We start from the raw sequence: 214,296 nt of genomic DNA, 5'->3' as shown, positions 1-214,296 counted from the left end.
CGTCCGACCGCCGACGGCGTCCGCGAGCCGCTGAACCGTCGCGCCACCATCGACATCAACTTCTAAGCGCAAGCACAGAAGCCAAGTCGAAAGACCGAATGCAGGGGCCCGCCGGATCACTCCGGCGGGCCCTTCGCTTTGCGGGGTGACGGAATGGGCGGCGGCGGACTAAATGCGGCCGGCGTTTCCGCCCCGCGTACCCGAGGCCTCCGTGCGCCGTCGCTTTCTTCTGGTGAACCTGCCCTACGGCCCCTTCGGTCGGGAACTGGCCGACGCCCTGCGCGCCCGCGGGGCCGAGGTCGGCCACATGGTGTTCAATGCGGGCGACCTGATCGACCGGCGCGGACCGGGCGGAATCGAGTATCGCGGGCGGCCGGAGGAGTGGCCCGCGACGTGGCGAGCGCTGGCGCCCGCCTGGACCGACGTGGTCGTCTACGGCGAGGGCCGATGGCAGGCCCGCGCGGTGCTGGACACCGCCGGCTCACGACCGCGCGTCTGGGTGCTGGAGAACGGTTACTTCCGGCCCGACTGGGTGACGCTGGAACGAGACGCGGTGGCGGCCGACAGTCCGGTCCTGCCGCGCAGCGCGGCCGCCTATGCCGGTCATTCTTCAGAGGCCCCGGAGCCGGAGCCCGTCGGCCCGGTGACACGCCCGCTGGTGACGGCCGTCGCCCGCTACTGGCTGGCCGAGCATTTCCTGCCGATCTTCCCCCGCCATGATCCCGGCTTCGAGGCGCCGCCCTGGCGGCAGGCGGCCGGACACCTGGCGCGCTGGATTCGCCTGCGTGTCTCGCCGCCGGTCGATCCGGCGGGGATCGCGGCGAAAGGCCCTTTCTTCCTCGCCTGCCTGCAGCGCGAGGGGGACACGCAGCTGACGCGGCATTCGGACCTGAAGACGAACGCCGCCTTCATCGACCGCGTCGTCGGCGACTTCGCCGCATCTTCCCCGACGGACGTCCGCCTTGTGATCAAGAACCACCCGCTGGACCCGGCCGTGATCGATCAGGGCCGTTCCGTGCGCAGGGCGGCGGCCCGGCATGCGGTGGCGGACCGCGTGGAGTTCATCGACGGCGGCGCGCTGGCCCCGCTTTGCCGGGCGTCGCGGGGGCTGGTGGTGAACAACTCCAGCTCGGCGCTCGCGGCGCTGGGCTTCGGCACGCCCGTGAAGGTCCTGGGCCGCGCCTTCTTCGACTTCGAAGGCCTGTCCGACCAGAAGGCCCTGTCGGATTTCTGGTCCGCCCCGACCCCCCCCGACCCCGACCTGTTCCTGAGGTTCCGCGCGGCGGTGATCGAACGCACCCAGATCAACGGCAGTTTCGAGGGCCCGCGCCTGCGGGCGTCCACGGCGCGGCGGGTGGCGGAACGCATGATGGCCTGAGGACGGCCTCGCGGGGGTGTGTGGCCTTCACGCCACCCGAAGGGGCTGTCACACGTCCGTCATATCACTGTCGTCAGACCTTCCAAGGGCGATCCTAGAGGAGGCGGGATTTCGGCCCGCGATCCGCGCTGTGCGGACGTCCGCCTCCATCGGGGATACTCCACCATGATGAACCGCAAGCGCGTGTTCTGGGCGACGACCGCCCTCTTCACCGGCCTGTTGGCCGCCGGGGCCGCGTCGGCCCAGTCGTCGGGCACCGAGGCCATCGAGGCCACGGAAGTCGAGGAAGTCGTCGTCACCGGCCGTCGTGGCCCGGTGAACATCGAGGGCGTCATCGTCGCCGAAACGGTCGCCAAGACCCGCTCGACGATCACGCAGGAGTTCATCGCCCGGCAGAACCCCGGCCAGACCGTGGTGCAGTCGCTGAACCTGGTTCCCGGCCTGAACTTCACCAACACGGACCCCTACGGCGCGTCTGGCGGCAACCTGCGTCTGCGCGGCTTCGACGGAAACCGCGTGTCGCTGACCTTCGACGGCCTGCCGCTGAACGACACCGGCAACTATGCCGTCTACACCAACCAGCAGCTGGATCCGGAACTGATCGACAACGCCTCGGTCAACCAGGGCACCACCGACGTCGACAGCCCGACCGCCTCGGCCGTCGGCGGCACGATCAACTACCGCACCGCGCGCCCCTACCAGGAGCCGGGCGTCGAAACGACGGTTTCGGCCGGCGAGTACGACTTCCAGCGCGTGTTCGTGCGCGCCGACACCGGCGCCTTCGGCCCGTGGGGCACGACGGCCTACGTCTCGGCCTCGCACCAGGAATACAGCAAGTTCAAGGGCTACGGCGACCTGCAGCGTCAGCAGTTCAACGGCCGCATCTACCAGGACATGGGCAACGGCAACTTCGCCAGCCTCGGCGCCCACTACAACGAGAACCGCAACGCCTCGTACAACAGCCTGACGACGCTGGCCCAGTTCGACGCGGGCACGTTCGTCGAAAACGACATCGCCTGCGTTCGTCCCTCGGGCGTCAACGGCACGGTCCAGGACGAGAACACCCAGTCGACGCAGCTGCGCTATGACGGCACCGTGGCCTCGGGCAGCTGCACCAACGCCACCGATCTGCGCATCAACCCGTCGAACACCGGCAACGTCCGCGGCCAGTTCAGCTACGGCCTGACCGACAGCCTGCGCTTCACCTTCGACCCGTCGTACCAGTACACCCTGGCCACGGGCGGCACGACCTTCAGCGTGCTGAACGAGCGCGACGACCGGCTGGACCAGAACTCGGCCAACAACAACAGCGCCACGGGCCTGTCGGCCATCACCAACGCCCAGTGCGCGACGGCCGCCTTCCGCACGACCGGCGTCGACCTGAACGGCGACGGCGACAGCTGCGACAACGTCCACGTCTATGCGCCGTCGATCACCAACACGAACCGCTATGGCCTGACCAGCTCGCTGATCTGGGACCTGAACGAGGATCACCGCTTCCGCGTCGCCTACACGCTGGACTACGGCCGTCACCGTCAGACCGGCGAAGGCAGCTTCATGAAGCAGTTCGCCGAGCCCCTGCACATCTGGAGCTCCAGCCCGCGCGGTGGTGACCCGTCGATCGCAGTCCTGGGCCGCGACGGCTCGCTGTACCGCTTCCGCGACCGCCGCTCGATCGCCGAGCTGAACCAGTACGCCGCCGAGTACCGCGGCCAGTTCTTCGACGACGCGCTGACCATCAACATCGGCGTCCGCGCGCCCTTCTTCGAGCGTCAGCTGAACCAGTTCTGCTACTCGCAGAACGGAAGCTCGACGGTGCGCTGCACGACCGAAACGCCCGCCGGCACGTTCGCCAACGGCAACGTCCGCTTCCAGTCGACCGGCACCACCCAGTGGATCGCCCCCTATTCGCAGACGATCGAGTTCGAGGACGTCCTGCCGAACGTGGGCGCCACCTGGCGCTTCGCCGACCAGCACACGGTCTACGCCAGCTACGCCGAAGGCATCTCGGTGCCGCGGACGGACAACCTGTATCAGCCGGTGCGCGCGGCCGACGGCTCGCTGGACTTCTCCAACGTCCAGCCGGAACTGACCAAGTCCTACGACCTGGGCTACCGCTTCCGCAGCGCGAGCATCATCGGCTCGATCGCCCTGTGGTACACCGACTACGACAACCGCATCGTGCAGTCGTTCGACAACAACCTGTTCCTGGAAGACGGCGTCACCCCGAACCCGTTCTTCGGCATCTCGGTCGATCGCAACGTCGGCGCCGTGAAGCAGCAGGGCATGGACGCGCAGGTCGGCTGGGAAGTGTCCGACAGCCTGACCCTGTACGCCTCGGCCTCCTACAACGACAGTGAGATCCAGGAAGATCTGGCGCTGTCGGCCACCACCGCGCTGCCGCTGGCCGGCAAGCGGTTGGTCGAAACCCCGGAATGGACCTACGCCGCCCGCGTCGAGTGGACCCCGATCCAGAACCTGGATCTGGGCCTGCAGGCCAAGTACGTGTCCGAGCGCTTCTCGACCGACGTCAACGACGAAGTGTTCCCGGAATACACGGTCGTCGACATGGACGCCCGCTACGACCTGACGGAAGCGTTCGGCATCAAGAACGCCTTCGTCCAGTTCAACGTCACCAACCTGTTCGACGAGAAGTACCTGGGCAACATCTCGACCGGCAACAACGCCACCACCATCGACGTGGACCCGGGTCCGGGCGTCGTGAACCGCACGGGTCAGGCCCGCACGGGATCGCTGGGCGCCCCGCGCACGGCGGTGTTCAGCATCGGCACGCGCTTCTAAGCGAAGACGCCGGTCAGGAATGAGAAGGGGCGGTCCGGAGACGGGCCGCCCTTGTCTTTTCTGGCCCTACCGCTCGCGACGCGGTCGCTCGCTGCTTGAGGGCGGGTTCCTGGCCCTGCCGCTCGCGACGCGGTCGCTCGCTGCTTGAGGGCGGGTTCCTGACCCTGCCGCTCACGACGCGGTCGCTCGCCGCTTGCGTCCGACGCAGCCGTCCGGGCGTTGAACCCGCGGCGCGTCATGGCCATATGGCGCGGCCGCCCGAAAGGACTCCGCGCCGCCATGACTTTGAACGCCCCGATCCCAGCCGAATGGTCGCCGCACCGGGCCATGTGGGTCGGCTGGCCCAGCCACGCCGAGCTGTGGGAGGACAATCTCGAGCCCGCCCGGACGGAAGTCGAGGCGCTGGTCCGCGCCCTGGCCGGGCCGGGTCGTGAGCAGGTCAGGCTGATGGTCGGCAAGCCCGAAGCCCTCGCAGACGCACGCGCCCGCTTCGCCGGCGTCGACGGCGTGGAGATCGTCGACGGCCGCTTCGGCGACATCTGGCTGCGGGACACCGGGCCCATCTTCGGCGCCGGCTCGACCCGCGCGGCCGCCTTCCGTTTCAACGGCTGGGGCGGCAAGTACGATCTGGAGCACGACGACGCGGTGGCCGGACAGATCGGCGCGGCGTCCGGCACGCCGCTGGACCGGCATCACTTCGTCCTGGAGGGCGGCGCGCTGGACCACGACGGCGACGGCACGATCCTGACCACGCGCCAATGCCTGCTGAATCCCAACCGGAACGCGGGCTGGACCGAGGCGGCGGCCGAGGCGGCGCTGGCCGACGCCCTGGGCGCGCGCAAGGTGCTGTGGCTGGACGACGGGCTGCTGAACGACCACACCGACGGACACGTCGACAATCTGGCCCGCTTCGTCGCGCCGGGCGTCGTGGCCCACCCCGTCGCGTGGGGCAGGGGCGACCCCAACGACGCCGTCTATGCCGAGGTCGCGCGCGCCCTGTCCGCGATGACCGACGCACAGGGGCGTGCGCTGAAGCTGCTGCCGCTGCCGTCGCCCGGCTTCGTGGGCGACGAGGACGGGCGGCCGGTTCCGGCCAGCCACATGAATTTCCTGATCGCCGACGGCGCCGTGATCGTGCCTACCTACGGCGATGAAACCGCCGCGCGGCTGGTCTGCGAAGGCCTGAAGACGATCTACGCCGACCGTGAAGTCATTCCCCTGCCGTCGACCGCCATCCTGTCGGGCGGCGGATCCTTCCACTGCATTTCCCAGCAGGAGCCCGCCTGATGGCCCGGACGATCAGCGTCGCCGCGATCCAGACCGCCTATGGGGACGACCTGCAGGCGAACATCGACAGGACGATCGGCTTCATTCGTGAGGCGGCGGGACGGGGCGCGCAGGTGATCCTGCCGTCCGAGCTGTTCCAGGGGCCGTACTTCTGCGTGTCGCAGGAGGAGAAGTGGTTCGGCACGGCCCATCCGTGGGCGGAGCATCCCTGCGTCACGGCGCTTCAGCCGGTCGCCGCCGAGCTGGGCGTGGCCATTCCCGTATCGATCTTCGAGCGCGAGGGTCCGCACTACTTCAACAGCCTGGTGATGCTGGACGCCGACGGCCGCGCGCTGGGCGTCTATCGCAAGAGTCACATTCCGGACGGCCCCGGCTATCAGGAGAAATACTACTTCCGGCCGGGCGACACGGGCTTCAAGGTCTGGAACACGCGGTTCGGCCGGGTCGGCGTCGGAATCTGCTGGGACCAGTGGTACCCCGAGACGGCGCGGGCGATGATGCTGCAGGGCGCCGAGGTGCTGATGTATCCGACGGCCATCGGGTCGGAGCCGCACGACAAGGAGCTGGACACCGCCGAGCCGTGGCGTCGCGCCATGCAGGGCCATGCGGTGTCGAACGTCGTGCCCGTCGTCGGCGCCAACCGGACGGGACAGGAGCACGCCACAGAGGTCGGGCAGCGCTTCTACGGCTCCAGCTTCATCGCCGACCACCGGGGCGATCTGGTGGAGAGTCTCGGCCGGGACGAAGAGGGCGTGCTGGTGCACGAATTCGACCTCGACTTCCTGGATCGCCACCGCGCGGCCTGGGGCTTCTTCCGCGACCGGCGGACCGACCTTTACGGCGCCCTGGTCAGCCCGCGGCCGGCAGCCGGCTGAGCGTCCGGCGCTCGGCGGCGCAGGCGGGGCTTTCGATCGGGTCCCGGCGCGCTTCCGCCACTTCAGGCATGGCGCGGGTCAGCAGATCCGCGAAGATCGGGTCGGCCGACAGGTCCGCGAAGACCTGGGCGCCCACGGCGCGTCCGCGGGCCGAGGCGTCGGCGTCCGCAAGGCCGCACAGGATCTCCGAGGCGATGAGATCGTCCGTGCGCGCCGCGACGGCGGCCGATCTGTCCGGCGCCAGCCGCGCCATGGCCAGACCGTAGGCGGCGGCCAGCGCCGCGCGCCGCGACGTTCCGCGCTGGCCGCCCTCTTCGGGGCGCAGGCGCGCGCAGACGCCGACGGCCGGCGTCACGTCGAGGGGAACGCGCGCCTCGACCTCACGTGCCACCCGCCCGAACACGGCGGCCAGGGCCGGGCGCGGCGCGGCGGTGAAGCGGGCCCCGACGGCGCAGTCGAAATGCTGGGCGGCGACGCGGGGATGAAGTTCCAGGTGAGCCTGGGCGAACAGCAGCCGGTCGTCGGCGGGAGGGGTCGTCAGCGGACGCTGCGGGGGAGAGGCGCAGGCGGACGCGAAGCCCGCGACGCCCAGGATCAGCCGCCGGCGGTCCACGTCAGCTGAACCGAAGTTTCAGGCCCGGCCTCGCCGGCCACGGGCGAGGCGATCACCTGCACGCCGGCGCCGGACGCGTCCTGCGCCGCGGCGGCATAACCGCGGGCCTCGCCCAGGGTCATCGTCGAAACCGTCGCCAGACCGGCGGCCTCGGCGTGGCCGCGATGGAACTCGACGACGGCGTCGGGAGAGAGCGCGGTCTCGTAGGTGACCATGCCGCCCGGCCCGTCCGGGCCGTCGGCCACCGTCGCCGGAGCTTCGGCGCGCCCGTCCTGCGGCAGCACGGCGTAAGCGGGAGCCTTCGCCGCGGCCGGCACGCCGGCGGCCGGGCGCGCGGCCTTGGAGGCTGGCGCTTCCGATGCTGCGGGGGCCGCGGCGGTCTCGGCGGCGGCGTCGTCGGCCGACTCGGAACAGGCCGTCAGCGCAAGGCCGGCGGCCAGGGCAAGGCACACACCCTTCATACTCAAGGTCACTTCCTCGTTCGCCGTGAAGCGTCACGTTGGCCCAGACTCGCGGCGCCAGCAAGGCGCCGCCGCGTCGGGCGTCGGGCGTCGGGCGTCAGCCGGTGGCGGCGTCGGCGCCGCGTGGGCCCTCCGCCGGGTCGCCCGCGGGACCGGTGAACTCCGTCCCCGTGTTCTTGACGGGGTCGGGATCCGCGCGCTTCGGCTGGGCGTCCGGCGTGCCCTTGCCCTGCTCGGTCAGGCTGCGGTTGACCGCGTCCTGGTCCGGATCGACGTCGGAGCCCGACGCAGAGCCGCCCCGCAGCGAGCCGGCGCGGGTGTCGGACCCGACGTCGGTGCCGGTGAGGGCGTTCTGCAGGTGGTCCGGCTCACGACCCAGATCGGGCTTCTCGCCCATCTGGTCGGCTTCCTGGCCTTCGAGGTTCTGATCGTCGGACATGGCGGGTCTCCTTCGGTCGCTTAAGCGAAGCGCGCGAAGGAGGGTTCCCCCAAGCAAAAGGGCCGGGATTTCTCCCGGCCCTCCTGCAGCGTCACGCCTTTTCGAACAGCTTCTGCCACCGCCGCGGCTGGCGCTTCTTCCAGCCGCCGCGGTGCCAGGCGTCGGAGCCGATCAAGGGCACCACGGTGGTCGCCTCGGCGAACACCATCTGCTCATAGGTGGTCGACACCTTGCCCCACGACGCGGCTTCCTTGAGCGTGGAGGACGAGCAGGCGCCGTCCCGCACGTCCGCCACCGTGATCTGGACGGCATACTTGTGCATGTCGGCCTCGACGCCGAGGATTTCGGCGCAGACGACGGTGTCCTGGGCGAAGTTCTTGGGCACGCCGCCGCCCACCATGAACAGGCCGGTGGTGCCCGCCGCGATCTTGATGTCGGTCAGTTCGCGGAAGTCGGCGATGGCGTCCAGCATCATGTAGGGCTGGCCGGCGGCCGCCCGCTCCTTCTGATGCTTGACCAGGCCGAAGCCGGCCGAGGAGTCGACGAAGGCCGGGCAGAAGATCGGCACGCCCATCTCATAGGCGGTCTGGATCAGGCTGCCTTCCTTCTTCGCGTTGCCTTCCGACAGCCACTTGCCCATCTCCCAGATGAACTCGCGGCTGGAATAGCCGCGCGGCTCCAGCCGGTTGGCGATCTCCAGGATGGTGTGGTCGCAGGCTTGGAGTTCTTCCTCGTCGATGTAGGTGTCGTAGATCCGGTCGATGTAGTTGTCGCGCAGGACGTTGTCGTCGACCGGGCCGGCGGCCTGGTAGTGCTTGAAGCCCAGGGCCTCGAAGAAATCCATGTCGACGATCGAGGCGCCGGTGGCCACCACGGCGTCGATCATGCCGAACTTCACCATGTCGCGGTACACGTGCATGCAGCCGCCGGCCGAGGTGGAGCCCGCCAGGATCAGCCACGGCGAGCAGCCCTCATCCTCAAGCGCCATGTTGAAGATGTCGGCGGCGCGGGCGGTGTCGCGCGACGAGAACGACATCTTGCGCATGCTGTCGATGATCGGGCGGGCGTCGAAGGACGTCATGTCGACGTGCTCGACCATGTTCTGCAGCAGCTCGGCCTTCTGATTGGTCTGAACGGGAGCGTTCATCGGTTTGGTTTCCCTTACTGGTGAGCGCCCGTCGTCAAGGAAAACAGCGGCCCGGACGGAGCGACGGGCCGCTGCTGGTTACAACGCGGATGCGACGATTCAGCGCCGCGATTTCTTCCGCTGGCCCGCCTTGCCCTTGGGACGCGACAGGCGGACGACCTTGCGGGCCTGCTCTTCCGCCGTGGTGCGCACGGTCGGGATGGAGCGGGGCGCCAGTCCGTAGAGCGAGGCCATCGGGGCGTCCTCGACCGCGGCGATCTCATGCTCGCCATAGCCGTTGAAACCGGTCGTCATGGCGACGCCGTAGGCGCCGAGCATGCCGATCTCGATGAAGTCGCCTTCCTGCACGTCGGCCGGCAGCCAGAACGGGCCCGGCATGTGGTCGATCGAGTCGCAGGTCGGGCCGTAGAAGCGGAACGGCTTCAGGTCCGACGCGGAGTCCCCGTCCCGGACCAGCTTGGTCGGGAAGGGCCAGCGCGAGTGCGTGGCGTCGAACAGCGAGCCGTAGCTGCCGTCGTTCAGATACAGGGCGTCGCCCTTTCGCAGGTCGACGCGGCACAGCACCGACGACGACTCCGCCACCAGGGCGCGGCCCGGCTCGCACCACAGCTCGGTGGTCTCCGACACGGGCATCTCGTCGAAGCCGCGATGGATGGCGTCGGCGTACTCGCCCATGTCCGGCGGGACCATGCCCGGATAGACGGAGGGGAAGCCGCCGCCGACGTCGACGATGTCCACGAACACGCCCGCGCGGGTGATGGCGCGGCCGACCTGGGCCATGGCGGCCTCATAGGCTGACGGACGCATGCACTGCGAGCCGACGTGGAAGCTGACGCCCATCAGGCCGTCCCTCACCGCCTGGCGCGTGGCCAGCAGCAAGTGCGGGGCCTGGTCCGGCGAGACGCCGAACTTGCCCGACAGCGAGTACTGGGCGCCGTCGGCCGAGACCGCCATGCGGACGATCAGGTTCAGGTCGGAGGCCTGTCCCGTGGCGTCGAGAATCTTGGCCAGCTCCTCATGGCAGTCCAGCGAGAAGGTGCGGACGCCGTGGTCGAAGTAGGCGCGGGAGATGGCGCCACGGCTCTTCACCGGGTGCATGAAGGCGATGCGCGCGGAGGGCAGCACCGAGCGCACCAGCTCGATCTCGGCGATCGAGGCGGCGTCGAAGCCGGTCACGCCCGCCTCGACGAGGGTTTCGATGACCCAGCGCGAGGGGTTCGCCTTCACCGCGTAGAAGACGTCGGCCTTCAGATTGTCCTGGAACCAGCGCGCCGCTACGGAGACGGAGCGCGGTCGCACAAGGGCGACGGGACGCTCCGGAGACCGCTCGCGGACCAGGTCCAGGGGAAGCTGGTACGTGCGCAATTCACGTAACCCCCTGCTAGTTGTTGAACCCAGACCCGGCGTTAGCGGCGCAGATTGGACCTACGGGGTCCGCCGGAAGCGGGCGATATGGGGTCATCGCCCTGTCATGTAAAGCGGTTTTTTCGCGGCGAAGGCGAGGTGACGGGACCGTAACTTGTGCCCGTTCCGTCGCGACGTAAGGTGACCGCAGGGACCGCCGGAGGGTGGGGGGAAACATGCGTCTGATCACACTGGCGTCCACCGCGACCGCGATGGCCCTCGCCATGGCCGCCGCGACGCCCGCCGCGGCCCAGTCGCAGGAGCCGGCGTCGGCCGCGGAACTGGCCCGCGGCGTGGCGCTGGACTACGACACCTTCACGCTCGACAACGGTCTGCGGGTCGTCGTGCACACCGACCGCAAGGCGCCGGTCGTGGCCCTGCATGCCTGGTACAACGTCGGCTCGAAGGACGAGCCCGAAGGCCAGACCGGCTTCGCCCACCTGTTCGAACACATCGGCCTGTTCAATCCGACCGAGAACGTGCCGGGCGGCCTGATGGAGCCCCTGCGCGCCATGGGGGCCACGGACTGGAACGGCACGACGTGGTTCGACCGCACGAACTTCTTCCAGACCGTGCCGACCGCGGCGCTGGAGCAGGCGCTCTACATGGAGAGCGACCGGATGGGGCACCTGCTGGGCGCCTTGACGCAGGAGCGGCTGGATAACCAGCGCGGCGTCGTCCAGAACGAGAAGCGTCAGGGCGACAACCAGCCGTACGGCCTGGTGTTCTACGCCATGCTGGACGCCCTGTTTCCCGAGGGACATCCCTATCGCCATTCGACCATCGGCTCGATGGCCGATCTGGACGCCGCCTCCCTGCAGGACCTGCGCGACTGGCACCGCGACAACTACGGCCCGAACAACGCCGTGCTGGTGCTGGCCGGCGACATCGACGTGGCGACCGCGCGCCCGCTGGTCGAGCGCTACTTCGGTCACATTCCGCGCGGACCGCAGAACGAACCCGCCCAAGCGGCGGTGCCGACCATCGCCGCACGGGTCGACCTGACGCTGAAGGACCGCGTCTCGAACACACGGCTCTATCGCGCCTGGGTGGTGCCGGGCATGATGGACGCGTCGGCCGCCGATCTGGACGTCGCCGGCACGGTGCTGGGCGGTCTGGCGAGTTCGCGGCTGGACAACGAACTGGTGCGTGGCGACCAGAGCGCGGTGTCGGTCAGCGCCGGCGTCCAGTCGTTCCAGCGCATCGGCCTGTTCCAGGTCACCGTCGACGTGAAGCCCGGGCAGGACGTCGACGCGGTGTCGCGGCGTCTGGACGCCATCATCGCCGACTTCATCGCCGAGGGGCCGACCGCGGACGAGGTGGCGCGGGTGGTCACCGGCGAGCTGTCGCAGCGGATGCAGGCGCTGGAGCCGACCGGCGGCTTCGGCGGCAAGGCGGTGGTTCTGGCCGAGGGCATGCTCTACGCCGACGACCCCGGCTTCTACCGCACCCAGATGGCCCAGTACGCCGAGGTGACCCCGGCCTCCGTCCGCGCGTCCATGGCGCGTTGGCTGACCCGGCCCGTGGTCGCCGTGCGCGTCGATCCGGGCGAGCGCGAACCCTATGTCGAGGCGGCGTCCACGCGTCCGGCCCCCGCCGCCGTCGAACCCCTGGCGATCACGCCGCGCGGCCCGATGCCGGCGGTCGGGGAAACGAAGGGACTGGACTTCCCCGACGTCGAGCGGACCCGACTGTCGAACGGCGTCGAGGTCGTCTACGCCCGCTCGACCGCGGCGCCGATCACGCGCGTCGCGCTGGAGTTCGACGCCGGTCACGCCGCCGATCCCGCGGACGGTCTGGGCGTGCAGGCGCTGATGCTGCAGCTGCTGACGGAAGGCACGACCACGCGCGATTCCGTGCAGCTGGCCGAGGCTCAGGAGCGCCTGGGCGCTCAGATCGGCGCATTCGCCAGCATGGACCGGACCGCCGTCACGCTGACGACGCCCAGCGCCAACCTGTCGCCGGCGCTCGGCCTGATGGCCGACGTCACGATGAATCCCGCCTTCGCTCCGGCCGAGATCGAGCGTCTGCGGGCCCAGCAGCTCGCCGGCATCGCCGCCGAGATGACGCAGCCGAACGGCATCGGGATGCGTGCCCTTCCGGTCGCCCTCTACGGAGAAGGCCACCCCTACGGCCGCGCCTTCAGCGGTACGGGCGATCCGGATGCCGTCGCCGCCGTCGACCGCGACGATCTGGTGGCGTTCCATCAGACATGGATCCGGCCGGACAACGCCCGGCTGTTCGTGGTGTCGGACCGGCCGCTGGCGGAACTGACGCCGGCGCTCGAAGCCAGCTTCGGCGGGTGGGCGGCGCCGGCCATGTCCCGCGGCGTGAAGACGTTCGACGTCGCCCTGCCGGCCGTGGAGCCGCGCATCATCCTGATCGACCGGCCGCAGTCCCCGCAGTCGGTGATCCTGGGCGGCGCGGTCCTGCCGGTCACGGGACGCGACGATCTGGTCGCCCTGAACGCCGCCAACGAAGTGCTGGGCAACGGCTTCCTGTCGCGGATCAACCAGGACATCCGCGAGACGCGCGGCTGGTCCTATGGCCTGAACGGCCGGGTCAACCCTCTGGAGCACCAGACGCCCTACATCATCACGGCGCCGGTGCAGGCGGACCGAACGGGCGAATCCGTGGCCGTGCTGATCCAGCACTACGCCGACTTCGTCACGACGAAGGGCGTCACGCCGGCGGAGCTGAGCCGCACCGTCAACGGCAACATGCGCCAGCTTCCGGGCGGATTCGAAACGTCGTCCGCGGTGCTTGGCGCGCTGCGCAGCAACGCCCTGTACGGACGTCCGGACGACTGGTGGGAACGGCTGGGGCCGCGCTATGCGGGCATGACGGTCGAGAGCCTGGACCAGGCCGCGCGCGGCACGATCGACGGTTCGCGGTTCGTGTGGGTGATCGTCGGCGACGCCGACGTCGTCCTGCCGCAGCTGCAGTCGCTGGGGCTGCCGGTCGAGGTGCGGCGGGCGCCGACGCAATAACGTCGCGGCGCGGCGGGCCAAGCTTGCCGCGCCGTCGCCGGACATGTCATTAAGACTTGCCTCAAGGGCCCGTTCGGGCCATGCGGCGCGCCCCTGAGCAACGTCCCAGCGTGTCCATGACCACATCCGCCGCCGTCGCGTCCGTCCGGAACGTGTCCAAGACCTTCGGCGCCCGAAAGGCGCTGGACGGCGTGTCCCTCGAGGTCGCGTCGGGAGAAATGGTCGCCCTGATCGGCCCGTCTGGCTCCGGCAAGTCGACATTGCTTCGCTCCATCACAGGGCTGCAGCCGATCGACGCCGGCGGCACGATCGCCGTGTTCGGCGAGACGGTTCAGAAAGACGGCCGCGTCACCGGCGCCGTGCGCAAGGCGCGCGCCCGGCTGGGCATGATTTTCCAGCAGTTCAATCTGGTCGGCCGACTGAGCCTGTTCTCCAACGTCATGCTCGGCGCGCTGGGCCGGATTCCGGGCTGGAAAGGCGCGCTGGGTCTGTGGCCCGGGGCCGACAAGAAGAAGGCCATGGCGGCCCTGCACCGCGTGGGAGTGGCCGACTACGCCGCCCAGCGGGCCAACACCCTGTCGGGCGGCCAGCAGCAGCGCGGCGCGATCGCCCGCGCCATCGTGCAGGGCGCCCAGGCCATCCTGGCCGACGAGCCCGTCGCCTCGCTGGACCCCGTGTCCGCGCGCAAGGTGATGGAGCTGCTGGTCGAGCTGAACAAACGTGACGGCCTGGGCGTGATCGTGACCCTGCACCAGGTCGACTACGCCATCCGCTATTGCGAGCGCGTCGTGGCCCTGAAGGCCGGCAAGGTCGTCTACGACGGCCCGGCCACCGGTCTGGACACCAGGACGCTCGTCGACATCTACGGCCCCGAGTTCGAAGACGCCTTCTGGGAGACCAAGCAATGAGCCGTTTCAGCCTTTCGCGCCGCGCGATCCTGGCCGCCGGCGTCGCCCTGCCCATGACAGGCGCCCTGGCCGCCTGCGGGGGCGGCGACGACGCCGCGTCCGGCGGTGCCCTGTCGAAGCTGGTCTTCTCCATCCTGTCGGCCGAGGGGCAGGCCTCTTCCGGCCCGCTGTGGCAGCCGCTGCTGGACGACCTCGAGAAGGCCGTCGGCATCCCGGTCGAGCCCTTCTTCGGCTCGAACTACACGGTTCTGGTGAAGGCGATGGAAGGCAACCAGACCCAGGTCGCCTGGTTCGCCGCCAAGTCGGCGATCGAGGCCATCGACCGCGCCCGCGCCGAGGTCATCGCACGCACCGTGGACGTCGAGGGTCGCGATTCCTACCAGTCGACCCTGATCGTGAAGGCCGGTTCGGGCATCACGCTGGACGACGTGATGGCGTGCGGCAAGCGCTACGACTTCGGCATCGGCGACGCCCAGTCCACCTCGGGCACGCTGGCCCCCATGACCTTCCTGTTCAACCAGCGGAACGTCGATCCGCAGCAGTGCTTCAAGACCGTGCGCGCGGCGAACCATCAGGCCAACGCTTTCGGCGTGGCCTCGGGCGTGCTGCAGGTGGCGACGTCGAACACGGTCAACACCGTGTTTCTGCAGCGGCAGAACCCGCAGATCGCCGCCCAGATTCAGGAGATCTGGAAGTCTCCGCCGATCCCCGAGTCGGGCATCCTCGTGCGCGAGGATCTGGATCCCGCCATCAAGGAGAAGGTGCGCGGCTTCTTCCTGACCTATGGTCAGGGCGAGGGCGCCGAGGCCGAGCGCCAGAAGGCGGTGCTCAAGGGCCTGAACTATTCGCAGTTCCGCGCCGCCGACGACTCCTATCTGGATCCGGTGCGCGAACTGGTCGCCGACCAGAAGCTGCAGGAGGCCCGCGCCAACGGCGACGCCGCCGGCGTGACCGCCGCGGAGACGGAGCTGAACGCCCTGCGCGCCAAGCGTGAGGTTCAGCCTTGACGACCGCCTCCGCCCCGGCCGCCGCCGTTCCGGCGCCGCCGACCAAGTCGCTGACGGCGTGGCTGCTGGATCTGGTGATCTGGGGCGGCGTGGCCGCCCTTCTGCTCTACAGCTTCGACGCGGTGAATCTCGAGAACCTGCCGCAGCTGTTCGCCGGCTCGGACACGGTGAACAACTTCGTCGGCGAGCTGCTGCGGCCCGACTTCGCCAACTGGCGGCTGTTCGTCGCCAAGATGTGGGAAACGATTCAGATCGCGCTCTGGGGCACCTTCCTGGCGGTGTTCCTCGGCGTGCCGATGGGCTTGGCAGCCGCGCGCAACATCGCGCCGGTGTGGGTCGTCCAGCCGGTGCGCTGGATCATGAACCTGCTGCGCTCCATCCCGGATCTGGTCATCGGCCTGCTGTTCGTCGTCGCCGTCGGTCTGGGGCCGCTGGCGGGCGTGCTGGCCATCGCCCTGAACACCGCCGGGGTTCTGGCCAAGCTGTTCTCCGAGGCGGTCGAAAGCATCGACAAGGGGCCGGTCGAAGGCGTGCGCGCCACCGGCGCGAGCAAGCTGCACGAGATCATGTGGGGCGTCATCCCGCAGGTGGCGCCGCTGTGGACCAGCTTCGCCCTGTACCGCTTCGAATCGAACAGCCGCTCGGCCACCGTGCTGGGCCTTATCGGCGCCGGCGGCATCGGCCAGGTCCTGTTCGACAGCATGAACGCCTTCGATTTCCGGGATGTGTCCGCCATCGTCATCATCGTCGTCATCGCCGTGACGCTGATCGACCTGCTGTCACAAGCCATGCGCAAACGTCTGCTCTAAGCGGTCGGATTCGCCGCCGCCTGGAGACCGCCGTGAAGTCCGTTCGTCGCCTGACCCTTCCGGTCCTCGCCCTGGGCGCGCTCGTGCTGTCCGCCTGCGACGGCGGAGGCGGCTCGCGCGAGGGCATCTGGGCGGCGGGATCCTCGACCGTCTTCCCGTTCACGACCCGGGTGGCCGAGAACTTCTCGCGGGCCAACGACTTCGCCCTGCCGCGCGTCGAAAGTCTGGGCACGGGGGGCGGGATCAAGGCCTTCTGCGCGGGCGTCGGCCCCGCCACGCCCGACATCGCCAACGCCTCTCGCCGGATGAAGGCGTCGGAGTTCGACGAGTGCGCGAAGAACGGCGTCACCGGCATCATCGAGATCAAGATCGGCTACGACGGGCTGGTGATCGCCACCGCCAGGTCGGGCGCCGACTTCCATTTCGAGGGCCCGGACTTCTTCCTTGGTCTGGCCAAGGAAATCCCGGGCGGATCGGGCTTCGTCGCCAATCCCAACACGACCTGGGCCCAGGTGCGGCCGGGCCTGCCCGACGTGCGGATCCTGACCTATGGGCCGCCGCCCACCTCGGGCACGCGCGACAGCTGGCTGGAGCTGGGCATGACTCCCTCGGCCGAAGCCGTGCCCTCGATGGCGGCGCTGTCGGAAAGCGACGAGGACGCCTTCGAAGGCCGCGCCCACACCCTGCGCGAGGACGGCCTGTGGGTCGACTCCGGAGAGAACGACAACGCCATCGTCCAGACCCTGACCCGCACGCCGGGCTCTCTGGGCGTGTTCGGCTATTCCTTCCTTGAGCAGAACTCGGACTCGGTGAAGGCGGCCTCGGTCAACGGCGTCTACCCGAACTTCGAGACCATCGCGTCCGGCGACTATCCGATCTCCCGCTCGATGTACGTCTATGTGAAGTCGGCCCACATCGGCGTGACGCCCGGGCTGGACCTGTTCATGACGGAGTTCCTGTCGGATGCGGCGTCGGGGCGCGGCGGCTATCTGCAGGACCGCGGTCTGGTCCCTCTGCCGGCCGCGGAGCTGGAGGCGCAGCGTCAGGCGGTGCGGGCCCGCACGCCGATGACGCGCCCGGAGAAGTGAGGCTCAGGCGGCCTGCGCCTTTTTCCTCAGACGCGTGATACGGCGCAGGCGACGCCAGAAGCGGCCGCGCTCGGGCTCGGGGTAGGGCTCGAGGTTGGCGATGAACTCCTCGGCCGAGGCCCGCCAGCTGAACTTCTCGGCATAGGCGCGGACGGCCTTGCGGTCGACGTCCAGGCATTTCAGACAGGCGGTCTTCAGGTCGTCGTCGATGAAGCCCGCGCCCGAGCCGGGGATGATGTCGATCGGTCCGTGGGCCGGATAGGCGGCGACGGGCGTGCCGGTGGCCATGGCCTCCAGGATCACGAGGCCGAAGGTGTCGGTCCACGAGGGGAAGACGAAAACGTCGGCGTCCCTGAAGCACCGCGCCAGATCCTCCCCGAACTTCGAGCCGAGGAACTTGGCCTTTGGATACTTGGCCTCCAGCTCGGCGCGGGCCGGGCCGTCGCCGACGACGATCTTCGTGCCGGGCAGGTCCAGTTCGAGGAAGGCCTCGATGTTCTTCTCCACCGCCACGCGGCCGACGTTGAGGAAGAAGGGCCGGGGCCAGTCCTCGCCGCCCAGCTCGTCGTAGATCGGCTTCAGCGACGGGTTGAACAGCTCGGTGTCCACGCCCCGCGTCCACGGCGAGACGTTCTTGAACCCGTGCGCGGTCAGTTCGTCGCGCAGCGTCGGCGTGGCCACCATCAGCCGGCCCGACGGGCGGTGGAACCACTTCATGTAGGCGTAGCCGAGCTGCACCGGCACCGGGAACCGGGCCGAGACGTATTCCGGGAATTTGGTGTGATAGCTGGTGGTGAAGGGCAGCTTCCACTCCACGCAGATGCGCCGCGTGGCGATGCCGATCGGCCCCTCGGTGGCGATGTGCACGGCTTCCGGCTCGAAGGCGCGCAGCCGCTCGCGGATCTCCTCCTCGGCGCCCAGAGCCAGCCGGATCTCCGGATAGGTCGGCATGGGCATCGTCTTGAACTGGCCCGGCTGGATCACCTCCACCTCATGCCCCATCGCCCGGCACTCGGCCGTGATGCGGGACAGGGTGCGGACGACGCCGTTGACCTGGGGCTCCCAGGCGTCGGTGGCCAGGACGATGCGCATTGGGCCGTGAGGCTCCGCCGTTGATTGGTCTGAACGAATAGCCCCTCCCCCATCCGTGGGGAAGGGAGTAGAGAGCCGCCCATGATCGCGACCGCCGCTTCGACCGCCTCCCTGACCCAGGACTGGGACGCCCTCGACGAGGGCAAGTTCGCCGACGAGACGGCGACGGTGCGGGGCCTGCTGGCGAAGACGCCGCTGGATGCGGGCGAGCGCGCGGCCGTTCTGGACCAGGCCGTTGATCTGGTCGAACGCGCGAGGGCCAGCAACAAGCGGCAGGGCGTGGTCGAGAGCTTCCTGCAGGAGTTCTCGCTGGGCACGCGCGAGGGTCTGGCGCTGATGTGTCTGGCCGAGGCCCTGCTGCGCACGCCGGACGAGGACACGCGCGACCGCCTGATCGCTGAAAAGATCGGCTCGGCCGACTGGGCCGGACATCTGGGGCAGTCGGACAGCCTGTTCGTCAACGCCTCGACCTGGGGCCTGATGCTGACCGGCAAGCTGGTCGACGTCGACGACCAGGCGAAGACCGACCTGCCGGGCTTTCTGAAGCGCATCGTCGGCCGCCTGGGCGAGCCGGTGATCCGCGAGGCGGTGGCCGCCGCCGTGCGCATCATGGGCGAGCAGTTCGTGGTCGGCCGCACCATCGAGGCGGCCCTGAAGCGGGCGAACCGCGAGGGCTGGCTGTGCAGCTTCGACATGCTGGGCGAGGGCGCGCGCACCGCCGCCGACGCCGAACGCTATGAGCGCATCTATGCCGACGCCATCGCGGCGGTGGGCAAGGTCGCCAGGGAGGGCCCCGAGGCCGGGCACGGCGTGTCGGTCAAGCTGTCGGCCCTGTCGCCGCGCTATGAGGCGACGCACGAGGCGCGCGTGTGGGAAGAGCTGTATCCCCGCGTGCTCCGGCTGGCGAAGATCGCCGCCGACGCCGACGTCAACTTCACCATGGACGCCGAGGAGGCGGACCGCCTGGCCCTGTCGCTGAAGCTGCTGGACCGGCTGGCGCACGAGCCGTCGCTGGGTCAGTGGAAAGGGCTGGGCCTGGCGGTGCAGGCCTATCAGAAGCGCTGCCCCGAGGTGATCGCGCGGGTGGCCGAATTGGCGCGGACGTCGGGCCGCCGGCTGATGGTGCGTCTGGTCAAGGGCGCCTACTGGGACACCGAGATCAAGCGGGCGCAGGTGGCGGGGCGCGAGGACTATCCGGTCTTCACCACCAAGGCCGCGACCGACCTGAACTACCTCGTCTGCGCGCGCGCCATGATCGCGGCGTCGCCGCACATCTACAGCCAGTTCGCGACGCACAACGCCCACTCTCTGGCCGCCGTGCACAGGATGGCGGCCGAACGCGGCGTGAAGATCGAGTTCCAGCGCCTGCACGGCATGGGCGAGGCGCTGTACGACGCCGCCCGCGCCGCCTTCGGCCCCGTGACCGTGCGCGCCTATGCCCCCGTCGGCGGGCACGAGGACCTGCTGCCCTATCTGGTGCGCCGCCTGCTGGAGAACGGCGCCAACTCCAGCTTCGTCCACGCCCTTCTGGACGAGCGGGTGCCCGCCTCGGCCGTCGCCGCCGATCCCATTTCGCAGGTCGAGGCGCACCCCGATCGCCACGCCAAAATTCCCGTGCCCAAGGACATGTACATGGACCGCCAGAACTCGCTGGGTCGCGACTACAGCCAGGCCGCCGACCGCGAGCGTCACCTGCAGGCGCTGAAGAAGGTGGACGCCGAACGCTTCACCTCCGGCCCCATCGTCGGCGGCAAGCTGCTGGCCGGCACGGCGTCGCAGGAGGTCACCAACCCGTTCGACCGCAGCCAGGTGTTGGGTCACGTCTCTGAAGCCACCGAGGCCGACGTCGACCGCGCCGCCGAACTGGCGGCCAACGCGCAAGTGGCGTGGGACAGGCGTCAGGGCGCCGGCCGTGCGCCGGTTCTGCGCGCCATGGCCGACGCGCTGGAAGCCGACATGGACCGGCTGGTGGCCCTGCTGTCGCGCGAGGCGGGCAAGACGCTGAACGACGGCGTGGCCGAGGTGCGCGAGGCCGCCGACTTCTGCCGCTACTACGCCATGCTGGCCGAACGCGACTTCTGCGGGCGGCAGGACCTGAAGGGGCCGGTCGGCGAGATCAACCAGCTGGTCCTTCACGGCCGCGGGGTCTTCGCCTGCATCAGCCCGTGGAACTTCCCCCTGGCCATCTTCACCGGCCAGATCGCCGCGGCGCTGGCGGCCGGCAACGGCGTGCTGGCCAAGCCGGCGGAGCAGACCCCGCTGATCGCGGCCGAGGCCGTGCGCCTGTTCCACAAGGCGGGCCTGCCCGCCGACCTGCTGGCCCTGCTGCCCGGGCGCGGCGAGACGGTGGGCGCGAAGCTGACCGCCCATCCGCTGGTCGACGGCGTGGCCTTCACCGGCGGCACCGACACCGCCGCGGCCATCAATCGCGGACTGGCGAACCGGCCCGGCCCGATCATCCCCTTCATCGCCGAAACCGGCGGGCTGAACGGAATGTTCGTGGACACCACGGCGCTGAAGGAACAGGTCATCGACGACGTCGTCCTGTCGGCCTTCGGCTCTGCCGGTCAGCGCTGCTCGGCGCTCCGCGTGCTCTATGTGCCCAAGGACTCCGCCGATGCGATGATCGAGGGGCTGAAGGGCGCCCTGGCGGCGCAGGTCGTGGCCGATCCGACCGACCCGGCGACCGACATCGGCCCGGTGATCGACGCCGAGAGCCGCAAGGCGCTGGAGGCGCACGTCGAGCGGCTGCAGAAGGAGGCGAAGATCATCGCGCGCGCCGAGCTGCCGGCCGGCACGGACAAGGGCGACCTGTTCGCGCCGACGATCGCCGAGATCCCCACGCCCGACTTCCTCGAGCGCGAGGTGTTCGGCCCGATCCTGCATGTCCACCGCTACGACCCCGCCGACCTGAAGGGCGTGGCGGGCAAGCTGGCGGCGCGGGGCTATGGTCTGACGCTGGGCGTGCACAGCCGCATCGAGGCCTTCGCCGAGGAGGTCATCCGTCTGGTTCCGGCGGGCAACGTCTACATCAACCGCGGCGTCACCGGCGCGGTGGTGGGCGTCCAGCCGTTCGGCGGCGAGGGCCTGTCCGGCACCGGCCCCAAGGCCGGCGGCCCCAACAGCCTGATCCGCTACGCGTCGGAAAAGGCCATCAGCAACAACATCTCCGCCCAGGGCGGCGACCCGGCGCTGCTGAACCTGTAGCCCTCAATGGAAGATGCCGACCGCAGCCTCGGCCCAGACCCCGGCGACGAGGAAGACGACCAGAAGCGCGAAGCCGATCCGGACGGCGGGATTCTTCACCCGCCAGGCCACCAGTTCGATGATCGCGCCGCCGCCGATCAGCAGGACCCCGGCGAAGACGAAGTCGGTCGCGGTCCAGTTCACGCCGGGCGCGTCCAGCGCCATCGCGACGGCGGGCGCGGCCATGACCAGCGCGACCGCGCCCCAGCCCATGACCCGTAGCGTCCCCCACAGGCGGTCAAGGTTTTCGGTCGTGACCATCGTCGTCTCCTCGTGCAATCGACGAACGGAGACTGGCCGACGCGGCGTCGCGCGGCATGAGCGACATGTGAGCGGGCGCTGAAAAAACGCCCGGTCCGCCTCAGTGGCGTTGGGGCAGGGGGGCGATGAAGACGCGATCGGGCATGTCGTCCGGCGTTTCCAGCCGGATGACCTCCATGTCCCGGGCCTCGGCCTGCACCTGCTTCATCACCGCGCGGAACTCCGCCTCGTGGCCTTCGCGGCCGAACAGGAGCCAGCCGTCCTTTGCGTCGATCACGCCGTAAGCGGGACCGCCTTCGAGAATGTCGTGCAGGGGTTGGGTCATCGTCAGGGAATCCCCCGACGGGCGATTGGTTTCAGCTTTGCCGTAACGCCGGTCGTCTCAGCGCTTCGGCCAGCCGCCGGCGCGGCTGAGGGCGCTGGGCGCGGGGCGGCCGATCTTCTCGCCGATCCAGCGGGCGGTTTCGATCAGGCGGTCGAGGTCGTACCCGGTGTCGAATCCGGCGCGCTCCAGCATGTAGACCAGGTCTTCGGTCGCCACGTTGCCGGTCGCGCCGGGCGCGAACGGGCAGCCCCCTATGCCGCCGACGGAGGCGTCCAGAACGTCGATCCCCGCCTCGATCCCGGCGAAGGCGTTGGCGACGCCGGTGTTGCGCGTGTCGTGGAAATGCAGGCGCAGGGTCGCCTCGGGCGCGGCCCGGCGCGCGGCCTCGACCTTGCGTCGCACGCTCCACGGATCGCCGACGCCGATGGTGTCCGCCAGAGCGATCTCGCCGACGCCCAGCGCGGCCAGCCGCCCGACGAGATTGCCCACCTGATCGACCCCCACCTCGCCGTCGAAGGGGCAGCCCCACACGCAGGAGATGGTGACCGACAGGGACGGCGCCTCGCCGCCCGGCGCGGCGTTGCTGCGCCGGTTCACGATCTCCTCGACCATGGCCATCTGGCCGGCCCGGTCGAGCCCCTGATTCTTCAGGCCGAAGCCGTCGGTGGCGGCGATCGACACGTTGACCTCGTCGACCGCGGTGGTCAGGGCGCGATCATAGCCCTTGGCATTGAGCACCAGGCCGATGCGGCTGCGCCCCGGCTCAGGCGGCAGAGCGGCCATGACCTCCTCGGCGCCGGCCATCTGCGGCACGTATTTGGGATGGACGAAGCTGACGGCCTCGATGCGGCGCGCGCCCGCCGCCTCCAGCCGCCGCGTCAGCTCGGCCCGCGTCGCGGGGTCGAGGACCGCCGCCTCGTTCTGCAGGCCGTCGCGCGGACCGACCTCGACGATCGTGATCGGGCGGCTCACGGCCGGGGGACCGGCGCATAGACGGTCAGTTCCACGTCGTCACCGGTGGAGTAGTTGTGGCCAGCGATCACCGCCACGGCGCGGCCGGGCATGCCCGACGCCGCAGCGGCGAAGGCGTCGGCGTCCCGCGCCTCGACGATCGCGGCGCGGCCTTCCGCCAGGGCGCGCGCGGCTCCGGCGGCGTCGGTCAGTTCGGTGTCGCGGCCGGTCAGGAAGACGAAGCTCGGCTCGTGGAAGGTGGTGATCGCCACCGGCCCGGGCGCGCCCTGTCGCGGATGCAGGGCCGCGGCTTCCAGCGCGCGGGTCAGCTGGGGGGCGATGGACAGGGGCCGCAGCTGGCGGATCTCGCCCACCAGCGCCGCGTGGGCCAGCAACCCGAAGGCGCCGGCGGCCAGGACGGCGGTCATGGAGGCGCGGTTCAGCATCAGGAAGCCGCCCACCGCGCCGGCGGCGAGCGCCGCGACGACCGTCACCGCCGCCCATGTCTGGGCCGTCGACGTGCCGAACTGGTTCAGGCCGTAGACGGCGATCACCGCGATCAGCGCGGCCGACAGCACGCCCAGCGCCGCGCCCGTGCGGCGCGAGACCGTCCCGATCGGTCGCGTCATCGCCGCCGCCGCCAGCAGGGCGACCGCGCCGTAGGTCGGCAGGGTGTAGTGGACCAGTTTGGTCGGCGTCAGTTCGAAGATGATCCACGCCGGGACCAGCCAGCAGACCAGGAAGCGGACGGCCGGCTCGGCCCGCCGGCTCCAGGCCGTCGACAGGGCGGCGGGCAGCATCAGGGCCGCCGGGAAGAGCAGGAGCGGCAGCAGCAGCAGGTGCAGGCCCGGAGGCGCGCCGTGGCTCTCATGACCGCCGGCCACCTTGGGCGCCAGATCGCCGACGATGGCCTCGCGCCAGAAGGCGCCGTCGGTGGCGATGGTCACCGCCAGCGCCCACGGCCCGACGATCAGGGCGACCATGGGCAGGCCCCAACCCCAGCCAAGGCGACGGACCCAGCGCGCGTCGCGATCCCACAGGCACAGGGCCACCACGGCCGGAGCGATCACAAGCAGGCCGATCGGCCCCTTGATCAGGATCGACAGGCCCAGCGCCAGCCAGAAGGTGAACTTGTGCCGCCGGTCCGGCGTCTCGCCCGCCCGCGAGGCCATGTAGATGCGCGCCAGCGCGGCCATGGCCACGGTGACGGCCGCGCACAGCGCCGCGTCGGTTTTGGCGATGCCGGCCTCGGTGGACAGGATGAAGCTGGCGCCCAGCATGACGCCCGCCAGCACGCCGGCGCGCTGGCCGAACAGGCGCGCCCCGACCCAGGCGCAGGCGAAGGCGGCGATCATCGCCGACAGCAGGGACGGCAGGCGATACGGCTGGATGAGGCGCGCCTCGGGCCCGGTCGTCAGGCCGACGGCCGCGGCCTGGGCCCAGTAGATGCCGACGGGCTTCTTCCAGCGCGGCTCCTCCTGAAAGCGGATGTCGACGTAGTCGCCGCTCTCCAGCATCTGGGAAGTGGCCTGGGCGTAGCGGCTTTCGTCGCGGTCCAGCGGCGGCAGCATCAGCAGTCCCGGCAGGCCGGCGAGCAGGGCCACCAGCGCGGCCAGCGCGGGTCCGCGCCAGCCGGCGATCAGTCGGTCGATGTCCAGCCGTCCCATGACGGACGGAATACACGCTTCGTCCCGCGCCGTCAGCGGCCCGCTTTCGTCCGTGACCACGCCGCGCTATCGACGGAACATGAGCCAGCCCAGCGCGCCCGAAGTCTCCGTGGTGGTCCCCGTTCACGACGAGGCCGGGGCCGTCGGGCCGCTGGTCGCCGAGATCGCGGCCGCCTTCGCCGGTCGCGACTTCGAAATGATCTTCGTCGACGACCGCAGCCGCGACTCCACCCTGCTGGAACTGAAGGCGCTGAAGGCGCTGCATCCGCAGCTCCGCGTGCTGACGCATCCGTCAAACGCCGGGCAGAGCCGCGCGGTGCGCTCCGGCGTGCTGGCGGCGCGGGCGCCGGTCGTGGTCACGCTGGACGGCGACGGCCAGAACCCGCCGGCCGACGCCCCGCGGCTGGTTCAGGCCCTGATCGACGCGCCGGCGGAGGTCGCCCTGGTCGGCGGCGTTCGGGCCAGCCGTCAGGACACGGAGGCCAAGCGGCAGGCCTCGGTCTGGGCCAACCGCATCCGCAAGCGCCTGCTCGGCGACGACGCCGACGACACGGGCTGCGGTCTCAAGGCCTTCCGCCGCGACGCCTTCCTGCGCCTTCCCTACTTCGACCACATGCACCGCTATCTGCCGGCGCTCATGATCCGGGAGGGGTTCCGGAACCAGTACCTAGACGTCGGTCACCGTCACCGTGAGTCGGGCCGGTCCAAATACACCAACGTCGGTCGGCTGATGGCCTCGCTGTCGGACCTGCTGGGCGTGATGTGGCTGAAGACGCGCGCGCGCCGGCCCGGGGCGGTCGAGGAAGTCTGACGGGGCGGGGCCTTCGCCCGCGCGGCGATTAGCTTTGCCGCACGGCACGAACGCGGGTATCCAGCGTTAACCATCGCTGGATCGTCAAAAGGACCGGCCCATGCTGATCGCCCTTCCGCTGCTGGTGATCCCCGTCATCCTCTACAACATCGTCGCGTTCACCGGCGGCGCCGCGCTGGCCGACGAGCGGCTGAGGGAGCCGATGTTCTCGATCGGGATGGCGTCGGGGGCGCAGTGGAACGTGGGCGCGGGCGACCTGATCCTGTTCCTCGCCCTGATCCTGCTGTTCTTCGAACTGCTGAAGTCGACGTCCAGCCAGAAGGTCGCGATCGTCAATCACGCCCTGTCGATGATCCTGTTCGTCATCTGCCTGGTGGAGTTCCTGCTGCTGCGCGGCTTCGCCACCTCGACCTTCTTCCTGATCGTGGCGATGGTCATGCTGGACGTGCTGGCGGGCTTCATCGTGACCATCATCGCGGCCCGCAAGGACCTCGATTTCGGGTCTGTCTAGGGCGCTGCCGCTCGCGACGCGGTCCCTCGCCGCTTGAGCGCGGGTGAGGGACGCGATTCGGTCAGCCGAAGGCGACGAAGATCAGCGCGATCACGGTCACGTCGACGGCGCGGGCGAGGAAGGCGAGCATGGGGCGGTCCCGGGATGGAGGCGTTCGCCTCCGTCACAGCAAGGACCATGCCGCCCTCAGACGTCGGACCTGGTGACCCGTCCCGGCTGCGGCCTGCGCTCGGCGGGCCCGGAATGCTGGGCTTTCATGTAGCCGCTGCGCGCCGCGTCCAGCACCGGAGGGCCGCCTTTCAGGCCGCGCCGCTGGCCGTCCTGACCCAGCAACTGGGCGGAAAACGCCGGGTCGGCATCCACCTGCGACGGGGTTGGGGGTTGAGCGCTGGTCGGCGGGGCGTCGACCGGAACCAGGGCGCGGCCGGACGCGCGACGATCGCGCGCGCGGCGATCCGCATCGCGCCGGTCGTCGGTCATTTGCGCTTCGCGTCGCCGGCCAGCCGATCGAGCTGGGCGCGCATCTCGTCCATCTGACGCCGCATGGCCTCCAGCCCGTCGGCGGGCGCGGACGGCTTCTCCTCGGCGGCGGGGGGCGCTGCGGGCATGCCGGCGGCGAAGCCGGGCCACATGCGCATGGCCTGCTCGAACATCTGCATGTTGCGGCGCACGGCCTCGTCCAGCAGGCCGGCGCCGGGCGCGCCCCCGAAGGCCTGCTTGAACTGGCCGCGCAGCTGCTCCTGCTGTTTGGCGAAGGCGTCGAGCGACATCTCCAGATAGCTGGGCAGCACCGGCTGCATCTGCCCGCCGTAGAAGCCGATCAGGCGGCGCAGGAACTGGACCGGCAGGAGCGCCTCGCCGCGGTTCTCCTCCTCAAATATGATCTGGGTCAGGATCTGGCGGGTCAGGTCCTCGCCCGACTTGGCGTCGTGGACGGTGAAGTCCTGACCGGCCCGGACCATGCGCGCCAGATCCTCCAGCGTGACGTAGGCGGACGTGGCGGTGTTGTAGAGCCGCCGGTTGGCGTACTTCTTGATGACGATGGTCCGGTCTTCCCCGGTCTTTGCCTCGGCCACGCGGCGTCCCCTCATGTCGTTGCCGCCACTATTCCGCAGTGCGGCGCCGGACGCCAGTGCGAAACCTGACCCGGCGTCAGGCCATGGCCGGGGCCAGCACCACGCCGACAAGGACGGCGGCCCAGTGCACGGTCGCGCCGGTCACGACGAAGCCGTGCCAGATGGCGCGCCGGAACCTGACCTTGGGGCTGATGAAGACGAAGACGCCGGCAGTGTAGATCAGGCCGCCGATCACCAGCAGGATCAGGGCCGCCGGGTGCACCGTGTCCAGCATGGGCTTCAGCGCGAAGACGGCCAGCCATCCGAAGGCCACGTAGACGGCGCTCCAGATCGCGTCGGACAGGCGCGGCGCCCACAGCTTGGCCAGGGCGCCGCCGATGCCGAGAGCCCAGACAAGCAACGTGAAGCCGACCGCCCACGAGCCCTCGAACCGCTGGGTGGTGAAGGGGGTGTAGCTGCCGGCTATCATCAGGAAGATGGCGGCCTCGTCGAGTCTCCGCAGAACCGGCCGCGCCGCGCAGGGCCGGGTCTGGTTGTAGACGGTCGAGGCGACCAGCATGGCGATCAGGCACAGGGCGTAGACGGCGGTGGCGACCACGGCGCCGACGCCCGAATAGATGGCCGCGAGGACCGCCAGAACGACGCCCCCGACGGCGGCCAGCGTCAGTCCGACGACATGCACGACGAGGTCCGCGGTCTTTTCCGCGTCCGTCCGGTAGTGCTCCTCCATGTCCAGGGCGTCCGGCTGGCAGGCCCGTCCCAGGAAGGATTTCAGTCGCATGAGCATGGCCCTTTCAAAGCCCGGAGCTCCGACATCGTTCCGGCAACGTGACACGACATGGGTGACGATCGCCTGAACGCCCCGGCCTCAGGGCGAAAACGCGGGACGCTGCGGCGCCCGCGCCACACCGGCGGACGTGGCGGCGCGCGCGGATCGGGCCTAGAAGACGGGCATGGACCTGTTCGACATCCTCACCCTCGTGGTCATCGCCGCCGTGGCCGTCACGCTCGGCTTCGGCATCCGCTCGCTGTACCAGACGGATGCGGGCGCCCGGTCGCGGTCCAACAAGCTGATGCGGCTGCGGGTGGCGCTGCAGGCCGTGGCCATCCTGCTGCTGGTCGCCGGCATGTGGTGGAAGTCCACGCAGGGCGGCTGACGTGGTCACGCTGAACCGCATCTACACCCGCACCGGCGACGACGGCTCGACCCGTCTGGCGACCGGAGAGCCCATCTCAAAGACCCATCCGCGCGTGGCCGCCTACGGCACGGTGGACGAGCTGAACTCGCTCATCGGCGTGGCGCGGCTGCATTCCGGCCAGAACGACCGCATCGACGCCGCCCTGGGCCGGATTCAGAACGAGCTATTCGATCTCGGCGCCGACCTGTCGACGCCGTCCGAGCCCGCCCCGAAGTGGGAGGCGCTGCGCATCGTCGACGCCCAGGTCGAGCGGCTGGAAGGCGAGATCGACGTGATGAACGAGAGCCTCAGGCCGCTGGACAGCTTCATCCTGCCGGGCGGTTCGCCGCTGTCGGCGCATCTGCATCTGGCCCGCACAGTCGCCCGCCGGGCGGAGCGCGAGGCTGTGGCCATGGTCGAGGCCGGTCACGCCGCGACGCCGGCGGCCCTCCGCTATCTCAATCGTCTGTCCGACTGGCTGTTCGTCGCCGCCCGCCGGGCCAATGCGAACGGCGCCGACGACGTGAAGTGGGTCCCCGGCGCGACGCGCTGAAGTCAGCGCGCCTGTTCCGCTTTCAGCGCCGCGCGCTGCCGGTCGGCGTCGGCGGCCACGGCCTTCTCGTTGGCCGCCAGCTGGTCCTCGATGGCGACAAGCTCCCGGTTGCGCTGGGCCGACGCCTGTTCGCGGTTCAGGCCCAGCGCCTCGAGTTCGGCGATCTTCTCGGCGACCGAAATGGGCTGGGCGCAGACCCGCCCTTCCGGGTCCCACCACTTGCCCTGCTCCTCGCAGCGCTCGCCCGGCGCGCGCACGAAATGCTCATAGGCGAGGATCAGCGCGAAGCAGGCGGCGAAGGCCGTGAGGAAGATCACGCTCAGGCGCTTGAAGGTCAGAAGGCGGTGCATGGGCTCTCCGGCACGTTACCTCGGGTCACGTTGACAGGCCGGGGCGCGCGGTCCAATCCCTCGGCCCACATTCCGGCATTTCCATGGATGACCCCATGAAGGTTCTCGTCCCCGTCAAGCGGGTGATCGACTCCAACGTCAAGGCCCGCGTCAAGGCGGACCAGACCGGCGTCGACCTGGCCAACGTCAAGATGAGCATGAACCCGTTCTGCGAGATCGCGGTCGAGGAGGCCGTGCGCATGCAGGAGGGCAAGGGCGGTCACGCGGCGGGCACGGCGACCGAGATCGTCGTCGTCTCCATCGGGCCGATGCAGGCGCAGGAGACCATTCGCACCGCGCTGGCCATCGGCGCGGACCGCGGCATCCTGATCCAGTCCGACGCCGACCTCGAGCCCCTGGCCGTCGCCAAGGTGCTGAAGGCGGTGGTCGACGAGGAGAAGCCGGATCTGGTCCTGCTGGGCAAGCAGTCGATCGATGGCGACAACAACGCCGTGGGTCAGATGCTGGCCGCCCTGCTGGACTGGCCGCAGGCCACCTTCGCCGGGAAGATGGAGATCAGGGACGGCAAGGCCGTGGTCCAGCGCGAGGTCGACGGCGGCCTGCAGACCGTGGCGGCCCAGCTGCCGGCGGTGGTGACCGTGGACCTGCGCCTGAACACGCCGCGCTACGCCTCCCTGCCGAACATCATGAAGGCCAAGAAGAAGGAGATCGCCACGAAGGCGGTCGCCGACTACGGCGTCGACGTCGCGCCGCGCCTGAAGGTGCTGAAGGTGACGGAGCCGCCGAAGCGGGCAGCGGGCGTCAAGGTCGCCTCCGCCGAAGATCTGGTCGCCACGCTGAAGTCCGCGGGAGTGCTGTAAATGACCGTTCTCGTCATCGCCGATCACGACGGCTCCGCCCTGCGCGACACCACCCACAAGACCGTCACGGCCGCGAAGGCGCTGGGCGGCGACGTCCACGTTCTGGTCGTGGGCCAGGCCGCGAAGGCCGTGGCCGATCAGGCCGCGAAGATCGACGGCGTCGCCAAGGTGCTGCTGGCCGAGAGCGCCGAACTGGGCAAGACGCTGGCCGAGGCGGTCGAGGCCACCGTGCTGCCGCTGGCCGGCGGCTATGACGCCATTCTCGCCCCCGCAGGCACGGACGGAAAGAACTTCTCCCCACGCATCGCCGCGAAGCTGGACGTGGCCCAGATCTCGGACATCGTGGAGGTCGTGAGCCCCGACACCTTCGTGCGCCCGATCTACGCCGGCAACGCGCTGGAGACGATCCAGAGCTCGGACGCCAAGAAGGTGATCACCGTCCGCCCGACCGCCTTCACCGCGGCCGGCGAGGGCGGCTCGGCGCCGGTCGAGACCGTCTCGGGCGCCGACGCGCCGAAGACGGACTTCGTGTCCGAGGAGATGGTCAAGTCCGACCGACCCGAGCTGGGCGCGGCGAAGATCGTCGTCTCCGGCGGCCGCGCCTTGGGCTCCGCGGAAGAGTTCCACGCCGTGATGGACCCGCTGGCCGACAGGCTGGGCGCCGCCGTGGGCGCGTCCCGTGCCGCCGTGGACGCCGGCTATGCCCCGAACGACTATCAGGTCGGGCAGACCGGCAAGGTCGTGGCGCCCCAGCTGTACATCGCCATCGGCATCTCCGGCGCCATCCAGCATCTGGCCGGGATGAAGGACTCCAAGGTCATCGTCGCCATCAACAAGGACGCCGACGCCCCGATCTTCCAGGTCGCCGACTATGGCCTGGTCGCCGACTACAAGACCGCCGTGCCGGAGCTGATGAAGGCGCTGGGCTGAGGCTTCACCGAAGCGGCAGGAACAGGTCCGCCGCGGCGCCCCTCTCGGGTTCGTCCAGGAACAGACGCTGGCAGTAGATGGGGAAGTCCCTCATTTCCTCCCCGCTGCCCGGCAGCCATTCGCGGTAGAGGAACTGAGCGGCCGGCTCGAGATTGTGGGTGTCGCCGGTGACGCGCAGCACGGCGCATCGGCCGCCGGGGATTTGGCCCTCGCGCACTCCGTCTCCTTCGACCTGACGGTCGGGGCCGACGCCCACGCAAAGGTCCATCCGATAGTCCGCCGGGTCGGCCGGCCGTCGCTCCGAATGCCATATGTTGAAGGTCGGACTCGTCCTCGGGCTCAGCCCCATCGTCTTCCGCCACGCGATGAAGCGTTGGATCGTCGCGTCGATCGAGGAGGGATCGCCGCGGTGCTCGAACAGAGCGACCCGGACGGGGTCGACCTCGCGGATCGTCACGGCGGCGGCGTCGTAAGTCATCGGCATCAGCTTGCTCCTGGCTGCGTTCATCGGCCCTAGGGCCTGAAGCCACGACGCCCAGTCGGGCGACTTCCGGAACCGGGACGGCGACTGGTTGAACCGCTGACGGAAGGCCCGCGCGAAGGCGTCGGGCGTCTCGTAACCGGCCTCCATAGCGATGTCGGTGACGCTGCCGTCGCCGGCCTCAAGCCGTCGGGAGGCGCGTCGCAGGCGCGCCAGCTGCACATAGCGATGCAGAGACAGGCCGAACGTCGCGGCGAACTGTCGGTGGAAGTGAAATTTCGAGAAGGCGGCGACGCCGCTCACGGTTTCCAGATCCAGGTCGTCGTCAAGGCGCCGGTCGATGTGATCCAGCACCCTGATCATCCTGGCCCTGTAGTGGTCGAGCGCCGCAGTCATCATGTTCCGTTCGTCGTGGCGTCCCCATGATGCCGCCCGCCGCGGCGCGCGCTCGTCCGATCTTGCGGTATCGACTTGCGAGACGTCCATCGCGCTTTCGGTTTGACGGACGGCCCCGAATTCCCCGTAATCCCCGCCTCGGCCGAGGGGGTCGACCGTTCGGGGGTTCCGCATGAAGTCCGTTTCCCTGCTGGGCGTCAGCCTGGCCGCGCTGGTGCTGTCCGCCTGCGCCACCACCGGGTCGTCCGATTCCGGCGAGGCGCCCGAGACGCCGCGCGAACGCAAGGCGATGGCGCAGGGGCTGGATCCGGCCACCGTGGCCGATCCCTATCCCTCGACCTATCGCGGCCTGCCGCGGGAGAACATGGCCATCGTCGGCGGCACCGTGTTCGACGGCGCCGGCCGCAGGATCGAGAACGGCGTGGTGATCGTCACCGACGGCCGCATCGCCGCCGTCGGCGGCGCGTCCACGCCCGTGCCCGGCGGCCACCGCGTCATCGACGCCCGCGGCCGCTACGTGACGCCCGGGATCATCGACGTGCACAGCCATCTCGGCGTCTATCCCTCGCCCGGCGTGCAGGGCATGAGCGACGGCAACGAGGCGACCAGCCCCAACACCGCGCAGGTGTGGGCCGAGCATTCGGTCTGGCCGCAGGATCCGGGCTTCAACACCGCCCGGGCCGGGGGCGTGACGACGCTCCACATCCTGCCCGGCTCGGCCAACCTGTTCGGCGGCCGCGGCGTGACCCTGCGCAACATCCCGTCGGTGACGATGCAGGGCATGAAGTTCCCGGGCGCGCCCTACACCGTGAAGATGGCCTGCGGCGAGAACCCCAGCCGCGTCTATGGCGGCCGCAACACCTCGCCCGCGACGGGCATGGGCAACATGGCCGGCTATCGCGCCGCCTTCATTTCCGCGCGGGATTACAAGGAGAAGTGGGACCGGTGGCGCGAGACGGGCGAAGGCACGCCGCCGACGCGCAACCTGCAGATGGACACGCTTGTCGGCGTGCTGGACGGGTCGATCCTGATCCAGAACCACTGCTATCGCGGCGACGAGATGGCGCTGATGATCGATATGTCGAAGGAGTTCGGCTACCGCATCACGACCTTCCACCACGCCACCGAGGCCTACAAGGTCGCCCCGCTGCTGGCGCGCGAGAACATCTGCGCGGCCATGTGGACCGGCTGGTGGGGGTTCAAGATGGAGGCGCTGGACGGGATCGAGGAGAACGTGGCCCTGGTCGACGCCCAGCAGGGCAGCTGCGCCGTGGTGCATTCCGACGACGCGGAGCTGACCCAGCGCCTGAACCAGGAAGCCGCCGCCGCCGTCGCCGCGGGCCGTCGCGCCGGGCTGACGATCACGGAGGAGCACGCCATGAGCTGGATCACCTCCAACGCCGCGCGGGCCATCGGCATCGAGGACGAGACCGGCTCTCTGGAAGCCGGAAAGCGCGCCGACGTGGTGATCTGGAGCGCCAATCCGTTCAGCGTCTACGCACGGGCCGACCAGGTCTACGTCGACGGCGGTCTGGCCTTCGACCGCGCCGATCCGGCCTTCCAGCCGCTGTCCGACTTCGAACTGGGCCAGCCCGGCCACGGCCAGACGGCCGCCGGCGTCCGCCAGGGAGCCCGCTGATGATCCGCCGCACGCTTCTGACGGCCGCCGCAATCATGGCCGTGGCCGGCCCCGCCCTCGCGCAGGAAGTGACCGCCATCGTCGGCGGCCGCGTCCATACCGGCACGTCCGTGATCGAGAACGGCACCGTCGTCATGCGCGACGGCCGCATCGTCTCGGTCGGGACGGGGGCCGCGCCCTCCGGCGCTCGCGTGGTCAGCGCGGCCGGCAAGGTGGTGACGCCCGGCATCGTCGCGGTGGATTCCGGTCTCGGCGGTTCGGAGGTCTCGTCGGTCGGCGACGACCTGAGGAACGCCTCGAACACGCTCAGCGCGGCGTTCGACGTGTCGTACGGCCTCGACCCCTGGTCGATCACCCTGCCGACGGCGCGTCTGGGCGGCGTGACCCGCGCCGTGGTGGTCCCGAACCATCCCGGCTCGTCCGGCGGCCACTATCACGAGGAGGACACCGCCGGCGCGGGCGAGGGCGGCTTCCACACGCCCGGCCTGTTCGCCGGCCAGGCGGCGGTGATCCATCTGGGGCAGGGCGCGGACATTCTGGTCCGGCCGCGCGTGGCCATGGTCGCGCCCTTCGGGGACGCAGGCGCGGGCGTGGCGGGCGGCGCCCGCGGGGCGGAGTTCACCCTGTTCCGCGAGACGATGGCGGAGGTCCGCCTCTATGCCCGCAACCGTGCGGCCTATGAGCGGGGAAACCTTCGCGACCTGTCGCTGTCGCGCGCGGATCTGGAGGCCCTGATCCCCGTCGCCGAGGGGCGCATGCCGCTGATCGTCACGGTCAGCCGGGCGTCCGACATCCTGATGGTGCTGCGCCTGGCCGACGAGGAGAACATCCGCGTCATCCTGGACGGCGCCGAGGAGGGCTGGATGGTGGCCGACCGGATCGCTGCGGCGAACGTGCCGGTGCTGCTCAATCCGATCACCAACCTGCCGGGCAATCTGGAACGCCGCGGGGCGCGGATGCAGAACGCGGCCGCCCTGAACGCCGCCGGCGTGGTCATCGCCATCAAGGGCAACGAGGGCTCGATCCACCGCGCGCGCGAGACCCGCTACAACGCCGGCAACGCCGTGTCGCACGGCCTGCCGCACGACGCCGCCATCGCGGCCATCACCGCGAACCCGGCCCGAATCTTCGGCTTCGACGGCCAGTTCGGCACGATCGCGCCGGGCGCGGAGGCGGACGTGGTGATCTGGTCGGGCGACCCGCTGGAGCCGCTGACGCAGGCCGAGGCGGTGTTCGTCAGGGGCGTCGAGCAGCCGATGACGGCGCGCAACCTCCAGCTCCGCGACCGCTACCGGCAGGGCGGGGAGGGGGCGTATCCGCCCGCCTACGGCCGCTAGGACACGTTTGGACAATCCGGCCGCGAAAGGCTGGAGAACGACTGCACATCGTCCTGTCCTGATGAAGAAGGCCCCCTCCGTCGCCGGAGGGGGCCTTTTCCATGCCCGGAAGATACCTCAGTGGGCGCCGTCGCCCGAGGCCGCCTTGCGCGCCTGAGCCCTCCGGCTCCACATGTTCAGCATCTCGACCAGGGCCGAGAAGGCCATGGCGGCGTAGATGTAGCCCTTGGGCACATGGGCGCCGAAGCCTTCGGCGATCAGCACCATGCCGATCATCAGCAGGAAGCCCAGCGCCAGCATCACCACGGTCGGGTTCTTGTCGATGAAGTCGCCCAGCGGGTCGGCGGCCAGCAGCATGACGGCGATGGCGACCAGCACGGCCACGACCATGATCGGCAGGTGCTCGGTCATGCCCACGGCGGTCAGGATCGAGTCGATCGAGAAGACCAGGTCGATCAGGATGATCTGGACGATGGCGCCGCCCATGTTGGTGACGACGACGTCCTTCGTCTTGTTTTTCTCCAGCAGGTCCTTGCTGGGCGCGGGATCGACGGAGTGGTGAATCTCCTTGGTGGCCTTCCAGACGAGGAACAGGCCGCCGGCGATCAGGATCATGTCCTTCCACGAGAAGGCGTTGCCCATCACCTCGAAGACCGGCGCGGTCAGGGTGACGATCCAGGCGATGGTCGACAGCAGGATCAGGCGCATGACCAGCGCCAGCGAGATGCCGATGCGGCGGACGCCGGAGCGCTTCTCGGGCGGCAGCTTGTTCGAGAGAATCGAGATGAAGATCAGGTTGTCGATGCCGAGCACGACCTCCATCACCACGAGGGTGATCAGGGCGGCCCAGGCGGCGGGGTCGGTCAGGAGAACGGCGATGTCTTGCATCAGGGCTGACTAGCACGCGCGCGACGCCCGACAAGGCGACCGAACGGCACAGGTCGTCGCACCCCCGACTTATGGCCACTGGACCCGGGCGTCGCCCTCGCCTAGCCAAGGCGGACCGCCGCTCCAGCCCCCAGGTGACGCTTGCCCTCAGGACTCGCCGCCCTTCTCGACGACGTCGCCGCCATCGCCAGGATGGCCGCCGCCTCGGTCGACGACGTCTCGGCCGCCGCCGGCCGCGCCAGCATGAAGGCCGCCGGCGTGGTCGTGGACGACGCCGCGGTGACTCCCGGATACGCCATGGGCTTCTCGCCCGACCGCGAGCTGCCGATCGTGCGGAAGATCGCGGTCGGCTCGCTGAAGAACAAGTTCATCTTCCTGTTGCCGGGCGCGCTGCTGATCAGCGCCTTCGCGCCGTGGGCCCTGACGCCGCTGTTGATGGCGGGCGGCGCCTATCTGTGTTTCGAGGCCGCGGAGAAGATCTGGGAGCATCTGGCCGGGCATGACGACGGAGAGACGCCGGTCGACGAACTGGCCCTGTCGTCCGAGGAGCGCGAGAAGGAGATGGTGGGATCGGCCGTGCGCACCGACCTGATCCTGTCGGCCGAGATCACCGCCATCGCTCTGGCGGATCTCGCCGGGCGTCCGTTGGCGACGCAGGCCGCGGCGCTGGCCATCGTGGCCCTGCTGGTCACGGCAGGGGTGTACGGCGTGGTCGCGCTGATCGTGAAGATGGACGACGTCGGCCTGCATCTGACGCAGCGGCGATCGGCGTCGGCCCAAGCCGTGGGCCGCGGTCTGGTGAAGGCCATGCCGGTGGTGCTGAGCGCGCTGGCGACCATCGGCACGGCGGCCATGCTGTGGGTCGGGGGCGGGATCATCGTCCACGGCCTGCATGAGTACCACCTGGACCTGATCCCCGGCGTCGTCGAAGGTCTCGGGCACTGGGCGGGCAGCGTGCCCGGGCTGGGGCCCATCACGGGATGGACAGCGCGGGCGGCCGCGTCAGCCGTCGTCGGTCTGGCCGTCGGCGCCGTGATCGTCGCGGTCCTGCACCTGCTCCCGAAAAAGAAGTCCGCGCACGGCGCCGCGCACTGACGCTGCGACCCGCCGCCTCGGTTGCGGTTTGGGGGTTAAGGTGCTATCCGGCGCCCGGCTGAACCGGGAACGGCCGTCATGGACGCGTTTCCGGCGTGCTTTCTTCAAGCATTCCAAGCCCTTGGTCGGAGCGAGCCCTCGCCGCCGGTCACGCCCCGAACGCATCATCCGGACGGATTCAATTGGCTGACGAATTCAGGACCACCGAGGTCGGCGACCGCTACGCCCAGGCGCTGTTCGACCTGGCCGACGAGACGGGCTCGCTGGACGCCGTGCGCGCGGACCTGAAGTCGCTGCGGGCCGCCCATGGCGAAAGCGCCGACCTGCGTCGCCTGCTGAACTCTCCCGTGCTGAAGACCGAGGACCAGTCGAGGGGCCTGCTGGCCATCGCCGACAAGGCTCGCTTCAACCCGACCACCCGCAACTTCCTGGGCCTGCTGGCGCAGAACGGCCGCGCCCGCGACCTGATGGGCGTGGTCGTCGGCTTCGAGCGCCTGTATGCGAAGAAGACCGGCGTGGTGGCCGCGGAGGTCGTCTCGGCCCAGCCGCTGTCGACCACCCAGCTGACCCACGTGCGCTCGGCGCTGCTGAAGGCGCTGGGCAAGGCGCCCGAACTGACCGCCCGCGTCGATCCGTCGATCCTGGGCGGGCTGAAGGTGAAGGTCGGCTCGAAGCTGTTCGACGCCTCGCTGAAGACCAAGCTCGACCAAATGAAATTCGCCCTCAAGCGGGCGTAAGCCCGCGCCGAACCAAGAATGCAGCGCGCCTGACGGCACGCCCCAGAGACGAAGACGAAAGAGACCGCAATGGACATCCGCGCCGCTGAAATCTCGGCCATCCTGAAGTCGCAGATCGCCAACTTCGGCGTCGAGGCGGACGTCTCCGACGTCGGCCAGGTGCTGTCGGTCGGCGACGGCATCGCCCGCATCCACGGTCTGGACAACGTCCAGGCCGGCGAGATGGTGGAGTTCCCCAAGGCCGGCGTGAAGGGCATGGCCCTGAACCTCGAGCGCGACAACGTCGGGGCCGTGATCTTCGGCGCCGACGCCGCGATCGCCGAGGGCGACGAGGTCCGCCGCCTGGGCGAGATCGTGGACGTGCCGGTCGGCAAGGGGCTGCTGGGCCGCGTCGTCAACCCGCTGGGCGAGCCGATCGACGGCAAGGGCCCGATCCAGTTCACCGAGCGCCGCCGCGTGGACGTGAAGGCGCCGGGCATCATCCCCCGCAAGTCGGTGCACGAGCCGATGCAGACCGGGCTGAAGGCGATCGACACCCTGATCCCGATCGGCCGCGGCCAGCGCGAGCTGATCATCGGCGACCGTCAGGTCGGCAAGACCGCCGTCGCCATCGACGCCATCCTGAACCAGAAATCGGTCAACGCGACGGACGACGAGTCCGCCAAGCTGTACTGCATCTACGTGGCCGTCGGTCAGAAGCGTTCGACCGTCGCGCAGATCGTGAAGACGCTCGAGGAGTCGGGCGCGCTGGAATACACGATCGTGGTCGCCGCCACCGCGTCGGAGCCGGCCCCGCTGCAGTTCCTGGCGCCGTTCGCCGGCACCGCCATGGGCGAGTTCTTCCGCGACAACGGCATGCACGGCCTGATCGTCTATGACGACCTGTCGAAGCAGGCCGTGGCCTATCGCCAGATGTCGCTGCTGCTGCGCCGCCCGCCGGGTCGCGAAGCCTATCCCGGCGACGTCTTCTACCTGCACAGCCGCCTGCTGGAGCGTTCGGCCAAGCTGAACGCCGACTACGGCTCGGGCTCGCTGACCGCCCTGCCGCTGATCGAGACCCAGGCCAACGACGTGTCGGCCTACATCCCGACCAACGTGATCTCGATCACCGACGGCCAGATCTTCCTGGAATCCGACCTATTCTACCAGGGCATCCGCCCGGCCGTGAACGTCGGCATCTCGGTGTCGCGCGTGGGCTCCTCGGCCCAGACCAAGGCGATGAAGAAGGTCGCCGGCACCATCAAGGGCGAGCTGGCCCAGTACCGGGAAATGGCCGCCTTCGCGAAGTTCGGCTCGGACCTGGACGCCTCGACCCAGAAGCTGCTGGCCCGCGGCGCCCGCCTGACCGAGCTGCTGAAGCAGCCGCAGTACAGCCCGCTGACCATGGAAGAGCAGGTCGTGTCGATCTATGCCGGCACGCGCGGCTATCTGGACGGCGTCGCCGTGGCCGACATCGGCCGCTTCGAGCGCGAACTGCTGGCCCGCATCAAGTCCTCGAACCCCGGCCTGCTGGAAGGCATCCGGACGAAGAAGGACCTGACCGCCGAGCTGGAGACCGAGCTGAAGTCGGTTCTGGACGGCTTCACCAAGACGTTCGCCTGAGACCGACCTGAAGACTAACTAAGGAAGAGCAGCGCCGGATGGCCAGCCTCAAGGAAATGCGCAATCGGATCGGAAGCGTGAAGTCCACGCAGAAGATCACGAAGGCCCTGAACATGGTCGCCGCGGCCAAGCTGAAGCGCGCCCAGGACCAGGCCGAGAGCGCGCGTCCCTATGCCCGCAAGATGGCCGCCGTCATCGCCAACCTGGCGGCGGGCGTGTCGGGCGACGGCGCGCCGAAGCTGCTGGCCGGCACGGGCCGCGACCAGAAGCACCTGATCGTCGTCGCCACCGGCGACAAGGGTCTGGCGGGCGGCTTCAACACCAACGTCATCCGCGCGGCGCGCGAGCGCATCAACGCGCTGATCGCGCAGGGCAAGGACGTCCGCATCGTCGCCGTGGGCCGCAAGGTCCGCGACGGGCTGACGCGCCTGTACGGCGACCGGCTGATCCGCACCTTCGAGATGAGCGAGCACAAGACCGTCGGCCTGCCCGCCGCCGAGCCGGTGGCCGCGTTGATCGCCGAGGAGTTCGAGGTCGGAAACGCCGACGTGGTGACCCTGTTCTACAGCCGCTTCCAGTCGGTCATCGCCCAGGTGCCGACCGCGAAGCAGCTGATCCCGGCGGTCGTGGACGGCGACGCCGCTCCGATCGACCTGAACGGCGCCGTCTATGAATACGAGCCGTCCGAGGAGGAAATCCTCGACACCCTGCTGCCGCGCAACGTCACGACGCAGGTGCTGGCGGCCATGTACGAGAACCAGGCCAGCTTCTTCGGGGCCCAGATGGGCGCCATGGACAACGCCACGCGCAACGCCGGCGACCTGATCAACAGCCTGACCCTGCAATACAACCGCAAGCGCCAGGCCCAGATCACGACCGAACTGATCGAGATCATCGCGGGCGCCGAAGCGCTCTGATCCCCATATACGCTGACACGACTTTCCGAACGGACCGCACGCCATGACCGACACCGTCGCCCCCAAGAAGACCCCGACCCGCAAGCCCGCGGCCCCCAAGGCCCCGAAGGCCGCCGCCGCGCCGACGGCCGCGACGCCGACCTCGGCGGTCGCCGCCGGCCGCATCGCCCAGGTGATCGGCGCCGTCGTGGACGTGGAGTTCGAGGGCCATCTGCCGGCCATCCTGTCGGCGCTGGAAACCCAGAACGTCGACCAGAAGACGGGCGAGCCCTTCACCCTGGTTCTGGAAGTCGCCCAGCACCTGGGTGAGAACATGGTCCGCGCCATCGCCATGGACACGACCGAGGGTCTGACCCGCGGCCAGCCGGTGACGGACACGGGCAGCTCGATCCTGGCGCCGGTCGGTCCGGGCACGCTGGGCCGCATCATGAACGTCGTCGGCGCGCCGATCGACGAGCAGGGCCCGATCAAGACGACGATGTACCGTCCGATCCACCGCGAGGCCCCGAGCTTCGAGGAGCAGTCGACCAGCTCTGAAATCCTGGTCACCGGCATCAAGGTCATCGACCTGATGTGCCCCTACACCAAGGGCGGCAAGATCGGCCTGTTCGGCGGCGCCGGCGTGGGCAAGACCGTGACCATGCAGGAGCTGATCAACAACATCGCCAAGGCGTACGGCGGCTATTCGGTTCTGGCCGGCGTGGGCGAGCGCACGCGCGAAGGCAACGACCTGTACCACGAGATGATCGAGTCCAACGTGAACGTGGACCCGACCAAGAACGGCGGCTCGACCGAAGGCTCCAAGTGCGCCCTGGTCTACGGCCAGATGAACGAGCCTCCGGGCGCCCGCGCCCGCGTCGCCCTGACCGGCCTGGCCCAGGCCGAGTACTTCCGCGACGAGGAAGGCAAGGACGTGCTGCTGTTCGTCGACAACATCTTCCGCTTCACGCAGGCCGGTTCGGAAGTGTCGGCGCTGCTGGGCCGCATCCCTTCGGCCGTGGGCTATCAGCCGACGCTGGCCACCGAGATGGGCAACCTGCAGGAGCGCATCACCTCGACCAAGAAGGGCTCGATCACCTCGGTGCAGGCCATCTACGTGCCCGCCGACGACCTGACCGACCCGGCGCCGGCCGCCTCGTTCGCCCACCTGGACGCGACGACCGTGCTGAGCCGCGACATCGCCGCCCAGGCCATCTTCCCGGCCGTGGACCCGCTGGACTCGACCTCGCGGATCATGGACCCGCTGGTCATCGGCGAGGAGCACTACAACGTCGCCCGCTCGGTCCAGGAAGTGCTGCAGCAGTACAAGGCGCTGAAGGACATCATCGCCATCCTGGGCATGGACGAGCTGTCGGAAGAGGACAAGCTGGTCGTGGCCCGCGCCCGCAAGATCCAGCGCTTCCTGTCCCAGCCCTTCTTCGTGGCCGAGCAGTTCACCAACTCGCCGGGCAAGTTCGTGTCGCTGGAAGACACGATCCGGTCGTTCAAGGGCATCGTCGCCGGCGAATACGACCACCTGCCGGAGGCCGCCTTCTACATGGTCGGCGCCATCGAGGAAGCCGTCGAGAAGGCTCAGAAGCTGGCCGAGAGCGCCTGATCCATGGCGGGCAAGCTGAACTTCTCGCTGGTGTCGCCTGAGCGCGAGGTCTTCTCGGGCCTGGTGGATCAGGTCGACGCCCCGGGCGTCGAGGGCGACTTCGGCGTCCTGGCCGACCACGCGCCGTTCATGACCGCGCTGAAGGAAGGCACGGTCACCGTGATCGACGGCGCGACGCGCCGCCGCTTCGAGGTGCACGGCGGCTTCGCCGACGTGACGCCGGCCGGCCTGACCATCTTGGCCGAGCGCGCCGAGGAGCTGGCCGAGGCCTGATCGGGTCCGGAGGATGATTTGCGACGGCCGTCTTCCGCGAGGGAGGCGGCCGTTTCGCTATGCGGCGAAGCGGGCGAAGGCGGTCAGGACCTGCTCATAGACGCCGCGCTTGAACGGCACGATCAGGCCCGGCGCCTCGTCGAGCCGCGCCCAGCGCCAGGCGTCGAACTCGGCCTCGCCGTGGGCATCCAGGTCGACCTCCGCGTCGTCGCCCGTGAAGCGGTAGGCGAACCAGACCTGCTTCTGACCCTTGTGCCCCCATTTCGCGCGGGGGCCGCCGAGGTCGGGCGGGAAGTCGTAGGCGATCCAGTCCGCCGTGCGGTCGAGGTATTCGACCGACGAGACGCCGGTCTCCTCCAGCAACTCGCGACGGGCGGCGGTCTCCAGATCCTCGCCGTCGTCGACGCCGCCCTGCGGGAACTGCCAGCGCCACGGCCCGGGCGTGTTGACGCGATGACCCAGCCAGACGTGGCCGTCCCTGTTGAACAGGACGACGCCGACGTTGGGTCGATACAGGCTGAGGTCGCGGGTCATTGGGGCGGTGCGGCGGGGAGCATGGTGAGGCTCTCCCCACATAGGCGCCCGGGCCCGAAAATCCTAACCCGCGGGTCAGCCGGCGCGGGTCATGGCGCTGGCGGGGGCCAGCTGCAGGCCACGGGCGTCCAGACCGGCGGCCCAGCGGGCCACGGCCTCGACCGTGACCGGGTAGCCGAAGCCGGTTCCCAGCGCGCCGCCGCGCTGCTTGGCGAGGGCCTCGACGGCGTTGAGGCGGCCCATGATGGCGGCGGGGGTCTGGACCTCGTCGACCACGTGATCGGCCGAGGCGCGGGCCCAGGCGCCGGGGCGGCGACGGGCCAGTCCGTCGTCGACGAAGGCCACGCCGCGGCGGCGCAGCTCGCCCATGAAGCTGGCGAAGCCGGCGTCGGAGGCCATGAACCGGTCGCCCAGATAGTTCATCACGGCGAAGTAGCCGGTGGCGCGACCCAGCAGCCAGGGCAGCTTGGCCTCGACGTCGGCGGCGCCGCCGGAGGCCAGCAGGGTGTAGGGGCCGGGGTCGTTGTCGGGATAGCCCGTCGGCTCCATCGGGATCTCGATCATCACCTCGTGGCCGTGCGCCCGGGCAAGGTCGATCCAGCCCTGGAGGCCCTCGGCATACGGGACGAAGCTGAGCGTGATCTCGGCCGGCAGGCGCTCGATGGCGGCGCGGGTCGTGACGGCGTTCAGCCCGAGGCCGCCGACGATCATCGCCACGCGCGGCTTGCCGTTCGGACGGAAGGGGCGGGCATAGGCCTGGGCCGGCACGCGGCCGTCGTCGGCGATGACCGGCTGGGGCCCGTTGGGATCGGGCGCGAACAGGCCGGCGATGGGAGCCTGGCTCAGGGGCGAGGCGGCCGTCAGGCGCGGCGCGGTGAAGACCGGGCCGGCCCCGGCCACCGTGGCGCCGTCGGGCAGGGTCAGCGTGGCCTCTCCGCCCGCGGCGGCCGGGTCGGCGGCCAGATCTTGATAGGCGCCGCCCAGCCCGGCGGTGAAGGCTTCGAGGCCGGTCGGCGGCGCCGCGGCGGGACGCGCCTCGCGGTTCAGCCCGGCGCGGGCCGAGGGGTTGGCGGCGGAGGGATCGCCCAGCACCGCGACGAAGAGGGCGACGGCGGAAAACAGCAGGACCGCGGACCCCGCGACGGCGACCGGAGGCTTGCGGAAGGCGCGCAGAAGCGGGGCGAGGCCGGCCGCCAGGCTGCGGCGCTCGGGCGGGCGCCCGGCTGAGGCGGCGAGCGCGGACTGGCGTTTGGCGAACATGGTCACGGCGGATTCACACCCTTGCGGGCGCGATGATGCCGCCGTGCCGGTTAAGAAACCCTAACGCGCCGTTAGGGGCGTTCGTTAGGACCTGGGCTCACTCTTCGGGCGTGGCGAGGGCCGCGTTCTGCTGGCCGGGCGGGGTGACCACGATGCCGGCCGGAGCGGGGGACAGGGCGGCCAGATTCCCGCCCGCGCGCAGGACGTCGAAGGCGCGTTCCAGCTGATAGTCCTTGTCTTCCGGCCACTCCTCGCCCGGGGCCTCCTGCGGCGTATGGGGCCCGCGACGCTCCGCGCCGATGGAGGCGTCCAGCGAGTTGGCGTAGGCGGCCTCGGAGTAGACGAAGGAGGAGCGCGACACGATCCGCGCCTCGGCCGCCGACCGCGACACCTCCAGATCCGGCTCGATGCCGATCTTCTGGATGGAGCGGCCCGACGGCGTGTAGTAGCGCGCCGTCGTGATCGACAGGGCGCCGTCCTGACCGCCGCGCAGCGGGATCACCGTCTGCACCGAGCCCTTGCCGAAGCTGGTCAGGCCGACGATCGTGGCCCGCTCGTGGTCCTTCAGCGCGCCCGCGACGATCTCCGACGCCGAGGCCGAGCCGTAGTTGACCAGCACGACGATCGGCTTGCCGTCCGTGAGGTCGCCCGGCTTGGCCGACCAGCGGTCGATCTGCTCCGGGCGGCGGCCGCGCTGGCTGACGATCTCGCCGCGCTCCAGGAAGGCGTCGGAGACGCCGACCGCGGCGGACAGCAGACCGCCGCCGTTGTTGCGCAGGTCGACGACGTAGCCCTTCACGCCCGGATTGGCGGTCTTCAGCTCGCCCAGCACGCGGTTCAGGTCGCGTACGGTGTTGTCGTCGAAGGTCGAGATGCGGATGACGGCGAAGTCGCCCTCCATCCGGCCGGTGACGGACTCGATCTTGATCACCTCGCGGGTCAGGGTGACCTCCAGCGGGTCGGAGCCGTCGCGCAGGAAGGTGACGGCGACCTGGGTGCCCGGCGCGCCGCGCAGCTTGTCCGAGACTTCAGAAACGCTGAGGCCGGCGGCGCTGGCGCCGTCGATGACCGAGATGACGTCGCCCGCCTGCACCCCGGCGCGGGCGGCGGGGCTGCCGTCCATGGGCGAGATGACCTTCACCAGTCCGGCCTCGGAGCTGATGGTCAGGCCGACGCCCGAATACTGACCCTCGGTCCGCTCGCGCAAATCGTCGAAACCGGCGGGCGCGAGATAGGCCGAGTGGGGGTCGAGCGCCGTCATCATGCCGCCCAGCGCGGCCTCGATCAGCTTCTTGTTGTCGACCGGCACGACGTAGGCCTGTTCGACCACGGCCAGCACGTCGCCGAAGAGCTCCAGCATGCGGAAGGTTTCGTTGCGCGGGGTCTGGGCCACGGCCGTGACGGCGACGGCACCGAGCGCCACGGCGGCGCATCCGGCGATGAGGGCTTTGCGCATTCGGTCTCGCATCTTCGTCTGTTCGCGCGGGCGCGCGGGGAGGAAACTCAAATCAGCGGGCCGGCCGCGGCGGAAACAAGGCGGGCCGGTCCGGGACCGATAAAATCAGCGTCAGGACGGTCGCGCCAGAGGCTTCGGCGTCCGGGCGATCAGCGAGCCTCGAGGAAGCGGGCGGGATCGACGGGCGTCTCCTCGCGGCGCAGCTCGAACTGAAGGTCGCCGCCGACGCGGTCGCGGCCCACGGACTGCCCCGCCTCCACCCGCTGGTCCACCTCCACCGAGGCGGCGCCGAGCCCCAGCAGCACGACGTGCCAGCCCTGCCCCAGATCCAGAAGAACGATCGTGCCCCACGTCTCATGCGGGCCGACATGGGCGACCCGGCCGGGCGCGGGCGCCCGGACGTCGCCCCCGGTCCCGGTCCAGCGCCAGCCGGCGGCGCCGCGGCCGAAGCGGACCAGCGGCGGCCCGTCGACGGGCCGAACCAGCCGGTCGCGTCCGGCGGGAAGGGCGGAAACCCGCGCGACGGCGCCGGCCGGCACCTCAGGCACCTCGGCGCCCATGCGTCGAAGACGGGCGGCGAGGGCGGCGACTTCCGAACGGGCGGCGCGCGCCTCGGCGGCGAGGACGACGGCGCGGGACCGCCGGGCGGCGCCGCGATCGGCCGCGGCCGCCGCGCGCTCGCCGGCCGCGCTGTCCGCGGCCAGCGCTCCGGCCTGTGAAAGGAGGACGACACGCCGGGCGTGGGCGACCTCGGCGCGTCGCGCTTCGAGGCCGGCGGCGCGGAGCTCGAGCGCCAGCGCGGCCTCGCGCATCAGAAGGCCCGCTCGCCGGGCCTCGACCGCGCGGCGGACCGGCACGACCAGCGCAGGCGGCGGTCGTCGCGTCAGCCGCTGGAGGCCGCCCAGGAGCCGTCCCTGCGTCGCCCTCAGCCGGGTCAGGCCGGCCAGCAACGGCGCCTCCTGCGCGGCGAGGGCGTCGAGGCGTGTCCGGTCGGCGGCGGGGGCGGCGTCGACCGCGGCGGGAGCGGCGGCGGCGCGGGTTGCGGTGGCGGCTTCGTCCTCAAGGCGCCTGAGACGCACCACGGCGTCGCGGTAGCGGGCCTGAAGCTGGGCGACCTCCTCGCCGTCACGCGGCTGGACGCCCGACGCGGGCGCGGCGGCCAGGGCGAAGGCGGCGAGGGAGATGAGCAGCAGGCGACGCATCAGTCGCGATGATAGGGCGAACCGGCCAGGATGGTCACCGCGCGATAGATCTGCTCGGCGAGCATGGCCCGGGCCAAAGCGTGCGGCCATGTCTGGGGGCCGAAGGCGAGGGTGGAGGCGGCGGCCCCGCGCACGCTCTCGTCCAGTCCGTCCGCCCCGCCGACGGCGAAGACGAGGCGCCTCTCGCCCCGGTCGCGAAGGGCGGCCAGATGCCCGGCGAAGTCGCGGCTGGAGAAAGTGCGGCCCCGCTCGTCGCAGGCGATCAGGTGCGCGTCCTCCGCGGCCTTCAGGATCAGCTCGGCCTCGGGCGCCTTGCCGGGCTTTCGGGGCTCAAGGTCGACCAGTTCGAGCGGACCGAGGCCCAGCGCGCGGCCGGTGAGGGTCGCGCGGTCGGCGTAGTCGGCGGCCAGCGTCGCCTCGGGGCCGCGCCCGGGCCTGCCGATGGCGACGATCGCCAGCTTCATGAAATCAGGCGCGGGAGTCGGCGCGGTGGCCGCTGTCGACGGCCCAGATCTTCTCGATGTTGTAGAAGGCGCGCACTTCCGGCCGGAACAGGTGGACGATCACGTCGCCCGCGTCGATCAGCACCCAGTCGCAGTGCGGCAGGCCCTCGACCCGGGCCTTGCCCATGCCGTGCTCCTTGAGCACGCGCAGCAGGTGGTCCGCCAACGCGCCGACATGGCGGTGCGAGCGGCCGGACGCCACGATCATGGCGTCGGACATGGAGGATTTGCCCTTGAGGTCGATCAGGACCAGGTCCTGGGCCTTGTCCTCGTCCAGTTTCGTGATCAGGGCCTGTTCCAGAGGCGTCGATCCGACCGGCGGCGGCGCGTCGGACCCGTCCTCGGGGCGCAGCGGCGGAATGGGGTCGGACTCATGCGCCGTGTTGGAGACGGCGGGCGCGCGGGGCGCGGAAGACGGGGACAGCTGAGGGCTCCGGAGACGTGGACTTGAGGACGGACCCTATCACGGACGGGCCGTGGGGTCACGACCCGGGAGCGAAGTCGGCCGGAAGGCCGTCGCGGGCCAGCCTGCCGCCGGTGAAGCGCACGTCCTGCGTGACCTCGGGCCCGAAGAAGAGCGGGGGCGACCAGGCGCGCATCGCCGCGGGGTCCGTGAACTCCGCCTCGGCCATGACGAGACCGGTCAGGGGGCCGGCGAAGACGTCGATGAAGACGTCGGCGCCGTCGATCGGGCCCAGCGAGTGACGGGTCTTCTCAAGCACGCGGCCGGGCAGGGCGGACAGCAACCGGAACTCATCCGGCGACAGGTAGATGGAGGTGAGCAGACGGACGGAGGCGTCGACGTCGGCCTTGCGCCCGAGCCTGAGCATCGGCGGCCCACCGTCGTGGGACACGGCCTCGCGCAACCGGAGCTGAGTCCCTTCGACGTACAGGTCGCGGAAGTCCTCGGAGCCGCGCACGAGGTCGAGTGGCACGTCCCGGCACAGCCAGCGCCGCTCATGTTCCACCCAGGCGTACTTGGCCTTGGGCCAGCCCAGCGAGGCCGCGATCGCCCGATCGACCTGCGTCATGCCGGCGGACTCGCCTGCGCGGCCGCGCGCAGGGCCGTCGAGGACCGGGGGTTGAGCGGCGCCGACAGATAGGCCCAGGCGGGCGCCTCCATCAGAGGCAGCAGCTGGGCCCGGGCCGCGGGGACGCGGGCGAAGGCGAAGCGGCGCGCGGCCGGGGCGGCCCGGCTTTCCAGAAGGCTGCCCGGACGGGCGATCACGGCCACTGGCATCAGCCGCATGATGTCGGTCCAGCCGCGCCACAGGTCGAAGGACGCCAGATTGTCCGACCCCATCAGCCAGACGAAATTCACGTCGGGATGGCGCGATTTCAGCGCCCGCAAGGTGTCGATGGTCCAGCTGGTGCCCACGCGCGTCTCGAAGTCGGACACGATCATCGACGGCCCGCGCGCCCAGCGTCGGGCGGAGGCCATGCGCTCGACCAGCGAGGCCGACTGGCTGGGATCCTTCAAGGGGTTCTGCGGCGAGACCAGCCAGACGACGCGGTCGAGGCCGAGCCGCGTCAACGCCGTCTCCGCGACGTGGGCATGGCCGTCGTGGGCGGGATTGAAGCTGCCGCCGAACAGGCCGACGCGCATGCCCGGTTCCAGATGCAGGCCGTCGCGCAGCGCCCCGGAACGGGGGCCGAAGGCGCGCGGCGCGGGTCCGGCATGGAAGAAGCTCAAGGGATGGGCGCGTCCGGCGGCTTATGCTCAGGCTCGCCCTAACACGCGCCGCGCCGCGTGTAACCTCAGTCGGGCCGACGCTTGAATGTGTCGCCGACCTCGGTCGCGTCCGGGCCGTCGGGTCCGGCGGAGCGACGCTCGCGGTCGGCGTTGCGCTTCACGGCGGCGTCCGAGGTCGAGGCGTCGGGCCGGCCCAGCGGGATCGCCCCGTTGTCCTCGCGGCCCTTCGTCTGGATCGGTTTCGACATGGCGGTCTCCTTTGCAGGGCAACCGCCGGGGCCGGGCGCGGTTCCCTAGGGGCGCCAGCCGCCGGGCGTCTCCTCGACGGGGCCATGGTCGTCCGCGTCGTCGGGCAGGGCGATCTCGCCGCGGGTGCGGCGGACCACGGTCCACGCGGCGCGCAGCAGCTCCTCCACCCCTTCCCCGGAGACGCCGGAGACCAGCAGGGGACGGACCCCTGCCGCCGTCTCGAGCTCCGCCGCCTTGTCGGCCCGCGCCTCGTCGGTCAGGGCGTCGACCTTGTTGAGGGCGAGGATCTCGATCTTGTCGCCGAGGCCCTGACCATAGGCCTCGAGTTCGTGGCGGATCGTGCGCCAGGCGCCGGCGACGTCGTCCTGCGTCGCGTCGACGAGATGGATCAGACAGCCGGAGCGCTCGACGTGACCGAGGAAGCGGGTGCCGAGGCCGGCGCCTTCAGACGCGCCCTCGATCAGGCCGGGAATGTCGGCGATGACGAAGCGCTCGTTGGGGCTGAGGTCCACCGTGCCGAGATTGGGGGCCAGGGTCGTGAACGGATAGTCGGCGATCTTGGGTCGCGCGGCCGAGACCGCAGCCAGGAAGGTCGACTTGCCGGCGTTGGGCAGGCCGGCCAGACCGACGTCGGCGATCAGCTTCAGACGCAGCCAGATGGCGCGCTCCTGCCCTTCCTGACCGGGATTGGCGTGGGTGGGGGCCTGGTTGACGGGGCCCTTGAAGCGGGCGTTGCCCCAGCCGCCGTTCCCGCCGCGCAGCAGCATCTCGGTCTTGCCGGCATGGTCCATGTCCAGCAGGACCGTCTCCTTGTCCTCATCCAGCACCTGGGTGCCGACGGGGACGCGCAGGATCACGTCCTCGCCCTTGGCGCCGTGCATGTTGCGGCCTTGGCCGTGATTGCCGGTCTCGGCCTTGAAATGCTGCTGGTAGCGGAAGTCGATCAGGGTGTTCAGGCCGTCGACGGCGGTGATCCAGACGTCGCCGCCCTTGCCGCCGTCGCCGCCGTCGGGCCCGCCGTGCGGAATGAATTTCTCGCGCCGGAACGACACGGAGCCGCCGCCGCCGTTGCCGGAGCGGATGTAGATCTTGGCCTGGTCGAGGAACTTCATCGGACTTCTTGTGCGCTACCGCTCGCGACGCGGTCGCTCGCTGCCTGAGCGCGGCTTATGCCGCAGAAGTCCGGCCAGCGCGAGCAGCCTCCCCCTCCGGAAGGAGAGGGAGGCGCGTTGATCACCCCCACACGCCGTAGGGGTCGCTCCACTTCAGGCCCAGCGCCTCGCCGACGGCGGGGTAGGTCAGCTCGCCGTTCAGGACGTTCAGGCCCCGCGCGAGGTGCGGATTGGTCTTGAGTGCGTCCAGACCGCCGTCGGCCAGCGCCAGGCCGAAGGGCAGGGTGGCGTTGTTGAGCGCCTCGGACGAGGTGCGCGGGGCGGCGCCGGGCATGTTGGCGACGCAGTAGTGGACCACGCCGTCGACGACGTACGTGGGATCCTCGTGCGTGGTCGGCTTCGAGGTCTCGAAGCAGCCGCCCTGGTCGATGGCGACGTCGACCAGCACGCTGCCGGGCTTCATCTGCTTGAGGTGCTCGCGCTTGATCAGCTTGGGCGCCTCGGCGCCGGGGACCAGCACGGCGCCGATGATGACGTCGGCCTTGACCAGCTCCTCCTCGATCGCGCCGATCGAGGAATAGCGCGTGATGACGCGGCCCTGGGTGACTTCGTCGATGTACGCCATGCGCGGGATGGAGCGTTCCAGCACCACGACCTCGGCGCCGAGGCCCAGCGCCATGCGCGCCGCGTTCAGGCCGACGACGCCGCCGCCGAGAACCAGCACGCGGGCGGGCGCCACGCCCGGCACGCCGCAGAACAGCAGGCCCATGCCGCCGTTGTGCTTCAGCAGGGTTTCGGCGGCCGAGAAGACGGCGATGCGGCCGGCGACTTCGGACATCGGCGCCAGCAGCGGCAGGCCGCCCTTGGCGTCGGTCACGGTCTCATAGGCCACGGCGGCGCAGCCGGAGGCCATCAGGCCCCTGGTCTGCTCCGGATCGGGCGCGAGGTGCAGGTAGGTGAAGAGGATCTGGTCCTTCTTCAGCATCTCCCACTCGACCTTCTGCGGCTCCTTGACCTTCACGATCATGTCGGAGCCGGCGAAGATCTCGGCGGCGGAGCCGGCCAGCTTCGCGCCGGCCTTCCTGTAGTCGGCGTCGGTGAAGCCCGCGCCGAGGCCGGCGCCGGCCTCGACCGTCACGTCGTGGCCGTGGGCCACGTACTCGCGCACGGCGGTCGGCGTCAGGCCGATGCGGTGCTCGTTCTTCTTGATCTCCTTGGGGACGCCGACGCGCATCTGGGATTTCCTCGTCTGAAGGGGGCGGCCGCCTTCGACGGACGGCTCGCGTCGGCGCGCAATCTAGCGGCGGTCCCGCGGCAGGTTCCTGTTCTTTTCACTCACTGAACGGCGTAAAGTCGCAGAAGCTGCGAACAGGACCGCACATGAAGACCGTTTCTGCCGTCGCCCTGGATGAGACCGACCGGCGCATGATCCGGGCGCTGCAGTCCGACGGGCGCATGACCAACGCCGATCTGGCGCGGGCCGTGAACCTGTCGGAGAGCGCCTGCCTGCGCCGTCTGCGCGCGCTGGAAAGCGAGGGCGTCATCAGCCGCTACGCCGCCATCATCAACGAGCGGGCGGTCGGCCTGCCGATCTCGGTGTTCGTCACCGTGACCCTGTCCAGCCAGGCCGAGAGCGCGCTGACCGCCTTCGAAACCGCGATCGCCGACGTGCCGGAGGTGGTGGAATGTCACCTGATGACGGGCAGCTCCGACTATCTGCTGCGCATGGTGTGCCGCGACGTCGACGATCTGGAACGCATCCACGCGCGCGAGCTCACGCGCATCCCGGGCGTGACGCGGGTGAGCTCCAGCGTGGCGATGCGCACGGTGGTCAAGCGCGGGGCGCTGCCGGTCTAGCGCAGCGCCAGCGTCACGGCCTTCACGTCCACGTACTCGTCGATGCCGTGCACCGAGCCCTCGCGGCCGTAACCGGACTGTTTCACGCCGCCGAACGGCGCGACGGGGGTGGAGATCAGCCCGGTGTTGACGCCGCACATGCCCGCCTCGATGCGCCGGCCCACGCGCATCGCCCGGTCGAGGTCGCGCGTGAACAGATAGGAGGCCAAGCCGAAGTCGCTGTCGTTGGCCTTCTCCACCACCTCGTCCTCGCTTTCGAAGGCGAAGACGGGGACCAGCGGGCCGAAGGTCTCTTCGCGGCGGAACAGTTCGTCGTCGCCGCCGAGCGTCACGGTCGGCTGGAAGAAGCGGCCGCCGCGTTCGTGACGCCCCCCGCCGGTCAGCACCTGCGCGCCGTCCGCCTTCAGCGCGGCCAGATGGGCGTCGACCTTGTCCAGGGCCTTGTCCTCGATCAGGGGACCGACCTTCACGCCGTCGTCGAAGGCGGGCCCGACCTTCAGCGCGGCCACCTTGCCGGCGAGGACGCGGGCGTACGCCTCCGCCACGGAGGCCTCGACGTAGACGCGGTTGGGGCAGACGCAGGTCTGGCCGGAGTTGCGGAACTTGCCCTTCACGGTCTCCGTCGCGGCGTGCTCGAGGTCGGCGTCGGCGAAGACGATCAGGGGCGCCGCGCCGCCCAGCTCCATCGACACGCGCTTCAGCGTCGGGGCGCACTGTTCGGCCAGCTTGCGGCCCACGGGCGTGGAGCCGGTGAAGCTGAGCTTGCGGATCAGGGGCGAGGACGTCAGCTCGCCGCCGATGGTCGCGGCGTCGCCCGTGACGACGTTCAGCACGCCTTTGGGCAGGCCCGCCCTGTCGGCGAGCTCGGCCAGGGCGATGGCGGTGAAGGGCGTCTGGCTGGCCGGTTTGACCACGGCGGTGCAGCCGGCGGCGAAGGCCGGGCCCAGTTTCCGCGTCAGCATGGCGGCCGGGAAGTTCCACGGCGTGATCAGGGCGCAGGGGCCGACCGCCTGCCGGAAGGTGACGATCAGGTGGCCGAGCGGGCTGTCCTGCGTGTCGCCCAGCAGGCGCTCGGCCTCAGCGGCGAACCATTTCAGGAAACCGTTGGCGTAGGCGACTTCTCCCTTCGCCTCCTCGAACGGCTTGCCGTTCTCAAGCGCCATGAGGGCCGCGAGGCCGTCGGTGTTTTCGTCGACGAGGGCCGCCCAGTCGCGCAGGATCGTCGCGCGGTCGTGGGGCGAGGAGGTCGACCAGTCCGAAAAGGCGTCGTGCGCGGCCTGGATGGCCCGCCGGGTTTCCGCGACGCCGAGGTCGGGAACGTGACCGATGATCTCTCCGGTCGCGGGGTCGTCGACCGCGATCCGGGCCGTACCCGTCACCGCCTCGCCGCCGATCAGGGCGTGCTCGCGCAGCAGCTTCAGTCCGGCGTCACGGGGCGAGGTCATGGGCGTCTCCTGAATGGAGACGCCATAACGCCTCAGTCGCCGATGGTGTCCAGATCGCGACCCCGGGTCTCAGGCATCAGGAACAGGGTCACCAGCACGGCGACGGCCGTGAAGGCCACCGAGTACCAGAGGCCGAAGTAGATGTTCCCCGACCAGGCGACGAGGGCGAAGCTGGCCGCCGGCAGCAGGCCGCCCACCCAGCCGGTGCCGATGTTGTAGGGCACGCTCATGGCCGTGTAGCGCACCCGCGTGGGGAAGAGCTCGACCAGGGCCGCCGCCTGCGGGCCGTACAGCGCCGTCGCGGCGACGATGAAGATCAGCAGGATGCCGAAGGTCAGCGGCAGGTCGGTGCGCGCCGGATCGGCCGCCGCCGGATAGCCCGCGGCGGTCAGGGCGGACTTCAGCCGGCCGTCGACGTCCGCGCGCAGCGCCTTCAGTCCGGCGGCGGGCAGGCCGGCGCCGTCGGCCGAGGCGACCTCGACGTCGCCCACGCGGACGACGGCGACCGAGCCCGCCGGTCCGGCCTGATTTTCGTAGGAGACGCCGGCGTTCGAGAGCGCGCTCTTGGCGACGTCGCAGCTGGAGGCGAAAGCCGTCTTGCCGACGGGATCGAACTGCAGGGCGCACGTGGCGGGATCGGCCACCACCACGACCGGGGCGGTGGCCTGGGCCTCGGCCAGCGCGGGATTGGCCGCGCGCGTCAGGGCCTGGAAGCCGGGGAAGAAGGCGACCAGCGCCAGGATCATGCCGAACAGCATGACCGGCTTGCGCCCGACCCGGTCCGACAGCCAGCCGAAGAACACGTACAGCCCGGCCGAGGCGACCGTCAGCCACAGCATGATCATGTCGACCGTGGCGACCTCGATCTTCAGCATCCGCTCCATGAAGAAGCGGGTGTAGAAATATCCGCAGTACCAGACGGCGCCCTGGGCGAACATGACCCCGGTCAGCGCGATGAGGACGAACTTCAGGTTCTTCCAGCGGCCGAAGGCCTCGCGGATCGGGGCGCGCCGCTCGCCCCCCTCGGCCTCCATGCGGCGATAGGCCGGGCTCTCGTCCAGCTTCATGCGGATCCAAAGCGAGATGGCCAGCAGGAAGGCCGACAGCAGGAAGGGCAGGCGCCAGCCCCATTCCTCGAAGGCGTCGTCGCCGACGATCATCCGGCAGATCAGGATGACGGCCAGCGCGCCGATCAGGCCCAGCGCCGCCGTGGTCTGGATCCATCCGGTCAGGAAGCCGCGTTTGCGCGCGGGAGCGTGTTCGGCGACGTAGATGGCGGCCCCGCCGTATTCGCCGCCCAGGGCGAAGCCCTGCGCCACGCGCATCAGCAGCAGCAGGATCGGGGCGGCGATGCCGATCTGGTCGTAGTCGGGCAGCAGGCCGATCGCCACGGTGGCCAGACCCATCAGGGTGATGGTGACGAGGAAGGTCTTCTTGCGTCCGGTCCGGTCGCCGAACCAGCCGAACACGAGGGCGCCCAGCGGCCGGACCACGAAGCCCACGCCGAAGGTCAGCAGCGCCAGGATGTAGGAGGTCGCCTCGCCGACGTCGGCGTAGAAGTGCCGGGCGATGACCGCCGTCAGCGATCCGAAGATGAAGAAGTCGTACCACTCGAACGCAGTGCCGGCGGCGGAGGCCGCGACCACGGTACGCAGCGTCTTCGGGTCGTTCGTGGCGGACATTTCGGCGGTGTCGGACATGGCCCCTCGTCTTCCCTCCGGCGGACCTCTTGGCGGGCCCGGCCGGCGCCGACGTTAGAAGGGCGCGGGGAAGGGGGGAAGCCGGAATTGCGGAGGCCCCGCCGTTGGGGGCCGGCGGGGCCTCGCCTTCGCGATCAGAGCCGTGTGGGGGACCGGCTCACGCGGCCGAAGGGCGATCCGTCGGGGGGAGAGGATCGCCCCCGGGTTTTCAGTCCTTGGCGTCTTCGGCGGCGCCGGTGACGGCGTCCCCGGCGGCCGAGGCGTCGCGGCCGACGCCGGCGACGGTGTTGCACGCGGCCGTGGTCAGGGCGGCGGCGGCGCTCAGAATGACGAACAGCTTGCGCATTTTCAGCTCCGGGAAGGATGTCTCGCCGGGGAGAACGTCGTCAGTGGGCGGGGGTTCCTTCGGGCGCGCCGGGTGTGACGAAGGTCATCCGGATCAGGGCGCCGCCCATCGGCCCGGTCAGGATTTCGGTCTCGCCGCGCAGTTGTTTGGCGAAGGCCGCCATGAGGGTGCGCCCCACGCCGGTCGCGGTGGTGGGCGTCAGGCCGGGGCCGTCGTCCTCGACCTCCAGCACGCTGGTCTCGCCGTCGACGCGGAAGCGCACCGCCAAGGCCTTTCCGCCGGTCGTGAAGGCGTGCTTCTGGGCGTTCGACACGGCCTCGACCAGCCACAGGGCCATCGGGGCCAGCTTGTCGGGATCGACGATCAGGGAATCGGACTGGACCGAACTGTCGATCACCTGGCCCCGACCGGCCTGGTCGGCGACCATCTGGCCGACGAGGGCGTCGAGGAAGTCCTTCATGTCGGCCCGGCCGAGGTCCTCGGCCTGGTAGAGGGTGCGATAGATCAGGGCCAGCGCCGAGATGCGCTGCCGGGTGTCGCCCAGAGCCGCCTTGGCCGAGGCGTCCGTCACGCTGCGCTGCTGCATGCTGAGCAGGGACGAGATGATCTGGAGGTTGTTCTTCACCCGGTGATGGATCTCGCGCATCAGCGCGTCCTTCTCCTCCAGCGCCTGCATCAGGGACTGGTCCCGGGTGGTGACGCCCTCGGCGAGGTCGTCGAGCGTGCGCGCGAGGTTGCGGATTTCCGTCGGGGCGGCGTCCGCCTGGATCGGGCGGACCGAAAGCCGGCCGCGGGCGTGGATGGCGGCGACGCGCTGGAGATAGTCCAGCCATCGGATGACGAAGCGCTCCGACAGCGCCATCACCGCGACGAAGGCGGCCAGCCAGACGCCCAGCGGCAACAGGAAGGCGCTGACCGGGTTGATGCGCGCCCAGCTCCAGATGGTCGGGCGCGGGGCGACGTAGAGGACGTGCATCTCGCCGTCGATCAGGGAGGCGCGGACGAAGACCTCGTCGCCCTTCTCGACCACGACCGCTTCGCCCGTGTCGGCGGGGGGCACGGCGACGGCGGGCGCCTCGGCGAAGGGCGCGGCGCCGGTGGCCGCGAGGATGCGGCCGTCCGGCGTGATCAGCGCGGCCTCGGCCCCCTCGGGCAGGTTCTCCAGATCGCCGCGCGGCAGCAGGGCGTCGAGCGGGACGACGGCTGCGGTGGCGCCGTCGAATTCGCCGAGCGGGCGTTCCAGCCGCAGGCCGATCAGCACGCCGCCGTCGGCGCCTCCGACGGGATAGGCCACGACCTGTCGACCTGCCCGCAGATCGTCCAGCCACGGCCCCACGGGAAGCGCGCCTTCCGAACGGCACAGCAGGGCGCCGTCGGCGGCATATCGCGCCAGGCCGTCGTAGGTACGCAGACGGGCGTCCACCGCGTCCAGCCGCGCCGGGCAGGCCGGGCCGGTCACCTCCAGCGCCAGAACCTCCAGCAGGGCGGCGGTCGAGGCCACGCGTCCCTTCTGCTCCGCGACGGTGCGCTCGGCGGCGAGGCGCAGCATCTCGCGGCTTTCCAGCGTCTCGCGGTGAAAGTCGTTGCGGAACTGGAAGGCGCTGAAGACGAGGAACGGCAGCAGCGCCAGCGCCATCGCCACGCCCAGCCGGAAGCGGATGCCGCGGAGGCGGGGCCGCAGGCCCCGCCGGAAGGCTCGTGCCCGCGCCGTCACGCGGTCAGGTCCGCAGCGGGCCGCTCAGGCGGTCTGCGTCGGCGAGGATTGAGCGCATGGCGTCGCCGGCGGCGCGACCGTCGCGGGCGTAGCCGCCGCTCTCGAGAATGCCCAGCAACGAGCGGCGTGCGCGAGAGACGCGGCTCTTCACTGTGCCGACGGCGCACTGACAGATGTCGGCCGCCTCCTCGTAGGCGAAGCCGCCGGCGCCGACGAGGATCAGCGCCTCGCGCTGTTCCGCGGGCAGGGCGTCCAGCGCCTGACGCAGCTCGTCCAGCGCGACGGGCGCCTCAGGATCGTCGACGGCCACCAGCGTGCGCTCCGCCGCTTCCTGATCCAGCTGGGACTGTCGCCACGAGCGGCGCTTCTCGGAGTAGAACTGATTGCGCAGGATCATGAAGGTCCAGGCCTTCATGTTGGTGCCCATCTGATAGCTGGCGCGGGCGTCCCATGCCTTCATCAGGGCGTCCTGCGCGAGGTCGTCGGCCGCCGTGGCGTCGCCCGTCAGCGTGCGCGCGAAGGCGCGCAGGTGCGGGATCAGCGTCACGAGCTGCTTCTTGAAACCTTCGTCGTCGCTGGACGGGGGCTTCGGCGCCGTCGAACCCCTCACGAGCGCTCGCCCTCGGGCCCGCCCTTCTTGTCCGCGCGGCGCAGAATTTCCAGGAAGTCGTCGGGAACCGGTTCGTTCACCACTTCCTCGAACATATGCCGCAGCCGCACGCCGATCGCCTGCTGGCGCAGTCGGGCCTCTTCCAACCTGGGTTCCTTCCGCGCAGCTTCGCCGCGTTTCCGCGATGCGCCTTTGTCTTCGCTCATGTCTTTCGGCATCACGCCGCCCCGTTCCGAACCCGCTCAACGTGGGGAGACCGGGCGGGTTCCGCCAAATGTCGAGAAATGTCGAGTTCAGCCCGCGGCCTGGCGGAACCGTGGCCGTGATCCCACGTTCAAGGTGGTCGCAACCCGCTTCGTTCCGCGAAGCGCCTACGTCGGGGAACACCTGTAATGAGCCTTCTGGCCAGACTCGCGCCGCACCTGCCCTATGTCCGCCGCTATGCCCGCGCCCTCACCGGCGATCAGGCGACCGGCGACAACTACGTCCGCGTGGCGCTGGAGGCGCTGGCGGCCGGCGAGCGCCAGCTGTCGCCCGAGATGACGCCGCGCGTGGCCCTGTATCACGTGTTCCACGCCATCTGGTCGACCACGGGCGCCCAGCTGGAGCCGGTGCAGACCGACGAGACCGACGCCGGCCAGCGGCTGATGCGCATTTCCCCTCGCTCGCGGCAGGCCTTCCTGCTGACGGCGCTGGAAGGGTTCACGCCGTCGGAGGCCGCCCAGATCCTGGGCGCGGATCCGCATTCGGTCGAAGGCCTGATCGCCGAGGCCCAGGCCGACATCGACGCCGAACTGGCCACCGACGTGCTGATCATCGAGGACGAGGCGATCATCTCGGCCGACATCGAGAGCTTGGTGCGCGAGCTCGGTCACCGCGTGACGGGCACCGCCACGACCCATGACGAGGCGGTCGACGCGGTGTCGCGCAACCGGCCCGGTCTGGTGCTGGCCGACATCCAGCTGGCCGACGGCTCGTCGGGCATTGACGCGGTCAAGGACATCCTGAAGCGCTTCGACGTGCCGGTGATCTTCATCACCGCCTTCCCCGAGCGCCTGCTGACCGGCGAGCGGCCCGAGCCGACCTTCCTGATCACCAAGCCGTTCCAGCCTGAGACGGTGAAGGCGGCCATCAGCCAGGCGCTGTTCTTCCACCCCGCGCGCCAGAAAGAGGCGGCGTGAAAAAAAATCGCCCGGTCGGGGAACGCTCTTCCGGACCGGGCATTTCCTGATTGCGGAGGCGGCGACGCCCCCCCGACACGAGACCGGAGAGATCCGGTCTGTCGCCTCCGCACCTCATTCTCGATGATGCGACCTCGGCGGGATCGGAAACGATCCCGCCTTTTTCTTTGCCTCGTCGTCCAGGGTCGCTAAGGTCCGTGGCGAAAAGCAACGCAGGAGATCGCCATGCCGACCGCCAGCCGCCAGTGGGTTCTCCGCCGCCGCCCGCAGGGCCTGATCGAGCAGGGCGACCTGGAGCTGGTCGACGCCACGCTGCCGGATCCCGCCGACGGTCAGATCCGGGTGCGCACGGTGTACCTGTCGCTGGACCCGACCAACCGCACGTGGATGAACGACACGGCCGGATACCTGCCGCCCGTCGGCCTCGGCGACGTGATGCGGGGGCTGACGCTCGGCGTGGTCGAGGACAGCCGGTCCGACCGGTTCGCCGTCGGGGATCTGGTCACGACCGCGGCGGGCGGATGGGCCGATCAGGCCATCGTCGACGCGGCGGCCGCCTCGCGTGTGCATCGCGTGCCCGGCCTGCCGCTGACGGCCAACATGTCCGTCATGGGCATGACCGGCATGACGGCCTGGTTCGGCGTCACCGACGTGCTGAAACCGCAGCCGGGCGAGACCGTCGTCATCTCCGCCGCCGCCGGCGCGGTCGGCTCCATCGCGGGACAGGTCGCCAAGGCGCACGGCGCGCGGGTCATCGGCATCGCCGGCGGCCCGGAGAAGTGCCGCTGGCTGACGGAAGAGCTGGGGTTCGACGCCGCCGTGGACTACAAGAACGAGGACGTGGGCGAGGCGCTGGACCGTCTGGCGCCGGACGGCGTCGAGATGAATTTCGAGAACGTCGGCGGCGACATCATGATCGCGGTCTTCAACCGGCTGAAGATCCACGGCCGCATGGCCGTGTGCGGCCTGATCTCCGCCTACAACGCGACGCGCCGGCCGCCGACGCCGGATTTCGGGCGCATGATCACCCACCGGCTGAGCGTTCGGGGCTTCCTCGTCATGGACTACTCCCCGCGTGCGAAGGAGATGGTCGCCGGTCTGGGACCGATGCTGGCCGACGGCCGCGTCAAGTGGAAGGTGCACGTCGACGACGGCCTGGAAGGGGCGGTCGACAGCCTGAACCGCTTGTTCACGGGCGCGCACGACGGCAAGCTGCTGGTCCGGGTGTCCGAAGAACCCTGACCGAGGACGAATGACCGAGCCGCTGCACGTCCACTATGAGGATCTGTCCACCGGCGAGGTGATCCCTCTGGGCGCCTGCGCGGCGGACGCGGACATGGTCTCGGCCTTCGCCGAGCGCTTCGTGCCCGGCTGGGACGTCGAAGCGGGCGCGCCGGACGCGCTGGTCTACGTGCTGTGGAGCCGGCTCTTCGGCGACAAGGCGCGCGGCTGGGCCCAGTCCAAGATCCTGGCCGTCGACGGCCTGAGGTTCATGCGCAACCCCCCGACGGGCGAGCTGCTGCGCGGCCGGATGACGGTCATGGGCAAGGACCCGGTCGGCGACGACAAGGGCATCGTCATCGCCCAGCACGACCTTCTGGACGAGGGCGGGCGGCTGGTCTTCTCGTGTCTGACGCGGACGGTGTTCGCCCGGCGCTGAGCCGGAAAGCGAAACGGCGGCCTTTCGGCCGCCGTCCGCGTCGGTCCGCAATGAAGCCGGGATCAGGCGTTGGCCGCGGCGGGCTCGGCGGCGGCCTGGGCGAAGGTCAGGGCGACCAGGCGATCCCAACCCAGCAGCGAGGTCAGGTGGGCGTAGATCTGGCCCAGCGCGCCGTTGTCGCGCAGTTCGGCCAGCTTCTCGGCCGGCAGGGCGCGCATCTTGTCTTCCGAGACGGCGAAGTATTCGGCGATCTTCTGGGCCTCGCCCGCCGGCTGGCCGGTGGCGTCGCGCGGGGTGAAGGTGGCGGTGCGGGTCTCGAACAGGTCGTGCTCCTTCAGCAGGTTCACGAAGGACTCGGTGCGCAGGCGCTCCTGTTCGAAGCTGTTGCAGAAATCCATGGCCTGCTGGGTGAAGGCGCTGGGCTGGCCGTTCTCGAACAGCGGCTGGACGCCGCCTTCCTTCACGAACGGGGCGTCGCGGTCGATGCACAGGATCAGGCGCTGCTGCGCCTCGTCGTTGGCGAAGACGAAGGGGTAGCGGCGGACGTAGGCCGGGATGTAGGCCTCGGCCTTGAACAGGCCGTCCGCGACGAACAGGTTCTGGTCGGGACGCAGACCCATCACCGCCACCGGCTGGCGCTGCTCGCCGACGAAGATGACCGGGTAGGTCAGGGCGGCGGGCGCGAACTCCGTGACGGTCAGCGGCACGATGTGCGACTTGGCCACGAAGTCGAAGGGGCGCTGCGTCGGCTCCACGCCCAGGGCGCCGTGGTTCTCGACCGACAGGGGTTCGGGCTTGCCGTAGAACAGGACGGTGCCGGCGAGTTGGCCGGACATCTGGCCGGTCTGCGTGGTGGTGTCGGTCATGGAGGCGGAAACGCTCTGGAAGGTGGCGGAAGGCGGGCCTTCTATCCCATGCCCGCGCGGGCGGCAAACGGGACCGCCCGGCAGGAGAGTCGTCAGAACCGGTAGGCGGCGCCGAGGCGCAGGTTCCGCCCGGGAGACGGGGCGAGGTCCTTGAGGAAGCTGGTGTGCTCGCGCACTTCCGCGTCCGTCAGGTTTCGCGCCTCCGCGAACAGGATCAGCCCGTCCTCGCGCGGCGACCACCCGAGGTAGAGGTCGGCCGTCGCGTAGGCGTCGGTCGGCAGCTCGAAGGCGGCGACGCGGGTCTGCTCGCCGACGTGACGGACCTGACCGCGGACGGTCCACGGACCCCATTCCAGCTCGGCGCGGCCGCTCAGCGACCACGGCGGGATGCGTGCCGGCGCGCCGAGGTCGGTGTCGCCCCGCACGGTGTCGTAGCCCAGCTCCAGCGTCAGGGTGTCCGTGCCGCGCTCCCAGGCCCGGTACGCGACCTCGGCCTCCAGCCCGCGGAAGGTGGCGTCGGTCTGCGCATAGGTGAAGATCTCAAGCTCGCTGTCGACGTCCTCGACGCCGGTCGGGACCAGATCGATGAAGCCGTCGTAGTCGGCGTTGAAGACGTGCAGGTCGACGGTCAGCGGGCCCCTGTCCCAGTGCAGGGCGCCCTCGAGAGACGTGACCTCCTCTTCGCGCAATCCGGCGTTCCCGACCTCGTAGGCGCGGGTCGCGACGTGCGGGCCGTCGGCGAACAGTTCGGACTCCGTGGGCGCGCGACCGTTGCGCGACAGCGACAGACCGAGGAACAGGGCGTCAGTCGGCTTGAAGTAGGCGCCGAGCGAGCCGGACACCGTCGAAAAGTCGCGGGCGCCGGCCACGCTGTCCAGCTCGCGCGAGTCGAGGCGCAGGCCGCCCTCGAGGCCCCATGCGCCGTAGTCGAGACGCTGAAGCGCATAGACGCCGAGCTCGGAGATGTCGGTGGCGGGGACGTAGGCCTCGTCGCCCCGGGCGTCGAAGTCGCGCTTCAGTCCCTGCACGCCGACGGCGCCGTCCCAGCCGCCGCGGCGGACCTGGACCAGCTCCAGCCGGCCCTCGACGCCCTGGGAGGTGAAGACGGTGCCGACGTCGTCGCCCTCGAACTCCGTGTGGGTGTAGTCGGCCCAGGCGCCCCCGCCCCGCAGACGGGCGAAGGGGCCGGACGGCAGGCGGACTTCGCCGCGGAGATCGTAGCGCGTCTGCTCCAGGCCGATGGTCACCGCCTCCTCGTCGTGCGGGGGCACCAGGGGGTCGTGCTCATGCTCGTGGCCCGGCACGCCATAGTCCGTCTCGGTGCGCTTCACCGAGCCGCCGAGGAAACCCCAGTCGCCGATCCAGGAGACGCCGGCCCCGTAGGCCGACAGGTCGACGAAACTGTTCTCAAGCGTCGTGCCGCCCGTGTCTTCATACTCCTCACCCTCCGCCTCCAGCTGGCGGCGGGATTCGCCGGGCACGGGGATGTCGTAATCGCCGGCCTCGCGGCGCAGGCCGTCCAGGGTGAACACCAAAGGCCCGGCCGCGAAGGCCCCGCGGGCGCCTAGCGTAAGGCCGTCATCGACGGTGGAGGTCTGGGCCCAGACGCGGCCGTCGGCGCCGTCTGCCGGCCGCTGTTCCGCAATTCGCCCGTCGATGACGTTGACCACGCCGCCGATCGCGGAGCCGCCGAAGGCCAGCGTCTGCGGCCCGCGCAGCACCTCGATGCGGTTCGCCTCCCCCGGATCGGCGGCCACCTGATGGTCGGGCGACAGGCTGCTGGCGTCGATCAGGCCCAGACCGTTCGTCAGCACCTGCACCCGCGGCCCGGCCAGACCGCGGATGACCGGCCGTCCGGCGCCGGCCGCGAAGGCCGTGGTTCGCACGCCCGGCAGGCCGTTCAGGACGTCGCCCAGCGACGCGGACGGCGCCGTGGTCAGGGCTTCCTCGTCCAGCACGTCGACGGCGATGTTGGTCGCCTGCCGCGCCACGCCGTAGGGCGCGGCCGTGACGACGATGTCGTCGACGCGGGTGGCGGGCCCGTCCGGGTCCTGGGCGAGGGCGACGCCGGGCAGGAGGGCGACGGCCGAAACTGTGAGGGCGAGCGAAAGACGGAACTGGGGCATGCGTGCCTGTTATGAGATAACATCACGGCGCGTCAAGCGGTTGCTCCGCGGCCGATCACGCCTTAGCTCATTGGCATGGACGGCTGCGGACATGAGCACGCGCATCTCGGGATGACGCCGGCGGCGGTGCGCGCCGCCCTGGCGGCCGCCGAGGCCGCCTGCGCGGCGGACGGCGAGCGGATGACCGCGCCGCGCCTGCGTGTGCTTGAGCTGCTTCTGGCCGCCGGCGAGCCGGTGAAGGCTTACGACCTGATCGCCGCCTATGGCCGGGACGGCGAGGCGGCCAAGCCGCCGACCGTCTATCGCGCCCTGGAATTCCTGGAGCGCCGCGGGCTGGCGCACCGCATCGCCTCGTTGAGCGCCTACGTCGCCTGCGCGCACGACCAGGCCGAACACGCCGCGGCCTTTCTGATCTGCGACTGCTGCGGGGCCACGGCCGAAGTGCCGGCCGGCGCGGGGGCGCAGCTGTCGGGCCCTGCGGGGGATCTGGGCTTCGTCATCCAGAGAGCGACGGTCGAGGCGCACGGCCTGTGCGCCCGCTGCCGGCCGGGTGCGGCCTAGGCGACCTCGGCCGGAGCGGCGGGCTCGGGGTCCGGCAGCGGCGACAGATCCTCGACCGGCGAGACGTAGGCGGCCATGGCGTCGAACTCGTTCAGGAAGACGGCGCGCAGGTCGTCGGTCTCCATGATGACCTCGTGCTTCGAACCGGCGACCTCGACGTAGCGGCCGCGGCCCATCCGCTTGGTCGCCCACTTGTTGGTCAGCTTCCAGACCCGGTCGTCCTCGCCCGGCTGGACCACGCAGACCGGAATCTTGACTGCCTTCAGCGCCTTCGGCTTCAGCGTGCGCTCGCCCAGATCGATGGCGAACGCCAGCCAGCCCCAGGTCGGGCCGCCGACCGCCAGATGCGGGCAGGCGTACAGCTGCTGGCGCCACAGCTCGTATCGCGCCTCGTCCGAGGTCAGGGCGTCCTTCTCGAACGTGTGCTCGAACGGATCGTCCGGATCGTCCAGCACGTAGTCCGCCGCCTTGCCGTGCCGCAGGTTCCAGCGGACAGCCAGCTTGACCGACCACATCGACCGCTTGCCCGTCTTGATCTTGAGCATGGGCGCGCTGAGCAGGGCGCCAGAGAAACGGGTCTCGCCCTGTTCCAGCGTCGCCAGGTTCAGGGCTGCGCCCATGGAATGGCCGACCATCACCCACGGCCGGGGCGCGACGCCCTCGTAGGCCTCCAGCAGGCGGGCGAAATCGTCCAGATGCTCTTCCACCGCCCGGGCGTGCCCTTTCAGGCGGTCGGGCAGGAGACGCGCCGACAGGCCCTGACCCCGCCAGTCGTGCGCCAGCACGCACCAGCCGCGCGCCGTCAGATTGCCGATCAGTTCGAAGTATTTCTCGATCGGCTCGGTGCGTCCGGGGCTGAGGACCACGGTCCCACGAGGCTTCGCGCCCATCAGGGCGGTCGGGCGCCAGAAGGCGGCGCGCAGGCGCAGGCCGCCGGCCCCGCGATACCACGCCCCCTCGCCGCCGGGCGGAGCGGCCGCGCCGGGCACGCCCATCAGCGGGGCATTGGCGGCATAGGCGGCGGCTCGGCTCACTCGGGCTTCCTGAATTTCAGAGTCATGCGGTCGCTCTCGCCGACGGCGGCGAACGGAGCGGAATCGAAATCCGGGTCGGGCGGTTCCCCCGCAGGCGCCGTCAGCAGGCGCGGCGGCAGTGTTTCGACGCCGAACGGATGGTCCTTGTCGTCCTCGGGATTGGCGTTGACCTCGGACGCGGACACGAAGACGAAGCCGGCCTCGGCCGCCAGCTGACGGACGAACGCCTCCTGCACGTAGCCACTGGCGGCCACGGGATCCTGATCTTCCTCGGGCCCCAGACGGTGCTGCTCTACGCCGAGGATTCCGCCCGGCCGCAGGGCGGCGAAGGCGTCGGCGAACGCCTTCTCCGCGATGCCGGCGGCCATCCAGGAGTGCAGGGTCCGCATGAACAGCGCCATATCCACCGTGCCGGCCTCGGCCACCGGGCCGCTGGTCGGACCGAACTCGGAGAAGACGATCTCGCCGTACAGGCGTCGGTCCGCGCCGAAGCGCTGTTGGTAGGCGTTGTTGACGGCGACCTGGGCGGGATCGGCGCCCGCGCCGGACTGGAAGCCCACCGCCACGTATTTCCCGCCGCCCTCCTTCAGATAGGGGGCGACGATTTCGGTGTACCAGCCGGTGCCGGGCCAGAAGTCGGCCACGGTCATGCGCGGTTGCAGGCCGAAGAATCGCAGCGTCTCCATCGGGTGGCGATGCTCGTCGCGGATGCGGTCCTGCGCGCGCCAGGCGCCGGAGACCGCCCATTCCAGCGTGCCGCGGGGCGGGCCGTCGACGGCCTCGGGCTCCACCGCCGTGTCTTCGCGTCGGCCGCAGCCGGCCAGACCTGCGAGGGCGAGGGCGGCGGCGCCGGTCAGCAGGGCGCGTCGCGCCGGGCCGGAGCGCGCCCCGCCCGGGACCGTGCGTCCCACTTTCGCCCCGTCACCCATGGCCGGTTCCCTGCTGGCCGCGCCGGGAGCCTGCGCCGCCCGTCGAAGCGTCCGGCCTACAGGGCTTCGCCGCGTGGGTCAAAGAGGGACGACGGCGTTCACGAGGGCTTGCGGAAACGCAGGGTCATGCGGTCGCTTTCCCCGACGGCGTCGTATTCCGCCCGCTGTTGCGGAGTGATCTGGCAGCCCTGCTCCGGCCCGCGCCGGGTGGGGGGCAGGGTCCAGACGCCGCACGCGTGATCGCGGTCGTCGCGCGGGTTGGCGTTCAGCTCGGTGCGGTCCTCGAGGACGAAGCCCGCCTTCTGTGCGGCGGCGATGACGTAGGCCTCGGACACATAGCCGGTCGAGGCGGTGGCGTCGGGGTCGGCGCCGTCCGCGGCGCGGTGCTGCTCCACGGCGAGCACGCCGCCGGGCTTCAGGGCCGCGAAGAAGCCCGACATCATCGCGTCCGTCCGGCCGGCGCCATGCCAGTTGTGGAAGGCGCGCGCGACCAGGACCATGTCGGCCGAGCCGGCGGGGACCGCCTCGAGGTCGGCGGCGCGGTTGACCGCGACGTAGCTGCCCCCGGTGGCGGCGGCGTAGGGCTCGAGGATGTTGCGCCACCACCCGCCCGCGCCGGGCTGGATCTCGACCACGGTCAGGCCGGGCTTCAGACCCCAGAACGTCAGGCTGTCGTAGGGATGGCGCGCGCCGTCGCGGGCGCGGTCGGCGGCGGGGCGGCTCTCCGAGGCGACGGCGGCGCGCAGGGCGGCGTCTTCCTGGGCCTGTGCGCCGGCGGCGACCGGCAGGCTGAGGGCGACGGCGAGGGCGGCGAGGGCGGTCAGGCGCATGGGTCGTCTCCGGTCCGTGATGTCCGACTGTCTAGAGCGGGATCGCACCGCGCGACAGGCGCCTCTTGACGCACCCGATCGGCTTCCCAAATCGGGGATCGAGGGCGCCGATCGTCGGGCCCTCCGGACCGGACGGTGCCCATGAAGGGGTCGACCGGACCGCATCCCCGCCGCCCGGGCAAATCGCCGGGCGGTTCACCCTTGCTGACCTTTCAGGAGGCTGATCATGCGTACCTTCGACTTCACCCCCCTCTATCGCTCCGCCGTCGGCTTCGACCGGCTGGCCGCCATGCTGGAAAGCGCCGCGCGCACGTCCGAGCAGGGCTGGCCGCCCTACAACATCCAGTCGACCGGCGAGAACCAGTACCGCATCGAGGTCGCCGTGGCCGGCTTCAGCCCCGAAGAGCTGAACGTGGAGGTCAAGGAGAACCTGCTGACCGTCACCGGCCGCAAGACCGCCAATGACGACGGCGCGGAGCGCACCTTCCTGCACCGCGGGCTGGCCGAGCGTGACTTCGAGCGCCGCTTCCAGCTGGCCGACTACGTCGTGGTCAGGAACGCCGACCTGGCCCACGGCCTGCTGACCATCGACCTGGCGCGTGAACTGCCGGAAGCCCTGAAGCCCCGGACCATCGCCATCGGCACGGGCGGCGCCGCCCTGATCGAGGGCAAGGCCGAGAAGAGCGGCAAGAAGGTCGCCTGACCGGTCCGACCGGCGTGAACGTCCGAGGGGGCGGCGAAGACGCCGTCCCCTTTTTCGTGCTCAGGCCACCGCCTCGAGGTCCGGCCGGTCGGCGCCGCTGAAGTCGGCGCCGTCGGTCTGTGCGCCCGTCAGCACCGCCCCGTCGAGACGCGCATACCGCAGGCTGGCCTTGCGCAGATCGGCCGGCAGGCTGCGGCCGGCGCCCAAAGGAAGCGGCGACAGGTCGGCGCCGCGCAGATCGGCCTGGTTCAGCAGCGCGCCGCCCAGCCGCGCGCCCCGCAGGTCCGCCCCGCGCAGATTGGCGCCGCGCAGGTCGGCACCTTCCAGATTGGCGCCCTGCAGCGCGACGCCGGCCAGATCGACCCCGACCATGCAGGCGCCGCGGGCGCTCATGGCGGGCAGTTTCAGCCCCTTCAGACGTCCGGCCAGCGGGCGCAGATCCTCGCCGTCGAAAATGGCCGGCGCGCCCAGCACGCCGCCGCTCTCGGCCCAGGCGTTTCCGTCCAGCGCCCGTTCATGAAGGTCCTTCACACGAGAGACCGCCTCGGCCGTCGGCTCCCGAAGCGAACCCGTCAGGTCGGTCTTCTCCATCCGCGCGCGCTCGATCGCCACGCCGGTCAGGACGGCGCCGATCAGCTTGGCGCCGGCCAGGTTGGCGCCGCCGACGTCGGCGCCGTTCATGATGGCGCCCGACAGATCGGCCTCCTTCAGGTTGGCGCCCGTCAGCAGCGTGCCGTTCATGGCGCAGTCGGTGAAGTCGGTCTTGAAGGCGGAGAAGCCTTCCAGATCGGCCCCGTCCAGACGGGCGCCCGAGAAACTGGCGCCGTCGGCCACGCCCTTGCGCGCCTCATGCTTGACCTGGGCCAACCCCTTCGTCGCGTGCGGAATGGCGATGACGCCCTCGCGGAAGTCGGCCTTCGACAGGTCGGCGCGATGCAGCGTCGCGCCCCGCAGGCAGGCCCCGCGCAGATCGGCGCGCGTCAGATTGGCGTCGGAGAAGTCGGCGCCTTTCAGATCGCAGCAGAAGAAGACCGCGCGGCTGAGATCGGCGCCTGAGAACTTGGCCCCCTCCAGCGTGCATCCGCTGAAATCGGCGTCGGCGAGGTTGCGCCCGCGCAGGTCGCGCCCGCGCAGGTCCATGAACTTCAGCGCCAGCCGGCGGCCGCCGGCGCGCCCCTCGATCAGCCGCTCGTGCGCGGCCATCAGCATGTCCAGGTCGCCCTGACCCAGTTCGCGACGGGCGAAGGTCATGCGGCGGCTCCGGCCGGAGGGGTCGACAGTCCCTGGGCGCCGTCCAGCCGGGCCCGCTTCAGGTCGGCGCCCTCCATCAGGGCGCGTCGCAGATCCGCGCGCGAAAGGTCAGCGCCGCGCAGGCAGGCGCGGCTGAGGTCGGCGGGCAGCAGGCGGTCGGGGGCGATCATCAGGGGGCCGAGCTGAGCCTCGCGCAGGTCGGCGCCGTTCAGGCGCGCCCCGGTCAGCCGGGCGCCGCGCAGATCCGCGCCGCGCAGATTGGTCGCGCGCAGATCGGCGTTCTCCAGATGGGCGCCCTGAAGCTGCACGCCTTCCATGTCCAGTCCATAGAAGACCGCGCCCCGTGCGGACAGGGCGGTCAGGTTGAGCCCGCCGATGGTGCGCAGGGCGCGCAGGTCGACGCCGTCGAAGACGGAGGGCCGGCCCTCGGCCCCGCCGGTCTCGCACCAGGCCGCGTGCTCGCGCAGCATTTCGGCGGCGGGCATGCGGCTGACCGGCGCGGCGGACGAACGGTCGTCCGTCAGGGCGCCGTCCATGTTGGCCCCGTCCGTGCGCCACATGGCGGCGGTGACGCCCACCAGCACGGCGTCGCGGAGGTCCGCGCCGGAAAGGTCGGCTCCGGACAGGTCCGCCCCCGCCAGATCGGCGCCGCGGAAGCTGGCCTGTTTCAGGTTGGCCCGTACCAGCTTGCAGTCCTTCATCACCGCGTCGGTGAAGTCGGCCTGGATGGCGATGACGCCGGCCATCCTGGAGCGTTGCAGATTGGCCCCGACCAGACAGGCGCCGTGTGCCTGGGTGACGTCGTCTAGGTCCCGGCCCCGCGCCTCGACGATGCGATAGCCCCGCTCGGCGTCGGCCGAGGCGATGGCCCCCTCGCGCAGGTCGGCCTCGAACAGGTCGGCGCCGGACAGGTCGGCGCCGCGCAGGCAGGCCCCGCGCAGATCCGCGCGTCTCAGGCTGGCGTCCACCAGAACCGCATCCTGCAGGTCCGTGCCGAAGAAGGTGGCGTTGTCCAGCCGCGCGCCGGACAGGTCGCAGCCGATCATGGCGGCGGCCGAGAAGTCGGCGTCGGCGAGATTGCGGCCGGCCAGGCTGAGGCCCGACAGGTCCATCCAGGCGAAGACGGCGCGCGCGCCGCCGGGGCGCGCCTGCCAGAGGCGGTCGTGCCGGGCGCAGATCGCGTCCAGCTCCGCCTGCGTCAGGCGACGTCTCTCGATCAGGCGGGCGGCTTCCCCCATCCCGCCAGACTGACGAAACAGGCTTAAAAAAGCGTTGGGCGCCCGGAGCTTCAGTCCGTCAGCAGACCCTGTGCCGACAGGGCGTCGGCCAGTTCGCCCGGGCCGACCCAGACCCGGGTGTAGCCGGCTTCGCCCAGCCGCTTCAGCTCGGTCGTCAGGTCGGCCTTGGGAGAGGCGGCGAAGCGGGCGTCGAAGCCCTCGCCGTCGTCGGACAGGCGAACGAGGGGCCGGCCCGTCTCGACCCGGTGGAGATAGCCCTCGTAGAGGACGGCCGCGCGGTCGGCGAGCACGCCGGTCTCGACCTCCAGCCCGGCGGCCTTCAGCTTCTCGATGCCGCGTCCGGCGGCGAACGGGGAGGGATCGACCGCCGCCACGACCACGCGGGACACGCCGGACTCGAGCAGGAATTTCGCGCAGGACGTCCGTCCCGACGAGCGGGCGCCGCAGGGCTCCATGGTGACGTAGGCGGTCGCGCCGCGGGCGGCCTCGCCGGCGGCGGGCACGGCCTGCTCCTCGGCGTGCGGGCGTCCTCCGTCGGCGGTGGCGGCCTCGGCGATCACCTGATCGTCCCTGACGATGACGCAGCCGACGGCCGGGTTGGGCCATGTGCGTCCCATGCGGGCGGTGGCCAGCTCCACGGCCCGTGCCATCCAGACCTCGTCCTGGGCGGCCGTCACGCGGCGATCTCCGGCAGGGGCGTGGCCCGCTCCGCATCCAGATAGCGGGCTGCGACCGGCTTCAGCTCCGTGTCCAGATCGATTTCCAGCGGATTGCCCGTGGGGATCTCCACCTCGACGATCCGGTCGTTCGGAACGTCGAACAGGTGCTTCACGATGGCGCGCAGGCTGTTGCCGTGGGCGGCGATCAGAACGTCCTCGCCGGCCCTGAGACGCGGCGCGATCTCCGCGTCCCAGTAGGGCACCACGCGCTCCAGCGTGGTCTTCAGACTCTCCGTGGCCGGAATGTCCTGTCCGGCGTAGCGGTCGTCGGTCGCGAAGTCGAACTCGCCGCCGGGGGCCAGCGGGGGCGGCGGGACGTCGTAGCTGCGGCGCCAGACCTTGACCTGGTCCTCGCCGTGCTTCTCGGCCGTCTCTGCCTTGTTCAGCCCCGTCAGCCCGCCGTAGTGGCGCTCGTTCAGCCGCCAGTCGGCGACCACGGGCACGTCGTTCAGTCCCGCGCTCTGAAGGGCGAGGGCCCCCGTACGCTTCGCCCGCGTCAGCACGGAGGTGAACATCACGGCCGGCCGGAAGTCCGCCTGCGCCAGAAGCTCACCCGCGCGCCGGCCCTCGGCCTCGCCCTTGTCGGTGAGGTCGACGTCGACCCAGCCGGTGAAGCGGTTTTCGAGATTCCACCGGCTCTGGCCGTGGCGCAGCAGGACGAGGCGGGGCATGGGCGTCTCCGTTCAGTCGCGTCCGGGTAGGACCCGGCTCCCGGCGGGTCAAGCCGGGGCGGCCGAGCCCTGGCCGTCCGCGCAGGCCACGGCGGCCAGCAGGTCGACGCCGAATCCCTGACCGGTCCACGTCTCGCCGGGATCGAACGCGCCGTCGTCGGTCCAGATCACCAGCGCCGCATTCAGGTCCGGCATCAGATAGTTGCGCACCTGCACGCCGCCGATCGCCCCCTGGCGTTCGACCACGCGGGTGCGGATTCCGCAGCCGGGCAGGGCGAGATCGTAGACCCAGACGGACAGGCCGCCGTAGCCGGTCTCCGGCCCCGCCTTCCACATTTCGGCGCGGGCGGCGTCCGAAATCAGGCGGCCGTCCATCAGGGCCTGGTCGAACCCGAGCATGGCCTCCACGCCCCCGTAAAGGTCGCCGGCGGGCCCATAGGTCGAGACGTCCACGGCCGGCTCCGGCGCAGCGCCGTCGAAGGCTTCGGAACGGACGCCGGGCGACGCGGGTTCGAGAGAGACCAGGCCCAGCGGCTCGCGGATGCGCGTGCGCACGAGGTCCGGCCAGCCCTGCCCCGTGACGGCCTCCAGCACGGCGCCCAGCAGCAGGTAGTCGCAGTTGTTGTAGGCGAAACCCGCCCCCGCCGCCGCGCGGGGCGAGAGCGCGCAGGTCGTGCGCCAGTCCCCGATGCCCTGATAGACGTCGGGCATGCCGTCGCCGTCGGCGTCCGGCGAGGCGCTGAGATCGGCGAGGCCCGAGGTGTGCATCAGCAGCTGCCGAAGGGTGGCGTCGCCATTGACCGGCCAGTCGGGCAGGTAGCGGGACAGCGGCGCATCGAGCGAGAGGCGGCCGGCGTCGACCTCCTGAAGCACCAGGACCGCGGTCACCGACTTGGTCACCGAAGCCCAGCGGACGGGCCGCCACGGCCGCGTCCCGCCCCGCCCGTGCCACGAATAATGCGCGGCTGAGCCCCCGCGTCGGGCGCCCACGATGCCGGAGAACCCGGGCGCCGCCTCGATCCGTGCGATCACGGCGGGGATGACGGGCGGCACCGCGTGCGCGGGCGCCGCGATGAAGAACAGCGCGGCCGCGGCCGCCAGCGTCAGGAACCTCACGTCGCCCTCCCTCGTGCTCGCCGGACGCTAGAGCACCGCGTGGCCCTTGTCGCGGTCGCCGGGCCTGATTAGGCCTGACGCATGCTGCACCCCACCGGTTTCCGCGAGTACGACGCCCGCTGGCTGTGGGGCGACCAGGTCGACGCCGACGGCTTGCGGGTCCTGGGTCGGGCGTTCGCCACGCTGGCGCGCAGGCGCGGCGTGTCGCGGACGGTCGTGGGTCACGACTGGCGGGCCTATTCCGAAGCCGTGAAGGCGGCCCTGATCGAGGGACTGGTCGAGGGCGGGCTGACGGTGCTGGACGTCGGCCTGTGCCTGACGCCGATGGCCTATTTCGCGCAGACCTGGCTGGACGCGCCGGGCGTGGCCATGGTCACGGCCAGCCACAATCCGAACGGCTGGACCGGGGTGAAGATGGGTCTCGAGCCGCCCCTCACCTTCGGGCCGGACGACATGGCGGCGCTGAAGTCGCTGGCGCTGGGCGGAGGCGGTGAGCGGGCTTCGGGCGGTTCGGTCGAGCGCGTCGAAGGGTTGGCGCAGGCGTGGATCGCCGATCTGGCTTCGCGGGTCCGGTTGGATCGTCCGCTGAAGGTCGTGTGCGCCGCGGGCAACGGCACCGCCGGCGCCTTCGCCCCCGACGCGCTGCGGGCCATGGGCGCGGAGGTGATCGAAATGGACTGCCATCTGGACTGGAGCTTTCCGCGCTACGATCCGAACCCGGAAGATCGTGCCATGCTGACGGAACTCAGCCGACGGGTGGTGGAGACGGGCGCCGATCTGGGGCTGGGGTTCGACGGCGACGGCGACCGCTGCGGCGTAGTGGACGAGCGGGGCGAGCCGATCTTCGCGGACAAGATGGGCCTGCTGCTGGCCCGGGGTCTGGCGCCCGATCATCCCGGCGCGCGGTTCGTGGTGGACGTGAAGTCGACGGGCCTGTTCGACGCCGACCCCGTGCTGGCGGCGCACGGCTGCACCGTCGACTGGTGGATGACGGGCCACAGCCACATGAAGCGGCGGGTCGCGGCCACCGGGGCCCTGATGGGGTTCGAGAAGTCCGGGCATTTCTTCCCCGCCCCGCCTCTCGGCCGCGGTTATGACGACGGCGTCGCGACGGCCGGTCTGGTCATGGACCTGGTGGCGCGTTCCGGAAGAGCGCTGTCCGAGTTGCGCGCCGATCTGGCGCCGGCATGGACAAGTCTGACCATGAGCCCGCATTGCCCCGACGAGGCCAAGTACGAGGTGGTGGCCCGCCTGACGGCCGGATTCGAGGCCGATCGCGCCGCGGGGCGCGAAATTCTCGGTCGCCGCATCGTCGACGTCGTCACGATCAACGGCACCCGGGTGAAGCTGGAGGACGGCTCCTGGCTGCTGGTCCGGGCCTCGTCGAACAAGCCGGAACTGGTCGTGGTGGTCGAAAGCCTGCGGTCGGAAGAGGACATGCGCGCCCTGTTCCACGACGGCGTGAAGCCGCGGCTGGCCGATCACCCGGAAGTCGGCGCCTTCAATCAGGAAGTCTGATCCTTTGACCGCCGCGTCCCGGCCGTCCATGGAGTCCGCGTGACCCCGGCTCCCATCCTGATCGTCGGCGGAGGCTTCTCCGGCGCCATGCTGGCCGCGCGGCTGGCCGAGTTCGGGCAGGCGTCGGTCGTGATCGACCGGACGGGCCGGTTCGGTCGCGGGGTCGCCTATTCGACCGGGTTCGACGGGCACGTGCTGAACGTGCGCTCGGCCCGGATGAGCGCGGTCGAAGGGCGTCCCGACGACTTCGTGGAGTGGCTGCGGGCGCAGGCGCCGGAGCACGCCGACCCGCAGGGGTTCGCGCCACGTCGGCTGTACGGACTTTATCTGTCGGACCGTCTGGCCTCCGTGGAGGCGACGCGTCCCGGCCTTGTGGCGAAAGTCGAGGGCCGCGTCGTTGCGATCGACGGCGCCACCGCGGTGCTGGAGGACGGCCGCCGCATCGATGGGCGGGCGGTGGTGCTGGCCACGGGCAATCCGCCGCCGCAGACGGCAGGCGCCGCGTCCGAACGCGTCGTCCGCGATCCGTGGGCGCCGGGGGCTCTGGACGCCGTCGGACCCGGCGAAACGATCGTGGCCATCGGAGCCGGCCTGACCATGGTGGACGTCGCGCTGGCGCTGGAGGCACGGGGGTGGGTCGGCCACATGCGGGCCTTCTCGCTGCGGGGCCTTCTCCCGCGCAGCCACGAGGAGACCCCGGGGCCTGCGGCGCCCGCGACGGCGGGGATGTTGACGGGCCCCCTGTCGGCCCGGCTGAGGGCGGGCCGGCAGCGCGCGCGGGACCACGACTGGCGCGCCGTCATGGAGGGGCTGAGGCCGATCACGTCCGAGCTGTGGCGGGCGGCAGAGGTCGGAATGCGGTCGCGGTTCTTCCGCCATCTCCGGCCGTGGTGGGACGTCCACCGCCACCGCATCGCGCCGCACGTGGCCGCGCGGGTCGACGCCATGCTCGCAGAGGGGCGCCTGACCGTGACCGCGGCGCGCGTGACCGGGGTTGCGGCGGGCCGCGAGGGGGTCGACGTCGCGTATCTGCCGCCGCGTGCGGAAGCGCCGCAGACTCTGGTCGTCGACCGGGTGATCGACTGCTCGGGACCCGGACATGCGCCCGGGCGCGACCCGCTTATGGCGCCGCTGCTCGCCTCCGGGCGGGCGCGGCTGGATCAGCTGGGACTGGGACTGGATCTGGACGACGGCGGGCGGGTGATGACCGTGGACGGTACTTCCGATCCGGCGCTGTTCGTCCTGGGTCCGCCGGCGCGCGCCGCATTCTGGGAAACCGTCGCCGTGCCGGACATCCGCAAGCAGATCGAGGACGTGGCGGCGGCGCTGACGGCCTAGCCCGCCGCCTTCACCGCGGCGGCGACCTGATCGACCATCTTCTTCACCAGCGCCTCGTCGTCGCCCTCGGCCATGACGCGGATCAGCTTTTCCGTGCCGGAGGGCCGGACCAGCAGGCGGCCGCCGGCGGCGGTCAGGGTGGCCTCCGCGTCGGCCATGGCGGCCTTGACCTTCGCGTCCTCAAGCGGCTTGCCCGCGGCGTAGCGGACGTTGACCAGCTTCTGCGGCACGGGCTCGAACTGGCGCGCGAGGTCGCTCATCCTGCGGCCTGAGGCGACCAGCACGGCCAGCACCTGCAGGGCGCTCATCAGGCCGTCGCCGGTGGTGGCGTGGTCATGCAGGATGATGTGGCCGGACTGCTCGCCGCCGACGTTGAAGCCGCCCTCGCGCATCCGCTCCATGACGTAGCGGTCGCCGACCTTGGTGCGCTCCAGAGACAGGCCGGCCGCCGCCAACGCCCGCTCCAGACCGAGGTTGGACATGACGGTGGCGACCACGCCGCCGCCGACTAGGAGACCGCGCTGGGCCCAGTCCAGCGCGACGAGGGCCATGATCTGGTCGCCGTCGACGACCTGGCCCTTCTCGTCGCAGATGATGACCCGGTCCGCGTCGCCGTCCAGCGCGATGCCGACGTCGGCGCGGTGCAGGCGAACGCTCTCGGCCAGTTGGTCGGGATGGGTGGAGCCGCACTCGGCGTTGATGTTCACGCCGTTCGGTTCGACCCCGATCTCGAAGACCTCGGCGCCCAGTTCGTACAGGGCGGTGGGGGCGACCTTGTAGGCGGCGCCGTTGGCGCAATCGACCACGATCCTCAGTCCACTGAGGTTCAGGCTCTTGGGGAAGCTGGCCTTGGCGATCTCGACGTAACGGGCCTGCGCGTCATCGATGCGCTTGACGCGCCCAAGCTTGTCCGGCGGGGCCAGGCCCTCGCCCAGCGCCTGATCCATCATCGATTCGATCTTCAGCTCGACCTGGTCGGACAGCTTGTAGCCGTCGGGGCCGAACAGCTTGATGCCGTTGTCGGCATAGTTGTTGTGACTGGCCGAGATCATCACGCCGATGTCGGCGCGCATCGACCGGGTCATCATGGCCACGCCCGGCGTCGGCAGCGGGCCGAACAGGCGCACGTCCATGCCCGCCGAGGCGAAGCCGGCCACCAGCGCCGGCTCGATCATGTAGCCGGACAGGCGCGTGTCCTTGCCGATGACCACCAGATGGCGGCGATCGTCCGAAGACATGAACAGACGCCCGGCGGCCAGCCCGACGCGCAGCGCCACCTCGGGCGTCATCGGATGGCTGTTCGCCCGGCCGCGGATGCCGTCCGTGCCGAAATATCGTCTGTCGCCCACTGCAGTCCTCCCGTTCGCCGTCATGCGCCCGAAGCCCTGCGCCCGGCGCACGGCCCCTCCCGCGCGAGGGATTCAACGCTGTTCCACGCCTTGTGCGCCCGATGAAGTCAAGGCCCGTCCGCCGCGTCGCCAACCTGCGCGCCTTCCGGATGACGGCCGCCGCGGACGACGCCGACCATTGCGATCGATCGGCAACCTTGTCATCTGACATGCTGGGGAAGACGTCGCGCGGCGCGAGCCGCATGCGGACTGAGGGGGCGATCGATGAAGACCTTATGGGCGAAGACGCAAACGGACACGGTGTCCCGTTTCGTGAACCTGAAGATGGCCGATCGCGTCACGCGGCGGTCCGACCGCCTGCTGGCCTTGCGCAAGAACCGCCAGATGGCGGTCTTCGCCAACTCCTACATCGGAGTCCTGGTCAACCAGTTCGGCTATTTCGAACATGAGGATCTGGAAACCCTGTTCGACTGGCTCTCGCCGCTGCACACGACGTTTCGGCAGGGCGTCGCGCTCGACATCGGGGCCAACATCGGCAACCACGCCATGTGGTTCTCCGACCATTTCAGCCACGTGCACGCGTTCGAACCGAACCCGCGGACCTATGGCTTGCTGGCGTTCAACGCGGCGCCGCTGCCGGGGGTGACCACGCACCAGATGGGGCTGGGCGATCAGAAGGGGGAACTGACGCTCAGCGCCGACGTGCTGCATCCCGAGGTCTCCTCCCTGAGGCTCGGAACGCCCGGATTGGCCGACCAGATCATGGTCCGGGTCGAGACGCTGGACGATCTGACGCTGGAGCGCAAAGAGGACGTCTGTTTCATCAAGATCGACGTCGAGGGCTTTGAGGAGCAGGTCCTTCGGGGCGGCAGGGCGACGATCGCTTCGACCCAGCCGCTGATCGTCATGGAGCAGCACGGATCGGAGTTTTCCGACGGCGCCTCGCCTTCCACCCGACTGCTCGAAGAGATGGGGTACAAGTTCGCGTGGGAGCACCGCAAACCGCTGTCGTCGAACTGGCTGGGGCGACGTCTGGCGGAGATTCAGGAAATGGTCGCCGGACGGCGATGCGCCTACGTGACGAGCGCGCGCATTCCCGCGGTCAACTACACCATGCTGGTGGCCGTGCCTCCGCGGTTCCAGGAACTTCTGGGCATCTGAGTTCCCGCATTGGCGGCGCGTGACCGGCACGACGGCGTGGAAATCTTGCGTAATGACTTTTCAGTCGTCACGCGCTCAGGCTTCCCCTATCGGCGGACGCGTCGGCGATCCGGCGGGCCGGCGGCTCGCTCGTCGCCGGGACACCAAGGCTGGAACGCTCGAGGCGAGGCGAAGACATGTGCGGCATCATCGGCGTGACGGGCATCGGCCCGGCGACCCCCCGGCTGATCGACAGCCTCAAGCGGCTGGAATACCGCGGCTATGACTCCGCCGGGGTCGCCGCGGTCGTGGACGGGCGCGTCGAGCGTCGTCGCGCCAAGGGCAAGATCCGCGAACTGGAAGCCGTGCTGGCGGCCGATCCGCTGGACGCCACCGTGGGCATCGGCCACACGCGCTGGGCCACGCACGGCGCGCCGACCACCGCCAACGCCCACCCGCACAAGGCCGGACGCGTCACGCTGGTGCACAACGGCATCATCGAGAATTTCGCCGAGCTGAAGGCCGATCTGGCCGCCCACGGACGAACCTTCGAGAGCCAGACCGACACCGAGGTGGTGGCCCACCTGCTGGATGCCGAACTGGCCACGACCAACGATCCGCTGCTCGCGTTCAAATCCGTTCTGGACCGGCTGACCGGCGCCTATGCGCTGGCCGTGCTGATCGACGGCGAGGATGGGCTGATCCTGGGTGCGCGTCGCGGCAGCCCGCTGGTGGTCGGCTGGGGCGAAGGCGAGATGTATCTGGGCTCCGACGCCCTGGCGGTCGGCCCGTTCACGACCTCGATCAGTTATCTGGAAGAGGGCGACTACGTCGCGCTGGACCGCTCCGGCGCGCGGATGTTCGACGTCTCGGGCGCGCCGGTCGAGCGTGCTGTGGTGCAGGTGTCCGGGTCGTCCGCCATGGTCGAGAAGGGCGAGTACCGCCACTTCATGCTCAAGGAGATCCACGAGCAGCCCGACAGCGTGCAGCGGACCCTGTCGGAATACCTCGACTTCGTGAACGGGCGGGCCAAGCCGTCGGCGATCGACTTCGCCGCCGTGGACCGGATCCAGGTCGTGGCCTGCGGAACGGCCTTCTACGCGGCGCAGATCGGCCGCTACGCCTTCGAGCGTCTGGCCGGCCTGCCCTGCGACGTCGAGATCGCGTCGGAATTCCGCTACCGCCGCCCGGCGGTCACCAAGGGCACGCTGGCGGTCGCCGTCAGCCAGTCCGGCGAGACGGCCGACACCCTGGCGTCGCTGACGTGGTGCAAGGCGCAGGGTCTGCGGACCGCGGCCCTGGTCAACGTTCACACCTCGTCGATGGCCCGGGAAGCCGCCGTGCTGTGGCCCACGCATGCGGGACCGGAGATCGGCGTCGCCTCGACCAAGGCCTTCACCGCTCAGGTCGCAGCCCTGCTGGCGCTGGCCGTGACGGCCGGGGTGCAGCGCGGCAAGATCGCCGCGGCGGAGGAGGCCGAACTGATCCAGGCCCTGTTCGAAAGCCCCCGCCTGATCGCCGAGGCCATGGGCATGGACGCCGCCCTGCGTGAGGTCGCGCTGGACCTGTCCAAGGCCACGGACGTGCTGTTCCTCGGCCGCGGGGCCATGTTCCCGCTGGCCATGGAAGGCGCTCTGAAGCTGAAGGAGATCAGCTACATCCACGCCGAGGGCTATGCCGCCGGCGAGCTGAAGCACGGTCCGATCGCCCTGATCGACGAGGCGACTCCGACCGTGGCCCTGGCGCCGCTGGACGACGTGTTCGAAAAGACGGCGTCGAACCTGCAGGAGGTCGCCGCGCGGGGTGGGCCGGTCATCATGATCGCACCGGCCGACGCGCCCGAGCCGCACGGCGCCGGCATCCGGCGGGTCGACGCGCCGGCCTGTCATTCGCTGGTCGCGCCGCTGGTCCACGCCGTGGCGATCCAGCTGCTGGCCTATTACACGGCGGTCCAGAAGGGCACCGACGTCGACCAGCCGCGCAATCTGGCCAAGTCCGTCACGGTGGAGTGATCGCCTGGCGCGCCTGATGCGTTAGGGTGGCCGACCTTCACCGTTCAGGAACCGCCATGACGACCGCTCCCCGCCGCCTGCGCAAGGCCGTGCTTCCCGTCGCCGGGTTGGGCACGCGCGTGCTGCCCGGCACCAAGACCACGCCCAAGGAGCTGCTGAACGTCGTCGACCGGCCGATCCTGTCCTACATCGTCGAAGAGGCGCGGGAGGCGGGGATCGAGCACATCGTCTTCGTCACCGGTCGGGCCAAGCAGGCGATCGAGGATTATTTCGACCATCAGATCGAGCTCGAAGCCCAGCTGGAGGCCAAGGGCAAGATGGACGTCCTGCAGATGATGAACGCCGAACTGGCCGAGGCCGGCGAGATGAGCTTCACCCGGCAGATGCAGCCCAAGGGGCTGGGCCACGCCGTGTGGTGCGCCCGCGACATCGTCGGCGACGAGCCGTTCGCCGTCATCCTGCCGGACGTGATCGTGGACTCGCGACCGGGCGCCCTGAAGCAGCTGGCCGACGTCTACGCGGAGGTCGGCGGCAACGTCATCGGCGTGGAGCAGGTGCCGGAAACCGAGACCCACAAGTACGGCATCATCGATCCGGACGGCGAGGCCTCGGGCGCGCGCATCCGCATGAAAGGGATGGTGGAGAAGCCGCCGCGCGGCGAGGCGCCGTCCACCCTGTCGATTTCCGGCCGCTACATCCTGCAGCCGGAAATCTTCGACATCCTGGCCACGCAGGAGCGCGGCGCGGGCGGGGAAATCCAGTTGACGGACGGCATGGCCCGGCTGATGCGCGACCAGACCTTCACCGCGGTGAAGTATGAGGGCGTCACGCACGACTGCGGCGACAAGATCGGCCTGCTGCGCGCCAACGTGGCGCTGGCGCTGAAGCGGCCGGACCTCGGCGAGGCCGCGCGCGCGGCGATCCAGGGCCTGCTCTGACCTTAAAGGAAGGGCTGGGCCGGGGCGCGTCGCCCTGTCATGGTCGAGCCATGACACCGGTGACCACGCGGCGGGACTTGGTGATGGCGGCGGCGGCGCTGCCCCTGACCGGCCGCGCGGGGACGCGGTCCGATCCGGTGATCGTCACCGACTACGGGATCGTGCGCGGGGTTCTGCGCGACGGCGTGTCGACGTTTCTCGGCATCCCCTACGGCCAGGCGGCGCGCTTCGAGGGGCCGACGCCGCCGGCGCGGTGGCGCGAGCCCTTCGTCGCCGACCGCTTCGGCCCGGCCAGTCCGCAGCGTGGGAGCGAGCCGGACCAGTCGGAGGACTGTCTGCGCTTGAACGTCTGGACGCCCGGAACCGGCGACGGGCGACGACCGGTGCTGGTCTATGTCCACGGCGGCGCCTATTCGACGGGCTCGGGATCCAGTCCGCTGACGGACGGGACGCGGCTGGCGGCGCGCGGCGACGTCGTGGTCGTGACGCTGAACCATCGGTTGGGGCCGCTCGGCTACGCCTATCTGGACCGTCTGGCGCCCGGCTTCCGCCACACCGGCAATCTGGGCCAGCTGGACCTGATCCGGGCGCTGGAGTGGGTGCGGGCGCATGCGGCGCGGTTCGGCGGCGATCCGGACCGGGTCACGGTCTTCGGCCAGTCGGGCGGCGGGGCCAAGATCGCCACGCTCATGGCCACCCCAGCCGCGACGGGGCTGTTCCACCGCGTCCTGACCATGAGTGGACAGCAGGTGACGGCGTCCGGACCGCTGAACGCCACGCGGCGGGCGGACGTCTGGCTGGAAGCGCTCGGCCTGACGCGCGACCGGGCAGGCGAAGCGCGGATCCTGCCGGTCGAGCGCCTGATCGAGGCCGCCGGCGCGACCGACCCCATCCTCGGCGGTTCGCTCTACTTCGGGCCGGTGATGGACGGGCTGAGCCTGTCGCGGCACCCCTTCTGGCCCGACGCCCCGGCCCTGTCGGCGCACATTCCGATGATCATCGGCAACACGCGCGAGGAGACCCTGGCATTCCTCGGGAATGACCCGGCCAATCAGGGGCTGACGTGGGACGTTCTGCCCTCGCGCCTGACGCCGGCGCAGATGCGCATCGACGTCGCGCCCGAGGCGGTGGTGGCGTGGTACCGCGAGCACCATCCGCGGCTGTCGCCGGACGAGGTCCTGATCCGGGCCACCACGGCGGGCCGCAGCTGGCGCGCCGCCGTGATCGAGGCCGAGGCGCGGGCGGCGCAGGGCTCTCCCGCCCGGGTCTATCAGCTGGACTGGCCCGCGCGGATGCCGTCGGGCCGGACCGGCGCGTACCACACCTCCGACATCCCGCTGATGTTCGACACCCTGTCCGCGCCCGGTTCCGGCGCGATCGGACCCGAGGCCCAGGGCATGGCGGACCTGATGAGCGACATGCTGATCCGCTACGCCCGCACCGGATCGCCGGACGGACCGGGGATGCCGACGTGGATCCCCTATTCGCTCGAGCGGCGCGAGACGATGATCCTCGAGGTGCCGCCGCGAATGGAGAGCGACCCCCGCGGCGACGAACGCGCCTTCTTCGCCCGCATCCCCTACGTCCAGCCGGGAACGTGAGCCGTCAGACCTCCTCGGTCTCCGTCGCGCGTTTCTTCATCAGGGCGTCGAAGCTGTCCCAGACGCCGTCGGCGCCGTGCCAGGCGCCCTTGGTGGCGGCCTTGGAGTATTCGGTCGCGCGGGCCTCGAAGAAATTGGCGTGCTCGACGCCCGAAAGCAGGGCCTGCAGCCACGGCAGGGGATTGTCGCGGACGCCGCCGTACAGTTCCGGCAGCTGCAGCTGCCGCAGGCGCCAGTCGGCGATGAAGCGGATGTAGGCCTTGATGTCGTCCGGGGTCATGCCGTTCACCGGGCCCTGTTCGAAGGCGAGGTCGATGAACTTGTCCTCCATCGTCACCACGGTCTCGCAGCACTGGACGATGTCGTCGGCGACCGCCCTGGTGACCGCGCCGGTCTCCTTGTTGAAGGCGTGGTACAGCTTGATGATGCCCTCGCAGTGCAGGCTTTCGTCGCGCACCGACCAGCTGACGATCTGGCCCATGCCCTTCATCTTGTTCTGACGCGGGAAGTTCATCAGCATGGCGAACGAAGCGAACAGCTGAAGCCCCTCGGCGAAGCCGCCGAACATGGCCAGCGTCCGGCAGATGTCGGCGTCGGTCTCGACCCCGAACTGGCCCATGTAGTCGTGCTTGTCCCGCATGGCCTCGTATTCCATGAAGGCGCCGAACTCGGCCTCGGGCATGCCGATGGTCTCGAGCAGCAGGGCGTAGGCCGCGATGTGGATGGTCTCCATGTTGGCGAACGACGCCAGCATCATCTTGACCTCGGTCGGTTTGAACACCCGACCGTAGCGCTCCATGTAGTTGTCCTGGACCTCAATGTCGGCCTGGGTGAAGAAGCGGAAGATCTGGGTCAGCAGGTTGCGTTCGCCGTCGTTCAGATTGACGGCCCAGTCCTTCATGTCCTCGCCCAGCGGCACCTCCTCGGGCATCCAGTGGACCTGCTGCTGCTTCTTCCACATGTCGAAGGCCCACGGGTAGCGGAACGGCTTGTAGGCGGCCGAGGGCGTCAGCAGGCCGGGGACCTTGAGCGACGAGGACGGGACGTGCGCGTTCATGCGGGGGACTCGGCGATTCTGGAGCGACGGATCGAGTGTTCACCATGCGGGCGAACCGGTCCGGCGCCAAGCCGAAATACGGCTATTTTGCGATCACTTTTTCCAGGACCCCTAGATGTGGTGTGCCGAGCGGAGGTTCCTGTGGGCCGCGTGGGGACGGATCAGGGCGGTTTGTTCGAACCTGCAAAGAACTCGGGAACGCCGACGCGCACGCCGCGCTAGCGTGGCTTCAGGAGAGTTCGCATGACCTATGTCGTCTACGGCGCCGTCGGCTCCGGCTCCGTCCCGGTCGAGGCGGCGCTGACCCTGATCGGGGCGCCTTTTCGCGTCGAGGAGATCGTCACCTACGCCTCGGAAGAGGAGCGGGCGCGCATGGCCCCGCACAATCCCATGCGGCAGGTGCCCGTGCTGGTGACGCCGGACGGCGAGACGATAACGGAAAGCGCGGCGATCCTGCTGTGGCTGAGCGAACAGCATCCCGAGGCCGGGCTGGCGCCGCCGCCGGGAGATCCGCGCCGGGGGCAGTTCCTGCGCTGGATGGCCTTCATCCCTGCAGAAATCTATTCGATGTACTGGGTCCGCGACGTGCCCTCGCGGCTGGTGGGCGACGACGCGGCGGCGCAGGTCGAGATCGACCGGCGCACGCTGGAGCGCATCGCGTGGTGCTGGGGCGTGATGGAGGCGCAGACCGATCCGGGCCGCTTCATCCTGGGCGACGATCTGACGGTGCTGGACCTCTACATGGCGGTGGTCAGCCGCTGGCGGCCGCTGCGCCGACGGTTTCATGAGGTCGCGCCGCGGCTGGGGGAGGTGGCGCGACGCGTCGACGCCCTGCCGGCGCTGCGGGCTTTCTGGGCCAGGCGGTTCCCGTTCGAGGGCGACTACGCCGACCCGGCCTAGGCCGCGGCGCGGGCGTCCGCGCCGTATCCGCCCGACAGGGCGCGGGTCACCGTCGTCAACAGGGCGGCCTGGTTGATCGGCTTGGCCATGTGGGCGTCCATGCCCGCGGCCAGACAGCGGGCCACGTCCTCGGGCATGGCGTCGGCCGTCATGGCGACGATGGGCAGATCGGCCAGATGCGGCACGGCACGCAGGCGGCGGGTGGCCTCCAGTCCGTCCATGCCCGGCATGCGCACGTCCATCAGGACGAGGTCGTACGGCTCTGCGGAGGCCGCCGACACCGCCTCGTGCCCGTCCGTCGCCTCGGCCACGTCGCAGCCGAAGGCGGCCAGCATGACCCGCGCGACCTCGCGGTTGGTCGGGTGGTCGTCGACCACCAGCACGCGGGGCGCACGGCCGGCGTCTTCAGGCGCGGTTTCGGGGGCGGCGGCCGGCAAGGCGTCCGCCAGCCGTTCCATGGGCAGCGCCAGCCTGAAGGTCGATCCCGCGGCCGAGCTGTCCAGATCGACGCGGCCGTCCATGCGCGCGACGTGGCGACCGACGAGGGCGAGGCCGAGCCCGGCGCCCTGCTGGGCGCGGGTGGTCGAATCGTCGACCTGCACGAAGGCGTCGAACAGGGCGGGCCGCGCCGCGTCGGGCACGCCCGGCCCGGTGTCGGACACCGTGACCACCAGCGCCCGGCCGACGAGGTCGAGCCCCACCCGCACCTCGCCCGCCGGCGTGAACTTGACCGCATTGGAGACCAGGTGGTGCACGACCTGCCGGAGCCGCCGCCGGTCCAGGCGGCCGCGCATGAGGTCGGCGGTTCGGTCGTCGAGCCGCAAAGCAAGGCCCTTGGCCTCGGCGGCGTCGTGGCTGGCGGCCATGGCCTCGGCGATCACCTCCGCAGGTGAGACGGCCTCCAGGTGCAGGGCGTCGTCGCCGTGGGCGAAGTCCAGCACGTCCTCGACCAGCATGCGCAGGCCCTCGGCCGAGGTGCGGATGCGGGCGACCTGCGCCCGCGCGTCGGCGGGCAGGTCCGACCGGGTCCCGAGCAGGTCGGCGAAGCCCGCCACGCCGTTCAGGGGCGTGCGCATCTCGTGGCTCATCATGGCGAGAAAGCGCGAGCGGCACTCGGCGGCGTGCTCGGCCCGGCGGCGCGCTTCCTGCGCGGCAAGCGTGCGGGCGCGCAGGTCGGCCTCCAGCCGGCGGCGCTCGGTGACCACGGTGCTGATGGGAAGCACGAAGACCACGGCGCTGAGCAGGAAGGCGTTCAGCACCGACAGGCGGCGCAGGATGACCGGGGCCCCGGCCAGCACGGGATCGGCGGACAGCTGCGTCAACTGGATCGGGCCGTGGCCCATCAGGGTCAGCGCGGCGCTGATGGCGGCGGTCAGAAGCAGGGCCGCCGCGGCCATGGGCGGCGACAGGCGAAGGGCCACCAGGGCCAGCGGCAGGAAGACCAGAAACAGGATCGGGCTGCCGGACTGGGCGAAGACGGCGAGGGCGACGGCCGCGGTCAGGCCGACGAGGGCCGCGGCCTCGCGCCGCGAGGCCCGACTGGCCCCGCGGAACCGGTGCGCGCGGGCGAACATGAGCAGCGCCGGCGTCACCAGCAGGACGCCGAGGATTTCGACGCCGAGGTAGGTCTGGATGAAGAACAGCAGCATGGACGGCTGCATCGGATTCTGGATTTGCATCAGGCCGATGGCCACGACGGCCGACAGGACGGCCGCCGGCAGGGTGGCCAGCAGGGCGAACCGCGCCAGCCGGGCCGGGCGGCGCATGTCCAGCGCCGCGCCGCAGAACCGGCGCGCCAGAACCGCGACCACCATGGCCATGCCGAGGTTCAGCACCGCGTTCAGCCAGACGAACACCCCGGGGTCGCCACGGAAGACGTTGCTGACCAGATTGGCCGCGAAGCAGACCAGCACGACCGGGATCGCCTGCCGTCGATGCAGCTGCAGGAGAGCGGCGGCCATGATGCCGTTCGAGACCCAGATCGCCACGGAGCCGAACTCGGCCCGCGACCAGGCTCCGACGGCCAGAGACGCCGCGAACATCGCCAGATAGGCCCAGGCCGGCGGGCCCGCCACGCGACCGGCCTCATGCCTGAACAGACGCCACCGACCCTTCATGGACCGGACCTCCCCAACGCCACTGCCGAAGAGGTCTAGCGCGGACGCGTAAACAATCGGTCCACAGGCCGCCGGGCCGGAACCGGGGTTCAGGCGGAGCCGTTCCCCCTGCCTCGCATCCTGAGGGTTCAATGTCCGACACCGTGGTCGATCCCAGCTTTCATCCGCCGGAAGACGCGGTGGAATTCTATGAGGAGAGCCTGCGTCTGCTGAAGGAGTCGGGCATTCCCTTCCTGCTGTCCGGGACCTATGCCGTGACGGCCTACACCGGCATCCGCCGCCCGACGAAGGATCTCGACGTCTTCTGCAAGCCCGGCGACTACCCGCGCATCCTCGCGTTCTTCCAGGCGCGCGGTTATCGCACCGACGTCGAGGACGAGCGCTGGATCGCCAAGGTCTGGAAGGACGACAAGCACTTCTTCGACGTCATCTTCGCCATGTCGAACGGCACCATCGCCGTCAACGACAGCTGGTTCGGCGACGACACGATCGAGGTCTACGGTCACCGCGTGACCATCACGCCGCCGACGGCGCTGATCCTGTCGAAGGTCTTCATCCAGGACCGCTATCGCTACGACGGCGCCGACGTGAACCATGTCATCCTGAAACAGGCGGACGCCATCGACTGGAAGAGCCTGCTCGATCAGATGGACCTGTACTGGGAGGTGCTGATGGCGCACCTGCTGAACTTCCGCTTCGCCTATCCGACCGAGCGCGGCCGGGTGCCCAGCTGGGTGATGACCGAGCTGACCGAGCGGCTGCGGGCCCAGGTCGATCTGCCGGCGCCGCGGGTGAAGGTGTGCCGCGGCCGCCTGTTCAGCCCGCGCGACTACATCTCCGACGTGGCCGAGTGGGGCTTCGGCGACGTGGTCGGCAAGGGTCTGGAAGAGCGTCACGACCCGGTGCACTGAGCATGACCGATCCCGTCGTCCCCATTCCGCCCGCCAATCAGGACGCGGCCCCGCAGACGCCGCAGCCGGGGCTGGAGCCCGGTCCGCGCAAGGCGCTGCGCGTCGCGGCGGTCGGCGACCTTCACGTGGGCGAGAACCACGACAGGCCCCATCGCGAACTGTTCGAGCGAGTGCATGAAGACGCCGACGTCCTGTGCCTCGCCGGCGACCTGACCAATTTCGGCAAGACCCGCGAGGTCGAGATCCTGCTGGAGGATCTGAGGGCCTGCCGCATCCCCATGGTCGGGGTGCTGGGCAATCACGAGCACGAATGCGGTCAGCCCGACCACGTCCGCGCGCTGCTGTGCGACGCGGGGGTGAAGGTGCTGGACGGCGGCCGCGCCTATGAGATCGAGGGCGTGGGCTTCGCCGGGGGAAAGGGCTTCGTCGGCGGCTTCGGCCGCTACATGCTGAGCCCGTTCGGCGAAACGGAGATCAAGCGGTTCGTGCAGGAGGCGGTGGACGACGCCAACCTGATCGAGAACTCGATCCGCACCCTGCGGACGGAGCGGTCGGTGGTGGTGCTGCACTATTCGCCGGTGGTCGACACCGTGTTGGGCGAGCCGCCCGAAATCCACGCCTTCCTCGGCTCGTCGCGTCTGGGCGAGACCATCGACCGGTACGACAACGTCTCGCTGGTGGTTCACGGACATGCCCATCGCGGCGCGCCCGAGGGCAGGACCAACAAGGGCGTGCCCGTCTACAACGTCGCCCTGCCGGTGCTGCGGACGCTTGGGGACACGCCCTACCGCGTGTTCGAGGTCTAGCCCGCGATCAGCATCCAGAGGCCGGTGGCGATGAAGCCCAGGGCGGCCGCCAGCCGGATCCATTTCAGCGGCAGGCGCTTGGCCAGCGCCTCGCCCAGCAGAACCGCGGGCACGTTGGCGATCATCATGCCGAGGGTGGAACCCAGCAGGACGGGGACCAGCGCCTCGAACCGCGCGGCCAGAAGCGCGGTGGCGATCTGGGTCTTGTCGCCGATCTCTAGCACGAAGAAGGCGGCGGCGGTGGTCAGGAAGACCCCGACGAACGTCTTCTCGTCGGCGTCGGTGCGCTCGTCGAGCTTGTCCGGGATCAGCGCCCAGGCGCCGAAGCCGAGGAAGGCGAGCCCGACCGCCCACCTCAGGTGATCTCCGTCCATGAAGCGCGCCAGCACCGCCCCCGCCACGGCGGCGAAGGCGTGATTCAGCACGGTGGCGGCGAAGATGCCCAGGATGATCGGCGCGGGCCGGCGCCAGGCCGCGGCGAGGACGATCGCCAGCAGCATGGTCTTGTCGCCGATCTCGGCGACAATCACCAGACCGGTGGAAACGAGGAAGGCGTCCAAGGGACGTCACCGAATGCGCGGGGGGCCGACGGAGGACCAGCGACTTCGCAGCCAGGCCCCCGCGTGGAAGCGCCCTGCGAAGTCAGCGGTCTTGCCTTTTCTTGTGGTCCTAACGCTAGCCACGCGGTGGCTCGCTGCTTGAGGACGGGCGATCCGCCCTCAAGTAGGTCCGCGCCGCGCGCGGACCGATAGGGCCACTAGAAAGTCGCGCCATTCCCTCCGGGCGAGGGAAAGCATGTTGACGCGGACCCCGCATGAGACGCTGCGGGCGGCTACTCCCCGATGACGGCGGGCGCTTTAGCGCGGGGAGGGATCGTCGTGCAAGCCCGACAGACGCGCGGCCTGGCGCCGCTCCACGGCATAGCTGATCAGCCACAGCGCCATCGCCCACGCCGCGCCGGCGCACCAGCCGGCGATCACGTCCGAGGCCCAGTGCGCCCCCAGATAGACGCGCGTCAGGCCGATGAGCAGGGCGATGGTCAGGGCCCAGCCGAGGGCGAAGGCCTTGAAGCGGCGCTGTCGAAACGCGCGGGTCAGCATGACGCCCAGCGTCAGGTAGAAGACCGTCGAAAGCAGGGCGTGCCCGGACGGAAAGCTGGCGTTGATCGTCTCGACCGCCTGATAATCCGCCGGGGGACGGGCGCGGCCGAAGACCGACTTCAACCCCTCGCTCAGCGCCACGCCGCCCGCCAGGCCGACGACCAGAATCAGCGCCGACAGCCGCTTGCGCTGCATGATCAGGAAGATGATCGCGATCAGGGCGAACAGCGTCAGGACCGAGATGCCTCCCAGCGAGGTCAGGTCCGCCGCCGCCTCCTCCAGCCACCACGGCCCGCGGGCGTTTCCGGGCGCCGGCTGCAGCCAGGTCAGGACGGCCATGTCGAAGGCCTGGCCGTCGGCCTCCGTGGCGTCGTCTGCGACTTCCACGAAGGTCATGACGCCGAGCGTCACGATCAGCAGCGCCGCGAGGGCGGCGATCTCCGAACGGGCCACGCGCAGGGCGCGACGCAGGAAGGTGGCGATCTGGACTTCGGTCATGGCCGCCTTCAACGGCCACGCTTGGCGGCCGTTCCCGATCACGCGCTCGTGATGTCCGGCGTCACGCCTCCGTCGCGCCCCGTCCACAGGCTCATCCCCCGCCGCGACGACGATTCGCCCAGAAAGTGATCGTCAAGCCCGTTGACGGCCCGTTCACCATCTGCGCCCCATATGTGGGTTCGGGAAGCGCTTCGCCCACTAGATGATGTGGTCGAGACGCGGGTGGCTTGGCATCAAATCTGTTCGGGGCGGTGATGAAATGGCTGGCGGCGAAGCTGTGAAGACGGTGGAATTCCAGACGGTTGCGGAGGCCGGTTCGGCCCCTCGCCCGCAGCTGTCGGTCGTGCCCTCGATCCAGCTGGATCGCAGCCGTGACGCCCTGCTGACCGACTTCGGCAAGAAGACGCTGGAGGACCGCTATCTGCTGAAGGGCGAGTCCTATCAGGACATGTTCGCCCGGGTCGCCACCGCCTTCGCCGACGACGCCGACCACGCCCAGCGCGTCTACGACTACATGTCGAAGCTGTGGTTCATGCCCGCCACGCCGGTGCTTTCGAACGGCGGTGCGGATCGCGGCCTGCCCATCAGCTGCTTCCTGAACGCCGTGGGCGACAGCCTGGACGGCATCCAGAACGTCTGGAACGAGAACGTGGCGCTGGCGTCGAACGGCGGCGGCATCGGCACCTACTGGGGCGGCGTCCGCTCGATCGGCGAGAAGGTGAAGGGCGCGGGCCAGACCAGCGGCATCATCCCCTTCATCCGCGTGATGGACTCGCTGACGCTGGCGATCTCGCAGGGGTCGCTCCGCCGCGGTTCGGCCGCCGTCTACCTCGACGTGCACCACCCGGAGATCGAGGAGTTCCTGGAGATCCGCAAGCCGTCGGGCGACTTCAACCGCAAGTCCTTGAACCTGCACCACGGCATCAACATCACCGACGCCTTCATGGAGGCCGTGCGCGACGGCAAGACCTTCGACCTGGTCTCGCCCAAGAACCAGGAGGTGATGAAGACCGTCGACGCCCGCGCCCTGTGGCAGAAGATTCTCGAGATCCGGCTGCAGACGGGCGAGCCCTATCTGATCTTCTCCGACACGGTGAACCGGCAGATGCCGCAGCACCAGAAGGACCTCGGTCTCAAGGTCAAGCAGTCCAACCTGTGCGCCGAGATCATGCTGCACACGGGCCGCGACCATCTCGGCATCGACCGCACCGCCGTGTGCTGCCTGTCGTCCGTGAATGCCGAGAAATTCCTCGAGTGGCGCGAGGAGCCGATGTTCGTCGAGGACCTGATGCGGTTCCTCGACAACGTGCTGGAGGACTTCATCCGCCGCGCCCCGCCGGCCATGAAGGCGGCGGTCTATTCGGCCATGCGCGAGCGCTCGGTGGGTCTGGGCCTCATGGGCTTCCACTCCTTCCTGCAGTCGCAGGGCGTGGCCTTCGAAAGCGCCATGGCCAAGTCGTGGAATATGCGTCTGTTCAAGCACCTGCGCCGCGAGGCCGACAAGGCCAGCCGCGTGCTGGCCGAGGAGAAGGGCCCCTGCGAGGACGCGCGCGAGCGCGGGGTCATGGAGCGGTTCAGCCACAAGCTGGCCATCGCCCCGACCGCCTCGATCTCGATCATCTGCGGCGGCACCTCGGCCGGCATCGAGCCGATCCCGGCCAACATCTACACCCACAAGACGCTGTCGGGCTCGTTCGCGGTCAAGAACCCGTATCTGGAGGAGCTGCTCGAGGGCAAAGGCCTGAACACCGAGACGGTGTGGTCGTCCATCCTCGAAAACGAGGGCTCGGTGCAGCATCTCGACGGCCTGACCGACGACGAGAAATCGGTGTTCAAGACCGCCTTCGAACTGGACCAGCGCTGGCTGGTGGACCTGGCGTCGGACCGCGCGCCCGAAATCTGTCAGGCCCAGTCGCTGAACCTCTTCATCCCCGGCGACGTCGACAAGTGGGACCTGCACATGCTGCACTGGTCGGCGTGGGAGCGGGGCGTGAAGTCGCTGTATTACCTGCGGTCAAAATCAGTTCAGCGCGCGGCTTTCGCCGGCGCCGAGGACAAGCAGGAGGCGGAGGTCGATCCGAACCAGCCCGACCTCTTCTCGGCCGCGCGCACCGATTACGACGAGTGTCTCGCCTGTCAGTAGGCGGACGACCGGAACCTTCGCGGCACGGCGCCCGTTCGATGGCCGGATGACGTCGCGAATTCGGCGTTGGCCTTGCGGGGCTGCCTGGGGCAGAGTGCGTGGCTGACGACGGTTTGAGGGGACCGGGATGCGTTGGACCATGGCAGGATGCCGGATCGCGGGGAGCGCCGTCACGGCGGCGCTGTGCCTCGTCGCCGGCGCGGCCGCGGCCCAGACCTCCATCCGCCAGACCTGGGGCGACGGCGGTGACGCCACGTCGCGCCTGAACCGGGCGCCCGCCGCGGCGCTGGCGTCCAGCGCCGGCTTCGCCGAACCCGGCCCATCCTCGACGCGCGTGCTTAGCCAGCCGGACTCGCCCTGGGTCGCCGTGCAGCGCGACGTGTGGGTGGAAGGCGAGGGCGCCACGGACCGGTTCCGTCTGACCCGCTCCGGTCACCTGCAGCGGGTCGACGGCTCGCCGCTGCCGCCCGGGCCGATGGATGCGGCCATGCTGGATGCCGAAGCCTATGACCTGACCTACACCCGAGGCTGGCCGACCGCGATCGCACGCACGGAGTCCGGGCTGGAGGTGTCGCTGACGCCCCACGCCGGCATCGGCGTCGGGTCGCGCGGCGGCTCGGCCGAGGCGGGCGCGACGCTGAAGATCGGCAACGACCTCGAACGCATGGTTCCGGACGGGTCCGAGGCGTTCGGCGACCGTCCGCGCTGGTACGTCTACGCCGCGGGCTCGGGCCGCGCGGTCGGCTACAACTTCGCCCGCACCCGCGACGGCAACTTCTCGCGCTCCGGCGTCAGCCACGATTCCGGGGCCTTCATCGGCGACGCCTCCCTGGGCGTGGCCATGCGGCAGGGGCCGGTCCACGGCTCCGTGGGCCTGGTCTATCGCGAGGTCGAGGTCGAGGGCGTGCGCTTCGGCGACGGCGTCGACACGGACGTCAGCGAGGGCCTGCTGGCCTTCCAGCTGTCGATCAAGCCGGAGTGGTGAGGGGCTAGTAGGCCACCACGCCCTCGCGCCGGTCGTCGGCGCCGCCGTCCCAGCCCCAGCCGCCGCCCGGCCCGCGCCGCCAGATCGCGCCGTGCAGGCCCGAGTTCTCGCTGGTGTTCGGCCTGATCTCGATTCCGCGTTCGCCCAGCGCCGCGCGCAGTCCGGGCGAAAACCGGTCGGCGTCGGCGCCGAAGCCGTCGCCCCTCGCCACCAGATTGGGCAGGTCGAAGGCCTCCTGCATCGGCAGGCCCCAGTCCAGCACGGCCACCAGGGCCTTGACGTTATAGGCCAGGATCGACGTCCCGCCGGGCGATCCCAATGCCGCGACGAAGCGGCCGTTCATGTCCAGCACGATGACCGGCGACATGGAGCTGCGCGGACGCTTGCCGGGCGCGACGGCGTTGGCGGCGGGCAATCCGTCCTCACGCAGCGGCTCGAAGGAAAAGTCGGTCAGCTGGTTGTTCAGGAAGAACCCCGCCGCCATCCGGCCCGAGCCGAACACGCTTTCGACCGTGGTCGTCATGCTGACGACGTCGCCCTGCGCGTCGACCACGACGAAGTGGCTGGTGCCCGACGGCTCCTGCGTGGAATCGAAGCCGCGGATGACGCCGCCGGGCGGCCGGCCGGCCTCGGCCGCGCCGGTCAGGGTCAGGGCCAGCGCCGCGCGGTCCGCGACATAGCCTTCGTCCAGCATCCCCTGCACCGGCACGCCGGTGAAGGCCGGATCGCCGACGTACCGGTCGCGGTCCGCGTACATCACGCGCTGCAGCTGGGCGAAGGTGACCCACGCCTCGACGCTGTCGGGGCCTTCCAGAATGGCGGGCACGGTCTCGGCCATGCCGAGGAACTGCAGCACGGCCACGCCCGACGAGGGCGGCGGCGGCACGCAGACCAGATACAGGCGATACGGCCGGCACAGCGCGCCGCGCTCCCTGGGCTCATAGCTCGCCAGATCCGCCGCGCTCAGCGATCCTGGACGCGGCTGGGCGCCCACGGCGGTCAGGATTTCCGCCGCGATCCAGCCTTCGTACAGGGCGTCCGGCCCGCCGGCGGCCAGCTCCGCCACCGTCTGCGCATAGGCGGGGTTCTTCAACACGTCCCCCGCGACGACGCGGCTTCCGTCCGGCCTGGTGAAATAGGCTTCGGCCCACGGCGTTCCGCCCTGCCCGCTGCGCGAGGCGGCGAAGCCGGCCAGGCGCGGCGAGACGACGAAGCCGTCGCGCGCCAGACGTCCGGCGTCGTCGAACAGGGCGCTCCAGGCCAACCGGCCGTGCTTCGCATGCGCCATGCCCAGCATCGCCACGGCCCCCGGCACGCCGGTGGACCGCCCGGACAGCACGGCGTCGCGGAAGTTCAGCGGCCGACCGTTCTCGTAGAACAGCTCCGGCGTCGCCGCCGCGGGCGCCGTCTCGCGCCCGTCGAAGCTGGTGATGTCGCCCGTCTCCGCGTCATAGTGCATCATGAATGCGCCGCCGCCGAGGCCGGAGGACTGGGGCTCCACAAGTCCCAGCACGGCCTGGACCGCCACGGCGGCGTCGACGGCCGAGCCGCCTTCCCGCAGAACCTTCATCCCGGCCTCGACCGCAAGCGGATTGGCGGCGGAGACGAACGGTCCCCGCGCCGGCGGCGGGGCCGGAACCGCGGAGGTCGAGGGCGCGGTCCCCGGCGCCGCGCCGCAGCCGCCCGCCGTCAGCAGGAGCGCCGAGGCGAGGGTGAGCAGGGCGCGGCGGGCAGGGCTGGAGATCATGCGGTCAGACCTAGGTCACGGGGCCGCTTGCGCCAACCCCGCATGCCGTGCCTCATGGCGGCGAACTTCTGGGGAGACACATCATGATCCACCCGATTGCCGCCGCCCTCGCCCTGACGTCCGCCCTCGCCCTGGCCCTGCCGGCCGCCGCCCAGACCGCGCCGGCCGCGACCCAGCCCGCCGCCGCCCTGCCGGCCCCGAACCCGGCCGACGTCGAGTCCCTCGACGGCATCATGGCCGCCCTCTACGACGTCATCTCCGGCCCGGCGGGTCCGCGCGACTGGGACCGCTTCAACGGCCTGTTCCTGCCGGGCGCGGTGATGGGCGGGGCCGGCCCGGCCCGGGACGGCGTCTCGCGCCTGCGCGTCGGCGGCACGGCCGACTATGCCCGCAACTCTGGCGCCTATTTCATGGACCACGCCTTCTTCGAGAAGGAGGTCGGCCGCAAGGTTCAGGAGTGGGGACCCCTGACCCAGGTGCTCAGCGCGTATGAGACCCGCGAGACCGCCGACGGCCCCGTGGTGCAGAGCGGCGTCAACTCCGTCACCCTGTTCCATGACGGCAGGCGCTGGTGGATCAGCTCCATCACCTGGGCCACCTCGTCCGACGAAAGGCCCATGCCGACGGGATGGTGAGCCGGCCGAAAACCGTTCGGGCACGGCTTGCCATGTCGCGCCCGAACCGTTAGACGACCGCCCTCGCCGTTCGCGGCCGCGCGCACCCGTAGCTCAGCTGGATAGAGCACCAGACTACGAATCTGGGGGTCAGGAGTTCGAATCTCTTCGGGTGCGCCATTTCTCCCGACACCGCCGCGGCGTGACGCGCCCTAGACGCGCGTCAGCTTCAGGTCGTGGTAGTCATAGCTGAAGTCGGCGTCGGGACTGACGGCCTTCATCGTGGCGCGCACCGGGCGACCGTTCTCCAGTTCGAAGGTGACGAAGACGTCCTCCTCCCGTTTGTCGGGGAAGCGGGTGCGGAAGGTCTCGCCGTCGTACGGCTCCAGCGGCCCCTTCAGCGCCGGCGAGCGGGTGAACTCCAGCCACAGCTGCACGTCGCGCGCCGTGATCTTCACGTCGCCGTACCAGGGGTCGCGCCACGTCCCGGCATAGGCGGGCTGCGGCAGCGAAGGCGGCGCGCCGGCGGCCTGTTTCGCGTCGATTTCCGCCGCGGCCGTGAGAGAGCGGGCGTTCCCCTCGGCTTCCAGCCGCTTCGAGTCCGCGATCCAGTCGAAGGCCGGCCCCAAGCGCGTCGGCCCCATGATCACGTCGGCGATGCCCGAGCGCAGGGCGCGCAGCAGGAAGCTTTCCTCGGCGTTGGAAAAGTAGCTGAAGCCGACCCTGCGCCCCGGCAGCAGCACGGTGCCGGAGATGCCGCCGGGAGAGCCGCCGCCGTGGGTGATCATGCGTTCGCCGCGATAGTCCATGATCTGCCAGCCGCTGGCGTAGGTGGCCGTCACGGCGCGGCCCGGCAGGTCGGGCGTCGGGCCGTTGGAGTTGGAGACGATGACGTTGGGTCGCCACATCTCGCGGCTCTGCGCCTCCGAGAACAGGCGCGTGCCGTCGGGCAGGGCGCCGGCCGCCAGCTGCACCGCCATCCACTTGGACCAGTCGACGGCGTTGGTCAGGAAGCCGCCCGCGGCCCCCGCTTCGGACCAGTCCCAGACCTCCTGAACGCTGTCGGCGATGCGGGTCATGGGTCCCTGATAGCGCAGCGGCGGACCGACGCGGCCATGGGGCAGGGCGCATTTCGCCGGGTCCGCGCCCCGCATCACGGGCAGGGTGTCGGCCATGCCCAGACGGTCGAGGATCCGGGTCTGGACGAACCGCTCCCACGGCATGCCCGAGGCGGCCGCGACCACCTCTCCGGCCGCGACGAACATCAGGTTGCAGTAGTGGTAGCGCGTGCGGAACTGGTCCTCGATCGGCACGTGCGGAACGGCGGCCATGATCTCGGCGCGCGTGCGGTCGCTGTTGGGCCAGAACAGCAGGTCGCCCGCGCCCAGGCCGAAGCCGATGCGGTGGCTGACCAGATCGCGCACCGTCACCAGATCGTTCAGCTCCGGCTTCGACAGGCTGAAGCCCGGCAGCCAGTCGCGCACCGGAGCGTCCCACTTCACCTTGCCCTCGTCGACCAGGATGGCCAGCGCCGCGCAGGTGACGGCCTTGGTGTTCGACGCGACCGCGAACAGGGTCCGCTCGTCCGCCGCGCCCGGCCGGTCCATCGCCTTCACGCCATAGCCGCGGGTGAGGATCGGCCGGCCGTCCTTGACCACCGCCACCGAAAGGGCGGGCTGATCGGGCCAGGCGGCCAGACACTGGCGCAAATAGGCGTCCACGGCCTCGGCCAACGCCGCGTCGTCGTTGGCGGCGTCCTGCGCCCACGAGACGGCGGGGAGGGCGGCGCCGGCCGTGGCGAACAGGGCCGACCGGCGGCTGAGACGAACGGACATGCGGCGACGCTCCCGAAGATTTCGCCGGGACGCTAGACCGGGCTCCGGCGACCGTCCACGCCGCGCCGCCTTAAGTTTGCGTCATGCACGTACGGCCTTGCGTGGCGAAACGGCCACACCCACCTGAACCGCGACCGGACGGTGCGCCGCTTGCACGTGAGGGCACGCCGTCGGCATCCGCTTCTCGAAGGGATACGCCTTGAATCTCGACCTCTATTCCGACCGCGCCAGACAGGCCGTCCAGTCGGCCCAGTCGCTGGCCCTGGCCCGCCGTCACCAGCAGTTCGCGCCCGAGCACCTGCTGAAGGTGCTGCTGGAGGAGCGTGACGGCCTGGCCCGCAACCTGATCACCGCCGCCGGCGGCGACGCGAAACGCGCCGAGGCCGACGTCGAAACCGCGCTGAAGAAGCGCGCCCAGGTCGAGGGCGGCTCGGGCCAGCTCTATCTCGACGGCGACACCGCCCGCGTCTTCAGCGCGGCCGAACAGTCCGCGAAAAAGGCCGGCGACCAGTTCGTCACCACCGAGCGCATCCTTCAGGGTCTGGCCAAGGAAGGCGGCGTGGCGAAAACCGTCCTCGCCGCCGCCGGGGTCACGCCCGACGCGCTGGACGCGGCCGTCAACGACCTCCGCAAGGGCAAGACCGCCGACAGCGCGGGGGCGGAGGACGCGTACGACGCGCTGAAGCGCTATGCCCGCGACCTGACGCTGGCCGCCGCCGACGGCAAGATCGATCCGGTCATCGGCCGGGACGAGGAGATCCGCCGCACCATCCAGGTTCTGGCCCGACGCACCAAGAACAACCCTGTCCTGATCGGCGAACCCGGCGTCGGCAAGACCGCCATCGTCGAGGGCCTGGCCCTGCGCATCGTCAACGGCGACGTTCCCGAAAGCCTGCGCGACAAGAAGGTCATGGCGCTGGACATGGGCGCCCTGATCGCCGGCGCGAAATACCGCGGCGAGTTCGAGGAACGTCTGAAGGCGGTGCTGAACGAGACGGCCGCGGCCGAGGGCCAGATCGTCCTGTTCATCGACGAGATGCACACCCTGGTCGGCGCCGGAAAGGGCGACGGCGCCATGGACGCGTCCAACCTGCTGAAGCCGGCGCTGGCCCGCGGCGAGCTGCATTGCGTCGGCGCCACCACGCTGGACGAGTACCGCAAGCACGTGGAGAAGGACGCCGCCCTGGCCCGACGCTTCCAGCCCGTCATGGTCGAGGAGCCTACGGTCGAGGACACGGTGTCGATCCTGCGCGGGCTGAAGGAGAAGTACGAGGTCCACCACGGGGTGCGCATCTCGGACTCGGCCATCGTCGCGGCCGCCACCCTGTCCAACCGCTACATCACCGACCGCTTCCTGCCGGACAAGGCCATCGACCTGGTCGACGAGGCGGCGTCGCGCGTGCGTATGGCGGTGGACTCCAAGCCCGAGGCGCTGGACGAGATCGACCGCCGGCTGGTCCAGCTGAAGATCGAGCGCGAGGCGCTGAAGAAGGAGACGGACTCCGCCAGCCGCCAGCGTCTGGACAAGCTGGAGGACGAGATCGCCGATCTGGAGGGTCAGTCCGACGACCTGACGTCCCGCTGGAAGTCGGAGAAGGAGAAGGTCGCCGGCGGCGCCCAGTTGCGCGAGACGCTGGACCGCCTGCGCGCCGAACTGGCCGCCGCCCAGCGTGCGGGCGATCTGGGCCGCGCGTCCGAGATCGCCTACGGCCAGATCCCGCAGATCGAGAAGTCGCTTGCCGAGGCGGAGGCGAACGAGGCCGACGCGTCCGGCCCCCTGACGCCCGAGGTCGTCGACGCCGAACAGATCGCGGCGGTGGTCAGCCGCTGGACCGGCGTGCCCGTCGACAAGATGCTGGAGGGCGAGCGCGAGAAGCTGCTGAAGATGGAAGACGCCCTGCGCGGCCGCGTGGTGGGTCAGGACGACGCCCTCGTCGCCGTGTCCGACGCTGTGCGCCGCGCCCGCGCCGGCCTGAACGACCCCAATCGCCCGCTGGGCAGCTTCCTGTTCCTGGGCCCGACGGGCGTGGGCAAGACCGAGCTGACCAAGGCGCTGGCCGCCTTCCTGTTCGACGACGAGGCGGCCATCACCCGCATCGACATGTCGGAGTACATGGAGAAGCACTCGGTCAGCCGCCTGATCGGCGCCCCGCCGGGCTACGTCGGCTACGACGAGGGCGGCGCCCTGACCGAGGCCGTGCGTCGCCGCCCCTATCAGGTCGTGCTGTTCGACGAGGTGGAGAAGGCGCACCCCGACGTCTTCAACGTGCTGCTTCAGGTGCTGGACGACGGCCGCCTGACCGACGGTCAGGGCCGGGTGATCGACTTCAAGAACACCCTGATCATTCTGACCTCGAACCTGGGTTCAGGCGTGCTGGCCGACCAGGCCGAGGGAGAAGACGTCGAGGCCGTGCGCCCCGTCGTCATGGAGGCCGTCCGCGCCCACTTCCGCCCTGAGTTTCTGAACCGCATCGACGAGATCATCCTGTTCCGCCGCCTGGGCCGCGAACAGATGGGCGGCATCGTCCGCATCCAGCTGGCCCGGTTCGAGAAGCTGCTGGCCGATCGCCGCCTGACGCTTTCGCTGGATGACGCCGCCGCCGCCTGGCTCGCCGACAAGGGCTACGACCCGGTGTACGGCGCGCGGCCCCTGAAGCGCGTCATCCAGAAGGAACTGGTCGACCCGATCGCGCGGAAGCTGCTGGCGGGCGAGATCGCGGACGGGAGCGTCATCGCGGTGTCGGCGGGGGATGAGGGGTTGGAGATCGGGAAGGCGCGGGTCCACTGATCCCCCGCCGTTCCGCGTCTCAATACATCCAGCCGAACACCCCGGCGAAGCTCGCCACCGCGCGCGCCAGCGGTGCCTCCAGCGGCGTCCCCACGGCCAGCAGGGCGCCGCCCTCGACCGCGATCGACACCCCGAGCGTGACCCACCAGGCCGGGTGCACGGTACGCAGGACGACGAAGTCCCTGACCGCGCCGATCACCATGAACAGCTTGATGGAGGCCAGGGCCGCGGCGAAGGCCCAGTCGTTGAAGCCGAAGCCCGCGACCCACAGCCGCCAGGCGCCCGCCGCGATCACCGTGGCCGAGGCGCTGATCATCAGCCGTTTGTGCCACTCCGGTCGGCGCCGCCGGTTCATCAGTGCCGCGACGTAGAAGCCCAGGAACAGCACCAAGCCCGCGGTGATCGGCAGGCTGAAGGATTGCCAGAACGGCGCGCCCTGGCCCGCCAGCGCCTCCTGCACCTTGACGCTGATCACCAGAAAGCCGGTGAAGGCCATGGCTCCGACCAGGGCGACGCTGGCGATCCCCAGCGTCCGGTGGACGGAGAACGCGCGCCGCGCCAGCGTCGCCTGCACCGGCAGAAGCGCGCACCACGCCAGATAGACGATCCCGTGGGCGTGCACGGCCCAGGACACCGGCTGGTAGGTCCCGCTGGCCAACGGCCCCAGATAGGTGATGGCGAAGCCCGCGAACGCCGTCAGCGAGATCGCCAGCGCCAATGCCGGAAAGAACCAGCCGCCACGTGCCTCGATCGTCATGCCCGTCCCCCGCCCACGCAGTCAGCATGACGCAGCTTTCGTCGCCTGTCATTCGCCGAACGTCGGCTTTCGGATTGAGGGGCCGCCCCCCTTGGCCCCAGCGGCCGGGCGGCGCAGCATGTGGCCCATGTGCGCCTCCTACGAAGCGAAGTTCAGCATCCGGCAGCTGGTCGATCTGTTCACGGCGGCCCGGGCGCCGTTGAGCCTGTCGGGCGGGCTGCCCAATCTGGAGCCGGTGGAAGAGGTGCGGCCGACCGACGCCGCTTCGGCGGTGCGGGTCGTGGACGGGGCGGCGGATCTGGTCGGGATGCGCTTCGGCTTTCCGCCGCCGCCGGGCCGCAAGGGCGGGCCCGTGATCAATTTCCGCTCGGAGGGCCGCGAGATCACGAACGGCGCGCGGCAGGGCAGGGCGCTGGTCCCGGCGTCGGGATTTTATGAATTCACGGGCGACAAGTATCCCAAGACCCGCTGGAAGCTGACGGCGCCGGATGGATCACCGCTGCTGCTGGCGGCCGTCTGGCGCGCGGGTGAGGCGGGCGAGGCCTTCAGCCTGCTGACCGCCGAGCCGGGGCCGGACGTGGCGCCGTATCACACGCGGGGGGTGCTGCCCTTGCCGCCCGTAGCCTGGGCCGACTGGCTGTTCGCGCGGCGGTCAACGCAGGAGATTCTGGCCCCGCCCCCGGCCGGGACCCTGATCGCGACGGCGGCTCCGCGCGGCTGATCCGCCGAACGCCGCTTTCCGCGCAACGTCCGGCAAGCTAAAGCGTATTTCGACGGCAGGCGGCCCGTTCCAGAGGCCCCGCCACAGGGACAGGAACACGCACATGGCTCGAGTGGCACTGGTCACCGGCGGGACCCGCGGCATCGGCAAGGCGATCGTCGAGCGGCTGAAGGCCGACGGCATGGAGGTCGCCGCCGGCTATTCCGGCAACGTCGAGGCGGCCGAAGCGACCGCCCGCGAGCTGGGCGTCATGGTGGTGAAGGGCAACGTCGGCTCGTTCGAGGACTGTGAGCGCGCGGTGAAGGAGGTCGAGGACCGGCTGGGGCCGATCGACGTCCTTGTGAACAACGCCGGGATCACGCGCGACGGCTTCTTTCACAAGATGACCCACGACCAGTGGTCAGACGTCATCCGGGTCAACATGGACAGCGTGTTCAACATGACGCGCCAGGTCATCGGCGGCATGCGCGACCGCGGCTTCGGCCGTATCGTCAACATCAGCTCCATCAACGGCCAGAAGGGCCAGATCGGCCAGACCAACTACTCCGCCGCCAAGGCCGGCATGATCGGCTTCACCAAGGCGCTGGCGCTGGAGAACGCGCGCAAGGGCGTGACCGTGAACTGCATCGCGCCGGGCTACATCGACACCGAGATGGTCGGCGCCATGGACGAGAAGGTGCTCGCCGGCATCGTAGCCCAGATCCCCGTCGGGCGGCTGGGCAAGGGCGAGGAGATCGCCGACATGGTGTCGTGGCTGGCCGGCGAACGTGCCGGATATGTCACAGGCTGCACCCTGTCGCTGAACGGCGGCCAGTATCTGGTCGGCTGACGGAATCCGGCCCAAAATCCGCCGCGGCGCCCCATTCAAGTGCGGTTCATGAAGACTTCGGTGCGGCTCAGGACGGCGTGCGCGCCGCTGCTGGCCGCGACGGCGCTCGCCGTCGCGGGGCTGGCCCTGTGCGCCGACGCCGCCCAGGCCCAGAGCGGGGTGATCCTGCGCGGCGACCAGCCTGGCCGCAGCCGGGGGGCCATGCCGGCGACCGGCCGCTACGTCGCCGAAACCGGCCAGAGCTTCGTGCTGGACCGCTCCGGCCCCCGCACCCTGATGCGGTTCGAGCGCTCGAACGAGGTCTGGGTCCTGCGGCCCCAGCCGGCGCCGCGCGGCGACGTGATCCTGCGCAACGACGCCGGGGACCAGGTGCTGCGGATCACGCCCGACGGGGCCATGACGCTGTATACGGCCTCGGCGCCGCAGGGCGTGCCCGTGTCGTCCGAGGGCGCCGCCGCCCGCCTGCTGCCGCCGACGCTGACGGCCGTGCAGATGGCCAACTTCATCATCCACCAGAGCGGCCGCGCGACCAGCGCCGTCGGCCGGCTGGTGATCGTGGACATGGAGATCGGCCGGGGATCGGAGGCCGTGGCCGCCGACGCCCTGTCGACGGCCGTCGAGGCGGTGGTGCGCATGTCCCGCTCGGCCGGCCTGCGGCAGGACGCGGCGCGCGTACGGCGGATCGTCGTGACCGACACGGGCCGCCCGCGCGTGACCTTCGCCCGCGGCGTGCTGACCATCGTCATCGACCCGACCGCCGGCTATGCCGGACGCCCCTCCTCCGCGCGGATCGCGCGGGTCATCTCCGGCGTCGAATAGGCCGGCTCAGCCCGCGAAGACGTCCTTGGCCGCCCGCCGCGCCGCAAAGGTTTCGCCGTCGCCCGCGGTCAGGAAGGGATTGAAGCGCCGTTCCGTCTCCACCGTCGTGGGCACGGTCGCCGCGCCGCGTTCACGCAAGGCGGTCAGCTCCGCGACGTGAGCCGCCAGTTCGGGCCGGTCGTCGACGGAGAGGGCGAAGCGGGCGTTCGACAGGGCGTATTCGTGCGCGCCCCACAGCCGCGTCGCCCCGTCCCAGTCGGCCACCGTCGACAAACTGGTCCACATCTGCGCCGGCGTGCCTTCGAACAGGCGGCCGCAGCCCAGCGGGAAGATGACGTCGCCGACGAAGGCCTCGCCCGCGTCGCGCGCCAGAAAGACGACGTGGCCCAGGGTGTGGCCGGGCATGTCCAGCACCTCGAAGGACGTCTGGCCCAGCCGCACGCGGTCTCCGCCCGCGACGGCGCGGTCCAGCGGCGCGACACGGCGCACCTCCTCCGGGCCCACGATCTCGCAGCCGGTCGCGGCCTTGACTGCGGCGTTCCCCTGGGTGTGGTCCGGGTGCCAGTGGGTGTTCAGCAGCAGGTCCAGCCGACCCCAGCCGCTGGTTTCGAGGTCCGACAGGATCGCCGCGGCGTCGGGCGCGTCCACGGCCGCCACTTCGCCCGTGGCGCGGTCGCGCACCAGAAAGCCGTAGTTGTCGGAGAGGCAGGGAAACAGGCGCACGTCCAGGGTCATGCCGACATCCTAGCGGCGCGGGCGCGCGCGGCCTATCCTGCCGTCATGAGGCGTGGCGTCGAGGAACTTCGGGCCTTCTACGGCGAGACGGCGGGACAGGTGGTTCGCCGGCTGGTGGCCCGCCGGCTGGAGGACGCCTGGGGCGAGGCCACCGGCTGCGACGTGCTGGGTCTGGGCTATGCCGTGCCGTGGCTCGACGCCTTCGTGGGCGCGCGGCGTCAGATCGCGGCCATGCCCGGCGGGCAGGGGGCCGAGACCTGGCCGGCCGCCGGCCGCAATCGCGCGGCGCTGGTGGACGAACGCGCCCTTCCGTTCGCCGCCGGGACGTTCGACCGCGTCCTGCTTGTTCACGCGCTGGAAGAGGCCGACGCCCCGGCGCAGGTGCTGGCCGAGGCGGTGCGCGTGCTCAGCCCGACCGGCCGCATCATCCTGGCCGCCGCCGCCCGGGGCGGGCTGTGGGCGCGCGCGGACTCGACGCCATTCGGCCACGGCCGCCCTTTCACACGGCGCCAGCTGGAAGGTCTGGTGCGGCAGGTGGGGCTGGAGCCCTCGGCCTGGTCCCAGACCCTGTACGTGCCGCCGTGGCGCCCGTTGCTCAGCGCGGCCGACGGGTTTGAGGAGATCGGCCGGCGGGTGGCGCCGGGCTTCGCCGGCCTGATCCTGCTGGAGGCGACGCGTCAGGCCTATGCCCGGGTGCGGCCGTCGGGCGCGGTGGCCGCCGTGCGGGTGGAGCCGGGCCTGCAGCCGGTCCCGGCCGCGCGCGGCGCGCGTCTGGCCGCCCGGCGCGAACCGCTCTAGACGGGCGGGCCATGAACCGTCTCATTCTCATGCGGCACGCCAAGGCCGAGCGCGACTCCGCTTCGGGGCGGGACGTGGACCGGCCGCTGAGCGCCCGCGGCGTGACGGACGCCGGTCTGGTGGCGCGGGCGCTGGCGCAGCGGGGGGTCCGGCCGGACGTGGCGCTGGTCTCCTCCGCCGAACGGACGCGGCAGACTTGGGACGCGGCGCACGACGCCTTCGGGGACGTGGACGTCGTGATCGAGGCGGGCCTCTACGACGCCTCAGCCGCCGCCCTGCGCCGTGCGGTCGAGGCGCAGGAGGATCGCGCCGGTTGTCTGGCCGTGATCGCCCACAATCCGGGTGTGCACCAGCTGGCGGTCGAACTGCTGATCGAGGGCGCCGCCTCACCCGCGGCCATCGAGCGCTTCGCCACGGGCTTCCCGACCGGCGCGGCGGCCGTGTTCGCCGTCGACGCCAACGGCCGGGCCTCGCTGGAGCTGTTTCTCAGGCCGCGGGACGTCGGCGGCGGGGCCGACGCGTGAGCGCCGCCTTCAAGATCGTGGACGCGGCGGAATGGGACGCGGCGCGGGCGACCGGCGCCTATCGCGGGTCCGCGGTCGATCTGGCCGACGGCTACATCCACCTGTCCACCGCCGACCAGCTTGAGGAGACGGCGCGCCGTCACTACGCCGGACGGCGGAACCTGCGTCTGCTGGAGATCGACCTCGACCGGCTGGACGCCGTGAAGTGGGAGCCGTCCCGGGGCGGGGCCCTGTTTCCGCACCAGTACGGCGACCTGCCCGTCGGGGCCGTTCTCAACGACCGGGCGATGTCCGTGAGCGACGACGGCGTCATGACGGTGGGGACGGGCGATGCTTGAGGCGCTGGCCGCGCCCGTGTTGCGCCGGATGGATCCGGAGACGGCGCACAGGGTGGCCATCCGGGGGCTGGCCCTGCTGCCCGCGCCCCGTCCGGCCGCGCCCGATCCGATGCTGACGACGCGGCTCGCGGGCCTGACCCTGCCCAATCCGGTCGGTCTGGCCGCCGGGCTGGACAAGAACGCCGAGGCGCCGGGCGGTCTGGCCGGGCTGGGCTTCGGCTTCATCGAGGCCGGCTCCGTCACGCCGCGTCCGCAGGAGGGCAATCCGCGGCCGCGGCTGTTCCGGCTGACCGAGGACGCCGCGGTGATCAACCGCATGGGGTTCAACAACGACGGGCTGGAAGCCTTCGCCGCGCGTCTCGACCGCCGGCCGGCCGGCGTTCTGCTGGGCGCCAATCTGGGGGCCAACAAGGATTCCGAAGACCGCGCCGCCGACTACGTGGCGGGTCTGCGCCGGCTGGCCGGCAAGGCGGACTGGTTCACCATCAACGTCTCCTCGCCCAACACGCCCGGCCTCCGGGCGCTTCAGGGGCGCGACGCGCTGGATGACCTGCTGGGCCGGGTGGCCGAGGCGCGTCCGGCCGACGGGGCGCCCGTCTTCCTGAAGATCGCGCCCGATCTCGAGGAGGCTGAGATCGTCGGGATCGTGCAGGCCGCGCGGGCGTGGAAGCTGGATGGCCTGATCGTGTCCAACACGACCATCGCGCGCCCGGCCGAACTGCGGTCCGCGCATGCCGGCGAAACGGGCGGCCTGTCCGGCGCGCCATTGAAATCGCTGGCGCGTCGCGCGCTGGGCGTGGCGGTGGAGGCGGCCGAGGGTCGTCTGAGCCTGATCGCCGCGGGCGGCGTCGATTCCGGCGAGGAGGCGCTGCATCGTCTGCGCCAGGGCGCGTCGGCCGTACAGCTGTACTCCGCCCTGGTCCACCGCGGGCCCGGTCTGGTCCGGACCATCCTGTCCGACCTCAAGGCCCGCCTCCGCGCCGAGGGATTCACCACGATTTCCGAAGCGGTCGGCACGGCGCGTTGACGGGGCGTTAGGGCAGAGGCGGCATGCTGGCGGACCGGAAGTCCGCGCTTCCACGGGGAGACCGCATGCCGAACACGAGCGACGCCAGCCCCTGGGCCACGGCCGTGCGTCAGCGCCGCAAGGCGCTGCTGCAGCGGCTGGGCATGGGCGCCGCCGCCGCCTTCGTCTTCAGCCCCGTCCTGACGTGGGATTTCGCCGCCCTGTGGGTGGCGGGCTATTTCGTCGTCCAGCTGCTGGACCTGTGGATCTTCGGCCCCGTCAACGCGGGTCAGGTCGACCGCATGGGCCCGGTCCGCATGCTGGCGGCCAACGCCATGCTGGTCGGGAACGCCCTCTATTTCGGCAGTCTGTCGGTGGCGCTGTGGTTCACGGGCGGGCCCATGGGCGGCATCTGCGCCGCCATGCTGCTGTCGTCCGGGGCCATCTACGCCGTGGTCAACGCGCCGCGCTCCAACCTCGTGCTCGGGCTCTCGATCGCGCCGCAGTTCCTCTACCTGGCCGCCACGCCCTTCTTCATGCTGGCCTGGGGCGCGCCGCCGGCCTTCTGCACGGCCGTGGCCACCGGCATCGCCGTGTTCATCACCTACTGCCTGTCCATCTGGCGTCAGATGGAGCGCGCCCGGACGTCCGAGGCGGCGGCCCGACTGGACGCGGACCGCAAGCGCGAAGAGGCGGAATCGGCCATGAACAGCCGCTCGGCCTTCCTGGCCGCGGTCGGCCACGATCTGCGCACGCCGATCGGCGCCATCATGAGCGGCGCCATGGAGATCGAGCGCGCCACCGCCGACGGCGCCTCGCGAAGTCAGGCCCGGCTGATCGCCGACGCGGGCCTGATGATGAAGGCCCTGCTGGACGACCTGCTGGACCACGCCAAACTCGAGGCCGGCCGCATGACGGTCGACCTGGTCGACTTCGATCTGCGGGCCCTGACCTGCCAGACGCTGCAGCTCTGGCAGCAGCCCGTGCGCGCCAAGGGCCTGCGCCTGCGGCTGGAAGGCGCCGCCTCGCTGCCGCGCGCCGTGCGGGGCGACCCGATGCGGCTGCGTCAGATCCTGAACAACCTGATCTCCAACGCCGTCAAATTCACCCAGAGCGGCTCCGTCACCCTGCGCCTTGCGGCGTGGGAGGAGGATGGCGGAACGCACGCGGTGGTGTTCGAGATCGTCGACACCGGTCCCGGCATGACCGCGGAGCAAGTGACCCGCCTGTTCACCCCCTTTGACCAGACGGCGGACGGAGTTCAGGCCCGTCATGGCGGCACGGGGCTGGGGCTCGCGATCAGCCGTGAACTGGTCGGCCTGATGGGCGGACGCCTGACGGTGCGCAGCCGCCCCGGCGAGGGCGCCGCCTTCACGGTCGCCGTGACCTTCGCCCCGGCGACGTCCGACGTGCTGGCGGCGGCCGCCCCGGACGAGACCGGGCGGCGGGTCGTGGCGCAGGCGCTGGGCGCCCCCGCGCCGGCTCCGCAGGCGACGCCTGTCGCCGCTACAGCTCCGGTCCCCGCTGCGCCGATCGCGCCGGAACCGGAGGCTTCGGCCGACGAGCCTGCGGATGAGGACGGCCGGGCGATGCGGGTTCTGGTCGTCGACGATCACGACATCAACCGTCGCGCCGTTCAGCTGATCCTGGCCCCGCTGGGCGTGGAGGTGACCACGGCCGAGGACGGCATGGCGGCCCTGCGCGCCTGCGAGCAGGGCGAGTTCGACATGATCTTCATGGACGTCCGCATGCCGGAGCTGGACGGTCGGGAAACCACGCGTCGCCTGCGCGCCTCGGGCGGTCCGAATGCCGGCGTGCCCGTCATCGCCGTCACCGCCGACACCCGTCCGGAAGACATCGACGCCTGTCTGGGCGCCGGCATGTCCTACTTCGTGCCCAAGCCGATCACGCCGCCCGCCCTGCTGGGCGCGGTGCAGCACGTGCTCGCGGGGCTTCCGGCCGAGGCGGAGGCCCCGGCCGAGGTCGTCGCCGCCTGACCTAGAGCTGCGTCAGCAGGTGCTCGGCCGAGCTGACGCGGAATTCGCCGCCCTGCTCGACGTTCAGCTGATCCACCACGCCGTCGCGCACGATCATGGAATAGCGCTGCGAGCGCTCGCCCATGCCGAAGCCCTTGGCGTCCAGCGACAGGCCGAGCGCGCGGGTGAAGTCCCCGTTGCCGTCGGCCAGCATGACGACGTCGTCGTCGCCGACCCCCTGGCTGTCGCCCCAGGCACGCATCACGAAGGCGTCGTTGACGGAGACGCAGGCGACGGCGTCGACGCCCTTGCCCTTCAGCTCCTCGCGCTTGTCGGTGAAGCCCGGCAGATGGCGCGCCGAGCACGTCGGCGTGAAGGCGCCCGGCACGGCGAACAGGGCGACGGTCCGGCCCTTGAAGAAGTCGTCCGTCGTGACCGGCTTCGGTCCTTCCGAGGTGGCCTGCGACAGGGTCGCCGAGGGGATGCGGTCGCCGATCTGGATGGTCACGGGGCAGGCTCCGGAAGGTTCGGGTGAACGGATGCTGGCCAGATAGGCCCTCGCCCGCCCCTCGCCAACCCGCCCCTTGCGCGGCGCGGCCCGGGACCCGATCATCAGGCCCATGGACGGAGCCACATCCCTCGCCGGCCGCCTTCTGGTGGCCATGCCCGGCATCGGCGATCCCCGCTTCGAGCACGCCGTCATCCTCGTCTGCTCGCATGACGACGAACACGCCATGGGCGTGCGGCTGGACGCGCCGGCCCCGGGCGTCGACGTGGCGGAGGTCCTGAAACGCCTCGATCTGCCGCCGTCCGAAACGCCGAAGGCCCGGCCCGTGCTGGTGGGCGGGCCGGTGGACCGCGAGCGCGGCTTCGTCATCCATTCCGACGACTGGCTGTCGGCGGACTCCAGCCTGCCGTTCGGCGAGGGGCTGGCCATGACCGCCACGCGCGACGCCCTCGTCGCCATGGGGGACGCCGTCGCGGGGCCGCGGCGCGCCGTGCTGGCGCTGGGATATGCGGGCTGGGACGAGGGCCAGCTGGAAAGCGAGCTTGCCGAAAACGTCTGGCTGGTCGCAGAGGCGGAACAGGACATCATCTTCGACCTCGACCATGCATCGAAGTGGTCGCGGGCGCTGCGGCAGGTCGGGGTTTCCGAGGCGGGCACCCTGTCCGGCCAGTCGGGACGGGCCTAGGCGCTGCGCTGCTTCAGCGGCGCCGCCCCGTCGGCCAGCGACTCGTTCAGGTAGACCTCGGCCTCCTGCGCCGGCAGAGCGGGGGCGTAGCCGAAGCCCTGTCCATAGTGGCACTGGGCGTCGATCAGGCGGCGCGCCAGCCCGGCGTTCTCCACCCCCTCGGCCACGACCTCCAGCGCCAGATCACGGCCCAGCGCCACGACCGACTTCACGATCTTGGCCGAGCCCTCGTCCTTGTCCATGGTCAGGACGAACCAGCGGTCGATCTTCAGGGTGTCGAAGGGCAGCTTGGCCAGCCAGGTCAGCGACGAGAAGCCGGTCCCGAAGTCGTCCAGGGCCAGCGACGCGCCGGCGGCCTTCAGCCGGGCCAGAACCTCGGCGGCCCGGGCGGTGTCGCGCATGATGTCGCCCTCGGTCACCTCGAGCTTCAGCGCGCCCTTGGGCAGGCCATGGTCGGTGATGATGCGCGACACGTCCTCGACCAGATTGGGACGCTCGATCTCGCCGACCGAAAGATTGACGCTGCAGAACAGGTCGCCGGCCTGCGGATGGCGGCGCAGCCAGTCCGACAGCTGACGCGAGGCCCGGCTCATCATCAGCAGGCCGAGGTCGTTCATCAGGCCCATCTCGTCGGCCAGACCCAGAAACTCGTCGGGCGGGACCAGGCCGCGCGTCGGATGCCGCCAGCGCGCCAGCGCCTCGAAGCCCGCGACCGCGCCGGTGGCCAGGTTCACGATCGGCTGGAAGAACGGCTCGATCTCTCCGCGCAGGAAGGCGTTGCGCAGGTCCGCCTCCATGGCCAGCCGGCTGAGGCTGTCGCTTTCCAGCGCCCGGCCATAGGCGGCGGCGCCGCCGCGGCCCGCCGTCTTGGCCTGTTCCACGGCCAGCTCGACCCGGCGCAGCAGCTCGGACGGATCCGGCGCGTCCGGGCCGCCCTCGGCGTCGACGGCGCCGATGGACACCGTCGGATAGATGTCGAGACCCGCCAGCCGCAGCGGCTGCTCCAGCGCCTCGCGCAGGCGCGAGGCCGGGGCCCCCGCACCGCGGACGACGACCGCGAACTCGTCCTCGCCGATGCGGGCGGGCGCCGCGTCGGGTGGGAAGGCGGCCGCGAGCCGGGACCCGAGTGCCGACAGCACCATGTCGGCCCGCTCGTGGCCGAGCGCCTCGTTCAGCCGGCGCAGACGGTCGACGTCGGCGACGACCACTTCGACCGGACCCGGCCGCAGCAGGGCCTCGCCCAGACGGGCCACGAAGGCCCGGCGGTCCAGCAGGCCGGTGAGGGGATCACGGTCGGACCCGGCGAACTTCACGTCAGACGCCACCAGACCCGCGGCGCGAAGACCGTCTTCCAGCCAGACCCCGCGCCACAGGCACAGCTGACCGTCGCGCATCCGCAGCCGCAGGACGATCTCCTCGCCCTCCTCGCGCGGCTTCAGCAGGCGCTCGGCGAGAGCCCGGTCCTGCGGCAGGGTCAGGGCGACGAAGGCCGCGCCCGAGCATTCGGGCGCCAGCGCGCCGAGGCCGAGTGCGCCGGTCGCGCCCGTGAAGCGGAGTCGGTCGGAGGCGGGCGTCCACTCCCACAGCGCCGCCTCGGCGCCGGCGAGGGCCTCGATCGCCGTGGTGGCGTCCCATGCGAGCGCTCTGGAGCCTGTCTGCACGCGCCCGGGCGCTCCCCTCAAGCGGCGGGCGGCGGGGGCGTCAGCACGCCTCGTCGCGGACCCTGCCGAACAGCAGATGATCTGCCCATTCGCCGTTAATTTTGAGATAAGCGCGGGCGCGGCCTTCGGCCTCGAACCCGGCCTTTTCCAGCACCCGGCGCGAGGCGTGGTTGGTCGGCAGGCAGGCCGCTTCGACCCGGTGCAGACCCAGGTCGACGAAGGCGTGATCCACCATGGCGCGCACCGCCGCCGTGGCGAACCCCCGTCCTGCGAAGCGGCGGCCGATCCAGTAGCCCAGCGTGCCCGTCTCGGCGACGCCCCGGCGCACGTTCGACAGGGTGATGGCGCCGACCAGGCCGTCCTCGGCGAAGACGAACATGGGCCAGGCGTGGCCCTGCTCCTGCTCGCGGGCGTAGATGGACAGACGCCGGCGGTAGGCCGTGCGCGTCAGGTCGTCCTCGGGCCAGGTCGGCTCCCACGGGGTCAGGTAGTCGCGGGATTCGTCGCGCAGCGTGGCCCAGGCCGAATAGTCGGTCAGACGGGGGCTGCGCAGAAGCACGCCATGCGCGCTGAGCGCCGGTGCGGTGCGTTCGCCGATCCAGTCCAGAAGGGCCATGCCCCACAGCTAACGCGCGAGATGCCGGATCGGCAACCTCAGTCCAGGGCCTCGGCGAAGACGCGCCCCGCGCCGTGCGCCCCGACCGGCCCCAGAACGGCGGTCGCCGCCGCACCCGCGACGGCCGCCCGCGCCGCCGACCGCACGTCGTCGATCGTCTGCGCCCGCAGCCGCGCCACGGCGACGTCCGTAGGGATCGGCGCGCCGAAGATCAGCGTCTGGGCGGCGGCGCGTCCGGCGCGCGACGCCGGGCTTTCGTCCGACATCAGCAAACCGCCGGCCAGCACCGCCTTGGCGCGCGCCAGTTCGTCGGCCGTGGGCCCGTTCGTCGCCAGATCCGCCAGTTCGCGGGCGCAGACCTGCGCCAGCGCCGCGGCCCGCTCGGGCGCGCAGCCGGCGTAGATGCCCAGCAGGCCGGTTTCGGCATAGGCGTCGAACCAGGCGTCGACGGCGTAGGCCAGCCCCAGCTCCTCGCGCGCCTTCTGAAACAGGCGGGACGCCATGCCGCCGCCGAGGATTTCAGCGAGAAGCCGGGTGGCCGGAAACGCCGGGTCGGAGGTGCCGCAGGCGGGCGTCAGGAAGACGACGTTGGCCTGTTCGATGCGCCGCTTGAGGACCGCATGGCCGCCCGCGAACGTCGCGGGGGCGGGGAGAGGCGTGCGCGCCGCCGACGGGGGGGCGCCGAAGCGAAATTCGACGGCCTCCGTCAGCCGCGCCGCGTCGACGGCGCCGGAAACGGCCACCACCATCCGGTCCTGCGCATACAGGCCCGCGCGCCACGCCTCGACCGTCTCGCGCACGGCGGGCTTCAAGGCCCGCACCGAGCCCAGGATCGGCCGGCCCAGGGCCTGCCCCGGATAGGCCATCTGCTGCGCCATCTCGAAGACGTGGTCGTCCGGCGTGTCGAAAGCCTCGGCGATCTCCTGCGCCACGACGTCCTTCTCGCGCTCGATCTCGTCGGCATCCAGCGTCGGCCGCAGGACGAGGTCGGACACGACCTGCAAAGCCATGGCCAACGAGCCCTCCAGCCCGCGCACCTCGAAGGCCGTTCGCTCGTGGCCCGTGGCGGCGTTGATGTGGCCGCCCTCGCGCTCGATGCGTTCGACGATCTCACGAGAGTCCATCTCGCCCGCGCCCTTGAACACCAGATGTTCGAGGAAATGGGACCAGCCGGCGCGCGAGGGCGTCTCCCACCGCGAGCCGCCGTCGACGGTGACGGTCAGGGCGAAGGTCTTGAGCCCGGGCATGGGGTCGGCCACGACGCGAACGCCGTTGGGCAGGGTGTGCAGGTCGGTCAGGAGGCGGACTTTCTCAGGCGGCGGCGGAGCAGGGCCACATAGAAGCCCGTCAACGCGATCGCCAGTCCGAACCACGTGAGCGCATAGCCGAGGTGGTTGTTGGAGAAGGCCGCCGGCGGCGCAGAGGGCCGCAGCGCCTTCCAGTCGGGATCGGTGCTGGCGAGGGCGAACAGGACCATGGGCTGGACCTCGGCGGCACCCAGGGCCCTGCCCATCGCCGGGACGTCGCGGGCGAAGAAGCGGCCGCCTTGCGGCGCGGGCGCCAGGGGGCCGGGAGGCGGCACGCGCCGCAGCTGGGCCAGAACCGGGACGTTGCGACGGCTGTCGTCGGGCAGCGGGCCGGGGCGCGCGGAGACGGTTTCGGCGACGAAGCCCCGATCGATCAGAATGGGCGGCGTGGTCGCGTCGAACCGGCACAGCGAAACGAGACGCACGCCCGCCTCGCCGTCCTGGATCGACTGCAGCTCCACGGACGGCGCGCCGGAAAGTCGGGAGCAGGTCGCGATGACGCGGCGGAATTCCGGGTCATCGCCCCCGTCGAGGACCTCGCCCAGCGGCGCCGGCGGCGCCGCCGCAGCCGCCGCCGCCTGCGCGATCAGCGACTCCTTCCATGCCAGTCTGCGCACCTGCCACGCGCCCAGCCCGATCAGCAGCGCCAGCGCCGTCCCGCAGACGACCGTCAGCACCCAAGGGAACCGCCCGCGCTCAGTCGCCATTGCGGGCCTCCGCCGCCCGGTTGCGCATCTGCAGGGCGATCATGACGCCCTTGCCGGGCCGCATCAGGGCCAGCGAGCCGATCACCGCCAGCGGCGGCCAGACCAGCAGGTGCAGCCACATCGGCGGCGCAAGGGCGATCTCGACGGCCAGCGCCCCGAACACCACGGGGAAGCCGACGATCTGGATGATGAACACCGCCGCGCCGTCGCCGGTGTTCAGGCGCGTGAAGTCGAACCCGCAGGCCCTGCAGCGATCGACGACCTTCAGGAAGCCCTCGTACAGCGGCCCGCGCCCGCAGTTGGGGCAGCGACAAAGCAGACCGGCGCGGATCGGGTCGATCCGCGCCGGCTGAATTTCCATCCCTGCGGGACTTCGGCTCACCCGAAGGTGACGTAGACGAAGGCGAACAGGAACAGCCAGACCACGTCCACGAAGTGCCAGTACCAGGCCGCCGCCTCGAAGCCGAAATGCTTTTCGGGGCTCAGCTGACCGGCCAGCAGGCGCAGCAGGCAGACGGTCAGGAACAGGGTCCCGATCAGCACGTGGAAACCGTGGAAGCCGGTCGCCATGAAGAAGATCGAGCCATAGAGGCCGGAGTTGGCCGCTTCCTCGTTGAAGAACAGGTTCTCGTGGATGATGTGGTAGTACTCGTAGCCCTGAACGGACGTGAACAGCACGCCCAGCAGGACGGTGATCAGCAGACCCAGCCTGGCGGCCTTGCGGTCGCCCACCTGCAGGGCGTGGTGCGCCCAGGTGACCGTGGTGCCGGACAGCAGCAGGATGACGGTGTTCAGGAGCGGCAGGGCCCACGGGTCCAGCGTCTCGACGCCGCGCGGCGGCCAGACCATGCTGCCGTCGGTGTTGGCCCAGGCCGACGCGGTGTCGGCCCACAGGCCCACCTGCGGAATGGCGCCGCGAGCCTCGTTGAAGATCGCCATCTCGAAGAACATCCAGAAGAAGGCGGCGAAGAACATCACCTCCGAGGCGATGAACAGCACCATGCCGTAGCGCAGGCCGATCGACACCACGGGGGTGTGATCGCCGCGACGGCTCTCCTTGATCACGTCCGACCACCAGCCGAACATCGAGTACAGCACGCCCGCGAAGCCGGCGAAGAACAGCCACGACGTGCCTTCCGGCAGGCCGAACAGCCCCTTCATCCACGCCACGGCGCCGACCATCATCACCGTCACGGCGATGGAGGCGACCAGCGGCCACGGGCTGGGGTCGACCAGGTGGTAGTCGTGGTGCGGAGCGGCGTGGGCGTCGGCCATGGGCGTCTGTTCGTCTCTAGCGGAAACGGAGGTTCGGGGTGGCTATAGCGCCCGCCTCGCGGGGACGCCAGACCTCACCCGACGGCCGCGGGATCGAAGTCCTTCGTCGGCCAGAAGGTGTAGCTGAGGGTGATCTCGCGCACGCCACGTCCGTCGCGGTCGGTGGCCAGTTCAGGGGCGATGAAATACTGCACCGGGAAGGCGACGGTAGCGCCGGGGGCGATCACCTGCCCCTCGAAGCAGAAGCACTGCAGCTTCTGGAAATACGGGCCGGCCTTCTCGGGAACGACGTTGTAGCTGGCGGTCGCCCCGACCGGCCGGTCCGAGGTGTTGGTGACGTCGAACCACGCCATGCCGGTCTCCCCGATCCGCAGCTGCTGGCGCACCTGACGCGCCCTGAAGGTCAGCGGCAGGTCCCGGACGTTGGTGTCGAAGCGCACCATCACGGTGTCGTCGAGCACGACGTCGGAGGGTTTGTCGGCCCGCATGGTGGTGCCGTCGAACCCGGTCACGCGGCAGAACAGATCGTACAGCGGCACGGCGGCGAAGGCGGCGCCGGTCATCAGCATGACGGCTCCGGCGCAGGCCAGGGCGATCGCGTGATCCTTCCTCACCGGGCGGCCTCAGCCACCACGCCGGCGCGCGCGGCCCGGGCCTCCTCCATGTTGCGCTGCATGCGCAGGAAGGTGGTCAGGAAGACCAGAGCCATGAAGGCGACCAGGCCGCCGGCGATCCACAGGTTGCGGCGCTTGCGGGCGGCCAGTTCCTGATCGGTCAGACGCATGTGGGGCACTCCAGGCCGGCGGCGGGCAGGTGTTCGATCAGAAGGGCGGCGAACAGGGCCGTCAGCCACAGGATCGAATAGGCGAACAGGTTGCGCGCCGGTTTGGCCTCGGCGCGGACGTCGTACAATGCGGCCTCTCGCCCCACGGCCTCCGCCTTGTCGGGCTGATCGCCGGCCCGGCTGCGGAACAGCCGCCAGGCCAGCAGCAGGAACAGGGCGCCGCCCGCGACCGACACGGCCAGATAGCCGCGCCCGCCCAGGCCGACGAAGGCCGGCAGGATCGCGACGGGCACGAGGATCAGCGAATACAGCCACACCTGCAGGCGCGTGGACCTGGCTCCCTTCGCCACCGGCATCATGGGGATGCCCGCGCGGGCGTAGTCGCCGGCCGAATAGAGGGCGAGCGCCCAGCTGTGCGGCGGGGTCCACAGGAAGATGATCAGGAACATCAGCCACGCCTGCCAGGGCGCGTCTCCGGTCGCGGCGGCCCAGCCGATCACCGGCGGAAAGGCGCCGGCGGCTCCGCCGATGACGATGTTCTGGGGCGTGCGGCGCTTCAGCACGAGCGTGTAGAGGCCGGCGTAGTAGGCGATCGTCAGGGCCAGCAGGCCGGCGGCGAACCAGTTCGCGTTCATGCCGAGCAGGGTCACGGAGAACAGGCTCAACACCGCCCCGAAGGCCAGGGCGTCGTTCTTGCGGACGCGGCCCGAGGCCGTCGGACGTCCGCGGGTTCGGCGCATCAGGGCGTCGGTCTCGCTTTCCAGCGCCATGTTCAGCGCCCCGGCCGCGCCCGCGCCCACGGCGATGCACAGCACCGCGATCAGCCCCTCCCACAGACGCGGATCGCCCGGCGCCGCGAACAGGCCCGTCAGGGCCGTGAACACCACCAGCGACATCACGCGCGGCTTCAGCAGCTGGAACCACTCCTCCGGCTGCGCCGTCGACAGGGTCGGGCGCTCGGGCATGTCGGACGGCGGCGTTTCGGCTTGGGTCATAACGGTTCGGGGCCGCCCCGCCGGATCGGCGAGGCGGCCCCTCCCTTGGTCTCAATCATGTCCGCAGGGACGGGATCAGTGATGCTCGGTCGGCTTGATGACCGGCAGTTCGTTGAACTGGTGGTGCGGCGGCGGGCTGGACAGGGTCCATTCCAGCGTCGTCGCGCCCTCGCCCCACGGGTTCGGCACGCCCTTGCGGCGACGCACCGCGGCCTCGACCAGCATGATCAGGAACACGACCACGCCGACGGCGGTGATGGCGTAACCGATCGACGAGACGTAGTTCCACAGGCTGTAGGCCTCCGGATAGTCGACGTAGCGGCGCGGCATGCCCTGCAGGCCGAGGAAGTGCTGCGGGAAGAACACCAGGTTCACGCCCACGAACATGATCCAGAAGTGCGCGGCGCCGAGGAACTCGTTGTACTTCACGCCGAACATCTTCTCGAACCAGTAGTAGAAGCCCGCGAAGATGGCGAACACCGCGCCCAGCGACAGCACGTAGTGGAAGTGCGCCACGACGTAGTAGGTGTCGTGGAGGCTGTAGTCGATGCCGGCGTTCGACAGCACAACGCCGGTCACGCCGCCGACGGTGAACAGGAAGATGAAGCCCATCGCCCACAGCATGGGCGTCTTGAAGTCGATGGAGCCGCCCCACATCGTGGCGATCCAGCTGAAGATCTTCACGCCCGTGGGCACGGCGATGATCATGGTGGCCGCCACGAAGTAGGCGCGGAGGTTCACCGTCATGCCGACCGTGTACATGTGGTGCGCCCACACGATGAAGCCGATGAAGCCGATCGCCACCATGGCGTAGGCCATGGCGAGGTAGCCGAACACGGGCTTGCGGCTGAAGGTCGAGACGATGTGCGAGATCATGCCGAAGCCCGGCAGGATCAGGATGTAGACCTCCGGGTGCCCGAAGAACCAGAACAGGTGCTGGAACATCACCGGGTCGCCGCCGCCGGTCGGATCGAAGAACGACGTGCCGAAGTTGCGGTCGGTCAGCAGCATGGTGATGGCGCCGGCCAGGACCGGCAGCGACAGCAGCAGCAGGAAGGCGGTGATCAGCACCGACCACGCGAACAACGGCATGCGGTGCAGGGTCATGCCCGGCGCGCGCATGTTGAAGATGGTGGTGATGAAGTTGATCGCGCCGAGGATCGAGCTGGCGCCCGCCACGTGCAGCGAGAAGATCGCCAGGTCCATGGCCGGGCCGGTGTGGCCGGCGGTCGAGAGCGGCGGATAGATGGTCCAGCCGCCGCCGAAGCCCTGGCCCGGGCCGCCGTCGACGAACATCGACAGGCACAGCAGCACCCAGGCCGCGACCAGCAGCCAGAACGAGATGTTGTTCATGCGCGGGAAGGCCATGTCCGGCGCGCCGATCATGATCGGCACGAACCAGTTGCCGAAGCCGCCGATCATGGCCGGCATGACCATGAAGAAGATCATGATCAGGGCGTGGGCCGTGACGGTCACGTTGTAACCGTGCTTGGTCTGCTCCACGAGGCCCAGCAGGCTGATCGAGGAGTTCTCGGCGAAGATCTGCATGCCCGGGTGGGCCAGTTCCCAGCGGATCAGGCCCGACAGGGCGCCGCCGACGATCCCCGCCATGATGGCGAAGATCAGGTACAGGGTGCCGATGTCCTTGTGATTGGTGGACAGGAACCAGCGGGTGAAGAAGCCCGGCTTGTGGACGTGGTCGTCGTGACCGTGGGCTGCGGCGGCGGTGGCCATGAGGTTTCGGCTCTCTCGCGTGTCTTACTGGGCGGCGGCCGGCGCGGCGGCCGGAGCGGAAGCGGGGGCGGCGGTCGGGGCCGCGCCGGGGACGGTCTGGGTCGGAGCCTGCGCGGGGGCGTCGGTGGTGGCGCCCACGGGAGCGGCGCCTTCGCCGGTCGGAGCCGTCGCGGCCGGAACGGCTGCGGCCGCGGCCGCGGCGTCGGCCGCTGCGGTCATGGATCCGCCCTTCGACGCGACCCAGGCGGCGAACTCGGCCTCGGTGACGACGCGGATCTCGATCGGCATGAAGGCGTGGTCGACGCCGCACAGCTCCGAGCACTGGCCGTAGTAGGTGCCGACGCGATCGGCGCGGAACCAGGTCTCGTTGGTGCGGCCGGGAACGGCGTCCGTCTTCAGGCCGAAGGCGGGCAGGGCCACGGCGTGGATCACGTCGGCGGCGGTGACCAGCAGCTTCACGGTGCGGCCGACAGGCACGACCATCGGCTCGTCCGCCGCCAGGCGGAAGGGCACGCCGCGCGCGTCGGCCTCGGCCTCCGGCAGCATGTTGGAGACGTATTCGCTGATGCCCTGGTCCGGGTACTCATAGGCCCAGTTCCACTGGTTGCCCGTGACCTTCACGGTCAGGTCCGGTTCCGGCATGTTTTCGTAGGCGAACAGCAGGCGGAACGAGAACAGCGCGATCCCGACCAGGATGAACACCGGCACGACCGTCCAGATCACCTCGACCAGGGTGTTGTGGCTCCAGCGCGCGGGCACCGGGTTGGACTTCTTGTTGTACCGGATCACCACCCAGATCAGCAGGCCCAGAACGAACAGGCTGATGATCGTGATGATCGGCAGCAGGATGAAGTCATGGAAGATGTGGGCCTCTTCCTTCAGCGGCGAGGCCGCCGGCTGAAGGCCGATGCCGCCCGGCGTGGGCTGGCCGATCAGATCCTGGGCCACGGCGGCGCCGGTCATGAAGACCGAGCCGATGAAGGCCGAAATCCCCAGGGCGGACTTGCCCATGCTCATGCGGTGTTTCCCTAGTCCTTGCCCCGCCGGTCCCCGGCGCGGGGCTGTCGCCGAACGGCCCCCGAGCGCAGGCGCGGGAGCTTTGGGCGGTCCATATCCCTCCCGTCCCCCTTTGCCAAGGCGCGCGGCGGTGTGGCGCAGGAAGGTGAGAACCGATCTCATTAAATCGCGGTCATGTTTCGCAAGCTACCTTGTCACGCAAGCTACCTTGTCATACGCATCGAGCCGTCAACGGAGACCCACACCGTGCCCGAGAACATCGACACGCAGCTGAAGAAGGGGGTGCTGACGCTGTGCGTCCTCGCCCTGCTGAACCGGCGCGACGGCTACGCCTACGACATCGCCGCGGACCTCTCGAAGGCCATCGGCATGGGCGAAGGCACCATCTACCCGCTGATGCGGCGGATGCAGACGGACGGACTGGTCGAGACCTATCTGGTCGAGTCCGCCGCCGGGCCCTCGCGCAAATACTATCGCCTGACCGCCGCCGGCCGTCGGGCGCTCGAAGCCCAGACCACGGAATGGCGCACGTTCGCCGACGCGGTCGAGGCCGTCCTGGCCGAGCCCGCCGCGGCTCCGGCCGAAACCAGAGGGGAGCTGAAGCAATGAACCGCGCGGAATTCATCTCGCGCCTGAAGAAGGGGCTGGTGGGCCTGTCCGCCCCCGCCGCCGACGAGATCGTCCAGGATTATGAGGCGCATTTCGACGCCGGCGCGGCCGACGGCCGGTCGGAAGCCGAGGTCGCTGAAGCCTTGGGCGATCCCGACCGTCTGGCCCGCGAGCTGCGGGCGGAGGCAGGCGCACGGGCGTGGAATCAGCAGCCGGGCGCCTCCTCGGCCGCCGGCGCCATCTTCGCCATCATCGGCCTGGGCGCGATCGACATCCTGATCCTGCTGCCGATCGTCCTGCCGCTGTTCGGCAGCCTGATCGCGGTGCTGGTGTCGGGGATCGGCGTGTTTCTGGCCGGCGGCTTCACCCTGGTCGCGGGGCCCTTCCTGGATCCGCCGGGCGGGCCCGCCGTGGCCCTGCTGGGCGGGGTCGGCGTCATGGGCCTCGGCGTCTTCATGACGGCGCTCTGCGCCCTGTTCACCAAATGGCTGATCGACGCCACGGTCTGGTACGCGCGCCTGCACTACCGCGTGCTGAAGCCCGCGCTCGATCAGGGCCGGATCTGAGGGAGGGACCAGACATGATCCGCAATCTTCTCATCATCATGGGCGTCGGCCTGATCATGGCCGTGGTCGGCATCGGCGGCGCCTTCGCCGTCGGCGGCCCCGCCATCATGCGCGACGGCTGGAGCTGGACTTGGGACGGCGACGGCGACTGGGTCCGCGTCACCCACGACGGGCCGCGCGAGCGAGGCCCCGAAGTCACCCGCACCCTCGAATGGACCGGCGGCGACCGTCTGATCCTCGACGTCGCCGCCGACGTGGTCTTCACCCAGGGCGACGTGGCCTCGGTCACCTTGGCCGGCCCCCAGAGCCGCGTGGATCGCATCCGGCTTGAGAACGGCCGTCTGTTCGCCGAGGGAAACGGGGACTGGGGCGGCTGGCGTGACCGGGTCCGCGTAACCATCACCGCGCCGGGCGTCTCGACCTTTGAGATGAACGCCTCGCAGGACCTCGCCCTTCGCGCCATCGACGTGCCGACGCTGAGGATCGTCATCTCCGGCTCGGGCGAGGTCGTGGCTGAGGGGCGGGCCCAGACGCTGGATCTGGACGTTTCCGGCTCGGGCGAGGCGGACCTGACGGCCCTGACGGTGACCGACGCCGACGTCGACGTCTCGGGCTCCGGCGAGGTCGACGTCGGCCCCACCGGCCGCGCGACCATCGACATCTCGGGTTCCGGCGACGTCGACCTGACCCGCCGCCCGGCGTCCGTCCAGTCAAACGTGTCCGGCTCCGGCGACGTCAACGACGCCTGGTGACGGAAACGGCGGAAGGGGTGACGCGCCCCTTCCGCCGTCCTATCTGCGAAGGATGACCGCGCACGTTCCGCCGCCGCCCCTGCTCGAGACCGCCGGGGTCGATCCCGACGAGGCCCTGTCCATCCTGCGCGGCGCCCTGGCCGGGGCCGACGACGGCGAGCTGTTTCTCGAGCGGTCGGAGCTGGAATCCCTGGTCTTCGACGACGGCCGCCTGAAGGGCGCGAACTACGACGCGACCGAGGGCTTTGGCCTGCGCGTCGTGGCGGGCGAGACCGCGGGCTACGCGCACGCCAACGAGATCACCCCCGACGCCATCCGCCGCGCCGCTGAGGCCGCGTCGCTGGCCAAGGCCGGCCATGCGGGCGTCACGGCCGAAGGTCCGCGCGCGACCAATCAGTCGCTGTATCCGCCGCTCGACCCCCTGGCTGCGCCGGGGTTCTCGGACAAGATCGCCCTGCTGCAGGAGATCGACGCCTGGGCCCGCGCCCGCGACCCGCGCGTGGTTCAGGTCTCCGCAAGCCTGATCGGCGAGCGCCGCTCGATCGAAATCCTCCGCGCCGAAGGCCGCGCCGTGCGGGACGTCCGCCCGCTGGTGCGCTTCAACGTCTCCGTCACCGTCGAGAAGGACGGCCGTCGCGAAACCGCTTCGGCCGGGGCGGGCGGCCGGGCGGGTTTCGAGGAGTGGACCGCGCCGGAGCGTTGGCAGGCCCAGGTCGACGAATGCCTGCGTCAGGCCCTGGTGAATCTCGAGGCGGTCGACTGTCCGGCGGGTGAAATGGACGTGGTCATGGGCGCGGGCTGGCCCGGCGTGCTGCTGCACGAAGCCGTCGGCCACGGGTTCGAAGGGGATTTCCACCGCAAGGGCTCGTCGGTCTTCACCGGCATGATGGGCAAGCGCGTGGCCGCGCCGGGCGTCACTGTGGTCGACGACGGCTCCATCGCCGGCCGTCGCGGCTCCCTGACCGTCGACGACGAGGGCACGCCGACGTCGCGGACCGTCCTGATCGAGGACGGGATCATGGTCGGCCTGATGCACGACCGGCTGTCGGCCCGTCAGATGGGGCAGGCGGCGACCGGCAACGGGCGGCGTCAGTCCTTCGCCCACATCCCCATGCCGCGCATGACCAACACCTTCATGGAAGGCGGCAAGGACAGCCGCGCCGACATGATCGCCTCGACCAAGCGCGGCCTCTACGCCGCCAATTTCGGCGGCGGCCAGGTGGACATCACCAACGGCAAGTTCGTCTTCCAGTGCACCGAGGCCTATCTGATCGAGGACGGGAAGATCACCTCGCCCGTCCGCGGCGCCACCCTGATCGGCGACGGGGCCACGGCGCTGAAGGGCGTCACGATGATCGGCGACGACTTCGCCTTCGATCCCGGCGTCGGCACCTGCGGCAAGGCCGGACAGGGCGTGCCGGTGGGCATCGGCCAGCCCAGCCTGAAGATCTCCGGCCTGACTGTGGGCGGCACCGCGGTCTAGCGTTTCCAGACCGGGCCGACGATCTCGAAGCCGCGCGCCTCCAGAGTGTCCAGCAGGCCGCCGGGTTCGGCGAGCACCCGCAGGGGCGCCACCGCCAGCGTCGTGCCGTCCTGCGCCAACGCGTCCTCGATCCCCGTCAGCCACTGCGCCCGCAACTGGATGCCCCAGTCCGGGTCGCCCCAAGGCCAGCACTGCGACAGGGCCTGCTCGAGCGGCGATTCCATGACGGTCGGCACGTCGAACCTGCGCCACGCGGCGGCCCGCTCCAGCATGCCCGCCTCGCCGGCCTCCCCGGCCACGATGGCGAGCTGCACGCACGGCACCCAGGTTTCGGGCGGCATGGTCAGCAGGTCCTCGATGACCGCGTCGCCGCGCACCTCGCCGATGCGCTGGCTGGGCGTGCGGCCCCGACGCGCGGTGCGGCGCACGGCATCCTCCACCGAAGGCCCGCGGTTCCGGTTCAGGTTGGTCACGCCGAACAGCAGGCCCGCGGAGGTCTGGAAGAAGCTCTGGCGCATCAGGTCGTCGCGCGTCTTCGCATCCAGCACCTCCAGCCGCGCCTGCCATTCCGGCGTCAGGTAGTCGGCGCTGGTCTTGCCGCGCGGCAGGCGGGTCAGCGTCCCCTGTCGCCAGAGGATGCGGAGGATGTCGCCGGGCGACAGGGCCACGGCCTGCGAATACAGCACGCTGTCCGCCCGCTCGGCCGCCCGCTCCAGCGCATCCGCGCGCCAGTCGAGACTTCGCGGCAGCGCCTGGATGGCGCCGACCAGCAGGACGGTGGATTCGCCGCGCGTCACCTCCCACGTCGGCGCCCCGGACCGCCGCGCCTCGACGATCACCTCATCGACCATGGTCGGCTCGTCCTGCGCCAAGGCGGGTGAAGCAACCGCAAAAGCGACGGCGACCACGAATGCTCTGATCATCTTGATTTCGCCCCAAACATTACACGCCCGCAATGTCGTTCTGCAGTCTTCACGCATGTGACGCAGATTTAATCCACCTGTCCAGCTTGTAACTGGCATGCGGTCTGCGCCGTCGCCACGGTCCGCCCCACACGACGAGGGGACAGTAAAGTGACCAAGACCATCCTGCTGGCCGGCGCGGCCGCCATCGCCATCGCCGGCTCCGCCCAGGCCCAGAGCCAGCCCGCACCGAACGCGCCCCAGGCCGAGGCCGGGCAGCAGGGCGTGCTGGTGTTCGAACCCGCCTTCTTCGCCGAGCAGCGCCCCAACACGGCCCTCGACATGGTCCAGCGCATCCCGGGCTTCTCCGTCGTCGACGGCGACGGCAGCCGCGGCTTCGAAGGCTCGGTCGGCAACGTTCTGGTCAACGGCGCCCGGCCGGCGTCGAAGACGGACACGGGGTCGTCCGTCCTGTCCCGCACCCTGGCCTCGCAGGTCCTTCGCATCGAACTGATCCGCGGCGGCGCGCCGGGCATCGACATGCAGGGTTACGGCGTGGTGGTGAACGTCACCACCCGTCAGGAAAGCAGCACCCAGTCCATCCTGACCGCGAACTACTGGGCCTTCGACGGCGGGCAGGATCTGGCGGCGGGGACGTACCAGTTCACCGCCAAACGCGGCGAGACGACGTGGGGCGTGACGCTGAGCGACGGCGTTTCCATGAGCGACGCGAACGGCGAGGGCCTCGTCGTCCGCCGCAACGGCGCAGGCCTGATCACCCGCCAGGAAGACTACTGGAACGACCAGTACGGCGGCTCCACCGGCATCCGCGGCAATCTCGCGACGCCCTTCGCGGGCGGCAAGATCGATCTGACGGCGCGCTACGGGGTCAACGACTACTTCTCGCAGAGCCTCCAGACCGGCCCGGCAGTGCGCCGCGAGAACCTGTTCGAGAACGAGGGCTCGTCCGGCGAGTTCGGCGCGGTCTACACGCGCCCCCTGGGCGACCGGCTGGATCTGGAGACGCGCTTCATCCACCAGTTCGGCGAGAGCGACGGCGTCTCCACTTCACGCACCCGCATCGGCGCGGTCGACGATCCGGAGCAGCGCTTCGAATCGCTCGACGAGTCGTCGGAGACCATCGCCCGGGCGCTGGTCCGCTTCGAGCGCTCGCCGACCCTGACGTACGAAGGCGGCGGCGAGATCGCCTATAACATGCTGGAAACCGAGCAGGCCTTCAGCGTCGGCGGCGTGCCCGTCCCGCTGCCGTCCGCGTCGGTGAAGGTCGAGGAGCTGCGCGGCGAGCTGTTCGGCAAGGCGACCTGGCGCGTCCGGCCCGACCTGAACCTGGAGGGCGGCCTGCGGCTGGAGGCGTCCGAGATCAGCCAGTCGGGCGACGCCGACCAGTCGAAGACCTTCTTCTTCGCCAAGCCGCGCCTGCTGATCACGTGGACGCCGATGGCCAACACCCAGGTCCGCTATCGTTTCGAACGCGAGCTGGGCCAGCTGGATTTCGGCGACTTCGCGGCTTCGGCCGATCTGGACGACGAGAACGTGCTGGGCGGCAACGCCGATCTGGAGCCCGAGCAGCGCTGGATCAGCGAGCTGACCTTCGAGCGCCGCTTCATGAAGGACGGCATCGTCTCCATCGGCTACCGCCACGACGAGATCGTCGACGCCATCGACGTGATCCCGCTGGACATGGGGCTGTCCGCCGTCGGCAACATCGGCGACGGCACGCTGGACCAACTGGCGGTCAACGTTCTGGTGCCGATGGACTGGGCTGGCTTCTCGGGCGGCAAGCTGGGTTTCCGCAACACGTGGAACCACAACGAGGTGACCGACCCCACCACGGGACGGACCCGCCGCATCTCCGGCGTGCGCCCGTCCCAGCCGGTCTTCACCGTCCAGCAGGACATTCCTTCCTCGAACCTGCAGTGGGGCGGCGCCTACATCGCCTCGCTGTACCAGTTCAGCTACGACCCGGATCAGACCTCGGGCTTCCGCGGCTCGGACTATTTCGAGGCGTGGACCGAGTGGAAGCCGACGCCGACCTTGGCCCTGCGCGTCCAGATCAACATCTGGGACGACTTCAACGTCGAGCGCACCGTCTACGCGAACCGCACCCCGGCCCGCCCGATCGCCTTCGTCGAGAACCGCTTCATCGACCCGCGGACCTTCGTGCAGTTCCGCGTCCGCAAGACGTTCTGAGCCGGGCTCAGCCCAGGCGCCGGATCAGCGCCTGGGCGGCGGCCGGATTGCGGACCTTGGCTCCGGCGATGAAGAAGGCGAAGACGTCGCCGCGCCTGGCCCACGCGCGGCACCGGCCGGCGGCCGCATCCAGTTCGGCGTCCGTCATGCCGTCCGGCTCCTCCTCCCGACTGGACATCAGGCGGGCGTAGGTGAAGTCGGCGGTCGGCCGGTCGATCCGCGGCCAGTTCGGCTCCTCGTCGTCTTCGCCGTAGACGATGGCCACGCCGTATTTCGAGGCGAGGTCATAGAACTGCTGGGTCTCGAAGGTCGGGTTGCGCACCTCCAGCGCGTGGCGCAGCCGCAGGCCGTCCTTCTCCTTGGGCAGCAGCTTCAGGAAGCCTTCGAAGTCCGCCGGATCGAACTTCTTGGTCCCCATGAATTGCCAGTTGATGGGCCCCAGCTTGTCGCCCAGCGCCGTCAGCCCCTGGCCCAGAAAGCGGTCCATGGACTCGCCCATGTCCGCCAGGATCTTGCGGTTCGTGCAGTAGCGGCTGGCCTTGACCGAGAAGACGAAGCCGTCGGGCGTTTCGTCCCGCCATTTCATCCAGCTGTCAGGCTTGAAGGTGGAATAGTAGGTGCCGTTGATCTCGATGGCGGTCAGCGCGCGGCTGGCGTACTCGAGCTCCCGCTTCTGGCTCAGCTTCTCCGGATAGAAGACGCCGCGCCAGGGCTCGTAGGTCCAGCCACCGACGCCGACGCGGATCGCGCCCGTCACCGACGTCCCCGCAGCCGCTCCATCTCGCGCTGGACGGCCGCCTCGTGGTTGTCCGACAGGGCCATCCATACCGACGCCATGTGCGACAGCAGGCCGATGCCCCAGCCCAGCAGCGGCCAGAAGGCCCAGTCGATGCCGCTGCCCGCCCACCAGTCGATGGCGAACAGTCCGGCGTTGACGATGACGAAGACGAACAGGTGCGAAACCACGCTGCGCTTCGCCTCCACCCGGCGTTCGGCCTGCTCCCTCAGCTTGACGTCGGCGTCGGTCATGTCGTCCCTCCCTGAACGCGGGGCAGGATGCCACGGACGGGGCGGCGCCGCCAGCGAGCGCCCATTGCCTTCCGGGCCGGGATGATCGACCGTCCCGCCGATGAGCCCCGTCCGTTTCGACCGCTTTCGTCTGGATCTCCAGGACCGCCGTCTGACGCGCGATGGACAGACGGTGGAGCTGAGCGGCCGTTACCTCGACGCGCTGGCGCTGCTGGTCGCCGAACGCGGGCGGCTGGTGACCAAGGACCGCTTCATGGCCGAGGTCTGGAAGGGCGTCCCCGTCACCGACGAGGCGCTGACCCAGTGCGTGCGCAGCCTGCGCCGCGTGCTGGGCGACGACGCGGGGCGGCCTCGCTTCATCGAGACGGTGCCCAAGCACGGCTATCGCTTCGTCGCCGAGGTGGCGGACGGTCAGACGCCCGCCGTGGCCAAGGCGGCCGCGACGCCGCCCGTGCCCCCGAAGACTCGTCCGGCCTGGCGCGAGGGCCTGAGCGGCGCGGCGTCCGGCGGCGCCGGGGGCGCGGTGGCCGGCTTGATCGGCGGCATGGTGTACGGGCTGGCGGTGTCGCCCGAGGGCATGGGGGCGGCCTCGGCCCTGCTGGTGCTGGTCTGCGCCACCACGCTTCTGGCGTTGGCGGCGGGCGGGGCGGTCGGGTTCGGCGTGGAAACCGGGCGCGTGGTGAGGTCCGGACTCTGGGGCGTCGTTCTGGGAGGCGCCTTCGCCGGCGCGCTCATCGGCGGCGTCACCCGGCTGGTCGCTCTCGACGCCCTCGCCATGCTGACGGGACGCGCGCCCGCGGACATGACGGGCGCGGCCGAGGGCCTGGCGATCGGCGCGGCGATCGGGCTCGGCGTCTGGACGGCGGCGCGCAGGGGCTGGTCGGCCCGTCGGTCCGCGCTGGCGTCGGCGGCCCTCGGACTGGGCGTGGGGGGAGCTCTGGCGGCGTTGGGCGGGCGCCTGCTTGGAGGCAGCCTGAACCTCCTGCTTCAGGCCTACCCCGACGCGCGTCTGGACCTGTCGCCGATCGGCGCCGTCGTCGGAGAGTCGGGATTCGGTCCCGTGGCCCGGACGATCACGGCCTCGCTGGAGGCCGGCCTCTTCGTCGGATGCGTGACCGCCTTCCTCGTGGCCCGGCCCGCGCTGCGTCAGGCGCCGGTGGGAGAGGTCGCGGGATCCGGCGTCCGGGGCTGAACGTCCGACGGCAGGGTCGTGGTCGGGCGTTCCGGCAGGGGCTGCGCCGACTCCGCCGAGGTGGCGGCCGCCTCCGTGCGCTGCTCTGCGCGCCCCATCGGCCCGGCCGTGAACATGTAGATCAAGGCGAAGGCGATGGCGACCAGCGTGGCCGAGACGACCAGGATCGTCAGCACGTGCATGCCGCCGCGGCCCGACTTGGCGCGGACGTCGGAAATGACCTGGCCGTCTCCCTCGGGATCGGGCTGGGTGCGGGGCAGGATGGGATCGGTCATGCCGCTTGAATGCTCAAGCTGGCCGGGACGTTCCCGCAATCAGTAGGCGAAGTCGCGGTAGAGTCGCGACAGGTCGCGGTCCCAGGCGCCGTGGTACAGGTCCAGCAGGCGCTCGGCCGGGGTCACGCCGGAGTCGGCGATGTCTTCCAGTTCGGACAGATAGCCGCGCTCGTCCACCATGCCGCCGCTGAAGCGGGCGCGGGACTTCAGGCCCTGTTTCGCGATCGCCACCAGATCGACGGCGACGTCGCGCACGGTGCGGCCGGCCACCTCGGCCTTCAGGCCCAGACGGGTGACGTCGCTCCGCAGGCGCTCGTGGTCCTCGATCGCCCAGTCCCTGCAGAGGTCCCAGGCCGCGGCCAGAGCGGCGTCGTCGTAGAGCACGCCGACCCAGAGCGCCTGCAGGGCGCAGATCCGGCTCCATGGCCCTCCGTCGGCGCCGCGCATCTCCAGATAGGATTTCAGCCTGACTTCGGGGAACAGGGTGGTCAGGTGGTCCGACCAGTCCTTTCGCGTGGCGCGGTCGCCCGGCAAATCCTCCAGCCCGCCGTCCATGAACCGGCGGAACGATCGACCGGACAGGTCGACGTAGCGCCCTTCGCGCTTGGCGAAATACATCGGCACGTCCAGCGCATAGTCGACGTAGCGCTCGAAGCCGAAGCCCTCCTGGAAGACGAAGTCCAGCATGCCGGTGCGGTCCGGATCGGTGTCGGTCCAGACGTTGGCGCGCGCCGACAGGAAGCCGTTCGGCCTGCCTTCGGTGAAGGGCGAGCAGGCGAACAGGGCCGTGGCGACGGGCTGAAGGGCCAGAGACGTGCGGAACTTGCGCACCATGTCCGCCTCGCTCTCGAAGTCGAGGTTGGACTGGATGGTGCAGGTGCGCAGCATCATGTCCAGGCCGAGGCCGCCCCTCTTCGGCATGTAGGCGCGCATGATGTCGTAGCGGCCCTTCGGCATGACCGGCACCTGCTCGCGAGCCCACATCGGGTCGAAGCCGACGCCGAGGAAGCCCAGACCCAGCTGGTCGGCGACCTGTTTGACCTCCATCAGGTGGCGGCCGGTCTCGTCGCAGATCTCATGGACGTCCTTCAGCGGCGCGCCCGACAGTTCGAACTGTCCGCCGGGCTCCAGCGAGATGGACGACGTCAGGCCTTCCGGCGTGGTGCGCTCCAGGGCGATGACGTGGTCGCCCTCGAAGACCTCGGACCAGCCGAAGCGCGTCAGCCCTTCCAGCATGGCCTGAATGCCGCTCGGACCGGCATAGGCGGGGCGGCGCAGGGTCTCGCGGTCGAAGCCGAACTTTTCGTGCTCGGCGCCGATGCGCCACTGGTCGCGCGGCTTCATGCCCTTGGACAGGGCCTCGATCAGGTCCGTCCGGTTCAGCGGCGCGTCGGTCATGCGTGAAAGTCCTGCCCCTCAGGTCGCCGCGAGATGGGCGACCGGGGATCGACGCACAAGAGGCGTCAGCGTTCCCAGTCGCCGACGGCGGCCTGCCACAGGGTCAGCGCCGTGGTCGCCGCCGTGTCCGCGCGCAGGACGCGGGGGCCCAGCGACACGGCGAGCGCATGGGGCAGGGCGCGAAGACGCGCCCGCTCTTCGGGCGTGAACCCGCCCTCGGGACCGATGAGAATGGCCCAGGGGCCGCTGCCGGCCCCGGTCAGGGCGGAGACGGCCGGCGCGCCGCCGGTCTCGTCGCAGAACATCAGCCGGCGGCCGGCGTCCCAGTCGACCAGCAGGGCGTCCAGTCTTTGCGGCGCGTCGACGGGCGGCACGTCCAGCCGTCCGGTCTGCTCTGCGCTCTCCTCCGCGATGGCATGGAGCCGGTCCATGCGGACGTGCTGCGTCTGGGTGCGGGCGGTGGTGATCAGCCGTATGCGCGCGGCGCCCAGCTCGGTGGCCTTCTCGACGGCGAACTCCAGCGCGGACTTCTTCACCGTCGCGATCAGCAGGTGGACGTCTGGCGGCATGATCTGGTCGCGAACCCGCAGCTCGGCCCGCAGCACGACGCCCTTCTTCAGCACCTCGGCGACGACGCAACGCCACTCGCCGTCCGTGCCGTTGAAGACGTGGACGACGTCGCCAGCCTTCAGCCGCATGACCTGGGTCAGGTAGCGGGACTGCTCGAGCGTCGGCAGCGGCGTCGCGCCGACGGACAGGGGTTGGGGGACGTGGAGGCGGATCATGCGGTCAGGCCTGGACCTGTGGACGCGGAGTCACTGGGAAACGATCTCGCAATCCCAGGAGTCCGTCATCTTCATCACCGTGAACGGTTTGCCGTCCACACTGAGGTCGTTGTCCATGGTCACGTCGTAGTTGAGGACCAGACCGGTCTCGGCGTCGTGCAGCACCCGGGCCTTCATCGTCTGGCCCGCCGCGATGGACACGCCTTCGACCTCTCCCGCTCCGGCCATCGTGATGGCGCCGTCGAACAGCCATGCGCGGCGCCCGCGGTGGTCGACCTCGCCCCGGTAGAAGACGTCGATCGATCCGGTGAGGGCGAAAGGAAGCCCGAGGCTGTCTCCCACGCGACCTATGAGGTCGCGCCGAAGATCGTCCGGATAATAGGAATCCCCCACGGAGAAGGTCCGGCCGAGAAGCAGACGCTCCGGAATGTCCTGGGCCGCCGTGTGGGCGAAGGTGGCCAGCTGCTCGTCGCTTACGCCATCGCTCTCCGGCAGGCCGGTGATCACGGCCCCGGTCACGGATCCGTCCCTGAGTGCGGTGAACTCCAGACCTATGGCCGCACCTGGAGATCGTGTCTGATGATGAAACCGAAGGCCGGCGTCCGCGGGCTTGACCGACAACGTCCTGACCTGCCGCTCGATGAACGGCAGAGGGTCCGGGTTCGCCGTTCCGGCCTGCATCAGGATGGTGGCGGTCGTTTCCGTCGCGCAGGTGCGCTGCATCGTCGTGGTCAGGACCGGCTTGATCTGGGCGGCGGCCACCCCGGGCAGGACCGCGGCGGCCGACGCGACGATCGCCGCGAGATGATTCCGTTTCATGCGCCTTCCCCCGGGGTTCGCCACCATCATCCGGGCTCGCCGCGGCGTTGGCAACGTGGCCGCGTTCAGAGCGTCCGCGCGATCAGCAGCTTCATGATCTCGTTGGTGCCGCCGTAGATGCGCTGGACGCGGGCGTCCTTGTACAGCTGGGCGATCGGGTATTCGTTCATGTAGCCGTATCCGCCGTGCAGCTGGAGCATCTCGTCGATGGTCTCGCCCTGGATGTCGGTCACCCAGTACTTGGCCATGGATGCGGTCGCGGCGTCGAGTTTGCCCTGCAGGTGCAGGCCGATGCACCAGTCGCAGAAGACCTTGGCGACCGTCAGCTTGGTCTTGACCTCGGCCAGCTTGAACTGGGTGTTCTGGAAGTCGATGACGCGCTTGCCGAAGGCCTTGCGCTCCTTGACGTAGGCCAGCGTCTCCTGAAGGCCGCGCTCGGCCGCGGCGACGCCCTGGATGGCGATGTTCAGGCGCTCCTGCGGCAGCTGCTGCATCAGCTGGACGAAGCCCTGGCCCTCGCCTCCGCCGATGACGTTCTCGACCGGCACCTTCACGTCGTTGAAGAACAGCTCGGAAGTGTCGTTCGCCTCCATGCCGATCTTGTGCAGGTTCCGGCCCCGCTCGAAGCCGGCCAGGCCGTCGGTCTCGACGACGATCAGGCTGGTGCCCTTGGCCCCCTCGGCCGGGTCGGTCTTGGCCACCACGATGATGAAGTTCGCCAGCTGGCCGTTGGTGATGAAGGTCTTCGACCCGTTGACGACATAGTGGTCGCCCTGGCGGATGGCGGTGGTCTTGACGCCCTGCAGGTCCGACCCCGCGCCCGGCTCGGTCATGGCGATGGCCCCGACCAGCTCGCCGGAGACCAGACGCGGCAGCCAGCGCGCCTTCTGCTCCTCGGTGCCGTAGTGCCAGACGTAGGGCATGACGATGGCGTTGTGCAGCGAGATGCCGAAATGGTCCGCGCCCTTCCAGCCCAGCTGACGCATCAGCACGACCTCATGCCGGTAGTCCCCGCCGAAGCCGCCGTCGGCCTCGGGCATCGACAGGCCCAGCAGGCCCGCGGCGCCGGCGTCGTTCCACAGCGAGCGCGGGACCGAGGAGTCGGCGATCCACGACTGCACCTTCTCCGGCGGCGCGTGCTCGTCGATCCATTTGGCGACGCTGTCGGAGAAGAGGGTGATCTCCTCTTCCTGCATGAAGTCGGGCTCGGGGACGTTGAGGACCTTCACGATCAGAACGCCTCCGCCGGCACGCTCATGAGCACGTCGGCGCCGGTCTTCAGCTTCGCCAGGTGGGCGCCGGCGTCGGGCAGGATGCGCTCGACGAAATAGCGGCCGGTCTGCAGCTTGGTGGCGTAGAACGGATCGTCCGAGCCGGCGTCGACCTTGGCCTGCGCCGCCTTGGCCATCTGCGCCCACATATAGGCCAGCGCCGTCAGGCCGAAGATGTTCAGGTAGTCGGTGGAGGCCGCGCCGGCATTGTCCGGATTGGCCATGCCGTTCTGCATCAGCCACATGGTGGCCTCCTGCAGCTTTTTCTTGCTGTCGGCGAGGCCGTCGACGAAGGGCTTGATCGGACCCTCGCCGCCGTTCTCCGACACGAAGGCGTCGATCTCGGCGAACCAGCTCATGATGGCGCGGCCGCCGTTGGCGGGCAGCTTGCGGCCGACCAGATCCAGCGCCTGAATGCCGTTGGTGCCCTCGTAGATCATGGTGATGCGCGCGTCGCGCAGGTACTGCGACGCGGGGAAGTGCTCGGTGTAGCCCGAGCCGCCATGCACCTGCATGGCCAGCGAGGCGGCGTGGAAGCCCTTGTCGGTCAGGTAGGCCTTCAGTACGGGCGTGAGCAGGCCCATGTAGTCCTTGGCCTTCTGCGCCACGGCCTCGTCCTCGGACTTCTCCAGATCGGCATGCAGGGCCGTCCACAGGATGAAGGCCTGTCCGCCTTCGACGAAGGCCCTGGCCTCCAGCAGCATGCGGCGCACGTCGGGGTGGACGATGATCGGATCGGCCGGGCCGTCGGGGTTCTTCGGCCCCGTCAGGCTGCGGCCCTGCAGGCGGTCCTTGGCGAAGTCGACGGCGGCCTGATAGGCGGCGGTGCCGATGGCCAGGCCTTGCAGGCCCGTGCCGAGGCGCGCCTCGTTCATGACCACGAACATGTTGTTCATTCCGCGGCCTTCTTCCCCGATCAGCCAGCCGGTCGCGTCCTCATAGGCCATGACGCAGGTGGCGTTGCCGTGGATGCCCATCTTCTCTTCCAGGCCCGCGCACTGCACGCCGTTGCGCTCGCCCAAGCTGCCGTCCTCGTTGACCAGGAACTTGGGCACCAGGAACAGCGACAGGCCCTTGATGCCGGCCGGCGCGCCTTCGACGCGCGCCAGGACGGTGTGGATGATGTTCTCGGCGAAGTCGTGCTCGCCGGCCGAGATCCAGATCTTCTGGCCGGTGATCCTGTAGCTGCCGTCGGGCTGGGGGACCGCCTTGGTGCGCACCATGCCGAGGTCGGTGCCGCACTGGGGCTCCGTCAGGTTCATCGTGCCGGTCCATTCGCCGGTCGACATCTTCGGCAGATACTTCCGCTTCAGCTCTTCCGAGGCGTTGGCGTGGATGCCGGCCCAAGCGCCCGCGGTCAGGCCGGGGTACATCGAGAAGGCCGCGCTGGCGCCCGCCGTGAACTGGCCCACCGCCGAGCCGATCACCGACGGCATGCCCTGGCCGCCATAGGCCGGGTCCATCATGAGCGAGGTCCAGCCGGCCTCGACCATCTGGTGATAGGCTTCCTTCCAGCCCTTCGGCGTGGTCACGACGCCGTTCTCGACGCGGCAGCCTTCCTTGTCGCCGGGGTTGTTGATCGGCGCGATCACCTCGTCGGCGAAGCGGCCGGCCTCTTCCAAAACCTGCTGCGCCAGCTCGGCCGACACGTCCTGGAAGCCGGGCTGGTTGGCGTAGCGGTCGATGTCCAGCACGTCGCTCAGGATGAACGTCAGATCGCGGACGGGCGACTTGTAGGCCATGGGTCAGGCTCTCGCTTTGAGGGGATGCAGGCGGGACAGGTGGGCGTCGTGCAGGGGGTCGGGGTTCAGCCGGGCCTTCAGCAGGCTGGCGTATTCCTCGGCGCCGGGCAGCAGGTCGGGGCGGTGCTCGCCCAGGCGCGCCTCCATGACGGCGCAGGCCTCTTCCGCGGTCTGAATGGCGGCGTCCAGATCGTCGCGCTGCTGCTTCAGGGCCTCGATCTGGGCCCTGTGACGCCGCAGGGCCACGGCCATCTGGTGGGCGTTGTGGTCCTTGTGGTCATAGAGGTCGAGCATCTCCTGGATCTCGACCAGCGAGAAGCCGATGCGGCGGCCCCGCAGGATCAGTTTCAGCCGGGCGCGGTCGCGGGCCGAATAGACCCGGGTCTGGCCCTTGCGCGCGGGCGTCAGAAGGCCCTTGTCCTCATAGAAGCGCAGCGCCCGCGCCGTGGCCCCGAACTCGCGGCACAGCTGGCGGATCGAATAGGTGCGATGGTCGTCGGCGCTCGCCATGGCGACGGCTTATCGAAAGTTGACGCGGACGTAAAGGGAAGCCTGTGGCGCGCGAGCACGTCAACGAGGCCGGCGCACGAAAGTCGGACCTGCCGCAGAAGGTTTGCGCCGCGTGCGGCCGGCCGTTCGTCTGGCGCCGCAAATGGGCGCGCGACTGGGAGTCGGTGAAGTTCTGCTCGGATCGCTGCCGCAAGGGCTGAGCGGCGTCAGCGAACCTCGTGCGCCCGCATCCACAGAACGGGCGCGGTCACGGCGATGAGGGCCAGGTTGGTGAAGGCCGGCACGACGTCCAGCGCCGCGGCGTGCACGCCCAGCATGACGGTCTCCAGCCCCAGCAGTCCGACGGCGGCGGTGACCATCAGCGGACGTCCCACGCGCCACGAAGCCAGGGGCGCCAGCAGCAGGACGGCCAGCGTCATCTCGGCGATGCCGAGGCCCTGCACCATCTCCAGCGGGACCTGCGCCGGCCAGCCCATCAGCTCGACCAGGGTCGGCAGCGGCTCGGTCGCCTTGGCCCAGCCGGCGGCGAGGAAGAACATGGAAAGCCAGCCCTGCAAGGTCCACAGGGTGAGGTTGCGGTAGCTGGCGCGCAGGCGGACCTGCGACGGGGAAAGGGTCTGAGAGCTCATTCTCAAAGTCGCCCGGGGAGGGGCGCTCCGATTGTCATTGGTAACAGATGCGATGTCGGATCGCCGCGTCAGACCCGCAAGGGCGAGAAGCTTCAGCGTAACCATCCGTGATCGCCTTCTGCGTGAGCACCGGGGCCGAAGCGTGACCGTATGCATAACAATCCGTAAGGAAGCGTTGCCGCGGCCGGGGCGCCGCATCGAAAAGACGTTCGGGGCGGCCGGATTTCGACCGCGCGGCAAAGCTAGCCGCCCGCTGCTGCCAAGGTGCCGTCAGCAGCGGGTCAGTCGGCGCGGAGACGCGCGATCTTGGCCTCGAACGGACGCCAGTCGTCGTCCCGGTCGATGGCGGCCCAGATGGCTTCGACCTCGTCGATCAGCATCTCCTCGGGCTCCGGCCCGGCGAAACGCGGAGCCTCCAGCCGCTCCGGTCGGTCCGGCTCGTGCTCGAAAAGGGCGAAGCGGAAGTCGGCGAAGGCCTTCGTCTGGTAAAGGGTCGCGCGCGGGCCGGACAGGGCGCGGGCCGACGAGGCGAAGCCGGCGAACCAGTCATGGAACAGCGGCTCCCACCGCAACGCCTCTCCACCCTCGCGCAGGAGGGCCAGGGTGGCGTCCAGCAGTCGCTGGTCCGCCGCCTCGCCGAGGCTGCGGACGCCCAGCCGTTCCAGAAAGGCGGCGCGAAGATGCCGGATGTAGGCGGGACCGAACCCGTTGAGGGCGGCGGTGAGGGCCTCCGCGTCCCCGATCGGTTTCAGCGCGCCCCCCAGCTGGGTCAGGGCCCAGAACACCGCTTCGGGCTGGCGGGCGAAGGCATAGAGGCCGAACTGGTCGAAATAGGCGGCGGTGAAGCCGGGCTCATAGTGCGGCAGGAACCGCCACGGGCCGTAGTCGAAGCTCTCGCCGGTGACGTTCAGGTTGTCGGTGTTGAGCACGCCGTGGACGAAGCCCGCGGCCACCCAGCGCGCGGCCAGGCGCGCCGACGCCTCGACCACGGCCGAAAGGAACCGGGCCGCGTCTCCCTCCGGAACCTTCGGGTGGTAGAGCGATCGGGCGTGTTCGAGCAGGGTCTCCAGCTGATCCTTGCGTCCCAGCCAGGCGGCGCGCTGAAAGGTGCCGAAGCGGATGTGGCCGTGCGAGAGCCGCACCAGAACGGCCGAGCGGGTGGGCGACGGTTCGTCGCCGCGCTCAAGCGCCTCGCCGGTCTCGATCAGGCTGAGCGCGCGACTGGTCGGCACGCCCAGCCGCTGCAGCATCTCGGCCGCCAGAACCTCGCGCACGCCGCCCTTCAGCGTCAGCCGTCCGTCGCCGCCCCGGGACCAGGGCGTCTGACCGGAACCCTTGGTGCCAAGATCCATGGGTCTGTTCGAGGCGTCGCGCATCTGCGCCGCCAGAAATCCCCGCCCGTCGCCCAGGTCGGGGTTGTAGGTCCGGAACTGGTGCCCGTGATACCTCATGGCGATCGGGCCGGGCTGGCCGGGCAGGGGCGTGAAACGGCCGAAATGGTCGATCCATTCCGCGTCGCTCAATGTTTCCAGCCCCACCTCCGACGCCGCGCGGTCATTGCGGAAACGCAGGATGGTCTGCGGGAACTCCGCCGCCCGGACCGCATCCCCGTAGTCCGCGCCGAGGTCGAAGAAGCGGGGCTCGGGACGGTAGGCGGGCGCGACGGGCATTCGTCCCAGATGGCGCGGCCGGCGTCGATGGCAAGCGCGGCGGCTTGAACGTCGCGTCGCGGCGGGTATTCAGGACGGCAGAGATCAGGCCCGGGCGGAGCTCGCGCGGGCCAGGCCGGCGTCCTCGGGCGAACCCGGTCCGGCGCCCGTCGATAACCTGGCGCCCCGACCTTTCGTGATCCGGAGGCCGCATGGCGCGCAGATTGACGCTTCAGTTCCTCAAGACCGAGGCCGGCTCGGGGGCCGTGCTCGGCGTCGCCGCCCTGATCGGGCTGATGCTGGCGAACTCGCCGCTGGCCGCGGACTATTTCGCCTTCCTGAAGGGCGAGCAGGTGCTTCAGGTCGGCCCCTCGGTCCTGGAGATGTCCGTCTCCGAATGGATCAAGGAAGGCCTGATGGCGATCTTCTTCCTCGTCGTGGGGCTGGAGATCAAATACGAGATTCTGCGGGGTGAACTGAGCGATCCCCGGAAATTGGCGACGCCGGTTCTGGCCGCCCTGGGCGGCATGATCGGGCCGGGGCTCGTGTATCTGGTCGTGGCGGGCGCCCTCGGCGGTCCGGCGCAGGGCTGGCCCATTCCGCTGGCGACGGACATCGCCTTCGCCCTGGCCGTGTTCGCCGTCTTCGCCCGGACGCTGCCGTCGTCCCTGCGCGTCTTTCTGCTGACTCTGGCCATCGTCGACGACCTGGGCGCGATCGCGCTGATCGCGGTTCTGTTTTCCGAAGGGGTGGTCTGGACGCACCTTCTGTGGGTGGCAGGTCTGCTGACCCTCGGCGCCGTCTTCGCGCACTGGCGCAAGATCCCCGCGCCGTTCTGGGTGCTGGGCTTCGGCCTGACGTGGTGGCTGACGGTGCAGGCGGGCCTGTCGACGTCGCTGACGGCGGTCGCCTTCGCCGCGATCGTGCCCATCGCCGAGCGACGCGACGGGCAGTCGCCGCTGAAGGAGGCCATGCACGACCTGCACCCCTACGTCGCCTACGTGATCCTGCCGATCTTCGCCTTCGCCAAGGCCGGCGTCGGCTTCGCCGGGATCGGACCGGAGCAGTTGACGGCGCCGCTGGTGATCGGGATCGCTCTGGGCCTGTTCGCGGGCAAGCAGGTCGGCGTCCTGGCGATGGCCTGGCTGGCGTCGGCGCTGAAGGTCGGCAAGCGGCCTACCGGCGCCACCTGGCTGGAGATCTACGGCGTCAGCCTGCTGTGCGGCGTCGGCTTCACCATGAGCCTGTTCATCGGCGCCCTGGCCTTTCCGGGACCGATCGACTCCGTCGAGCAGGTGGAGGTCAAGCTGGGCGTGCTCGGGGGCTCGATCCTGTCCGCCCTGGTCGGCGGTCTCGTGCTGGCCTGGGCAGGCCGGCGGCGCAAGGAGAAGGCCGCGACCCGTCCGAATACTGACCCGTGACGCACGAATATTGACCCTGCGTCAGCGGTTTCCGTCGCTTTCTTGTCACAGTGACGGCATCGCTGCGGCCGGGGCGCGGCCGTAACGCGGCGTTATCCTTGTCCGGCGACACCTGTTGGATTACCCCGGACGTTGGCGACCACCGTCACGCCTGAGAAGGACGGGGTCATTGGGATTGGGAACGTCCCGGCCGCTTCCGGCCGGGCTCTAGGAGCCGGGATAGACATGCGTCTGAACCACATTCTTCGCACCACCGTGTCCGCCGCCGTCGTCGGCGCGGCCGTCTTCGGGGCCGGCGCCGTCGCTGCCCAGGAACAGGAAGTCACGCGCGTCGACGACATCATCGTCACCGCGCAGAAGCGTGAGCAGAGCCTGCAGGACGTGCCGATCGTGGTCACGACCCTGTCGGAGGAGCTGCTGGAAGACGCGGGCGTCCGCGACATCAAGGACCTGCAGATCCTGACGCCGGGCATGACCGTGACGTCGACCCAGTCGGAAGCCTCGACCACCGCGCGCATCCGCGGCGTCGGCACCGTCGGCGACAACCCCGGCCTGGAAAGCTCGGTCGGCGTGGTGATCGACGGCGTCTACCGTTCGCGCAACTCCGTCGGCTTCGGCGATCTGGGCGAGCTGAGCCGCATCGAGGTGCTGAAGGGGCCGCAGGGCACCCTGTTCGGCAAGAACACCTCGGCCGGCGTGATCAACATCATCACCGAGCAGCCCTCGTTCACGCCGGAGTGGGAGGCTGAAGCCACCATCGGCAACTACGACGCCCGGGCCGTCTCGGGCTCGGTGTCCGGTCCGCTGACCGACACGCTGGCGTTCCGCCTGTACGCCGGCCGCCGTCTGCGCGACGGCTTCTATGAGGTGAACACCGGCGACGGCCCACGCACCCTGCGCGACGACGCGAACCAGGACTTCGGCACGGTTCGCGGGCAGCTGCTGTGGCTGCCCAACGAGAACACCTCGCTGCGTCTGATCGCCGATTACTCAAGGCGTGACGAATACTGCTGCGTCGGCGTGCAGGTCCGGACGGGCCCGACCTATCCGTTCATCGACGCAACCTCGGCCGGGACGGGCCAGCGGCCGCCGGCTCCGGGCTTCGGCTTCCTGCCGTTCTCGCGCCAGGCCTTCGCCAACCGCGACACCTTCACCGACATCGAGGACAAGGGCGTCTCGCTCGAAGCGAACATCGACATGCCGTCTCTGTTGGGCGGTGCGACGCTGACCTCCATCACGGCGTGGCGCGACTGGTCGTCCGACGTCGGCATGGACATCGACTACACCGGCGCCGACATCGCCTACCGTCCCCAGGACGGCGGCTACGGCTACTCGGTCGAGAACCTCAGCCAGGAACTGCGTCTGGCCGGTTCGACGGACCGTCTCGACTGGCTGGTCGGCCTGTTCGCGACGACCGAGGACATCGACCGCCAGGACAGCTTCTGGTTCGGCGACGACTATGGCCCCGTGCTGTCGTTCCAGCTGTCGGCCGCGCTGAACGGCGCCAACCCGCTGATCCCGGTCAGCCCGTCGATCATTCCCTGCTTCACCCGGCCGGGCCAGACCGCGTTGCAGCTGCAGCAGTGCCTCGGCACCGGCGGAGCCGTGTTCGGCGCCACCGGTCCGACGGCCGTCCCGCCCGGGCCGACGTTCGCCGCCGGGCAGAGCCTGTCGGACCGTTACAGCCAGAAGTCCGACTCGATCGCGATCTTCACCAACAACACCTTCCGGGTGACGGATCAGTTCGACATCACGCTGGGCCTGCGCTTCACCAGCGACAAGAAGGAGCTGACGGGCCTGCAGGACAACCTCGGCGCCAACCAGGGCGTCTGCGCGGCCGGTCTGGCCAACGCCGCGGCCATCACCACCGTCGTGGGCGCCGCCAACGCGCCGCAGATCCTCGGCCGTCTGTGCCTGCCGTGGTCCAACCCCTTCTACGACAATCGCACCATCAGCGAGGATGTGTCCGACGAGGAGATCTCGGGCACGATCAAGGCCGCCTACCGCCTGAACGACTCCATCATGGCGTATGCGTCCTACGCGCGCGGCTACAAGAGCTTCGGCTACAACATGGACCGCGTGCAGACGGGCGTGACGCCGAACGCGTCGCTCTTCTTCCCCTCGGAAATGGTCGACAGCTACGAAGCCGGCGTGAAGATGACGCTGCTGGACCGCACCCTGCTGCTGAACGTCACCTACTTCGACCAGCGCTTCGAGGACTTCCAGCTCAACACCTTCCTCGGCACCGCCTTCGTGGTGGAATCCATCCCGGAGCTGAACTCGAAGGGCGTCGACGCGGACTTCCTGTGGTTCACCCCGATCGAGGGCCTGAGTCTGCAGGGCGGCGTCACCTACACTGACGCCCAGTACGGCGAGTTCACCGCGGCCGATCTGTTCAACCCGGCCAACTTCCCGGGCCTGTCGCTGCTGCCGGGCTCACGCCCGTCGTTCGCGCCGGAATGGTCGGTGGTCGGCGGCATCAACTTCGACCGTTCGCTGGGCGGCGGCCTGCGCGGCGGGTTCAGCCTGAACGGCAAGTGGATGAGCGAGTACAACACCGGCTCGGACCTGCTGCCGTACAAGATGCAGGACGACTACGCCGTCGTGAACGGCCGCATCTCGCTGGGCACCGAGGACGAGCGCTGGACGCTTGAACTGTGGGCCCAGAACCTGACCGACGAGGAGTACACCCAGGTCGCCTACAACGGCTTCCTGCAGGGCTCGGGCTTCTCGACCGTGCAGCAGCCGGACGGCAGCTTCTACAACCCGGCGACCGACAGCCAGACGATCGACGCCTTCCTGGGCGCGCCGCGCACCTACGGCATGACCCTGCGCTTCCGCTACTGATCCGCGGACGAACGACCTGAGACGAACCGGCCGGGGGCGACCTCGGCCGGTTTTCTTTTGGGCGGACGCCGTCGGCAAGCGATCACGGGCGCCGAATGGTGTTGAAGTTCCGCCTTGCCCGGTCACGTCGCCGATCGAGGCGGCGTCCTCCCGCACTGACGGCCGCGGCGGCCGCAGCGGCGGGCTCGCCGGCGGTCGGTCGGAGCTCCGGCGAAGAAAGGGCCGCCCCCTGCGGAGCGGCCCTTCGAGGCGTGCGGCGCTCGCGGCCGGTCAGTCGGCGGCGGCTTCCCGCGGCTCGGGATCCCTCTGGCCGCCGAACATACGCGCCATGCGGCCGGTGATGCGGCTCTTGAGCCCATCGATCACGGAGAAGACAACCGGCACGAACAGCAGCGACAGGGCCGTGGATGTGATCAGGCCGCCGATCACCGCGATGGCCATCGGGCTGCGGAAGGCGGTGCCCTCGCCGAACGCCATGGCGATCGGCAGCATCCCCAGACCCATGGCGAAGGTCGTCATGATGATGGGTCGGGCGCGCTTGTGCGCGGCGTCGATCAGCGCCTCGTTGCGCGTCATGCCGCCCTTCATGGCCATGATGGCGTAGTCGACCAGAAGGATGGAGTTCTTCGCCGCGATCCCGGTCAGCATGATGATGCCGATCAGCGCCGGCATGGACATCGACTTGCCCGTGATCAGCAGCGCCAGGAAGGCGCCGCCGAACGACACCGGCAGGGCCGCCAGAATGGTGATCGGGTGGAAGAAGCTGCCGAACAGCAGCACCAGCACGACGTACATCAGCAGGATGCCCGTCACGATGGCGAACATGAAGCCCAGCCCCAGTTCCTGGAAGCTTTCCTCGTCGCCCGACGGCTGCTTGGCCACGCCTTCCGGCAGGTTCTGCATCGCCGGCAACTGATCGATCGCCGTGGTCGCCTGCGTCAGCGTCATGTCCGTCAGTTCGGCCGTGATGTTGGCCACGCGCCGGCGATCCAGACGGTCGATCTGGTTCGGGCCGGCCCCGAAGCTGATGTCCGCCACCGCGGACAGGGGCACCACGGCGCCCGAGGCCGTCGGCACCTTCAGGTTCTGGAGCGTGCCCAGATCCTGACGGGCGTCCTCGCGCAGCATGACGCGGATCGGCACCTGACGGTCGCCCAGATTGAACTTGGGCAGCAACTGGTCGGCATCGCCCAGCGTCGCGACGCGGGCCACCTGGCTGATGTCCGCGGACGACACGCCCTGCAGGGCGGCGATGTCGGCCTTGGGCGTGATCAGGATCTCCGGCCGCACCAGTGAAGACGAAGAGATGACGTTGGAGATGCCGTCGATGCCGCGCATCTCCCGCTCCACCCGCGCCGCCGCAGGCTCCAGCACCGCCGCGTCGTCGCCGACCAGGGCGATGGTCAGCATGCCGGAGCCGCCGCCAGCCACGCCGAACTGGATCCGGGCGCCCGGCACACGCGCCAGGACCGGCCCCATCTTCCGCTCGAACTCCTGCTGGGTCAGCGAGCGCTCGGCCCGCTTCTTCAGATTGACGGTCATGTTGGCCTTGCGGACCTCGCCCGCGCCGCCCCCGCCGCCGGGGCCGAAGCTGACGGTGGCCGAGCCGATGGAGGAGTAGACCGAGCTGACCTCGGGCTGTTTCATCAGCTCCTCGGTGATGTGTCCGACCGCCTCGTCCGTTTCCTCCAGAGTGGTGCCGGGAGCCATCTGCACCGTCACCGTCGACCGCGAGATGTCCTCCACCGGGATGAACTCGCCCGGAATCTGGGTCGCCAGGAAGATCGAGAAGACGAAGAACACCGTCCCCATGCCCAGCACCCAGACGCGGTGGTCGAACAGCCGCCACAGGACCTTGCGCCGCAGGACGCCGCCGCGGCGGGCCTTGCGGTCCGCGATCAGCTCTTTCGACGCCGAGGTGCCCTGGGTCCAGCGAAGCGCACGCAGGTAGGGACCCATCCAGAACGGGTCGCCGTGTTCCTTGCCTTGATCCCGCTTCAGCAGATAGGCGCCCATCAGCGGCGTCAGCGTGCGGGCCACGACCAGCGAGAAGAAGACGCTGACGCAGGCCGCGATGGCGAAACTCTTGAAGAACTGGCCGACCACGCCCGGCATGAAGCCGGTGGGCGCGAAGACGGCGATCAGGGTGGCGGTGGTCGCGACGACGGCGAGGCCGATCTCGTCCGCCGCCTCGATCGCGGCAGGGTAGGGCGCCTTTCCGTCGCGGATGTGCCGAACGATGTTCTCGATCTCCACGATGGCGTCGTCGACCAGCACGCCGATCGTCAGCGACAGCGCCAGCAGGCTGACGACGTTGAGCGACTGGCCCGTCAGGTCCATGACCCAGAAGGTCGGGATCAGCGACAGGGGAATGGCGCAGGCGCAGATGATCGTCGCCCGCCAGTCGCGCAGGAAGATGAACACCACGGCGACGGCCAGCAGGGCGCCCAGCAGCAGGGTTTCGACCGAGGCGTGGAAGTTGTTGATCACGTCCTGGGTGGTGTTGGCCACCTCCTCGATCGTCACGTCGGCCCGCTCGGCGTCCAGCTTTTCCAGCTCGGCGACGGCGCGGTGATAGACGTCGACCTCGGACGAGCCGATGGCGCGCGAGACGCCGAAGCCGACGACCTCCTGGCCGTTGAAGCGGGCGCGGCCGCGTTGTTCCGACCACTCGTCGGTGACCTCGCCCAGGTCGCCGAGGCGAACGGTGCGGCCGGCGACGGGGATGAGGGTCTCGCGCAGCTGATCCACCGTCTGGGCGGATCCGACGGTGCGGATCGCCTGTTCGGTCCCGCCGACCTCGCCCCGCCCGCCCGGCAGGTTGATGTTCTGCGCCCGAAGCTGGTTCGACACGGCCGATGCGGTGACGCCGAACGCCTCCAGACGCGCCGGATCCAGCTTGATCCGGATTTCGCGGCTGACGCCGCCGTCGCGGCTGACCTGGCTGATGCCGCGGATGGCCAGCAGGCGCTTGGACACCGTGTCGTCGACGAACCAGCTCAGCTCCTCCGGGCTCATGCCCGGGGCGCGCACCACGAAGTTGGCGAAGGGAATGGCTGTGAACTCGATGCGCTGGACGATCGGCTCCTGCACGTCCGCGGGCAGCTGCTGGCGGATGCGGCTGACGGCGTTGCGGACGTCGTTGGTGACCTTCTCGAGATCGACGCCCAACTGGAATTCGATCGAGGTGGTCGAGACGCCCTCGTTCACCACGGAGGTGATGTGGCGCACCTGACCGAGGCCCGCGACGGAGTCCTCGATCATCCGGGTGACTTGGGTCTCCATCTCTGTCGGCGAGGCGCCGGCCTGCACGATGGTGACCGCCACGACCGGCAGATCGACGTCGGGGAAGTTGTTGGTCCGCAGATTGAAATAGCTGCCGATGCCGGCGATCGTCAGGACCACGAACATCAGGATGATCGGGATCGGATTCCGGATCGACCACGATGAGATGTTGTTGAAGTTCATCTCAGCCGGCCTTCTTGCCTGAGGCGGACGCCGCCGGAGCGGCGGCCGGGCGGGACGTGCCCACGGTCACCTGATCCCCGTCGCCGAGGAAGCCGGCGCCGGAGACCACCACGCGTTCGCCGGCGCGCAGGCCCGTCACGGCCAGGTCCGGACCCTGACGGGCGCCCGTGGTGACGGCGCGGAAGGCCACCGCGTTGTTGGCGCCGATGACGTAGACCCCGGCCTTGCCTTCCCGATAGACGATGGCGCTGGACGGCACGACGAATGCCGGCTGGGCGCCGACGTTGATTTCCGCCCGCGCGAACATGCCTGGGCGCAACGCGGCGTTGCCCGGCAGCGCGACGCGCGCCACGCCCAGACGGGTTTCCGGGTCGACCTCGGGCGTCACGATGCGCACGGTTCCGACGACCGAGCCCGCCTCTTCCGAGACGATCGTCGCGGTCTGGCCTGCGCGGACCAGCGGCAGGTCGGCCTCGGGCACCTGCGCGTCGAGCTCAAGGCGGCCGTCGCGGACCATGCGGAACAATTCGGTCCCCGGCTGGACGATCTGGCCCCGGGTGACGCTGCGGCTGATGATCCGGCCCGACACGGGCGCGCGGATGACGGTCTGCGACAGACGCGTGCGCGATTCCGACAGGGCGGCCTGTGCCGATTGCAGCGCGGCTGCGGCGGCGCGCTGATTGGCGGTGGCGGTGTCCAGCGAGGCCTGGGACAGGTAGCCGCGCTCCTTCAGCTCCTGCGCGCGGGCGAGAGCGGCCTCGTCGCGGGCCAGATTGGCGCGGGCGGTGGCGACCTGCGCCTCCTGCTGGCGGACCTGGGCGCGCAGCACGCTGTCGTTCAGCTGCACCAGGGGCTGGCCTTGACGCACGTACGCGCCTTCGTCGACGTAGACGGCGGTGGCCACCAGGCCGCCGGTCTCGGCGCCGACCGGCACCTCTTCCCACGGCGAGACGCTGCCGGACGCGGTCAGTACGCGCGGCAGGTTCACCAGCCGCACGGTCGCCGCCGTCACGGTCTGGCGACCGCGGGTCTCGTCGGCCTTGGCCGTTTCCTCGCCGTGCCCGCCGCAGGCGGCCAGTACGGCCAGCATCGCAAGCCCGACGGCCACGACGCCCAATCGACGCGCAATCTTCACGAGACACCTCAAGGTTCAGGAAGTCGGTGGAAGGGGAGGTCCACCGTCGTTGACAAGCGGCTCCTTACTCTCTTCGGCGGCCAATCCCAAGGGGGGTCGGCCGCCGTTACGCAAAACTAATGTTGCGGCGCGTGACCGCGGCCGCAAGGGCATGGGGCGGCGCCGTGGCGCCCGCGCGCGGCCCATGCTACCGCGCGCGGCGATGACCAGCCCCAAGACCCCCATCGACCGCATCCGCAACTTCTCCGTCGTCGCCCACATCGACCACGGCAAGTCGACGCTCTCCGATCGCCTCATCCAGACGACCGGGGGACTGACCGCGCGAGAGATGACGAGCCAAGTTCTTGATTCTATGGAGATAGAACAGGAGCGAGGCATCACGATCAAGGCGCAGACGGTGCGTCTGAACTATCGGGCCAAGGACGGGCTCGACTACGTCTTGAATCTCATGGACACGCCCGGGCACGTCGACTTCGCCTACGAGGTCAGCCGGTCGCTGGCGGCTTGTGAGGGAAGTCTGCTGGTGGTCGACGCGTCGCAGGGGGTCGAGGCCCAGACGCTGGCGAACGTGTATCAGGCGATCGAGAACGACCACGAGATCGTGCCGGTCCTGAACAAGATCGACCTGCCGGCCGCCGAGCCGGAGCGCGTGCGCGCCCAGATCGAGGAGGTCATCGGCATCGACGCCTCGGACGCCGTGATGTGCAGCGCCAAGTCCGGCATCGGCATCGAGGACGTGCTGGAGGCCATCGTCACCCGCCTGCCGGCGCCCAAAGGCGACCCGGACAAGCCGCTGAAGGCCATGCTGGTCGACGCCTGGTACGACCCCTATCTGGGCGTCGTCCTGCTGGTGCGCGTCTTCGACGGCGTCCTGAAGGCCGGCCAGCGGGTCAAGTTCATGCAGAACGGCACGACCCATCTGGTCGACCGCGTCGGCGTCTTCCTGCCCAAGAACACCCCGGTCGACGGCCTGTCGGCCGGTGAGGTCGGCTTCATCACCGCCCAGATCAAGGAGGTCGCCCACGCCGCCGTCGGCGACACCATCACCGACGAGAAGAAGCCCACGGCCGAACCGCTGAAGGGGTTCAAGGAGGTGCAGTCGGTGGTCTTCTGCGGCCTGTTCCCGGTCGACGCCGCCGACTTCGAGGACCTGCGCGCCGCCATCGCCCGCCTGCGCCTGAACGACGCCAGCTTCACCTACGAGATGGAATCCAGCGCGGCCCTGGGCTTCGGCTTCCGCTGCGGCTTCCTGGGCCTGCTGCATCTGGAGATCATCCAGGAGCGCCTGTCCCGCGAGTTCAACCTGGACCTGATCGCGACCGCCCCCAGCGTGGTCTACAAGATCCACCAGCGCGACGGCACGGTCGTCGACCTGCACAACCCGGCCGACCTGCCCGACGTGATGCAGATCCTCGAGATCCACGAACCGTGGATCAAGGCCACCATCCTGACTCCCGACGAATATCTGGGCGGGGTCATCAAGCTGTGTCAGGACCGCCGCGGCGAGCAGAAGGAGCTGTCCTACGTCGGCACGCGCGCGCTGGTGGTCTATGAGCTGCCGCTGAACGAGGTGGTGTTCGACTTCTACGACCGGCTGAAGTCCATCTCCAAGGGCTACGCCAGCTTCGACTATGAGCTGACGGACTACAAACAGGGCGACCTGGTGAAGATGAGCATCCTCGTCAACGCCGAGCCGGTCGACGCCCTGTCCATGCTGGTCCACCGCGGCCGGGCCGAGACCCGCGGCCGCGGCATGGTCGAGAAGATGAAGGAGCTGATCCCGCCGCACATGTTCCAGATCCCGATCCAGGCGGCGATCGGCGGCAAGATCATCGCCCGCGAAACCGTCCGCGCCCTGCGCAAGGACGTGACCTCAAAGTGCTACGGCGGCGACGCCACGCGGAAGAAGAAGCTGCTGGAGAAGCAGAAGGCCGGCAAGAAGCGCATGCGCCAGTTCGGCAAGGTCGAGATCCCGCAGGAAGCCTTCATCGCCGCGCTGAAGATGGACGAGGATTGAGGGGGACAGCCCGCTCAATCCTCGCAGGCCCTACTTAAAATGACGGTTCGGAAGTTTCAGCTTCCAGCGGATCATATCCGCCAGGATCGGGTAGACGTCGTTGTGTTTATTGCTAAAGCGCATCAAGCCGCCTTGATGGGAGCCAAGATCTCGGTTTGCCTCTCCGGAAACTTCCCCTTGGTCCGGAAGATATGTCGCGAGCCCAGAGATTTCCGCCGCGGATCGCTCTTCGTCGCTTAGTTGATAGAACCGCCACATAGGGTTGGCGTGGTTAAAATCGACTTCGTTCAGGCGACTGAACAGAGTGGCTAACAGCGTGTCGCCATTGTCGGGACGTCTGTTTGAAAAGGCCAGATCAAACACGACCTTGGCGATGCCTTTTAGAACGACAGGCTGCGCGGCCACTGTGGCCAGTTTCGCGCCGGGCTGGTTGAAACCCGGAATAGATAGGATCGCCGTCCACATCCGAGAGACCGCCTCCACACGAGGCTCGATGACCGCAGGTGTTGCGCCTCCAATATTCGACTTGTTGAGGAATGCTAGCGCGTTAATCGCGGCAATATCTTTTCTTGCGAGGCATCCGTCGTCGAGCGTCCAATTAGATTGTTCGCTCTCGCAATCCTGAAGGCCAAGTTCCCCAATTAGTACGTCATCGATGAACTTAGTAACAGGGTTCGATCCATCGAATTTCAGCGAGAGAGACCGAGTGACTTTCTTTCCAAGGTTGTTCAGATCATGAAAGAGCTGCCTCTCTTGTTCTATCGAGAGGCCAAGATGGAGTTCTATCTTTACACTCGCGAAACTGTGTGAGCATTCCATTGCTTCCATCCATACAACCATTTCCTCGGAAGGAACTTGGCCGCGGCCAGTATACAAGTTATTTCGGGCCGGATAGTTGCCAGACTTCAATACACCGTCAAGAAACTCGGCGACTATTTGGCCTCCCATGAGGCGGTGTTGCCCATCGATCATCCACCAGCGGAAATGACGAGGGAGATATACTTGAAAGCCTCTTGTCTCGCCATTTGACGAAGCGATGCGTTCTGCGCGAACCGACGGCTTTTCCGGGTCGATGTCACGGATGTTTGCCACGAAAGGCTGCAACGAGAAGTAAGGCTGGGAGCCGAGTTGATGCAGGACATTCGTAAAAGCCGCGGGGATCGGTTTGCCCTGCAGTCGCCGGCGCGCCATCGCGGCATTCACAAGGCCCTTGAGCATGTACACGCCCAGCCCGCGCGCATGGCTTTGATCCAGCGGGCGCTGCGCAACCTCACCTCTCTCCGGATCATTGGCCACCGAAGACCATTTGATGAGCTTGGCCAGAGGAATGTCTGTGACCCAGGTCATCCGCCCAAGATTGTACCCTACGGACACCGTGAAGGGCTCCTCATCGGTGGCGCTGAAGTTCATCATTTGATCCAAGCTGCCTGTCTCGATGAGGCTGTCATCGATCGCCATTGGCTTAGGCATTCCTTGCGTATTTCCGAACATGTCCGCTCCAATAAGCCGTTCTGGCATGACAAATCGATAATCCAGGATTAAACCAAAAATACCCCAGGGATAATTGCACGTCAACCCTGGGTGTTTTTCTAAGCATGCGATGGAGATTGCTCGTATACTCTGGGTTTTGGCACCCCCACCTCCGGCCCAGCTGTGTGCCCAGTTGGGGCCAAAGAGCGGGATGGAAAGCGATGGACCGGGCTCGTTGGATCAAAGCCGTCAGCCGCTGCATGAAGCGGGATTGGTGCATCGACACAGCGGATGCTGGACTTGAAGAGCGCGACCTCGATAGTCACTGGCGATCCGGCGATGATCCGGCGGAGTTCGTCGCGTGGTTCGCCGAGAAATACGATCTGATCCGTTTCGAGCCTCTGCCGGTCAGAAGGTCGCTTTCCACGCCTCGGCGGTCAGCCTGACCGAGGCCTCCAGCGGCGGCGGGAGGATGAAGAGGCCGGGCGCGGCCGAGAGGTCGTGGAGGCGGTAGAGGCGCCAGGCGTCGGGGCGTTCCTGAGAGACTTCGCGCTCGGTGCGGGTGACGAAGAAGTCGGTGGTGGGGCCGCCGCGCGTGGCCTTGACCTCGATCAGACGGTCGGAGCCGTCGGGTTCGAAGCTGCGGACGTCGTAGCCGGCGCCGTCGCCGTGGACGTCGGCGGTCCATTCGACCTTCTTGGCGAGGTCCATGCGGTCGGCGGCGATCAGGCGGGCGATCTCGTGGTTCAGCACGTGTTGCTCACCGAGGCGGCCGAGTACGCGGTTGCGGGCGTCGCGGGTGGCGGGGTCGAACTTGCGGACGAGGCGCTGGAGGCCCTCCGGGCGGGAGTGCGCGGGACCGAGCGGGGGCGGGGCGGTGATGGGGAGGACGCTCGGCTCGGCGTCCGGATGTTCGTCGAAAGAGAAGGTCCCGGCAGGCTCGGCAAAACCGGGGGCGTGGTCGCCCCCTCCACCGCCTGCGGCGGTCCCCCTCCCCCGCTCGCGGGGGAGGATCAAGGCGTGCTCGCCGATGTGCCACGCGTCGGGGTGGGTCGAGAGGTAGCGGTCGACGGCCGGGAAGATGGCTGCTTGGATGTTGGGCATGGGCCGGTAGCCACGGATGATCGGAAGGCCGAGCTCGGTCAGGACGGCCGAGACGTTCATGTGCTTGAATTCCACCGACCGGTGGGTGCGCCCGATGCGCTCCATCAGGGCGCGGGCGTGGTGGGCCTTCACATAGGGCTGGCCTGCCTGCTCGGCGGCGAGCATGGCGAAGTGGTCGGCGACGATGAGGTCGAGCTCTTCGTCGGTCCAGTCAGTGCCGATCTTGCCCTGATCCGCCAAGCGCCCCTCCGGAACCGAAGGTTGCCGTAGATGAACCGAAGGGGAAAGGGCCACCTGACTGCACTTCCTTGGACAATCGCATGGACACTGCTTTAACCCGCGTCATGCGACGGCTGGAGACCGTCCATTTCGGGCGCCCCCTCTGATTTTGCTGCGGTTTCGGGAATCGGTCGGACATGGTCGCGGGCGGGGTCAGGCTTGTTTTCATGACCGAAGACATCGAACCGACCGAAACCCCGACCTCCGCCGAACCGCCGCTGGCCCGCACCGATCCGAAGCGGAAGCGGGAATATCGCCCCTACAAGATCCGGGGGCCCGAGACCTGGGCCCTGATCCGCGAGAGCTATCTCTCCGGAGCCTCCGCCAAACAGCTGGCGCGTCGCTATGACGTCACCGAGTGGGCCATCTGGCGGCGCGCGTGGAAGGAGGGCTGGACCAAGCTGGACCGGGTCGAGGCGCGGGCGCCCGACGCCCTGTCTCCGTCACCTCTGCCGGGAGCGCAGTCGGGGGGCGATCCGGCGGCGCTGGCCCGGCGCGCCCTGCTGGGGGTGGAGCACGCCATGGCGGCCGGAAGGCTGGACGAGGCGGCCGATCTGGCGCGGCTGGCGGCGTCGCTGTCGCGGCTGGGAGCGGCGCCGGGCGCAGGGAGTGCGGGCGCGGGCGGGGCGCCGGGCGGGGACTGGGTGTCTCTGGCCGACGTGAAGCGGGCGCTGCTGGGCGGCAGCTTTGCGTCGGAGCTGATGTCGATCGACCCCGACGACCCGACGCCGAACCCGGTGAAGTGGGATTACTGGACCGAGCTGAAGGCGATCAACGACCGGCTGGACGGGGTCAACTTCGCCTGCAAGATGTTCGTTCAGGCGACCGGCGGGCAGGGGGTGGCCTATACCCAGTCCGGCATGCGGGCGGCGCGCGAGGAGGCCGCGCGCTACAAGCTGTGGCGCGAGACGGTGGACGGACAGGCGCCGGTTCCGCCCCTGCCCGACTTGCCCTAGGACGGGGCCGAGACCTTGCCGGAGCCCAGCCATGACCGCCGCCGACTTCACGCCGCTGAACGATCTCGAACGCCTGCTGATCGCGGCGACGGGGGGCGGGGCGGAAGAACGGAAAGCGTTCGAGGCGGCCGTGCTGGAGCACGACCTGTGGGCCGGCGTGCCGGCGGGGGCGGATCCCGCGGGCGATCCCCTGACGCTGGTGACGGGGCGGGCGAAGGACGGCTCGGTGGCCACGGCGCTGTTCACCGCGCGCGAGCGGGTGGCGGCGACCCTGTCCGTGGCGACGCCGGTCAGCTTTCCGGGGCGGGACCTGCTGACCTCGGTGATGGGGCGCGACGCGGTGCTGAACCCCGGGCACGGGCACGGGGTGCGGTGGAGCTCGGCCGCCATCGGCGCGCTGCTGGGCATGACGGCGCCGTCGGCCGCGGTGCGCACGCCCGTGGCCGTGGCCGTGCCGAAGGAGACGCCGAAGGGTCTGGTCGAGGGGGTGACGCGGGCGCTGGGCGCCGCGCCGCAGGTGAAGGGGGCGTGGCTGGCGCTGGCGAAATGGGCCGGGGAGGCGGAGAACGGCTTCCTGCTGGACGTGCGGATCGCGCCGGAAGAGGCGGCGACGCTGCCGGCGCTGATGGACGCGGCGCTGGCGGAGGTGGAGCTGGACGCGCGGCTGGACGTGGTGACGCGCCGGCCGGACGAGGCGGCGGGCGCGGGGCTGGAGCTGATCGCGCCGCGGTGAGCGGCTCCGGCTTCCATGCTGCGCGCGGGGTCACGGTCCCGGCCCGCGAGGCGATCCGCCCCGGCGGTCAGGACCCCCGGGTGACGACGATGGCGACGGAGGTGGTATAGAACCGCTCCAGCGCCAGTTTCAGGTGCGGCTCGGCGCGGTAGGGCGGCAGGTCCAGATAGCGGTCGACGGGGCCGCCGCCGGGGGTCAGGTCCAGCGGGGCGACGTGATGGCCGGCGGCGGTCAGGCGGTCGGCCAGCTCGCGCAGGTCGCGGGCGCGGAACAGGACGGTGCCCTGATGGTCGACGGTGTGCTCGTCCGAGCTGAGGTTGAACTCGGTGGTGTGCACGGCGACGCCGCCGGGCCGCAGCGTGGCCAGAGAGGCCTCGATGAAGTCCAGCCCGGCGGCGAGGGAGCCGAGATGCTCCAGCGCGCAGGCGGACCAGCAGAAGTCGAAGCCGCCCAGGTCCGGGGGGATGGCGGTCATGTCGGCGGGGCGGAAGGCGACGCGGTCGATCAGGACGTCGGGCGGGCAGAGGTCGGGGCGCTGCAGCGGATCCAGCCCGGCGGCGTGCTGGGCGGTCTCGATCCAGCCGACGCCGGCGGCGGCCTCGGCGTGCAGGTCGGTGGCCGTGATGCGGCAGCCGCGGGCGGCGAAATACGCCGGCAGGGGCTCGTGGCCGACGCCGAAGCCGAGGCCGCGGGCGCCCATGCGCAGCAGACCCCGCTCGTGCAGGGCCTGGGCGATGACCGCGAACTCCCAGAGCTTGCGGTGATAGCGCAGGCGCTCGCCGAGGCTGGCGGTCCACCAGGCGAACCAGCCGGTCTCGAAGTCCGACTGGCGGCAGACGGGGGAGCGGTCCAGAGCGCGGGCCGCGGGCCAGGCGTCGGGCGGCGGCACGGGCCGGCCGCGCCAGATCTCTTCCGGGGGGAGAGCGGTCACAGACGGTCCAGCAGGGGGAGGAGCCGCTCGGGCGGGCGGGCGACCACGGCGCCGCGCGGGGTGACGACGACGGGGCGCTCGATCAGCCGGGGGTGGGCGACCAGGGCGTCGAGGATCGCGTCCTCGTCGGCGTCGGGGCCGGGGGCCTCGGGCTCGCCGCGGCGCAGCAGGCCCGACGGCGGCAGGGCCAGCCGGGCCAGCAGGGCCGTCAGCGAGGCGCGGTCGTGGACCCCCGCCAGGTAGTCGACGATCACCGGCTCGATGCCCCGGTCGCGGATCAGCTGAAGCGCCTCGCGCGACTTGGAGCAGCGGGGATTGTGATGCAGTTCGACGGCGGCCATGGGCGGAAGGTGCAGGGGGCGATCGGCGGGGGCAAGCGGTCACGTCGGGTTTCGGGCACGACTTTTTGCAGGTGCGAAGGTTGCGGACCGCGACCGGCGGTCGCATCTGGCCCCGATGACCGCCGAAGCCGCCCCCCTCCCGCCCGTCAGACGCGGCCCCGGATTTCCGGAGTTCGTGGCGCTGGTCGCCTTCCTGATGGCGCTGAACGCCCTGGCGATCGACGCCATGCTGCCCGCCCTGCCGGCGATCGGCGACGCGCTGGGCGTGGCGCGCGAGAACGACCGGCAGTGGATCATCACCGCCTATCTGCTGGGCTTCGGCGTGGCGCAGGTGGTCTATGGGCCGCTGGCGGACCGGTACGGGCGCAAGCCGATCCTGATGCTGGGCGTGGGTCTGTACGTCGCCTTCGCGGCCATGGCGGCGTTCGCCCAGACGTTCGAGACGCTGATCGTCGCGCGGCTGGGCTGCGGACTGGGCGCCGCGTCGCTGCGGGTGCTGGCGGTGTCGATCGTGCGCGATCGCTATGAGGGGCGGACGATGGCGCGGGTGATGAGCCTGAGCTTTCTCGTCTTCCTGGGCGTGCCGATCATCGCTCCGAGCGTGGGGGCGGCGATCCTGACGGTGGCGCCGTGGCCTTGGATCTTCGGCGTGCTGGCCATCTCCGGCGCCGCGGTGATGCTGTGGGCGGCGATCCGGCTGCCGGAGACGCTGAAGCCGGAAGATCGGTTGCCGATCCGGCCGTCGCGCATCGCCGGCGCCTTCCGCGAGGCGCTGACCGAGCGGCAGTCGCTGGGCTACACCCTGGCGATGACGGCGATCACGGCGGCCCTGTTCGGCTTCCTGAACTCGTCCCAGCAGGTGTTCGCCCACGTCTTCGACGCGGAGGCCGCCTTTCCCCTGGTGTTCGCGGCGATCGCGTCGGGCATCGCGGCGGCCAGTCTGCTGAACGCCACCTTCGTGGAGCGCTTCGGCAGTCGAATGCTGTCGCACTGGGCCCTGATCGGCTTCACGGCGGTGGCGTCCGTGCACGCGGCGATCTCCATGGCGGGGCATGAGACCATCTGGGTGTTCGGGGTGCTGCAGGGGCTGACGATGTTCTGCTTCGGGTTCGTGGCCGGGAATTTCGGCGCCATGGCGATGGAGAAGATGGGCCACATCGCCGGCACGGCCAGCTCGGCGCAGGGCTTCATTTCCACGACGTTCGGCTCCATCGCCGGCTTCGTCATCGGCCAGCAGTTCGCGGGGACGGCGACGCCGATGATCCTGGGCATCGCCACGTGCGGCGCGATAGCCCTGGCCTGCGTCTTCTGGGCCGAGCGCGGCAAGCTGTTCCAGTCGCATCACGCGAGCGTGCGCGCCGCCGAGGCTTGACCTCCGGGCGACGGAGGGGGTTGATCCGCCTCCCGATGTTTCCGGAGTTCGCCCGATGTCCGTCCGTTCCCTGTTGCTCGCCGGCGCCTGCGCCGTCGCCCTGTCCGGCTGCGCCCAGATGGGCGGCATGATCCCCGGGGCGAACGAGGCGGCCCAGCCGGCGCGTCCGACGCAATGGGTGGTCGACGCCCACTCCTATGCGCGCCCGGAAGCGGCGCACGTCACCCACGTCGATCTGGACCTGAGCGCGGACTTCGCCGCCAGGCGCCTGTCGGGCACGGCGACTCTGGACGTGCAGGGCCAGCCGGGCGCGACCGAGCTGGTGCTGGACGTACGCGATCTTGACGTGAAGGCGGTCCGCGGCGCCGACGGCGCGGCGCTGCCGTTCCGGATCGGCGCGCCGCGCGAGTTCATCGGCAGCCCGCTGACCATCGCCGTGCCGGCGCTGCGCGCGGGCGAGACGCGCAAGGTCGTGATCGAATACGCCACGCGCCCGGACGCGGCGGCGCTGCAGTGGCTGACGCCGCAGCAGACGGCGGGCGGGCAGAAGCCCTATCTGTTCAGTCAGGGGCAGGCGATCCTGACGCGGACCTGGGTGCCGACCCAGGACAGCCCGGGGATCCGCCAGACGTGGTCCGCCCGCATCGTCGTGCCGTCGGACCTCAAGGCGGTGATGAGCGCCGAGATGCTGACGCCGGGCGGCGAGCCCGCCGGCCCGGGCCGCACGGCCTACCGCTTCCGCATGACCAATCCGGTGCCGCCGTATCTGATCGCCCTGGGCGTCGGCGACATGGCCTTCGAGGCCATCGACGAGCGCACGGGCGTCTGGACGGAGCCGTCGCGCCTGCACGCGGCGCACGACGAACTGGCGCCGACGGCCGAGATGGTGGACGTGGCCGAGGACCTGTACGGCCCCTATCGCTGGGGCCGCTACGACCTGCTGGTGCTGCCGCCGTCGTTCCCGTTCGGCGGCATGGAGAATCCGCGTCTGACCTTCGCCACGCCGACCATCATCGCCGGCGACCGGTCGCTGGTGTCGCTGGTCGCGCACGAGCTGGCGCACAGCTGGTCCGGCAATCTGGTGACCAATGCGACGTGGGACGACTTCTGGCTGAACGAGGGCTTCACCGTCTATTTCGAGAACCGGATCATGGAGGCGGTCTACGGCCGCGACCGCGCCATGCAGGAGCAGGTGCTGGGCTGGCAGGGCCTTCAGGACACGATCGCCGACCTTCCGCCTGAAGACACGCGCCTGAAGCTCAATCTCGTCGGGCGCGACCCGGACGAGGGCATGAACGACGTCGCCTATGAGAAGGGCGCCTTCTTCCTGCGGACCATCGAGCGCACGGTCGGGCGGGACCGGTTCGACGCCTGGCTGAAGGGCTATTTCGAGCGCAACGCCTTCCGCCCTATGACGACCGAGTTCTTCCTGGAGGACATCCGGACCCACCTGATCCGGGGCGATCAGGCGCTGGAGAACCGGCTGATGATGGACGCCTGGATCTATCAGCCCGGCCTGCCGTCGAACGCCGTGGCCCCGACGTCGGACGCCTTCGTGGCGGTGGACGCGGCCGCGAGGGCGACGTTCGCCGACGGCGCGCCGCCTCCGCGCGTCCTGTGGGACGGCTGGAACACCCAGCAGCGCCAGCGTTTCCTGGCATGGCGGCCGGAGGGCCTGCAGGCGGGGACCGACTGGCTGACGCCCGCCCAGCTGGCCGCGCTGGACGAGACGCTGGACCTGTCGGACGAGGGCAACGCCGAGGTGCGCTTCGCCTGGCTGCAGATCGGGCTGGCCCACCGCTACGAGCCGGCGGCGGTCAGCGCCGAGCAGTTCCTGCTGTCGATGGGCCGCCGCAAGTTCGTGCTGCCCCTGTTCACCACCATGTGGGCCGAGGGCGACTGGGGCCGGGCGCTGGCGACGCGCGTCTATGCGAAGGCGCGCCCGCTGTACCACCCGGTCACCACCAACAGCGTGGACGCGGTCGTGGGACGCCCGGCCGGCTGACGCGTCAGCCCTCTCCCGCCATCGCCTCCGCGGCCGACGTCAGCTTGACCGTGCGGCCGCGGGGGTCGTCATTGGTGAAGACGGCGGCGATCTTCATCGCCTCGGCCCATTCGAACCCTTCGTAGCGGCCCATGACCATGAGGCCGGTCGACAGGGCGTCGGCGCGCGTGGCGTTGGGATGCAGGACCGTGACGCCGACGGTGTCGACGTCGATGGCGCGGCCCGAGCGCCCGTCGATCAGGTGCGACACGATCCGCTCGCCCTGGCGGAAGCCCTTGCGGAAGACGGTCGAGGTCGACACCGCAAGATCGTGGCAGCCGACCACGAGCGGGCGGGTGGCCGGGCCGGGGAACGGCGGCAGCGCCACGCTCCACGGGCGGCCGTCGGAGCGGATGCCCCGCGCCTTCACGTCCCCGTCGAAGTCGATGACGTGCGAGGTCGCGCCCATGCCGGACAGGCGACGCGACAGACGTTCCAGCGCCAGACCCTTGGCCATGCCCGAAAGGTCCAGTTTCATGCCCCCGGGCTGCACGGCGGCCCGCGCGCCGCGGTTGAGGCGCAGCTTCGTCCAGCCCGACGCCTCGACCGCCGCGGCGATCTCGGCGTCCGACGGGGTGGGGGTGAGGACGGGCCGCCGCCCTGCCGGGCCGAAGCCCCACAGGTCGATCAGGGCGCCGAGGGTGGGATCGAAGGCGCCGGCGGTGTCGTCGCCCAGATCGAGGCCGGCCATGAGGGCGTCCCACAGGGTCTCGGACAGCTCCCACGTGCCGGCGGGCGCCGCATTGAAGCGGCTGATCTCGCTGGTCGGGGACCAGCGGCTGAACACCGCCTCCATCTTCGACAGTTCGTCGCGGCAGGCCTCAAGGAGGTCCGGCGGCGCGACCCCGGGCGGCACGATCACCTGCGCGCGCCAGCCGGCGCCGAAGGCCTGATCGCCGAGGTCGTACATGGGGCCGACGGGCGGCGGCTCCGGCGGTGACGTCACGGGAGGGATCAGCACGCGCGGCGGCTCGGCGTCGGCCGGAGAGTCGGGCGTCGGAGCGAAGGGGTCGAGGTCGGTCACCGACCCCGAATGCCCGTCCGGGAGCGGAGCGGCAAGCCTCACCAGCGCCGCGACACCCCGATCCAGACGGTGCGCGGGGGGGCGAAGGAGGCGACGCCCGTGCCGGTCTCGGCGGTCTCGAGATCGGCGTCGGTCAGGTTGAGGACCTCAACCCAGACCGCGGCCGGGCCGAAGGCGCGCTCCAGCCGCGCGTCCAGCGTCAGCGCCGGGTCCAGGACGCGGGCGTTCAGATCGTCGTCGAAGCGGCGGCTTTCCCAGCGCGCGTCGGCCGACAGGGTCCAGTCGGGGGCGAAGGTCCAGTCGGCGCCCGCGGTGGCGGACCAGATCGCGGCCTGGGCAGGTCGCAGGCCGGTGAGCTGGGGCGCGGCCGATCCGCCGTCGAGGCGGGCGTCGGTGGCGGAAAGCGCGGCCCGAAGGTCGAGGCCGTCGACGGGGCGCCACGCCGCGTCCAGTTCCAGACCGACGGCGTCGATCACGCCCGCGTTGCGCCGCTGGCGCAGAACGCCCCCTGCCGGGATGAAGCCGGCGACGGGATAGGTTCCGGGGCCGAAACCGACGGTGACGTTGACGACGGCGTCCTCGACACGGACGGCGAAGGCGGTGGCGCGAAGGTCCAGCCGGTCGGTCTCGCGCGCCAGGCCGATCTCGGCCCCGGTCAGACGTTCGGGTTCGAGCGCGGCATTGGCCTCCGTGACGTCGTTGCCGACCCGGAAGGGGCGGTGCAGCTCGTTCAGCGTGGCGGGCCGGAATGCGGAGTAGGCGGCGGCGCGCACGGACCAGTCGGACGTCAGGGCGCGGCGGACGCCGAGGCGCGCGGACACCACCTCGCCGGAGCGGTCGGGAGACGCGGCGTCCAGCGTGGGAGCGCCGGTCGGGGCGTCGGCCTCGCGCCGGAAGGCGCCTGTCGCCTCCCAGCGGTCGAGACGCAAGCCGCCCGCCACCAGCCATGGGCCTTTGGTCCACGAGCCCTCGGCGTAGGCGCCGACGACCGACGTCTCGCCGCCGGCTTCCCGCGTGCGGGTGAACTGGCCGCTCATGAAGCGGAAGCGTTCGTTGGTTTCACCCTCCGCCGTGCGGGCGTCGAGGCCCAGCTCGCCCTCCAGCCCGCCGCGGCGGAGGCGCCAGGCGGCGTTGACGCCCCATGCCGTCGCAGGCGTCGCGTACTGGTCGTTGGCGGGCGTGGTGGAGGCCCGGTCGGCGGCGACGGCGGCGGAGGAGTTCTGAAGGTCCGAGGTGCTGCGCCACAGCTGGACGCGCCAGCCGGGCGCCCCGGCCGTGGGCGCGCGGGCGGCGGTCAGCGACAGAGACGTGCCCTCGGCCGTCGCGCGGGCCCCGTCGAGGCCGGAGCCGCGCTCCTCGCGGAAGGCCGCGGCGCGCGCGGAGACGAGGACCGGGCCGACCGGCATGTCGAGACGCAGCGAGCCCGACAGGGCGTCCAGATCCAGCGCGCGATCGGCGGCGCCGCGGTCGGGGGCGCGGACGGGGACGTGGCCCTCCGTGCGCTCATGCCCCGCTGTGGCGATCCAGCGCAGCGGACCGAGGTCGCCCGTGCCGGAGGCGGCGATGCGGGCCGACCCGCGCTGGCCGATCGCGGCGGAGACCGCGCCGCCGTCGTCGCGTTCGCGCAGGACCACCGCCCCGGTCAGGGCGCCCGCGCCCCAGGGCCCGGAGCCGCCGGCGCGCACCACGTCGAGGCCGGACAGCCCCTCGACCGGCTGCCGGCTCCAGATCACCCAGCCGCCGAAGGGGTCGTTCAGCGGGACGCCATCCAGGGTGACCAGCGCCCGCCCGGCGCCGGTGGGCGCCACGGCGCGCAGGGACAGACCTTGGGTGGTCGGATTGGCGGTCAGACTGGTGTTGCGGCGGAACAGGCCGACGGCGGGGACGGCGCCGAGGGCCTCGTCAAGTCGGGCCTCGCCGGCCAGCGTCTCCTCGCCGATGCGGGTGACGGAGAAAGCGGCGTCGCCGGCGGCGGGCGGAAGGCGCGGGGCGGTGACGACGACCTCGTCGACGACGGTGACGGGCGGGTCCTGAAACATCAGGTCAGGCGGGCCATAAGGCTCTCGGCGAACTCGGTCAGGGTGTCGTCGCGCGCCCCCATGACGACGATGCGGTCGCCGGCGCGGGCGAGGTCCAGCAGGCGCGCGGCCGCGCCCTCGCGCGAGGCGACGACCTCGGCCGTGCGGCCGGAAGACGACAGGGGCCCGATCACGACCTCCGAACCCACGCTGCGATCCGTGGTTCCGCCGTAGTAGACCGGCTGCGGCATCAGGACGACGTCGTCGGGGGCGAGACCGTGGTCGAAGGCGGCGGCCAGTTCGGCGCCCATCAGCTTCAGCGGGCCGTGGCCGTGCGGCTGGAAGAAGACCAGCAGGCGGCCGGGGAAGTCGCGCAGGGTCTTCAGGGTCGCGGCGATCTTGTCGGGGTTGTGGGCGAAGTCGTCGATCACGGTCACGCCGCCGGCCGTGCCGACGACCTCCAGCCGGCGCCGGATGCCGGAGAAACGCGACAGGGCGTCGGCGGCGTCGGCGGGCTCGACGCCGAGGGCCACGGCGGCGCCCACGGCGGCGAGCGCATTGGCGACGTTGTGTGCCCCGGGGGTCTTCAGGGTCACCTCGACCGGCGCGCGGCCGTGCGGGGTCAGCCGGAAGGCGATGCCGTCGGGCCGGGGCGTCAGGGCGTCGGCGAACAGCGCGGCGGACGGGTCGGTCAGCGAGAAGGTGATCGCGTCGGGAAACTCCGCCGCCAGCGCCGCCGTGCCGGGGTTGTCGAGGTTGATCACCAGCCGGCCCGCCCGCCGGGCGAAGCCGCCGAACAGGTCATGCAGCTCCTCCAGCGACTTGTGGTCCAGGGCGACGTTGTTCACCACGGCCACGCCGGCGTCGTAGCGGGCGATGGAGCCGTCGCTCTCGTCCACCTCGGCCACGAACAGGTCGGGTGAGCCGACGCGGGCGCTGGCGAAGGGGTTCGACGGATCGGAGACGTCCTTCATCACCGCGCCGTTCATGACGGTCGGGTCGCGCCCGGCGTCGGACAGGATGCGGGCGATCATGCCGGTGACGGTCGACTTGCCCGAGGTGCCGGCCACGCCGACGGAGGTTTCGGCCGCGTTGAACAGGCGCGACAGGAGCTCGGGCCGGGTCAGCAGGGTCGCGCCGACGCGACGGGCGGCGGCGACGTCGGGCACGGTGTCCTCGATGGCGCCGGAGGCGACCACGATCTGGTCCGGGGACACGACGCCCGATCCGTCCTGGGGCCACAGGCCGAAGCCCTTCGCCTCCAGCCAGGCGAACTTCTCCGCCGTGCGCCCCTGGTCGCGAGAGCGGTCGGAGCCCTCCACGCGCGCCCCCGAGGCGGAGACGATCAGGGCCAGCGGCAGCATGCCGGAGCCGCCGATGCCGCAGAAGAAGTAGGAGGCCTGATTCATGCTTGATCCGGAGGGGCGAAACCGGGGAGGGTCGCCGCTGACTAGCACGGGCACGGGCGCGGACCACAGATGAAGATCGGCATCGTCAACGCCAGCTCGCGCTTCGATCCTGACCGGGCCGCGGCGATCCAGGCGTGGTTCGCCGAGCATCTGCCGGACCGGTCGGTGCAGGTGGTGTTCCACCCGGCGACCTTCGGCAAGCACGGCCATTTCGGCGGCGACGACCGCAGCCGCGCCGACGCCTTCGTGGAGTTCGCCAACGATCCGCGGCTGGACGCGGTCTGGTTCGCGCGCGGCGGCTACGGTGCCTGCCGCATCGCCGAGGCGGTGGTCCCGCGGCTGGGGCCGGCGGCGAGGAAGAAGCGGTACCTGGGCTATTCCGACGCCGGCAGCCTGCTGGCCATCCTGTACAGGCACGGGATCGGCGAGGTGGCGCACGGGCCGATGGCGTCGGACGCGGTGCGCAACGATCCGACGGCGATGCGGGCCCTGAACTGGCTGAAGTCGGGCGATCCGGGGGGGTGGGAGCCCAGCCTGCACGAGGACCCGCGCCCGGCCGTCGCCTTCAACCTGGCCATCCTGGACGCGCTTGTGGGGACGGCGCTGGAGCCGGACCTGACGGGCCACGTGCTGATGCTGGAGGACGTGTCCGAGCCGATGTACCGGATCGACCGGATGATGTTCCACGTCACCGGTCAGGCCAGCATCCGCAAGGTGGCCGGCATCCGCATGGGCCGCGTCTCGGCCGTGGTGGAGAACGATCCGGATTTCGGCCTGACCGCCGAGGAGATCGCCCGCTACTGGTGCGAGCGGTCGGGGATTCCGTATCTGGGGACGGCCGACATCGGCCACGACCGCGACAACAAGGTCGTGCCGTTCGGGCCGCGCGTGTGAGGCGCAACTTCCACCAGATCGCCTATGCGGAGCTGGAGGTCTGCAACGCGCTGGAGCGGGCGGACCTGAAGGCCTGCGTGGCGAAGACGGGGCTGGGCGCGGGCGCCCGGGCGCTGGAGATCGGGGCGGGGAACGGCGAGGTGTCCGTGCTGCTGGCCGGCGACTTCGGCATGACGGTCGAGGCCGTCGAGCTGGATTGGGGCATGGCGGCGCTGGCGCAGGCGCGGATCGACGCGGCGGGCGTGGCGGATCGGGTCACCCTGCACCGCCTGAGGTCGGACACGGTGCTGGCCGACCTGCGCGGGCTGGATCTGATCTGCGTCATCGGCGCGACGGAGCCGACGGGCGAGGGGGTGCGCGCGCCGCGCGCCATGCTGGAGGGGCTGAAGCCGCATCTGAAGGACGGCGGCCAGGTGATCTGGGGCGACCTTTTCTGGAAGGGCGAGCCGCCGGCGCCGCTGCGGCAGGTGATGGAGCTGTCGAACCTGTACGCCACGCATGACGGCTGGCAGGCCGCGGCGCGTGAGGCGGGGTATGAGGTCGCCTCGGCCGACGTGTCCACAGACGCGACCTGGGACCGCTATCTGGCCGCCATGGACGGCGCCGCACGCGACTGGATCGCCGGCCATCCGGACGCGGAGGAGCGGCGCATGGTCGAAGCCTCGGCCGACCGGGTGAAGGCCATGTTCGACTTCGGCCGGCCGTGGCTGGGCTTCGGCCTGTACCTTTTCCGCAAAGCCTGACCGCAGAAACCGCAGGCTTCGGGGCGCCGATGGGCTATAGCCGCCGGATGACCCCCGACGAACGCCGCGAGGCCATGCTGGATCTGGCCGATCCCGACCGCACCTGCAGTCCGGAGGCCGTGCGGCGGCTGACCGTGCTGGGGCTGGCCGAGCCGACGGGAAAGACAGGCGTGCGGTTGACGTCGGCAGGCTGGAGCGAGCTGGGCGAGCCGGGCCGCCGGTTCCGCGGCCATGGCCCGCTGCGGGCCTAGCGGAACGGCGGCTCGTCGAAGGCCCGGAGCTTGCGGCTGTGCAGGCGCTGGCCCTCCTGCCGCAGCAGGTCGACGGCGTGGATGCCGATCTGCAGGTGTTCCGAGATGGAGCCTTCGTAGAAGCGGTTGGCCTGACCGGGCAGCTTGATCTCGCCATGCAGCGGCTTGTCGGAGACGCAGAGCAGCGTCCCGTAGGGCACGCGGAAGCGATAGCCCTGGGCGGCGATGGTGGCGCTTTCCATGTCGATGGCGACGGCGCGGCTCTGGTTGAAGCGCAGCGCCGACTTCGTGTAGCGCAGCTCCCAGTTGCGGTCGTCGGTGGTGACGACGGTGCCGGTGCGCAGGCGCCGCTTCACCTCCTCGCCCGGCATGCCGGAGACGACCTTGGTGGCGTCGTAGAGAGCGCGCTGGACCTCGGCGATCGAGGGAATCGGGATGTCCGGCGGCAGCACCGCGTCCAGCACGTGGTCGTCACGCAGATAGGCGTGGGCCAGGACGAAGTCGCCGATGGTCTGGCTGGGGCGCAGGCCGCCGCAGTGGCCGATCATCATCCAGACGTGCGGCCGGGTGACCGCAAGGTGGTCGCAGATCGTCTTGGCATTGGACGGGCCGACGCCGATGTTGACCAGGGTGATGCCTTCATGCCCCGGCGCGGTCAGGTGCCAGGCGGGCATCTGATGCTTCTTCCAGGCCGCGTCGAGCACGGCGGCCTCGGGATCGGCGGTGTCCTTGTCGACGACCACGCCGCCCGCGCAGACGAGGGTCTGGTAGGGGGTGTCCGGATCGCGCAGCTGCCCCACGGCCCAGCGCACGAACTCGTCGACGTAGCGGTTATAGTTGGTGAAGAGGACGTAGCTCTGCACCGCCTCGACGGGCGTGCCCGTGTAATGCCGCAGGCGCGCCAGCGAGAAGTCGGTGCGCAGGCCGTCGAACTGGGCCAGCGGGAAGTCCTCGCCCGGATCGAACAGGCCGTCGGAAATCTCGTCGCCGATGTGGGCCAGGTCGGTGGTGGGGAACCAGCGGGCGATGGCGGCGGTCTGGGTGCGGTCCAGCGCCACGTCCGAACCGTCCATCACGTAGGGGAAGGGGATTTCCTGATCCGACGGCTCGACCTCGAAGGTCGCGCCGTAGTCGCGAGCCAGCAGTTCCAGCTGTTCGGTCAGATAGGGGCGGAACAGGTCGGGCCGGGTGACGGTCGTGGAGTAGACGCCGGGGCGCGACATGCGGCCGTAGGCGCGGGCCTCGAGGTTGGCCGGCCGCTCGCCGAACCAGGTCACCTTGAGTCTGGGATAGGCGAACAGGCCGTTCGCCCGGGCTTCCGCGTCGGCGCGTTCGCCGGTCGCGAGGAAGGTCTTCACCGCGGTGCGGAGTTCGGCGACCGATTGTGCGTAGAGGGTTTCGAGGCGGTCCAGCGCCGCCTGCGCGTTCATCTGTTCTGTCATGGCCTCCCTTAACGGAGGAACGTGACCTTGGCGAGACGGGCCGTCTTGCAGCCGGTCCTCGCCGCGCGGGGCCCACGGCCTGGGGGCGTCAGCCCAGCGTGCGCCGGAAGAAGTCGCTGACGTCCGCCAGGACCGGCGCCTTGCGGCGGAACAGCGGCGAGAAGGTCGCGATCAGGTCTGCGTGGTTCAGGCCTTCATAGAGCTTCGCCTCCACCGGGGCGCCGAGGGCGTGCAGACGGTCGCGCAGGATCTCGGTGTCCTCGGCGTGCACGACGACGTCGGCCGTCCCGTGACCCAGCCAGATCGGCGGGGCGTCGGCGCGGGCGAAGGTGACGGGCTGGGTCAGGGTCGGGTCGGGCGCGCGGCCGAAGGCGTTGACCGAGGCCGGAACGTTGAAGGGCAGGAACTCGTAGGGGCCGGCCAGTCCGGCGGCGGCCCGGATCAGGCCCGACTGATCGACCGCGGCCATGTAGCGACGATCCAGCGTGATCATCAGCGCCAGATGGGCGCCCGCCGAATGGCCGGCGACGCCAAGGCGGTCGGGGTCGCCGCCGTGCTCGCGCGCCACCGCGGCCACGCGGGCGGTGGCGGCCGCCGCGTCCTCCACAAAGGCCGGGAAGCGGACCTGCGGCACGACGCGGTAGTCGGGCAGGGCGACGAGGAAGCCCTGTGCCGCCAGCGCCTGGGCGGCCCAGCCGTAGTGATCCCGGGAGCCGGAGTCCCAGCCGCCGCCGTAGAAAAAGACGATCACCGGCAGGGGCCGCGACCGATCCCGGGGCGCGTAGAGGTCGAACCTCTGACGGGGGTCGTCACCGTAGGGCAGGTCGCGCGCGATCCGGCCGGCGCCGCGATCGCGGGGGCCCAGCGCATTGAGCGCCGCCAGCGGCGAGCAGGCGGCGGCGAGCGAGGCGAGGGCGGAGGCGAGGACGGCGCGACGGGTCATGGCGGGCAGATACGGAACGGGCAACGGACCGGCCGCGCCCGTCGATCCATGAAATTTCCGCGTCATTTGAGTCGGCTGCGGAATAGTTGTCGCAAAAGCTTTACATCGTCGCGTTTTGGCGCATTCTTCCTTCCGAACCCTGACCTTTTTCGAGCTGTGGAGGCGCGCTCATGATCCGGAAAGTCACTTCGTCCCTTGTGCTGGCGCTCGCCGTGACGACGGGAGCGGGCCCCGTTCTGGCGACCCCGGCCGACCCCGTGACCAAGGCCGTGATGGTCTGCGGTCAGGATCAGATCACCGCCCGCAGCTATGAGCGCACCTATGGCGAGCGTCCGGTGTTCATGACGGCGCGTCAGGTGCTGGAGGCCGACAAGGGTTGGGAGGCGCCGCGCTGCATGAGCGAGCGCGAGTACGCCGAACTGGTGAGGGTCAACGACGCGCGCGTCCGCGCCGCGCGCTGATCCGCCTTCGCGAGGAAACGGGGGCGGAGCCGCCGGCTCCGCCCCTTTCTCATGCCCGGTCACTCGGCCTTGAGGTGCTGGTCCAGCCAGCCGAACACGGTCTGGTGCCATTGCAGGCTGTTGGCCGACTTCAGCACCCAGTGGTTCTCGTCCGGGAAGACCAGCAGGCGGCTTTCGATGCCGCGGCGCTGCAGGGCGTTGAAGGTGGCCAGCCCCTGCGAGGTCGGGATGCGGAAGTCCAGGTCGCCCTGCACCACCAGCATGGGCACGCGCCACTTGTCGACGTGGTGGACGGGGTTGAAGCGTTCGTAGCCCTCGGGGTTCTCGAACACGGGGCCGCCGTTTTCCCACTCGGTGAACCACAGCTCCTCGGTCTCATAGCCCATGGCGCGCGTGTCGAAGACGCCGTCGTGATTGACGAGGCATTTCCACGGCTCGTTCCAGTTGCCGGCGATCCAGTTGACCATGTAGCCGCCGTAAGACGCGCCCAGTGCGCAGGCGCGGTCGCCGTCCAGGAAGTCGTAGGTCGAAAGGGCGTGGGCCCAGCCCTTCTGCAGGTCCTCCAGCGGGCGGTCGCCCCAGTGCTGGCTGATCGAGTCGGTGAAGGCCTGGCCGTAGCCGGTCGATCCGTGGAAATCGATCATGACGACGGCATAGCCCGCGCCGGCGTAGCTCTGCGGGTTCCAGCGATACGACCAGCCGTTGCCGAACGATCCCTGCGGCCCGCCGTGGATCAGGAAGGCGACGGGCGCCTTTTCGCCCGGGGCCAGGCCCGCGGGCTTGATGACGTAGCCGTGGACCGTCTCGCCGTTCCAGCCGGCGAAGGTGAACTGCTCCGCCTCGCCGAAGATCTCGTCGGCCAGCTGGGGATTCGCGCGGGTGATCTGACGCGGCATTTCACGGCCGCGGTACGTCTTGAACCAGAGCTCGGCCGGAGAATCGAGCGCGTCGCGCGAGAAGACGAATCCGGTCGGCGTCAGGTCGAAGGCGCCGACGTGGCCCGGGCCGGTCATCGGCACGACGTTCCCGCTGCGCACGTCGATCCCGAACAGGCGCGTCTGGCCGACGTCGCCGGCGGTGACGTAGACGGTGCGTCCGTCGGGGGACCACTGCAGGCTGTCGGCGGAGCGGTCCCACTCCGTGGCGATCTGGCGCGTCCGTCCGGTGGCCACGTCCATCAGGGTGACGACATAGCGGTCGGCCTCGAACCCCGGGCGGGCCATGGCCCGGTACGCCAGCGTGCGGCCGTCGGGCGAGAAGACCGGGCCGGCGTCCCAGGCGTCGTTGGCGTCGGTCAGGTTCGCGAACTGGCCGGAGCCCGACAGGTCGGTGCGGAACAGGTCGAAATTGGTGCTCCACGGTTCGGTCTTGCCGGCGACGCGGGCGGAGAAGACGATCCCCTGACCGTCGGGCGTGAAGGTGAAGTCGTTCTCGTCGCCGAACGGCTTGGAGGGGGTGTCGCCGTCGAAGCCCTTCGTCACCCAGACGGCCTCGCCGGCGCGGCCGTCGGCGCCGATCGGGGCCACGAACAGGTGGTTCTGCGTGCCGTCGGCCCAAGTGTCCCAGTGCCGGACGAAGACGCGGTCGTAGACCTGACCCGTCGACTTCGAGGCGGCCTCGGCCTCGGTCTTCGCCACCGAGCAGGCCAGATCGGCGCAGTCCGGATGCACGGCCAGGGCCACGGCGAGGCGATCGCCGGCGGGGCTGAGGCGGTAGGTCTGGACGTCGACGGGCAGGTCGGTGACCTGGGCCGCGCTGGCGCCCTGGTCGGCCGAGACCCAGACCTGGCTGGAGCCCGAGCGGCCCGAGAGGAAGTACAGCTTGCCGTCCGGGGCCCAGCGCGCGGTGTTGGCGCCGCCGTCGGAGATGGCCAGACGCCGCGGCTCGCTCTCGCCGGCGACCGGCTGGGCATAGAGGCTGGAGACGCCGCGGTTGTTCGGCAGGTCGGTGGCGCGGACCGAATAGATCACCGTCGCGCCGTCGGGCGAGACCTGGGGGTCCGACAGGCGGTTGACCATGATCAGGTCGTCGTAGGTGAAGCGGTCGATCTGCGCCCCCGCCTGCTGGGCGGCGGCCGGCGCGGCGGCGCCGAGGGCGAGCGCCGCGAGGGCGGCGGAGAACAGAAGCGCACTTCGCATGGGCAGACTCCGGTGGATGTGGGCGGAGGCGTAGCACGCGCCGCGCGCCGGGGTCAGCCCCGGCCCCAACCCGACCCTTGCCCGGCCGCGCGGGAGCGGCGACAACCGGGCGGATGACGCGGGCCGCCCCTCACATCGTCGACGTGCTGATCGCCGAGCGCGCCCCCCGGCTGACGCGGTCGTGGACCTGGCCGCTGGTCCGGCCGGGGCTGTACCGGCTGCTGGGCTATCGTCAGGCGCGGCGCATGGCCGACATGATCGCCGACAGCCCGGGCCGCATCGCGCTGGAGCAGGTGTCGGACCTGCTGGACCTGAAGGTCTCAGCCCTGAATCTGGACCGGTTGCCGACGGAGGGGCGGTGCGTCGTGGCGGCCAACCATCCGACAGGCATCGCCGACGGCGTGGCGGTGTTCGACGCCATCCGGGAGCGGCGACCCGACGCCATCTTCTTCGCCAACGCCGACGCCCTGAGGGTCTGCCCGCGGCTGGCCGAGACGGTGATTCCGGTGGAATGGGTCGTCGACAAGCGCACGCGGGAGAAGACGCGCGCCACGCTGGAGGCCGCGCGGGCGGCGTTCGAGGCGGAGCGCTGCGTGGTCCTGTTTCCCGCGGGGCGGCTGGCGCGGATGGAGGACGGGGCCCTGACCGATCCGGAGTGGGCGCCCACGGCGGCGTCGCTGGCGCGCAAATACCGGGCGCCGATCGTGCCGATCCACGTGTCGGGGCCGTACAGCCGGCTGTTCCATTTCTTCAACCGCTTCTCGGCCGAGCTGAGGGACGTGACCCTGTTCCACGAGCTGCTGAACAAGCGGAAGAAGCCGTTCCGTCTGATGGTCGGAAAGGCGATCCCGCCGGAGCGGCTGGACGTCGACGCGGGCAAGGCGACCTATGCGCTGAAGGCCTTCGTCGAGCGCGTGCTGCCGACCCAGCCGGACGCGGACTTCGCATGAGGTTGCCGCTGGCCGACCAGGCGGCGACGACGGCGCTGGGGCGCGCCATCGCGCCGCTGCTGCGGCCCGGCGACGCCGTGCTGCTGGACGGGCCGCTGGGGATGGGCAAGTCGACGCTGGCGCGCGGCCTGATCCGGGCGCTGGCGGGCGAGGACGTGGACGTTCCCAGCCCGACCTTCACGATCGTTCAGGTCTACGAGACCGCGCCGCCCGTGGCGCACTTCGACCTGTACCGGCTGGAACGCGCGTCAGAGGCGGCCGAGATCGGGCTGGACGAGGCGCTGGACACGGGCGCGGCGCTGATCGAGTGGCCGGAGCGGCTGGGCGACGATCCCGGGGGCTGGCTGGGGCCGGACCGGCTGACGATCCGTCTGGAAGAGGACGGCGCCGGCCGGGCTGCGACCGTTTCCGGCGCAGGGCGGTGGGAAGAGGCGGTGAAGGAGATCCATGTCCGATCGTGAAGCCCTGCGGCTCGACTTCCTGAAGTCCGCCGGCCTGGCCGAGGCGGCGCGCGCGCCCCTGCCCGGCGACGCCTCGACGCGCCGGTATGAGCGGCTGACGACGGCGTCGGGCCGGACGCTGATGCTGATGGATCAGGCGCCGTCGGCCGAAAGTCCGCCGTGCGATCCGTCGTGGACGCCTGAGCAGCGCAGGGCCGCCGGCTGGAACGCGACGGCGCGCCTGTCGGCGGGACGGATCGAGGCCTTCACCGCAGTGGCCGAGCACCTGCGGCACGCCGGGCTGTCGACGCCGGAGGTGATCGCGGTGGACGCGCCCAACGGCCTGGCGGTGATCGAGGACTTCGGCGACGACCTGTTCGCCAGGGTGATCGACGACGGCGAGCCGCAGGCGCCCCTGTATCTGGCCGCCGTCGACGCCGTCGCGCGCATCCACATGGCGGCGCTGCAGCCGCCGGTGATGCAGGGACCGGGCGGGGACTGGCCGCTGCTGACCTATGACGCCGTCGCGCTGCAGGGCGGGGCGGACCTGTTCGTGGAGTGGTGGCCGAAGTTCCGGCCGCAGGTCGACTTCGGTAAGGCGGCGCGGGACGAGTGGGCCGAGGCCTGGGAGCCGATCGCGGCCATGGGCGAAGCAAAGGCCTGGACCATCGCGCACCGGGACTATCACGCCGAGAATTTGATCTGGCTGCCGGAGCGGACGCATCACCGGCGCGTCGGGCTGATCGACTTTCAGGACGCGGTGCTGGCGCACCCGGTGTGGGACCTGCACTCGCTGCTGCAGGACGCGCGCCGCGACGTGCCGCCGGAGCTGGAGGCCGTCTGCTTCGAGCATTATTGCGACGTGGCCATGGTGCCGCGCGAGGAATACCGCGCCGACTACGCCGCGCTGGCGGCCCTGAACGAGGCGCGCATCCTGGGCGTCTTCGCCCGTCTGATCACGCGCGACGGCAAGCCGCGCTACGCGCAGTTCATGCCGCGCATGTGGGCGCACCTGGACCGCAACCTGCAGAAGCCCGGCCTGGAAAGGGTCGCCGCCTGGTTCGCCCGGCACGTGCCCGTGGAGGCGCGGCTGTGAGCGGGCCGACGACCGCCATGGTGCTGGCCGCAGGGCTGGGCACGCGGATGCGGCCGCTGACGGACGACCGGCCCAAGGCGCTGGTCGAGGTCGGCGGGCGCGCGCTGATCGACCACCTGCTGGACCGGCTGGCCGAGGGCGGGGTCGAGCGCGCGGTGGTCAACGTGCACTGGTTCGCCGACCGGCTGGAGGCGCATCTGGGCGCGCGGGGTCGCGCGCCGGAGATCGTGATCTCGGACGAGCGCGCCGAACTGCTGGAGACCGGCGGCGGGCTCAAGAAGGCGCGGGCGCTGCTGGGCGACGATCCGGTGTTCGTGGCCAACATCGACAGCGTCTGGATCGACCGCGGCGACGCCCTGGGCGATCTGATCCGCCTGTGGGATCCGGAGCGGATGGACGCGGCGCTGCTGCTGGCGCGGCGCGAGGGGTCGATCGGGTTCGAGGGCGACGGCGACTTCTTTCTGGACCGAGACGGACGGCTGACGTTCCGGGGCGAGGCGGCGTCCGCGCCCTACGCCTACATGGGCGTGCACATCACGCGGCCGGACTATGCCGACGAGGGCCCGGACGGGCCGTTCTCGCTGAGCCCGCTGTGGCGCAAGTCGGCTGCGGAAGGCCGGCTGTGCGGCTGCGTGCTTGACGGCGACTGGATGCACGTCGGCGACCCGCAGGCGCGCGACGAGGCGGAGGCGCGGCTGCGCTCGTCCTCAGGCAGCGAGCCGCCGCGCGGCGGGCGGTAGGGCAAGAGGATGACCTTCGACCCCTTCGCCGGCCCCGGTCCGCGCTGGTTCTCCATCGACGCGCACCGACCGTTCCTGGAGGATCTGGCGGACGGCGTGCTGGCGTGGCTCGGGGAGCGGGAGCCGGAGGCCCTGTCGGACGCCGTGGTCCTGCTGCCCAATCGACGGGCGGCGCGGGCCTTCTCGCAGGCCCTGGGGAAGCGGGCGGGGGATCAGGCCGTGCTGTTGCCCGAGGTCCGTCCGCTGGGCGATCTGGAGGAGGACGAGCCGCCGTTCTCGCCCGGGGACGTCGGGCTGGATCTGCCCCCGGCCATCGACGCGCGGGCGCGACGGTTCGAGCTGGCGCGGCTGATCGTGGAAGAAGACCTCCGTCCGGGCCTGACGCCGGTCGGGGCGCTGGGTCTGGCCGACGCGCTGGGACGATTCCTCGACAGCTGCCAGATCGAGGAGGTCGAGGACATGTCCCGGCTGGACGATCTGGTCACCGGCGATCTGGCCCGGCACTGGCAGGAGACGGCGCGATTTCTGCGCATCGCCACGCGGCGCTGGCCGGCGCGGCTGGCGGAACTGGGCCGGGTCGATCCGGCGTGGCGGCGCGCGCGACTTTTGCGGCTGCTGGCGGAGCGCTGGACCGAGGCGCCGCCCGACCGCCCGCTGCTGGCGGCCGGATCGACCGGCACCGCGCCGGCGGCGGCGGCGGTGCTGAAGGCCGTGGCGGGCGCGCCGCGCGGGGCGGTGGTCGTGCCGGGTCTGGACCGGGAGGCGCCCGCCGAGGTGCACGACGCCGCGATCGGCGACGCCCAACACCCCCAGCACGCTCTGGGCCGGCTGCTGGCGGCGGCCGGCGTGGCGCGCGCCGAGGTGCGGCCTTGGTTTCGGCCGGAGACGGCGGCGAGCGAGGACAGGCGGAGCCGGGCGCGTGGGCGCGTGCTGTCTGAAGCCCTTCGCCCCGCCGAGGCGACGGGCGACTGGCGCGACGCGATCGCCAAGCTGCGTGAGGACTGGTCCGGCGAGACCGGCGCCGACCCCGTCGCGCTGGGGCTGGAGGGCCTGTCGGTCGTCACCGCGCGAAACGAGGAGGACGCGGCCGGAGCCATCGCCCTGCTGATGCGCGAGACGCTGGAGACGCCGGGCCGGACCTGTGCGCTGGTGACGCCCGATCTGGACCTGTCGCGACGGGTGGCCGCGCGGCTGGAGCGGTGGCGCGTGGTTGCGGACAGCTCGTCCGGCGCGCCGTTGCCGCGGACGCAGGCGGGACGGCTGTTGTCGCTGGCGGCCCGGGTCGTCGCGGACCCGCTGGATCCGCAGGCCTTGCTGGGGCTGCTGAAGCATCCGGCGGTGCGGCTGGACCTCGGCGAGGTGGACTTCGTCGCGGCGCGGCGGGGGCTGGAGGCGCACGCCCTGCGCGGGCCGCGGCTGCGCGACTTCGCCCGGGCGCGCGCAGCGCTGCTGAAGGCGCGCTCCCCGCGCGACGACGGACGCGGGGCGTCGGAAACGACGATGGCGCGCGTGCGGGCGGCGGAGGCCCTGCTGGACCGGCTGGAGGCGCTGACCGGCGCGGCGCGCGCGGCCTTCGCCCCCGGGGCGCGTCTGGACGAGGCGGCCCGGTCCCTGACGGGCTTCATCGAGGCGATGGCAGGGCTGGACGCCTGGGGCGGGAACGACGGCGAGGCCGCCGCGGCGCTGCTGGCGGGACTGATCGAACATGGCGCGCCCTTGGGCGAAGTGGAGCCGAAGGCCTTCGCGCGGCTGCTGGCCGATCTGGCGGGGGAGGAGACGGTGAGGTCGGGGGACGCGACACATCCGTCCCTGCGCATCCTCGGCGCGGTCGAGGCGCGGCTGGTCCGGGCCGACCGGATGATCCTGGCGGGGTTGGAGGAGGGGACATGGCCGGGCGCCGCGCCGACCGATCCCCTGCTGTCGCGGCCGATGCGCGAGGCCGTCGGTTTGCCGCCGCCGGAGAAGCGGCTGGGGCAGACGGCGCAGGACTTCATCCAGGCCGCCGCCGCGCCCGAGGTGGTGCTGGTCGAGCGCGAGCGGAAGGGCGGCCAGCCGGCGGTGCCCAGCCGCTGGCTATGGCGGCTGCGCATGCTGGCGCAGGGCGCGACGCACGGCGACTGGCGCGTGGCCCTTCCGGTCGACGGCAGGACGCCGGCGCTGGCGCGTGCGCTGGACGCGCCGGTGGGTTTTCATCCCGCCCGACGGCCGGCCCCGACGCCGCCGGTCGATCGGCGTCCGCGGGAGCTGCCGGTCACGGCGATCGAACGCTGGGTGCGCGATCCCTATGCCGTCTACGCCCGGTACGTGCTGGGCCTGCGCGAGATGGAGCGGCCGGGGCGGTCGGCCGAAGCCCTGGCGCGCGGCACGGCGGTTCACAAGGCGCTGGAACGGCTGGTTCTGGGCTGGCCGGAGGTGCTGCCGGACGATTGCGAAACGGTGCTGCATGACCTGCTGATCGAGGAGCTGACCTCCGCCGGGTTCGACGAGGCGGCCATGGCGCGCGAGGGGCCGCTGGCCCGGAACTGCGCGCGGACCCTGGCGCGGCTGGAGGCGGACCGTCGTGCGCGCGGGATCGAGGTGCGCGTGGAACAGACGGTGCGGCATGCCTTCGCCGCGCCCTTCGCGCCCTTCACCGTGACGGCCAAGGCCGACCGCATCGAGGTGTCCGCTCACGGGGCGGCGGTGATGGACTTCAAGACCGGCGGCATCCCCTCGAAGAAGCAGATCGAGGCGGGGTTCAGCCCGCAGCTGACGCTGACCGGCGCCATCCTGGCCGAGGCGGGCTTCGCCGACGCGCCGGCGGTGGAACCCGAGGAGCTGACCTACGTCCGCGTCACCGGGCGCGACCGGGCCGACGAGGTCTGCGTGCGGGCGGCGGGCGCGGAGGCGGTGGCGCTGTCGCAGGCGGCGCTGGCCGGGCTGAAGGCGCGCGTGGCCCGCTTCGACACGGCGGAGACGCCATACCTGAGCTGGGTCGCGCCGCAGTTCATGGGCAATTTCGGCGGCAACTACGACCACCTGTCGCGCGTGTGGGAGTGGCACGTCGCCGGCGGCGGCGAGGGGGACGAGGCATGAGCCGCCCGCAGCCCGATCCCGCCCAGCGCCGGGCCGCCGACCCGACGGCCAGCGTCTTCGTCGTGGCCAACGCCGGCTCGGGCAAGACCTCGACCCTGGTGGACCGGGTGGCCCGCCTGCTGCTGACCGGAACGAAGCCTGCCGAAGTGCTGTGCGTCACCTACACCAAGGCCGCCGCCGCCGAGATGCAGAGCCGGCTGTACGACCGGTTGGGGCGCTGGGCCATCATGAACGACGCCGACCTGCGCGCCGAGCTGGCGGCGCTTGAGGGTGTGGACGAGGCGGCGCTTCAGGTGTCGACGCGGCAGGCGCGGACGCTGTTCGCGCGGGCGCTGGAGACGCCGGGCGGGCTGAAGATCCAGACCCTGCACGCCTTCTGCGAACAGCTGCTGCGGCGCTTCCCGATCGAGGCGGGAGTCGATCCGGGATTCGAGGTTCTGGACGACGTCGCGGCGGCGGAGCTGTCGAAGGCGGCGCGGGAGGAACTGGCGCGGCACGCGCTGGCCGACGCCGAGGGGCGGGTGGGCCGGGCCTATGCCCATTTCGCCGTGACGCTGGACTGGGAGGCCTTCCAGGGCCTGCTGTCCCGCATCGAGGGCGACCGTGAGGTGCTGACGGCGTGGCTGGCGCGGATCGCGAGCGGGCGGAGCGACGGGCCCCGCGTCGCCTTCGGCGCGCCCGCGGAAACGCTGGCGGAGCATCACGACGGCTTCATGCGGCGCATGGACCGGGCCCGCTGGCTTGCGCTGGCGGCGGAGGTGGCGAAGGGAAGCGCCAACGACGGCAAGTGCGCCGACCGGATGCGCGCCGCGGCCTGGACCTTCGAGGCGTTGGGCGCCGTCTTCCTGACGTCGGGCAAGCGCAGGGCCTCGATCGTCACGGGCAAGTGCCCCCCGGCCGCCAAGGCGGAAATGGAGGCGCTGGACGCCGCCTACTGGCAGGCGGTCGAGACCGGGCGGAAGATCCGCACGGCGGAAGAAACGGAACACGTGCTGGCGCTGGCGAGCGTGCACGCGGCCTTCTACGAGGCCGCCAAGCGCGCGTCCGGCGCGCTGGACTTCGCCGACCTGATCGCCGCGGCCGTGCGGCTGCTGACGGTGCGGGCGGACGCGGCCTGGGTGCTGTTCAAGCTGGACGGCGGCATCGATCACGTCCTGATCGACGAGGCGCAGGACACGGCGCCGGAGCAGTGGGAGATCCTGCAGGCCCTGACCGAAGGCTTCTTCGCCGGGGCCGGCACGGCGCGCGGCGACGGCCCGCGCACGGTGTTCGCGGTGGGGGACGAGAAGCAGTCGATCTACTCTTTCCAGGGCGCGCGTCCGGAGCGGCTGCGGCAGGAGAACCAGCGGTACCAGCGGCTGGCGCAGGAGGCGGGGCTGCCGTTCGAACCGGTGGCGCTGCACACCTCCTTCCGCTCGACCCCGCAGGTGCTGGGCTTCGTCGATCGGGTCTTCAATCTGCCGGGCTCGCCGACCCGGCTGGAAGCCCTGATGGGCGCCGGCGACCACAGCGTCGAGCTTGAGCATGTGGCGGCGCGCGCGGACCACCGCGGTTCGGTCGATCTCTGGGATCTGCACGAGGAGGAGCCGGCGCCGGATCAGGAGGCGTGGGACGCGCCGCTGGACGCCGCGCCGCGCGAGAACGCGCGAAAGCGGTTGGCGCGGGATCTGGCGCAGGACATCAGGCGTCAGGTGGAGGCGGGCGTGGCGGTCCACGGCAAGGACGGCGTCCTGCGTCCCTGCGGCTACGGCGACTTTCTGGTGCTGGTCCGGCGGCGCGACGCGACGTTCGAGGAAATCCTGCGCGGCTTGAAAGGGGCGGGCGTGCCGGTGGCGGGGGCCGACCGGCTGAAGCTGTCGGAGCATGTGGCGTTCCATGACCTGCGCGCGCTCGCCCGCTTCGCCCTGTTCCCCCACGACGATCTGACGGTGGCCGAGATCCTGCGCGGGCCGTTCTGCGACGTGTCTGAGGACTCGCTTTTCGATCTGGCGGGGGCGGAGGCGAAGCGGCCGGGGCTCTGGGCTTGCCTGAAGGCGCGGGCGGTAGAGCGGGGGGAGTGGGGACGCGCGCTGGACCTGCTTGCCGACGCGCGGGAGATGGCGAACCGGGACGCCTTCGGCTTCTTCTCCGGCCTGCTGAACCGCGCGGACGCGCAGGGGCTGACGGGGCGGGTGCGCATGCTGAACCGGCTGGGCGCCGAGGCGGCGGAGGCGATCGACGAGACGCTGAACCTGGTGCTGGCGGGCGAGGGCCGCGGGGCGGTCGATCTGGAGACAGCGCTGGCGCGGATGGAGGCCGCCGACGTCGAGGTGAAGCGCGAGCTGGAGGGCGCGCACGGTCAGGTGCGGGTCATGACGGTCCACGGGGCCAAGGGGCTGGAAGCGCCGGTGGTGATCCTGCCGGACACCACGGCCGTGCCGGGCGCGGGCCGCGGGGCGCCGCTGCTGCCGTTCACGCTGTCGGACGGGACGGAGGGGCGCATCCTGTGCGCCTCGTCGAAGGGCGAGGACTGTCCGGCCGCCATGGAGGCGCGGGCGGGGCGCGACGCCCGCACGCAGGCCGAGACGCTGCGGCTGCTGTACGTCGCCCTGACGCGCGCACGGGACCGGCTGGTGATCATGGGCCGCGTGGCGGCGGGGCGGAGGCCGGCGGCCGGCAGCTGGCGCGAGGTGATCGAGGAGACGTTCGGCAGGCTGGACGACGTGCGCGAGCTGGAGGGACCGCGCGGGCTGACCGTGCGTCGCTTCGGCCATGATCCGGAGACCGTCGGGGCGGGCGCCGCGGCGGGAGGCGAGGCGGTGGCCGTGCCTGACTGGGCCCGGCGTGCTCCGCCGGCGGATCGAACAGCGCGGGCGGCGTCGCCCTCGCGGCTGGAGGGGTCGATCCGCGTGCCGGCGCCGTCCCCGCTCGCCACTGCCGCCGGGCCGGGCGCCCCGCTGGGCCGGTTCCGGCGCGGCGACCTGATCCACCGGCTTCTGGAGCGGCTGCCGGAGGTCGCGGTCGACCGGCGTGAGGACACGGCGCGGCGGATGCTCGCGCGCGAACCCGACCTGGACGCGGGGCGGATCGAGGAGATGGTCGGCGCGGCGCTGGGCGTTCTCGAGGACGCGCGGTTCGCCGAGGTGTTCGGCGCCGGATCGCGCGCCGAGGTGGCCGTGGCGGGCAAGGTCGGCGGGCTGACGGTGTCCGGCCGGATCGACCGGCTGGCGATCACGCCGGACCGGGTGCGGGTCGTGGACTTCAAGACCAACCGCCCCGCGCCCGACCGCATCGAGGACGCGGACCCCGCCTATCTGACGCAGATGGCGCTGTACGTCGCGGCGCTGAAGACGGTCTGGCCGGGCCGGCGGGTCGAGGCGGCGCTGGTGTGGACCGACGGGCCGCGCCTGATGCCCATCCCCGACGCCCTGCTGGAGGCGGCGGCGCCGGCTTGAAGCGCGGCCGATTCGCCCCACATCATGTCCGACCGGACGCGACCATGCGCCGACCCTTCTCCCCGATCAGGATGCCGCCCATGCCCACCGTCAAGGTCACCGACGACAGCTTCGAGACCGACGTGCTGAAGTCCTCCACCCCCGTGCTGGTGGATTTCTGGGCCGAGTGGTGCGGCCCCTGCAAGCAGATCGGCCCGGCGCTGGAGCAGATCGCCGACGAGATGGCCGGCGCCGTGACCGTGGCCAAGGTCAACATCGACGACAGTCCGATGACGCCGTCGAAGCTGGGCGTGAAGGGCATCCCGACCCTGATGCTGTTCCGCGACGGCGAGATGACCTCGATGAAGGTCGGCCCCATGCCCAAGGGCAAGCTGGTCGAATGGCTGGCCGAAGCCGGCGTGACCGCGGCCTGACGCTCTAGGTCGGCCAAGTCTCCGGAGCGGCGCCGAGCACCTCGCCCGCCAGATACAGCGAACCGCAGATGACCACGCGGCCGGCGCCGAGGCCCAGGGCGCGGTCCAGCGCGGCGCCGACCTCGCCCACGGCCAGCGCGCCCAGGCCGTGGCCGGTGGCGACGGCCGCAAGGGCGTCGGGCGGGGCGCAGGCGCCGTCGAAGCCGACGGCGAAGACCTGGACGTTCGATCCGCGCAGAGCCTCGAAGAAGCCGGCGTGGTCCTTGTTCGCCAGCAGGCCGACGATCAGCGCCGTCGGCCGCGGGTCGCGCGCCTGACGCTCGGACAGGAAGGTCGCGAGCGCGCGGGCCGCGTGCGGATTGTGCCCGCCGTCCAGCCACAGCTCGGCCCCCGCCGTGGCCGCCGCGCGGCCATAGGGGCCGGTCGCCAGCCGTTGCATCCGCGCGGGCCAGATCGCGGTCTCGATTCCGCGCGCGATCGCCTCGTCCGGCAGGCCCAGCTCCAGCGCGATCGTGGCGGCCAGACCGGCGTTGTCGATCTGGTGCGCGCCCGGCAGCCGGGGTGCGGGCAGGTCCAGCAGGCGCTCGGTCGTCTGCACCACCATGCCGCCGTGTTCGGCCCAGGCGTCGAAATCGGAGCCCATGGCCGTGACCGGCGCGCCGACAGTCTCGGCCCGGGCCAACAGAGCGGCGTGCGCGATCTCCGAGTGACGGCCCAAGATCGCGGGCGCGCCGGGCTTGAAGATGCCGGCCTTCTCCCCGGCGACGCCGGCGAGGTCGGTCCCGAGGAACTCGGCGTGATCCAGATCGACGGGCGCGACGGCGGTGATCAGCGGGCGCGATATGACGTTGGTGGCGTCCAGCCGCCCGCCCAGCCCGACCTCGACGACCGCCAGATCGGCGGGCGTTTCGGCCATGGCGAGGAAGGCGGCGGCGGTGGTGCTTTCGAACACCGTGGCCTCCAGCCCCGTGGCCTCGATGCGGTCGAGGACCGCGTTCAAGGTCGCGTCGTCGATCAGCCTGCCGGCCAGCCGGATGCGCTCATTGAAGCGGACGAGATGCGGGGAGGTGTAGGCGTGCACCCGAAGTCCCGCCGCCTCGGCCATGGCGCGGACGAAGGCGACGGTCGAGCCCTTGCCGTTGGTGCCGGCCACGTGGACCACGGGCGGCAACCGGTCCTGCGGATCGCCCAGCGCCCGGCACAGGGCCGCCATCCGCTCAAGCGACAGATCGATCCGCTGGGGATGGCGCAGCCGCAGGCGCTCGGAGACGGGGTCCATCAGCGCCCCTTCGGCGTCACGCCGCGCGCTTGCCGTCCATCAGCATGGACAGGATCTGCCCCAGCGTCTTCGGCAGGTCGGGGCGGGGGACGACGCGGTCGACCATGCCCTTTTCCTGCAGATATTCGGCGCGCTGGAATCCGGGGGGCAGCTTCTCGCGTATGGTGGCCTCGATCACGCGGGGGCCGGCGAAGCCGATCAGGGCGCCCGGTTCGGCCAGATGCACGTCGCCCAGCATGGCGTAGCTGGCGGTGACGCCGCCCGTGGTGGGATCGGTCAGGACCACGACATAGGGCAGACGCGCAGCTTTCAGCTCCTGGATCGCAAGCGTGGTGCGGGCCATCTGCATGAGGCTGAGCGCGCCCTCCTGCATGCGGGCGCCGCCGGCCGCGGTGAAGCAGACGAGCGGCAGGCCGCGCTTCACGGCCTCCTGCGCGGCGGCGACGAAGGCCTCGCCCGCCGCCATGCCCAGCGAGCCGCCCATGAAGGAGAAGTCCTGCACGATGACCACGGTCTCGACGCCGTCGATCTCGCCGACGCCGATGGCCATGGTGTCCTTGCGGCCGGCGGCCTTGCGGGCCTGGGACAGGCGATCGCGATAGGGTTTGCCGTCCGAGAATTTCAGCGGATCCTCGGGCACGTCCGGGGTCGCGATCTCTTCCCACAGTCCGTCGTCGAAGGTCACCTTCAGCCGCTGGGGCGCGTTCAGACGCATGTGCCGGCCGGACGGCGTGACCCACAGGGCCGCCTCAAGGTCCGAGCGATACAGCATGTCGCCCGTGTCGGGATCCTTGATCCAGAGATTGTCGGGCGTGTCCTTGCGGCTGACGATCTTGCGGACGCCGGGGGCGAAGCGGCTGAGCCAGCCCGTGACCGGGCGCTCGTTCGGGGTCTTTTCGTTGGCCATGGTCGGCGCCTTTACGCCATCTGCGGGGCGCGCGCACCCCTGACCGCCTCGGCCAGGCTGCGCACCTTGTCCAGAACGCGCCGGACGGGGTCGGCGTTCTCGGTCACGGCCGCGGCGCCTTCGTCGACCAGGACCGATCCGGCCACGACGGCGTCGGCGACCCGCGCCATGCGGGCGGCGCTTTCGGCGGTGCGAATGCCGAAACCGACGGCGACGGGCAGGCCGGAGGCGGCGCGCACGCGCGCCACCGCGGGGGCCACGGCGTCGGCGTCGGCGGCCTTGACCCCCGTCACGCCGGCCACGGAGACGTAATAGACGAAGCCGCTGGTGCGGGCCGTGACGGTCTTGAGCCGATGGTCGTCGGAGGTCGGCGTGGCGAGACGGATCAGCGCCAGTCCTTCGGCGTCCAGCGCGTCGGTCAGGGGCCCGGCCTCCTCAGGCGGGCAGTCCACAACGATCAGGCCGTCGACGCCCGCGGCGGCGGCGTCGCGCGCGAAGGCGGCGTAGCCGTAGGTCTCCAGCGGGTTGAGATAGCCCATGAGGATCAGCGGGGTGTCGGCGTCCCCGTCGCGGAAGGCCCGGGCGAGCTCCAGCGTGCCCCGCACCGTCAGGCCGGACTTCAGCCCGCGCGCGGCGGCCTTCTGGATCGTCGGCCCCTCGGCCATGGGGTCGGAAAAGGGAAAGCCCAGCTCGATCACGTCGGCGCCTGCCGCCGGCAGGCCGCGCAGGATGTCCAGGGTCGTCCCGCGCGAGGGATCGCCGGCCATGACATAGGCCACGAAGCCGGCGCGGCCCTCGGCCCTGAGCGCGGCGAACCGCGCGTCGATGCGGGCGACGGTCACTGGGCGGCGGCGCCCGCGCAGACGTCGCCGGGGATGGGCGCGAACGCCAGCCACGCTTCGGTGGCGGGCGCCACCGGGCGTGTCTCGTCGTAATAGGCGGCCATCTCCAGACCGTCGCAGCCGCCGCCGGCGCGAGGGCGGGCGAAGATCACGCCGTTGGCCTCGCCCCCGACCACCTGCCAGCCCTGACCGGTGAAATGGCCGATGTAGGTGCCCGCCACCGGCTCGATCGACGCGAGGTTGCCGCGAACGCAGACCGCCTTGCCCTGATACTGGGGGCGGGGGCCGCAGGTGTCGTCGAACGTCATGCCCGTCACCAGCGGCAGGTCGACCGCGCTGGCCGGAGCCGTCTGCGCCGCGGCGGCGCCCGAAGACAGAAGCCCGGCGCCCAACGCCGTCAGCAGAAAGAAACCGCGCATGATCACAACTCCACACCCAGGTGCTTCGCCACCGCGAAGATGTCCTTGTCGCCCCGCCCGCACATGTTCAGCACGACGTCCCCGCCCTTGCCAACCTCGCGCGCGATCTCGCCCACGCGGGCCAGGGCATGCGACGGTTCCAGCGCGGGAATGATCCCCTCCAGCTTCGAGCAGAGCTGGAAGGCTTCCAGCGCTTCCTGATCGGTGGCGGCGCGGTACTCAGCGCGGCCGCTCTCGTGCAGCCAGGCATGCTCCGGCCCGATGCCCGGATAGTCCAGACCGGCCGAGATGGAGTGACCCTCGAGGATCTGGCCGTCGTCGTCCTGCAGCAGATAGGTGCGGTTGCCGTGCAGCACGCCCGGGCGGCCGCCCTGCAGGCTGGCGGCGTGGTCGGGGCCGTCGAGGCCGCGTCCCGCCGCCTCGACGCCGATCAGGCGCACGGAGGGATCCTCGATGAAGGGATGGAACAGGCCGATGGCGTTCGACCCGCCGCCGATCGCCGCCACGCAGGCGTCGGGCAGCTTGCCGCGGCGGGCCTGCATCTGGGCGCGGGCCTCCTTGCCGATCACCGACTGGAAGTCGCGCACCAGCTCCGGATAGGGGTGCGGCCCGGCGGCCGTGCCGATGATGTAGTAGGTGTCGGCCACGTTGGTGACCCAGTCGCGCATGGCCTCGTTCATCGCCTCCTTCAGCGTCGAACGGCCGTTGGTGACCGGCACCACCTCGGCGCCCAGCAGCTTCATGCGGAAGACGTTGGGCGCCTGCCGCTCAACGTCGACGGCGCCCATGTAGACGGTGCACGGCAGGCCGAAGCGGGCGCAGACGGTGGCGGTGGCCACCCCGTGCTGCCCGGCGCCCGTCTCGGCGATGATCCGCGTCTTGCCCATGCGCATGGCCAGCAGGATCTGGCCCATGCAGTTGTTCACCTTGTGCGCGCCGGTGTGGTTCAGCTCGTCGCGCTTGAACCAGATGTCGGCGCCGCCGTGGTGATCCGTCAGGCGCTGGGCCAGGTACAGCGGGCTGGGCCGGCCGACGTAGTGCGCCAGCCAGTCGTCCAGTTCGGCCTGAAAGGCGGGATCGGCCTTCGCCGCCTCGTAGGCCTGCTGGAGCTCCAGCACGGCGGGCATCAGGGTTTCGGCCACGAACCGGCCGCCGAAGGGGCCGAAGCGGCCCTCGGCGTCGGGCCAGGCGTACTGCGAGTTCGGAAGAGGGGCGTTCACGGGTCCGGCTTTCAGGCCTCGGCCACGGCCCTCAGAAAGGCCGCGATGCGGGCGGGCTCCTTAACACCCGGGGCGCTTTCCACGCCAGAGGAGACGTCGACGAGGGGCGCGCCGGTGACGCGGATCGCCTGCGTCACGTTGTCGGGGTCCAGCCCGCCGGCGAGGAACCACGGCCGATCGAAGGTCCGCCCGGAGAGGATCGACCAGTCGAAGGCGTGTCCGACGCCGCCGGGCAGGTCGGCGCCGGGCGGCGGCTTCGCGTCGAACATCAGGTGGCCGGCGACGCTCGTCCAGGCGTCGGCCGCGCCCAGATCGGCCGGATCACGGACAGGCAGGGCCTTGATGATCCCGGCCTTCGTCAGGCGCCGGATCTCTTCCGCGCGCGCCGGGGTCTCTGAGCCGTGCAGCTGGACGAAGTCGGGACGCACGGTCAGCGCCAGAGTCGTCAGCAGGAGGTCGTCGGGGTCGACGAGCACCGACACGATCTTCGCCCGGCCCCGCGCCCGGTCGAACAGGGTCGCCGCCTCCAGCGGATCGAGGTGGCGCGGGCTTTTTTCGAACGTCACCGCGCCGACGAAGACCGCGCCGTGGGCGAGGGCCGCGTCGAGCGTTTCCGGCGTGCTGAGGCCGCAGATCTTGGCGAAGGTCATGCGGGCTCTCCGAACACGCGGTCGACCTCGGCCGGCATGAGCAGGCGCCAGTCGCCCGGCGCCAGATCGTCCGGGATCGTCAGACCGCCCATGCGCTCGCGGTGCAGGGCCTCGACGTGATTGCCGGCGGCGGCGAACATGCGGCGCACCTGGTGATAGCGGCCCTCATGCACCGTCAGCCGGGCCTCCGTCGGCGAGAGGACTTCCAGCGCGGCGGGGGCCAGAGGCTTGTCGTCGCCCTCCAGCATGAGCGTGCCGGAGGCGAAGAGGTCCTCCTCATGGCCTTCCAGCGGACGGGCCAGCGTGGCGCGGTAGACCTTGGCCACATGACGGCGGGGGCTGATGATCCGGTGCAGCAGGTCGCCGTCGTCGGTCAGCAGGAGCAGGCCGGTGGTCTGCTTGTCCAGCCGCCCGACGGTGGAAATGGCCGGGTCGCGGCGCCGCCAGCGCGAGGGCAGGACGTCGTAGACAAGAGCCCCGTCCTCCTTGTGCGAACAGGTCATGCCCAGCGGCTTGTTCAGCAGGATCACCAGCCCCGGCGGCGGGTCGACGGGGCGGCCGTCGACGGTCATGCGGTCGGGCAGGTCGGCGGTCGGCGCGATCTTGGCCGCGGCGTCCGTCAGGTCGCGGCCGTCCAGGGTGACGCCGCCGACCCGGGCCAGCTTCGCGATCTCCTGACGCGAGCCGTAGCCCATGCCGCCGAGCAGCCTGTCCAGCCGGACCGGCTTCACTTCGCCGCCTCGAAGATCTTGTAGCCCGCGCCCTCCTCGACGACGCGGACGCAGCGGAAGGCGTCGTTCAGGTCGGCCTCGTAGGGCAGGTGGCGGTTGGCGACCATCCAGAGGGCGCCGCCCTTCTTCAGCATCTCCGCCGCTTTTCGCACGAAGGCCTGTCCCAGCCGGCGATCCTCCTGCCCGCCGTCGTGGAAGGGCGGGTTCATGACGACGAAGTCGAGGTCGCCGGGGGTGGGCAGGGCGCGGACGTCGGCCTGCTGGAACGACGCGCGGGGATCGGCGACGTTCAGGCGCGCGGCCTCGACGGCGCGGCGGTCGAGGTCGACGCCGGTCAGGGCGGTCACGGCCGGGGACGCCAGCACGACGTTCGACAGCACGCCCACGCCGCAGCCCAGATCGGCGACGGCGCCCTTGAACGCGGGGAGGACGGCGGCGAGGCGGGCCGTGCCCGGATCGATCCGGTCCCAGGCGAAGACCCCCGGTCGCGACCACAGGCCGGTGTCGGGCACGATCCGCGCCGCGCCCGCGCCAATCGCCTCATCCAGCCCCGTCAGCGGGCCTTCCACGGTCGCGCGGCAGCGGCGGTGGTGCGCCTTCGGCTCGTCCATGACGGTCAGGCCGAAGCCCTCCAGCTCCTTCTTCAGGCGCGCGCCGCCCTTGTCCTTCAGCGCCATGGCGTCGATGCGGCCGCCGGGCTTCAGCGCGCGCAGGGCGTGGGCCAGCACCGCGCGCCGCTCCAGCGCGCCGGGCGGGGCGTGGATGACGGCCAGATCGACTGACCCCGGCGCGATCTCCTCCAGCGCCGCCGATCCGGGGATCAGGGGCGAGGTCTGCGTCGCCTCGGCGGGCGGATCGAACACCGCCGGCGGGCGGCCGTAGAGCAGCACGGTCATGCCCGGCTCAATCCACGGGAATGACGGCGAAATCAAATCGCCCGCATGACAGGCGCGACGCGCTGGGGCACTGACGCCCCGTGCCCGCCGAATCCCGCATCGACCTGACCGAGGCCCGCGCCCTGCTGGAGCGCGTCTGGGGCCATGCCGATTTCCGGGGGCTGCAGGCCGACGTGGTGGCCGAGGCGCTGGCGGGACGCGACGCGCTGGCGGTGCTGCCGACGGGCGGGGGCAAGTCGGTCTGCTATCAGGTTCCGGCCATCCTGCGGCCCGGGCTGGGGCTGGTGATCTCGCCGCTCATCGCGCTGATGACCGATCAGGTCGAGGGGCTGCGCCAGCAGGGCGTGCGCGCCGCGCGGCTGGACTCAGGCATGACGCTGGACGACCGGTCCGCCGTGTGGCGCGCGGCGCGGTCGGGCGAACTGGATCTGCTCTACGTCTCGCCGGAAGGGCTGGCGGCCGGGGCGATGCTGGAGCGGCTGGGCGAGATCGACCTCAGCCTGATCGCCATCGACGAAGCGCACTGCGTCAGCCAATGGGGCCACGACTTCCGGCCCGACTATCGCAATCTGGGGCGTCTGGCCGAGGCGTTTCCCGACGTGCCGCGGCTGGCGGTGACGGCGACGGCCGACGCCCGGACGCGGGACGACATCGTCGCCTCGCTGAGGCTGGGAGCGGCGCGGGTCTTCGTCGACAGCTTCGCCCGCCCCAATCTGGCGCTGGCGGCGGAGAAGAAGGGCGCCGGCACGCGCGCCTGGACCGAGCGGCGAGTGGTCGAACTGGTCTCGGCCCGGCGCGGAAGGTCGGGCGTGGTCTATTGCGGATCGCGCGACGGCTGCGAACGCCTGGCGGAGGCGCTGCAGGCGGCCGGCGTGGACGCCCTGGCCTATCACGCCGGCATGGACGGGCGGGAGCGCGACCGGCGTCTGGCGCGGTTCCTCGCGGCCGACGCCGGCGTGATGGTGGCGACCATCGCCTTCGGCATGGGGGTGGACAAGCCGGACGTGCGCTTCGTCATCCACGCCGATCCGCCGGGCAGTCTGGAGGCCTATTGGCAGGAGATCGGCCGCGCGGGCCGCGACGGCGAGCCCGCCGAGGGTCTGACCCTGTACGGCCCGTCGGACATCGCCTGGACGCTGAAGCGGCTGGACGGGCGGCCCATGGACGAGGCCGTGAAGGCCGCCCAGGTCGGCAAGGCGCGACGCCTGTTCGCCATGCTGGACGGCGCGATCTGTCGCCCGCAGGCGGTGCGGCGCTATTTCGGGGAGGAGGGGGCCCAGGTCTGCGGCGTCTGCGACGTCTGCCTCGATCCGCCGCGAACCTACGACGCCACCGTGCACGCCCAGAAGGCGCTGGCGGCGGTCCAGCGCCTCGACCAGCGCTTCGGGCGGGGCCGGGTCATCGACCACCTGACGGGCCGCACGAAGGACGTGCAGGGCTGGGAGGAGGGCCTGTCGACGTGGGGCGTCGGGGCCGACCTGTCGCCGCACGGCTGGCGCGAGGTGATCGACCATCTGATGTTCGAGGGCCTGCTGGAGGAGGACGCCAACGACGGCCGCCCGCTGCTGCGGCTGGGCGACCCGGCGGGCGTGCGCGCCGTCTATCGCGGCGAGCGGACGGTGGAGGTGGCCCAGGCGCCGGTGTCCGCGGCCCGCGCGACGCCCCGGCGACGCGGCGAGGGCAGGGCGGCGGCCGCGCTGGAGCACCTGCCGGAGGAGGTGCGGATGCGCTTCGAGCGCCTGCGCGCCTGGCGCCGCGACAGGGCGGCCGAGCAGCGCGTGCCGCCCTACGTCATCTTCCAGGACCGGACCCTGCTGGAGATCGCCCGCCTCAATCCCGGCCGCCTGCCCGAGCTGGCTCCCGTGCCGGGCGTCGGCGAAGCCAAGATGGCCCGCTACGGCGAGGCCGTGCTGAAGGCGCTGGCGGCTTAGGAAAGCCCGGTCGAATCCGCCGGATTCGCTCGCTTTCCGGGCTCGTATTTCCTATATCTTTCGTGTTCCGAACCGGCGCGGATTCGTGCCTCGGACCCAGCATTCCCGGACAGTTGACCGCATGACCGACACCACCGCCGACCAGCCGGAATACGGCGCCGATTCCATCAAGGTTCTCAAAGGCCTGGACGCGGTGCGCAAGCGGCCCGGCATGTACATCGGCGACACCGACGACGGCTCGGGCCTGCACCACATGGTCTATGAGGTGGTGGACAACGCCATCGACGAGGCGCTGGCCGGTCACGCCGATCTGGTCCAGGTCATTCTGAACGCCGACGGCAGCGTCACCGTGACCGACAACGGGCGCGGCATTCCGACCGACATCCACGAAGGCGAGGGCGTATCGGCGGCCGAGGTCATCATGACCCAGCTGCACGCGGGCGGTAAGTTCGACCAGAACAGCTACAAGGTGTCCGGCGGCCTGCACGGCGTCGGCGTGTCGGTGGTCAACGCCCTGTCGGACTGGCTGCAGCTGAAGATCTATCGCGACGGCAAGCAGCACGAGATGCGCTTTGAACGCGGCGACACGGTCAAGTCGCTGGAAGTCACCGGCACGGCGCCGACCCGCACCGAGGGGCCCAAGGCCGGCCAGCCCCTGACGGGCACGGAGGTGACCTTCTATCCCTCGGTCACGACCTTCAGCCACATCGACTTCGACCTGAAGACGCTGGAACACCGCCTGCGCGAGCTGGCCTTCCTGAACTCCGGCGTGGTCATCCGTCTGGCGGACAACCGCCATGCCGAGCCGTTCGAGGAGATCCTGCACTATGAAGGCGGGGTCGAGGCCTTCGTGCGCCACCTGGACAAGTCCAAGTCGCCGCTGCTGAAGGAGGTCATCGTCGTCCGCGGCAGGCGCGACGGCATCGAGCTGGACCTCGCCCTTTGGTGGAACGACAGCTACCACGAGACCATGCTGTGCTTCACCAACAACATCCCGCAGCGGGATGGGGGCACGCACCTGTCGGCGTTCCGCAGCTCGCTGACGCGGGTCATGAGCGGCTACATCGAGGCCGCCGGCGCCGCCAAGAAGGAGAAGGTCTCGGTCTCGGGCGAGGACGCGCGCGAGGGGCTGACCTGCGTGCTGTCGGTCAAGGTGCCGGATCCGAAGTTCAGTTCGCAGACCAAGGACAAGCTGGTGTCGTCCGAGGTGCGCCCGGCGGTTGAGGCCCTGTGCACCGAGGGGCTGTCGACCTGGTTCGAGGAGCACCCGGTCGAGGCGAAGTCCATCGTCGCCAAGATCGTGGAGGCCGCCGCCGCCCGCGAAGCCGCCCGCAAGGCGCGCGAGCTGACGCGCCGCAAGTCGGCGCTGGACATCTCCAGCCTGCCCGGAAAGCTGGCCGACTGTCAGGAGCGCGATCCCGCCAAGTCCGAGCTGTTCATCGTCGAGGGCGACTCGGCCGGCGGCTCGGCCAAACAGGCGCGCAACCGCGAGAACCAGGCGGTGCTGCCGCTGCGCGGCAAGATCCTGAACGTCGAGCGCGCGCGGTTCGACCGCATGCTGTCGTCCGACCTGATCGGCACGCTGATCCTGGCGCTGGGCACCGGCATCGGCCGCGACGACTTCAACGCCGACAAGCTGCGCTATCACAAGATCATCCTGATGGCCGACGCCGACGTCGACGGCGCGCACATCCGGACCCTGCTGCTGACCTTCTTCTACCGGCAGATGCCGGAGCTGATCGAGCGCGGCCACGTCTTCATCGCCCAGCCGCCGCTCTACAAGGTAGAGAAGGGCAAGACGTCGCGCTACCTGAAGGACCAGGCCGAGATGGACGCCTATCTGATCGAGGAAGGCGTGTCGGAGGCCGAGCTGGACCTGCCGACGGGCGAGCGGCGCACCGGCTTCGATCTGGCCGCGCTGGTCCGCGAGGCCAAGGCGTTCCGCGCCGGCGTCGACCGCCTGTCCCAGCGCGCGCCGGCCTTCGCCATCGAACAGGCGGCCCTGGCCGGGCTGTTCGCCGAGGACGGCGGCGATCCGGCGAAGGCGGCCGCGCGCCTGAACCTGTACGCCGAGGAAGGCGACGGGGCCTGGTCGGGCGCGCCGGGCGCCCAGGGCGCCGTGGCGTTCGAGCGGGTTCGCCGCGCCGTGACCGAGCGCGTCGTGCTGGAAGAGGCGCTGATCCGCTCGCTGGACGCGCGCCGTCTGGCGGAACGGGCCGCGGCGTTCGAAGGCCTGTTCGAGACGCCGGCGACCTACCGCCGCAAGGACAGGTCGGTGACCATCCGCGGCCCGCTGGACCTGCTGGACGCCGTGCTGGACGCCGGCAAGAAGGGCATCAAGATCCAGCGCTACAAGGGTCTGGGCGAGATGAACCCCGAGCAGCTGTGGGAGACCACGCTGGACGCCGACGCCCGCACCCTGCTGCAGGTCAAGGTGGAGCATCAGGAGGACGCGGACGATCTGTTCGCCAAGCTGATGGGCGACGTGGTGGAGCCGCGCCGGGAGTTCATCCAGGAGAACGCGCTGGACGCCGCCGTCGACGCCTGAGGCGCGTCAGCTCCGGTCTGAGGCGAGGAAATCTTCCAGCCGGGGCCATGCCCGGCCGCCCGGCACGTCGCCGCCGCAGGCCACCGCCTTCAGATAGGCCATGTTGGTCTCGGCCGGAACGTCCAGCCAGGTGGAGTCCGCTTCATCCCACGCGTCGATCGTCGCGCCGTCCGCGCCAAACTCCTCGGTCCGGACGACGCGCCACTGATTGGCCGGGCAGCGGAACTGATATTGCTCCACGGTGTGTTCGCGGTCCGCGCCGGACGGCGGATTGCGCGTGGTCCGTGCCAGGCGCACCGACTTCACGCCCTCGGCCTCGGCGATCGAGCCGACGTCGACGAGGTAGATCGTTGCCGAGGTCCGCGACAGGGTTCGCCACGACGCGGCGCCGGCCGCGGCGGGCGGTTCGGTGGTCAGGACCTCTTCCTGGGCGGCCGCCACCGCAGGCGCGGCAAGGCACGCGCCCGCCATCATCAAGCCCCAGACGTTCATTGCATCCTCCCCAAACAGCCCCGCGACATGTTCCGCCATCGCGCGCGGATGGCAAGCCCCGGCGCCCTGAACTCGCCGCAGGGCCGGGGCAGGATCGACCCATGTTCGCCCGAGGCCTGCCGCTGATCTCCGTCCTTATGCTCCTGCTGCTGGCCGCCGCCGTGCCGGCGCAGGCGCAGGCGTTCCGCTCCGACCGCATCACGGTCGAGACGCGCGGACGCGGGCCGGACGTGGTGCTGATCCCCGGTCTGGCGTCGACGCCGGTGATCTGGACGCGGCTGGCGGACCGGCTGGACGACGATCACCGCGTGCATCTGGTGTCGGTGCGCGGCTTCGGCAGCCTGCCGGCGGGCGCCAACGGAACGGGGCCTCTGGTCGGGCCTGTTTCGGGCGAGGTGCTGCGCTACATCCGCACGCAGGGCCTGCGTTCGCCCGCCGTGATCGGTCACTCCATGGGCGGCCTCGTGGCTCTGAGGGTCGGCGCGGACGGCGGACGCCAGATCGGGCGGATCATGGTCGTGGACGCCTCGCCCTTCTTTCCTGGGCTGGTGAACGGTGCGAGCTCGGCGCGGGACGTGGAGCCGCTGGCGCGCGTGGCCTATCAGACGGTGCTGCTGCTGGGCGGGGATGCCCTCCGGCAGGGCGCGCTGGGCGGAACCTCCGATACGGTGATGACCGGGATGGGCTGGCAGGGCGGCGACCGGCGCGTTCTGGCGCAGGGCCTGTACGAGGTGATGACGCTCGACATGCGCCACCGGCTGGACGAGGTGACCGCGCCCGTCACGGTCGCCTACGGCTGGAGCCGGGCGGGGGACTCCCCGCGGCGCGATCTGGACCGGCGGCTGCGGCCGGCCTTCCGCGGTCTGCGCACACCGCTGACGCTGGAGCCGATCGAGGGGGCCGAGCACATGGTCATGGTCGACCAGCCGCGCCGGTTCGAGGCGGCGGTGATGCGCTTCCTGCGCTAGGCGTCGGCGATCAGGGCGCCGCTCTCGACGCGCACGAAGCCCGCCCGGCCGCGCAGGGGGGCGAAGAGTTCCGCCTCCGTGCCGGTCATGAAGGCTTGCAGGCGCAGCGCCTCGACCTCGTCGAACAGGGCGGCGCGGCGGGCGGCGTCCAGGTGGGCGGGGGCCTCGTCCAGCAGCAGGAGCGGCGCCGCCGCCTGACCGGCCAGGCGGTTCAGCTGGGCCAGCACGAGGTTGAGGACCAGGGCCTTCTGCTCGCCGGAAGAGCCCTCGGCAGCAGGGCGGTTCTTCTCCCGGTGCAGGGCCGTCAGGTCCGAGCGGTGGGGGCCGAAGAGCGAACGCCCCGCCGCGGCGTCGCGGGCGCGGGAGCGGGACAGGCCCTCGCGGAGCGTCGCGGCGATCGCGTCGGCGTCCGCACCTTCGGCCGCGGCGGTTTCGGCTTCGCCGGTCAGGCCGAGATCGGCCTGGGGGAAGGGACGGTCGCCGCGCGCGTCGATGGCGGTCTGGAGGTCGGCCAGCGCCCGGGCCCGGGCCGTGGCGGCGGCGGCGCCCGCCTGACCGAGACGCAGTTCAAGCGCGTCCAGCCACAGCGGGTCGGCGGCGCGTCCCTCGGCCCCATCGGTCAGCAGGCGCAAGCGCTCCTTCAGCGCCTTTTCATAGGCCGAGACGTGGGCGGCATGGTCGGGATCGGCGGCGAACACCAGACGGTCGAAGAATTTCAGCCGCTCGGCCCGCGCGTCGCTGAACAGCCGGTCCTGCTCCGGCGTGGCCCAGACGGGGCGCAGCCAGTCCAGCAGGCGGCCGGGCGGGGCGGTCTCGCCGTCGATCCGGACGATACGGCGCGCGCCGCCGGCGGACTGGACGCCCGTGCCCAGCTTCACCTCGTCGTCGTCGGTGGTCAGGACCGCCGCCACGGCCCAGGCGCGGCCCGCCCGCTCGCCCGGCTCGCGCCGCCCCATCTCCGGCGCGGTCGCCCCGCGCAGCCCCTTGCCCGGCGTGAACAGGCTCAGTGCCTCCAGCACATTGGTCTTCCCCGCCCCATTGGTCCCGTGCAGCACGGTGATCGCGCTGCCCGGCTCCAGCCGCGCGGCGGCATAGGAGCGGAAGTCGGTGAGGTTGAGGGCGGTGATCAAGACGCGGTGTCGCCAGTTGTGGGCGGCAGCGGGCTGCCCCTGTGATCAGGCACCGTATCGCGCCTTCCACTCCTCCATAAGCGCCGCCAATTCCTCAGCCGGCAGTCGCAAGTTCGTCGGAAGCCAACCGTCGGCGGTAGAAGGAAGAATGACCGCGGTCCTTAGCGAGGACGTGGTCCTCGAGCGGGGACCCTTGCGAGCGAAGTAAACGTAGGCGCCGCTCATCCTGTGGATGGCCCGGAAGCCGTCGACGTCTGCCCAGCTGACCAGCGGCCTGGCATGCACCCCGGTGATCTCAAAACCGTCGGGCGACAGGATCAGGCGCGCGGGGTTGAGGGCTTCCAGACTGATCCGGATCAACCCGAGCAGGCACGCAGCCACCAAGAACCAGCCGAAAAAGACGTAAAACTGATCCTGTGATCGAAGGAAACTGAGGGACAGACCCACCGCAGCCGCGAACATAAACAATCGCCAGAACGTCGGCCTACGCTGCGCCACAAGGGTTTGGACCTCCTCGGTCACACCCGCAGCGGCATCAGCACGTACTGGACGCCCGGGTCGCCCGGATCGAGGACCAGCGTCGGGCTGGCCGGATCGGCGAATTTGAAGTGGGCGGTCTCGCCGGTGATCTGGCCGGCGACGTCCAGCAGGTATCGGGCGTTGAAGCCGATCTCGAACGGCTCTTCGGAGTAGCCGATCTCCACCTCCTCGACGCCCTGCCCGGCCTCCATGTTGCGCACGGTCAGGGTGACGCGATCATTGTCGAAGGCCAGTTTCACGCTGCGGCTCTTCTCGGCCGAGATGGTGGCCACGCGGTCGACGGCCGAGGCGAAGACGGCGTTGTCGACGTCGGCCTGCTTGTCGTTGCCCTTGGGAATGACGCGCATGTAGTCCGGGAAGGCGCCGTCGATGACCTTGGACGTCAGGCTGGCCTGACCGAACTCGAAGCGGATCTTCTGGGCGGAGACCATGACCTCGACCGGGCCGGAGCCGTCGTCCAGCAGGCGGCGGACCTGATCCACCGTCTTGCGCGGCACGATCACGCCGGGGCCGCCGGCGGCGCCCTCGGGCGCCGGCGTCTCGGCCAGGGCCAGGCGGTGGCCGTCGGTCGCCACGGCGCGCAGCAGGGGCACGCCCGCCTCGGCCACGGTGTGGAGGTAGAGGCCGTTCAGATAGTAGCGGGTCTCTTCCGTGGAGACGGCGAAGCGCGTCTTGTCGATGAGGCGGGCCAGATCCTCCTTCGGCATGGAGAAGCGCGCGCCGCCGGTCTCGGTCGACATGACCGGGAAATCGCCGGCCGGCAGGACCGGCAGGTTGAACTTGGACCGCCCGGCCTGGACCACCAGCCGGGGATCGTCGCCGTCGTAGCTGAGCGACACCTCGGCGCCGTCCGGCAGCTTGCGGGCGATTTCGTACAGGGTGTGGGCGGGCGCGGTGATCTGGCCCTCGACGTTCACCGTCGCCTCGGCCTCGTCGACCATCTCCATGTCCAGATCCGTGGCGGCGAAGCTGAGCTTGTCGCGGCCGGCCGACAGCAGGACGTTGGACAGGATCGGAATGGTGTTTCGACGCTCGACGACGCTCTGCACATGGCCCAGGGCCCGAAGGAGCGCGGATCGTTCGATGGTCAGCTGCATGTCGTCTCGCCCAACCCTGGGTCTCGGGCGACTCAGGCCGCCTCTACACTGTGGCCCGGAACACTAGCGGATTGGGGATGCGGGGCAAGAAAGGGGGTTGGGCTCAGGGCTTGGGGCGCAGGGACGCTTCGCCGCCGCCCGTGGATAACCCCGTGGACAACCGCTCTTCACGCACCTCCTGAGCCTTGGAAGCCTCAGCCCCGCAGCTTCCGCGTCAGGGCCTCGACGTCGCGGGCGACCTGATCGTCCTGTGTCATGAGCTCGCCGACCTTGCGCACGCCGTGCAGCACGGTGGTGTGGTCGCGCCCGCCGAAGCGGCGGCCGATGTCCGGATAGGACCGCGTGGTGTGCTGCTTGCACAGATACATCGCAATCTGGCGCGGACGGGCGACGGCGCGGTTGCGGCGGTCGCTGAGCAGGTCGGCCTGCTTCAGCTGGAAATGCTCGGCCACGGTCTTCTGGATCTCGTCGACGGTGATGCGGCGCTCCGGCCCGCCGCGGAAGGCGGCGCCCAGCAGGCCGCGCACCTCGTCAGTGGTCAGGGTGGACAGTCGGGCGCCCGCGGCGGCGGCGACGGTGTTCACCGCGCCCTCCAGCTCGCGCATCGTCCCCGGGGTCTGGTCGACGAGGTGTTCCAGCACGGCGTCGGGCGCCTCGCCCGAAACCACGCCCAGACCGGCCAGGGCGGCGAAGCGGTTGCGGGCCACGGCCAGCTTCAGGGCGCGGTCGCCCGCCTCGATCGGGCAGGTCAGGCCGGCGGACAGGTGGCTGCGCAGGCGCGGCTCGATCTCGGTCAGGGCCATGGGCGCGCGGTCGGCCGACAGGATGACGCGCTTGCCGTCCTCGATCAGCGAGGTCAGCGTCGACAGCAGTTCTTCCTGGGTCGCCGCCTTGTTGCCGACGAACTGGACGTCGTCGATCAGCAGCATGTCGGCGCCGCGCAGCGCCTCCTTGAAGCCCGCGGTGGTGCGGTCCTGGACCGCCCGCATGAAGTTCGACAGGAAGCGCTCGGCCGTCAGGTAGATCACCTTCGCGTCCGGGCGCAGGCGCTGCGCCTCCCAGGCGATGGCGTTCAGCAGGTGGGTCTTGCCGTAGCCGTAGGGGCCGCAGAAGACGACGGGATTGAAGTGGCCGTCGGCCCAGCCGGCGATCTGGCGCGCCATGGCCAGAGCGAAGCCGTTGCCCTGTCCCTCGACGAAGCCGTCGAAGGTCAGCCGTTCCTGCAGGCCGGCGGCGCGGACGGCGCGGGCGCCGTCGGCGACCGGACCCACGGTCGGGGCGGGCATGGCGGCCGGTCGCGGCGCGGCGGCGGTCGGCGCCGAGGCGATCACCGACGGGGTCACCGCCGGCATGTCGGCGCGGCACCGGACGTCCAGACGCCGCGACAGGCCGTCGAGGCCCAGCCACAGCTCGTTCAGACGACGCAGTGCGTTCTTCCGCACCCAGTCGCGGGCGTAGCCGGTGGGGGTGACCAGCACCAGCTGTCCGGCGCCGTCCAGACGCACGGCCGAGGGGGCGATGTAGCTGCTGAACGGCCCGTCGCCGATCTCGGCGCGCAGGCGGCCGGCCGCCTCCGCCCAGATCCGGTCCGGATCGGTCATCGCCACACGCGCCGCTTCTGCCGCCATCGTCGCCACCCCTTCGGTTCTCTTGCCCCAACCCTGACGCGACGGAGGAGCCGGACCCGGGCAAGGCTTCCCCGTCCCCGGAATCGCAGGATTCAGGGCTTGGGCCGCCGACCGGACAGACATCTCCCGCCGACGCGAAACGACCGTCTCGCGCCGTCTTCATCCGTGGTGGGATGGAAGTGCGTCAGGGCTGAAAACTACTCCCCGGCGGGGGGGCGTCAACGCTGATTCGAATCCTTCGAAGCAGTTAATTCGCTTGACTCGCGCAAGCCTAAAAACGGCCTCGGAATTTTTCCGGGCGACCGGTGTCCGTCCGGCCGAATCCGGCAGGATCACTTAGCTCCGGACATGACGAAGGCGAGACAGGTGATCCCGTCTCGCCTTTGAAAAGCTTGATCTTTACCATGACGGAGCTGTGAAGCCCCGTCCGGAAGCGGTCGATCAGGCCGCCGACATTTTCTTCAGCTGCGCGGCCAGACGACCGACCTTGCGCGAGCCCGTGTTCTTGTGAACCACGCCCTTGGAGACGGCGCGCATCAGTTCCGACTGGGCGGTGATGAAGGCGCCCTTGGCGGCCTCGGCGTCGCCGCCGGCGACGGCTTCCTGGAACTTCCGCAGATAGGTGCGGACGCGCGTGCGGCGCGACTTGTTCACCTCGGTGCGGGCGGCGATCTTGCGGATCGCCTTCTTGGCGCCGGCGTTGTTGGCCATCAGTCAAACCTATCGAACGGAAAGCGCCGCGGAATGACGTCCCACGGCGCGGAAATCTCAGGAGGCGCGGCCTATAGCCGAAGGCCGCCTGCGAGGCAAGCGGCGGCGGACGGTGCGCCCATCGGCCCCCACCCGTCCCGCGCGGCCTGAAATCCGCGCCCTGCGTCGGCAACCGGACGGAACGTCGCCCGCCCCGGCCGATTGGGAAGAGACTGTTCTCCCCGTCACCGGAAGGCCGCATGTCCCACAGCGAACCCACCACCGACGCCGATATGGCGCCGACGGCCTATCTCGATTCCGACCAGCGCGAAGGCGAGCACTCCGCGGAGTCCATCCGCGCGGTGATGATCAACCGGCCCCGGCAGGAGCTCTACGACTTCTGGCGCGACTTCTCGAACCTGCCGCAGTTCATGGAGAACCTGCTGGACGTCGCCGACCTTGGCGAAGGGCGCTCCAGCTGGCGCGTCGCCGGGCCTCTGGGGTCCGAGGTCGAACTGGTCAGCCGCATCACCGAGGATGCGCCCGGCGAACGCATAGCCTGGACGTCCACGGAAGACTCCGAGGTCGATCACGAGGGCTGGGTGTCCTTCATCGACAACGCCTTCGGCCGGGGCACGGAGGTGCGGCTGTTCATTTCCTACGACCCGCCGGGGGGCGCCGTCGGCAAGGTCGTCGCCAAGGTGCTGCAGCGGGAGCCGCGCATTCAGGCCCGGCGCGAGCTGCGCCGCTTCAAACAGCTGATGGAGACGGGCGAGATCCCGACCTCAAAGGCCCCCGACGCCGCCCCGCGCGCCTCACGCCACCTCTGATCCCTTCGCATTCCAAGGAGCCCGCATGCGCGCCCTCACATGGCACGGCAAACACAACGTCCAGGTCGACACGGTCCCGGACCCGCAGATCGTCAATCCACGCGACGCCATCATCAAGGTGACGTCCACCGCCATCTGCGGCTCCGACCTTCACCTGTACGACAGCATGATCCCGTCGATGTCGAACGGCGACGTTCTGGGCCACGAGTTCATGGGCGTTGTCGAGGAGGTGGGACCCAAGTCGACCCTGCAGGTGGGCCAGCGCGTGATCGTGCCCTTCGTCATCGCCTGCGGGAGCTGCTTCTTCTGCGGCAAGCAGCAGTACTCGGCCTGCGACAACTCCAACCCGGCGGACAAGGCCGACATGTCGGAGGTCGCCTACGGCTATCCGGCGGCGGGCCTGTTCGGCTATTCGCACATGACGGGCGGCTATGCCGGCGGGCAGGCGGAATATGTGCGGGTGCCGTATTCCGACGTCGGCCCGCTGGTGATCCCCGACGGGATCGAGGACGAGAAGGTGCTGTTCCTGACGGACATCTTCCCCACCGGCTGGATGGCGGCCGAGAACGCGGAGATCGAACCCGGCGACACGGTCGCGGTGTGGGGCTGCGGCCCGGTGGGCCTGTTCACGATCAAGAGCGCCCTGCTGCAGGGCGCCGGACGCGTCATCGCCATCGACCACCTGCCACGCCGGCTGGAACTGGCGAAGCAGAACGGCGCCGAGGTGCTGAACTATCATGAGGTCAAGGTGCGCGAGGCGCTGATGGAGATGACCGCCGGAATCGGCCCTGACGCCTGCATCGACGCCGTGGGCATGGAGGCGCACGGCTTCTCGCCCGACAACATCCTGGACGCGGTGAAGCAGGAGACCAAGCTTGGCACCGATCGCCAGCACGTGCTGCGCGAGGTCATCATGGCGTGCCGCAAGGGCGGGCGGGTCTCCGTGCCGGGCGTCTATGGCGGCATCGGCGACAAACTGCCGATCGGCGCCTTCATGCAGAAGGGCCTGACCATCAAGACCGGCCAGACCCACGTGCAGAAATACCTGCCGGAACTGCTGCAGCTGATCCTGGAGGGCCGGATCGACACCACCGACCTGATCAGCCACATCCTGCCGCTGGAGCGCGCGCCGGAGGGCTACAAGCATTTCCACGACGACCCGAACGAGTGGACCAAGGTGGTGCTGAAGCCGCACTGACGCGGCTTCCCGGCGTGCCTGGAGGCGCGTCAGCGTCCCTTGAAGGCCGGCTTCCGCTTCTCGACGAAGGCGCCCATGCCCTCCTTCTGATCCTCGAAGGCGAACAGGGAGTGGAACAGGCGGCGTTCGAACTGGACGCCCTGGGTCAGGGTCGTCTCCAGCGCGGCATTGACCATCTCCTTGTTGGCCATGACGGCCAGCGGGCTCTGCTCGGCGATGCGGGCGGCGATCTTGCGGACCTCGTCCAGCAGCTGGTCGTGCGGCACGACGCGTGAAGCCAGGCCCGCGCGCTCGGCCTCGGCGGCGTCCATCATCCGGCCGGTCAGGCACATGTCCATGGCCTTGGACTTGCCGACCAGGCGGGTCAGGCGCTGCGACCCGCCGATGCCCGGCGCGACGCCCAGATTGATCTCGGGCTGGCCGAACCTGGCCTTCTCGGACGCCACGATGAAGTCGCACAGCATGGCCAGTTCGCAGCCGCCGCCCAGGGCGAAGCCGTTCACCGCCGCGATGATCGGCTTGCGGAAGCGTGTGATGCGGTCGTGGCCGAGGGCGAAATAGTTGCCGACGTACATCTGGGCGTAGGTCTGGTCCGCCATCTCCTTGATGTCGGCTCCCGCCGCGAAGGCCTTTTCGCCAGAGCCGGTCAGGATGAGGCAGCGGACCGCGTCGTCCCGCTCGACCGCGTCGAGGAAGTCGGCCAGGTCCTTGAACAGGGCGGAGTTCAGGGCGTTCAGGGCGTCCGGCCGGTTCAGCGTGACGACCGCATAGCCGTCGGCGTGGCGCTCGATCAAAAGGTTGTCGTAGCTGTCGGTCATGGCGGGCTCCGGTTGGGACCGCGCCGTGTCTAGCCGGGGCGGCTCCCTGACGGAAGCCGCCCCTCCAGCCTTCAGGTCAGGGGGCGCGAGTCCGGCGCCGCGCGTTCCTCCACGCCCGCCTTCTCAAGCCAGCGGTGGCGACGCGAGCCGTACAGGCCGCCGAAGATGGCCGCCGCCGCGCCGACCAGCATGGTCAGAAAGCCCCACAGGGCGAGGGTCGCGGTGGCGTCGGCCGCGCGCTCGGACTCCACCGGAGCCGGCGGAGGCGGGGTGGGGCTGGCGATCAGTTCGCCCTCGACGACGCGGCTGGGCGGATAGGTCAGCGCCGCGCGCGTCTCGGCCTCGTCCTGCGCCTCGGCGCCGATCAGCGCCGCCGAGCCCCCGGCGGCGGCCCCGGCGATGGTGATGGCCAGCAGGAAGGCCAGGGCCCAGACGGCCAGGCCGTGCAGGGCGCCCTTGTGGTGGTCGGCGTACTTGGCCGCGCGGCTGGCCACCGCGCCGCCGACGAACAGGGCCAGCCCGTTGGCCAAAGCCATCCACATGCCGGCCGCCGCCGTGAACTCGCCGACGTCGCCGCCGTCGAAGTCGTAGGGATTGAAGGCGGAGGCGCCGAGGGCCACGCCGAGCAGGTTCAGCATGGCGCCGACGGCGACGGCGACCACCGCGCCGGCGATCACGGCGGGCCATGAGATCAGGGTGTGCAGCGGATGGCGCAGCGGGTCGTGCGCGAAGACGTCGGTCATCGGTTTCCCTCCAGAAATGTGACGGAGGCTGAATGACCGCGCGGCGGCGGAGTTCCGCTCAGCGCCGGGGCAGCAGCATCAAGGTGAAGGCCGCGCGGATCAGCTCGGTGAGGACGACCAGGGCCAGCAGCACGTTTGCGCCGATCGCCTGCGCCCGCGCGGTCGACAGGTCGAAGCTCCAGCCGAAGCGCGAGCCCAGCGCCAGCGCCGCCGCGCAGACCATCAGCAGGCCGATCAGCGTCATCAGCGCCACATGCCCGGCCTTCAGCGCCGCGTTCAGGCTGGGGCCGTCGTCGAGGTCCCGCGCCCGCTTGCGGAATAGCCACGCCACGACCGAGGTCGCGCCGGCCTCCAGCGCCACCGCCGCGATCAGCGCCGCGAGGAACCACCAGATCAGGCCGGACAGGTCGTCGCCCCGCACCGCCTGCGCGACGTGCAGGAAGTAGGCGCCCCAGACGCCGGTCCCGACCAGCAGGCTGATCCAGAGGTGGATCTTTCTCACACCTTCACCCCCACCATTTCCGCCAGCTTCATCACGGTGTTCCAGTTGCGCGCCGTGCCCATGCCGGTCAGGCGGATCTGCGACGCCTTCTCGGCCATCTTCGACTGGCCGATGCCGTCGGGGTGGAAGAACCACAGGGCGCCTGGCGTGGCCTCGGCCCGCTCGTCGCCGACGGCGAAGGCGCGCAGGGCGTCGAGGCCGCCGTCCTTCACCCCGTCCTTCATCACCATGAGCAGGGTCTTGGACGGGTGCGCCGCCGCCTCATCGGGGAAGGGGCAGGCGGCGATCAGCTTCGCCCACTGGTCGGTGGAACGGACCATGGCGGCGATCTTCAGGCCGAAGGTCTTCTCCATCGCCGCCTCGACCTCGCGCTCCAGCGTCGCCGGCGCGTGGTCGCTCTCGACCACCAGATTGCCGCTGGCCAGAAGCGTGCGTGGATTCCCCAGCCCCATGGCCTCGGCCATCCTGCGCTGGTCGGCCACCGGGGCGCGGACCCCGCCGGTGTTCATGCCGCGGAACAGGATGATGCGGTGGTCCGTCATCGTTTCTGGCACTCCGGACAGAAGAAGGTGGAGCGGCCGCCCTGGACGATGCGGCGGACCACCGGGTGGCGTTCCGAGCGGCGGCAGGGCTCGCCCTCGCGGCCATAGACGTCGAAACGGTGCTGGAAATAGCCCTGCCCACCGTCGGGGTCGGCGAAGTCCCGCAGCGTCGAGCCGCCGGCGTCGATGGCTTCGACCAGCACGTCGCGGATGGCCGTGGTCAACGCCTCCAGTCGCGGTCCGGACACCTTGCCCGCCGCCAGCCGGGGCGAGATGCGGGCGCGCCACAGGGCCTCGCAGACGTAGATGTTGCCCAGGCCGGAGACGATGCGCTGGTCCAGCAGGGACACCTTGACGTTCTGCGCCTTGCCCCGGAACTCGGTCTTCAGGTGCTCGGCCGAGAAGGCGTTGCCCAGCGGCTCGGGGCCGAGGCCGGCGAACCACGGATGCGTCTCCACCTGATCGTCGGGGATCAGGCCCATGAACCCGAACCGTCGGGCGTCGGCGAAACCGATGCGCGTGCGGCCCGCTCCGGCGTCGGCGCACAGGCTCAGGTGCTCGTGCTTGCCCGCGATCGGCGCGGGCTCCTCGAACTCGCCCAGCTGCCGCCCGTCGACGGTGAAGCGGCCGGTCATGCCCAGATGCGTCACCCAGGTCTCGCCGGTCGACAGCGGCATGAGCAGGTATTTGGCCCGGCGGAGCACCCTTTCGACGCGCGCGCCGTCCAGCCGTTCGGCGAACCGGTCGGGAAAGGGAAAGCGAAGGTCGGGCCGGTTGACCCGCACCGCCGACAGACGCGCGCCCGTCAGGACGGGCTCCAGTCCGCGCCGGACGGTCTCGACCTCGGGAAGCTCGGGCATGCGCCCGGTCTAGCGCGCCGTGCCGGAACCTAACAATCCCATTGCCCTGCGGCGCGGGCCGCGCTTACTTCGCGTCCTCTTGGGAGAGGGAATTCCACAATGACCGACGTGCCGAGCCCCGCCGCGGGCGGGCGCCGCATCGAACTGACGCTGCGCGCGCTGGTTCTGGGCTGCCTGCTGGCGGTGATCTTCACCGCCGCCAACACCTATCTGGGCCTGCAGGTGGGCCTGACGTTCGCCTCGGCCATTCCGGCGGCCGTGATCTCCATGGCGGTGCTTCGGGCGCTCCGCGGCTCGACCATCTGGGAGAACATGACCGTCCAGACCGTGGCCTCGGTCGGCGGGGCCATGAGCTCGATCATCTTCGTCCTGCCCGGCCTGGTCATGGTCGGCTGGTGGCTGGAGTTCCCGTTCTGGGAGTCGGTCATGATCTGCATCCTCGGCGGCGTGCTGGGGGTGACCTTCTCCATCCCCCTGCGCCGCGCCCTGGTGGTCAACGGCGGCCTGCCCTACCCGGAGGGCGTCGCCGCCGCCGAGGTGCTGAAGGTCGGCTCGCCCGGCGCGGAGCAGACCGAAGAAGCCGTGCGCGAAAACCGCTCCGGCCTGTGGGTCGTGATCTGGGGCGCGATCGTCTCCGCCGCCTATGCGCTGGGCGCCGCGGCCCGGGCGTTCGCGGGCGAGGCCACGCGCTTCGTCAGCCTGCCCGCCTCGCTCGGCGGCGGCGCCACGGGCGTGGGCGTGGGCATGCAGTTCGCCCTGCTGGGCGCCGGCCACCTGATCGGCCTGGCCGTCGGTCTGGCCCAGCTGTTCGGTCTGGCGCTGGCCTGGCTGATCGCCGTCCCGATCCTGACCAGCCCCGACACGATCGCGTGGCTGACGGCCAACGGCATTCCGTCGATCGCCACGACGCTGGAACCCGGCGTGGGCGCCGAGGAGCTGGCCGGCACGGTCTGGGCCCGTGAGGTCCGCTTCATGGGCGCCGGGGTCATCGGCATCGCCGCCATCTGGACCCTGATCAAGCTGGCCGGACCGCTGATCGGCGGGGTCACCTCGGCCCTGGCGGCCAACCGTCGCCGCAGCGCCGGCGAGACGCTGGACATCACGGAACAGGACATCCCGATCACGCGCGTGGCCCTGCTGTCGCTGCTTTCGCTGGGCGGCATCGGCGTGCTGCTGGCGGTGGTCGCCAACGGCATGGGACTGGGCACGGCCGCGCCCCTGCTGGTGATCGGCGGCCTGATCTACGTGGTGGTCATCGGCTTCGCGGTGGCGGCCATCTGCGGCTACATGGCCGGCCTGATCGGCAGCTCCAACAGCCCGGTCTCGGGCGTCGGCATCCTGGCCATCGTCATCGCCTCGCTTCTGATGCTGGTGGTGCTGGGAATCACGGGACTGCCGGCGGATCCGAACGTCGTCGCCTTCGCCCTGATCGTGACGGCCATCGTCTTCGCCGTGGCGGTCATCGCCAACGACAACCTGCAGGACCTGAAGACAGGCCAGCTGGTGGCCGCCACGCCCTGGCGCCAGCAGACGGCCCTCATCGTCGGCGTCGTCGCCGGCGCCCTCGTCATCCCCTTCGTGCTGAACCAGCTCAACGCGGCGTTCGGCTTCGAGGGCGGGCCGGCGGGCATCGCCGACGAGCCGCTGGCGGCGCCGCAGGCGACGCTGATCTCGGCCTTGGCGCGCGGCGTCATCGCCGGCGACCTGCGCTGGGACCTGATCGGCATCGGGGCCGCGATCGGCGCGGTGATCATCGTGCTGGACGAGGTGCTGCGCGCGACCACGAAGAACAAGGTCAAGCTGCCGCCGCTGGCCGTCGGCATCGGCTTCTATCTGCCCGCCGCCGTGACCTTCATGCTGGTGATCGGCGCCGTCTGCGGCTTCATCTACAACCGCATGGTGTCCGGCCGCGCCTACGGCGAGGTGGCCAAGCGGATGGGCGTGCTGCTGGCGTCGGGCCTGATCGTGGGCGAAAGCCTGTTCGGCGTCTTCAACGCCGCGACGATCGTCGGCACCGGCAACGCCGAATGGGCCGCCGTCCTGGGGCTGGCGGACACCTGGCCGGCCATGACGGTGGGCATCGCGGTCTTCGCGGTGCTGACGGTGCTGCTCTACGGCTGGATCATCAACCGCTCGGCGAAGGTGTGAGGGGGCCGACGCCCCCTCCGTCCCTCCTGAGGCGATGACCGGCGTCCTGCGCTTCCTGCCGGGCGTGCTGCTGAGCGCGGGCGTCGGCGCCCTGGCATTCGGGGCGCAGGCGCTGGAGGCCCGGTTGATCGGCCGCGCATGGGTCGAGGCGCTGGTGCTGGCCATCCTGATCGGCGCGGCCTTGCGGCTGGTCTGGACGCCGTCGGAGACGTGGCGGCCCGGCATCCGCCTCAGCGCCCGGACCTTGCTGGAGATCGCCGTCGCCCTGCTGGGCGCGACCATCAGCGGAGCGGCGGTGGTGGCGCTGGGGCCGTGGCTGCTGGTCGCCATCGTCGCGGTGGTCGCCCTGGCCCTGATCGGGGCCTATGCCCTCGGCCGTCTGCTGGGACTGCCGCCGGCCATGGCTCTGCTGGTGGCCTGCGGCAACGCCATCTGCGGCAACTCGGCCATCGCGGCCGTGGCCCCCGTCATCCGGGCGGAGGGCGAGGACGTGGCCGCCGCCATCGGCTTCACCGCCGTGCTGGGCATCGCCGTGGTCCTGCTGGTGCCCGTCGTCGGCGCCCTGATGGGGTTCGATGCCCTGAAGACCGGCGCGCTGGCCGGATTGACGGTCTACGCCGTGCCGCAGGTGCTGGCCGCGGCCGCGCCGGCCGGGGCCGCGGCGATCCAGCTGGGCGCCATCGTGAAACTGGTCCGCGTGCTGACGCTGGGGCCGGTTTGCCTGATCCTCGCCCTGCTGGGACCGGAGCGGTTCGGCGGACCCGCTCCGGCCGGGCGGCCGCCGCTGCACCATCTGGCGCCCTGGTTCATCGTCGTCTTCCTGATCCTGACCGCGCTGCGTTCCGCCGGTGCGATCCCGGAGGCCGTCCTGCCGCCGCTCCAGATCACGGTCACCGCCCTGACGCTGATGGCCATGGCGGCGCTGGGCCTGAGCGTCGATCCGCAGGCGGTGGTCCGCGCCGGGCCGCGCACGGCGGCGACGGCGGCCTTGTCGGCCGTCCTGATCGGGGCGCTGGCCCTGATCGCGATTTTGCTGTTGCCGCTGCCGGCGGCCGGCCCAGGTCAGTCGGCCTTGTAGACCTCGTGGCAGGACTGGCAGGCGGCGCGCACGACGGTCCACTGCGCCGCGAAGGCGGCTGCGTCGTCGGCGCGAGCCAGATCGCCCAGCTTGCCCGCCTCGGTCGCGAAGGTCGCGGCCTTCGCCTCGAAGTCGGCGCGGTCGGTCCAGATCCCGTCTTTCGCGTCGGTGGCCTCGGCGCCCAGCGCGCCCTGGCCGGTGCCGGCGGGGAACATGCCGGGGATGGCGCGGCCCCAGCGGGCGACGCCGCCCGCCGCGAACGCCTGACCGCGGACGGGTCCGCCGGCGTCTATCGTCGCCTTCATGGCCGACATGGCCGCGCCGGACAGGGCCATCCCCGCCTTGCGGCCGGCGGCCACGTCGGCGGCGCCGATGGAGACGGGGTCCTGCGCCGCGGCGGTCACGGACGTGCAGATCAGGCCGACGACGGCGGCGATGGCGACGGTGCGCATGAAAGGTCCCTCCCGAGAAACCGGCACGCTCGACCCGATCTCAGCGTTTGTCCAGACGCTCCCGGATCGGCCAGCCGTGGTCCAGCGGGCCGTGGCCGCCGCCCAGCCCCGGAGCGCGGCGGATGGCCTCGGCGACGTAGGCCCAGGCTTCGGCGACGGCGACCTCCAGCGACAGGCCTCGCGCCAGTCCGGCGGCGCAGGCGCTGGCCAGGGTGCAGCCGGTGCCGTGGGTGTGGCGCGTCTCGACCCGTTCGCCCTCCAGCAGGGTCTCGCCGGCGGGGGTCAGCAGCAGATCGACGACGGTCTCACCCGGCACGTGGCCGCCCTTCATCAGAACGGCGCGGGCCCCCATCGACAGGATCGCCTCCCCGGCGCGACGCTGACCGTCGAGATCGCGCACCTCGACTCCGGTCAGCGCCTCGGCCTCCGGCGCATTGGGAGTCAGCAGCGCCGCGCGCGGGACCATCAGCGCCTTCACCGCCTCCACCGCTTCGACGGGCAGGAGGGGATGGCCGCCCTTGGCCACCATGACGGGATCGACGACGGCCGGCGCGCGCGCGCGGTCCAGAATGGCCGCCACGGTCTCGACCACCTCCACCGATCCCAGCATGCCGGTCTTCACAGCATCCGCGCCGACGTCGTCCAGCACCGCGTCGGCCTGGGCCGCGATCAGCTCGACGGGCAGGGGGTGGACGCCGTGGACGCCCAGGGTGTTCTGCACCGTGATCGCGGTGATCGCGGTGGCGGCGAACCCGCCCAGCATGGTCACGGCCTTGACGTCGGCCTGCACCCCCGCCCCGCCGCCGGAGTCGGAGCCCGCTATGATCAATACGCGGCCGGGAGGATGGGTCATCCGCGCGACATGGACCGCGTCCGCGCTCGCGGCAAGTCAGCCCGGGATCGGCGCGCGGAATACGAAGAAGGCCCCGGCGGCGATGAAGGCGAAGCCGACGGCATGGTTCCACGTCAGCTTCTCGCCCAGCCACAGCACCGAGAAGCCCGCGAAGACGATCAGGGTGATCACCTCCTGCATCGTCTTCAGCTCGGCCGCCGAATAGACCTGATGACCGATGCGGTTGGCCGGCACGGCGAACCAGTACTCGAAGAAGGCGATGCCCCAGCTGATGAGCACCAGCGCCCACAGTGGCCGGCTGTCGACCTTCAGGTGGCCGTACCAGGCGAAGGTCATGAAGACGTTCGACACGACCAGCAGCAGGATCGGCGCGATGTGCGGAATGCTCATGGATCGCCATTGCAGCACCGGCCGGCAGGCGGCAAGTCGGTATATATTGCCATCGGGCAATATTGCTGTACGGTGATGGTCATGAACCCCGCCGCCCTCCAGGCCCTGGCCGAACCCAACCGTCTCACGATGCTGGACATGCTTGCGTCGGGCGAGCGCCCGGCCGGCGACTTCGTGCGCGCCCTGCCGATCGCCCAGCCGACGGTGTCGAAGCACCTCGGCGTGCTGAAGGAGGCCGGGCTGGTGACCGTGCGCAAGGACGGCGCCCGTCGTCTGTACAGCCTCGACCCCCGTCCGCTGGCCGAGCTGGACGCGTGGCTGGACACCTATCGCCGCTTCTGGCGCGGCCGGCTGGACGCGCTGGAGGCCCATCTGGACAGGGAGTTTCCGCAATGACCGGGGTGATGGACCGCGTGACGCCGGGCGCCGACGCCGGGGAACTCGATCGCATCGAGGGCGGCTGGGCGCTGCGCTTCGAGCGCCGTCTGCGGCACTCGCCGGAGCGGGTGTGGCGCGCGCTGACGACCCCGGAAGGTCTGGCCTGCTGGCTGGCCGAGGCCCGCATCGACGCCGAGCCGGGCGGGCGGATGGACCTGCATTTCCGCCAGCCGGACCACGAGTTCATGCCGGACGTGCCGGAGCGGCGGATGCAGCACAACGAGGTGCTGGTCGCCCGGCCCTTCACTCGGTTCGAGCACACCTTCGGCGGCAACCCCGAGTCCATCGTCGTCTGGACGCTGACGCCGGACGGCGACGGCACGCACCTGCGCCTCGAGCACCGCGTGCCCGACAGCTGGGCCGACGCGCGCAAGAACGTGCTCAGCGGCTGGCACCACCACATGGAGGGCCTGGACGACGCCTGCCGTCTGCAGCCGCACGCCTGGGACTGGGACCGCTGGTTCGCCCTGCGCGACGCCTATGCGGAACGGCTGGAGATCGGAACGTGAGCGACTGGCTGGACCGAATGGTGGGCGAGTGGACGCTGGAGGGACGGTCCGTCCCCGACGACCCGGCGCAGGTGCGGACCGGCGTCGAACGCGTGTCGCGGCACGGCGCCTGGATCGTGATCGAGGGGGAAGATTACCGCTTCCAGCTGGCGACCGATCCGGCGACCGGCCGCGTGACCGGCGACTTCGTCCATTGGGAGCATCCGCAGCTCTGGACCTATGACGGCGCGGTCGAGGCGAACGGCGCCCTGCACCTGTACAGCCGCGGCCCGGACATGACCGGCGAGGGAGGCGAGACGGACTACGTCGACGTGTTCGAGATCGTCTCGCCTGAAGAGCGGCGCTCGGTCGGGCGCATCCGGGAGGCCGACGGATCGTGGCGGGACTTCAGCCGCACCACCTATCGCCGGAGCGAACCGTGATCGCCGCCGCCGCCCCCTTCCTGATGTTTCAGGGCCGATGCGAGGAGGCCCTGACCTTCTACGCCGCCGCCGTCCCGGGCGCCCGGATCGTCACGCTGGACAGAAAGCCCGACGGCCAGGTCGCCATGGCCCGGATGGCCATCGCCGGGCTGGAGATCATGGCCAACGACAGCCCGCCGGTGCACGACTTCGACTTCACGCCGTCGACCTCGACCTTTCTGTCCGTCGAGTCTGCGGACGAGGTCGACGCCCTCGCGGCGGCGCTGGCGGCCGATGGCGGGTCCGCCCTGATGCCGGCCGGGGACTACGGTTTCTCGCGACGCTTCGCCTGGGTGAAGGATCGCTTCGGACCCTCGTGGCAGATCAACTGCCCCTGAGCGCCGCCTGCACCGCCAGCGCCTGAACCGTCTCGCGCACGTCATGCACGCGGACGATCTCCGCCCCGTTGCGCACGGCCTCCAGCGCCAGCGCCAGCGATCCGCCCAGCCGGTCGCCGGGGTCGGTCGCCGTGGCGTCGACGGACTGGATCGTGCGCTTGCGGCTGGCGCCGTACAGCACCGGAAATCCGGTTGCGACGAGGGCGTCCAGTCGGGCGGTCAGCGTCAGGTTGTGCGCCGCCGTCTTGCCGAAGCCGATGCCGGGGTCCAGCCATATCCGCTCGCGCGCGACCCCCGCCGCCATCGCGGCGTCCGCCCGGGCCAGCAGCCCGTCGCGCACCTCGGCCACCACGTCGTCATAGCGGGGATCGACCTGCATGGTGCGCGGTTCGCCCCGCATGTGCATCAGCACCACGTCGCAGCCCAGCTCGTCGGCGACGGCCGAGGCGTCGGGGCTGAAGGTCAGGGCCGAGACGTCGTTCCACATCGTCGCCCCCGCCGCGACCGCCGCGCGCGCCACCGCCGGCTTCATCGTGTCCACGCTGATCGCGCCGTTCCAGGCCGCGCGCAGCCCGGCGATGACCGGCACGACCCGGGCGATCTCCTCGGCCTCCGACACCGGCTCGGCCCCCGGCCGCGTGCTCTCGCCGCCGACGTCCAGCAGGTGGGCGCCCTGCTCGACCAGCCGCAGCCCGTGCGCCACGGCCGCCTCGACGGAGCCCAGCCGCCCGCCGTCGGAAAAGCTGTCCGGCGTCACGTTGACGATGCCCATGACGCGGGGCCTGAATGCGCTCATGTCGTCTCTTGAACCAGAATGGGCCGTCGCGTCCCGTCAGTTTTTGGACTGGCTGGAAGGGCCCGTGAACCAGCATGACATCGTCGAACTGATCGCGTGGTTGGACAAGCTGCTCAAGCTCGGCGAGCGGTCCGTCCTTCCCGATCTGCCGGACCGAGATTGCCTTCCTTATCCGGACTTGCCCGCCGACCGACACCGGCGCTGGGTCGGGATCGCGTCGCGTCGCTTCTCCGAACTGGCGGGTTCAGAGGGGTCTCACGAGAACGGGTTCGTCCTGGACGACCTGTCGGACATCGCGGGAGATTTCGAGCTCGCCTTGGCCATGCGGGATGCAGGGCAGCAACCCCATGACGAGTTTGAGTGGGTCCTCAGGTACGAGAGTCACTGGGGCAAACACCATGCCCTCCACCTGCTTAACTTCCTGCGGTCGCGCTATCACTGAGCCAACCGCTCACGGCTTCGCCTTCTGCGGATGCGGCGTCTCTCCGCGCGCCAGCATGGCGGTGAGGTCCGCGATCTTCTTCGCCCGCCCGGCCTCGGTCTTCATCTGCGTGGTGCGGAAGATCAGGGCGAAGCGGTTCTGGGCCGTCAGGGTGGCGAAGGCGGCGCGCGCTTTCGGGTCCGCGTCGATGGCGGCCTGAAGGTCGGCGGGCATTTCGGCGTCCTTCACGCGATAGGCGGCGTCCCAGCGACCGTCCGCCTTCGCGGCCTCCACATGCTTCAGGCCATGAGGCGTCATGTGGCCGGCCGCGATCAGGGCGGCGACCTTGTCGACGTTGATCTGCGACCAGCTGCTCTTCGCCTTGCGCGGCGTGAAACGCTGAAGGAAGCTCGTCTCGTCGAAGCTTTTCTTGATCCCGTCGATCCAGCCCCAGCACAGGGCGGCGTCGACCGCCCCGCTCCAGTCGATCGACGTCAGGCCCGACCCCTTCTTGTGAATCTTGACCCAGACCTCCGGCTCCCGGTCGTGGTGCTCCGCCAGCCAGTCGTGGAAGGCCTGGAAGTCCTCGAACGGACGCACGCGCGCGGGATCGACGACCATCGGCGCCATCAGCCCTTGCCCCCGATCAGGCCGCCCAGCGCCTCCAGATAGGCGGCGAAGGCCTTGCGCCCCGCGGGCGTGATGGACGCCTGCGTCAGCGGCTTGTTGTCCTTGAAGCTCTTGGCGATGGAGACGTAGCCCGCCTCCTCCAGCTTCTTCAGGTGGACCGACAGATTGCCCTGGGTCGCCTCCAGCACCGTCTTCAGTTCGGTGAAGTCGGCGGTCTCCGCGTCGGCCAGATAGACCATGATCCCCAGCCGCATGCGGCCGTGGATGACCTCGTCGATGCGGCCGAGATCGTGCAGGCCCATGGGTTCAGGCGGCCCTGCGCGCGTCGCGGAACATGATCCAGCCGGGCAGGGCGAACAGGAGGAACAGGGCGACGGTGCAGACGCCCAGATAGATCATCGGCTCACGCACCGTGACGCCCAGCGCCACGGCCGTGACCCAGCCGCCCAGCGCCGTGGCCAGCATCCAGCCCTTCTTCTTCAGGATCCAGGCGACGTACCAGGCCGCGGCCTGGAGGGCGAAGACGATGGCGGCGTAGTAGAGCCAGATCGCGAAGTCCTGGTCCCGCCAGGCGCCGACAGCGAAGACGATGATCACGGCCGTGTTGGCCATGCCCGTGGCGCTGAAGGCGGCGTTCATCGTCCGGCCGGCCATCGGGCCGCGACTGGCCGATCCGTTCTTGCGGTCCTTCAGGATCGCCCACGTCAGGATCGACAGGAAGGTCGCCGAGATGCCGACCACGAAAATCAGGTTGGCAAGGTCGGGCCAGCGGATCACGCCGAACGCCTGCCCGACATGGAACAGGCACTGCAGGCCGTACAGCAGGCCGCCCGCGAGATAGCAGACCGCGAGGGTCATCGGCGTGCGCCCGCCGCCGTCCACGATGGAGCGGAGGAAGGCCAGATCGGCTTCTGCGGAGGCGCGGGGTTCGGGCATGGAGAGTCTCGCGAAGGACCGGCCCGTCCGGGGTGGACGAGCCAGTCGGGATTGGCAAGTCATTGGGCGGGCTGCAGCGCCGGGTCCCGCGGCCGACGCCATGGCACGCGCCGGCCGTTCAGGGCCTTGCCGATGAAGGTGTGGCGAACCAGCAGCTCATAGGTGATCAGGCAGACGGCCACGACCATGGCGATCACGGCGCCCATCTTGGCCCACCAGTGCCAGGCCATGTCCAGCACCAGCACCTGCGCGACCATCACCAGCGGCAGATGGATCAGATACGTCCAGTAGGAGGCGTCGGACAGGTAGCGGATCACGGCGTCGGCACGGCTGAACAGGGAGATGCACAGGCCCAGAAAGGCGAAGGCCGAGCTGTAGACGGCCAGCGCCGTGACCCACGACTGGGTCAGACGCATCGACAGGTCCGTCTGCACCTCGATCGCCGGCGTCAGGCCTCCGGCCAGCAGGAAGGCGGCCGTGCCGGTCGCGCCGCCGACGATCAGGAACAGCGGCCACAGACGCGCCAGCTTCGGCAGCAGGTCCAGCCGTCGGGCCAGCAGCCAGCCCATGACGAAGGCCGATCCGAAACCGACCAGGGCCGGCAGGTTGGGCATGAAGCCGTAGTCGGGGGTCGGGATGCCGAAGAAGGGGATCCAGAGCGGATATGCGTACATGGCGACCGCCAGCGGAACCGCGGGGATCAGGGGCGTCCACGGCCCGATCATCCAGGCGGCCAGACGGTCGGCGACCCTGCCGTCCCGGTCGAGGATGCGAGCGAGAGGACGCAGGATCAGGGCGACGGCGTAGAAGATCAGCAGGGCCCACAGGAACCACAGGTGCAGCAGGGGCAAGGTCTCCAGCCGCAGGGGCGGAGGGGGCGGGCCGTCGGTGGGGATCGATCCGCCGTTGTCGATGGCGGCCTTCCACACGATCACGGCGATGACGGCGGGGAAGACGACCCACCACATGCCGAACAGGGGGTTGGCGATCCGGGCCAGCCGGTTCTTCGCGAAACCCCACGGCCCCCGCCGGGCCATCAGCATCTGCGCGAACAGGCCGGCCACCACGAAGAAGGCGACCATGCGGAACAGGTGGATGGCGAACATCAGGACGTAGGCGCCGCTGGACGTCTCCGGATCCGGCACGGGCCAGATCGGCGTCGGGAAATAGGACAGGGAGGCGTGCAGGACGACGCCGAGCAGAAGCGCGATCGCGCGCACGGCGTCCAGGCCGTGCAGGCGTTCGCCCGGTGTGTGGGTGTGGGACATGGGCCTCTCCTCCTCGAATGAGGCCGCATATCGCACAGACCAGTTTAGAATGCAAACATGTCTACGAGACGCGTTCGATGTGACCGCCGTCGCCGGCGCGCGACGGCGCAAGGCTTGCGGACTCGGGACGCGGGGCGCATCTGTCGCGCCATGTCCGCCGACGCCCTGACGCCCCCCGCCCCGCCGCAGCCGCTGGAACACCGCGGCGTCAACTGGATCGGGCTCAGGACCCTGTACCTCAAGGAGGTGCGGCGGTTCTGGAAGGTGGGGGCCCAGACCGTGGCCGGGCCGGTCGTGACGACCCTGCTCTACATGCTGGTCTTCGTGGTCGCGACGCAGGGCACCCGCGCGCCGCTTCACGGCACCCCGTTTCCGGAGTTCGTGGCCCCCGGCCTGATCATGATGGCCATGCTCAACAACGCCTTCGCCAACGCCAGCTCCAGCCTGATCCAGGCCAAGATCATGGGCACGGCGACCGACTTCCTGACCCCGCCGCTGAGCCCGTTCGAGGTGACGACGGCCTTCACCCTGGGCGCCGCGACGCGCGGGCTGGTGGTCGGGATCGTGACGGCGATCTGCGTCCTGCCCTTCGCCGGCCTGTCGATCTCCAACCTTGCGATGGTCCTGGGCTTCGGCCTGGCGGCGTGCCTGATCATGGGGATGCTGGGCGTGCTGGCCGGCCTGTGGGCGCAGAAGTTCGACCAGCTGGCGGCGGTGCAGAACTTCGTGGTCATGCCCATGACCTTCCTGTCGGGCACCTTCTATCTGGTCGAGCGCCTGCCCGAGCCGTTCGCCACCATCAGCCACTTCAACCCCATGTTCTATCTGATCGACGGCTTCCGCGCGGGCTTCGTCGGCAGGGCGGAGAGCGACGTGACCGTCGGCGCCGTCATGGCCGCGGTGCTGACGGTCGGACTGGCGTGGACCTGCTGGGCCGTGTTCCGCTCGGGCTGGCGGCTCAAGAGCTGAT

At 70.5% G+C, this 214,296-nt stretch carries 206 protein-coding genes, 1 tRNA gene and 1 riboswitch (1 of these 208 cut by a window edge); of the genes, 92 read left to right on the top strand and 115 right to left on the bottom strand.

The window, feature by feature from the left end:
- Positions 1-211 precede the first annotated feature (211 nt).
- The 4 genes from VGR32_RS03280 (at position 212) to aguB (ending at position 6,342) form a co-directional block, all read left to right on the top strand.
- Entirely contained in the window at positions 212-1,378 is a 1,167-nt protein-coding gene (locus tag VGR32_RS03280) for a capsular biosynthesis protein (protein WP_327447997.1), read from the top strand.
- Positions 1,379-1,543: 165 nt separating this feature from the next.
- On the top strand, positions 1,544-4,180 hold the full coding sequence (locus VGR32_RS03275; RefSeq protein ID WP_327447995.1) for a TonB-dependent receptor: 2,637 nt from the start codon (positions 1,544-1,546) through the stop codon (positions 4,178-4,180).
- Positions 4,181-4,459: 279 nt separating this feature from the next.
- A complete protein-coding gene (locus VGR32_RS03270; RefSeq protein ID WP_327447993.1) occupies positions 4,460-5,467 on the top strand; it encodes an agmatine deiminase family protein in 1,008 nt (335 codons plus the stop codon).
- Entirely contained in the window at positions 5,467-6,342 is an 876-nt protein-coding gene (gene aguB / locus VGR32_RS03265; protein ID WP_327447991.1) for an N-carbamoylputrescine amidase, read from the top strand. Before VGR32_RS03270 ends, aguB begins: the two co-directional genes overlap by 1 nt.
- Here the strand turns inward: aguB and VGR32_RS03260 are convergent.
- The 5 genes from VGR32_RS03260 to VGR32_RS03240 all read right to left on the bottom strand — a co-directional run bounded on the left by VGR32_RS03260 (position 6,317) and on the right by VGR32_RS03240 (position 10,367).
- Complete coding sequence (locus VGR32_RS03260; protein ID WP_327447989.1) at positions 6,317-6,955, bottom strand: hypothetical protein; 639 nt, start codon at positions 6,953-6,955, stop codon at positions 6,317-6,319. The two genes, aguB and VGR32_RS03260, sit on opposite strands and share 26 nt — an antisense overlap.
- Positions 6,937-7,422 (bottom strand): hypothetical protein, encoded by a 486-nt coding sequence (locus VGR32_RS03255; protein WP_327447987.1) that lies wholly within the window; start codon positions 7,420-7,422, stop codon positions 6,937-6,939. The genes VGR32_RS03260 and VGR32_RS03255 overlap by 19 nt, the downstream gene beginning before the upstream one ends.
- Positions 7,423-7,513: 91 nt before the next feature.
- Positions 7,514-7,855 carry a ribonuclease gene (locus VGR32_RS03250; RefSeq protein ID WP_327447985.1) on the bottom strand — a complete coding sequence of 114 codons (342 nt, stop codon included), beginning with the start codon at positions 7,853-7,855 and terminating at the stop codon, positions 7,514-7,516.
- Positions 7,856-7,946: 91 nt separating this feature from the next.
- Positions 7,947-9,002, bottom strand: coding sequence for a 1,9-bis(guanidino)-5-aza-nonane synthase (locus tag VGR32_RS03245; protein ID WP_327447983.1), 1,056 nt, complete (start codon positions 9,000-9,002; stop codon positions 7,947-7,949).
- Positions 9,003-9,101: 99 nt separating this feature from the next.
- A complete protein-coding gene (locus VGR32_RS03240; RefSeq protein WP_327447981.1) occupies positions 9,102-10,367 on the bottom strand; it encodes a type III PLP-dependent enzyme in 1,266 nt (421 codons plus the stop codon).
- Between the two features lie 215 nt (positions 10,368-10,582).
- Between VGR32_RS03240 and VGR32_RS03235 the strand changes: the two genes are divergently transcribed.
- The 5 genes from VGR32_RS03235 to VGR32_RS03215 all read left to right on the top strand — a co-directional run bounded on the left by VGR32_RS03235 (position 10,583) and on the right by VGR32_RS03215 (position 17,208).
- On the top strand, positions 10,583-13,396 hold the full coding sequence (locus VGR32_RS03235) for a pitrilysin family protein (RefSeq protein ID WP_327447979.1): 2,814 nt from the start codon (positions 10,583-10,585) through the stop codon (positions 13,394-13,396).
- 116 nt (positions 13,397-13,512) lie between these two features.
- A complete protein-coding gene (gene phnC / locus VGR32_RS03230) occupies positions 13,513-14,304 on the top strand; it encodes a phosphonate ABC transporter ATP-binding protein (protein WP_327447977.1) in 792 nt (263 codons plus the stop codon).
- Positions 14,301-15,311 (top strand): phosphate/phosphite/phosphonate ABC transporter substrate-binding protein, encoded by a 1,011-nt coding sequence (phnD, locus tag VGR32_RS03225; protein WP_327447975.1) that lies wholly within the window; start codon positions 14,301-14,303, stop codon positions 15,309-15,311. Before phnC ends, phnD begins: the two co-directional genes overlap by 4 nt.
- On the top strand, positions 15,308-16,120 hold the full coding sequence (gene phnE / locus VGR32_RS03220) for a phosphonate ABC transporter, permease protein PhnE (RefSeq protein ID WP_327447973.1): 813 nt from the start codon (positions 15,308-15,310) through the stop codon (positions 16,118-16,120). Before phnD ends, phnE begins: the two co-directional genes overlap by 4 nt.
- A 32-nt stretch (positions 16,121-16,152) precedes the next feature.
- Positions 16,153-17,208 (top strand): substrate-binding domain-containing protein, encoded by a 1,056-nt coding sequence (locus VGR32_RS03215; protein ID WP_327447971.1) that lies wholly within the window; start codon positions 16,153-16,155, stop codon positions 17,206-17,208.
- 3 nt (positions 17,209-17,211) lie between these two features.
- On the opposite strand, the gene VGR32_RS03210 is transcribed toward VGR32_RS03215, so the two are convergent.
- Positions 17,212-18,300, bottom strand: coding sequence for a glycosyltransferase family 1 protein (locus tag VGR32_RS03210; protein WP_327447969.1), 1,089 nt, complete (start codon positions 18,298-18,300; stop codon positions 17,212-17,214).
- Positions 18,301-18,381: 81 nt separating this feature from the next.
- Here VGR32_RS03210 and putA point away from each other — a divergent pair, with 81 nt between their 5' ends.
- Entirely contained in the window at positions 18,382-21,507 is a 3,126-nt protein-coding gene (gene putA / locus VGR32_RS03205) for a bifunctional proline dehydrogenase/L-glutamate gamma-semialdehyde dehydrogenase PutA (RefSeq protein ID WP_327447967.1), read from the top strand.
- Positions 21,508-21,510: 3 nt separating this feature from the next.
- Here the strand turns inward: putA and VGR32_RS03200 are convergent, their stop codons facing one another.
- The 4 genes from VGR32_RS03200 to VGR32_RS03185 form a co-directional block, all read right to left on the bottom strand.
- Positions 21,511-21,807 carry a hypothetical protein gene (locus VGR32_RS03200; protein ID WP_327447965.1) on the bottom strand — a complete coding sequence of 99 codons (297 nt, stop codon included), beginning with the start codon at positions 21,805-21,807 and terminating at the stop codon, positions 21,511-21,513.
- A gap of 100 nt (positions 21,808-21,907) precedes the next feature.
- Positions 21,908-22,132 (bottom strand): hypothetical protein, encoded by a 225-nt coding sequence (locus VGR32_RS03195; protein ID WP_327447964.1) that lies wholly within the window; start codon positions 22,130-22,132, stop codon positions 21,908-21,910.
- A gap of 57 nt (positions 22,133-22,189) precedes the next feature.
- Positions 22,190-23,104, bottom strand: a complete 915-nt coding sequence (locus VGR32_RS03190; protein ID WP_327447963.1) for a hydroxymethylglutaryl-CoA lyase — start codon at positions 23,102-23,104, stop codon at positions 22,190-22,192.
- The gene (locus VGR32_RS03185; protein ID WP_327448013.1) at positions 23,101-24,750 is read right to left on the bottom strand and encodes a glycosyltransferase family 39 protein; all 1,650 of its coding nucleotides are present in this window, start codon (positions 24,748-24,750) and stop codon (positions 23,101-23,103) included. The genes VGR32_RS03190 and VGR32_RS03185 overlap by 4 nt, the downstream gene beginning before the upstream one ends.
- Before the next feature lie 79 nt (positions 24,751-24,829).
- Between VGR32_RS03185 and VGR32_RS03180 the strand changes: the two genes are divergently transcribed.
- Positions 24,830-25,561 (top strand): glycosyltransferase family 2 protein, encoded by a 732-nt coding sequence (locus VGR32_RS03180; protein ID WP_327447962.1) that lies wholly within the window; start codon positions 24,830-24,832, stop codon positions 25,559-25,561.
- Positions 25,562-25,661: 100 nt separating this feature from the next.
- Positions 25,662-26,072 carry a hypothetical protein gene (locus VGR32_RS03175; RefSeq protein WP_125255189.1) on the top strand — a complete coding sequence of 137 codons (411 nt, stop codon included), beginning with the start codon at positions 25,662-25,664 and terminating at the stop codon, positions 26,070-26,072.
- A 186-nt stretch (positions 26,073-26,258) separates the two neighbouring features.
- Here the strand turns inward: VGR32_RS03175 and VGR32_RS03170 are convergent, their stop codons facing one another.
- The 3 genes from VGR32_RS03170 to trhA all read right to left on the bottom strand — a co-directional run bounded on the left by VGR32_RS03170 (position 26,259) and on the right by trhA (position 27,935).
- A complete protein-coding gene (locus tag VGR32_RS03170) occupies positions 26,259-26,552 on the bottom strand; it encodes a hypothetical protein (RefSeq protein ID WP_327447958.1) in 294 nt (97 codons plus the stop codon).
- The gene (gene phaR, locus VGR32_RS03165) at positions 26,549-27,163 is read right to left on the bottom strand and encodes a polyhydroxyalkanoate synthesis repressor PhaR (protein ID WP_414642885.1); all 615 of its coding nucleotides are present in this window, start codon (positions 27,161-27,163) and stop codon (positions 26,549-26,551) included. The genes VGR32_RS03170 and phaR overlap by 4 nt, the downstream gene beginning before the upstream one ends.
- 61 nt (positions 27,164-27,224) lie before the next feature.
- Positions 27,225-27,935, bottom strand: a complete 711-nt coding sequence (gene trhA, locus VGR32_RS03160; protein ID WP_327447954.1) for a PAQR family membrane homeostasis protein TrhA — start codon at positions 27,933-27,935, stop codon at positions 27,225-27,227.
- Between the two features lie 166 nt (positions 27,936-28,101).
- On the opposite strand from trhA, the gene VGR32_RS03155 reads away from it, so the two are divergent.
- Both VGR32_RS03155 and VGR32_RS03150 read left to right on the top strand, forming a co-directional pair.
- Positions 28,102-28,305, top strand: coding sequence for a twin transmembrane helix small protein (locus VGR32_RS03155; protein ID WP_327447952.1), 204 nt, complete (start codon positions 28,102-28,104; stop codon positions 28,303-28,305).
- 1 nt (position 28,306) lies between these two features.
- Positions 28,307-28,879, top strand: a complete 573-nt coding sequence (locus VGR32_RS03150; protein ID WP_327447950.1) for a cob(I)yrinic acid a,c-diamide adenosyltransferase — start codon at positions 28,307-28,309, stop codon at positions 28,877-28,879.
- Between the two features lie 2 nt (positions 28,880-28,881).
- On the opposite strand, the gene VGR32_RS03145 is transcribed toward VGR32_RS03150, so the two are convergent.
- The gene (locus VGR32_RS03145; RefSeq protein ID WP_327447949.1) at positions 28,882-29,229 is read right to left on the bottom strand and encodes a hypothetical protein; all 348 of its coding nucleotides are present in this window, start codon (positions 29,227-29,229) and stop codon (positions 28,882-28,884) included.
- A 95-nt stretch (positions 29,230-29,324) separates the two neighbouring features.
- Here VGR32_RS03145 and VGR32_RS03140 point away from each other — a divergent pair, with 95 nt between their 5' ends.
- Together VGR32_RS03140 and VGR32_RS03135 are read left to right on the top strand one after the other, a co-directional pair.
- Complete coding sequence (locus tag VGR32_RS03140) at positions 29,325-30,089, top strand: electron transfer flavoprotein subunit beta/FixA family protein (protein WP_327447948.1); 765 nt, start codon at positions 29,325-29,327, stop codon at positions 30,087-30,089.
- Positions 30,090-31,019 (top strand): electron transfer flavoprotein subunit alpha/FixB family protein, encoded by a 930-nt coding sequence (locus VGR32_RS03135; protein WP_327447947.1) that lies wholly within the window; start codon positions 30,090-30,092, stop codon positions 31,017-31,019.
- Between the two features lie 4 nt (positions 31,020-31,023).
- On the opposite strand, the gene VGR32_RS03130 is transcribed toward VGR32_RS03135, so the two are convergent.
- Entirely contained in the window at positions 31,024-31,899 is an 876-nt protein-coding gene (locus tag VGR32_RS03130; RefSeq protein ID WP_327447946.1) for an AraC family transcriptional regulator, read from the bottom strand.
- A 169-nt stretch (positions 31,900-32,068) separates the two neighbouring features.
- Between VGR32_RS03130 and VGR32_RS03125 the strand changes: the two genes are divergently transcribed.
- Both VGR32_RS03125 and VGR32_RS03120 read left to right on the top strand, forming a co-directional pair.
- Positions 32,069-33,535: an amidohydrolase gene (locus tag VGR32_RS03125; protein WP_327447945.1), complete on the top strand. Its 1,467-nt coding sequence runs from the start codon at positions 32,069-32,071 to the stop codon at positions 33,533-33,535.
- The gene (locus VGR32_RS03120; protein ID WP_327447944.1) at positions 33,535-34,872 is read left to right on the top strand and encodes an amidohydrolase family protein; all 1,338 of its coding nucleotides are present in this window, start codon (positions 33,535-33,537) and stop codon (positions 34,870-34,872) included. The genes VGR32_RS03125 and VGR32_RS03120 overlap by 1 nt, the downstream gene beginning before the upstream one ends.
- A 117-nt stretch (positions 34,873-34,989) precedes the next feature.
- Here VGR32_RS03120 and VGR32_RS03115 read toward each other — a convergent pair whose 3' ends face one another.
- Positions 34,990-35,760 carry a TerC family protein gene (locus VGR32_RS03115; protein ID WP_327447942.1) on the bottom strand — a complete coding sequence of 257 codons (771 nt, stop codon included), beginning with the start codon at positions 35,758-35,760 and terminating at the stop codon, positions 34,990-34,992.
- A gap of 141 nt (positions 35,761-35,901) precedes the next feature.
- Here VGR32_RS03115 and VGR32_RS03110 point away from each other — a divergent pair, with 141 nt between their 5' ends.
- The 6 genes from VGR32_RS03110 to VGR32_RS03085 all read left to right on the top strand — a co-directional run bounded on the left by VGR32_RS03110 (position 35,902) and on the right by VGR32_RS03085 (position 41,981).
- Positions 35,902-36,855 carry a DUF808 domain-containing protein gene (locus tag VGR32_RS03110; protein ID WP_327447940.1) on the top strand — a complete coding sequence of 318 codons (954 nt, stop codon included), beginning with the start codon at positions 35,902-35,904 and terminating at the stop codon, positions 36,853-36,855.
- 182 nt (positions 36,856-37,037) lie between these two features.
- Positions 37,038-37,592: a F0F1 ATP synthase subunit delta gene (locus tag VGR32_RS03105; protein ID WP_327447938.1), complete on the top strand. Its 555-nt coding sequence runs from the start codon at positions 37,038-37,040 to the stop codon at positions 37,590-37,592.
- 69 nt (positions 37,593-37,661) lie between these two features.
- Positions 37,662-39,194, top strand: a complete 1,533-nt coding sequence (gene atpA, locus VGR32_RS03100) for a F0F1 ATP synthase subunit alpha (protein WP_327447935.1) — start codon at positions 37,662-37,664, stop codon at positions 39,192-39,194.
- 38 nt (positions 39,195-39,232) lie between these two features.
- The gene (locus VGR32_RS03095; RefSeq protein ID WP_327447933.1) at positions 39,233-40,111 is read left to right on the top strand and encodes a F0F1 ATP synthase subunit gamma; all 879 of its coding nucleotides are present in this window, start codon (positions 39,233-39,235) and stop codon (positions 40,109-40,111) included.
- Positions 40,112-40,154: 43 nt separating this feature from the next.
- Complete coding sequence (atpD, locus tag VGR32_RS03090; RefSeq protein WP_327447931.1) at positions 40,155-41,708, top strand: F0F1 ATP synthase subunit beta; 1,554 nt, start codon at positions 40,155-40,157, stop codon at positions 41,706-41,708.
- A gap of 3 nt (positions 41,709-41,711) precedes the next feature.
- Positions 41,712-41,981, top strand: a complete 270-nt coding sequence (locus VGR32_RS03085; RefSeq protein WP_327447929.1) for an ATP synthase F1 subunit epsilon — start codon at positions 41,712-41,714, stop codon at positions 41,979-41,981.
- A 57-nt stretch (positions 41,982-42,038) separates the two neighbouring features.
- Here VGR32_RS03085 and VGR32_RS03080 read toward each other — a convergent pair whose 3' ends face one another.
- The 11 genes from VGR32_RS03080 to ald all read right to left on the bottom strand — a co-directional run bounded on the left by VGR32_RS03080 (position 42,039) and on the right by ald (position 51,224).
- A complete protein-coding gene (locus VGR32_RS03080; RefSeq protein WP_327447927.1) occupies positions 42,039-42,515 on the bottom strand; it encodes an RNA pyrophosphohydrolase in 477 nt (158 codons plus the stop codon).
- Positions 42,516-42,590: 75 nt separating this feature from the next.
- The gene (locus VGR32_RS03075) at positions 42,591-43,775 is read right to left on the bottom strand and encodes a divergent polysaccharide deacetylase family protein (RefSeq protein WP_327448011.1); all 1,185 of its coding nucleotides are present in this window, start codon (positions 43,773-43,775) and stop codon (positions 42,591-42,593) included.
- Between the two features lie 97 nt (positions 43,776-43,872).
- Positions 43,873-45,231, bottom strand: coding sequence for a S41 family peptidase (locus tag VGR32_RS03070; protein WP_327447925.1), 1,359 nt, complete (start codon positions 45,229-45,231; stop codon positions 43,873-43,875).
- A 149-nt stretch (positions 45,232-45,380) separates the two neighbouring features.
- A complete protein-coding gene (locus tag VGR32_RS03065) occupies positions 45,381-46,433 on the bottom strand; it encodes a murein hydrolase activator EnvC family protein (RefSeq protein ID WP_327447923.1) in 1,053 nt (350 codons plus the stop codon).
- Positions 46,433-46,897 (bottom strand): 23S rRNA (pseudouridine(1915)-N(3))-methyltransferase RlmH, encoded by a 465-nt coding sequence (gene rlmH, locus VGR32_RS03060; RefSeq protein ID WP_327447921.1) that lies wholly within the window; start codon positions 46,895-46,897, stop codon positions 46,433-46,435. The genes VGR32_RS03065 and rlmH overlap by 1 nt, the downstream gene beginning before the upstream one ends.
- 4 nt (positions 46,898-46,901) lie before the next feature.
- Positions 46,902-47,297 carry a ribosome silencing factor gene (gene rsfS, locus VGR32_RS03055; RefSeq protein ID WP_327448009.1) on the bottom strand — a complete coding sequence of 132 codons (396 nt, stop codon included), beginning with the start codon at positions 47,295-47,297 and terminating at the stop codon, positions 46,902-46,904.
- A 121-nt stretch (positions 47,298-47,418) separates the two neighbouring features.
- On the bottom strand, positions 47,419-47,967 hold the full coding sequence (locus VGR32_RS03050; RefSeq protein ID WP_327447919.1) for a hypothetical protein: 549 nt from the start codon (positions 47,965-47,967) through the stop codon (positions 47,419-47,421).
- Positions 47,964-48,629: a nicotinate-nucleotide adenylyltransferase gene (locus tag VGR32_RS03045; protein ID WP_327447917.1), complete on the bottom strand. Its 666-nt coding sequence runs from the start codon at positions 48,627-48,629 to the stop codon at positions 47,964-47,966. The genes VGR32_RS03050 and VGR32_RS03045 overlap by 4 nt, the downstream gene beginning before the upstream one ends.
- 65 nt (positions 48,630-48,694) lie before the next feature.
- Positions 48,695-48,877, bottom strand: coding sequence for a hypothetical protein (locus VGR32_RS03040; RefSeq protein WP_327447915.1), 183 nt, complete (start codon positions 48,875-48,877; stop codon positions 48,695-48,697).
- Between the two features lie 45 nt (positions 48,878-48,922).
- Positions 48,923-49,990, bottom strand: coding sequence for a GTPase ObgE (obgE, locus tag VGR32_RS03035; protein WP_327447913.1), 1,068 nt, complete (start codon positions 49,988-49,990; stop codon positions 48,923-48,925).
- A gap of 121 nt (positions 49,991-50,111) precedes the next feature.
- Positions 50,112-51,224, bottom strand: a complete 1,113-nt coding sequence (gene ald, locus VGR32_RS03030) for an alanine dehydrogenase (protein WP_327447910.1) — start codon at positions 51,222-51,224, stop codon at positions 50,112-50,114.
- Between the two features lie 146 nt (positions 51,225-51,370).
- Between ald and VGR32_RS03025 the strand changes: the two genes are divergently transcribed.
- Positions 51,371-51,847: an Lrp/AsnC family transcriptional regulator gene (locus VGR32_RS03025; RefSeq protein ID WP_327447908.1), complete on the top strand. Its 477-nt coding sequence runs from the start codon at positions 51,371-51,373 to the stop codon at positions 51,845-51,847.
- Here the strand turns inward: VGR32_RS03025 and VGR32_RS03020 are convergent.
- The 6 genes from VGR32_RS03020 to VGR32_RS02995 all read right to left on the bottom strand — a co-directional run bounded on the left by VGR32_RS03020 (position 51,844) and on the right by VGR32_RS02995 (position 57,880).
- Positions 51,844-53,292, bottom strand: coding sequence for an NAD-dependent succinate-semialdehyde dehydrogenase (locus VGR32_RS03020; RefSeq protein WP_327447906.1), 1,449 nt, complete (start codon positions 53,290-53,292; stop codon positions 51,844-51,846). The genes VGR32_RS03025 and VGR32_RS03020 overlap by 4 nt on opposite strands.
- A gap of 32 nt (positions 53,293-53,324) precedes the next feature.
- Positions 53,325-54,992, bottom strand: coding sequence for an MFS transporter (locus tag VGR32_RS03015; RefSeq protein WP_327447904.1), 1,668 nt, complete (start codon positions 54,990-54,992; stop codon positions 53,325-53,327).
- Positions 54,993-55,200: 208 nt separating this feature from the next.
- Positions 55,201-55,338 carry an entericidin A/B family lipoprotein gene (locus VGR32_RS03010; RefSeq protein WP_125255156.1) on the bottom strand — a complete coding sequence of 46 codons (138 nt, stop codon included), beginning with the start codon at positions 55,336-55,338 and terminating at the stop codon, positions 55,201-55,203.
- Between the two features lie 40 nt (positions 55,339-55,378).
- On the bottom strand, positions 55,379-57,052 hold the full coding sequence (locus tag VGR32_RS03005; RefSeq protein ID WP_327447900.1) for a sensor histidine kinase: 1,674 nt from the start codon (positions 57,050-57,052) through the stop codon (positions 55,379-55,381).
- Between the two features lie 4 nt (positions 57,053-57,056).
- Positions 57,057-57,662 carry a sigma-70 family RNA polymerase sigma factor gene (locus VGR32_RS03000; RefSeq protein ID WP_327447899.1) on the bottom strand — a complete coding sequence of 202 codons (606 nt, stop codon included), beginning with the start codon at positions 57,660-57,662 and terminating at the stop codon, positions 57,057-57,059.
- The gene (locus VGR32_RS02995) at positions 57,659-57,880 is read right to left on the bottom strand and encodes a NepR family anti-sigma factor (protein WP_327447898.1); all 222 of its coding nucleotides are present in this window, start codon (positions 57,878-57,880) and stop codon (positions 57,659-57,661) included. Before VGR32_RS02995 ends, VGR32_RS03000 begins: the two co-directional genes overlap by 4 nt.
- 174 nt (positions 57,881-58,054) lie before the next feature.
- On the opposite strand from VGR32_RS02995, the gene VGR32_RS02990 reads away from it, so the two are divergent.
- The 3 genes from VGR32_RS02990 (at position 58,055) to VGR32_RS02980 (ending at position 60,503) form a co-directional block, all read left to right on the top strand.
- Positions 58,055-58,843, top strand: a complete 789-nt coding sequence (locus tag VGR32_RS02990; RefSeq protein WP_327447897.1) for a response regulator — start codon at positions 58,055-58,057, stop codon at positions 58,841-58,843.
- A gap of 225 nt (positions 58,844-59,068) precedes the next feature.
- A complete protein-coding gene (locus VGR32_RS02985) occupies positions 59,069-60,085 on the top strand; it encodes an NADP-dependent oxidoreductase (protein WP_327447896.1) in 1,017 nt (338 codons plus the stop codon).
- A gap of 10 nt (positions 60,086-60,095) precedes the next feature.
- Complete coding sequence (locus VGR32_RS02980; protein WP_327447894.1) at positions 60,096-60,503, top strand: acyl dehydratase; 408 nt, start codon at positions 60,096-60,098, stop codon at positions 60,501-60,503.
- 62 nt (positions 60,504-60,565) lie between these two features.
- Here VGR32_RS02980 and VGR32_RS02975 read toward each other — a convergent pair whose 3' ends face one another.
- Both VGR32_RS02975 and VGR32_RS02970 read right to left on the bottom strand, forming a co-directional pair.
- Positions 60,566-61,369 carry a SapC family protein gene (locus VGR32_RS02975; RefSeq protein ID WP_327447892.1) on the bottom strand — a complete coding sequence of 268 codons (804 nt, stop codon included), beginning with the start codon at positions 61,367-61,369 and terminating at the stop codon, positions 60,566-60,568.
- Between the two features lie 92 nt (positions 61,370-61,461).
- Positions 61,462-63,495 (bottom strand): TonB-dependent receptor domain-containing protein, encoded by a 2,034-nt coding sequence (locus VGR32_RS02970; protein WP_327447890.1) that lies wholly within the window; start codon positions 63,493-63,495, stop codon positions 61,462-61,464.
- A gap of 75 nt (positions 63,496-63,570) precedes the next feature.
- Here VGR32_RS02970 and VGR32_RS02965 point away from each other — a divergent pair, with 75 nt between their 5' ends.
- Entirely contained in the window at positions 63,571-64,056 is a 486-nt protein-coding gene (locus tag VGR32_RS02965; protein ID WP_327447888.1) for a Fur family transcriptional regulator, read from the top strand.
- On the opposite strand, the gene VGR32_RS02960 is transcribed toward VGR32_RS02965, so the two are convergent.
- From VGR32_RS02960 to VGR32_RS02950, 3 genes are all read right to left on the bottom strand, one after another.
- Entirely contained in the window at positions 64,053-65,090 is a 1,038-nt protein-coding gene (locus VGR32_RS02960) for an alpha/beta hydrolase (RefSeq protein WP_327447886.1), read from the bottom strand. The genes VGR32_RS02965 and VGR32_RS02960 overlap by 4 nt on opposite strands.
- Positions 65,087-66,001 (bottom strand): methyltransferase, encoded by a 915-nt coding sequence (locus tag VGR32_RS02955; RefSeq protein ID WP_327447884.1) that lies wholly within the window; start codon positions 65,999-66,001, stop codon positions 65,087-65,089. Before VGR32_RS02955 ends, VGR32_RS02960 begins: the two co-directional genes overlap by 4 nt.
- Positions 66,002-66,117: 116 nt before the next feature.
- On the bottom strand, positions 66,118-66,849 hold the full coding sequence (locus VGR32_RS02950) for a methyltransferase (RefSeq protein ID WP_327447882.1): 732 nt from the start codon (positions 66,847-66,849) through the stop codon (positions 66,118-66,120).
- Positions 66,850-67,075: 226 nt separating this feature from the next.
- Between VGR32_RS02950 and VGR32_RS02945 the strand changes: the two genes are divergently transcribed.
- On the top strand, positions 67,076-67,552 hold the full coding sequence (locus tag VGR32_RS02945) for an Hsp20 family protein (RefSeq protein WP_327447880.1): 477 nt from the start codon (positions 67,076-67,078) through the stop codon (positions 67,550-67,552).
- A 60-nt stretch (positions 67,553-67,612) separates the two neighbouring features.
- On the opposite strand, the gene VGR32_RS02940 is transcribed toward VGR32_RS02945, so the two are convergent.
- From VGR32_RS02940 to VGR32_RS02920, 5 genes are read right to left on the bottom strand one after another with little or no spacing between them, the layout of a single operon-like run.
- On the bottom strand, positions 67,613-68,803 hold the full coding sequence (locus tag VGR32_RS02940) for a pentapeptide repeat-containing protein (protein WP_327447878.1): 1,191 nt from the start codon (positions 68,801-68,803) through the stop codon (positions 67,613-67,615).
- Positions 68,800-70,041 carry a pentapeptide repeat-containing protein gene (locus VGR32_RS02935; protein ID WP_327447876.1) on the bottom strand — a complete coding sequence of 414 codons (1,242 nt, stop codon included), beginning with the start codon at positions 70,039-70,041 and terminating at the stop codon, positions 68,800-68,802. The genes VGR32_RS02940 and VGR32_RS02935 overlap by 4 nt, the downstream gene beginning before the upstream one ends.
- A gap of 50 nt (positions 70,042-70,091) precedes the next feature.
- Complete coding sequence (gene ribD / locus VGR32_RS02930; RefSeq protein WP_327447874.1) at positions 70,092-70,718, bottom strand: bifunctional diaminohydroxyphosphoribosylaminopyrimidine deaminase/5-amino-6-(5-phosphoribosylamino)uracil reductase RibD; 627 nt, start codon at positions 70,716-70,718, stop codon at positions 70,092-70,094.
- The gene (gene gpmA, locus VGR32_RS02925) at positions 70,715-71,431 is read right to left on the bottom strand and encodes a 2,3-diphosphoglycerate-dependent phosphoglycerate mutase (RefSeq protein ID WP_327447872.1); all 717 of its coding nucleotides are present in this window, start codon (positions 71,429-71,431) and stop codon (positions 70,715-70,717) included. The genes ribD and gpmA overlap by 4 nt, the downstream gene beginning before the upstream one ends.
- A 48-nt stretch (positions 71,432-71,479) precedes the next feature.
- A complete protein-coding gene (locus VGR32_RS02920) occupies positions 71,480-72,547 on the bottom strand; it encodes a serine hydrolase domain-containing protein (protein WP_327447870.1) in 1,068 nt (355 codons plus the stop codon).
- 81 nt (positions 72,548-72,628) lie between these two features.
- Between VGR32_RS02920 and VGR32_RS02915 the strand changes: the two genes are divergently transcribed.
- Positions 72,629-74,065 (top strand): phosphomannomutase/phosphoglucomutase, encoded by a 1,437-nt coding sequence (locus VGR32_RS02915; RefSeq protein ID WP_327447868.1) that lies wholly within the window; start codon positions 72,629-72,631, stop codon positions 74,063-74,065.
- 39 nt (positions 74,066-74,104) lie between these two features.
- Positions 74,105-75,403 carry an FAD/NAD(P)-binding protein gene (locus tag VGR32_RS02910; RefSeq protein WP_327447866.1) on the top strand — a complete coding sequence of 433 codons (1,299 nt, stop codon included), beginning with the start codon at positions 74,105-74,107 and terminating at the stop codon, positions 75,401-75,403.
- On the opposite strand, the gene glmM is transcribed toward VGR32_RS02910, so the two are convergent.
- Entirely contained in the window at positions 75,400-76,752 is a 1,353-nt protein-coding gene (gene glmM, locus VGR32_RS02905) for a phosphoglucosamine mutase (protein WP_327447864.1), read from the bottom strand. The genes VGR32_RS02910 and glmM overlap by 4 nt on opposite strands.
- 264 nt (positions 76,753-77,016) lie before the next feature.
- Here glmM and VGR32_RS02900 point away from each other — a divergent pair, with 264 nt between their 5' ends.
- The 4 genes from VGR32_RS02900 (at position 77,017) to VGR32_RS02885 (ending at position 82,443) form a co-directional block, all read left to right on the top strand.
- Positions 77,017-77,913, top strand: a complete 897-nt coding sequence (locus VGR32_RS02900) for an FkbM family methyltransferase (RefSeq protein WP_327447862.1) — start codon at positions 77,017-77,019, stop codon at positions 77,911-77,913.
- A gap of 176 nt (positions 77,914-78,089) precedes the next feature.
- A complete protein-coding gene (glmS, locus tag VGR32_RS02895) occupies positions 78,090-79,904 on the top strand; it encodes a glutamine--fructose-6-phosphate transaminase (isomerizing) (RefSeq protein WP_327447860.1) in 1,815 nt (604 codons plus the stop codon).
- A gap of 56 nt (positions 79,905-79,960) precedes the next feature.
- Entirely contained in the window at positions 79,961-80,842 is an 882-nt protein-coding gene (gene galU / locus VGR32_RS02890) for a UTP--glucose-1-phosphate uridylyltransferase GalU (RefSeq protein WP_327447858.1), read from the top strand.
- A 50-nt stretch (positions 80,843-80,892) separates the two neighbouring features.
- The gene (locus tag VGR32_RS02885) at positions 80,893-82,443 is read left to right on the top strand and encodes a carboxylesterase/lipase family protein (RefSeq protein WP_327447856.1); all 1,551 of its coding nucleotides are present in this window, start codon (positions 80,893-80,895) and stop codon (positions 82,441-82,443) included.
- 4 nt (positions 82,444-82,447) lie between these two features.
- Here VGR32_RS02885 and VGR32_RS02880 read toward each other — a convergent pair whose 3' ends face one another.
- On the bottom strand, positions 82,448-83,500 hold the full coding sequence (locus tag VGR32_RS02880) for a ribonucleotide-diphosphate reductase subunit beta (RefSeq protein WP_327447854.1): 1,053 nt from the start codon (positions 83,498-83,500) through the stop codon (positions 82,448-82,450).
- Between the two features lie 243 nt (positions 83,501-83,743).
- On the opposite strand from VGR32_RS02880, the gene VGR32_RS02875 reads away from it, so the two are divergent.
- Positions 83,744-84,400 (top strand): glutathione S-transferase family protein, encoded by a 657-nt coding sequence (locus tag VGR32_RS02875; protein WP_327447853.1) that lies wholly within the window; start codon positions 83,744-83,746, stop codon positions 84,398-84,400.
- Here the strand turns inward: VGR32_RS02875 and VGR32_RS02870 are convergent.
- Entirely contained in the window at positions 84,397-86,517 is a 2,121-nt protein-coding gene (locus VGR32_RS02870; RefSeq protein ID WP_327447852.1) for a response regulator, read from the bottom strand. The two genes, VGR32_RS02875 and VGR32_RS02870, sit on opposite strands and share 4 nt — an antisense overlap.
- 131 nt (positions 86,518-86,648) lie before the next feature.
- Between VGR32_RS02870 and VGR32_RS02865 the strand changes: the two genes are divergently transcribed.
- Together VGR32_RS02865 and VGR32_RS02860 are read left to right on the top strand one after the other, a co-directional pair.
- Entirely contained in the window at positions 86,649-87,428 is a 780-nt protein-coding gene (locus VGR32_RS02865; RefSeq protein ID WP_327447848.1) for a hypothetical protein, read from the top strand.
- Between the two features lie 2 nt (positions 87,429-87,430).
- Entirely contained in the window at positions 87,431-88,234 is an 804-nt protein-coding gene (locus VGR32_RS02860) for a metallophosphoesterase family protein (protein WP_327447846.1), read from the top strand.
- On the opposite strand, the gene VGR32_RS02855 is transcribed toward VGR32_RS02860, so the two are convergent.
- Both VGR32_RS02855 and VGR32_RS02850 read right to left on the bottom strand, forming a co-directional pair.
- Positions 88,231-88,794 carry a TMEM165/GDT1 family protein gene (locus VGR32_RS02855; protein ID WP_327447844.1) on the bottom strand — a complete coding sequence of 188 codons (564 nt, stop codon included), beginning with the start codon at positions 88,792-88,794 and terminating at the stop codon, positions 88,231-88,233. The two genes, VGR32_RS02860 and VGR32_RS02855, sit on opposite strands and share 4 nt — an antisense overlap.
- A 133-nt stretch (positions 88,795-88,927) precedes the next feature.
- A riboswitch (yybP-ykoY riboswitch) is annotated at positions 88,928-89,087 on the bottom strand.
- A 4-nt stretch (positions 89,088-89,091) separates the two neighbouring features.
- Complete coding sequence (locus VGR32_RS02850) at positions 89,092-89,832, bottom strand: phosphatase PAP2 family protein (RefSeq protein WP_327447843.1); 741 nt, start codon at positions 89,830-89,832, stop codon at positions 89,092-89,094.
- 259 nt (positions 89,833-90,091) lie between these two features.
- Here VGR32_RS02850 and VGR32_RS02845 point away from each other — a divergent pair, with 259 nt between their 5' ends.
- Positions 90,092-91,975: a ribonucleoside-diphosphate reductase subunit alpha gene (locus VGR32_RS02845; protein WP_327447841.1), complete on the top strand. Its 1,884-nt coding sequence runs from the start codon at positions 90,092-90,094 to the stop codon at positions 91,973-91,975.
- A 127-nt stretch (positions 91,976-92,102) separates the two neighbouring features.
- Positions 92,103-92,960 (top strand): lipid A-modifier LpxR family protein, encoded by an 858-nt coding sequence (locus VGR32_RS02840; RefSeq protein ID WP_327447839.1) that lies wholly within the window; start codon positions 92,103-92,105, stop codon positions 92,958-92,960.
- A 4-nt stretch (positions 92,961-92,964) separates the two neighbouring features.
- Here VGR32_RS02840 and VGR32_RS02835 read toward each other — a convergent pair whose 3' ends face one another.
- Complete coding sequence (locus tag VGR32_RS02835) at positions 92,965-94,707, bottom strand: gamma-glutamyltransferase family protein (RefSeq protein WP_327447837.1); 1,743 nt, start codon at positions 94,705-94,707, stop codon at positions 92,965-92,967.
- A gap of 83 nt (positions 94,708-94,790) precedes the next feature.
- Here VGR32_RS02835 and VGR32_RS02830 point away from each other — a divergent pair, with 83 nt between their 5' ends.
- Positions 94,791-95,342: a hypothetical protein gene (locus tag VGR32_RS02830; RefSeq protein WP_327447835.1), complete on the top strand. Its 552-nt coding sequence runs from the start codon at positions 94,791-94,793 to the stop codon at positions 95,340-95,342.
- A gap of 82 nt (positions 95,343-95,424) precedes the next feature.
- Positions 95,425-95,501 (top strand) — tRNA-Arg (locus VGR32_RS02825).
- 32 nt (positions 95,502-95,533) lie between these two features.
- On the opposite strand, the gene VGR32_RS02820 is transcribed toward VGR32_RS02825, so the two are convergent.
- Complete coding sequence (locus VGR32_RS02820) at positions 95,534-97,156, bottom strand: serine hydrolase (RefSeq protein WP_327447833.1); 1,623 nt, start codon at positions 97,154-97,156, stop codon at positions 95,534-95,536.
- A gap of 199 nt (positions 97,157-97,355) precedes the next feature.
- Between VGR32_RS02820 and clpB the strand changes: the two genes are divergently transcribed.
- Complete coding sequence (gene clpB / locus VGR32_RS02815) at positions 97,356-99,944, top strand: ATP-dependent chaperone ClpB (RefSeq protein ID WP_327447831.1); 2,589 nt, start codon at positions 97,356-97,358, stop codon at positions 99,942-99,944.
- 19 nt (positions 99,945-99,963) lie between these two features.
- On the opposite strand, the gene VGR32_RS02810 is transcribed toward clpB, so the two are convergent.
- The gene (locus VGR32_RS02810) at positions 99,964-100,701 is read right to left on the bottom strand and encodes a hypothetical protein (RefSeq protein ID WP_327447829.1); all 738 of its coding nucleotides are present in this window, start codon (positions 100,699-100,701) and stop codon (positions 99,964-99,966) included.
- Positions 100,702-100,828: 127 nt separating this feature from the next.
- On the opposite strand from VGR32_RS02810, the gene VGR32_RS02805 reads away from it, so the two are divergent.
- The 3 genes from VGR32_RS02805 to VGR32_RS02795 all read left to right on the top strand — a co-directional run bounded on the left by VGR32_RS02805 (position 100,829) and on the right by VGR32_RS02795 (position 103,070).
- A complete protein-coding gene (locus VGR32_RS02805; protein WP_327447827.1) occupies positions 100,829-101,422 on the top strand; it encodes an SOS response-associated peptidase family protein in 594 nt (197 codons plus the stop codon).
- 103 nt (positions 101,423-101,525) lie between these two features.
- On the top strand, positions 101,526-102,251 hold the full coding sequence (gene phbB / locus VGR32_RS02800; protein ID WP_125256116.1) for an acetoacetyl-CoA reductase: 726 nt from the start codon (positions 101,526-101,528) through the stop codon (positions 102,249-102,251).
- A 48-nt stretch (positions 102,252-102,299) separates the two neighbouring features.
- Positions 102,300-103,070 (top strand): DUF4908 domain-containing protein, encoded by a 771-nt coding sequence (locus VGR32_RS02795; RefSeq protein WP_327447823.1) that lies wholly within the window; start codon positions 102,300-102,302, stop codon positions 103,068-103,070.
- Between the two features lie 6 nt (positions 103,071-103,076).
- On the opposite strand, the gene gloB is transcribed toward VGR32_RS02795, so the two are convergent.
- A complete protein-coding gene (gene gloB, locus VGR32_RS02790; RefSeq protein WP_327447821.1) occupies positions 103,077-103,805 on the bottom strand; it encodes a hydroxyacylglutathione hydrolase in 729 nt (242 codons plus the stop codon).
- Between the two features lie 45 nt (positions 103,806-103,850).
- Between gloB and VGR32_RS02785 the strand changes: the two genes are divergently transcribed.
- From VGR32_RS02785 to VGR32_RS02765, 5 genes are all read left to right on the top strand, one after another.
- Positions 103,851-104,603, top strand: coding sequence for a methyltransferase domain-containing protein (locus VGR32_RS02785; RefSeq protein WP_327447819.1), 753 nt, complete (start codon positions 103,851-103,853; stop codon positions 104,601-104,603).
- 11 nt (positions 104,604-104,614) lie between these two features.
- The gene (locus tag VGR32_RS02780) at positions 104,615-105,127 is read left to right on the top strand and encodes a SixA phosphatase family protein (protein ID WP_327447817.1); all 513 of its coding nucleotides are present in this window, start codon (positions 104,615-104,617) and stop codon (positions 105,125-105,127) included.
- Positions 105,124-105,465 (top strand): DUF952 domain-containing protein, encoded by a 342-nt coding sequence (locus VGR32_RS02775; RefSeq protein WP_327447815.1) that lies wholly within the window; start codon positions 105,124-105,126, stop codon positions 105,463-105,465. The genes VGR32_RS02780 and VGR32_RS02775 overlap by 4 nt, the downstream gene beginning before the upstream one ends.
- The gene (locus VGR32_RS02770) at positions 105,458-106,492 is read left to right on the top strand and encodes a quinone-dependent dihydroorotate dehydrogenase (RefSeq protein ID WP_327447813.1); all 1,035 of its coding nucleotides are present in this window, start codon (positions 105,458-105,460) and stop codon (positions 106,490-106,492) included. The genes VGR32_RS02775 and VGR32_RS02770 overlap by 8 nt, the downstream gene beginning before the upstream one ends.
- 65 nt (positions 106,493-106,557) lie before the next feature.
- Entirely contained in the window at positions 106,558-108,468 is a 1,911-nt protein-coding gene (locus tag VGR32_RS02765; protein WP_327447811.1) for an ATP-binding protein, read from the top strand.
- A gap of 1 nt (position 108,469) precedes the next feature.
- On the opposite strand, the gene VGR32_RS02760 is transcribed toward VGR32_RS02765, so the two are convergent.
- The gene (locus VGR32_RS02760; RefSeq protein ID WP_327447809.1) at positions 108,470-108,955 is read right to left on the bottom strand and encodes a peroxiredoxin; all 486 of its coding nucleotides are present in this window, start codon (positions 108,953-108,955) and stop codon (positions 108,470-108,472) included.
- A 112-nt stretch (positions 108,956-109,067) separates the two neighbouring features.
- On the opposite strand from VGR32_RS02760, the gene VGR32_RS02755 reads away from it, so the two are divergent.
- Complete coding sequence (locus VGR32_RS02755) at positions 109,068-109,640, top strand: YqgE/AlgH family protein (RefSeq protein WP_327447807.1); 573 nt, start codon at positions 109,068-109,070, stop codon at positions 109,638-109,640.
- Here VGR32_RS02755 and VGR32_RS02750 read toward each other — a convergent pair.
- The 11 genes from VGR32_RS02750 to coxB all read right to left on the bottom strand — a co-directional run bounded on the left by VGR32_RS02750 (position 109,637) and on the right by coxB (position 119,736).
- Positions 109,637-111,301, bottom strand: a complete 1,665-nt coding sequence (locus tag VGR32_RS02750; RefSeq protein ID WP_327447805.1) for a bifunctional diguanylate cyclase/phosphodiesterase — start codon at positions 111,299-111,301, stop codon at positions 109,637-109,639. The genes VGR32_RS02755 and VGR32_RS02750 overlap by 4 nt on opposite strands.
- Before the next feature lie 40 nt (positions 111,302-111,341).
- Positions 111,342-111,917, bottom strand: coding sequence for a GNAT family protein (locus tag VGR32_RS02745; protein WP_327447803.1), 576 nt, complete (start codon positions 111,915-111,917; stop codon positions 111,342-111,344).
- A gap of 38 nt (positions 111,918-111,955) precedes the next feature.
- Complete coding sequence (locus tag VGR32_RS02740; RefSeq protein WP_327447801.1) at positions 111,956-113,176, bottom strand: pitrilysin family protein; 1,221 nt, start codon at positions 113,174-113,176, stop codon at positions 111,956-111,958.
- Positions 113,177-113,211: 35 nt separating this feature from the next.
- Positions 113,212-113,931 (bottom strand): SURF1 family protein, encoded by a 720-nt coding sequence (locus VGR32_RS02735; protein ID WP_327447799.1) that lies wholly within the window; start codon positions 113,929-113,931, stop codon positions 113,212-113,214.
- Positions 113,921-114,292, bottom strand: a complete 372-nt coding sequence (locus VGR32_RS02730; protein WP_327447797.1) for a DUF983 domain-containing protein — start codon at positions 114,290-114,292, stop codon at positions 113,921-113,923. Before VGR32_RS02730 ends, VGR32_RS02735 begins: the two co-directional genes overlap by 11 nt.
- 17 nt (positions 114,293-114,309) lie before the next feature.
- Positions 114,310-115,206: a cytochrome c oxidase subunit 3 gene (locus tag VGR32_RS02725; protein ID WP_327447795.1), complete on the bottom strand. Its 897-nt coding sequence runs from the start codon at positions 115,204-115,206 to the stop codon at positions 114,310-114,312.
- Between the two features lie 74 nt (positions 115,207-115,280).
- A complete protein-coding gene (locus VGR32_RS02720) occupies positions 115,281-115,820 on the bottom strand; it encodes a cytochrome c oxidase assembly protein (protein WP_327447793.1) in 540 nt (179 codons plus the stop codon).
- A complete protein-coding gene (locus tag VGR32_RS02715; protein ID WP_327447791.1) occupies positions 115,817-115,990 on the bottom strand; it encodes a hypothetical protein in 174 nt (57 codons plus the stop codon). Before VGR32_RS02715 ends, VGR32_RS02720 begins: the two co-directional genes overlap by 4 nt.
- Entirely contained in the window at positions 115,981-116,985 is a 1,005-nt protein-coding gene (locus VGR32_RS02710; protein ID WP_327447789.1) for a heme o synthase, read from the bottom strand. The genes VGR32_RS02715 and VGR32_RS02710 overlap by 10 nt, the downstream gene beginning before the upstream one ends.
- 75 nt (positions 116,986-117,060) lie before the next feature.
- Positions 117,061-118,719: a cytochrome c oxidase subunit I gene (gene ctaD, locus VGR32_RS02705; protein WP_327447787.1), complete on the bottom strand. Its 1,659-nt coding sequence runs from the start codon at positions 118,717-118,719 to the stop codon at positions 117,061-117,063.
- 24 nt (positions 118,720-118,743) lie between these two features.
- The gene (coxB, locus tag VGR32_RS02700) at positions 118,744-119,736 is read right to left on the bottom strand and encodes a cytochrome c oxidase subunit II (RefSeq protein ID WP_414642884.1); all 993 of its coding nucleotides are present in this window, start codon (positions 119,734-119,736) and stop codon (positions 118,744-118,746) included.
- A 246-nt stretch (positions 119,737-119,982) separates the two neighbouring features.
- On the opposite strand from coxB, the gene VGR32_RS02695 reads away from it, so the two are divergent.
- Genes VGR32_RS02695 through tldD form a run of 4 tightly spaced genes read left to right on the top strand, consistent with a single transcriptional unit; the run spans position 119,983 to position 123,146 of the window.
- The gene (locus VGR32_RS02695; RefSeq protein ID WP_327447785.1) at positions 119,983-120,345 is read left to right on the top strand and encodes a PadR family transcriptional regulator; all 363 of its coding nucleotides are present in this window, start codon (positions 119,983-119,985) and stop codon (positions 120,343-120,345) included.
- Positions 120,342-120,911, top strand: a complete 570-nt coding sequence (locus tag VGR32_RS02690; protein ID WP_327447783.1) for a DUF1700 domain-containing protein — start codon at positions 120,342-120,344, stop codon at positions 120,909-120,911. The genes VGR32_RS02695 and VGR32_RS02690 overlap by 4 nt, the downstream gene beginning before the upstream one ends.
- Before the next feature lie 14 nt (positions 120,912-120,925).
- Positions 120,926-121,663: a GIN domain-containing protein gene (locus VGR32_RS02685; protein WP_327447781.1), complete on the top strand. Its 738-nt coding sequence runs from the start codon at positions 120,926-120,928 to the stop codon at positions 121,661-121,663.
- 52 nt (positions 121,664-121,715) lie between these two features.
- Positions 121,716-123,146, top strand: a complete 1,431-nt coding sequence (gene tldD, locus VGR32_RS02680; protein WP_327447779.1) for a metalloprotease TldD — start codon at positions 121,716-121,718, stop codon at positions 123,144-123,146.
- Here tldD and VGR32_RS02675 read toward each other — a convergent pair.
- The gene (locus tag VGR32_RS02675) at positions 123,143-124,069 is read right to left on the bottom strand and encodes a TraB/GumN family protein (protein ID WP_327447777.1); all 927 of its coding nucleotides are present in this window, start codon (positions 124,067-124,069) and stop codon (positions 123,143-123,145) included. The two genes, tldD and VGR32_RS02675, sit on opposite strands and share 4 nt — an antisense overlap.
- Positions 124,070-124,219: 150 nt before the next feature.
- On the opposite strand from VGR32_RS02675, the gene VGR32_RS02670 reads away from it, so the two are divergent.
- Positions 124,220-126,259 carry a TonB-dependent receptor gene (locus tag VGR32_RS02670; RefSeq protein ID WP_327447775.1) on the top strand — a complete coding sequence of 680 codons (2,040 nt, stop codon included), beginning with the start codon at positions 124,220-124,222 and terminating at the stop codon, positions 126,257-126,259.
- Between the two features lie 7 nt (positions 126,260-126,266).
- On the opposite strand, the gene VGR32_RS02665 is transcribed toward VGR32_RS02670, so the two are convergent.
- A complete protein-coding gene (locus VGR32_RS02665) occupies positions 126,267-127,016 on the bottom strand; it encodes a DUF72 domain-containing protein (RefSeq protein ID WP_327447773.1) in 750 nt (249 codons plus the stop codon).
- Positions 127,013-127,288, bottom strand: coding sequence for a 2TM domain-containing protein (locus tag VGR32_RS02660; RefSeq protein ID WP_327447771.1), 276 nt, complete (start codon positions 127,286-127,288; stop codon positions 127,013-127,015). The genes VGR32_RS02665 and VGR32_RS02660 overlap by 4 nt, the downstream gene beginning before the upstream one ends.
- Positions 127,289-127,388: 100 nt before the next feature.
- Here VGR32_RS02660 and VGR32_RS02655 point away from each other — a divergent pair, with 100 nt between their 5' ends.
- Positions 127,389-128,480, top strand: a complete 1,092-nt coding sequence (locus VGR32_RS02655; protein WP_327447769.1) for a transcriptional regulator — start codon at positions 127,389-127,391, stop codon at positions 128,478-128,480.
- Here VGR32_RS02655 and VGR32_RS02650 read toward each other — a convergent pair.
- The 7 genes from VGR32_RS02650 to VGR32_RS02620 all read right to left on the bottom strand — a co-directional run bounded on the left by VGR32_RS02650 (position 128,435) and on the right by VGR32_RS02620 (position 135,280).
- Complete coding sequence (locus VGR32_RS02650) at positions 128,435-128,755, bottom strand: hypothetical protein (protein ID WP_327447767.1); 321 nt, start codon at positions 128,753-128,755, stop codon at positions 128,435-128,437. The two genes, VGR32_RS02655 and VGR32_RS02650, sit on opposite strands and share 46 nt — an antisense overlap.
- Positions 128,756-128,794: 39 nt before the next feature.
- On the bottom strand, positions 128,795-130,153 hold the full coding sequence (locus VGR32_RS02645) for a glutamate--cysteine ligase (protein WP_327447765.1): 1,359 nt from the start codon (positions 130,151-130,153) through the stop codon (positions 128,795-128,797).
- 65 nt (positions 130,154-130,218) lie between these two features.
- Positions 130,219-130,938 (bottom strand): 16S rRNA (uracil(1498)-N(3))-methyltransferase, encoded by a 720-nt coding sequence (locus tag VGR32_RS02640; protein ID WP_327447763.1) that lies wholly within the window; start codon positions 130,936-130,938, stop codon positions 130,219-130,221.
- A 30-nt stretch (positions 130,939-130,968) separates the two neighbouring features.
- Positions 130,969-131,757 carry a hypothetical protein gene (locus VGR32_RS02635; protein WP_327447762.1) on the bottom strand — a complete coding sequence of 263 codons (789 nt, stop codon included), beginning with the start codon at positions 131,755-131,757 and terminating at the stop codon, positions 130,969-130,971.
- 65 nt (positions 131,758-131,822) lie between these two features.
- Entirely contained in the window at positions 131,823-132,986 is a 1,164-nt protein-coding gene (locus VGR32_RS02630) for an acyl-CoA dehydrogenase family protein (RefSeq protein ID WP_327447760.1), read from the bottom strand.
- A 2-nt stretch (positions 132,987-132,988) separates the two neighbouring features.
- On the bottom strand, positions 132,989-134,770 hold the full coding sequence (locus VGR32_RS02625; protein ID WP_327447758.1) for an acyl-CoA dehydrogenase C-terminal domain-containing protein: 1,782 nt from the start codon (positions 134,768-134,770) through the stop codon (positions 132,989-132,991).
- A gap of 3 nt (positions 134,771-134,773) precedes the next feature.
- Positions 134,774-135,280, bottom strand: a complete 507-nt coding sequence (locus VGR32_RS02620; RefSeq protein ID WP_327447756.1) for a MerR family DNA-binding transcriptional regulator — start codon at positions 135,278-135,280, stop codon at positions 134,774-134,776.
- 89 nt (positions 135,281-135,369) lie between these two features.
- Here VGR32_RS02620 and VGR32_RS02615 point away from each other — a divergent pair, with 89 nt between their 5' ends.
- Positions 135,370-135,480 carry a DUF2256 domain-containing protein gene (locus VGR32_RS02615; protein ID WP_414642887.1) on the top strand — a complete coding sequence of 37 codons (111 nt, stop codon included), beginning with the start codon at positions 135,370-135,372 and terminating at the stop codon, positions 135,478-135,480.
- 6 nt (positions 135,481-135,486) lie between these two features.
- On the opposite strand, the gene VGR32_RS02610 is transcribed toward VGR32_RS02615, so the two are convergent.
- Both VGR32_RS02610 and VGR32_RS02605 read right to left on the bottom strand, forming a co-directional pair.
- Positions 135,487-135,909: a DoxX family protein gene (locus VGR32_RS02610; protein WP_327447752.1), complete on the bottom strand. Its 423-nt coding sequence runs from the start codon at positions 135,907-135,909 to the stop codon at positions 135,487-135,489.
- 281 nt (positions 135,910-136,190) lie between these two features.
- A complete protein-coding gene (locus VGR32_RS02605) occupies positions 136,191-137,579 on the bottom strand; it encodes a protein adenylyltransferase SelO (RefSeq protein WP_327447750.1) in 1,389 nt (462 codons plus the stop codon).
- Positions 137,580-137,770: 191 nt separating this feature from the next.
- Between VGR32_RS02605 and nhaA the strand changes: the two genes are divergently transcribed.
- Both nhaA and VGR32_RS02595 read left to right on the top strand, forming a co-directional pair.
- A complete protein-coding gene (gene nhaA / locus VGR32_RS02600; RefSeq protein ID WP_327447748.1) occupies positions 137,771-138,979 on the top strand; it encodes a Na+/H+ antiporter NhaA in 1,209 nt (402 codons plus the stop codon).
- Between the two features lie 225 nt (positions 138,980-139,204).
- A complete protein-coding gene (locus VGR32_RS02595) occupies positions 139,205-141,826 on the top strand; it encodes a TonB-dependent receptor (RefSeq protein WP_327447746.1) in 2,622 nt (873 codons plus the stop codon).
- Positions 141,827-142,096: 270 nt separating this feature from the next.
- On the opposite strand, the gene VGR32_RS02590 is transcribed toward VGR32_RS02595, so the two are convergent.
- Both VGR32_RS02590 and VGR32_RS02585 read right to left on the bottom strand, forming a co-directional pair.
- Positions 142,097-145,294 carry an efflux RND transporter permease subunit gene (locus VGR32_RS02590; protein ID WP_327447744.1) on the bottom strand — a complete coding sequence of 1,066 codons (3,198 nt, stop codon included), beginning with the start codon at positions 145,292-145,294 and terminating at the stop codon, positions 142,097-142,099.
- A 1-nt stretch (position 145,295) separates the two neighbouring features.
- A complete protein-coding gene (locus VGR32_RS02585; protein WP_327447742.1) occupies positions 145,296-146,429 on the bottom strand; it encodes an efflux RND transporter periplasmic adaptor subunit in 1,134 nt (377 codons plus the stop codon).
- A 202-nt stretch (positions 146,430-146,631) separates the two neighbouring features.
- Here VGR32_RS02585 and lepA point away from each other — a divergent pair, with 202 nt between their 5' ends.
- Positions 146,632-148,446, top strand: coding sequence for a translation elongation factor 4 (gene lepA, locus VGR32_RS02580; protein WP_327447740.1), 1,815 nt, complete (start codon positions 146,632-146,634; stop codon positions 148,444-148,446).
- Between the two features lie 30 nt (positions 148,447-148,476).
- Here lepA and VGR32_RS02575 read toward each other — a convergent pair whose 3' ends face one another.
- Positions 148,477-149,904 (bottom strand): DNA sulfur modification protein DndB, encoded by a 1,428-nt coding sequence (locus VGR32_RS02575; RefSeq protein ID WP_327447739.1) that lies wholly within the window; start codon positions 149,902-149,904, stop codon positions 148,477-148,479.
- A gap of 420 nt (positions 149,905-150,324) precedes the next feature.
- Positions 150,325-151,260, bottom strand: a complete 936-nt coding sequence (locus tag VGR32_RS02570; RefSeq protein WP_327447738.1) for a DUF3883 domain-containing protein — start codon at positions 151,258-151,260, stop codon at positions 150,325-150,327.
- A 206-nt stretch (positions 151,261-151,466) separates the two neighbouring features.
- Between VGR32_RS02570 and VGR32_RS02565 the strand changes: the two genes are divergently transcribed.
- A complete protein-coding gene (locus tag VGR32_RS02565; protein ID WP_327447737.1) occupies positions 151,467-152,255 on the top strand; it encodes a hypothetical protein in 789 nt (262 codons plus the stop codon).
- 31 nt (positions 152,256-152,286) lie between these two features.
- The gene (locus VGR32_RS02560) at positions 152,287-152,988 is read left to right on the top strand and encodes an SseB family protein (RefSeq protein WP_327447736.1); all 702 of its coding nucleotides are present in this window, start codon (positions 152,287-152,289) and stop codon (positions 152,986-152,988) included.
- A gap of 67 nt (positions 152,989-153,055) precedes the next feature.
- On the opposite strand, the gene VGR32_RS02555 is transcribed toward VGR32_RS02560, so the two are convergent.
- Complete coding sequence (locus tag VGR32_RS02555; RefSeq protein WP_327447735.1) at positions 153,056-153,919, bottom strand: class I SAM-dependent methyltransferase; 864 nt, start codon at positions 153,917-153,919, stop codon at positions 153,056-153,058.
- Positions 153,916-154,260, bottom strand: a complete 345-nt coding sequence (gene arsC / locus VGR32_RS02550; protein ID WP_327447734.1) for an arsenate reductase (glutaredoxin) — start codon at positions 154,258-154,260, stop codon at positions 153,916-153,918. Before arsC ends, VGR32_RS02555 begins: the two co-directional genes overlap by 4 nt.
- Before the next feature lie 115 nt (positions 154,261-154,375).
- On the opposite strand from arsC, the gene VGR32_RS02545 reads away from it, so the two are divergent.
- Together VGR32_RS02545 and VGR32_RS02540 are read left to right on the top strand one after the other, a co-directional pair.
- Positions 154,376-155,632 carry a multidrug effflux MFS transporter gene (locus tag VGR32_RS02545; protein WP_327447733.1) on the top strand — a complete coding sequence of 419 codons (1,257 nt, stop codon included), beginning with the start codon at positions 154,376-154,378 and terminating at the stop codon, positions 155,630-155,632.
- Between the two features lie 55 nt (positions 155,633-155,687).
- A complete protein-coding gene (locus VGR32_RS02540) occupies positions 155,688-157,637 on the top strand; it encodes a M1 family metallopeptidase (RefSeq protein ID WP_327447732.1) in 1,950 nt (649 codons plus the stop codon).
- A gap of 4 nt (positions 157,638-157,641) precedes the next feature.
- Here VGR32_RS02540 and VGR32_RS02535 read toward each other — a convergent pair whose 3' ends face one another.
- From VGR32_RS02535 to VGR32_RS02525, 3 genes are read right to left on the bottom strand one after another with little or no spacing between them, the layout of a single operon-like run.
- Positions 157,642-158,700 carry an FAD:protein FMN transferase gene (locus VGR32_RS02535; protein ID WP_327447731.1) on the bottom strand — a complete coding sequence of 353 codons (1,059 nt, stop codon included), beginning with the start codon at positions 158,698-158,700 and terminating at the stop codon, positions 157,642-157,644.
- 38 nt (positions 158,701-158,738) lie between these two features.
- The gene (locus VGR32_RS02530) at positions 158,739-160,739 is read right to left on the bottom strand and encodes a TonB-dependent receptor (RefSeq protein ID WP_327447729.1); all 2,001 of its coding nucleotides are present in this window, start codon (positions 160,737-160,739) and stop codon (positions 158,739-158,741) included.
- Complete coding sequence (locus VGR32_RS02525; protein WP_327447727.1) at positions 160,739-162,127, bottom strand: glutamate ligase domain-containing protein; 1,389 nt, start codon at positions 162,125-162,127, stop codon at positions 160,739-160,741. The genes VGR32_RS02530 and VGR32_RS02525 overlap by 1 nt, the downstream gene beginning before the upstream one ends.
- 69 nt (positions 162,128-162,196) lie before the next feature.
- Here VGR32_RS02525 and VGR32_RS02520 point away from each other — a divergent pair, with 69 nt between their 5' ends.
- From VGR32_RS02520 to VGR32_RS02510, 3 genes are read left to right on the top strand one after another with little or no spacing between them, the layout of a single operon-like run.
- On the top strand, positions 162,197-163,021 hold the full coding sequence (locus tag VGR32_RS02520; RefSeq protein WP_327447725.1) for an LD-carboxypeptidase: 825 nt from the start codon (positions 162,197-162,199) through the stop codon (positions 163,019-163,021).
- On the top strand, positions 163,018-163,764 hold the full coding sequence (locus VGR32_RS02515; RefSeq protein WP_327447723.1) for a methyltransferase domain-containing protein: 747 nt from the start codon (positions 163,018-163,020) through the stop codon (positions 163,762-163,764). The genes VGR32_RS02520 and VGR32_RS02515 overlap by 4 nt, the downstream gene beginning before the upstream one ends.
- Positions 163,765-163,811: 47 nt before the next feature.
- On the top strand, positions 163,812-164,015 hold the full coding sequence (locus tag VGR32_RS02510; protein ID WP_327447721.1) for a hypothetical protein: 204 nt from the start codon (positions 163,812-163,814) through the stop codon (positions 164,013-164,015).
- On the opposite strand, the gene VGR32_RS02505 is transcribed toward VGR32_RS02510, so the two are convergent.
- Entirely contained in the window at positions 164,012-165,457 is a 1,446-nt protein-coding gene (locus VGR32_RS02505; RefSeq protein WP_327447719.1) for an AMP nucleosidase, read from the bottom strand. The genes VGR32_RS02510 and VGR32_RS02505 overlap by 4 nt on opposite strands.
- Before the next feature lie 88 nt (positions 165,458-165,545).
- Positions 165,546-166,400 carry an alpha/beta hydrolase gene (locus tag VGR32_RS02500; protein ID WP_327447717.1) on the bottom strand — a complete coding sequence of 285 codons (855 nt, stop codon included), beginning with the start codon at positions 166,398-166,400 and terminating at the stop codon, positions 165,546-165,548.
- 170 nt (positions 166,401-166,570) lie between these two features.
- On the opposite strand from VGR32_RS02500, the gene VGR32_RS02495 reads away from it, so the two are divergent.
- Entirely contained in the window at positions 166,571-166,861 is a 291-nt protein-coding gene (locus tag VGR32_RS02495; protein WP_327447715.1) for a hypothetical protein, read from the top strand.
- A gap of 59 nt (positions 166,862-166,920) precedes the next feature.
- On the opposite strand, the gene VGR32_RS02490 is transcribed toward VGR32_RS02495, so the two are convergent.
- On the bottom strand, positions 166,921-168,999 hold the full coding sequence (locus VGR32_RS02490) for a S9 family peptidase (RefSeq protein ID WP_327447714.1): 2,079 nt from the start codon (positions 168,997-168,999) through the stop codon (positions 166,921-166,923).
- A 113-nt stretch (positions 169,000-169,112) separates the two neighbouring features.
- On the opposite strand from VGR32_RS02490, the gene VGR32_RS02485 reads away from it, so the two are divergent.
- The 7 genes from VGR32_RS02485 to trxA all read left to right on the top strand — a co-directional run bounded on the left by VGR32_RS02485 (position 169,113) and on the right by trxA (position 179,147).
- Entirely contained in the window at positions 169,113-169,949 is an 837-nt protein-coding gene (locus VGR32_RS02485) for a GNAT family N-acetyltransferase (protein WP_327447712.1), read from the top strand.
- The gene (tsaE, locus tag VGR32_RS02480) at positions 169,946-170,410 is read left to right on the top strand and encodes a tRNA (adenosine(37)-N6)-threonylcarbamoyltransferase complex ATPase subunit type 1 TsaE (RefSeq protein ID WP_327447710.1); all 465 of its coding nucleotides are present in this window, start codon (positions 169,946-169,948) and stop codon (positions 170,408-170,410) included. The genes VGR32_RS02485 and tsaE overlap by 4 nt, the downstream gene beginning before the upstream one ends.
- Positions 170,397-171,485, top strand: a complete 1,089-nt coding sequence (gene amgK, locus VGR32_RS02475; protein ID WP_327447708.1) for an N-acetylmuramate/N-acetylglucosamine kinase AmgK — start codon at positions 170,397-170,399, stop codon at positions 171,483-171,485. Before tsaE ends, amgK begins: the two co-directional genes overlap by 14 nt.
- 17 nt (positions 171,486-171,502) lie before the next feature.
- Entirely contained in the window at positions 171,503-172,225 is a 723-nt protein-coding gene (gene murU / locus VGR32_RS02470) for an N-acetylmuramate alpha-1-phosphate uridylyltransferase MurU (RefSeq protein WP_327448005.1), read from the top strand.
- Positions 172,226-172,234: 9 nt separating this feature from the next.
- The gene (addB, locus tag VGR32_RS02465) at positions 172,235-175,300 is read left to right on the top strand and encodes a double-strand break repair protein AddB (RefSeq protein ID WP_327447706.1); all 3,066 of its coding nucleotides are present in this window, start codon (positions 172,235-172,237) and stop codon (positions 175,298-175,300) included.
- A complete protein-coding gene (gene addA, locus VGR32_RS02460; RefSeq protein WP_327447705.1) occupies positions 175,297-178,734 on the top strand; it encodes a double-strand break repair helicase AddA in 3,438 nt (1,145 codons plus the stop codon). Before addB ends, addA begins: the two co-directional genes overlap by 4 nt.
- 80 nt (positions 178,735-178,814) lie before the next feature.
- A complete protein-coding gene (gene trxA, locus VGR32_RS02455; protein WP_327447704.1) occupies positions 178,815-179,147 on the top strand; it encodes a thioredoxin in 333 nt (110 codons plus the stop codon).
- 4 nt (positions 179,148-179,151) lie between these two features.
- Here trxA and VGR32_RS02450 read toward each other — a convergent pair whose 3' ends face one another.
- The 8 genes from VGR32_RS02450 to VGR32_RS02415 are packed head-to-tail and all read right to left on the bottom strand — an operon-like array spanning position 179,152 to position 186,091.
- On the bottom strand, positions 179,152-180,426 hold the full coding sequence (locus tag VGR32_RS02450; RefSeq protein WP_327447703.1) for a folylpolyglutamate synthase/dihydrofolate synthase family protein: 1,275 nt from the start codon (positions 180,424-180,426) through the stop codon (positions 179,152-179,154).
- Positions 180,427-180,442: 16 nt separating this feature from the next.
- On the bottom strand, positions 180,443-181,333 hold the full coding sequence (gene accD / locus VGR32_RS02445) for an acetyl-CoA carboxylase, carboxyltransferase subunit beta (RefSeq protein ID WP_327447701.1): 891 nt from the start codon (positions 181,331-181,333) through the stop codon (positions 180,443-180,445).
- Positions 181,334-181,344: 11 nt separating this feature from the next.
- Positions 181,345-182,175 (bottom strand): tryptophan synthase subunit alpha, encoded by an 831-nt coding sequence (gene trpA, locus VGR32_RS02440; protein ID WP_327447699.1) that lies wholly within the window; start codon positions 182,173-182,175, stop codon positions 181,345-181,347.
- Entirely contained in the window at positions 182,172-182,594 is a 423-nt protein-coding gene (locus VGR32_RS02435; protein ID WP_327447697.1) for a hypothetical protein, read from the bottom strand. The genes trpA and VGR32_RS02435 overlap by 4 nt, the downstream gene beginning before the upstream one ends.
- A gap of 2 nt (positions 182,595-182,596) precedes the next feature.
- Positions 182,597-183,814: a tryptophan synthase subunit beta gene (trpB, locus tag VGR32_RS02430; protein ID WP_327447695.1), complete on the bottom strand. Its 1,218-nt coding sequence runs from the start codon at positions 183,812-183,814 to the stop codon at positions 182,597-182,599.
- Positions 183,815-183,825: 11 nt separating this feature from the next.
- Entirely contained in the window at positions 183,826-184,464 is a 639-nt protein-coding gene (locus VGR32_RS02425) for a phosphoribosylanthranilate isomerase (protein ID WP_327447693.1), read from the bottom strand.
- The gene (locus VGR32_RS02420) at positions 184,461-185,159 is read right to left on the bottom strand and encodes a pseudouridine synthase (RefSeq protein ID WP_327448003.1); all 699 of its coding nucleotides are present in this window, start codon (positions 185,157-185,159) and stop codon (positions 184,461-184,463) included. Before VGR32_RS02420 ends, VGR32_RS02425 begins: the two co-directional genes overlap by 4 nt.
- A 32-nt stretch (positions 185,160-185,191) precedes the next feature.
- Positions 185,192-186,091: a class I SAM-dependent methyltransferase gene (locus VGR32_RS02415; RefSeq protein WP_327447691.1), complete on the bottom strand. Its 900-nt coding sequence runs from the start codon at positions 186,089-186,091 to the stop codon at positions 185,192-185,194.
- 80 nt (positions 186,092-186,171) lie between these two features.
- Here VGR32_RS02415 and recQ point away from each other — a divergent pair, with 80 nt between their 5' ends.
- Together recQ and gyrB are read left to right on the top strand one after the other, a co-directional pair.
- A complete protein-coding gene (gene recQ / locus VGR32_RS02410) occupies positions 186,172-188,022 on the top strand; it encodes a DNA helicase RecQ (protein WP_327447689.1) in 1,851 nt (616 codons plus the stop codon).
- Positions 188,023-188,143: 121 nt separating this feature from the next.
- Positions 188,144-190,570, top strand: coding sequence for a DNA topoisomerase (ATP-hydrolyzing) subunit B (gene gyrB / locus VGR32_RS02405; protein WP_327447688.1), 2,427 nt, complete (start codon positions 188,144-188,146; stop codon positions 190,568-190,570).
- 6 nt (positions 190,571-190,576) lie between these two features.
- Here the strand turns inward: gyrB and VGR32_RS02400 are convergent, their stop codons facing one another.
- Positions 190,577-191,062, bottom strand: coding sequence for a surface-adhesin E family protein (locus tag VGR32_RS02400; RefSeq protein ID WP_327447686.1), 486 nt, complete (start codon positions 191,060-191,062; stop codon positions 190,577-190,579).
- 101 nt (positions 191,063-191,163) lie between these two features.
- On the opposite strand from VGR32_RS02400, the gene VGR32_RS02395 reads away from it, so the two are divergent.
- Positions 191,164-192,030 carry an alpha/beta hydrolase gene (locus VGR32_RS02395; RefSeq protein WP_327447684.1) on the top strand — a complete coding sequence of 289 codons (867 nt, stop codon included), beginning with the start codon at positions 191,164-191,166 and terminating at the stop codon, positions 192,028-192,030.
- Here VGR32_RS02395 and recF read toward each other — a convergent pair.
- The 5 genes from recF to rpsT all read right to left on the bottom strand — a co-directional run bounded on the left by recF (position 192,027) and on the right by rpsT (position 197,136).
- Positions 192,027-193,160: a DNA replication/repair protein RecF gene (recF, locus tag VGR32_RS02390; protein WP_327447682.1), complete on the bottom strand. Its 1,134-nt coding sequence runs from the start codon at positions 193,158-193,160 to the stop codon at positions 192,027-192,029. The genes VGR32_RS02395 and recF overlap by 4 nt on opposite strands.
- A gap of 45 nt (positions 193,161-193,205) precedes the next feature.
- The gene (locus VGR32_RS02385) at positions 193,206-193,682 is read right to left on the bottom strand and encodes a hypothetical protein (protein ID WP_327447679.1); all 477 of its coding nucleotides are present in this window, start codon (positions 193,680-193,682) and stop codon (positions 193,206-193,208) included.
- A complete protein-coding gene (gene dnaN, locus VGR32_RS02380; RefSeq protein ID WP_327447677.1) occupies positions 193,679-194,797 on the bottom strand; it encodes a DNA polymerase III subunit beta in 1,119 nt (372 codons plus the stop codon). Before dnaN ends, VGR32_RS02385 begins: the two co-directional genes overlap by 4 nt.
- A gap of 194 nt (positions 194,798-194,991) precedes the next feature.
- Positions 194,992-196,425 carry a chromosomal replication initiator protein DnaA gene (dnaA, locus tag VGR32_RS02375; protein WP_327447675.1) on the bottom strand — a complete coding sequence of 478 codons (1,434 nt, stop codon included), beginning with the start codon at positions 196,423-196,425 and terminating at the stop codon, positions 194,992-194,994.
- A gap of 441 nt (positions 196,426-196,866) precedes the next feature.
- Positions 196,867-197,136 (bottom strand): 30S ribosomal protein S20, encoded by a 270-nt coding sequence (rpsT, locus tag VGR32_RS02370; protein WP_327447673.1) that lies wholly within the window; start codon positions 197,134-197,136, stop codon positions 196,867-196,869.
- Between the two features lie 239 nt (positions 197,137-197,375).
- Here rpsT and VGR32_RS02365 point away from each other — a divergent pair, with 239 nt between their 5' ends.
- Complete coding sequence (locus tag VGR32_RS02365; protein WP_327447671.1) at positions 197,376-197,945, top strand: SRPBCC family protein; 570 nt, start codon at positions 197,376-197,378, stop codon at positions 197,943-197,945.
- Positions 197,946-197,970: 25 nt separating this feature from the next.
- Positions 197,971-199,143, top strand: a complete 1,173-nt coding sequence (locus VGR32_RS02360) for a zinc-dependent alcohol dehydrogenase (protein ID WP_327447669.1) — start codon at positions 197,971-197,973, stop codon at positions 199,141-199,143.
- A 29-nt stretch (positions 199,144-199,172) separates the two neighbouring features.
- On the opposite strand, the gene VGR32_RS02355 is transcribed toward VGR32_RS02360, so the two are convergent.
- From VGR32_RS02355 to mutM, 5 genes are all read right to left on the bottom strand, one after another.
- Positions 199,173-199,961, bottom strand: coding sequence for an enoyl-CoA hydratase-related protein (locus VGR32_RS02355; RefSeq protein ID WP_327447667.1), 789 nt, complete (start codon positions 199,959-199,961; stop codon positions 199,173-199,175).
- A gap of 71 nt (positions 199,962-200,032) precedes the next feature.
- Positions 200,033-200,704, bottom strand: a complete 672-nt coding sequence (locus VGR32_RS02350; protein ID WP_327447665.1) for a hypothetical protein — start codon at positions 200,702-200,704, stop codon at positions 200,033-200,035.
- Between the two features lie 58 nt (positions 200,705-200,762).
- On the bottom strand, positions 200,763-201,206 hold the full coding sequence (locus VGR32_RS02345; protein WP_327447663.1) for a hypothetical protein: 444 nt from the start codon (positions 201,204-201,206) through the stop codon (positions 200,763-200,765).
- A complete protein-coding gene (locus VGR32_RS02340) occupies positions 201,203-201,748 on the bottom strand; it encodes a DUF1697 domain-containing protein (RefSeq protein ID WP_327447661.1) in 546 nt (181 codons plus the stop codon). The genes VGR32_RS02345 and VGR32_RS02340 overlap by 4 nt, the downstream gene beginning before the upstream one ends.
- Positions 201,745-202,608, bottom strand: a complete 864-nt coding sequence (gene mutM, locus VGR32_RS02335; RefSeq protein ID WP_327447659.1) for a bifunctional DNA-formamidopyrimidine glycosylase/DNA-(apurinic or apyrimidinic site) lyase — start codon at positions 202,606-202,608, stop codon at positions 201,745-201,747. Before mutM ends, VGR32_RS02340 begins: the two co-directional genes overlap by 4 nt.
- 99 nt (positions 202,609-202,707) lie before the next feature.
- On the opposite strand from mutM, the gene VGR32_RS02330 reads away from it, so the two are divergent.
- Positions 202,708-204,756, top strand: coding sequence for an OPT family oligopeptide transporter (locus tag VGR32_RS02330; protein ID WP_327447657.1), 2,049 nt, complete (start codon positions 202,708-202,710; stop codon positions 204,754-204,756).
- A 34-nt stretch (positions 204,757-204,790) separates the two neighbouring features.
- Positions 204,791-205,834 (top strand): YeiH family protein, encoded by a 1,044-nt coding sequence (locus VGR32_RS02325; RefSeq protein ID WP_327447655.1) that lies wholly within the window; start codon positions 204,791-204,793, stop codon positions 205,832-205,834.
- On the opposite strand, the gene VGR32_RS02320 is transcribed toward VGR32_RS02325, so the two are convergent.
- The 3 genes from VGR32_RS02320 to VGR32_RS02310 are packed head-to-tail and all read right to left on the bottom strand — an operon-like array spanning position 205,819 to position 207,529.
- Positions 205,819-206,286: a cytochrome c gene (locus VGR32_RS02320; protein WP_327447653.1), complete on the bottom strand. Its 468-nt coding sequence runs from the start codon at positions 206,284-206,286 to the stop codon at positions 205,819-205,821. The two genes, VGR32_RS02325 and VGR32_RS02320, sit on opposite strands and share 16 nt — an antisense overlap.
- A 40-nt stretch (positions 206,287-206,326) precedes the next feature.
- The gene (gene thiD / locus VGR32_RS02315; RefSeq protein WP_327447651.1) at positions 206,327-207,139 is read right to left on the bottom strand and encodes a bifunctional hydroxymethylpyrimidine kinase/phosphomethylpyrimidine kinase; all 813 of its coding nucleotides are present in this window, start codon (positions 207,137-207,139) and stop codon (positions 206,327-206,329) included.
- Between the two features lie 36 nt (positions 207,140-207,175).
- On the bottom strand, positions 207,176-207,529 hold the full coding sequence (locus VGR32_RS02310) for a DMT family protein (protein WP_327447649.1): 354 nt from the start codon (positions 207,527-207,529) through the stop codon (positions 207,176-207,178).
- Between the two features lie 81 nt (positions 207,530-207,610).
- On the opposite strand from VGR32_RS02310, the gene VGR32_RS02305 reads away from it, so the two are divergent.
- From VGR32_RS02305 to VGR32_RS02290, 4 genes are read left to right on the top strand one after another with little or no spacing between them, the layout of a single operon-like run.
- On the top strand, positions 207,611-207,925 hold the full coding sequence (locus VGR32_RS02305; RefSeq protein WP_327447647.1) for a metalloregulator ArsR/SmtB family transcription factor: 315 nt from the start codon (positions 207,611-207,613) through the stop codon (positions 207,923-207,925).
- Positions 207,922-208,476, top strand: coding sequence for an SRPBCC family protein (locus tag VGR32_RS02300; RefSeq protein ID WP_327447645.1), 555 nt, complete (start codon positions 207,922-207,924; stop codon positions 208,474-208,476). The genes VGR32_RS02305 and VGR32_RS02300 overlap by 4 nt, the downstream gene beginning before the upstream one ends.
- The gene (locus tag VGR32_RS02295) at positions 208,473-208,898 is read left to right on the top strand and encodes a DUF1579 family protein (RefSeq protein WP_327447643.1); all 426 of its coding nucleotides are present in this window, start codon (positions 208,473-208,475) and stop codon (positions 208,896-208,898) included. Before VGR32_RS02300 ends, VGR32_RS02295 begins: the two co-directional genes overlap by 4 nt.
- Positions 208,895-209,275: a VOC family protein gene (locus tag VGR32_RS02290; protein ID WP_327447641.1), complete on the top strand. Its 381-nt coding sequence runs from the start codon at positions 208,895-208,897 to the stop codon at positions 209,273-209,275. The genes VGR32_RS02295 and VGR32_RS02290 overlap by 4 nt, the downstream gene beginning before the upstream one ends.
- Here VGR32_RS02290 and folP read toward each other — a convergent pair.
- Complete coding sequence (folP, locus tag VGR32_RS02285; protein WP_327447639.1) at positions 209,262-210,071, bottom strand: dihydropteroate synthase; 810 nt, start codon at positions 210,069-210,071, stop codon at positions 209,262-209,264. The genes VGR32_RS02290 and folP overlap by 14 nt on opposite strands.
- Between folP and VGR32_RS02280 the strand changes: the two genes are divergently transcribed.
- Positions 210,046-210,513 (top strand): hypothetical protein, encoded by a 468-nt coding sequence (locus VGR32_RS02280; RefSeq protein ID WP_327447637.1) that lies wholly within the window; start codon positions 210,046-210,048, stop codon positions 210,511-210,513. The two genes, folP and VGR32_RS02280, sit on opposite strands and share 26 nt — an antisense overlap.
- Positions 210,514-210,522: 9 nt before the next feature.
- Here the strand turns inward: VGR32_RS02280 and VGR32_RS02275 are convergent, their stop codons facing one another.
- The 4 genes from VGR32_RS02275 to VGR32_RS02260 are packed head-to-tail and all read right to left on the bottom strand — an operon-like array spanning position 210,523 to position 213,326.
- Entirely contained in the window at positions 210,523-211,122 is a 600-nt protein-coding gene (locus tag VGR32_RS02275; protein ID WP_327447635.1) for a YdeI/OmpD-associated family protein, read from the bottom strand.
- On the bottom strand, positions 211,122-211,424 hold the full coding sequence (locus VGR32_RS02270; RefSeq protein ID WP_327447633.1) for a transcriptional regulator: 303 nt from the start codon (positions 211,422-211,424) through the stop codon (positions 211,122-211,124). The genes VGR32_RS02275 and VGR32_RS02270 overlap by 1 nt, the downstream gene beginning before the upstream one ends.
- Before the next feature lie 4 nt (positions 211,425-211,428).
- Positions 211,429-212,058: a hypothetical protein gene (locus VGR32_RS02265; RefSeq protein WP_327447631.1), complete on the bottom strand. Its 630-nt coding sequence runs from the start codon at positions 212,056-212,058 to the stop codon at positions 211,429-211,431.
- A gap of 59 nt (positions 212,059-212,117) precedes the next feature.
- Positions 212,118-213,326, bottom strand: coding sequence for an acyltransferase family protein (locus VGR32_RS02260; protein WP_327447629.1), 1,209 nt, complete (start codon positions 213,324-213,326; stop codon positions 212,118-212,120).
- 150 nt (positions 213,327-213,476) lie between these two features.
- Between VGR32_RS02260 and VGR32_RS02255 the strand changes: the two genes are divergently transcribed.
- Positions 213,477-214,295, top strand: coding sequence for an ABC transporter permease (locus VGR32_RS02255; protein WP_327447627.1), 819 nt, complete (start codon positions 213,477-213,479; stop codon positions 214,293-214,295).
- Positions 214,295-214,296 carry a 2-nt sliver of an SRPBCC family protein gene (locus tag VGR32_RS02250; RefSeq protein WP_327447625.1) on the top strand. The gene runs 406 nt beyond the window's last position, so only 2 of the gene's 408 nt are visible here; the start codon is cut by the window's right edge — 2 of its three bases fall inside, at positions 214,295-214,296; its stop codon lies off the right edge, out of view. Before VGR32_RS02255 ends, VGR32_RS02250 begins: the two co-directional genes overlap by 1 nt.

Source organism: Brevundimonas sp., from assembly GCF_035935935.1.
Taxonomy (GTDB): domain Bacteria; phylum Pseudomonadota; class Alphaproteobacteria; order Caulobacterales; family Caulobacteraceae; genus Brevundimonas.
The sequence above is the reverse complement of the archived record's forward strand: the minus strand, read 5'-3'. Positions and strand labels throughout refer to the sequence as shown.

Coding starts and splice junctions, on each gene's coding strand:
- VGR32_RS03275 (WP_327447995.1), top strand. CDS start 1,544: ATGATGAACCGCAAGCGCGTGTTCTGGGCGACGACCGCCCTCTTCACC.
- VGR32_RS03270 (WP_327447993.1), top strand. CDS start 4,460: ATGACTTTGAACGCCCCGATCCCAGCCGAATGGTCGCCGCACCGGGCC.
- aguB (WP_327447991.1), top strand. CDS start 5,467: ATGGCCCGGACGATCAGCGTCGCCGCGATCCAGACCGCCTATGGGGAC.
- VGR32_RS03250 (WP_327447985.1), bottom strand. CDS start 7,855: ATGTCCGACGATCAGAACCTCGAAGGCCAGGAAGCCGACCAGATGGGC.
- VGR32_RS03245 (WP_327447983.1), bottom strand. CDS start 9,002: ATGAACGCTCCCGTTCAGACCAATCAGAAGGCCGAGCTGCTGCAGAAC.
- VGR32_RS03235 (WP_327447979.1), top strand. CDS start 10,583: ATGCGTCTGATCACACTGGCGTCCACCGCGACCGCGATGGCCCTCGCC.
- phnC (WP_327447977.1), top strand. CDS start 13,513: ATGACCACATCCGCCGCCGTCGCGTCCGTCCGGAACGTGTCCAAGACC.
- phnD (WP_327447975.1), top strand. CDS start 14,301: ATGAGCCGTTTCAGCCTTTCGCGCCGCGCGATCCTGGCCGCCGGCGTC.
- VGR32_RS03210 (WP_327447969.1), bottom strand. CDS start 18,300: ATGCGCATCGTCCTGGCCACCGACGCCTGGGAGCCCCAGGTCAACGGC.
- putA (WP_327447967.1), top strand. CDS start 18,382: ATGATCGCGACCGCCGCTTCGACCGCCTCCCTGACCCAGGACTGGGAC.
- VGR32_RS03200 (WP_327447965.1), bottom strand. CDS start 21,807: ATGGTCACGACCGAAAACCTTGACCGCCTGTGGGGGACGCTACGGGTC.
- VGR32_RS03195 (WP_327447964.1), bottom strand. CDS start 22,132: ATGACCCAACCCCTGCACGACATTCTCGAAGGCGGTCCCGCTTACGGC.
- VGR32_RS03185 (WP_327448013.1), bottom strand. CDS start 24,750: ATGGGACGGCTGGACATCGACCGACTGATCGCCGGCTGGCGCGGACCC.
- VGR32_RS03180 (WP_327447962.1), top strand. CDS start 24,830: ATGAGCCAGCCCAGCGCGCCCGAAGTCTCCGTGGTGGTCCCCGTTCAC.
- VGR32_RS03175 (WP_125255189.1), top strand. CDS start 25,662: ATGCTGATCGCCCTTCCGCTGCTGGTGATCCCCGTCATCCTCTACAAC.
- VGR32_RS03170 (WP_327447958.1), bottom strand. CDS start 26,552: ATGACCGACGACCGGCGCGATGCGGATCGCCGCGCGCGCGATCGTCGC.
- phaR (WP_414642885.1), bottom strand. CDS start 27,163: ATGAGGGGACGCCGCGTGGCCGAGGCAAAGACCGGGGAAGACCGGACC.
- trhA (WP_327447954.1), bottom strand. CDS start 27,935: ATGCTCATGCGACTGAAATCCTTCCTGGGACGGGCCTGCCAGCCGGAC.
- VGR32_RS03155 (WP_327447952.1), top strand. CDS start 28,102: ATGGACCTGTTCGACATCCTCACCCTCGTGGTCATCGCCGCCGTGGCC.
- VGR32_RS03145 (WP_327447949.1), bottom strand. CDS start 29,229: ATGCACCGCCTTCTGACCTTCAAGCGCCTGAGCGTGATCTTCCTCACG.
- VGR32_RS03140 (WP_327447948.1), top strand. CDS start 29,325: ATGAAGGTTCTCGTCCCCGTCAAGCGGGTGATCGACTCCAACGTCAAG.
- VGR32_RS03135 (WP_327447947.1), top strand. CDS start 30,090: ATGACCGTTCTCGTCATCGCCGATCACGACGGCTCCGCCCTGCGCGAC.
- VGR32_RS03130 (WP_327447946.1), bottom strand. CDS start 31,899: ATGATGACTGCGGCGCTCGACCACTACAGGGCCAGGATGATCAGGGTG.
- VGR32_RS03125 (WP_327447945.1), top strand. CDS start 32,069: ATGAAGTCCGTTTCCCTGCTGGGCGTCAGCCTGGCCGCGCTGGTGCTG.
- VGR32_RS03120 (WP_327447944.1), top strand. CDS start 33,535: ATGATCCGCCGCACGCTTCTGACGGCCGCCGCAATCATGGCCGTGGCC.
- VGR32_RS03115 (WP_327447942.1), bottom strand. CDS start 35,760: ATGCAAGACATCGCCGTTCTCCTGACCGACCCCGCCGCCTGGGCCGCC.
- atpA (WP_327447935.1), top strand. CDS start 37,662: ATGGACATCCGCGCCGCTGAAATCTCGGCCATCCTGAAGTCGCAGATC.
- VGR32_RS03095 (WP_327447933.1), top strand. CDS start 39,233: ATGGCCAGCCTCAAGGAAATGCGCAATCGGATCGGAAGCGTGAAGTCC.
- atpD (WP_327447931.1), top strand. CDS start 40,155: ATGACCGACACCGTCGCCCCCAAGAAGACCCCGACCCGCAAGCCCGCG.
- VGR32_RS03085 (WP_327447929.1), top strand. CDS start 41,712: ATGGCGGGCAAGCTGAACTTCTCGCTGGTGTCGCCTGAGCGCGAGGTC.
- VGR32_RS03080 (WP_327447927.1), bottom strand. CDS start 42,515: ATGACCCGCGACCTCAGCCTGTATCGACCCAACGTCGGCGTCGTCCTG.
- VGR32_RS03075 (WP_327448011.1), bottom strand. CDS start 43,775: ATGTTCGCCAAACGCCAGTCCGCGCTCGCCGCCTCAGCCGGGCGCCCG.
- VGR32_RS03070 (WP_327447925.1), bottom strand. CDS start 45,231: ATGCGCAAAGCCCTCATCGCCGGATGCGCCGCCGTGGCGCTCGGTGCC.
- VGR32_RS03065 (WP_327447923.1), bottom strand. CDS start 46,433: ATGCGTCGCCTGCTGCTCATCTCCCTCGCCGCCTTCGCCCTGGCCGCC.
- rlmH (WP_327447921.1), bottom strand. CDS start 46,897: ATGAAGCTGGCGATCGTCGCCATCGGCAGGCCCGGGCGCGGCCCCGAG.
- VGR32_RS03050 (WP_327447919.1), bottom strand. CDS start 47,967: ATGACGCAGGTCGATCGGGCGATCGCGGCCTCGCTGGGCTGGCCCAAG.
- VGR32_RS03040 (WP_327447915.1), bottom strand. CDS start 48,877: ATGTCGAAACCGATCCAGACGAAGGGCCGCGAGGACAACGGGGCGATC.
- obgE (WP_327447913.1), bottom strand. CDS start 49,990: ATGAAGTTCCTCGACCAGGCCAAGATCTACATCCGCTCCGGCAACGGC.
- ald (WP_327447910.1), bottom strand. CDS start 51,224: ATGCGCGTCGGCGTCCCCAAGGAGATCAAGAAGAACGAGCACCGCATC.
- VGR32_RS03025 (WP_327447908.1), top strand. CDS start 51,371: ATGAAGACCGTTTCTGCCGTCGCCCTGGATGAGACCGACCGGCGCATG.
- VGR32_RS03020 (WP_327447906.1), bottom strand. CDS start 53,292: ATGACCTCGCCCCGTGACGCCGGACTGAAGCTGCTGCGCGAGCACGCC.
- VGR32_RS03015 (WP_327447904.1), bottom strand. CDS start 54,992: ATGTCCGACACCGCCGAAATGTCCGCCACGAACGACCCGAAGACGCTG.
- VGR32_RS03010 (WP_125255156.1), bottom strand. CDS start 55,338: ATGCGCAAGCTGTTCGTCATTCTGAGCGCCGCCGCCGCCCTGACCACG.
- VGR32_RS02995 (WP_327447898.1), bottom strand. CDS start 57,880: ATGCCGAAAGACATGAGCGAAGACAAAGGCGCATCGCGGAAACGCGGC.
- VGR32_RS02990 (WP_327447897.1), top strand. CDS start 58,055: ATGAGCCTTCTGGCCAGACTCGCGCCGCACCTGCCCTATGTCCGCCGC.
- VGR32_RS02985 (WP_327447896.1), top strand. CDS start 59,069: ATGCCGACCGCCAGCCGCCAGTGGGTTCTCCGCCGCCGCCCGCAGGGC.
- VGR32_RS02980 (WP_327447894.1), top strand. CDS start 60,096: ATGACCGAGCCGCTGCACGTCCACTATGAGGATCTGTCCACCGGCGAG.
- VGR32_RS02975 (WP_327447892.1), bottom strand. CDS start 61,369: ATGACCGACACCACCACGCAGACCGGCCAGATGTCCGGCCAACTCGCC.
- VGR32_RS02970 (WP_327447890.1), bottom strand. CDS start 63,495: ATGCCCCAGTTCCGTCTTTCGCTCGCCCTCACAGTTTCGGCCGTCGCC.
- VGR32_RS02965 (WP_327447888.1), top strand. CDS start 63,571: ATGGACGGCTGCGGACATGAGCACGCGCATCTCGGGATGACGCCGGCG.
- VGR32_RS02950 (WP_327447882.1), bottom strand. CDS start 66,849: ATGCGCCTGACCGCCCTCGCCGCCCTCGCCGTCGCCCTCAGCCTGCCG.
- VGR32_RS02945 (WP_327447880.1), top strand. CDS start 67,076: ATGCGTACCTTCGACTTCACCCCCCTCTATCGCTCCGCCGTCGGCTTC.
- VGR32_RS02940 (WP_327447878.1), bottom strand. CDS start 68,803: ATGACCTTCGCCCGTCGCGAACTGGGTCAGGGCGACCTGGACATGCTG.
- VGR32_RS02935 (WP_327447876.1), bottom strand. CDS start 70,041: ATGGGGGAAGCCGCCCGCCTGATCGAGAGACGTCGCCTGACGCAGGCG.
- gpmA (WP_327447872.1), bottom strand. CDS start 71,431: ATGCCCCGCCTCGTCCTGCTGCGCCACGGCCAGAGCCGGTGGAATCTC.
- VGR32_RS02915 (WP_327447868.1), top strand. CDS start 72,629: ATGCTGCACCCCACCGGTTTCCGCGAGTACGACGCCCGCTGGCTGTGG.
- VGR32_RS02900 (WP_327447862.1), top strand. CDS start 77,017: ATGAAGACCTTATGGGCGAAGACGCAAACGGACACGGTGTCCCGTTTC.
- glmS (WP_327447860.1), top strand. CDS start 78,090: ATGTGCGGCATCATCGGCGTGACGGGCATCGGCCCGGCGACCCCCCGG.
- galU (WP_327447858.1), top strand. CDS start 79,961: ATGACGACCGCTCCCCGCCGCCTGCGCAAGGCCGTGCTTCCCGTCGCC.
- VGR32_RS02885 (WP_327447856.1), top strand. CDS start 80,893: ATGACACCGGTGACCACGCGGCGGGACTTGGTGATGGCGGCGGCGGCG.
- VGR32_RS02880 (WP_327447854.1), bottom strand. CDS start 83,500: ATGAACGCGCACGTCCCGTCCTCGTCGCTCAAGGTCCCCGGCCTGCTG.
- VGR32_RS02875 (WP_327447853.1), top strand. CDS start 83,744: ATGACCTATGTCGTCTACGGCGCCGTCGGCTCCGGCTCCGTCCCGGTC.
- VGR32_RS02870 (WP_327447852.1), bottom strand. CDS start 86,517: ATGAAGGGTCGGTGGCGTCTGTTCAGGCATGAGGCCGGTCGCGTGGCG.
- VGR32_RS02865 (WP_327447848.1), top strand. CDS start 86,649: ATGTCCGACACCGTGGTCGATCCCAGCTTTCATCCGCCGGAAGACGCG.
- VGR32_RS02860 (WP_327447846.1), top strand. CDS start 87,431: ATGACCGATCCCGTCGTCCCCATTCCGCCCGCCAATCAGGACGCGGCC.
- VGR32_RS02850 (WP_327447843.1), bottom strand. CDS start 89,832: ATGACCGAAGTCCAGATCGCCACCTTCCTGCGTCGCGCCCTGCGCGTG.
- VGR32_RS02845 (WP_327447841.1), top strand. CDS start 90,092: ATGGCTGGCGGCGAAGCTGTGAAGACGGTGGAATTCCAGACGGTTGCG.
- VGR32_RS02840 (WP_327447839.1), top strand. CDS start 92,103: ATGCGTTGGACCATGGCAGGATGCCGGATCGCGGGGAGCGCCGTCACG.
- VGR32_RS02835 (WP_327447837.1), bottom strand. CDS start 94,707: ATGATCTCCAGCCCTGCCCGCCGCGCCCTGCTCACCCTCGCCTCGGCG.
- VGR32_RS02830 (WP_327447835.1), top strand. CDS start 94,791: ATGATCCACCCGATTGCCGCCGCCCTCGCCCTGACGTCCGCCCTCGCC.
- VGR32_RS02820 (WP_327447833.1), bottom strand. CDS start 97,156: ATGTCCGTTCGTCTCAGCCGCCGGTCGGCCCTGTTCGCCACGGCCGGC.
- VGR32_RS02810 (WP_327447829.1), bottom strand. CDS start 100,701: ATGACGATCGAGGCACGTGGCGGCTGGTTCTTTCCGGCATTGGCGCTG.
- VGR32_RS02805 (WP_327447827.1), top strand. CDS start 100,829: ATGTGCGCCTCCTACGAAGCGAAGTTCAGCATCCGGCAGCTGGTCGAT.
- phbB (WP_125256116.1), top strand. CDS start 101,526: ATGGCTCGAGTGGCACTGGTCACCGGCGGGACCCGCGGCATCGGCAAG.
- VGR32_RS02795 (WP_327447823.1), top strand. CDS start 102,300: ATGAAGACTTCGGTGCGGCTCAGGACGGCGTGCGCGCCGCTGCTGGCC.
- gloB (WP_327447821.1), bottom strand. CDS start 103,805: ATGACCCTGGACGTGCGCCTGTTTCCCTGCCTCTCCGACAACTACGGC.
- VGR32_RS02785 (WP_327447819.1), top strand. CDS start 103,851: ATGAGGCGTGGCGTCGAGGAACTTCGGGCCTTCTACGGCGAGACGGCG.
- VGR32_RS02780 (WP_327447817.1), top strand. CDS start 104,615: ATGAACCGTCTCATTCTCATGCGGCACGCCAAGGCCGAGCGCGACTCC.
- VGR32_RS02770 (WP_327447813.1), top strand. CDS start 105,458: ATGCTTGAGGCGCTGGCCGCGCCCGTGTTGCGCCGGATGGATCCGGAG.
- VGR32_RS02765 (WP_327447811.1), top strand. CDS start 106,558: ATGCCGAACACGAGCGACGCCAGCCCCTGGGCCACGGCCGTGCGTCAG.
- VGR32_RS02755 (WP_327447807.1), top strand. CDS start 109,068: ATGGACGGAGCCACATCCCTCGCCGGCCGCCTTCTGGTGGCCATGCCC.
- VGR32_RS02745 (WP_327447803.1), bottom strand. CDS start 111,917: ATGGCCCTTCTGGACTGGATCGGCGAACGCACCGCACCGGCGCTCAGC.
- VGR32_RS02735 (WP_327447799.1), bottom strand. CDS start 113,931: ATGGCGACTGAGCGCGGGCGGTTCCCTTGGGTGCTGACGGTCGTCTGC.
- VGR32_RS02730 (WP_327447797.1), bottom strand. CDS start 114,292: ATGGAAATTCAGCCGGCGCGGATCGACCCGATCCGCGCCGGTCTGCTT.
- VGR32_RS02725 (WP_327447795.1), bottom strand. CDS start 115,206: ATGGCCGACGCCCACGCCGCTCCGCACCACGACTACCACCTGGTCGAC.
- VGR32_RS02715 (WP_327447791.1), bottom strand. CDS start 115,990: ATGCGTCTGACCGATCAGGAACTGGCCGCCCGCAAGCGCCGCAACCTG.
- VGR32_RS02710 (WP_327447789.1), bottom strand. CDS start 116,985: ATGACCCAAGCCGAAACGCCGCCGTCCGACATGCCCGAGCGCCCGACC.
- ctaD (WP_327447787.1), bottom strand. CDS start 118,719: ATGGCCACCGCCGCCGCAGCCCACGGTCACGACGACCACGTCCACAAG.
- coxB (WP_414642884.1), bottom strand. CDS start 119,736: ATGAGCATGGGCAAGTCCGCCCTGGGGATTTCGGCCTTCATCGGCTCG.
- VGR32_RS02690 (WP_327447783.1), top strand. CDS start 120,342: ATGAACCGCGCGGAATTCATCTCGCGCCTGAAGAAGGGGCTGGTGGGC.
- VGR32_RS02685 (WP_327447781.1), top strand. CDS start 120,926: ATGATCCGCAATCTTCTCATCATCATGGGCGTCGGCCTGATCATGGCC.
- tldD (WP_327447779.1), top strand. CDS start 121,716: ATGACCGCGCACGTTCCGCCGCCGCCCCTGCTCGAGACCGCCGGGGTC.
- VGR32_RS02675 (WP_327447777.1), bottom strand. CDS start 124,069: ATGATCAGAGCATTCGTGGTCGCCGTCGCTTTTGCGGTTGCTTCACCC.
- VGR32_RS02660 (WP_327447771.1), bottom strand. CDS start 127,288: ATGACCGACGCCGACGTCAAGCTGAGGGAGCAGGCCGAACGCCGGGTG.
- VGR32_RS02655 (WP_327447769.1), top strand. CDS start 127,389: ATGAGCCCCGTCCGTTTCGACCGCTTTCGTCTGGATCTCCAGGACCGC.
- VGR32_RS02650 (WP_327447767.1), bottom strand. CDS start 128,755: ATGACCGATCCCATCCTGCCCCGCACCCAGCCCGATCCCGAGGGAGAC.
- VGR32_RS02645 (WP_327447765.1), bottom strand. CDS start 130,153: ATGACCGACGCGCCGCTGAACCGGACGGACCTGATCGAGGCCCTGTCC.
- VGR32_RS02640 (WP_327447763.1), bottom strand. CDS start 130,938: ATGATCCGCCTCCACGTCCCCCAACCCCTGTCCGTCGGCGCGACGCCG.
- VGR32_RS02635 (WP_327447762.1), bottom strand. CDS start 131,757: ATGAAACGGAATCATCTCGCGGCGATCGTCGCGTCGGCCGCCGCGGTC.
- VGR32_RS02625 (WP_327447758.1), bottom strand. CDS start 134,770: ATGGCCTACAAGTCGCCCGTCCGCGATCTGACGTTCATCCTGAGCGAC.
- VGR32_RS02620 (WP_327447756.1), bottom strand. CDS start 135,280: ATGGCGAGCGCCGACGACCATCGCACCTATTCGATCCGCCAGCTGTGC.
- VGR32_RS02610 (WP_327447752.1), bottom strand. CDS start 135,909: ATGAGCTCTCAGACCCTTTCCCCGTCGCAGGTCCGCCTGCGCGCCAGC.
- VGR32_RS02605 (WP_327447750.1), bottom strand. CDS start 137,579: ATGCCCGTCGCGCCCGCCTACCGTCCCGAGCCCCGCTTCTTCGACCTC.
- nhaA (WP_327447748.1), top strand. CDS start 137,771: ATGGCGCGCAGATTGACGCTTCAGTTCCTCAAGACCGAGGCCGGCTCG.
- VGR32_RS02595 (WP_327447746.1), top strand. CDS start 139,205: ATGCGTCTGAACCACATTCTTCGCACCACCGTGTCCGCCGCCGTCGTC.
- VGR32_RS02590 (WP_327447744.1), bottom strand. CDS start 145,294: ATGAACTTCAACAACATCTCATCGTGGTCGATCCGGAATCCGATCCCG.
- lepA (WP_327447740.1), top strand. CDS start 146,632: ATGACCAGCCCCAAGACCCCCATCGACCGCATCCGCAACTTCTCCGTC.
- VGR32_RS02575 (WP_327447739.1), bottom strand. CDS start 149,904: ATGGCGATCGATGACAGCCTCATCGAGACAGGCAGCTTGGATCAAATG.
- VGR32_RS02565 (WP_327447737.1), top strand. CDS start 151,467: ATGACCGAAGACATCGAACCGACCGAAACCCCGACCTCCGCCGAACCG.
- VGR32_RS02560 (WP_327447736.1), top strand. CDS start 152,287: ATGACCGCCGCCGACTTCACGCCGCTGAACGATCTCGAACGCCTGCTG.
- arsC (WP_327447734.1), bottom strand. CDS start 154,260: ATGGCCGCCGTCGAACTGCATCACAATCCCCGCTGCTCCAAGTCGCGC.
- VGR32_RS02545 (WP_327447733.1), top strand. CDS start 154,376: ATGACCGCCGAAGCCGCCCCCCTCCCGCCCGTCAGACGCGGCCCCGGA.
- VGR32_RS02540 (WP_327447732.1), top strand. CDS start 155,688: ATGTCCGTCCGTTCCCTGTTGCTCGCCGGCGCCTGCGCCGTCGCCCTG.
- VGR32_RS02530 (WP_327447729.1), bottom strand. CDS start 160,739: ATGTTTCAGGACCCGCCCGTCACCGTCGTCGACGAGGTCGTCGTCACC.
- VGR32_RS02525 (WP_327447727.1), bottom strand. CDS start 162,127: ATGAATCAGGCCTCCTACTTCTTCTGCGGCATCGGCGGCTCCGGCATG.
- VGR32_RS02520 (WP_327447725.1), top strand. CDS start 162,197: ATGAAGATCGGCATCGTCAACGCCAGCTCGCGCTTCGATCCTGACCGG.
- VGR32_RS02510 (WP_327447721.1), top strand. CDS start 163,812: ATGACCCCCGACGAACGCCGCGAGGCCATGCTGGATCTGGCCGATCCC.
- VGR32_RS02505 (WP_327447719.1), bottom strand. CDS start 165,457: ATGACAGAACAGATGAACGCGCAGGCGGCGCTGGACCGCCTCGAAACC.
- VGR32_RS02500 (WP_327447717.1), bottom strand. CDS start 166,400: ATGACCCGTCGCGCCGTCCTCGCCTCCGCCCTCGCCTCGCTCGCCGCC.
- VGR32_RS02495 (WP_327447715.1), top strand. CDS start 166,571: ATGATCCGGAAAGTCACTTCGTCCCTTGTGCTGGCGCTCGCCGTGACG.
- VGR32_RS02490 (WP_327447714.1), bottom strand. CDS start 168,999: ATGCGAAGTGCGCTTCTGTTCTCCGCCGCCCTCGCGGCGCTCGCCCTC.
- VGR32_RS02485 (WP_327447712.1), top strand. CDS start 169,113: ATGACGCGGGCCGCCCCTCACATCGTCGACGTGCTGATCGCCGAGCGC.
- tsaE (WP_327447710.1), top strand. CDS start 169,946: ATGAGGTTGCCGCTGGCCGACCAGGCGGCGACGACGGCGCTGGGGCGC.
- amgK (WP_327447708.1), top strand. CDS start 170,397: ATGTCCGATCGTGAAGCCCTGCGGCTCGACTTCCTGAAGTCCGCCGGC.
- murU (WP_327448005.1), top strand. CDS start 171,503: ATGGTGCTGGCCGCAGGGCTGGGCACGCGGATGCGGCCGCTGACGGAC.
- addB (WP_327447706.1), top strand. CDS start 172,235: ATGACCTTCGACCCCTTCGCCGGCCCCGGTCCGCGCTGGTTCTCCATC.
- addA (WP_327447705.1), top strand. CDS start 175,297: ATGAGCCGCCCGCAGCCCGATCCCGCCCAGCGCCGGGCCGCCGACCCG.
- trxA (WP_327447704.1), top strand. CDS start 178,815: ATGCCCACCGTCAAGGTCACCGACGACAGCTTCGAGACCGACGTGCTG.
- VGR32_RS02450 (WP_327447703.1), bottom strand. CDS start 180,426: ATGGACCCCGTCTCCGAGCGCCTGCGGCTGCGCCATCCCCAGCGGATC.
- accD (WP_327447701.1), bottom strand. CDS start 181,333: ATGGCCAACGAAAAGACCCCGAACGAGCGCCCGGTCACGGGCTGGCTC.
- VGR32_RS02435 (WP_327447697.1), bottom strand. CDS start 182,594: ATGCGCGGTTTCTTTCTGCTGACGGCGTTGGGCGCCGGGCTTCTGTCT.
- VGR32_RS02425 (WP_327447693.1), bottom strand. CDS start 184,464: ATGACCTTCGCCAAGATCTGCGGCCTCAGCACGCCGGAAACGCTCGAC.
- VGR32_RS02420 (WP_327448003.1), bottom strand. CDS start 185,159: ATGGGCTACGGCTCGCGTCAGGAGATCGCGAAGCTGGCCCGGGTCGGC.
- VGR32_RS02415 (WP_327447691.1), bottom strand. CDS start 186,091: ATGACCGTGCTGCTCTACGGCCGCCCGCCGGCGGTGTTCGATCCGCCC.
- gyrB (WP_327447688.1), top strand. CDS start 188,144: ATGACCGACACCACCGCCGACCAGCCGGAATACGGCGCCGATTCCATC.
- VGR32_RS02400 (WP_327447686.1), bottom strand. CDS start 191,062: ATGAACGTCTGGGGCTTGATGATGGCGGGCGCGTGCCTTGCCGCGCCT.
- VGR32_RS02395 (WP_327447684.1), top strand. CDS start 191,164: ATGTTCGCCCGAGGCCTGCCGCTGATCTCCGTCCTTATGCTCCTGCTG.
- dnaN (WP_327447677.1), bottom strand. CDS start 194,797: ATGCAGCTGACCATCGAACGATCCGCGCTCCTTCGGGCCCTGGGCCAT.
- dnaA (WP_327447675.1), bottom strand. CDS start 196,425: ATGGCGGCAGAAGCGGCGCGTGTGGCGATGACCGATCCGGACCGGATC.
- rpsT (WP_327447673.1), bottom strand. CDS start 197,136: ATGGCCAACAACGCCGGCGCCAAGAAGGCGATCCGCAAGATCGCCGCC.
- VGR32_RS02365 (WP_327447671.1), top strand. CDS start 197,376: ATGTCCCACAGCGAACCCACCACCGACGCCGATATGGCGCCGACGGCC.
- VGR32_RS02360 (WP_327447669.1), top strand. CDS start 197,971: ATGCGCGCCCTCACATGGCACGGCAAACACAACGTCCAGGTCGACACG.
- VGR32_RS02355 (WP_327447667.1), bottom strand. CDS start 199,961: ATGACCGACAGCTACGACAACCTTTTGATCGAGCGCCACGCCGACGGC.
- VGR32_RS02350 (WP_327447665.1), bottom strand. CDS start 200,704: ATGACCGACGTCTTCGCGCACGACCCGCTGCGCCATCCGCTGCACACC.
- VGR32_RS02340 (WP_327447661.1), bottom strand. CDS start 201,748: ATGACGGACCACCGCATCATCCTGTTCCGCGGCATGAACACCGGCGGG.
- mutM (WP_327447659.1), bottom strand. CDS start 202,608: ATGCCCGAGCTTCCCGAGGTCGAGACCGTCCGGCGCGGACTGGAGCCC.
- VGR32_RS02330 (WP_327447657.1), top strand. CDS start 202,708: ATGACCGACGTGCCGAGCCCCGCCGCGGGCGGGCGCCGCATCGAACTG.
- VGR32_RS02325 (WP_327447655.1), top strand. CDS start 204,791: ATGACCGGCGTCCTGCGCTTCCTGCCGGGCGTGCTGCTGAGCGCGGGC.
- VGR32_RS02320 (WP_327447653.1), bottom strand. CDS start 206,286: ATGCGCACCGTCGCCATCGCCGCCGTCGTCGGCCTGATCTGCACGTCC.
- thiD (WP_327447651.1), bottom strand. CDS start 207,139: ATGACCCATCCTCCCGGCCGCGTATTGATCATAGCGGGCTCCGACTCC.
- VGR32_RS02310 (WP_327447649.1), bottom strand. CDS start 207,529: ATGAGCATTCCGCACATCGCGCCGATCCTGCTGCTGGTCGTGTCGAAC.
- VGR32_RS02305 (WP_327447647.1), top strand. CDS start 207,611: ATGAACCCCGCCGCCCTCCAGGCCCTGGCCGAACCCAACCGTCTCACG.
- VGR32_RS02300 (WP_327447645.1), top strand. CDS start 207,922: ATGACCGGGGTGATGGACCGCGTGACGCCGGGCGCCGACGCCGGGGAA.
- VGR32_RS02280 (WP_327447637.1), top strand. CDS start 210,046: ATGACGCGGGGCCTGAATGCGCTCATGTCGTCTCTTGAACCAGAATGG.
- folP (WP_327447639.1), bottom strand. CDS start 210,071: ATGAGCGCATTCAGGCCCCGCGTCATGGGCATCGTCAACGTGACGCCG.
- VGR32_RS02275 (WP_327447635.1), bottom strand. CDS start 211,122: ATGGCGCCGATGGTCGTCGATCCCGCGCGCGTGCGTCCGTTCGAGGAC.
- VGR32_RS02270 (WP_327447633.1), bottom strand. CDS start 211,424: ATGGGCCTGCACGATCTCGGCCGCATCGACGAGGTCATCCACGGCCGC.
- VGR32_RS02265 (WP_327447631.1), bottom strand. CDS start 212,058: ATGCCCGAACCCCGCGCCTCCGCAGAAGCCGATCTGGCCTTCCTCCGC.
- VGR32_RS02260 (WP_327447629.1), bottom strand. CDS start 213,326: ATGTCCCACACCCACACACCGGGCGAACGCCTGCACGGCCTGGACGCC.
- VGR32_RS02255 (WP_327447627.1), top strand. CDS start 213,477: ATGTCCGCCGACGCCCTGACGCCCCCCGCCCCGCCGCAGCCGCTGGAA.